At 74.4% G+C, this 230,686-nt stretch carries 195 protein-coding genes and 3 tRNA genes (2 of these 198 cut by a window edge); 74 read left to right on the top strand and 124 right to left on the bottom strand.

The window, feature by feature from the left end:
* A protein-coding gene (locus ACZCLJ_RS04880; protein ID WP_463105653.1) for a spermidine synthase crosses the window boundary here: on the top strand, positions 1-564 show its 3' portion. Its footprint begins 486 nt before the window's first position; only the last 564 of its 1,050 coding nucleotides appear in the window; its start codon lies beyond the left edge, outside the window; it ends in the stop codon at positions 562-564.
* Positions 565-743: 179 nt separating this feature from the next.
* Here the strand turns inward: ACZCLJ_RS04880 and ACZCLJ_RS04885 are convergent, their stop codons facing one another.
* The 5 genes from ACZCLJ_RS04885 to ACZCLJ_RS04905 all read right to left on the bottom strand — a co-directional run bounded on the left by ACZCLJ_RS04885 (position 744) and on the right by ACZCLJ_RS04905 (position 5,679).
* Positions 744-947, bottom strand: coding sequence for a cold-shock protein (locus ACZCLJ_RS04885; RefSeq protein ID WP_251150730.1), 204 nt, complete (start codon positions 945-947; stop codon positions 744-746).
* A 286-nt stretch (positions 948-1,233) separates the two neighbouring features.
* Complete coding sequence (locus ACZCLJ_RS04890; RefSeq protein ID WP_463105654.1) at positions 1,234-2,157, bottom strand: proteasome assembly chaperone family protein; 924 nt, start codon at positions 2,155-2,157, stop codon at positions 1,234-1,236.
* A 131-nt stretch (positions 2,158-2,288) separates the two neighbouring features.
* Positions 2,289-2,729: a response regulator gene (locus tag ACZCLJ_RS04895; RefSeq protein WP_251150728.1), complete on the bottom strand. Its 441-nt coding sequence runs from the start codon at positions 2,727-2,729 to the stop codon at positions 2,289-2,291.
* Positions 2,726-4,354 carry an ATP-binding protein gene (locus tag ACZCLJ_RS04900; RefSeq protein WP_463105655.1) on the bottom strand — a complete coding sequence of 543 codons (1,629 nt, stop codon included), beginning with the start codon at positions 4,352-4,354 and terminating at the stop codon, positions 2,726-2,728. Before ACZCLJ_RS04900 ends, ACZCLJ_RS04895 begins: the two co-directional genes overlap by 4 nt.
* A complete protein-coding gene (locus tag ACZCLJ_RS04905) occupies positions 4,351-5,679 on the bottom strand; it encodes a PP2C family protein-serine/threonine phosphatase (protein ID WP_353050419.1) in 1,329 nt (442 codons plus the stop codon). The genes ACZCLJ_RS04900 and ACZCLJ_RS04905 overlap by 4 nt, the downstream gene beginning before the upstream one ends.
* A 221-nt stretch (positions 5,680-5,900) precedes the next feature.
* Here ACZCLJ_RS04905 and ACZCLJ_RS04910 point away from each other — a divergent pair, with 221 nt between their 5' ends.
* The 3 genes from ACZCLJ_RS04910 to ACZCLJ_RS04920 all read left to right on the top strand — a co-directional run bounded on the left by ACZCLJ_RS04910 (position 5,901) and on the right by ACZCLJ_RS04920 (position 9,989).
* Positions 5,901-8,165 carry a HelD family protein gene (locus ACZCLJ_RS04910; protein ID WP_463105656.1) on the top strand — a complete coding sequence of 755 codons (2,265 nt, stop codon included), beginning with the start codon at positions 5,901-5,903 and terminating at the stop codon, positions 8,163-8,165.
* A 75-nt stretch (positions 8,166-8,240) separates the two neighbouring features.
* Positions 8,241-9,440, top strand: a complete 1,200-nt coding sequence (serA, locus tag ACZCLJ_RS04915; protein WP_251150725.1) for a phosphoglycerate dehydrogenase — start codon at positions 8,241-8,243, stop codon at positions 9,438-9,440.
* A gap of 90 nt (positions 9,441-9,530) precedes the next feature.
* Positions 9,531-9,989 (top strand): pyridoxamine 5'-phosphate oxidase family protein, encoded by a 459-nt coding sequence (locus ACZCLJ_RS04920; protein WP_463105657.1) that lies wholly within the window; start codon positions 9,531-9,533, stop codon positions 9,987-9,989.
* 122 nt (positions 9,990-10,111) lie between these two features.
* Here the strand turns inward: ACZCLJ_RS04920 and ACZCLJ_RS04925 are convergent, their stop codons facing one another.
* Entirely contained in the window at positions 10,112-10,306 is a 195-nt protein-coding gene (locus ACZCLJ_RS04925; protein ID WP_251150723.1) for a DUF5302 domain-containing protein, read from the bottom strand.
* A gap of 164 nt (positions 10,307-10,470) precedes the next feature.
* Here ACZCLJ_RS04925 and ACZCLJ_RS04930 point away from each other — a divergent pair, with 164 nt between their 5' ends.
* Positions 10,471-11,529: an aldo/keto reductase gene (locus tag ACZCLJ_RS04930; protein WP_463105658.1), complete on the top strand. Its 1,059-nt coding sequence runs from the start codon at positions 10,471-10,473 to the stop codon at positions 11,527-11,529.
* A 26-nt stretch (positions 11,530-11,555) separates the two neighbouring features.
* Here the strand turns inward: ACZCLJ_RS04930 and nrdR are convergent, their stop codons facing one another.
* Entirely contained in the window at positions 11,556-12,134 is a 579-nt protein-coding gene (gene nrdR / locus ACZCLJ_RS04935) for a transcriptional regulator NrdR (protein ID WP_463105659.1), read from the bottom strand.
* A gap of 405 nt (positions 12,135-12,539) precedes the next feature.
* On the bottom strand, positions 12,540-12,899 hold the full coding sequence (locus tag ACZCLJ_RS04940; RefSeq protein WP_251150720.1) for a LysM peptidoglycan-binding domain-containing protein: 360 nt from the start codon (positions 12,897-12,899) through the stop codon (positions 12,540-12,542).
* Between the two features lie 396 nt (positions 12,900-13,295).
* Between ACZCLJ_RS04940 and lexA the strand changes: the two genes are divergently transcribed.
* Positions 13,296-14,024: a transcriptional repressor LexA gene (gene lexA / locus ACZCLJ_RS04945; RefSeq protein ID WP_251150719.1), complete on the top strand. Its 729-nt coding sequence runs from the start codon at positions 13,296-13,298 to the stop codon at positions 14,022-14,024.
* 108 nt (positions 14,025-14,132) lie between these two features.
* On the opposite strand, the gene ACZCLJ_RS04950 is transcribed toward lexA, so the two are convergent.
* The 3 genes from ACZCLJ_RS04950 to hflX all read right to left on the bottom strand — a co-directional run bounded on the left by ACZCLJ_RS04950 (position 14,133) and on the right by hflX (position 18,978).
* Positions 14,133-15,152 (bottom strand): L-lactate dehydrogenase, encoded by a 1,020-nt coding sequence (locus tag ACZCLJ_RS04950; RefSeq protein ID WP_251150718.1) that lies wholly within the window; start codon positions 15,150-15,152, stop codon positions 14,133-14,135.
* Between the two features lie 25 nt (positions 15,153-15,177).
* Positions 15,178-17,301, bottom strand: coding sequence for an ATP-dependent DNA helicase (locus ACZCLJ_RS04955; RefSeq protein WP_463105660.1), 2,124 nt, complete (start codon positions 17,299-17,301; stop codon positions 15,178-15,180).
* A 129-nt stretch (positions 17,302-17,430) separates the two neighbouring features.
* Positions 17,431-18,978 (bottom strand): GTPase HflX, encoded by a 1,548-nt coding sequence (gene hflX / locus ACZCLJ_RS04960; protein WP_251150717.1) that lies wholly within the window; start codon positions 18,976-18,978, stop codon positions 17,431-17,433.
* A gap of 135 nt (positions 18,979-19,113) precedes the next feature.
* On the opposite strand from hflX, the gene ACZCLJ_RS04965 reads away from it, so the two are divergent.
* A complete protein-coding gene (locus ACZCLJ_RS04965; protein ID WP_463105661.1) occupies positions 19,114-19,770 on the top strand; it encodes a class I SAM-dependent methyltransferase in 657 nt (218 codons plus the stop codon).
* Positions 19,771-19,787: 17 nt separating this feature from the next.
* Here the strand turns inward: ACZCLJ_RS04965 and dapF are convergent, their stop codons facing one another.
* The 3 genes from dapF to ACZCLJ_RS04980 are packed head-to-tail and all read right to left on the bottom strand — an operon-like array spanning position 19,788 to position 22,514.
* Entirely contained in the window at positions 19,788-20,822 is a 1,035-nt protein-coding gene (gene dapF, locus ACZCLJ_RS04970) for a diaminopimelate epimerase (protein WP_463105662.1), read from the bottom strand.
* Complete coding sequence (gene miaA, locus ACZCLJ_RS04975) at positions 20,819-21,847, bottom strand: tRNA (adenosine(37)-N6)-dimethylallyltransferase MiaA (protein ID WP_463105663.1); 1,029 nt, start codon at positions 21,845-21,847, stop codon at positions 20,819-20,821. Before miaA ends, dapF begins: the two co-directional genes overlap by 4 nt.
* Positions 21,837-22,514, bottom strand: a complete 678-nt coding sequence (locus tag ACZCLJ_RS04980) for a hypothetical protein (protein ID WP_463105664.1) — start codon at positions 22,512-22,514, stop codon at positions 21,837-21,839. Before ACZCLJ_RS04980 ends, miaA begins: the two co-directional genes overlap by 11 nt.
* Positions 22,515-22,617: 103 nt before the next feature.
* Here ACZCLJ_RS04980 and ACZCLJ_RS04985 point away from each other — a divergent pair, with 103 nt between their 5' ends.
* Complete coding sequence (locus ACZCLJ_RS04985; protein WP_463105665.1) at positions 22,618-23,211, top strand: type III secretion system chaperone family protein; 594 nt, start codon at positions 22,618-22,620, stop codon at positions 23,209-23,211.
* Positions 23,208-23,720, top strand: coding sequence for a type III secretion system chaperone family protein (locus ACZCLJ_RS04990; protein ID WP_251150711.1), 513 nt, complete (start codon positions 23,208-23,210; stop codon positions 23,718-23,720). The genes ACZCLJ_RS04985 and ACZCLJ_RS04990 overlap by 4 nt, the downstream gene beginning before the upstream one ends.
* A 60-nt stretch (positions 23,721-23,780) precedes the next feature.
* Here the strand turns inward: ACZCLJ_RS04990 and miaB are convergent, their stop codons facing one another.
* Positions 23,781-25,433, bottom strand: a complete 1,653-nt coding sequence (gene miaB, locus ACZCLJ_RS04995; RefSeq protein ID WP_463105666.1) for a tRNA (N6-isopentenyl adenosine(37)-C2)-methylthiotransferase MiaB — start codon at positions 25,431-25,433, stop codon at positions 23,781-23,783.
* 143 nt (positions 25,434-25,576) lie between these two features.
* Here miaB and ACZCLJ_RS05000 point away from each other — a divergent pair, with 143 nt between their 5' ends.
* The 4 genes from ACZCLJ_RS05000 to ACZCLJ_RS05015 all read left to right on the top strand — a co-directional run bounded on the left by ACZCLJ_RS05000 (position 25,577) and on the right by ACZCLJ_RS05015 (position 29,010).
* On the top strand, positions 25,577-26,374 hold the full coding sequence (locus tag ACZCLJ_RS05000; RefSeq protein ID WP_463106359.1) for an amino acid ABC transporter ATP-binding protein: 798 nt from the start codon (positions 25,577-25,579) through the stop codon (positions 26,372-26,374).
* Positions 26,375-26,453: 79 nt separating this feature from the next.
* A complete protein-coding gene (locus tag ACZCLJ_RS05005) occupies positions 26,454-27,326 on the top strand; it encodes a glutamate ABC transporter substrate-binding protein (RefSeq protein ID WP_463105667.1) in 873 nt (290 codons plus the stop codon).
* 95 nt (positions 27,327-27,421) lie between these two features.
* Positions 27,422-28,111 (top strand): amino acid ABC transporter permease, encoded by a 690-nt coding sequence (locus tag ACZCLJ_RS05010; protein ID WP_463105668.1) that lies wholly within the window; start codon positions 27,422-27,424, stop codon positions 28,109-28,111.
* Positions 28,108-29,010 (top strand): amino acid ABC transporter permease, encoded by a 903-nt coding sequence (locus ACZCLJ_RS05015; protein ID WP_251150707.1) that lies wholly within the window; start codon positions 28,108-28,110, stop codon positions 29,008-29,010. Before ACZCLJ_RS05010 ends, ACZCLJ_RS05015 begins: the two co-directional genes overlap by 4 nt.
* Before the next feature lie 137 nt (positions 29,011-29,147).
* Here the strand turns inward: ACZCLJ_RS05015 and ACZCLJ_RS05020 are convergent, their stop codons facing one another.
* From ACZCLJ_RS05020 to ACZCLJ_RS05040, 5 genes are all read right to left on the bottom strand, one after another.
* On the bottom strand, positions 29,148-29,615 hold the full coding sequence (locus tag ACZCLJ_RS05020; RefSeq protein ID WP_463105669.1) for a regulatory protein RecX: 468 nt from the start codon (positions 29,613-29,615) through the stop codon (positions 29,148-29,150).
* A gap of 137 nt (positions 29,616-29,752) precedes the next feature.
* Positions 29,753-30,874 (bottom strand): recombinase RecA, encoded by a 1,122-nt coding sequence (gene recA / locus ACZCLJ_RS05025; RefSeq protein WP_251150705.1) that lies wholly within the window; start codon positions 30,872-30,874, stop codon positions 29,753-29,755.
* A gap of 211 nt (positions 30,875-31,085) precedes the next feature.
* Complete coding sequence (locus ACZCLJ_RS05030) at positions 31,086-31,913, bottom strand: MBL fold metallo-hydrolase (protein WP_251150704.1); 828 nt, start codon at positions 31,911-31,913, stop codon at positions 31,086-31,088.
* Complete coding sequence (locus tag ACZCLJ_RS05035) at positions 31,910-34,231, bottom strand: phage holin family protein (RefSeq protein WP_463105670.1); 2,322 nt, start codon at positions 34,229-34,231, stop codon at positions 31,910-31,912. The genes ACZCLJ_RS05030 and ACZCLJ_RS05035 overlap by 4 nt, the downstream gene beginning before the upstream one ends.
* Before the next feature lie 51 nt (positions 34,232-34,282).
* Positions 34,283-34,516: a DUF3046 domain-containing protein gene (locus tag ACZCLJ_RS05040; protein ID WP_454044198.1), complete on the bottom strand. Its 234-nt coding sequence runs from the start codon at positions 34,514-34,516 to the stop codon at positions 34,283-34,285.
* A gap of 94 nt (positions 34,517-34,610) precedes the next feature.
* Here ACZCLJ_RS05040 and ACZCLJ_RS05045 point away from each other — a divergent pair, with 94 nt between their 5' ends.
* Both ACZCLJ_RS05045 and ACZCLJ_RS05050 read left to right on the top strand, forming a co-directional pair.
* Positions 34,611-39,617 (top strand): Lhr family helicase, encoded by a 5,007-nt coding sequence (locus ACZCLJ_RS05045; protein ID WP_463105671.1) that lies wholly within the window; start codon positions 34,611-34,613, stop codon positions 39,615-39,617.
* A 12-nt stretch (positions 39,618-39,629) separates the two neighbouring features.
* Positions 39,630-40,463 (top strand): DNA-formamidopyrimidine glycosylase family protein, encoded by an 834-nt coding sequence (locus tag ACZCLJ_RS05050; protein WP_251150700.1) that lies wholly within the window; start codon positions 39,630-39,632, stop codon positions 40,461-40,463.
* 36 nt (positions 40,464-40,499) lie between these two features.
* Here the strand turns inward: ACZCLJ_RS05050 and ACZCLJ_RS05055 are convergent, their stop codons facing one another.
* The 4 genes from ACZCLJ_RS05055 to ACZCLJ_RS05070 all read right to left on the bottom strand — a co-directional run bounded on the left by ACZCLJ_RS05055 (position 40,500) and on the right by ACZCLJ_RS05070 (position 45,250).
* Complete coding sequence (locus ACZCLJ_RS05055; protein WP_229244627.1) at positions 40,500-40,841, bottom strand: helix-turn-helix domain-containing protein; 342 nt, start codon at positions 40,839-40,841, stop codon at positions 40,500-40,502.
* 343 nt (positions 40,842-41,184) lie between these two features.
* Positions 41,185-41,700: a CinA family protein gene (locus tag ACZCLJ_RS05060; protein WP_251150699.1), complete on the bottom strand. Its 516-nt coding sequence runs from the start codon at positions 41,698-41,700 to the stop codon at positions 41,185-41,187.
* The gene (gene pgsA / locus ACZCLJ_RS05065) at positions 41,697-42,317 is read right to left on the bottom strand and encodes a CDP-diacylglycerol--glycerol-3-phosphate 3-phosphatidyltransferase (protein ID WP_251150698.1); all 621 of its coding nucleotides are present in this window, start codon (positions 42,315-42,317) and stop codon (positions 41,697-41,699) included. The genes ACZCLJ_RS05060 and pgsA overlap by 4 nt, the downstream gene beginning before the upstream one ends.
* A 269-nt stretch (positions 42,318-42,586) precedes the next feature.
* A complete protein-coding gene (locus ACZCLJ_RS05070; protein ID WP_463105672.1) occupies positions 42,587-45,250 on the bottom strand; it encodes an FtsK/SpoIIIE family DNA translocase in 2,664 nt (887 codons plus the stop codon).
* A 255-nt stretch (positions 45,251-45,505) separates the two neighbouring features.
* Between ACZCLJ_RS05070 and ACZCLJ_RS05075 the strand changes: the two genes are divergently transcribed.
* Complete coding sequence (locus ACZCLJ_RS05075) at positions 45,506-46,381, top strand: MBL fold metallo-hydrolase (RefSeq protein ID WP_251150696.1); 876 nt, start codon at positions 45,506-45,508, stop codon at positions 46,379-46,381.
* Positions 46,382-46,430: 49 nt separating this feature from the next.
* Here the strand turns inward: ACZCLJ_RS05075 and ACZCLJ_RS05080 are convergent, their stop codons facing one another.
* Entirely contained in the window at positions 46,431-46,841 is a 411-nt protein-coding gene (locus ACZCLJ_RS05080; protein ID WP_251150695.1) for a hypothetical protein, read from the bottom strand.
* A gap of 126 nt (positions 46,842-46,967) precedes the next feature.
* On the opposite strand from ACZCLJ_RS05080, the gene ACZCLJ_RS05085 reads away from it, so the two are divergent.
* The gene (locus ACZCLJ_RS05085) at positions 46,968-47,549 is read left to right on the top strand and encodes a TetR/AcrR family transcriptional regulator (RefSeq protein WP_251150694.1); all 582 of its coding nucleotides are present in this window, start codon (positions 46,968-46,970) and stop codon (positions 47,547-47,549) included.
* Between the two features lie 21 nt (positions 47,550-47,570).
* Here ACZCLJ_RS05085 and ACZCLJ_RS05090 read toward each other — a convergent pair whose 3' ends face one another.
* The 3 genes from ACZCLJ_RS05090 to dapA form a co-directional block, all read right to left on the bottom strand.
* Complete coding sequence (locus ACZCLJ_RS05090) at positions 47,571-48,155, bottom strand: DUF4328 domain-containing protein (RefSeq protein ID WP_463105673.1); 585 nt, start codon at positions 48,153-48,155, stop codon at positions 47,571-47,573.
* A 264-nt stretch (positions 48,156-48,419) separates the two neighbouring features.
* Positions 48,420-50,105 (bottom strand): ribonuclease J, encoded by a 1,686-nt coding sequence (locus ACZCLJ_RS05095; RefSeq protein WP_251150692.1) that lies wholly within the window; start codon positions 50,103-50,105, stop codon positions 48,420-48,422.
* A 50-nt stretch (positions 50,106-50,155) separates the two neighbouring features.
* Entirely contained in the window at positions 50,156-51,082 is a 927-nt protein-coding gene (dapA, locus tag ACZCLJ_RS05100) for a 4-hydroxy-tetrahydrodipicolinate synthase (RefSeq protein WP_251150691.1), read from the bottom strand.
* A gap of 69 nt (positions 51,083-51,151) precedes the next feature.
* Here dapA and ACZCLJ_RS05105 point away from each other — a divergent pair, with 69 nt between their 5' ends.
* The 6 genes from ACZCLJ_RS05105 to ACZCLJ_RS05130 all read left to right on the top strand — a co-directional run bounded on the left by ACZCLJ_RS05105 (position 51,152) and on the right by ACZCLJ_RS05130 (position 55,581).
* Positions 51,152-52,636: an NAD-dependent succinate-semialdehyde dehydrogenase gene (locus ACZCLJ_RS05105; protein WP_251150690.1), complete on the top strand. Its 1,485-nt coding sequence runs from the start codon at positions 51,152-51,154 to the stop codon at positions 52,634-52,636.
* A 137-nt stretch (positions 52,637-52,773) separates the two neighbouring features.
* Positions 52,774-53,430 carry a TIGR00645 family protein gene (locus ACZCLJ_RS05110; protein WP_251150689.1) on the top strand — a complete coding sequence of 219 codons (657 nt, stop codon included), beginning with the start codon at positions 52,774-52,776 and terminating at the stop codon, positions 53,428-53,430.
* On the top strand, positions 53,427-54,152 hold the full coding sequence (locus tag ACZCLJ_RS05115) for an AzlC family ABC transporter permease (protein ID WP_463105674.1): 726 nt from the start codon (positions 53,427-53,429) through the stop codon (positions 54,150-54,152). The genes ACZCLJ_RS05110 and ACZCLJ_RS05115 overlap by 4 nt, the downstream gene beginning before the upstream one ends.
* Complete coding sequence (locus ACZCLJ_RS05120) at positions 54,152-54,472, top strand: AzlD domain-containing protein (RefSeq protein ID WP_251150688.1); 321 nt, start codon at positions 54,152-54,154, stop codon at positions 54,470-54,472. Before ACZCLJ_RS05115 ends, ACZCLJ_RS05120 begins: the two co-directional genes overlap by 1 nt.
* Positions 54,473-54,506: 34 nt before the next feature.
* A complete protein-coding gene (locus ACZCLJ_RS05125; protein WP_251150687.1) occupies positions 54,507-55,016 on the top strand; it encodes a GNAT family N-acetyltransferase in 510 nt (169 codons plus the stop codon).
* Positions 55,017-55,122: 106 nt separating this feature from the next.
* A complete protein-coding gene (locus tag ACZCLJ_RS05130; protein ID WP_463105675.1) occupies positions 55,123-55,581 on the top strand; it encodes a hypothetical protein in 459 nt (152 codons plus the stop codon).
* Positions 55,582-55,640: 59 nt separating this feature from the next.
* Here ACZCLJ_RS05130 and ACZCLJ_RS05135 read toward each other — a convergent pair whose 3' ends face one another.
* From ACZCLJ_RS05135 to rimP, 15 genes are all read right to left on the bottom strand, one after another.
* On the bottom strand, positions 55,641-56,147 hold the full coding sequence (locus ACZCLJ_RS05135; protein WP_251150685.1) for a hypothetical protein: 507 nt from the start codon (positions 56,145-56,147) through the stop codon (positions 55,641-55,643).
* Positions 56,144-56,941, bottom strand: coding sequence for a 4-hydroxy-tetrahydrodipicolinate reductase (gene dapB / locus ACZCLJ_RS05140; protein ID WP_285821103.1), 798 nt, complete (start codon positions 56,939-56,941; stop codon positions 56,144-56,146). Before dapB ends, ACZCLJ_RS05135 begins: the two co-directional genes overlap by 4 nt.
* A gap of 147 nt (positions 56,942-57,088) precedes the next feature.
* On the bottom strand, positions 57,089-58,420 hold the full coding sequence (locus tag ACZCLJ_RS05145; RefSeq protein ID WP_251150684.1) for a M16 family metallopeptidase: 1,332 nt from the start codon (positions 58,418-58,420) through the stop codon (positions 57,089-57,091).
* Position 58,421: 1 nt separating this feature from the next.
* Entirely contained in the window at positions 58,422-60,671 is a 2,250-nt protein-coding gene (locus ACZCLJ_RS05150; protein WP_251150683.1) for a polyribonucleotide nucleotidyltransferase, read from the bottom strand.
* A 289-nt stretch (positions 60,672-60,960) separates the two neighbouring features.
* The gene (rpsO, locus tag ACZCLJ_RS05155; protein ID WP_251150682.1) at positions 60,961-61,230 is read right to left on the bottom strand and encodes a 30S ribosomal protein S15; all 270 of its coding nucleotides are present in this window, start codon (positions 61,228-61,230) and stop codon (positions 60,961-60,963) included.
* A gap of 224 nt (positions 61,231-61,454) precedes the next feature.
* Positions 61,455-63,398 (bottom strand): peroxidase family protein, encoded by a 1,944-nt coding sequence (locus tag ACZCLJ_RS05160; protein ID WP_463105676.1) that lies wholly within the window; start codon positions 63,396-63,398, stop codon positions 61,455-61,457.
* Positions 63,399-63,522: 124 nt separating this feature from the next.
* Positions 63,523-65,082, bottom strand: coding sequence for a DUF6297 family protein (locus ACZCLJ_RS05165; RefSeq protein ID WP_251150680.1), 1,560 nt, complete (start codon positions 65,080-65,082; stop codon positions 63,523-63,525).
* 7 nt (positions 65,083-65,089) lie between these two features.
* On the bottom strand, positions 65,090-65,776 hold the full coding sequence (locus tag ACZCLJ_RS05170) for an ABC transporter ATP-binding protein (protein WP_251150679.1): 687 nt from the start codon (positions 65,774-65,776) through the stop codon (positions 65,090-65,092).
* Positions 65,773-66,783, bottom strand: a complete 1,011-nt coding sequence (locus ACZCLJ_RS05175) for a bifunctional riboflavin kinase/FAD synthetase (RefSeq protein ID WP_251150678.1) — start codon at positions 66,781-66,783, stop codon at positions 65,773-65,775. Before ACZCLJ_RS05175 ends, ACZCLJ_RS05170 begins: the two co-directional genes overlap by 4 nt.
* A 157-nt stretch (positions 66,784-66,940) precedes the next feature.
* A complete protein-coding gene (truB, locus tag ACZCLJ_RS05180; protein WP_463105677.1) occupies positions 66,941-67,924 on the bottom strand; it encodes a tRNA pseudouridine(55) synthase TruB in 984 nt (327 codons plus the stop codon).
* Entirely contained in the window at positions 67,905-68,348 is a 444-nt protein-coding gene (gene rbfA, locus ACZCLJ_RS05185) for a 30S ribosome-binding factor RbfA (RefSeq protein ID WP_251150676.1), read from the bottom strand. Before rbfA ends, truB begins: the two co-directional genes overlap by 20 nt.
* 278 nt (positions 68,349-68,626) lie before the next feature.
* On the bottom strand, positions 68,627-71,467 hold the full coding sequence (infB, locus tag ACZCLJ_RS05190) for a translation initiation factor IF-2 (RefSeq protein WP_251150675.1): 2,841 nt from the start codon (positions 71,465-71,467) through the stop codon (positions 68,627-68,629).
* Between the two features lie 162 nt (positions 71,468-71,629).
* On the bottom strand, positions 71,630-71,983 hold the full coding sequence (locus tag ACZCLJ_RS05195; RefSeq protein ID WP_463105678.1) for a YlxR family protein: 354 nt from the start codon (positions 71,981-71,983) through the stop codon (positions 71,630-71,632).
* A gap of 80 nt (positions 71,984-72,063) precedes the next feature.
* Complete coding sequence (gene nusA, locus ACZCLJ_RS05200) at positions 72,064-73,149, bottom strand: transcription termination factor NusA (RefSeq protein WP_463105679.1); 1,086 nt, start codon at positions 73,147-73,149, stop codon at positions 72,064-72,066.
* Between the two features lie 3 nt (positions 73,150-73,152).
* Complete coding sequence (gene rimP, locus ACZCLJ_RS05205; protein ID WP_463105680.1) at positions 73,153-73,701, bottom strand: ribosome maturation factor RimP; 549 nt, start codon at positions 73,699-73,701, stop codon at positions 73,153-73,155.
* Between the two features lie 193 nt (positions 73,702-73,894).
* On the opposite strand from rimP, the gene ACZCLJ_RS05210 reads away from it, so the two are divergent.
* Positions 73,895-75,064: a DUF4439 domain-containing protein gene (locus ACZCLJ_RS05210; RefSeq protein WP_463105681.1), complete on the top strand. Its 1,170-nt coding sequence runs from the start codon at positions 73,895-73,897 to the stop codon at positions 75,062-75,064.
* A 57-nt stretch (positions 75,065-75,121) separates the two neighbouring features.
* Here ACZCLJ_RS05210 and ACZCLJ_RS05215 read toward each other — a convergent pair whose 3' ends face one another.
* Positions 75,122-76,996 carry a proline--tRNA ligase gene (locus ACZCLJ_RS05215; RefSeq protein WP_463105682.1) on the bottom strand — a complete coding sequence of 625 codons (1,875 nt, stop codon included), beginning with the start codon at positions 76,994-76,996 and terminating at the stop codon, positions 75,122-75,124.
* 33 nt (positions 76,997-77,029) lie between these two features.
* On the opposite strand from ACZCLJ_RS05215, the gene ACZCLJ_RS05220 reads away from it, so the two are divergent.
* Positions 77,030-77,956, top strand: coding sequence for an Fpg/Nei family DNA glycosylase (locus ACZCLJ_RS05220; protein ID WP_463105683.1), 927 nt, complete (start codon positions 77,030-77,032; stop codon positions 77,954-77,956).
* Between the two features lie 17 nt (positions 77,957-77,973).
* Here the strand turns inward: ACZCLJ_RS05220 and ACZCLJ_RS05225 are convergent, their stop codons facing one another.
* From ACZCLJ_RS05225 to rpsB, 12 genes are all read right to left on the bottom strand, one after another.
* Positions 77,974-78,903: a GNAT family N-acetyltransferase gene (locus ACZCLJ_RS05225; protein ID WP_251150669.1), complete on the bottom strand. Its 930-nt coding sequence runs from the start codon at positions 78,901-78,903 to the stop codon at positions 77,974-77,976.
* 5 nt (positions 78,904-78,908) lie between these two features.
* Positions 78,909-80,048 carry a flavodoxin-dependent (E)-4-hydroxy-3-methylbut-2-enyl-diphosphate synthase gene (gene ispG / locus ACZCLJ_RS05230; RefSeq protein WP_251151211.1) on the bottom strand — a complete coding sequence of 380 codons (1,140 nt, stop codon included), beginning with the start codon at positions 80,046-80,048 and terminating at the stop codon, positions 78,909-78,911.
* 144 nt (positions 80,049-80,192) lie between these two features.
* Positions 80,193-81,503, bottom strand: a complete 1,311-nt coding sequence (locus ACZCLJ_RS05235; protein ID WP_251150668.1) for a M50 family metallopeptidase — start codon at positions 81,501-81,503, stop codon at positions 80,193-80,195.
* A 72-nt stretch (positions 81,504-81,575) separates the two neighbouring features.
* Positions 81,576-82,775: a 1-deoxy-D-xylulose-5-phosphate reductoisomerase gene (gene dxr / locus ACZCLJ_RS05240; protein ID WP_463105684.1), complete on the bottom strand. Its 1,200-nt coding sequence runs from the start codon at positions 82,773-82,775 to the stop codon at positions 81,576-81,578.
* Between the two features lie 84 nt (positions 82,776-82,859).
* Positions 82,860-83,702 carry a class I SAM-dependent methyltransferase gene (locus ACZCLJ_RS05245; protein WP_463105685.1) on the bottom strand — a complete coding sequence of 281 codons (843 nt, stop codon included), beginning with the start codon at positions 83,700-83,702 and terminating at the stop codon, positions 82,860-82,862.
* A 67-nt stretch (positions 83,703-83,769) separates the two neighbouring features.
* Positions 83,770-84,321 carry a DivIVA domain-containing protein gene (locus ACZCLJ_RS05250; RefSeq protein WP_251150665.1) on the bottom strand — a complete coding sequence of 184 codons (552 nt, stop codon included), beginning with the start codon at positions 84,319-84,321 and terminating at the stop codon, positions 83,770-83,772.
* A complete protein-coding gene (gene rlmN, locus ACZCLJ_RS05255) occupies positions 84,318-85,487 on the bottom strand; it encodes a dual-specificity RNA methyltransferase RlmN (RefSeq protein WP_463105686.1) in 1,170 nt (389 codons plus the stop codon). Before rlmN ends, ACZCLJ_RS05250 begins: the two co-directional genes overlap by 4 nt.
* A 36-nt stretch (positions 85,488-85,523) precedes the next feature.
* On the bottom strand, positions 85,524-86,420 hold the full coding sequence (locus ACZCLJ_RS05260) for a phosphatidate cytidylyltransferase (protein WP_251150663.1): 897 nt from the start codon (positions 86,418-86,420) through the stop codon (positions 85,524-85,526).
* A gap of 27 nt (positions 86,421-86,447) precedes the next feature.
* The gene (gene frr / locus ACZCLJ_RS05265; protein WP_251151210.1) at positions 86,448-87,005 is read right to left on the bottom strand and encodes a ribosome recycling factor; all 558 of its coding nucleotides are present in this window, start codon (positions 87,003-87,005) and stop codon (positions 86,448-86,450) included.
* Positions 87,006-87,056: 51 nt separating this feature from the next.
* Positions 87,057-87,812 carry a UMP kinase gene (pyrH, locus tag ACZCLJ_RS05270; protein ID WP_463105687.1) on the bottom strand — a complete coding sequence of 252 codons (756 nt, stop codon included), beginning with the start codon at positions 87,810-87,812 and terminating at the stop codon, positions 87,057-87,059.
* Positions 87,813-87,973: 161 nt separating this feature from the next.
* Positions 87,974-88,813 carry a translation elongation factor Ts gene (gene tsf / locus ACZCLJ_RS05275; RefSeq protein WP_251150661.1) on the bottom strand — a complete coding sequence of 280 codons (840 nt, stop codon included), beginning with the start codon at positions 88,811-88,813 and terminating at the stop codon, positions 87,974-87,976.
* Between the two features lie 132 nt (positions 88,814-88,945).
* A complete protein-coding gene (gene rpsB / locus ACZCLJ_RS05280) occupies positions 88,946-89,974 on the bottom strand; it encodes a 30S ribosomal protein S2 (protein ID WP_251150660.1) in 1,029 nt (342 codons plus the stop codon).
* A gap of 565 nt (positions 89,975-90,539) precedes the next feature.
* Here rpsB and ACZCLJ_RS05285 point away from each other — a divergent pair.
* Positions 90,540-91,220 carry a murein hydrolase activator EnvC family protein gene (locus ACZCLJ_RS05285; RefSeq protein WP_463105688.1) on the top strand — a complete coding sequence of 227 codons (681 nt, stop codon included), beginning with the start codon at positions 90,540-90,542 and terminating at the stop codon, positions 91,218-91,220.
* Between the two features lie 34 nt (positions 91,221-91,254).
* Here ACZCLJ_RS05285 and ACZCLJ_RS05290 read toward each other — a convergent pair whose 3' ends face one another.
* The 31 genes from ACZCLJ_RS05290 to ACZCLJ_RS05440 all read right to left on the bottom strand — a co-directional run bounded on the left by ACZCLJ_RS05290 (position 91,255) and on the right by ACZCLJ_RS05440 (position 127,471).
* Complete coding sequence (locus ACZCLJ_RS05290; RefSeq protein WP_251151209.1) at positions 91,255-92,151, bottom strand: tyrosine-type recombinase/integrase; 897 nt, start codon at positions 92,149-92,151, stop codon at positions 91,255-91,257.
* 195 nt (positions 92,152-92,346) lie between these two features.
* On the bottom strand, positions 92,347-93,744 hold the full coding sequence (gene dprA, locus ACZCLJ_RS05295) for a DNA-processing protein DprA (RefSeq protein ID WP_463105689.1): 1,398 nt from the start codon (positions 93,742-93,744) through the stop codon (positions 92,347-92,349).
* Positions 93,737-95,272, bottom strand: coding sequence for a YifB family Mg chelatase-like AAA ATPase (locus tag ACZCLJ_RS05300; RefSeq protein WP_463105690.1), 1,536 nt, complete (start codon positions 95,270-95,272; stop codon positions 93,737-93,739). Before ACZCLJ_RS05300 ends, dprA begins: the two co-directional genes overlap by 8 nt.
* Positions 95,272-95,631 carry a YraN family protein gene (locus ACZCLJ_RS05305; protein ID WP_463105691.1) on the bottom strand — a complete coding sequence of 120 codons (360 nt, stop codon included), beginning with the start codon at positions 95,629-95,631 and terminating at the stop codon, positions 95,272-95,274. Before ACZCLJ_RS05305 ends, ACZCLJ_RS05300 begins: the two co-directional genes overlap by 1 nt.
* Positions 95,632-95,844: 213 nt before the next feature.
* Positions 95,845-96,144: a DUF2469 domain-containing protein gene (locus tag ACZCLJ_RS05310; protein ID WP_024840525.1), complete on the bottom strand. Its 300-nt coding sequence runs from the start codon at positions 96,142-96,144 to the stop codon at positions 95,845-95,847.
* Between the two features lie 46 nt (positions 96,145-96,190).
* Positions 96,191-97,072, bottom strand: a complete 882-nt coding sequence (locus ACZCLJ_RS05315; RefSeq protein WP_463105692.1) for a ribonuclease HII — start codon at positions 97,070-97,072, stop codon at positions 96,191-96,193.
* Complete coding sequence (lepB, locus tag ACZCLJ_RS05320) at positions 97,069-97,911, bottom strand: signal peptidase I (protein ID WP_463105693.1); 843 nt, start codon at positions 97,909-97,911, stop codon at positions 97,069-97,071. The genes ACZCLJ_RS05315 and lepB overlap by 4 nt, the downstream gene beginning before the upstream one ends.
* 130 nt (positions 97,912-98,041) lie before the next feature.
* Positions 98,042-98,392, bottom strand: a complete 351-nt coding sequence (gene rplS / locus ACZCLJ_RS05325; RefSeq protein ID WP_251150654.1) for a 50S ribosomal protein L19 — start codon at positions 98,390-98,392, stop codon at positions 98,042-98,044.
* 186 nt (positions 98,393-98,578) lie between these two features.
* Positions 98,579-99,397 carry a tRNA (guanosine(37)-N1)-methyltransferase TrmD gene (trmD, locus tag ACZCLJ_RS05330; protein ID WP_463105694.1) on the bottom strand — a complete coding sequence of 273 codons (819 nt, stop codon included), beginning with the start codon at positions 99,395-99,397 and terminating at the stop codon, positions 98,579-98,581.
* Position 99,398: 1 nt separating this feature from the next.
* The gene (gene rimM / locus ACZCLJ_RS05335) at positions 99,399-99,938 is read right to left on the bottom strand and encodes a ribosome maturation factor RimM (protein WP_251150652.1); all 540 of its coding nucleotides are present in this window, start codon (positions 99,936-99,938) and stop codon (positions 99,399-99,401) included.
* Positions 99,939-100,083: 145 nt separating this feature from the next.
* Positions 100,084-100,323 carry an RNA-binding protein gene (locus ACZCLJ_RS05340; protein ID WP_251150651.1) on the bottom strand — a complete coding sequence of 80 codons (240 nt, stop codon included), beginning with the start codon at positions 100,321-100,323 and terminating at the stop codon, positions 100,084-100,086.
* Entirely contained in the window at positions 100,323-100,757 is a 435-nt protein-coding gene (gene rpsP / locus ACZCLJ_RS05345; protein ID WP_463106360.1) for a 30S ribosomal protein S16, read from the bottom strand. Before rpsP ends, ACZCLJ_RS05340 begins: the two co-directional genes overlap by 1 nt.
* A 160-nt stretch (positions 100,758-100,917) precedes the next feature.
* Positions 100,918-102,033 carry an amidohydrolase family protein gene (locus ACZCLJ_RS05350; protein WP_251150650.1) on the bottom strand — a complete coding sequence of 372 codons (1,116 nt, stop codon included), beginning with the start codon at positions 102,031-102,033 and terminating at the stop codon, positions 100,918-100,920.
* 33 nt (positions 102,034-102,066) lie between these two features.
* The gene (gene ffh, locus ACZCLJ_RS05355; protein ID WP_251150649.1) at positions 102,067-103,680 is read right to left on the bottom strand and encodes a signal recognition particle protein; all 1,614 of its coding nucleotides are present in this window, start codon (positions 103,678-103,680) and stop codon (positions 102,067-102,069) included.
* 103 nt (positions 103,681-103,783) lie between these two features.
* Positions 103,784-105,613, bottom strand: a complete 1,830-nt coding sequence (locus tag ACZCLJ_RS05360; RefSeq protein WP_463105695.1) for a [protein-PII] uridylyltransferase — start codon at positions 105,611-105,613, stop codon at positions 103,784-103,786.
* Positions 105,614-105,629: 16 nt separating this feature from the next.
* Entirely contained in the window at positions 105,630-105,968 is a 339-nt protein-coding gene (locus tag ACZCLJ_RS05365) for a P-II family nitrogen regulator (RefSeq protein ID WP_251150647.1), read from the bottom strand.
* Positions 105,965-107,278 carry an ammonium transporter gene (locus tag ACZCLJ_RS05370; RefSeq protein WP_251150646.1) on the bottom strand — a complete coding sequence of 438 codons (1,314 nt, stop codon included), beginning with the start codon at positions 107,276-107,278 and terminating at the stop codon, positions 105,965-105,967. Before ACZCLJ_RS05370 ends, ACZCLJ_RS05365 begins: the two co-directional genes overlap by 4 nt.
* 203 nt (positions 107,279-107,481) lie before the next feature.
* Positions 107,482-108,681: a signal recognition particle-docking protein FtsY gene (ftsY, locus tag ACZCLJ_RS05375; protein ID WP_463105696.1), complete on the bottom strand. Its 1,200-nt coding sequence runs from the start codon at positions 108,679-108,681 to the stop codon at positions 107,482-107,484.
* Between the two features lie 12 nt (positions 108,682-108,693).
* Entirely contained in the window at positions 108,694-109,119 is a 426-nt protein-coding gene (locus ACZCLJ_RS05380) for a hypothetical protein (RefSeq protein ID WP_463105697.1), read from the bottom strand.
* A gap of 168 nt (positions 109,120-109,287) precedes the next feature.
* A complete protein-coding gene (smc, locus tag ACZCLJ_RS05385) occupies positions 109,288-112,872 on the bottom strand; it encodes a chromosome segregation protein SMC (RefSeq protein WP_463105698.1) in 3,585 nt (1,194 codons plus the stop codon).
* Between the two features lie 425 nt (positions 112,873-113,297).
* Entirely contained in the window at positions 113,298-113,750 is a 453-nt protein-coding gene (gene ndk, locus ACZCLJ_RS05390; RefSeq protein ID WP_463105699.1) for a nucleoside-diphosphate kinase, read from the bottom strand.
* A 51-nt stretch (positions 113,751-113,801) separates the two neighbouring features.
* On the bottom strand, positions 113,802-114,302 hold the full coding sequence (locus ACZCLJ_RS05395) for a DUF4233 domain-containing protein (protein WP_463105700.1): 501 nt from the start codon (positions 114,300-114,302) through the stop codon (positions 113,802-113,804).
* Positions 114,303-114,306: 4 nt separating this feature from the next.
* On the bottom strand, positions 114,307-116,055 hold the full coding sequence (locus tag ACZCLJ_RS05400; protein ID WP_463105701.1) for an MDR family MFS transporter: 1,749 nt from the start codon (positions 116,053-116,055) through the stop codon (positions 114,307-114,309).
* Between the two features lie 122 nt (positions 116,056-116,177).
* Positions 116,178-116,807, bottom strand: coding sequence for a TetR/AcrR family transcriptional regulator (locus tag ACZCLJ_RS05405; protein WP_463105702.1), 630 nt, complete (start codon positions 116,805-116,807; stop codon positions 116,178-116,180).
* Positions 116,808-116,874: 67 nt separating this feature from the next.
* Positions 116,875-117,627, bottom strand: coding sequence for a dihydroxyacetone kinase phosphoryl donor subunit DhaM (dhaM, locus tag ACZCLJ_RS05410; protein WP_463105703.1), 753 nt, complete (start codon positions 117,625-117,627; stop codon positions 116,875-116,877).
* A gap of 2 nt (positions 117,628-117,629) precedes the next feature.
* Positions 117,630-118,277, bottom strand: coding sequence for a dihydroxyacetone kinase subunit DhaL (gene dhaL, locus ACZCLJ_RS05415; RefSeq protein ID WP_463105704.1), 648 nt, complete (start codon positions 118,275-118,277; stop codon positions 117,630-117,632).
* A gap of 109 nt (positions 118,278-118,386) precedes the next feature.
* Positions 118,387-119,382: a dihydroxyacetone kinase subunit DhaK gene (gene dhaK, locus ACZCLJ_RS05420; RefSeq protein ID WP_463105705.1), complete on the bottom strand. Its 996-nt coding sequence runs from the start codon at positions 119,380-119,382 to the stop codon at positions 118,387-118,389.
* Positions 119,383-119,534: 152 nt separating this feature from the next.
* The gene (locus ACZCLJ_RS05425) at positions 119,535-120,953 is read right to left on the bottom strand and encodes a bifunctional folylpolyglutamate synthase/dihydrofolate synthase (RefSeq protein ID WP_463105706.1); all 1,419 of its coding nucleotides are present in this window, start codon (positions 120,951-120,953) and stop codon (positions 119,535-119,537) included.
* Positions 120,950-124,402 (bottom strand): isoleucine--tRNA ligase, encoded by a 3,453-nt coding sequence (gene ileS, locus ACZCLJ_RS05430; RefSeq protein WP_463105707.1) that lies wholly within the window; start codon positions 124,400-124,402, stop codon positions 120,950-120,952. Before ileS ends, ACZCLJ_RS05425 begins: the two co-directional genes overlap by 4 nt.
* Positions 124,403-125,167: 765 nt before the next feature.
* Complete coding sequence (locus tag ACZCLJ_RS05435) at positions 125,168-126,775, bottom strand: molybdopterin-dependent oxidoreductase (RefSeq protein WP_463105708.1); 1,608 nt, start codon at positions 126,773-126,775, stop codon at positions 125,168-125,170.
* A gap of 18 nt (positions 126,776-126,793) precedes the next feature.
* The gene (locus tag ACZCLJ_RS05440) at positions 126,794-127,471 is read right to left on the bottom strand and encodes a winged helix-turn-helix transcriptional regulator (RefSeq protein ID WP_463105709.1); all 678 of its coding nucleotides are present in this window, start codon (positions 127,469-127,471) and stop codon (positions 126,794-126,796) included.
* Positions 127,472-127,650: 179 nt separating this feature from the next.
* Between ACZCLJ_RS05440 and ACZCLJ_RS05445 the strand changes: the two genes are divergently transcribed.
* Positions 127,651-128,469 carry a class I SAM-dependent methyltransferase gene (locus tag ACZCLJ_RS05445; RefSeq protein ID WP_463105710.1) on the top strand — a complete coding sequence of 273 codons (819 nt, stop codon included), beginning with the start codon at positions 127,651-127,653 and terminating at the stop codon, positions 128,467-128,469.
* A 40-nt stretch (positions 128,470-128,509) separates the two neighbouring features.
* Here the strand turns inward: ACZCLJ_RS05445 and ACZCLJ_RS05450 are convergent, their stop codons facing one another.
* Positions 128,510-129,346 (bottom strand): SDR family oxidoreductase, encoded by an 837-nt coding sequence (locus ACZCLJ_RS05450; RefSeq protein ID WP_463105711.1) that lies wholly within the window; start codon positions 129,344-129,346, stop codon positions 128,510-128,512.
* A 278-nt stretch (positions 129,347-129,624) separates the two neighbouring features.
* Between ACZCLJ_RS05450 and ACZCLJ_RS05455 the strand changes: the two genes are divergently transcribed.
* Genes ACZCLJ_RS05455 through ACZCLJ_RS05465 form a run of 3 tightly spaced genes read left to right on the top strand, consistent with a single transcriptional unit; the run spans position 129,625 to position 132,706 of the window.
* Complete coding sequence (locus tag ACZCLJ_RS05455; protein ID WP_463105712.1) at positions 129,625-130,716, top strand: putative F420-0 ABC transporter substrate-binding protein; 1,092 nt, start codon at positions 129,625-129,627, stop codon at positions 130,714-130,716.
* 5 nt (positions 130,717-130,721) lie between these two features.
* On the top strand, positions 130,722-131,795 hold the full coding sequence (locus ACZCLJ_RS05460) for a putative F420-0 ABC transporter permease subunit (RefSeq protein ID WP_463106361.1): 1,074 nt from the start codon (positions 130,722-130,724) through the stop codon (positions 131,793-131,795).
* Complete coding sequence (locus ACZCLJ_RS05465) at positions 131,792-132,706, top strand: putative F420-0 ABC transporter ATP-binding protein (protein WP_463105713.1); 915 nt, start codon at positions 131,792-131,794, stop codon at positions 132,704-132,706. Before ACZCLJ_RS05460 ends, ACZCLJ_RS05465 begins: the two co-directional genes overlap by 4 nt.
* 11 nt (positions 132,707-132,717) lie before the next feature.
* On the opposite strand, the gene ACZCLJ_RS05470 is transcribed toward ACZCLJ_RS05465, so the two are convergent.
* The 4 genes from ACZCLJ_RS05470 to ACZCLJ_RS05485 all read right to left on the bottom strand — a co-directional run bounded on the left by ACZCLJ_RS05470 (position 132,718) and on the right by ACZCLJ_RS05485 (position 135,112).
* A complete protein-coding gene (locus ACZCLJ_RS05470; protein ID WP_251150629.1) occupies positions 132,718-133,146 on the bottom strand; it encodes a TIGR03667 family PPOX class F420-dependent oxidoreductase in 429 nt (142 codons plus the stop codon).
* Positions 133,143-133,583, bottom strand: a complete 441-nt coding sequence (locus ACZCLJ_RS05475) for a CoA-binding protein (protein ID WP_463105714.1) — start codon at positions 133,581-133,583, stop codon at positions 133,143-133,145. Before ACZCLJ_RS05475 ends, ACZCLJ_RS05470 begins: the two co-directional genes overlap by 4 nt.
* Before the next feature lie 162 nt (positions 133,584-133,745).
* Complete coding sequence (locus tag ACZCLJ_RS05480; protein ID WP_463105715.1) at positions 133,746-134,207, bottom strand: anthrone oxygenase family protein; 462 nt, start codon at positions 134,205-134,207, stop codon at positions 133,746-133,748.
* Positions 134,204-135,112, bottom strand: a complete 909-nt coding sequence (locus ACZCLJ_RS05485; RefSeq protein ID WP_463105716.1) for a Rossmann-fold NAD(P)-binding domain-containing protein — start codon at positions 135,110-135,112, stop codon at positions 134,204-134,206. Before ACZCLJ_RS05485 ends, ACZCLJ_RS05480 begins: the two co-directional genes overlap by 4 nt.
* A gap of 215 nt (positions 135,113-135,327) precedes the next feature.
* On the opposite strand from ACZCLJ_RS05485, the gene ACZCLJ_RS05490 reads away from it, so the two are divergent.
* Complete coding sequence (locus ACZCLJ_RS05490) at positions 135,328-136,287, top strand: AraC family transcriptional regulator (protein ID WP_251150625.1); 960 nt, start codon at positions 135,328-135,330, stop codon at positions 136,285-136,287.
* A 42-nt stretch (positions 136,288-136,329) separates the two neighbouring features.
* Here ACZCLJ_RS05490 and ACZCLJ_RS05495 read toward each other — a convergent pair whose 3' ends face one another.
* The gene (locus ACZCLJ_RS05495; protein ID WP_251150624.1) at positions 136,330-136,833 is read right to left on the bottom strand and encodes a metallophosphoesterase family protein; all 504 of its coding nucleotides are present in this window, start codon (positions 136,831-136,833) and stop codon (positions 136,330-136,332) included.
* Between the two features lie 49 nt (positions 136,834-136,882).
* Here ACZCLJ_RS05495 and ACZCLJ_RS05500 point away from each other — a divergent pair, with 49 nt between their 5' ends.
* Positions 136,883-137,284: a PNPOx family protein gene (locus tag ACZCLJ_RS05500; RefSeq protein WP_251150623.1), complete on the top strand. Its 402-nt coding sequence runs from the start codon at positions 136,883-136,885 to the stop codon at positions 137,282-137,284.
* Between the two features lie 51 nt (positions 137,285-137,335).
* Here the strand turns inward: ACZCLJ_RS05500 and ACZCLJ_RS05505 are convergent, their stop codons facing one another.
* Complete coding sequence (locus tag ACZCLJ_RS05505; protein ID WP_463105717.1) at positions 137,336-137,914, bottom strand: AMIN-like domain-containing (lipo)protein; 579 nt, start codon at positions 137,912-137,914, stop codon at positions 137,336-137,338.
* Between the two features lie 152 nt (positions 137,915-138,066).
* Here ACZCLJ_RS05505 and ACZCLJ_RS05510 point away from each other — a divergent pair, with 152 nt between their 5' ends.
* From ACZCLJ_RS05510 to ACZCLJ_RS05520, 3 genes are read left to right on the top strand one after another with little or no spacing between them, the layout of a single operon-like run.
* The gene (locus ACZCLJ_RS05510; RefSeq protein WP_463105718.1) at positions 138,067-138,660 is read left to right on the top strand and encodes an HhH-GPD-type base excision DNA repair protein; all 594 of its coding nucleotides are present in this window, start codon (positions 138,067-138,069) and stop codon (positions 138,658-138,660) included.
* Between the two features lie 19 nt (positions 138,661-138,679).
* Positions 138,680-139,930, top strand: coding sequence for an AI-2E family transporter (locus ACZCLJ_RS05515; RefSeq protein WP_463105719.1), 1,251 nt, complete (start codon positions 138,680-138,682; stop codon positions 139,928-139,930).
* A gap of 52 nt (positions 139,931-139,982) precedes the next feature.
* Entirely contained in the window at positions 139,983-140,348 is a 366-nt protein-coding gene (locus tag ACZCLJ_RS05520; RefSeq protein WP_251150619.1) for a VOC family protein, read from the top strand.
* Here the strand turns inward: ACZCLJ_RS05520 and ACZCLJ_RS05525 are convergent.
* The gene (locus tag ACZCLJ_RS05525) at positions 140,321-141,334 is read right to left on the bottom strand and encodes an AraC family transcriptional regulator (RefSeq protein ID WP_463105720.1); all 1,014 of its coding nucleotides are present in this window, start codon (positions 141,332-141,334) and stop codon (positions 140,321-140,323) included. The two genes, ACZCLJ_RS05520 and ACZCLJ_RS05525, sit on opposite strands and share 28 nt — an antisense overlap.
* A gap of 112 nt (positions 141,335-141,446) precedes the next feature.
* Here ACZCLJ_RS05525 and ACZCLJ_RS05530 point away from each other — a divergent pair, with 112 nt between their 5' ends.
* Positions 141,447-142,325, top strand: a complete 879-nt coding sequence (locus ACZCLJ_RS05530) for an NmrA family NAD(P)-binding protein (RefSeq protein WP_463105721.1) — start codon at positions 141,447-141,449, stop codon at positions 142,323-142,325.
* 71 nt (positions 142,326-142,396) lie between these two features.
* Positions 142,397-143,233: an SDR family NAD(P)-dependent oxidoreductase gene (locus ACZCLJ_RS05535; RefSeq protein WP_463105722.1), complete on the top strand. Its 837-nt coding sequence runs from the start codon at positions 142,397-142,399 to the stop codon at positions 143,231-143,233.
* Here ACZCLJ_RS05535 and ACZCLJ_RS05540 read toward each other — a convergent pair.
* The 4 genes from ACZCLJ_RS05540 to ACZCLJ_RS05555 form a co-directional block, all read right to left on the bottom strand.
* Positions 143,230-144,225 carry an IS481 family transposase gene (locus ACZCLJ_RS05540; RefSeq protein WP_463106342.1) on the bottom strand — a complete coding sequence of 332 codons (996 nt, stop codon included), beginning with the start codon at positions 144,223-144,225 and terminating at the stop codon, positions 143,230-143,232. The genes ACZCLJ_RS05535 and ACZCLJ_RS05540 overlap by 4 nt on opposite strands.
* Positions 144,226-144,445: 220 nt before the next feature.
* Positions 144,446-144,832: a hypothetical protein gene (locus tag ACZCLJ_RS05545; RefSeq protein ID WP_463105723.1), complete on the bottom strand. Its 387-nt coding sequence runs from the start codon at positions 144,830-144,832 to the stop codon at positions 144,446-144,448.
* A gap of 26 nt (positions 144,833-144,858) precedes the next feature.
* Positions 144,859-145,782, bottom strand: coding sequence for a coenzyme F420-0:L-glutamate ligase (gene cofE / locus ACZCLJ_RS05550; RefSeq protein WP_463105724.1), 924 nt, complete (start codon positions 145,780-145,782; stop codon positions 144,859-144,861).
* Entirely contained in the window at positions 145,779-146,783 is a 1,005-nt protein-coding gene (locus tag ACZCLJ_RS05555) for a TIGR03557 family F420-dependent LLM class oxidoreductase (protein WP_251150613.1), read from the bottom strand. The genes cofE and ACZCLJ_RS05555 overlap by 4 nt, the downstream gene beginning before the upstream one ends.
* A gap of 58 nt (positions 146,784-146,841) precedes the next feature.
* On the opposite strand from ACZCLJ_RS05555, the gene ACZCLJ_RS05560 reads away from it, so the two are divergent.
* Together ACZCLJ_RS05560 and valS are read left to right on the top strand one after the other, a co-directional pair.
* A complete protein-coding gene (locus ACZCLJ_RS05560) occupies positions 146,842-147,933 on the top strand; it encodes a hypothetical protein (protein ID WP_463105725.1) in 1,092 nt (363 codons plus the stop codon).
* 125 nt (positions 147,934-148,058) lie between these two features.
* The gene (valS, locus tag ACZCLJ_RS05565) at positions 148,059-150,860 is read left to right on the top strand and encodes a valine--tRNA ligase (RefSeq protein WP_463105726.1); all 2,802 of its coding nucleotides are present in this window, start codon (positions 148,059-148,061) and stop codon (positions 150,858-150,860) included.
* A 70-nt stretch (positions 150,861-150,930) separates the two neighbouring features.
* Here valS and ACZCLJ_RS05570 read toward each other — a convergent pair whose 3' ends face one another.
* Together ACZCLJ_RS05570 and ACZCLJ_RS05575 are read right to left on the bottom strand one after the other, a co-directional pair.
* Positions 150,931-152,130, bottom strand: coding sequence for a baeRF2 domain-containing protein (locus ACZCLJ_RS05570; RefSeq protein ID WP_463105727.1), 1,200 nt, complete (start codon positions 152,128-152,130; stop codon positions 150,931-150,933).
* 131 nt (positions 152,131-152,261) lie between these two features.
* Positions 152,262-152,630, bottom strand: a complete 369-nt coding sequence (locus tag ACZCLJ_RS05575; RefSeq protein ID WP_251150611.1) for a chorismate mutase — start codon at positions 152,628-152,630, stop codon at positions 152,262-152,264.
* A gap of 155 nt (positions 152,631-152,785) precedes the next feature.
* Here ACZCLJ_RS05575 and ACZCLJ_RS05580 point away from each other — a divergent pair, with 155 nt between their 5' ends.
* Complete coding sequence (locus ACZCLJ_RS05580; RefSeq protein ID WP_463105728.1) at positions 152,786-154,603, top strand: AMP-dependent synthetase/ligase; 1,818 nt, start codon at positions 152,786-152,788, stop codon at positions 154,601-154,603.
* Positions 154,604-154,632: 29 nt separating this feature from the next.
* On the opposite strand, the gene clpX is transcribed toward ACZCLJ_RS05580, so the two are convergent.
* The 5 genes from clpX to ACZCLJ_RS05605 form a co-directional block, all read right to left on the bottom strand.
* On the bottom strand, positions 154,633-155,913 hold the full coding sequence (gene clpX, locus ACZCLJ_RS05585; protein WP_463105729.1) for an ATP-dependent Clp protease ATP-binding subunit ClpX: 1,281 nt from the start codon (positions 155,911-155,913) through the stop codon (positions 154,633-154,635).
* A gap of 239 nt (positions 155,914-156,152) precedes the next feature.
* Positions 156,153-156,869 carry an ATP-dependent Clp protease proteolytic subunit gene (locus tag ACZCLJ_RS05590; RefSeq protein WP_285821168.1) on the bottom strand — a complete coding sequence of 239 codons (717 nt, stop codon included), beginning with the start codon at positions 156,867-156,869 and terminating at the stop codon, positions 156,153-156,155.
* A 37-nt stretch (positions 156,870-156,906) separates the two neighbouring features.
* Positions 156,907-157,554 carry an ATP-dependent Clp protease proteolytic subunit gene (locus ACZCLJ_RS05595; RefSeq protein ID WP_251153923.1) on the bottom strand — a complete coding sequence of 216 codons (648 nt, stop codon included), beginning with the start codon at positions 157,552-157,554 and terminating at the stop codon, positions 156,907-156,909.
* A 224-nt stretch (positions 157,555-157,778) separates the two neighbouring features.
* Entirely contained in the window at positions 157,779-159,242 is a 1,464-nt protein-coding gene (gene tig, locus ACZCLJ_RS05600; protein ID WP_251153922.1) for a trigger factor, read from the bottom strand.
* A 235-nt stretch (positions 159,243-159,477) separates the two neighbouring features.
* Positions 159,478-159,551 (bottom strand) — tRNA-Pro (locus ACZCLJ_RS05605).
* A 158-nt stretch (positions 159,552-159,709) separates the two neighbouring features.
* On the opposite strand from ACZCLJ_RS05605, the gene ACZCLJ_RS05610 reads away from it, so the two are divergent.
* The 4 genes from ACZCLJ_RS05610 (at position 159,710) to ACZCLJ_RS05625 (ending at position 163,161) form a co-directional block, all read left to right on the top strand.
* Positions 159,710-159,783, top strand: a tRNA-Gly gene (locus ACZCLJ_RS05610).
* Positions 159,784-160,273: 490 nt separating this feature from the next.
* Complete coding sequence (cysK, locus tag ACZCLJ_RS05615; RefSeq protein WP_251153921.1) at positions 160,274-161,209, top strand: cysteine synthase A; 936 nt, start codon at positions 160,274-160,276, stop codon at positions 161,207-161,209.
* A 1-nt stretch (position 161,210) separates the two neighbouring features.
* The gene (epsC, locus tag ACZCLJ_RS05620) at positions 161,211-161,843 is read left to right on the top strand and encodes a serine O-acetyltransferase EpsC (RefSeq protein WP_463105730.1); all 633 of its coding nucleotides are present in this window, start codon (positions 161,211-161,213) and stop codon (positions 161,841-161,843) included.
* A gap of 253 nt (positions 161,844-162,096) precedes the next feature.
* Positions 162,097-163,161, top strand: coding sequence for an LLM class F420-dependent oxidoreductase (locus tag ACZCLJ_RS05625; protein WP_251153920.1), 1,065 nt, complete (start codon positions 162,097-162,099; stop codon positions 163,159-163,161).
* 36 nt (positions 163,162-163,197) lie between these two features.
* On the opposite strand, the gene ACZCLJ_RS05630 is transcribed toward ACZCLJ_RS05625, so the two are convergent.
* Positions 163,198-163,539: an MGMT family protein gene (locus ACZCLJ_RS05630; RefSeq protein WP_251153919.1), complete on the bottom strand. Its 342-nt coding sequence runs from the start codon at positions 163,537-163,539 to the stop codon at positions 163,198-163,200.
* A 273-nt stretch (positions 163,540-163,812) separates the two neighbouring features.
* Between ACZCLJ_RS05630 and ACZCLJ_RS05635 the strand changes: the two genes are divergently transcribed.
* The gene (locus ACZCLJ_RS05635; protein WP_463105731.1) at positions 163,813-165,180 is read left to right on the top strand and encodes a GNAT family N-acetyltransferase; all 1,368 of its coding nucleotides are present in this window, start codon (positions 163,813-163,815) and stop codon (positions 165,178-165,180) included.
* A gap of 37 nt (positions 165,181-165,217) precedes the next feature.
* Here the strand turns inward: ACZCLJ_RS05635 and ACZCLJ_RS05640 are convergent, their stop codons facing one another.
* A complete protein-coding gene (locus ACZCLJ_RS05640) occupies positions 165,218-166,249 on the bottom strand; it encodes an Fpg/Nei family DNA glycosylase (protein WP_463105732.1) in 1,032 nt (343 codons plus the stop codon).
* Position 166,250: 1 nt separating this feature from the next.
* On the bottom strand, positions 166,251-166,712 hold the full coding sequence (locus ACZCLJ_RS05645) for a ribose-5-phosphate isomerase (protein WP_251153916.1): 462 nt from the start codon (positions 166,710-166,712) through the stop codon (positions 166,251-166,253).
* 60 nt (positions 166,713-166,772) lie between these two features.
* Here ACZCLJ_RS05645 and ACZCLJ_RS05650 point away from each other — a divergent pair, with 60 nt between their 5' ends.
* A complete protein-coding gene (locus ACZCLJ_RS05650; protein WP_463105733.1) occupies positions 166,773-168,830 on the top strand; it encodes a M13 family metallopeptidase in 2,058 nt (685 codons plus the stop codon).
* 79 nt (positions 168,831-168,909) lie between these two features.
* On the opposite strand, the gene ACZCLJ_RS05655 is transcribed toward ACZCLJ_RS05650, so the two are convergent.
* Positions 168,910-170,004, bottom strand: a complete 1,095-nt coding sequence (locus ACZCLJ_RS05655) for a hypothetical protein (RefSeq protein WP_463105734.1) — start codon at positions 170,002-170,004, stop codon at positions 168,910-168,912.
* Between the two features lie 205 nt (positions 170,005-170,209).
* The gene (locus ACZCLJ_RS05660; RefSeq protein WP_285821170.1) at positions 170,210-170,809 is read right to left on the bottom strand and encodes a mycothiol-dependent nitroreductase Rv2466c family protein; all 600 of its coding nucleotides are present in this window, start codon (positions 170,807-170,809) and stop codon (positions 170,210-170,212) included.
* Positions 170,810-171,061: 252 nt separating this feature from the next.
* Here ACZCLJ_RS05660 and pepN point away from each other — a divergent pair, with 252 nt between their 5' ends.
* On the top strand, positions 171,062-173,653 hold the full coding sequence (pepN, locus tag ACZCLJ_RS05665; RefSeq protein WP_463105735.1) for an aminopeptidase N: 2,592 nt from the start codon (positions 171,062-171,064) through the stop codon (positions 173,651-173,653).
* A gap of 82 nt (positions 173,654-173,735) precedes the next feature.
* Here pepN and malQ read toward each other — a convergent pair whose 3' ends face one another.
* On the bottom strand, positions 173,736-175,916 hold the full coding sequence (malQ, locus tag ACZCLJ_RS05670; protein WP_463105736.1) for a 4-alpha-glucanotransferase: 2,181 nt from the start codon (positions 175,914-175,916) through the stop codon (positions 173,736-173,738).
* 72 nt (positions 175,917-175,988) lie between these two features.
* Here malQ and ACZCLJ_RS05675 point away from each other — a divergent pair, with 72 nt between their 5' ends.
* Positions 175,989-177,056, top strand: a complete 1,068-nt coding sequence (locus ACZCLJ_RS05675) for a mechanosensitive ion channel family protein (protein WP_251153911.1) — start codon at positions 175,989-175,991, stop codon at positions 177,054-177,056.
* Positions 177,057-177,058: 2 nt separating this feature from the next.
* On the opposite strand, the gene ACZCLJ_RS05680 is transcribed toward ACZCLJ_RS05675, so the two are convergent.
* Positions 177,059-177,514, bottom strand: coding sequence for a glucose PTS transporter subunit EIIB (locus ACZCLJ_RS05680; RefSeq protein WP_463106362.1), 456 nt, complete (start codon positions 177,512-177,514; stop codon positions 177,059-177,061).
* Here ACZCLJ_RS05680 and ptsP point away from each other — a divergent pair.
* From ptsP to ACZCLJ_RS05695, 3 genes are all read left to right on the top strand, one after another.
* Complete coding sequence (ptsP, locus tag ACZCLJ_RS05685) at positions 177,488-179,185, top strand: phosphoenolpyruvate--protein phosphotransferase (protein ID WP_285821167.1); 1,698 nt, start codon at positions 177,488-177,490, stop codon at positions 179,183-179,185. The two genes, ACZCLJ_RS05680 and ptsP, sit on opposite strands and share 27 nt — an antisense overlap.
* Positions 179,186-179,246: 61 nt before the next feature.
* Complete coding sequence (locus ACZCLJ_RS05690; RefSeq protein WP_463105737.1) at positions 179,247-179,720, top strand: globin; 474 nt, start codon at positions 179,247-179,249, stop codon at positions 179,718-179,720.
* A gap of 49 nt (positions 179,721-179,769) precedes the next feature.
* Positions 179,770-180,723: an acyl-CoA thioesterase gene (locus tag ACZCLJ_RS05695; protein WP_463105738.1), complete on the top strand. Its 954-nt coding sequence runs from the start codon at positions 179,770-179,772 to the stop codon at positions 180,721-180,723.
* 39 nt (positions 180,724-180,762) lie between these two features.
* Here the strand turns inward: ACZCLJ_RS05695 and ACZCLJ_RS05700 are convergent, their stop codons facing one another.
* Positions 180,763-183,447 carry a glycoside hydrolase family 48 protein gene (locus ACZCLJ_RS05700; RefSeq protein ID WP_463105739.1) on the bottom strand — a complete coding sequence of 895 codons (2,685 nt, stop codon included), beginning with the start codon at positions 183,445-183,447 and terminating at the stop codon, positions 180,763-180,765.
* Positions 183,448-183,608: 161 nt separating this feature from the next.
* A complete protein-coding gene (locus tag ACZCLJ_RS05705; protein ID WP_463105740.1) occupies positions 183,609-186,416 on the bottom strand; it encodes a substrate-binding domain-containing protein in 2,808 nt (935 codons plus the stop codon).
* 69 nt (positions 186,417-186,485) lie between these two features.
* Between ACZCLJ_RS05705 and ACZCLJ_RS05710 the strand changes: the two genes are divergently transcribed.
* From ACZCLJ_RS05710 to ACZCLJ_RS05740, 7 genes are all read left to right on the top strand, one after another.
* A complete protein-coding gene (locus ACZCLJ_RS05710; protein WP_463105741.1) occupies positions 186,486-187,637 on the top strand; it encodes a LacI family DNA-binding transcriptional regulator in 1,152 nt (383 codons plus the stop codon).
* A gap of 112 nt (positions 187,638-187,749) precedes the next feature.
* Positions 187,750-190,050 carry a glycoside hydrolase family 6 protein gene (locus tag ACZCLJ_RS05715; RefSeq protein ID WP_463105742.1) on the top strand — a complete coding sequence of 767 codons (2,301 nt, stop codon included), beginning with the start codon at positions 187,750-187,752 and terminating at the stop codon, positions 190,048-190,050.
* Between the two features lie 194 nt (positions 190,051-190,244).
* Positions 190,245-191,915: an endo-1,4-beta-xylanase gene (locus ACZCLJ_RS05720; protein ID WP_463105743.1), complete on the top strand. Its 1,671-nt coding sequence runs from the start codon at positions 190,245-190,247 to the stop codon at positions 191,913-191,915.
* A gap of 247 nt (positions 191,916-192,162) precedes the next feature.
* Positions 192,163-194,862: a cellulose binding domain-containing protein gene (locus tag ACZCLJ_RS05725; protein ID WP_463105744.1), complete on the top strand. Its 2,700-nt coding sequence runs from the start codon at positions 192,163-192,165 to the stop codon at positions 194,860-194,862.
* A gap of 105 nt (positions 194,863-194,967) precedes the next feature.
* On the top strand, positions 194,968-195,960 hold the full coding sequence (locus ACZCLJ_RS05730) for a DNA topoisomerase IB (RefSeq protein WP_463105745.1): 993 nt from the start codon (positions 194,968-194,970) through the stop codon (positions 195,958-195,960).
* Positions 195,957-197,543: an SDR family oxidoreductase gene (locus tag ACZCLJ_RS05735; RefSeq protein ID WP_463105746.1), complete on the top strand. Its 1,587-nt coding sequence runs from the start codon at positions 195,957-195,959 to the stop codon at positions 197,541-197,543. The genes ACZCLJ_RS05730 and ACZCLJ_RS05735 overlap by 4 nt, the downstream gene beginning before the upstream one ends.
* Positions 197,544-197,646: 103 nt before the next feature.
* Positions 197,647-200,235 carry a glycoside hydrolase family 9 protein gene (locus ACZCLJ_RS05740; RefSeq protein ID WP_463105747.1) on the top strand — a complete coding sequence of 863 codons (2,589 nt, stop codon included), beginning with the start codon at positions 197,647-197,649 and terminating at the stop codon, positions 200,233-200,235.
* 155 nt (positions 200,236-200,390) lie between these two features.
* Here ACZCLJ_RS05740 and ACZCLJ_RS05745 read toward each other — a convergent pair whose 3' ends face one another.
* The 7 genes from ACZCLJ_RS05745 to ACZCLJ_RS05775 all read right to left on the bottom strand — a co-directional run bounded on the left by ACZCLJ_RS05745 (position 200,391) and on the right by ACZCLJ_RS05775 (position 210,882).
* Positions 200,391-200,891 carry an acyl-CoA thioesterase gene (locus ACZCLJ_RS05745; protein WP_463105748.1) on the bottom strand — a complete coding sequence of 167 codons (501 nt, stop codon included), beginning with the start codon at positions 200,889-200,891 and terminating at the stop codon, positions 200,391-200,393.
* Between the two features lie 201 nt (positions 200,892-201,092).
* Positions 201,093-202,847 (bottom strand): GTPase family protein, encoded by a 1,755-nt coding sequence (locus tag ACZCLJ_RS05750; protein WP_463105749.1) that lies wholly within the window; start codon positions 202,845-202,847, stop codon positions 201,093-201,095.
* Positions 202,844-204,937, bottom strand: a complete 2,094-nt coding sequence (locus ACZCLJ_RS05755) for a dynamin family protein (protein ID WP_463105750.1) — start codon at positions 204,935-204,937, stop codon at positions 202,844-202,846. Before ACZCLJ_RS05755 ends, ACZCLJ_RS05750 begins: the two co-directional genes overlap by 4 nt.
* A 375-nt stretch (positions 204,938-205,312) precedes the next feature.
* Positions 205,313-206,995 (bottom strand): energy-dependent translational throttle protein EttA, encoded by a 1,683-nt coding sequence (gene ettA / locus ACZCLJ_RS05760; RefSeq protein WP_251153894.1) that lies wholly within the window; start codon positions 206,993-206,995, stop codon positions 205,313-205,315.
* 119 nt (positions 206,996-207,114) lie between these two features.
* Positions 207,115-207,573, bottom strand: a complete 459-nt coding sequence (locus tag ACZCLJ_RS05765; protein ID WP_463105751.1) for a single-stranded DNA-binding protein — start codon at positions 207,571-207,573, stop codon at positions 207,115-207,117.
* A gap of 46 nt (positions 207,574-207,619) precedes the next feature.
* On the bottom strand, positions 207,620-209,206 hold the full coding sequence (locus ACZCLJ_RS05770; RefSeq protein ID WP_251153892.1) for a P-loop NTPase family protein: 1,587 nt from the start codon (positions 209,204-209,206) through the stop codon (positions 207,620-207,622).
* Positions 209,203-210,882 carry a GTPase gene (locus ACZCLJ_RS05775; protein WP_463105752.1) on the bottom strand — a complete coding sequence of 560 codons (1,680 nt, stop codon included), beginning with the start codon at positions 210,880-210,882 and terminating at the stop codon, positions 209,203-209,205. Before ACZCLJ_RS05775 ends, ACZCLJ_RS05770 begins: the two co-directional genes overlap by 4 nt.
* Before the next feature lie 147 nt (positions 210,883-211,029).
* Between ACZCLJ_RS05775 and ACZCLJ_RS05780 the strand changes: the two genes are divergently transcribed.
* Positions 211,030-211,105 (top strand) — tRNA-Arg (locus tag ACZCLJ_RS05780).
* A gap of 56 nt (positions 211,106-211,161) precedes the next feature.
* On the opposite strand, the gene ACZCLJ_RS05785 is transcribed toward ACZCLJ_RS05780, so the two are convergent.
* Positions 211,162-211,596 (bottom strand): PPOX class F420-dependent oxidoreductase, encoded by a 435-nt coding sequence (locus tag ACZCLJ_RS05785; protein ID WP_463105753.1) that lies wholly within the window; start codon positions 211,594-211,596, stop codon positions 211,162-211,164.
* A 54-nt stretch (positions 211,597-211,650) separates the two neighbouring features.
* Positions 211,651-212,394 (bottom strand): SDR family NAD(P)-dependent oxidoreductase, encoded by a 744-nt coding sequence (locus ACZCLJ_RS05790; RefSeq protein ID WP_463105754.1) that lies wholly within the window; start codon positions 212,392-212,394, stop codon positions 211,651-211,653.
* Positions 212,395-212,709: 315 nt separating this feature from the next.
* Here ACZCLJ_RS05790 and ACZCLJ_RS05795 point away from each other — a divergent pair, with 315 nt between their 5' ends.
* The 15 genes from ACZCLJ_RS05795 to ACZCLJ_RS05865 all read left to right on the top strand — a co-directional run.
* Positions 212,710-213,927 (top strand): toxic anion resistance protein, encoded by a 1,218-nt coding sequence (locus tag ACZCLJ_RS05795; protein ID WP_463105755.1) that lies wholly within the window; start codon positions 212,710-212,712, stop codon positions 213,925-213,927.
* A gap of 103 nt (positions 213,928-214,030) precedes the next feature.
* Positions 214,031-214,588, top strand: a complete 558-nt coding sequence (locus ACZCLJ_RS05800; protein ID WP_463105756.1) for a hypothetical protein — start codon at positions 214,031-214,033, stop codon at positions 214,586-214,588.
* On the top strand, positions 214,585-216,276 hold the full coding sequence (locus tag ACZCLJ_RS05805; RefSeq protein WP_463105757.1) for an AAA family ATPase: 1,692 nt from the start codon (positions 214,585-214,587) through the stop codon (positions 216,274-216,276). Before ACZCLJ_RS05800 ends, ACZCLJ_RS05805 begins: the two co-directional genes overlap by 4 nt.
* Entirely contained in the window at positions 216,273-217,613 is a 1,341-nt protein-coding gene (locus ACZCLJ_RS05810) for a hypothetical protein (protein ID WP_463105758.1), read from the top strand. The genes ACZCLJ_RS05805 and ACZCLJ_RS05810 overlap by 4 nt, the downstream gene beginning before the upstream one ends.
* A complete protein-coding gene (locus tag ACZCLJ_RS05815; RefSeq protein WP_463105759.1) occupies positions 217,610-218,644 on the top strand; it encodes a glutamate ABC transporter substrate-binding protein in 1,035 nt (344 codons plus the stop codon). Before ACZCLJ_RS05810 ends, ACZCLJ_RS05815 begins: the two co-directional genes overlap by 4 nt.
* A complete protein-coding gene (locus ACZCLJ_RS05820) occupies positions 218,641-219,747 on the top strand; it encodes a hypothetical protein (protein WP_463105760.1) in 1,107 nt (368 codons plus the stop codon). Before ACZCLJ_RS05815 ends, ACZCLJ_RS05820 begins: the two co-directional genes overlap by 4 nt.
* Positions 219,744-222,116: a serine/threonine-protein kinase gene (locus ACZCLJ_RS05825; RefSeq protein ID WP_463105761.1), complete on the top strand. Its 2,373-nt coding sequence runs from the start codon at positions 219,744-219,746 to the stop codon at positions 222,114-222,116. Before ACZCLJ_RS05820 ends, ACZCLJ_RS05825 begins: the two co-directional genes overlap by 4 nt.
* Positions 222,113-223,510: a PP2C family serine/threonine-protein phosphatase gene (locus tag ACZCLJ_RS05830; protein ID WP_463105762.1), complete on the top strand. Its 1,398-nt coding sequence runs from the start codon at positions 222,113-222,115 to the stop codon at positions 223,508-223,510. Before ACZCLJ_RS05825 ends, ACZCLJ_RS05830 begins: the two co-directional genes overlap by 4 nt.
* 162 nt (positions 223,511-223,672) lie before the next feature.
* Positions 223,673-224,953: a VWA domain-containing protein gene (locus tag ACZCLJ_RS05835; protein ID WP_251153881.1), complete on the top strand. Its 1,281-nt coding sequence runs from the start codon at positions 223,673-223,675 to the stop codon at positions 224,951-224,953.
* Positions 224,950-225,858, top strand: a complete 909-nt coding sequence (locus ACZCLJ_RS05840) for an FHA domain-containing protein (RefSeq protein WP_463105763.1) — start codon at positions 224,950-224,952, stop codon at positions 225,856-225,858. Before ACZCLJ_RS05835 ends, ACZCLJ_RS05840 begins: the two co-directional genes overlap by 4 nt.
* A gap of 232 nt (positions 225,859-226,090) precedes the next feature.
* The gene (locus ACZCLJ_RS05845; protein ID WP_463105764.1) at positions 226,091-226,777 is read left to right on the top strand and encodes a biotin transporter BioY; all 687 of its coding nucleotides are present in this window, start codon (positions 226,091-226,093) and stop codon (positions 226,775-226,777) included.
* 20 nt (positions 226,778-226,797) lie between these two features.
* Entirely contained in the window at positions 226,798-228,249 is a 1,452-nt protein-coding gene (locus ACZCLJ_RS05850; protein WP_463105765.1) for a class I adenylate-forming enzyme family protein, read from the top strand.
* A complete protein-coding gene (locus ACZCLJ_RS05855) occupies positions 228,246-229,478 on the top strand; it encodes a thiolase family protein (RefSeq protein ID WP_463105766.1) in 1,233 nt (410 codons plus the stop codon). The genes ACZCLJ_RS05850 and ACZCLJ_RS05855 overlap by 4 nt, the downstream gene beginning before the upstream one ends.
* The gene (locus ACZCLJ_RS05860; protein ID WP_463105767.1) at positions 229,475-230,377 is read left to right on the top strand and encodes an energy-coupling factor ABC transporter ATP-binding protein; all 903 of its coding nucleotides are present in this window, start codon (positions 229,475-229,477) and stop codon (positions 230,375-230,377) included. The genes ACZCLJ_RS05855 and ACZCLJ_RS05860 overlap by 4 nt, the downstream gene beginning before the upstream one ends.
* Positions 230,374-230,686, top strand: partial view of a CbiQ family ECF transporter T component gene (locus tag ACZCLJ_RS05865; RefSeq protein WP_463105768.1) — the 5' portion only. Its footprint extends 296 nt past the window's final position; the window shows 313 of its 609 coding nt (coding positions 1-313); its start codon is at positions 230,374-230,376; the stop codon falls past the right edge of the window. The genes ACZCLJ_RS05860 and ACZCLJ_RS05865 overlap by 4 nt, the downstream gene beginning before the upstream one ends.

Below are 230,686 nucleotides of genomic sequence, written 5' to 3' on the forward strand. Positions count from 1 at the left end.
ACCTTCCCCGACGGGGCGTTCGACGTCGTCGTCCGTGACGTGTTCGCCGGGGACGCCACCCCTGAGCACCTCGTGACGACTGCGACGGCGCGCGAGGTGCGGCGCGTCCTGCGCCCGGGAGGGGTGTACCTGGCGAACTGCGCGGACCGTCCGCCGCTGACCACCGCACGTCGCGAGCTCGCGACGCTCGCAGCGGTCGCGGCCACCGACGGCACGACCGGGCCGCCTCCAGGATCGCGCCCCGGCGACCCGGCAGGCGACCGGCCGAGCGACCGGCCGAGCGATCGGCCGAGAGATCGGGACGGGGTCGGGCTCGCCGCGATCGCGGAGCCCGGCCAGCTCAAGGGCCGGCGCTACGGGAACCTCGTGCTCGTCGCGGTGCGCCCCGGGCCGACGTCGATCGACCTCGCGTCAGCAGGCCTGTCGCGTGCGGCGCGGACCCTCCCGCTCCCCGCCCGTGTCCTGGTCGGCGCCGAGCTCGAGGCGTTCGTCGGCGCGGCCCGGCCGTTCGACGACCCGTCGGAGAACGCCGCGCCCCCACCGTCCACTGACGGCCACGGGTAGCTGACGTCCGCGCCCGACCGATCCCGTGCGGTCCGGCCCCGACGCCGTGCGGTCCTGACCCGATGCCGTGCGCCCGGACCGGCGCCGCCGCCGCCCGGACGCACAGGAGCCGCGCCCCGTGCCGGGGCGCGGCTCCTGTGCGAGGACCGCTCGGTGGCCTTCGGCCGCCGGTGCGGCCGTCAGAGCGGGCGGACGTTCTCCGCCTGCGGGCCCTTCGGGCCCTGGGTGATCTCGAACTCGACCCGCTGCGCCTCGTCGAGCGTGCGGTACCCCTGCGTCTCGATCGCCGAGTAGTGCACAAAGACGTCTGCACCCCCGCCGTCCTGCGCGATGAAGCCGAAGCCCTTCTCGGCGTTGAACCACTTCACAGAACCCTGCGCCATGCTGTTCCTCTGACCTTCTGTCCGTCCGGGACGTCAGCGAGCGGACCCTTCGTCCACCCCGTGCGCCACAGGACGACGTCCCACGCCTTCGCCGGTGGCCGGACCCGAGGGCCGGCAGGACGCCCGTCCGGGCCGCTCGATCACGCGGCGACCCGTGCGGCCGGCACCGGGTCGTGCGCGAGCTCGTCACTGCAGCGGGTGACAGTCTGGCACGGACGGTGTGGGATGTGCCACGCAGGATCGCGACGTCTCGTGCCGATTTGTCGGGACAAAGGGCCGCGCGCGCTCAGTCCCCCTGCTGCGCGAGGAAGCGCTCGAACTCGGCGCCGAGCTCGTCCGCGGTCGGGATCGGCGCGGTGTCCGCGAGCAGGCTCGTCCGGCCTACCGCGCGGGCGAAGGCGTCGTACTGCTCCTCGAGCGCGCGGACGACGGCCGCGACCTCCTCGGAGTCGTGCACCTGCCGCTCGACCTCGGTCGTCGCGTCCTGCGCGGCCTCCGCGAGACCGGCGGTCGCGAGGTCGAGGCCCGTGAGGCGCTGGACGTGCTCGAGCGCGACCACCGTGGCGGGCGGGTAGGCGGACTGGGCGAGGTAGTGCGGGACGTGCACGGTGTAGCCGACCGCGTCACGGCCCGCCTGACCGAGGCGCAGCTCGAACAGGGCCGCGAGGCTCGCCGGCACCTTCACCGTCCCGAACCACGACGCGTGCTCCGCGACGAGCTCCGGGCGGGTCGCGTGGGCCGTCACGGAGAGCGGGCGCGTGTGCGGGATGCCCATCGGGATCCCGTGGATCCCGACCGTCAGCGACACGCCGAGCCGGTCGACGACGTCGCGCAGCGCGGCGACCACGCGCTCCCACTGCAGGTCGGGCTCTGCGCCGTGCAGCAGCAGGAACCCCGTCCCCTCGGTGTCGCGGACGTGGTCGACCACGAGGTGCGGCTCGTCGTACGCCGACCACCGGTCGGTGCTGAACGTCATCGTGGCGCGCTTCGAGCGGTAGTCCAGGAGCTGGTCGACGTCGAACGTCACCAGCCGGGTGACCTCACCGCCGTCGAGCAGGTGCTCGACGGCGCGCTCGCCGGCGCTCCCCGCGTCCACGAAGCCGGTGATCGCGTGCACCAGCACGGGACCGGCGCCCGGTTCCGGGGCGCTCGGCCACAGGCGCGCGACCGCGTCCTCGTCGAGCTCGTAGATCTCCCGGGGGTCCAGCATCCGTCCTCCTCGTCACGTCCCACGCCGTCCGCCGTCGTGCGCGGAGGCCTGTGGTCGACAACGCGTCGCACCGGCAGATCCTTCCCGGTGCCCGCGGTGTGCACGCCCGACGGCGCAGGGCAGGCGCGCGGTCAGCGACCGGGCAGCCGCACCACCGAGACGAAGAAGTCGTCGATCTGTCGCACCACGTCGATGAAGCGGTCGAAGTCGACGGGCTTCGTCACGTAGGCGTTCGCGTGGAGGGAGTAGCTGCGCACCACGTCCTCCTCGGCCTCCGACGTCGTGAGCACCACGACCGGGATCTTCCGCAGGACGGCGTCGGCCTTGAGCTCCGCGAGGACCTCGCGACCGTCCATGCGCGGCAGGTTGAGGTCGAGCAGGATGAGGTCCGGCGTCGGGGCGTCGGCGTGCTCGCCCTCCTTGCGCAGGAACGCCAGCGCGCTCACGCCGTCGGAGACGACCGACAGCCTGTTCGTGACCTTGTGGTCCTCGAACGCCTCGCGCGTCATGAGCACGTCGCCCGGGTCGTCCTCGACGAGCAGGACGTCGATGGGCTTCGTGCCGTGGCTCATGCGGTGGTCTCCTCGTGGTCGCGGCCCGTCCCCGGGCCGGCGTCGTCCGTGCGAGCGTAGCCGACCTGCGCGTGCACGTAGGCGTGCGCGAGCGTGAAGCGGACCGTCGTGCCACCGTCGCGCGGCTCGATCCAGATGCGGCCGCCGTGGTACTCGACGATGCGCTTGCACAGCGCGAGCCCGATGCCGGTGCCCTCGTAGACGTCCTTCGCGTGCAGCCGTTGGAAGATCACGAAAACCCGCTCCGCGTACTGGGGGTCGATCCCGATGCCGTTGTCGGCGACCGAGATCTCCCAGTGGGTGTCGCGTGCGAGGACACCCACGTGGACGACCGGGGGGCGGTCCGGCGACCGGAACTTCAGCGCGTTCCCGACGAGGTTCGCGAGGAGCTGCTGCAGCAGGGCGCGCTCGCCGACGACGACGGGCAGCGGGTCGTGCGTGACGGTGGCTCCGCTCGCGGTGATCGCCTCCGACAGGTCGTCGAGCACCAGCCCGAGGGACGCCTCGAGGTCGACGTCGACGCGTTCCGTCCCCGTCCGGCCGACGCGCGAGAACCCGAGCAGGTCCTGGATGAGGCGCTGCATGCGCTTGGCGCCGTCGACGGCGAAGTCGATGTACTGGTCGGCCCGGTCGTCGAGCTCGCCGCCGTACCGCTTCTTGAGCAGCTGGGTGAAGCTCGCCACCTTGCGCAGCGGCTCCTGGAGGTCGTGCGAGGCGACGTACGCGAACTGCTCGAGGTCGCGGTTCGAGCGCTCGAGCTCACGCGCCTGCTCCTCGAGCCGCTCGTGCGCGCGCGCCGAGTCCGCGTGGGACGCCTTGATCTCCGCGACCTGGGCGACGAGCTCGACGCGCATGTGCTCGACGTCCTGCGCGAGGTCGGCGATCTCCGCGGGACCCGACGTGACGACGGGCTCGTCGAGCTGGCCCGAGCTCACGAGCCGGACGCGGTGCGCGAGCTGCGCGACGGGCTCGGTCACCCACCTCTTGAGGCACACCCACAGGATGATCCCCACCGCGAGCGCCGCGCCGACCAGCACGAGGACGCTGCCGAACAGGACGCGGCTCCAGCGGTCCAGGGCCTCGACGGCCTCCGCCCGCTCCGCGCGGAGGTCCTCGACGTAGCGCCCCGTGGCGGCGCGCGCCTCGGCGAAGAGCGCGGCCCCCTCGGCGCGCTCCACCCGCGTGACGGTGCCCGCGCCCGCTCGGCCCGTGGACTCGATCGCGGGCTCGGCGTACTCGGTGAACCACGCCTCGACCGCGCGCAGCGCCTCGTCGTGCGCGACGGTCAGGCCGTCGCCGGAACCGAGCCGCGCGAGGTCCGCCGGGTCGGCGATCGCGACGGTCGCGTCACCCCCCACGGCACGCCCGTAGGCCTCGAGCGCGGTGTCGTCGCCCGTCGCCGCGTAGGAGCGCACCGCCGACTCCGTGTCGAGCAGCGCGACGAACGAGGAGTCGGCCTGGGTGACGGCGTCGAAGTACGGCCCGGTGATCTCGTCCTGGAGCGTGAGCACGCGCGAGAGCGCGAGGGCCGACGTCGTCACGACTCCCAGCAGGATCACCCCGGCGACGACGAGCGACCACCCGAGCCGCCGGCGGAGCGTGGGGGCTCGACGCGCCGCGCTCACCGTGCCCACTCGTCGGAGTCGGCGAGCGTCGCGGTGCGCTCGGCGGGGACGGGTGCGTCGTCGCCCGCCCACCCGATGACGAGCAGGGCCGCGTCGTCGGCGAGCGGCCCGCCGTGCAGGTCGCGGACGCGGCGGAACACGCGCTCCACGATGCCCTCGGTCCCCTGCTCGAGGGCCGCGTCGACCGCGCGCCGCAGGCCGTCGACGCCGATGCGCTCCGGACGCGCCCCGCGCGCGCTCACGGCGGGGTCCTGCACCGTCGCCTCGACGAGCCCGTCCGTGTAGAGCATGAGCGCCCAGCGGCCGCCGAGCTCCACACGCTGGGCCGACCACCCGCCGGCGACCGGGATCCCGAGCGCGCGCCCGCGGGCCGTCGTCGGGACCTCGGTCGCGCGCTCCTGCAGCAGGAGCGGCGCGAGGTGCCCGGCGAGGTGGATGTCGGCGTACCGCCGGCCGGGGTCGACGACGACCTGGCAGAGCGTGACGAACACCTCCGGGCGTGCGCGCTCCGGGACGAGGACGCGCTCCAGGAGCGGCAGGATCGCCGCAGGGTCCGTGTCCGACAGGACGATCGTGCGCCACGCCGTGCGCAGCGTCGCGCCGAGCGCGGCCTCGTCGGGTCCGTGCCCGGCGACGTCGCCGATGACGCACAGCACGGAGCCGTCGGGCCGCTCGACCGCGTCGTAGAAGTCGCCGCCGAGGAGCCCGTTCCCGCCGGGCACGTAGCCGACCATGACCGCGAGCCGCTCGTCCTGGACGAGCGGGGTGGGCAGGAGTGCCCGCTCGAGCCGGGCCGTCTCGGCCGCCCGGACCTCGCTGCGGTACAGCGCCCGCTGCTGCTCCTCCGACTTGCGCCGCTGCACGGCGTAGCGCACCGAGCGGCCGAGCAGGTCGCCGTCCACCTCGCCCTTGACGAGGTAGTCGTCGGCGCCCGCCGCGACGGCCTGGACGCCCAGGTCGATCCCCGAGTGCCCGGTGAGCACGACGAGGGCGGGCGGGCTCGTGCCCGCGCGCAGCCGCTCGACGCCGCCGAGGCCGACGGAGTCCGGGAGGCCGAGGTCGAGGAGGACGCAGTCCACAGGACGGGTCGGGAGCATCTCGAGGGCGAGGTCGAGCGTCGTGGCGCGGTGCAGCTCGACCTTGAGGCTCGCGTCGGAGAGCAGCTCCTCGACGAGGAGCGCGTCGCCGTCGTCGTCCTCCACGAGAAGGATCCGCAGCACGTCGGACGGGGCGAGCACGGACCTGGCCGGCTCACCGGCAGCCCTGCCGGTGCTGCCGGCTCCGGAGGTCCCCGCGACCGGGTCGTGCCGGGCCTCGCCGGTCACGACGTCCGCTCCCGACCTGTCGCCATGGCCACCGATCCTAGCGGCCCCGCCCGTCCGACCCCGGCACGACGCCCCGGGCGTGCCGGAGAGGTGCACGAGGTGCGCCATAATGGACGGCCGCGTCGCGGCAGGTGGCACGCGGTCGGTCGCGGGGCCCGCGCCAGCCGGCAGCAGCCGGCACGGGGCGGCGCGGGACGGCGCAGGACGGACGAGAGGAAGACGTGGGACGTTCGGACGAGCTCCGGCTCGAGCAGGAGGTCGTGGACATCCTCTACGCACGTCTGGACGAGCTGCGCGCCGCGTCCCGCGCGCGCCTCGACGCGGTCCGCCGGTCGGGGCCGTCCGGGTCGCCCCAGAACCGCAGCGAGCGCGACGCGTTCGCGACGCTCTACGAGGACCGCGTGGCGCAGCTCGACGCCGTGGAGGACCGCCTGGCCTTCGGCCGGCTCGACCTGGAGGACTCGACACGCCGCTACGTGGGCCGCATCGGGCTCACCGACGCCGAGCACACGAGCCTCCTGACGGACTGGCGGGCACCGGCCGCGCAGGCCTTCTACCGCGCGACCGCCGCGCAGCCCGACGGCGTCGTGCGCCGGCGCCACCTCGTGACGCACCGGCGCGAGGTGACCGGGATCGAGGACGAGCTGCTCGACCTCGACGCGCCGGCGGACGTCGCGGGCTCGACGCTCTCCGGCGAGGGCGCCCTGCTCGCCGCGATGGCCGCGGGCCGCACCGGCCGGATGGGCGACATCGTCGCGACGATCCAGGCCGAGCAGGACGCGATCATCCGCTCCCCGCTGGGCGGCGCGCTCGTCGTCCAGGGCGGGCCGGGGACGGGCAAGACCGCGGTCGCGCTGCACCGCGCCGCCTACCTCCTGTACGCGCACCGGCGCGTGCTCGAGCGGTCGGGCGTGCTGCTCGTCGGCCCCAGCCTGTCGTTCCTGCGGTACATCGACCAGGTCCTGCCGTCCCTCGGCGAGACGGGCGTCGTCAGCACGACGGTGTCCGACCTCCTGCCCGGACTCGTCGCGGACGGCGAGGAGGACCCGCGCGTCGCGCAGGTCAAGGGCCGGGCGGTCATGGCGACGGCGGTGCGCCGCGCCGTGCGCGCGCGCGAGCGCGTCCCCGCGCAGGACGTCCCGTTCCGGCTCGACGGGCACGACCTCGTCGTCCGCCGCCGCGACGTGCGCGACGCGATCGCCAAGGCGCGACGCACGCACAAGCCGCACAACCTCGCGCGCGTCACGTTCGTGCGCGACATGCTCGGGCGGCTCGTCGACCAGTACGCCGCGCAGCTCGGCGAGCCGCTCGTCGGGGAGGACCGCACGATCGCGCTCGAGGACCTGCGGTCCCACCACGACGTCCGGGTCGCGCTCAACCTCGCCTGGCTGCCCATCACCCCCGAGCGGCTCGTCGAGGACCTGTACACCAAGCCGCACCGGCTCGAAGAGGCTGCTCCCGAGCTCTCGCCGGCCGAGCGTCGTCTGCTCGAGCGCCCCAAGGGCTCGCCGTGGACGGCGGCGGACGTCCCGCTGCTCGACGAGGCGGCCGACCTGCTCGGCGAGGACGACCAGGCCTCGCGCGCCGAGGCGGCGGCGCAGACCGCGCAGCGCGCTCGCGACCTCGAGTACGCGCGCCAGGTGCTCGAGTCGTCCGGGGCGGGCGGCGGGATCGTCGACGCCGACGTGCTCGCGGAGCGGTTCGCGGCGAGCGGCCCGCGGCTCACCACGGCCGAGCGCGCGGCGCAGGACCGGACCTGGACCTACGGGCACGTCGTCGTGGACGAGGCGCAGGAGCTGTCCGCGATGGCGTGGCGGATGCTGGTCCGCCGGTGCCCGACGCGGTCGTTCACGATCGTCGGCGACGTCGCGCAGACGTCGTCGCTCGCGGGCGCCCGCTCGTGGTCGGGCGCGCTCGACCCCGTGCTGCGCGACGGCTGGCGCCTCGCCGAGCTCACCGTCAACTACCGCACCCCGGCCGCGGTCGCCGACGCCGCGCGGGAGGCCGCCGTCGCCGCGGGCCTGCCCGTCTCGCCGCTCACGTCGGCGCGCGAGGTCGCCGACTCGCTGCGGTTCGTCTCGGTGGACGACGGCGTGGAGGGCTCCGGCGGGCCGGGCGCCCCGGTCCCGGGCGACGTCGTCCTGGACGCGGTGCGCCGCGAGGTCGCGTCGGCCCGCGCGGCGTTCGTCGGTGGCGAGGCGGGGCGCGTCGCCGTCGTGGCGACGGCACCGGCCCTCCCGGCGGTGCGGGCTGCGCTGGGCCTCGACGCCCCGGGCCGGCGCGCGGACCCCGACGCGCCCGTCGTCGTCCTCGACCCCGTGCAGGTGAAGGGGCTCGAGTTCGACGCGGTCGTCCTCGTCGAGCCCGCCGACGTGGCCGCGGGCGCGTCGGGAGCGTCCGACCTCTACGTCGCGATGACGAGGCCCACCCAGCGTCTCGTGGTCGTGCACGCCCGTCCCCTGCCGGCAGGGCTCGGCTCCCGGTAGTCGGGCGGCGTTCACGTCGTCCCGAGGGCCAAGACCCGTTTGGTCCGCACCGCGGAGCAGGCGCACCATGGGTGTGTGCTACGCGCCCTCCTCCTCGAAAACCTGCACCCGCTCGCCGCCTCGAACCTCGAGGCCGCGGGCATCGACGTCACCGTCCGCACCGGAGCGCTCGACGAGTCCGAGCTGATCGACGCCCTCCAGGGCGTCCACCTGCTCGGCATCCGGTCCAAGACGAACGTCACCGCGACCGTGCTCGAGAACGCGCCCGACCTCGTCGCGCTCGGGGCGTTCTGCATCGGGACCAACCAGATCGACCTGCGGTCGGCCGCGACCCAGGGCGTGGCCGCCTTCAACGCCCCGTTCCAGAACACGCGCTCCGTGGTCGAGCTCGCCCTCGCCGAGATCATCGCGCTCACGCGCCGCCTCACCGAGCGCGACCGCGCGCTGCACGACGGCGTGTGGGACAAGTCGGCCGAGGGCGCTCACGAGGTCCGGGGACGCACGCTCGGCATCGTGGGCTACGGCAACATCGGCACGCAGCTCTCGGTCGTCGCGGAGAACCTCGGCATGTCCGTCGTGTTCTACGACACGGCGGAGAAGCTCGCGCTGGGCAACGCCCGCCGCATGGACACGCTCGACGAGCTCCTCGAGACCGCCGACGTCGTGACGCTGCACGTCGACGGCCGCGCGGGCAACGCCGGGATGTTCGGGGCCAAGCAGATCGCGCGCATGCGCCCGGGCGCGATCTTCCTCAACCTGTCGCGCGGGTTCGTCGTCGACTACGACGCGCTCCGCGAGGCGATCCTGTCGGGTCACGTCGCGGGGGCCGCCGTCGACGTGTTCCCCGAGGAGCCGAAGCGCAAGGGCGACTCGTTCCACTCGGAGCTGCGCGGCCTGCCGAACGTCATCCTCACCCCGCACATCGGCGGGTCGACCGAGGAGGCGCAGGAGGCGATCGGGCAGTTCGTGTCGTCGAAGCTGCGGGACTACCTGACGACCGGCTCCACGACCCTCAGCGTCAACGTGCCCAACCTCGCGCTCGAGCAGACCACGGGGATCACGCGCATCACGCACCTGCACCGCAACACGCCGGGCGTGCTCGCGGCGGTCAACGCCACGCTCGCCGAGCACGGCACCAACATCGAGGGCCAGCTCCTCGCGACGCGGGGCGAGCTCGGGTACGTCGTCACCGACGTCGGCTCGCGCGTCGAGCCGGCCGTCGTGAGCGCGCTCGCCGACATGGAGCAGACGATCGCCCTGCGCGTCCTGGACTGACCTGGCGCTCGACCGCCGGGTGCGAAGGTCCCCGACACCGGGGACCTTCGTCGTCTGCGCGCCAGTGGCGCCGCGGTGCGACGATGGAGCATGACCGGATACACGAACGACGCCCCCGAGGTGCTCGACGCCACGACCTGCTGGGCGTTGATCGCGGGGACGCGGGTCTCGCGGCTCGCCGTGAGCGTCCGGGGCGAGCCCGACATCTACCCCGTGAGCGTGCGGGCCCACGACGGCACGCTGACCTTCCGCACCATCCCGGGGACCAAGCTGGCGACGCTCGTCACGAACGACCGCGTCGCGCTCGAGTGGGACGGGGTCGACGGGGACTCCGCGTGGAGCGTCGTCGTGCGCGGGACGGCGCGCCGCCTCGACACGGCGGAACAGGTCTCCGCCGCGGAGTCGACGGCCGAGCCGCTCGTGCCCCTCGTCGACGTCCCGACCGAGGAGTGGGTGAGGATCGATCCGCACGCCGTCAGCGGGCGTCGGTTCCACCGTGCCGCCGCACCTGCGTCGGACACCGACCGGTCACCCGGCACGCGCCCCTGACGCGACCCGCCCGGGGGGCACGCTGCCCCTCGGCGCTGCCCTGACGACCGCGACGGTCCGGGGACGACGACGGGACCCGGCCGCGCGTGGCGACGCAGGTCCCGTCAGGGCTGCTGGAGCGGTCAGCCGGACTTGCGGCGGAACGTGCGCTGCACCGGCCCGACGGTCTCGGACCCGTGCACGGAACCGGTGTTCGTGTCCCCGTCCGCCGAACGGTGCCGGGCGGCGTTCTTGCGGTCGAGCGCCTCGCGGAACTTCGCCTTGGCCTCGTCGCTGGGTGCCGTCTCGGCTGCTGGGCGCTGCTGGTCGGACGCCATCGCGTTCTCCTCGTCCTCGGGGTCAGGTGGGTCGGCTGGGATCGAGAACCAGCCGACGTCAGGTGGTTCGGGAGCCCGACGGTCCGGGCACTCCGCCAGCCTCCCCCACGCCCGGCCCTGGCGCCAGTCCTTTCCGGCCGCCGGCCTCGGGTAGCGTCGTGGACGTGCCTGACACCGCTCCCGACGACGCCCCCGTCACCGGCTCCCGCGACCTCCCGCACCGACGGCTCGGCCGGACCGGGCTGACGCTCCCCGCGGTCTCGCTCGGGCTGTGGCAGAACTTCGGCGAGGCCGACGCGTTCGCGACGCAGCGGGAGATCGTCCTGCACGCCGTCGACCGTGGCGTGACGCACCTGGACCTCGCGAACAACTACGGTCCCCCGGGCGGCGCGGCGGAGTCCTCGCTCGGCCGCCTCCTGGCGCGCGAGCTGCGCCCCGTCCGCGACGAGCTCGTCGTCACGACGAAGGCGGGGTACCGCATGGGTCCCGGGCCGTACGGCGAGGGCGGCTCGCGCAAGTACCTGCTGTCGTCGCTCGACGCGTCGCTGCGCCGGCTCGGCCTCGACCATGTCGACGTCTTCTACAGCCACCGCTTCGACCCGACCACCCCGCTCCACGAGACCGTCGGCGCGCTCGCGACCGCGGTGCGCTCGGGGCGCGCGCGGTACGTCGGGATCTCGTCGTATTCCGCTCAGCGCACGCGCGAGGCGCTGCACGTCGCCGCCGAGCTCGGGGTCGAGCTCGTGGTCACCCAGGTCTCGTACTCGATGCTCAACCGGTGGATCGAGGTCCCGGACGCGTCGGGCAGCAGCGTGCTCGACGTCGCGGCGGACGCCGGGCTGGGTGTCGTCGCCTTCTCCCCGCTCGCCCAGGGGATGCTCACGGACCGCTACCTCCGCGGGACGCCGCACGGCTCGCGAGCGGCTCGTGGCGGACCGCTGCGCGAGGAGTTCCTCTCGGAGGCGAACCTCGAGCACGTACGCCGGCTCCACGCCCTCGCTCGCGCGAACGGCCGGACGTTGGCCGCCACGGCGATCGCGTGGGCACTGCGCGACGGACGAGTCACCTCGGTGCTCCTCGGCGCCAGCTCCGCACGTCAGCTCGACGACAACCTCGCCGCCCTCGAGGCACCGGCCCTCACCGACGAGGAGCTGCGCGCGGTCGAGTCGATCCCGACCGACACCGGGATCAACCTCTGGGCCTCACGCTCGAGCGACCTCTGACTCGCAGCGTCCTCGCCGGCGCCGGGTCAGGACGTCGGCGACCCCGCGACGTCAGCGCCGCCGGCCGCCCCGGCGTCGCTGCCGGCAGCGTCGGGCTCGCCGGGGCCGCGCACCGCGCGCCCGTCGTCGCCTGCGGCCAGCCGGGCGGCGGTCCGCTCCTCCCGTTCGACCCGGAGCGACGTGATCGCGCTCTCGAAGTCCTCCAGGGAGTCGAACGCCTGGTACACGCTCGCGAACCGCAGGTAGGCCACCTCGTCGAGCTCGCGCAAGGGGCCGAGGATCGCGAGACCGATCTCGTACGCGTCGAGCTCGGCGCTCCCGCTCGCCCGGATCGTCTCCTCGACCCGTTGGGCGAGGAGCGCGAGGTCGTCCTCGTTGACGGGCCGGCCCTGGCAGGCCTTGCGGACGCCGTTGACGATCTTCTCGCGCGAGAAGGGTTCGGTGACCCCGGACCGCTTGACGACGGACAGGCTGGCCGTCTCGATCGTCGTGAAGCGTCGCTGGCACTGCGGGCACTGACGCCGGCGACGGATCGACGCGCCGTCGTCCGACGTCCGTGAGTCGACGACACGAGAGTCCGCGTGGCGGCAGAACGGGCAGTGCATGACGGCTCTCCTCGGCTGGGCTCCCCGGCACCTCGCAGGGCGAGGGCGGCGCGACGAACGTATGACGCCGCCCTGCGACGGTGCAACACGCCGAGGTCCCGAGGACGGAGCAGTGGACGGAGCAGATGTGCGCCGCGCCGGACCCCGGAGATGCAGAACGGGGGCGACCGTCTCCGGTCGCCCCCGTCGGGACGCCCCCGTCCCCATCTCGCGCGCGACTCGCCTCGCGCGCTCCGACGTGCTCAGGGGTCGCGGATGACCGCCGACCCCGCCTCCTGCCCGGCCCCCCAGCCAGGCGAGTGAGGTGACACTAACTTAGGCCCGCCTAAGCGTGGAGCGCAACCCAGGGCGGCGCACAGGACGAGCGGGAGCGCGTGTCGTAGGTCACAGGGCCGGGTCGGCGCCTCACGCGTCGACCGGGAGCAGCAGCCGCTGCCCGGCACGGAGGCCCGACGACGACAGCCCGTTGAGCTCGACGATCCGTGCCACGACGTCGCGCACGTCCTCGCCGGGCGTGGCCAGCGCCGACGCGTGGTCCCAGAGCGTCTCCCCCGCCGCGACCACGTGGACCCGGACCTCCTCGGGCTCTCCTGCCGACCCCGCGACGGCGCTGCCCACGCGCGCGCCGAGCACGACCAGGAGCGCCAGGAGGACCACCAGGACGACCCGTCCTCGCCGCGTGAGCCGCAGCGGCGCCTCTGGTACGCCGCCACCACCCGATCGCGCGAGGCCCTGCTCGCCCCACGTCGCCGTCATGCTCGCCATCACTACCTCCGTCCCCCGCCGGCGCCGGAGCGCCTTCCCCGGTCGCTCCGGCCCGGCGGGGTTGTGTCGTCGACCCGGGACCCGGATCGAACACCTGTGCGTAGAACACCTGTACGAAGGTCTACCACGTCCGGCGCGCCGAGTCGAGACATGCTCGAACAGATGTTTGATTCGTGTCGCTCTCTCCCCTAGCCTGGGACCAGGTCGGTTCGCCGGACATGTCCATCGACAGGTCCGGCCCGGAACGCCTCCCGCCAGGGACGACGCACCGGATCGGGTCGACCGGTGCCCCGGCGAGCGCGGCGGGGCACCACCGACGAGGAGGACGGCGCGCCGGACGGGGCAGGTGACCTCCGGGCGGGCGTCGACCGCGAGGCGACGAGGGCGGAGACCACGATGGCGGGACGAGGCAGGAACACGAGCGCGGGGCTCGCCGAGGTGCGCGAGCTCCCCGACGGCACGGCGGGCAGCGACGGCCTGACGCCACGACAGCGCCTGGTCCTCGACACGATCCGCTCGTGCGTCGAGCAGCGCGGCTATCCCCCGAGCATGCGCGAGATCGGCGAGGCCGTCGGCCTGACGAGCCCGTCCTCGGTCAAGCACCAGCTCACCACGCTCGAGCGCAAGGGGTACCTGCGCCGGGACCCGAACCGTCCGCGCGCCATCGAGGTCGTGCAGCCCGACGACGGCCGTCGTGCCGTTCCCCTCGTCCGCGTCGCCGACGACCAGGTGCACGACGAGGCGCACCCCGCGCCGTCGTACGTCCCCGTGGTGGGCCGGATCGCCGCGGGCGGACCGATCCTCGCCGAGCAGGTCGTCGAGGACGTCTTCCCGCTGCCGCGCCAGCTCGTCGGCGACGGCGAGCTCTTCCTCCTGCGGGTGCAGGGCGACTCGATGATCGACGCCGCGATCTGCGACGGCGACTGGGTCGTGGTGCGCCGGCAGAACGTCGCGGAGAACGGCGAGATCGTCGCCGCGATGATCGACGGCGAGGCGACCGTGAAGACCTTCAAGCGGGGCGACGGCCACGTCTGGCTCGTGCCGCACAACTCCGCGTACGAGCCGATCGCCGGTGACGACGCGCAGGTGCTCGGGCGCGTCGTGTCCGTCCTGCGCAGTCTCTGACTCGGCACGGTTCCCGACCTCTACGCGCCCCCGGGCCGCTCGACCGACCTGACGACGGGCCGGTGATCCCTCCTCGTGGGATCACCGGCCCGCCGTCGTGCTCCGCTCCTACAGGCCGAACCGCCGCGCGACCGCGCGCAAGGACTCTGCCGAGCTCCGGAGACCTGTCAGCTCCGCGTCGGAGAGCGGCACCTCGACACGCTCGCTCGCGCCCCGGCGGTCGATCAGCGTCGGCAGCGACAGGCACACGTCGTCGATCCCGTAGTCACCGTCCAGCAGCGTCGAGACGGGCAGGAGCCGGTGCTCGTCGCCGAGGACCGCCTCGATGATGCGGGTACCTGCGAGGCCGACGGCGTAGTTCGTCGCCCCCTTGCCCTCGATGATCCGGTAGGCGGAGTGGACCACCTCGTGCGCGATCTCCTCGCGGGCGTCCTCGGACAGCGGAGGGTGGCCCGCGATCCCGGGCCAGTCGAGCAGCGGGACGCCGCCGATCGTCGCCGAGCTCCACAGAGGGATCTCGCTGTCGCCGTGCTCGCCCGCGATGTAGGCGTGGACGTTCTGCACCGCGACGCCGCAGTGCTGTGCGACGAGGAAGCGCAGGCGCGACGAGTCGAGCACCGTGCCGCTGCCGAACAGGCGCTCGGGCGGCAGGCCGGAGAACTTCAGCGCCGCGTAGGTGACGATGTCGACCGGGTTCGTCACCATGACGTAGACGGCGTCCGGCGCGACCTCGACCAGCCCAGGGAGGATGCTGCGCATGAGGCCGATCGTGCCTTCGGCGAGGTCCAACCGCGTCTGGCCCTGCTTCTGCTTCGCCCCCGCGGTCACGACCACGACGTCCGCACCGGCGCACACCGCGACGTCGTCGGACCCCTCGACCTTCGCCATCGGCATGAACTGGATGCCGTGCTGCAGGTCGAGGACCTCCGCCTCGACCTTGGCCCGGTTGACGTCCAGCATGGCGACCGTCCTGGCCGCCCCCCGCATGAGGGCCGCGTACGCGAGCGTCGACCCGACGGCACCCGCCCCGACGATCGCCAGCTTGGTGGTCCGTGCCGCGGAGCCCGGGACCGGGCTCCCGGCGGGCGCCTGCGCGGGGGTGGGCAAGGTGGTGCCTGCGTCGGTCATCGCGCCTCCGTCTCGTGGGATGCGCTCAGCCTAGGGCGGCGAGGCGCCTCAGCGCAGCGGCAGCGACCTCGCGGTCGGTCGTCCGCCAGAATCCCGGCATCGACCGGGTGAGGAACGTCCCGTAGCGTGCGGTGACGAGCCGGGGGTCGAGGACCGCGACCACACCGCGGTCGGTCGTCGAGCGGACGAGGCGCCCCGCACCCTGGGCCAGCAGGAGCGCGGCGTGCGTCGCGGACACCTGCATGAAGCCGTTGCCGCCCGCCGCCTCGACGGCACGGGCGCGGGCGGAGCGCACGGGGTCGTCGGGACGCGGGAACGGGATGCGGTCGATGAGGACGAGCTGGCACGAGGGGCCCGGGACGTCCACGCCCTGCCACAAGGAGAGGGTGCCGAACAGGCACGTCGCCGGGTCGTTGGCGAACTCGCGCACGAGCGTGGGGAGCTGGTCGTCGCCCTGGCACAGGACGGGGACGTCGAGCCGCTCACGCATCGCCTCGGCAGCGGCGACGGCCGCCCGCCGCGACGAGAACAGGCCGAGCGTCCGGCCGCCCGCAGCCTCGACGAGCGTCGCGATCTCGTCGAGCTGGTGCTCCGTCGCGGCGTCGCGACCGGGCGTCGGCAGGTGCTTGGCCACGTACAGGATCCCCTGACGCGGGTAGTCGAACGGGCTGCCGACGTCGAGGCCTCGCCAGGAGGGCGCCTCCTCGCCGTCCGACCCGCCGCCGCCCAGCCCGAACGTGCGCGCGACGGCGTCGAACGTCCCGCCGAGCGCGAGCGTCGCGGACGTGAAGACCCCGGTCCGCTCGGTGAGGAGGTGCGTACGGATGAGGCCGGCGACGCCCAGGGGCGCCGCGTGGAGCCTGCTCGCTCCCTCGCCGAACCGGTCGGCGGTCCAGCCGCCCTCGCCGGGTCGTGAGCACCACAGCACGTCGTGGCCGGTCGGGTCCCCGGCCATCCGCTCGGCGACCTCGAAGAGCTGGAGCATCGCCGACTGCGCCATCTTCAGGCCGGTGTCCGGCGTCGCGGGCTTCTGGACGCCGGTCTCGGGCTTGAGGCGCGAGAGCACCTCGCGCGCCGCGTCGCGCACCGCCGCGACGGCGTCGCGCGCGCCGTCGGGCAGCCCGTCGGGGAAGCGCTCGGCGGGCAGCGCCCCGACCACGGTGCCGAACGCCGCCGAGGCGGCGTCGAGCGCCTCGGTCGCCGCGCCCCCGTGCCGCCGGGCGAGGCGTGCGGCTCCCTCGATGGCGGGGACCGAGAGGTCGACGGTCGCTGCCGCCGTCACGCGGTCCGCGAGCTCGTGCGCCTCGTCGACCACGAGGACGTCGTGCTCCGGGAGGACGCCCGGCGAGCCCATCGCCGCGATGCCGAGCATCGCGTGGTTCGTGACGACGACGTCGGCCTCGCGCGCGGCCGCCCGTGCCTTGTCGGGGAAGCACTCGGCGAGGAGCGGGCAGCGCTGCCCGAGGCACTCGAGCGCGGTCACGGAGACCTGGCGCCACGCCTTGTCGCTCACGCCGGGGACGAGGTCGTCCCGGTCGCCGCTCTCCGTCTCCTGGGCCCACTCGCGGACCCGCACGACCTGCTCCCCGAGCGACGGTGCCGCGCGGCCGTCGGCCCGCGCGGGCGGGTGGTCGGTCGCGCCGGCCGTCTCGCCGGGCAGGTCGAAGAGCGTCGGCTCGTCCGTCGGGTAGCCGCCCGCGACCTTGTGGACGCACACGTAGTTGTGCCACCCCTTGAGGAGGGCGATCGAGGCAGGGCGCGGAAGCTCTGCGCCGATCGCCTCCGCGACGAGCGGCAGGTCACGGGTGATGACCTGGCGCTGCAGCGCGAGGGTGGCGGTCGAGACGACGACGCGCTCGTCGGCCGCGACCGCGTGCCGCACCGCCGGGACGAGGTAGCCGAGCGACTTTCCCGTACCGGTCCCCGCCTGGACGACGAGGTGCTCGCCGCTCCCGATGGACCCGGCGACGGCGGTCGCCATCGCGTGCTGCCCGTCGCGGCGTGCGCCGCCGAGCCGGCCGACGGCGAGGTCGAGCAGCGTGTCGACGTCCGGGACCCCGGCGAGCGCCGCGGCGTCACGGGACGGCGGGCCGTCCGGCGCCGCGGTGTCCTCGGTCGGACGGTTCGTGGCGGGCGAGACGGGAGGCACCCGTCGAGTCTACGGTCGGGCGCCGACGACCCGGGCTCGGACCCACGGGCTGTGGACGACGCACGACGGCGCCGCGACGGCACGAAGGGTGCCGTGCGACGCCGTCGGCGGTGCGGCGCGAGGCGTCGCTCAGGCGCTCGCGACCGCCCCGGCGAGCTCGGCAGCGAGCGCCTCCGCGACGCGCCCGCGCAGGAGCGTGCCCTCGGGCGTGTGCTCCTCGTGGTCGATCTCGCCCTCGGTGTGCACGCGGTGCACGAGGTCGCCGCGGTTGTAGGGCACGACGACGTCGATCGTCACGTCGGGCCGCGGGAGCTCGTCCGCGATGAGCTGACGCAGCTCGTCGATCCCCGCGCCCGTGTGGGCCGACACGACGACCGTGCGGCGCTCGCGCCGCCGGATGCGGTCGACGACCTCCGGGTCGGCGACGTCGGCCTTGTTGAGCACGACGACCTCGAGGACGTCCTCGACGCCCGGGATGTCGGCGAGCACGTGCCGGACCGCGGCGATCTGGCCCTCGGGGTCCGGGTGCGACGCGTCGACGACGTGCAGCAGCAGGTCGGACTGGCCGACCTCCTCGAGCGTCGACCGGAACGCCTCGACGAGCTGGTGCGGGAGCGCGCGCACGAAGCCGACGGTGTCGGCGAGCGTGTACACGCGCCCGTCCTCGGTCCGGGTGCGCCGGACCGTCGGGTCCAGGGTCGCGAAGAGCGCGTTCTCGACGAGCACCCCCGCGCCCGTGAGCGCGTTGAGGAGGCTCGACTTGCCCGCGTTCGTGTAGCCCGCGATGGCGACCGAGGGGATCTCGTGGCGCTTGCGCGACGACCGCTTGGTCTCGCGGCCCGGGGCCATGGCCTGGATCTCCCGGCGCAGCTTGGCCATGCGGTTGCGGATGCGCCGCCGGTCCAGCTCGATCTTCGTCTCACCGGGACCGCGCGAGCCCATGCCCGCGCCGGCGCCGCCGACCTGGCCACCGGCCTGACGCGACATCGACTCGCCCCAGCCGCGCAGTCGCGGCAGGAGGTACTCGAGCTGGGCGAGCTCGACCTGGGCCTTGCCCTCCCGGGACTTGGCGTGCTGGGCGAAGATGTCGAGGATCAGCGCGGTCCGGTCGACGACCTTGACCTTGACGATGTCCTCGAGCGCGCGGCGCTGCGAGGGTGCGAGCTCGCCGTCGATCACGACGGTGTCGGCGCCGCTCGCGGCGACGACGTCGGCGAGCTCGGCGGCCTTGCCGGACCCGAGATAGGTGCCGGGGTCCGGCTTCGCGCGGCGCTGGATCACGCCGTCGAGCACCTGGGACCCGGCGGTCTCGGCGAGGGCGGCGAGCTCGCGCAGCGAGATCTCCGCGTCCTCCGCGCTCGACGCGGCGCCGTCCTCGTGCGCGTCACGGCTCGAGCTCCACAGCCCGACGAGCACGACCTTCTCGAGCCGCAGCTGCCGGTACTCGACCTCCGTGACGTCCTGGAGCTCGGTGGACAGGCCCGCGACGCGGCGCAGCGACGCGCGCTCCGCGAGGTCGAGCTGCTCGCCGTCGTGCTCCGCGTGGACCGTGCCGCCCTCGGCGCGCGCCGTCCCGGCCCGAGCGAGCACCCGCGCCACGACGTCGCTCGCGATGTCCCGCGTCGCGTCGGTCGGCTCTGGTCGGGCCGACGTGGGGTTCGCTGGGGTCTGGGTCATGTGCCGCCTTCCGGTCGGGGGTGGGTCGCGGGCGCGCTGTGCGCCCGTCGGTACAACAAGCGTGGCACGCGGAAACGTCCCGGTGCCAACGGATTCCACGGCGGGCGTCCGGCCGCCCCCGTAGGATCACGCCTCGTGAGCGACGAGCCGGACCACTACTTCACCGCGAACCCTGCCTCCGCGGCTGAGCGGCGCACCCTCGCCGTGCGCCTCGCCGGGAGGGACGTCGAGGTGGAGGTGGCGTCCGGGATCTTCTCTCCGGGCCGCCTCGACCTCGGCACGCAGGTGCTGCTGCGCACGGTCCCGCCGCTCGGCGACGTCCTCGCCGCGAGGTCGTCCGGCTCCGGGGCGCACGTGCTCGACCTCGGGTGCGGCTGGGGCCCGGTCGCGCTGACGATGGCCCTCGACGCGCCGGACGCCACGGTGTGGGCGGTGGACGTCAACGAGCGCGCGCTCGACCTCGTCCGGCGCAACGCGGAGCGGCTCGGCCTCACCGGCGTCCGGGCCGTCACGCCGGACGGCGTGCCCGACGACGTCGCGTTCGCCGCGCTGTGGTCGAACCCGCCGATCCGCGTGGGCAAGGAGGCCCTGCACGAGATGCTGCTGAGATGGCTGCCGCGGCTCGCGCCCGGGGCCGTCGCGCACCTCGTCGTGCAGCGCAACCTCGGGGCGGACTCGCTGCAGCGCTGGCTCGTCGAGCACCTCGAGCCCGTGCTGCCCGGCGCCGCGGTCGGGCGCGCCGCGAGCGCCAAGGGCTTCCGCGTCCTGGAGGTCACGGCTCCGGCCGGCTGACCGCGCCAGGTGGGCGCTCAGACGACGGCTGGTTCGTCGTCCGCGCCCGTCGCCGGGGCGTCGTGCGGCGCGTGGTCCGCAGTCTCCTGATCGGCGGCGGGCTGCCGGATGACCGCCCCGGGGATGCCGGACGCGGGGGGCTCGAGGAGCCGGTCGAGGTCCACCTCGCCGGAGTGGACGAGCTCGGCCGGTCCCGCGAGCTCGACGTGGTCGCCCGGGAGCGCCCGGACGCGCACGGTCCCGCCCGGGACGTCGACGAACCACGTGTCCGGGGCGTCGGGACCGCCCCAGACGCGCACCGCGAGGGCGGCGGCGCACGCCCCCGTCCCGCACGACGGCGTCTCCCCCACCCCGCGCTCGTGCACGCGCATGCGCACGTGCCCGACGACCGTGCCGTCCTCCTCGACCGTCTCGCCGAGCGGGACGACGAGCTCGACGTTCGTGCCGCGCGGCGGCACGGGTTCGACGACGGGGGCGCCCGTGAGGTCGGCGTCCGCGAGCAGGTCCTCGCGGGCGAGCGCGAGCACGGTGTGCGGGTTGCCCAGGTCGACGCTCAGCGCGGGGCGCGGGACCTCCCAGCCACGGACGACCACCGTCGCGTCGAAGCCCGCGCGCAGCGCGTCACGCCCGCCGGGCAGGAACCACGGCCCCATGTCGACCGCGTACCAGTCGCCCTCCTTGCGCACGCGCTTGACGCCCGCCCGGGTCCCGACGGGGACCTCCGTGCCGCCGGCGAAGCTCACGAGGCCCAGGCTCTCGGCGAACGCGGCGAAGACCCGCACGCCGTTCCCGCACATCTCCGCGACGGAGCCGTCGGCGTTGCGGTAGTCCATGAACCAGATCGCGTGCGGGTCCTGCGCGAGCACGTCGCGAGACTCGGGCACGAGCGCCGTGGGCACGAGCCGGATCACGCCGTCGCCCCCGATGCCGCCGCGACGGTCCGCGAGCGCGCGGACGAGCTCGGGCGTGAGGTCGAGCTCGCCTTTCGTGTCGGCGAGCAGCACGAAGTCGTTGCGGGTCCCGTGGCCCTTCGTGAACCGGGTGCGCGTCATGAGCCCAGACTACGGCGCACGGGCTCGCCCGTGTCCGCTTCGTCCGCGCCCCGGCGGCCCGCCGGGTGCCCACGGCCCGCGTCCGCCTCGGCGACGAGGGCGCGCGCGTCGTCGAGCAGGCGGGGCGACTGCGCGTCGAGCCAGTGCACGCGCGGGTCGCGCCCGAACCAGCCCATCTGCTTGCGCGCGAGGCGGCGCGTGTTGGCGGTGACGGCCTCGCGTGCCGCGGCCTCCGTCACCTCCCCGTGCAGGTGCGCCAGCACCTCCGCGTACCCGACCGCGCGTCGTGCGGTGCGCCCCATCCCGGCCGACTCGACGCGGCGCACCTCGTCGACGAGGCCGAGCTCCCACATGCGCTCGACCCGGCCCTCGACGCGGGCGTCGAGCACCGCACGGTCGCAGTCGAGACCGATCTGCAGCGTGGGGCGCACGTACTCCTGACGCGGGAGGTTCGCGGTGAACGGCTCGCCCGTGAGCTCGACGACCTCGAGCGCGCGCACGATCCGCCGCGTGTTCGCGGGGCCGATGCTCGCCGCCGCTGCGGGGTCGACCCGTGCCAGCTCGTCGTGCAGCACGCGTGTCCCCTCGCGCTCCGCGCGCTCCTCGAGCGCGGCGCGCACCGCAGGGTCGGTGCCGGGGAAGCGCATGTCGTCGAGGAGCGCGCGCACGTACAGCCCGGAACCTCCGACCACGACCGCACGTGCGCCGCGCCCGGCGATCTCGTCGAGCGCCGCCCGGGCCTCGTCCTGGTACCGCGCGACCGACGCGTCCTCCCTCGGGTCGAGCACGTCGAGGAGGTGGTGGCGCACGCCACGGCGCTCGGCCGCGGGGACCTTGGCGGTGCCGACGTCCATGCCGCGGTAGAGCTGGTAGGCGTCCGCGTTGACGATCTCGGCGGGTGCGCCCGGCGTACCGAGGCGCTGCGCGAGGTCGAGCGCGAGGTCCGACTTGCCGGTCGCGGTCGGGCCGACGACGGCGACGACGACCGGGCTCGACGACGTGCGCGTCACGTGCTCAGGGCTCACCCGCAGAACGGTACCGGTGCCCCGGCGCACCGACGGCGGTACCACCGAGCCCGACGGCGGGGTCGTGGTCCGGGACGGTGTCGTCGGCCGTGTCGAGGTAGCGGCGGACCGCGTAGCCGCGGTCGACGACCTCGTCGCGCAGCTCCGCCGACCGGACCGACCAGGCGCCGTCCACGAAGGCGTCGAGCACGACGGCGGTCGACGCCGACCGCGGGTCGTCCGCGACGACGACCGACGCACCCCGGGCACGGAGCTCGCGCCCGAGGTCGCGCGCACCGTCCGGCGTGACGTCCGGGCCGACCTCGACCACGTCCACCGCGCCCCGCACGCCGCACGCCCCGAGCGCGAGCAGCGCGACGGACGCCCCCACCCCCGCCCGCCGGACGGGCGGTTCCTGCGTCCCGGCCGGCTCTCCGGCGGGATCGACCCACGCACGATCGACCTCCGCGCGCCGCACGCCCGCGGCGGCGAGCGACGCGGCCGCAGGTCCGCGCACGACGCCGCCCCTGGGGACGGCGGCGATCACGACGACCGGAGCGACGCCCGCCGTCAGCTCGCGCAGCGCGGCGAGCGTCGCGGCGCGCACCTTCCGCAGGACGTCCGCGCGCCCCGCGGCCCCGGGGACCAGGAGCGGCGTGGCGGGCAGGACGACGGCGCGGGTGCTCACGCGACCCACGGTAGCGACCGGCGGGCCGCACCGAGACCGGTGGGACGGCCCGCGGTCCGGCACGAGCGCGACGGGACACGCCGTCGCCGAGTACGGTGGGACGGTGAGGTTCTTCGGCGAGCGTGACGACGACCGGCGGGAGGACGAGCCCGGCGGGATCTCCGACGACGCCGGGACGGGGCGGCTCGACGACGACGCGCTCCGCTCGCAGGTCGAGGACCTCCTGGCCAGGGAGCTCGGCCAGGTCGTGACCGCCGACGACCGGGCACCCTCGCCGCTCGCGCTCCCCCGGGTGGTCGAGTGGATCACCGACAGCGGATACAGCTACTTCATGGACTCCGACGGCGACGTCGGCGGCCTCTGGCACGGCCGTCTCTTCTACTTCCTGCTCTTCGGCAACCACGACGAGATCCTCCAGGTCCGCGGGCAGTGGAACCGGGACCTCGCGATCGAGCGCCTCGAGGAGGTGCTCGAGTTCTGCAACGAGTGGAACGCCGACCGCATCTGGCCCAAGACGTACACGCGGGTGCGCGACAACGGCATGATCCAGGTCTTCACCGAGGTCACCGTCGACCTCGAGCACGGCGTCACGGACGACCAGCTCGACCAGCTGCTGCAGTGCGGTCTGAGCACGGGCTCGATGTTCTTCGACGCGCTCGACGAGTTCTACCCGGACCCGGCGAGGCAGGCACCATGACGCAGTCGCGCACGGGCTGGTTCGCCCGCCTCTTCGGCAACCGCCGCCCGAAGTCCGCCGAGTCGATCCCGGCCGAGGCGGAGCGCCCGCGGCCGCTGTCGATGTCGCGCGTCGGGGACCACCTCACTCGTCGGGGTTACCACTTCCGGGTCGACGACGACGGCGACATCACCGGGACGTGGGACGGTCACCGGTTCTGGTTCCTCCTGCTCGGCGACCGCTCCGAGATCCTGCAGGTCCGCGGCCGGTGGTCCACGACCCTCCCCCTCGAGGCGCGGTTGGTCACGCTCCAGGCGGTGAACGACTGGAACCGCGAGCGCATCTGGCCGAAGGTCTACGTGCGCGAGGAGGCGGGCCGGCTCGGGGTGTACGCGGAGGTCTCGGTCGACCTCGAGCACGGCGCGACGGACGCCCAGCTCTCGCAGACCGTCTCGTGCGGCCTCGGGACCGCCGTGCAGCTCTTCCACGCGATCGGGGCGCAGCTGCCCCCGGGGACCGTCGAGGACTGAGCCGGGGCCGTCGGGCGTGGCCGGGTCCGCGGCTGGGACGACGCCGGTGCCCGTGGCCGGTCAGGCGCGGACGGTCGGCAGGCCGAGCGAGACCGGCCCCGACGGCGCGGCCGCCCCGCCGTGCCCGTGGTCGTCCTCGACGCCGCCGAGGCGCGCGCGCTCCCGCGTCGCCCACGCGTCGCCCGAGCGCGTGCGCCGGACGGCGAACGCGCCCCCCGCGAGCGCCGAGTCGGCGATGAGGTGGTGGGGTGCCGAGCGCGTGATCTCCACGGTGACGACGTCGCCCGGCCGCGGCAGGTGCGCGTCGGGCACCTCGGCGAGGCGCGGGTCGATCACCTCGGGCGCGTCGCCGGGCTGCGCGACGGCGGGCGGCGAGACCACGGCGTCGGGCACCCCGACGCCCGCCGGGAGAGCGAGGTGCACGAGGCGGTTGTCCGGCGCGCGGCCGGTGAGACGGTGCGTCGCACCGTCCTTGCGCCCCGGACCCTCGGTGACGAGCACGTCGACCGTGCGGCCGACCTGGCGTGCCGACTCCTCGCCGGCGACCCGCTCCTGGAGCGCCTGGAGGCGCTCGAAGCGCTCCTGGACGACGGCCTTCGGCAGCTGACCGTCCATCGTGGCGGCGGGCGTCCCGGGGCGGGGCGAGTACTGGAAGATGAAGGCCGACGCGAACCGCGACGCCTCCACGACGCGCATCGTCTCCGCGAAGTCCTCCTCGGTCTCCCCCGGGAAGCCGACGATGATGTCGGTCGTGATCGCGGCGTCGGGCATGACGGCGCGCACGCGGTCGAGGATGCCGAGGAAGCGCTCCGAGCGGTAGGAGCGACGCATCGCCCGCAGCACGCGGTCCGACCCGGACTGGAGCGGCATGTGCAGCTGCGGCATGACGTTCGGGGTCTCGGCCATCGCCGCGATCACGTCGTCGGTGAAGGCGGCGGGGTGCGGCGACGTGAAGCGCACGCGCTCGAGGCCCTCGACCGTCCCGCAGGCGCGCAAGAGCTTGGCGAACGCGCCGCGGTCGCCGAACTCGACGCCGTAGCTGTTGACGTTCTGGCCGAGCAGCGTGACCTCGATCGCGCCCGCGTCGACGAGCGCCCCGACCTCGGCGAGCACCTCGCCCGGGCGACGGTCGCGCTCCTTGCCGCGCAGGTGGGGGACGATGCAGAACGTGCACGTGTTGTTGCAGCCGACGCTGATCGACACCCAGCCGGCGTAGACCGACTCCCGCCTGGTGGGCAGCGTCGACGGGAAGACCTGGAGCGACTCCGCGATCTCGACCTGTGCCGCCTCGTTGTGGCGCGCGCGCTCGAGCAGCACCGGGAGCGCGTCGAGGTTGTGCGTGCCGAACACGACGTCGACCCACGGCGCCTTGTCGACGATCGTCCCGCGGTCCTTCTGCGCGAGGCAGCCGCCGACGGCGATCTGCATGCCCGGGCGCTGCGCCTTGACCGAGGCGAGCTGGCCGAGGTTGCCGTACAGGCGGGTCGCCGCGTTCTCACGTACCGCGCACGTGTTGATGACCACGACGTCGGCGCGGTTCGCCGCCTCGTCCGCCCCGCTGGCGCGCGTGTACCCGGCCTGCTCGAGCATCCCGGCCATGTGCTCGGAGTCGTGGACGTTCATCTGGCAGCCGAGCGTGCGCACGACGTACGTGCGGGGGCCGCCGTCGGGGGTGTCGGCGGTCGGGAGCGGGGCGGGGGCGATCGTGGACATCACCGTCCAGGGTACGGCGCGGCCACCGGTGTTACGGAACTGTTGCCTGACTGTTGCGCGATTCGGTGGCGGTGGCAACAGTTGCCCCCTATGTTCGAAAAATGGTCGATGACTCCCCCCTGCCGTCCGACGAGCCGTCCGACATGCCGACCGGCCTGCCGTCGGACGCTGCCGTGACCGCCCGACCGGCGGACGAGGCCCTGGGCGACCCGCTGGTCGAGCTGCACGACGTCAACAAGCACTTCGGCGAGCTGCACGTCCTGCAGGACATCAACCTCACGGTCCGCCGCGGCGAGGTGCTCGTGGTCATCGGCCCGTCCGGGTCCGGCAAGTCGACGCTGTGCCGGGCGATCAACCGACTCGAGACGATCGACGACGGCGAGATCCGGATCGACGGCGTGCCGCTGCCCGAGGAGGGCAAGGCGCTCGCCCGGCTGCGTGCCGACGTCGGCATGGTGTTCCAGTCGTTCAACCTCTTCGCGCACAAGACGATCCTCGACAACGTCACCCTGGGCCCGGTCAAGGTCCGCGGCGAGCGGTCGAAGGACGCCAAGGAGCGCGCCCTCGCCCTGCTCGACCGCGTCGGGGTGAAGAACCAGGCGCAGAAGATGCCGGCCCAGCTCTCGGGCGGGCAGCAGCAGCGCGTCGCGATCGCCCGCGCGCTCGCGATGCGTCCGAAGGTCATGCTCTTCGACGAGCCCACGTCGGCGCTCGACCCGGAGATGATCAACGAGGTCCTCGACGTCATGGTCGCCCTCGCGAAGGAGGGCATGACGATGATCGTCGTCACGCACGAGATGGGGTTCGCGCGCAAGGCCGCGAACCGCGTCGTGTTCATGGCCGACGGCCAGATCGTCGAGGAGGCGCACCCGGAGGAGTTCTTCACCGCGCCGAAGAGCGACCGCGCGAAGGACTTCCTCTCGAAGATCCTCACCCACTGAGTTCCGACCGACCCCACATCCGGGCGTCCGCACGAGGCACACCTCGGCGGGCGGCCACCACTCACGAAGGGTACGAACCATGCGCACACGACACGCAGGTGCTGCCGTCCTCGCCGCACTCACCGCCCTCACGCTCGCCGCGTGCGGCGGCGACCCCGACGAGATCGGCGCCGACAGCACGACCACGAACCCCGAGCAGACCGAGGGCGGTGGCGGCGGCGACTCGATCACCATCGGCATCAAGTTCGACCAGCCCGGCCTCGGCTACCAGGACGGCAGCGAGTACACCGGCTTCGACGTCGACGTCGCGACCTACGTCGCGGAGAAGCTGGGCTACTCGGCGGACCAGATCGAGTGGGTCGAGGCGCCGTCCGCCCAGCGCGAGACCATGCTGCAGACCGGCCAGGCCGACATGATCTTCGCGACGTACTCGATCACCGACGAGCGGAAGGAGACGGTCGCGTTCGGCGGACCGTACTTCGTCGCCGGGCAGGACCTCCTCGTCGCCGAGGACAACACGGACATCACCGGGCCCGAGGCGCTCGAGGGCAAGAACCTGTGCTCGGTCACGGGCTCGACGTCCGCGCAGCGCATCAAGGACGAGTACGCCGCGGGCGTCCAGCTCCTCGAGCGCCCGGGCTACGCCGAGTGCGTCACGGCGCTCACGGCCGGCCAGGTCGACGCCGTCACCACCGACGACATCATCCTCGCCGGCCTCGCGGCCCAGCCCGCGAACCAGGGCAAGGTGAAGGTGGTCGGCGCGCCGTTCTCGACCGAGCGCTACGGTGTCGGCCTCCCGCAGGACAACGACATGTGCGAGGACATCAACGCGGCCATCGAGGAGATGATCGAGGACGGTTCCTGGGAGGAGGCCGTCACGGCCAACACCGAGGGCACCGGGTACACGCCGAACTCGAGCGAGAACCCGCCGACGGTCGACGCCTGCGCCTGACCCGGCCCGAGGGGAGCGGCGCGCGCGGCGCGCCGCTCCCCTCGACCGTCCATCGCGGCCACCGCCGCACCACCTTCCCGGAGGTCTGACGCACCGTGGGTGACTCCCTCTCCCAGTTCGGCGAGCTCTTCGCCCAGTACGACGTGGTCGGCGCGTTCTGGGTGAACATCCAGCTGACGTTCTGGGCCGCGATCCTCTCGCTGGTCCTCGGCACGCTCCTGGCCCTCATGCGGATCTCGCCGGTCCCGAGCCTGCGCTGGGCCGGGACGGCCTACGTCAACGTGCTCCGCAACACGCCGCTCACCGTGATCATGACGTTCATGGTCCTCGGTGTGTGGACGCAGCTGCAGATCAGCCTCTCGGACGACTTCGCGACGAACTTCTTCCGCTTCGCGGTCATCGGCCTGACGGTCTACCACGCGGCCTTCGTGTGCGAGTCGATCCGCAGCGGCGTCAACACCGTCCCGATCGGGCAGGCCGAGGCGGCGCGGGCGATCGGCCTGTCGTTCCTCCCGGCAGCCCGCCTGATCATCCTGCCGCAGGCGTTCCGCGGCGCGATCGCCCCCCTCGGCAACACGCTCATCGCGCTGCTGAAGAACTCGACCGTCGCCGCCGCAGCCAGCGTCACGACGGAGACGTCGAGCCTCATGCGCACGATGATCGAGTTCAACTCGAGCTACATCTACATCATCTTCCTCACGTTCGCGATCGGCTACGTCATCCTCGTCATCCCGATCGGCCTGCTCACGACGTCCCTCTCGACCCGACTGGCGGTGCGCCGATGAGCTCGCAGCAGTCCATCCTCTTCGACGCGCCCGGCCCCCGGGCGCGTCGCAACATCCTGATCGGCAACGTCGTCGGCGCCGTCGTCGTGCTCGGCCTCGCCGCACTCGTCCTGCTCGAGCTCGAGCGCAAGGGTCAGCTCTCCTGGGACCTGTGGGGACCGGTGTTCACCGCGAGCGCGTGGGAGGACTACTTCATCCCCGGCCTGCGGAACACGCTCCGCGCCGCCGCGTTCGCGATCGCCGGCGCGATCGTCTTCGGACTGGTCCTCGGCTCCGGCCGGCTGTCCCACCTGAAGCCCGTGCGCTGGGTGAGCGGAATCGTCGTGGAGTTCTTCCGCGCCGTGCCGGTGCTCCTGCTGATGATCTTCTTCTGGTTGCTGCTCGGCCTCAACCAGGTGGACCAGCCGTCGTTCCTCGCCGTCGTCATCGCCCTGGTGCTGTACAACGGCTCCGTCATCGCCGAGCTGGTCCGCTCGGGCGTCGGCAACCTGCCGAAGGGGCAGTTCGAGGCGGGGATGGCGATCGGCCTGAGCCGCGGGCAGACGCTGCGCTCGATCCAGCTCCCGCAGGCGCTCATCGCGATGCTCCCGGCCCTCGTGTCCCAGCTCGTCGTCGTGCTCAAGGACACGGCCCTCGGGCAGATCATCGTCTACAACGAGCTGCTGCGTGCCGCGCAGATCTTCGGCAACGGCAACGGCAACAACCTGCAGACGCTCACCGTCGCGGCCGTCATCTTCATCGTCATCAACTGGCTGCTCACGACCGCCGCGCAGTACCTCTCCCGGTTCCTCAAGGGACGCACGTCCGGTGCGACGACAGCTGGCCCCGGTATCGGCAACCCGACCGTCACGGCAGGAGGCGGAGCGGTCCCGGACGGGGCCGCGACCACCGCGCGCTGATCCTCGACGGGCGATCCGGGCACTCCCGGACCGCCCGTCACGTCACCCGGAGGACAGTGGCCTCGCGCTGCCTCCTGCGGTCCAGCGCCCCTGCCCGGCGGACGGGTGGCCTCGGTCGGGTGCGCCGACGGGAGCTCTCACCCGTCCAGGTCGCACCCTTCCGCGGCGGCGACCTCCTCGTCGAGCGCGCGCTGGACGATCTCGAACGCGAGGCCCGGCGAGTAGCCCTTCCGGGCGAGTGCCCCGACGGCGCGCCGGATCCGCACGTCGCGATCGAGCCCGGCCGTCCGGCGCAGCCGGGACCGGGCGAGGTCGCGTGCGGCCTCGGCCTCGGAGTCGTCGTCGACCTGCTCGAGGGCCGTCGCCGAGGTGTCCTCGTCGATCCCCCGACGGCGCAGCTCCTGGGAGATCGCCCGGCGTGACAGCCCGCGCTCGGAGTGCCTCGTCCGCACGAGCATCTCGGCGTACTGGGCGTCATCGACGAGACCGACCTCCTCGTACCGGTCGAGGAGCGGCAGCACGACGTGCTCCGGGTATCCCTTGCGCGCGAGCGCCTGCGCGAGCTCCGCGCGGCTCTTGGGCGCCGCTGTGAGCATCCGCAGCACCGTCTCGCGTGCGCGCTCGGTCAGCTCGGCATCGGTGATCTCACCGTTCTCGACCAGCTCGTGCAGCGACGGGCGCGAGCGCCGCGCGGGGCCCTTGTCCCCCGCGCGACGCTCGCGTGCCCGCTGGCGTTCGCCCGTCAGAACGGCTTCTTCGCCTTGGCCGCGGCAGCCGGAGCCTTGGCTGCGGCGGGTGCCGCCGACTCGGTCGACAGCGCCGGGGCGGCCGTGACGGCCGCGCCGGTGTCGGCGGGCGCGTCGACGCGCGGCCCGACGCCGAGCTTTTCCTTGATCTTCTTCTCGAGCTCGTTCGACAGGTCCGGGTTGTCGCGCAGGAACGACCGCGCGTTCTCCTTGCCCTGGCCGAGCTGGTCCCCGCCGTAGGTGAACCACGAGCCCGACTTGCGCACGAAGCCGTGCTCCACGCCCATGTCGATGAGGCCGCCCTCGCGGGAGATGCCGACGCCGTAGAGGATGTCGAACTCCGCCTGCTTGAACGGCGGCGCCATCTTGTTCTTCACGACCTTGACGCGCGTGCGGTTGCCGACCGCGTCCGTCCCCTCCTTGAGGGTCTCGATCCGGCGGATGTCGAGGCGGACCGACGCGTAGAACTTCAGCGCCTTGCCACCGGTCGTCGTCTCGGGCGAGCCGAAGAAGACACCGATCTTCTCGCGGAGCTGGTTGATGAAGATCGCCGTGGTGCCGGACGAGCTGAGGGCACCGGTGAGCTTGCGCAGCGCCTGCGACATGAGGCGGGCCTGGAGTCCGACGTGGCTGTCGCCCATCTCTCCCTCGATCTCGGCCTTGGGCACGAGCGCCGCGACCGAGTCGATGACGATGATGTCGAGCGCGCCGGACCGGATGAGCATGTCCGTGATCTCGAGCGCCTGCTCTCCCGTGTCCGGCTGGGACACGAGCAGCGCGTCGGTGTCGACACCGAGCTTCTTCGCGTACTCCGGGTCGAGCGCGTGCTCGGCGTCGATGAACGCGGCGATACCGCCGGCACGCTGCGCGCTCGCGACGGCGTGCAGCGCGACGGTCGTCTTGCCGGAGGACTCCGGGCCGTAGATCTCGACGACACGGCCGCGCGGCAGTCCGCCGATGCCGAGCGCCACGTCCAGCGCGATGGAGCCGGTCGGGATCACGTCGACGGGCGCGCGCCCCTCGTCCCCGAGGCGCATCACGGAGTTCTTGCCGAAGCTCCGGTCGATCTGGGCGAGGGCTGCCTCGAGCGCCTTCTCGCGGTCTGCAGGTGCGGGCATGTCGGTCACCTTCGGTCGTGTTCCGTCGTCGTCGTGCCCGACAGTACGGGGAGCCACCGACACCGTGTGCCGGCGGTGCTCCGACCTGTGGATCACCGTGACGGTCCCGCTGCGGTCCGCGCCCCGGCGGGCACCTGTGCACAACTCTAGCCGAACAGGTGTTCGACCAGCGCATCGCCACCGGCGTGTCGCCGGCACGCCCCGGACCGCGTCACGGACGGCGGGGCATCTCCCAGGACTCGCCCGGCTGCAGGACGACGACCTGCGTCGAGGGCGCCTCGCGGTGCGCCGCCGCCTCGAACGCCGCGCCCGCGTGGTCCATCCACCCGCGTGGCAGGTCGCGGCCACCCGGCGCGTGGAGCGTCCCCCAGTGGACCGGCACGGCGACGCGGACGCCGACCTCCGCGCACACGCGCGCCGCCTGCGCCGGGCCCAGGTGCCCTCCCGACAGCCGGGGACCCCAGCCGGAGACCGGGACGAGCGCGACGTCGACCGGGCCGCCCGCGAGCGCCGGCAGCCGGGCCATGCCCGCGAAGTGCTCGGTGTCGCCGACGGCCCAGACCCGTGCCGCGCCGTCGGGACCTCCGCCCGGCTCGGCGTCCGGCGCCGGGCCGACCCGCACGAGGTGACCGCTCACGGCGTTGGGCCGGTGCGGCATCGGCCGATGGCCGTGGACGGCGGGCGCGAGACGGACCGCGACGCCGGCCCGGACGTCGCCCACGGGGTGCCACGCGTCCTCGAGACCGACCCCGCGCAGACCGCGCGCCCGGAGCCAGCGCGCGTTCGCCGGCGCCGTGAGGACCGGCGCTCCGGGCAGCAGGCGCAGCGAGCGGAGCTCGGCGTGGTCGTGGTGCAGGTGGGACAGGAGCACCGCGTCGGCGTCGCGCCAGGCCGGCGCGGGCCGCTCCCCGCGCCGGCGCAGCAGACCCGCGTGGCGGTGCAGCAGCGGGTCGGTGACGAGGCGGACCCGCCCGCCCTGCGGACCCGCGACGTCGAGCACGACCGTGGAGTGGCCGAGCCACGTCAGGCTCAGGATCACGGGCTCGTCTCCCCCGGCCGACGGGGGTGCCGCGGCGGGACGTCCCGCCGCCCGGCGCCCACGGCTCCCCCGACGTCGGCGCCCTCGTCGTCGGCGGCCTCGCGGGTGGCCGCCGGGCGGTGCCCAGCGGTCGGTCGTCGTGGACGCACCCCGAGCTCCTCCAACCGCGCGACGAGGCACCGGTGGACGGCCTCCGCCCCGACGAGCACGCGCTCGCCGTCGACGTCCTCCAGGTCCTCGTCCGGGACGACGAGGCCCGCCGGGTGGACGAGCACCGCGAGGTTCTGCGCCCCGCCCAGGCCGCCGTGCGATCCGACGAGCCCCTCGAACGCGTGCACCATGCCGACGTCGTCGACGCTCGAGACGAGCACGAGGTCTCCCGCGTCGTCGAGCCGCGCCACGCGCAGCAGGTCGGCCGCCGCGCGGGCGCCGTACGGCGCGAGCGGGTCGAGGCCCTCGACGTCGCCCGTCCGCAGGTCGTGCGAGCCGGCGATGCCCCGTGCGACGAGCGTCGGCGTCCCCGCGCCGTCCGTCCCGTGCGTCACGACGACGCCGACGGCCGGGTTCGCGAGCAGGCCCGGGACGAGCGCCGGCCAGCGGTCGTCCACCTCCGCGGCCGTGAGGCGGCGCGGCTCACGGCAGAACCACACCATGCCCAGGTTCCCGGAGCCGACGACGGCGACCTCGGGCAGCTCGGGCAGCCCGGGCTCCTCAGCCGCCCCCTCGCCGTCCGTCCGCTCCGCACGGTCGGGGCCGACCATCATCCGCCCTGGTCCGTCGTCACGGCGCAGCGCGTTGAGCGCGGTGTTCGCCGGACCCCACTCCTCGCTGTCCGGCGCCGTCGCGCGGCGACGACCGTCGACCCTGCCCTCGCCCTCGGCGCCCACGACGCCGGCCCCCCGCCCGCCCGCGAGCGCCATCAGTCGTCGGACCTCCGCGAGGAACGAGCGCCCGACGACCTGCTCGAACGTCGCGCCGAGGGACTGCCCGTGGTCCGACAGCACGACGATCTCGTACCGCCGCGGCGCGAGCGCCGCGACCTGCTCCCACAGGCCGAGGACGCCGTCGAGCCCTTCGAGCGCGCGCATCGACTCGGGCCGCAGGGGCCCGGCGTGGTGCGCGATCTCGTCGTAGTCGACCAGGTCGACGCACACGACCGGCGCGCCGCGGACGAGCTGCTCGGCGACGAGCGTCGTGTTGAGGTCGCGCAGCACGACGTTCGTCCCCGCACGCAGCACCGGGTACCAGCCGAGCCGCGACACCCGCGGCTCGACGCGCCGCACGGCCTGCTGCCACCCCTGGTAGAGCTCCTTGAGGAGCTCGCCCACCGCGACCACGACCGCGCGCACCAGCACGAACGGGCTGGAGAAGAAGCGGACGAACATCTGGCCCGGACCGAGCCCGGACGACGCGCGGCTCATGACGAGCAGGCTCGTCGCGGCGTCGCCGGAGAACATCGTCGAGACGGCCACCCCGCCGCCGGCGAGCAGGCCCTCTCCGTCGCTCGTGCGCTCCTCGACCAGCGCCGCGTCGGCCGGTCGGTTCGTCACGACCAGCCGGCCGAGCTCGCGCGACCACCACCGGAACGCCGGCACGTGCTCGGTCGAGCCGTGCAGGAGCCCGATCGTGCTGGCCGGGGTCGTGGCCGGGACGCGCGCCCACCAGGTCGAGAGGCGGTGCGTGCCGTCGCCGAGCCAGCGGGCGAGCGTCGGGGCCAGCCCCGCCTGCAGGGCGTAGTCGAGCGTGGGGCGCGCGACACCGTCGAGCATGACGACGAGCAGACCTGCCGGGCGCTCGTCGGTGCCGTCGGTGCCGTCGGAGGCCGCCCCGTCGGTCCCGCGGAGCGGCACCCCGGGGCGTCCCGACAGTCCTGCGCTGCGCCGCGCCCGCCGGACGAGGTCCCCGAGGACGTACTCGTTGTCGCTCGCGCCGACGAGCCAGCGGCCGACCGCCATGACGAAGCCGGCCAGGAGGAGGACGGCGATCGCGTCGGGCCACGTCGCGATGCGGAAGCCGGGCAGGAGGGTCAGCGCGGCCCAGACGACGAGCACCTGGGCGACGAGGCCCGACACGAGGGCGCCCACCACGCCGAGCCGTCGGGCGACCACGCGGAGCGGCGGCCGCAGCAGGACGTCACCGACCCCGACGACGAGCGACGCCAGGAGGAGAGCCGCGACGTTGGAGACCTCGACCCCGGGCACGACGGCGACCGCGACGCCCAGCCCCGCCGCGGTCGAGACCAGGGACCAGAGGGCGCCTCGTACGTCCGCGGCCGTCACGCGCCACGGCCGTGCGCGACCCCGGGCTGCGACCGTCATGAGGTCATCATGCGCGAGCCGGTCCAGGACTGCGCGGCGGCTCGTGCCCGCTCAGCGAGCCGGCGGTGCCTGCCGGTGCTCGTCACGGCCCCACCGCCGGGCGTCCGGCACGTCGAGCGCGTCGCACAGCGCGTGCCAGACGACGCGGGGCTCCACGCCGTCGTCGATCGCCTGGGCCGCCGTGCGGTTCTCGAGCGCGGTGAGGACCTGGTCGCTCGCGAGGGTGCGCCCGTAGGCGTCGCCGAAGACCTCGTCGACCAGCTCCCAGAACTCGCGGTAGCGCACGGGACCAGCCTGCCATGCGCGGAGGACGCCGCGGTCCCGGCGACCGAGAGGCAGGGCGCGAGCGCGTGTGGGTGGTCGCGGCGAGAATGGCGGCGTGACCTCCGACCCCGCCGAGCCGCTCGCGCGCTTCGCCGCGCCGACGCGCGCGTGGTTCGCGGGCGCGTTCGAGGCCCCGACGGCCGCCCAGGCCGGTGCGTGGGACGCCGTCTCCGGTGACCGGCACGCCCTCGTCGTGGCGCCCACGGGCTCCGGCAAGACGCTCGCCGCCTTCCTGTGGTCGCTCGACCGGATCATGACGACGCCCCTCCCCGAGCGCGAGCAGCGGTGCCGCGTCCTGTACGTCTCGCCGCTCAAGGCGCTCGCGGCCGACGTCGAGCGCAACCTGCGCTCCCCGCTCGCGGGCATCCGCCAGGCCGCCGTGCGGCTGGGCCAGGACGTGCCGGACGTCGTCGTGGGCACGCGCACGGGCGACACCCCGGCCACGGAGCGACGTCGGCTCGCGACGCACCCGCCCGACATCCTCATCACGACGCCCGAGTCGCTGTTCCTCGTGCTGACCTCCCAGGCGCGCGCGGGTCTGGTCGGGGTCGAGACCGTGATCGTCGACGAGATCCACGCCGTGGCGGGCACGAAGCGCGGCGCCCACCTCGCCGTCTCGCTCGAGCGCCTCGACGCACTCCTCGCGGCGCACGAGCGACCGCCGGCCCAGCGCGTGGGCCTGTCGGCGACGGTGCGGCCTGTCGAGGCCGTCGCGACGTTCCTCGCGGGGCACCGCTCCGAGGCCGACGGCGGGCGCGAGGTCGTCGTCGTCCAGCCGCCCTCGACCAAGCGGATCGACGTCGACGTCGTGGTCCCCGTCCCGGACCTCGCGGACCTCTCGGCGCCCACGGCCCGGTCCGGTGCCACGGGTGGTCTGCCGGGGTTCCCCGAGGTCCCGCCGGGTCCGCCGGATCCTCCGGGTGGTCCGGGCCCGGGAGCGACCGGGAGCGCCGCGCCCGGCGGCCTGCCGGGTCTCGTCCCGCTGCCGCCCGGGGAGCGCGACCTCTCCGGTCCGGCCACCTCGCGGCCCGGCGGGTCCGACGCCGCCCGTCCGCCCCGACCCTCGGTGTGGCCGCACGTCGAGGAGCGCGTCGTCGACCTCGTCGCCGCGCACCGGTCCACGCTCGTCTTCACCAACTCGCGGCGCGGCGCCGAGCGCCTCACGGCCCGGATGAACGAGCTGTGGGCCGAGCGGCAGGGCGAGGACGTGCTCGACCCCGGCACGGTGACCGCCGCACAGGTCCAGGCCCAGTCGGGCGCGAGCTCGGGGATCGAGCCCGTGATCGCCCGGGCGCACCACGGGTCGATGAGCCGCGCCGAGCGCACCCGCACGGAGACCGAGCTCAAGGACGGCCGGCTGCCCGCGGTCGTCGCGACGTCGAGCCTCGAGCTCGGCATCGACATGGGCGCCGTCGACCTCGTGGTCCAGGTGGGCGCGCCGCCGTCGGTCGCGTCCGGGCTGCAGCGCATCGGTCGCGCCGGCCACCAGGTGGGCGCGGTCTCGCACGGCGTCGTCTTCCCGACCCACCGCGGCGACCTCGTCCCCTCCGCGGTGGTCGCCGAGCGCATGCGCACGGGCGGCATCGAGGAGCTGCACGTCCTGTCGAACCCGCTCGACGTGCTCGCCCAGCAGGTCGTGGCGATGGTCGCGGTCGACGCGTGGACCGTGGACGAGGTCGCCGCGCTCGTGCGCCGCAGCGCGCCGTACGCCCACCTGGGGGACGCGTCGCTGCACGCCGTGCTCGACATGCTCGCGGGTCGCTACCCGAGCGAGGACTTCGGCGAGCTCCGCGCCCGCATCGTGTGGGACCGCGCGTCGGGCCGCCTCACCGGGCGCCCGGGCGCGCTGCGTCTCGCCGCGACGAGCGGCGGGACCATCCCCGACCGCGGTCTCTACGGCGTGTTCCTCGCGACCGGGGCCGACGCGACCACCACGCCGGACGCGGACGGCGAGACGGCGGGGCGCGGCCGGGCCCCGCGCGGGGGCAAGCGCGTGGGCGAGCTCGACGAGGAGATGGTCTACGAGTCGCGCGTCGGCGACACGTTCACCCTCGGGTCGAGCACGTGGCGCATCGAGGACATCACCCCCGACCAGGTCCTCGTGACGCCCGCGCCGGGCATCCCCGGGCGCCTGCCGTTCTGGAAGGGCGACTCCCCCGGGCGCCCCGCCGAGCTCGGGCGGGCGCTCGGCGCGTGGGTGCGCGAGACCGACGCCCTCGTGGCGACCGACGGCGAGGCCGCCCGGTCGCGCCTCGCGGACGCCGGCCTGGACACGTGGGCCTCCGACAACCTCGTCGCGTACCTCGACGAGCAGCGGGCCGCGACGGGCCGCGTGCCCGACGACCGCACCGTCGTCGTCGAGCGGTTCCGCGACGAGCTCGGCGACTGGCGCGTCGTGGTGCACTCGCCGTACGGCGCGAAGGTGCACGCGCCGTGGGCGCTCGTGCTCGCCGCGCGGCTGCGCGAGCGCTACGGCGTCGACGCCGCGGCGATGCACGCCGACGACGGCATCGTGCTGCGCCTGCCCGACGCGGGCGACTCGTGGCTCGACGCGGCGCCGGGCACGGGCGGGGACGACGACCGGTCGCGCAGCGAGACCCCGGTGCCCGTCGAGGACCTCCTGCTCGACCCGGACGACGTGCTGGACGCGGTGCGCTCCGAGCTCGGGGGGTCGGTCATGTTCGCGTCGCGCTTCCGCGAGGCCGCGGCCCGCGCGCTGCTCCTGCCGCGGCGCCGGCCCGACCGGCGCCAGCCGCTGTGGCAGCAGCGCCAGCGCTCTGCGCAGCTGCTCTCGGTCGCGTCGCAGTACCCGGAGTTCCCCATCGTCCTCGAGGCGGCGCGCGAGTGCCTCCAGGACGACTTCGACGTCGCCGCGCTCACCGGGCTCATGCGGGACCTCGAGCAGGGACGGGTCCGGCTCGTCGAGGTGACCACGCCGACCCCGTCCCCGTTCGCCCAGTCGCTCCTGTTCGGCTACACCGCCCAGTTCCTCTACGACGGCGACGCCCCGCTCGCCGAGCGCCGCGCGGCCGCGCTCTCCCTCGACCCGACGCTGCTCGCCGAGCTGCTCGGCGGTGACGGCGTGAGCGCGCAGCTCGCGGACCTCCTCGACCCGGCCGCGATCGAGCGGACGGAGGCCGAGCTCGGCGCGCTCGCGCCCGAGCGGCAGGCGCGGCACGCGGAGGACCTGTGGGACGTGCTGCGCCGGCTCGGGCCGCTCACGCACGACGAGCTCGCGGCGCGCACGCGCGAGGACGTGCGGGCCGACGTCGCAGACTGGCTCGGAGAGCTCGAGGCGACCCGTCGCGTGATCGCCGTCCGGCTCGCCGGGGTCCCCGACGAGCGCGCCCGGCAGTGGGCCGTCGTCGAGGACGCCGGACGGCTGCGCGACGCGCTCGGCGTCGCCCTGCCCGTCGGCATCCCCGAGGTGTTCACCGAACCGGTCCCCGACCCGCTCGGCGACCTCGTGCGCCGCCACGCGCGCACGCGGGGGCCGTTCTCCGCGCACGACCTCGCGGCACGACTCGGCCTCGGCGTCGCCGTCGTGGTGCACGCGCTCGAGCGCCTCGAGGCCGCGCGCCTCGTCGTGCGCGGGCGGCTGCGCCCCGAGTCGCTCGGCGGCACGGGCGACGACTGGTGCGACGCCGAGGTGCTGCGCGTGCTGCGCCGCCGCTCGCTCGCCGCCCTGCGCGCGGAGGTCGAGCCGGTCCCGTCGGAGACGCTCGGCGTGTTCCTGCCCCGCTGGCAGGGTCTCGGCCAGCACCGCGGCACGGACGGCGTGCTGCGCGTCGTCGAGCAGCTGTCCGGGGCGGCCGTGCCGGCGTCGGCGCTCGAGACCCTCGTGCTGCCGGCGCGGGTGCGCGACTACACCCCGACGATGCTCGACGAGCTGACCACGGCAGGCGAGGTCGTGTGGTGCGGCCACGCACCGCTGCCGGGGTCGGGCGGCGGTGACGGGCTCGTGAGCGTGCACCTCGCGGAGTGGGCGCCGCTCACCCTGCCCGACGGAGGACCGGTGCCCGACGCCCCGCTCGCGCAGTCGCTGCTCGACCTTCTCCGCGGCTCCGGGGGCTACTTCCTGCCCGTGCTCGCCGAGCGGGCGGGGGCCGAGGTGGGACCGACGCTCGACGCGCTGTGGGAGCTCGTCTGGTCGGGCCACGTCACGAACGACGGGTTCGGGGCGCTGCGCTCGCGGCTCGGCAGCGCGGGAGGCGCGCACCGGGCCCCGCGTGCGCCGGCGCGCGCCCGACCGATGGCCCGCTCGCGCTTCGCCGGGCTGGGCCCGCCCGCAGGCTCCCGGTCGCCCGAGTCCACGCTGCGCGGCGGCGGGGGCCGCTGGTCTGCTCTCCCGGACCGCGAGGCGGACCCCACGAGGCGCGCCCACGCCCTCGCCCGCGTGCTGCTCGACCGTCACGGCGTGCTGACGCGAGCCGTCGCACCCGCCGAGGGCGTGGCGGGGTCGTTCCGGAACGTGTACCGCGTGCTCACCGAGCTCGAGGCGACGGGCGCAGCACGGCGGGGCTACTTCGTCGAGCACCTGGGCGGCTCCCAGTTCGCACTGCCCGGGGCGGTCGACCAGCTCCGCACGGACGGCCTCGACCGCGAGCGCGCGATCGAGTCGGCGCCCGGCGTCACGGCACCCGGTGCCGGCACCCGGCCGGGCACGCTCCTCCTCGCAGCGACCGACCCGGCCAACCCCTACGGCGCGGCGCTCGCGTGGCCGTCGCGACCGGGAGCGGGCGAGGACGGGGCGAGCGGGCACCGGCCTGGTCGCAAGGCCGGCGCCGTCGTCGTGCTGAGCGAGGGAGACCTCGCCCTCTACGTCGAGCGTGGCGGGCGATCGGTGCTGTCCTTCGTCGAGGGCCCCCGGCTCGCCGACGCGTGCGCCGCGCTCGTCGACGCCGTCCGTGCAGGGCGTCTCGGCAAGGTCGTCGTGCAGCGCATCGACGGCGTGGAGGCCCTGGCCGGCGCGGGGACGTCGCGCACCCCGGCGGACGAGGCGGCGCGCGCACTGCTCGACGCGGGCTTCCGCGCGACGCCGCGCGGCCTCAGGGCGGCGTGAGAGGAGGCGCGCGTGCCCGAGGGTGACGTCGTGCGCCTCACGGCGACACGGCTCGACGAGGCGCTCACCGGACGCGTGATCGTCCGGTCGGAGCTGCGGTGGCCGAGCGCGGCGGAGCACGACCTCGTGGGCCGGACGGTGACGTCCGTCGTGCCGTACGGCAAGCACCTGCTCACGCGGTTCGACGACGGCTGGTCGCTGCACACCCACCTGCGGATGGAGGGCGAGTGGCACGTCGCGCGCACCGGCACGTCGGCGGCGCGCGGTGCTGGTCCGACCGTGCGCGTCGTCCTCGCGAACGCCTGGTGGACAGCCCTCGGTGTGCGCATCGGCATGCTCCACGTGCTCCGCACGGCGGACGAGCACAGGATCGTCGGATCCCTCGGACCCGACGTGCTCGCCGACGACTTCCCCGAACGGGGCGTCCACGACGCCGTCGAGCGCCTCCTGGCCGACGACGCCGTCGGGGGCGGTGGCCCTCGCCACCGCCCGGAGAGGGGCGCGACCGGCGTCCCCGTGGCGGAGGCACTGCTCGACCAGCACCTGGTCGCCGGGCTCGGCACCATCTGGACCGCGGAGCCGCTGTACGCCCTGAGGATCTGGCCGTGGACGCCCGTGCGTGAGGTACCCGACCTCACCGGGCTCCTGCTCACCGCGCGCCGCCTGGTGCAGCACAGCGTCCAGAACGGGTTCTCTCGCGGTGCGGGCTACGTCCGGCACGTCCACGGACGAGAAGGACGGGCGTGCCACCGGTGCGGCACGCCCGTCGAGGTCGGTCGGGCGAACGAGCCGCCCTACGACCGGCCGATCTTCTACTGCCCGTGCTGCCAGAGCCCGAACGGCTGAGCTCGATCGCCCACCCGACGCCGGGCAGGCCTGCTGTCAGCCGACCGGCTGCAGGTCCTCGCGGCGCGTCGTCCCCTCGGGGTGCTGGCGCCCGAGCACGGCCGTCGCGAAGTCGGCCGGGATAGTGTCCGGGATGAGCAGCCCCTCGGCGACGGCGACGCGGTCGCTGACCTCGCGCAGCACGAGCGACAGCGGGACGTCGAGCGCCTCGCAGATCGACCCGAGCAGCTCGGACGACGCTTCCTTCTGGCCGCGCTCGACCTCGCTCAGGTATCCGAGCGAGACACGTGCGGCGGAGGACACCTCGCGCAGGGTGCGCCCCTGTCGCTGGCGAGCGTCTCGCAGCACGTCCCCGATCTCACGTCGAAGAACAATCATCTGGTGGCCCCCTTCCGTGTCCCGTGCGCCCCCGGGAGCCGGCCGGGCTCCCACCTGGGTGCGCGAACTGTTGGTGCTCGTACGTACCCCGCGTGCGGGGGTCGTCCTACCGTACCCCGCTCGCTGCCCGCTCACGTCCCCGGCCCGGGTGCCGGGACGCCCCGTGGAGGAGGCGTCCGGACGGCCGACGGGTCGACTGGCGGTCCTGTTCGCGATCACGTGCTGTGCAACGCGCCGGTGCGGGGTGTTGTTCCCGCTCGGACGCGTGCTTCCGGCCCGCCTGCGCGGGATTCACCGTCCCTCCACGCCGCGCGCGCAGGAGCCGCCGTGGGCGGGCAGGATTTCACCCGCGCGAGGCTCGGCCTCGGACGTCGGCCCTGCTGCCCGCGCTCTCCTCGACGACCCGCAGCGCGAGCTCGAGGGCTGCGGTCCTGGCTGCGCGCCGCACCTCGCCACGGTCGCCCGTCTCCTGCAACGTCCGGACGGCCCCGCCCGCCGGCGTCCGCACGGCCACGTGCACGAGGCCCGGCGGGTGGCCGTCCTGCGGGTCGGGTCCTGCGACGCCGGTCGTCGCCACGCCGACGTCGGCACCGAGGGCCGTCCGCACGCCCGCGGCCATCTGCGTCGCGACGTCCGGGTCGACGGCGCCGCGGCGGGCCAGGAGCCCGGCGTCGACGCCCAGGACCGATGCCTTGACGTCGGTCGCGTACGCGACGACTCCGCCGCGCAGGACGCGCGACGCACCCGGCACGTCGACGATCGCCGCCGCGACGAGCCCGCCGGTGAGCGACTCGGCCGTCGCGACCGTCCATCCCCGCGCCTCGAGCGCGGCGAGCAGCCGCTCGGCCGCCCCGGTCACCGGACGGTCGCCGGCCCCTGGCCCGCGGCGGCTCGCGCGCTGCGGATCGCGTCGCGGCGCAGGCGCCAGCCCTGGTACGCGTACTCGACGCCCGTGACCACGGTGACCACGATCGCGGCCCCGAGCACGATCCACGCGACCACCCCGATCCAGGTCGGCAGGTGCGCGAGGGGCAGGAGGAAGAGCGTGATCGCGACCGACTGGAGGACCGTCTTGAGCTTCCCGCCGCGCGACGCGGGCATGACCGCGTACTTGAGCACCGCGAGGCGCATGACCGTGATGCCGAGCTCGCGCGCGAGGACGACGACCGGCACCCACCAGGGCAGCTCGCCGAGCGGCCATGCGAGCAGGACGAGCGCCGTGCCGATGAGGAGCTTGTCCGCGATGGGGTCGAGCAGCTTTCCGAGGTCGGTCACGAGCTCGTAGCGCCGCGCGAGATACCCGTCGAGGCGGTCCGACGCCGCGGCAAGGACGAAGATCCCCGTCGCGACGAGCCGCCACGTCACGGAGTCTCCGCCGTCGACGAGGAGCGCCCACGCGAAGACGGGGACGAGGAGGATCCGGACCATCGTGACGAAGTTCGCGGAGTTCCACGGTGAGGGGACGGCTGTGACCACGAACCCAGCCTAGGGGCTGCCGGGCGGTCGGCCGACTGCGGTACGCTCCCGGCCTCGTCACACCACCGACGCCGCGGGACAGGACGGCCGACACGCGTCCTGGTGGCTGGTGTCGCGGTTGCGGTCCTCGCCGACGGCCCGTCCGCCGACGCAGCGGACGTCGCACCCGAGCCGGCCGTCGCTCCGGTACCCGACGCTGACCGGGCCCGCCCTCGGGTGACGAGCCGGTCGTCGTCGACCACCCCGACCTGACGAAGGTTCCGGCTCGCTCAGCGCCAGCCCGACTCGACGTCCGCACCGTCGTGGTACTCCTGGGCGGCGGGCGGCAGATGACCGTCGGTGCCGTCGGAGTAGTCGCGGCCGGTGGCGCCGTCACCCGGTGCGGCCGGCTCGGCCTGGCCGTCGAAGACCTCCTGCACGGGCTCGCCGCGGATCAGCGCGAGCGCTGACGGCAGCTCCTCCGGCGTGACGAGGACCTCGCGCGCCTTCGAGCCCTCAGACGGCCCCACGATCTCGCGGGACTCGAGGAGGTCCATGAGCCGCCCCGCCTTGGCGAACCCGACCCGGAGCTTGCGCTGCAGCATCGACGTCGAGCCGAACTGCGACGTCACGACGAGCTCCGCCGCCTGCAGGAGAAGGTCGAGGTCGTCGCCGATGTCGTCGTCGATCTGCTTCTTCGTGACGGACTGCGCGACGTCCTCGCGGTACACGGGCTTGAGCTGTGCCTTGACGTGCTCGACGACCGAGTGCACCTCGGACTCGGACACCCAGGCCCCCTGCACGCGCATCGGCTTGGCCGCGCCCATGGGCAGGAAGAGGGCGTCTCCCTGGCCGATGAGCTTCTCCGCGCCGGGCTGGTCCAGCACGACGCGCGAGTCGGCGAGCGACGACGTCGCGAACGCGAGCCGCGACGGCACGTTCGCCTTGATGAGGCCCGTGACGACGTCGACCGACGGGCGCTGCGTCGCGAGGACGAGGTGGATCCCTGCCGCTCGCGCGAGCTGCGTGATGCGCTGGATCGAGGCCTCGACGTCCCGCGGCGCGACCATCATGAGGTCGGCGAGCTCGTCGACCACGACGAGCAGGTACGGGTACGTCGCGATCTTGCGCTCCGAGCCCGGGAGCGGCTTGACCTTGCCCGAGCGCACCGCGGCGTTGAAGTCGTCGATGTGCTTGTACCCGAACGCGGCGAGGTCGTCGTAGCGCGCGTCCATCTCGCGCACGACCCAGTCGAGCGCCTCGGCGGCCTTCTTGGGGTTCGTGATGATCGGCGTGATGAGGTGCGGGATGCCCTCGTAGATCGTCAGCTCGACGCGCTTGGGGTCCACGAGCACGAGCCGCACCTGCTCCGGGGTGGAGCGCATGAGGATCGACGTGATCATCGAGTTGATGAAGCTCGACTTTCCGGCGCCAGTGGCGCCCGCGACGAGGATGTGCGGCATCTTCGCGAGGTTCGCGACGACGTAGCCGCCCTCCACGTCCTTGCCGACACCCATGACCATCGGGTGCTCGGTGCGCCGCGCCGCGGACGAGCGCAGAACGTCGCCGAGGACGACCGTCTCGCGGTCCGTGTTCGGGATCTCGATCCCGATGGCGGACTTGCCCGGGATCGGCGCGAGGATGCGCACGTCGGCGCTCGCCACCGCGTACGCGATGTTGTTGGACAGCGACGTGATGCGCTCGACCTTGACCTTGGGACCGACCTCGACCTCGTAGCGCGTGACCGTGGGGCCGCGCGTGAAGCCCGTGACCTTCGCGTCCACCTCGAACTGGTCGAACGTCTGGGTGAGCGCCTCGACGACGCGGTCGTTCGCGGCCGAGCGCACCTTGTGCGGCGCGCCCTTGACCAGGGAGTCCTCGTTGGGCAGCAGGTACACGGTGTCGCCCTCGAGCATGGGCTGCACGCCGCGTGGTAGCGGCGCGCTCGGGGGCGGCGGCGCCGGGATGCCGCCCGGACCGTCGTCGGGCGTGGCCGCGACGGCACCGAGCCCGGCAGCCGCGGTGTCCTGCGCCGGGCCCTGTCCCCCCGCGAGCCCCACTGCCGGCACCGCCTCGGTCGGCGCGGTGCCCGGCGCGGGGTCGTCGCCGCTCTTGCGACCCTTGCCGCGGCGCGCGGTGCCGTCCTCGTAGTCCAGGAACGCCGCGGTCTCGAACGCCTCGTCGCCGGCGAAGCCGCCGTCGGGCTTCTCGATCTCCGCGGCCTCCGCGGCGCGCTGTGCCTTGGTCTTGCGCGGCTTGCGGGGTCGCCGGCCCGTCGGGGCGCCGTCCTCGCTGCCGTCGTGACGGGACACGCCCTCGGCCAGCGGGAGCCCGTCGGCGTCCGTCTCGACGTCCTCGGCGCGGTGGTTGCCCGTGAGCGTGTCGTAGACGCCGCGCAGCCGGCTCGGGATGCGGTGGACGGGCGTCGCGGTCACGACGAGCAGCCCGAAGAACCCGACGAGCAGGAAGATCGGCACGGCGAACCACTCGGTGAGCCCCGTGGTCACCGGGGTCGCGACGAGGTAGCCGACGATCCCGCCCGCGTCCTGCACCGCGGCGAAACCGTCGCGCGGTGCGGGCAGGTCCTCCGCGACGTGCACGAGGGAGCACACGGACACGACGATCAGCGTGAGGCCGATCGCGACCCGCGAGTTCGCCTGCGCGCGCTCGGGATGCCGCATGATCCGCACGGCGAGCCACAGGAGCAGGACCGGCACCGCGACGCCGGCGAGCCCGAACGTGCCCGCGACGACGGCGTGCACGACGTCGCCGAACGTGCCGGAGATGCCCCACCACTCCCGGGCGGCGACGACGACCGCGAGGGCGAGCAGGAAGAACGCGACGCCGTCGCGCCGATGTGCGGGGTCCAGCTCTCTCGCTCCCTTACCGATCTTGCGGGTGACCGCCCCCACGCCGTGGGCCGCGCCGAGCCAGAGCCCGCGCAGCGCTCGCACGGGCCACGGGGGCTGCGACGCCGGTCGCCTCGCCGGCGCACGCCGGGTCGAGGTGCTCTGGCGACCGGTGCCCGCGCGCGACGCTCCGCGGGCCGTGGACGAACCGCCGCGCGACGCCGTCCGGGCGGTCGTGCTGCGGTTGGCCGCGGCCCGACGCGCTTGCGGGGACGTACGGGTCGCCATAGTGGTCCTAACCTACCCGTGGGGGACGACACGGGCGGGGACCCGCCCACGTGTGTCTGCGAGGGGGTCGACGTGACAGGTCCGGGCGAAGGGCGCGCAGCGCTGCCACGCGTCCTCGTCGAGGTCGCACCCGGTGTGCACGTCGCCACCGCCGGGCTGTGGGCCACGACGTCGACGGTGGTCGTCGCACCCGCCGGCGAGGCGCTGGTCGTCGACCCCGGCGTGACCGTCGCCGAGTGCGGGGCGCTCGCGGGCGCGATCGCGGCGCGCGGCTGGCGCGTCACCGCCGGGTTCTCGACACATCCCCACTGGGACCACCTGCTCTGGCACGAGGACCTCGGCCGCGTGCCGAGGTGGGCGACGGCGCGCGCCGCGGCCGAGGCGCGAGGCCGTCGGGACGACATCCTGGCGGCCACCCAGGCGCAGGCACCGGGGCACGACCCCGGGCTCGTGGGCGCCCTCGACGCGCTCCCGGCCGACGCGGACACCCTCCCGTGGCCCGGCGGCCCGGTCGTCTCGGCCGCCCGGCCGGTCCCGCCCGCGCGGCCAGGCCTGCCGAGAGCCGTGGGGCCACCGCACGTCGTCGGGCACGACGCGCACGCCCCCGGCCACGCCGCGCTCGTCGTCGCGGGCGTCCTGCTCGCCGGCGACATGCTGTCCGACACCGAGGTGCCTCTCGTCGACACGAGCGCACCCGACCCGGTCGGCACGTACCGCGCCGCGCTCGACGCCCTCGAGGAGACGGCGCGCGACGTCCGGGTGCTCGTGCCGGGCCACGGCTCCCCCGCCGCGGGAAGAGCGTCCGTCGCCCGGCGGTTCGCTGCGGACCGCTCCTACCTCGACGCGCTCGAGCGGGCGGGGTCGGGCGGACGCAGCGTTACCGACCCCCGGCTGACCGGGTACGTCGCCGACTGGCACGCCGACCAGCTCGCGGCGCTGCGCGGCTGACGCACCGTCGGGCTGCTGCGGCCGGCTGCGGTACGTCCTCGGCCCGGGCTCAGGCCAGGAGGAGACCGACCCCGAGGGTGACGAGCCCGGCCGCGAGGACCGTGGCACCCACGGGCAGCAGCACGACGGCACGGTTGGGCACGTCACGCCCTGCACCGATCGCGGACAGGAAGAAGCCCGCGGGCATGAGGATCGCGGCGACCAGGACTCCCGTCGCCCCGAGCCAGCGCCACAGCCCCGTGAGATCCGTCGCCTCGGCGAGCAGGAGGCAGACCAGGCCGAGGATGACGAGCACGCCGGCGTGCGCATGACCGGCGCGGAAGAACGAGGTCTGGAAGCCGGTCGCGGCGACCTTGCCGGTGACCACCTTCACGAGGAACGCCCCGCCGGACTCGATGCCGACGACGGAGAGGAGGACGATGCCCGCGGTGATGCGTGCGGGGTCGGTGAGCTCGAGCACGAGGGGACCTCCGGGTCCGAGGGACCGACCCGGCGGCGGGACGCCTGCCGGGTGGGTGGGACACTTTACGAACACTGTTATAGAACACCGTTCGCACACCGTCGTCAAGGTCTCTAGACTCGTGCCGTGGCTCGACCTCGACTGCACGACGCAGCGCTGGGCGACCGTCTCCTCGACGTCGCCTCGCGAACCATCTCCGAGCACGGCGAGGCCGCCGTCACGGTCCGCTCCGTCGCGAGCGCGGCCGGGACGAGCGCGTCCGCGGTGTACGCGCTGTTCGGCAGCCGCGACGACCTCGTCGCCGCCGTCTCGGCCGAGGGGTTCCGCCGCTTCGCCGCGCACCTGCACGCCGCCGGCCGGACCGACGACCCGGCAGCCGACCTCGCGACGCTGGGCGACGCCTACCGGACGTTCGCGCTCGCGGACCCGCACTTCTACGCGGTGATGTTCGCGCGCGGCGTGCGGCCCGGCGGCGACACCCGCGCCGTCGACGAACCCACGTTCCTCGTGCTCCGCGACGCCGTCGCGCGCGTCGTCCCCCACGCCCCTCCCCCGACGGCCGAGACCGCCGCACTCGGGCTCTGGGGGCTGGTGCACGGCCTCGTCTCGCTCGAGCTCGCCGGGCTCGTCCCCGGGGACGGCTCCGCGCGCGAGGCGGTCTACCGGACGGCGACGCGCGCCGTCGGCCGCGCGCTCGTCACGATGTGACGGCGTCCCCGGGCGAGGGGGTCAGGAACCCGGCGACGGCTGCGTCGCCGCTGCCACGGCCGCGCGCTGGCCCGCCGCGACCTCGCGGACGATCCGGGCCCACAGCACGGCGGCGGCCACGAACGCCGTCGCCCCGATGCCGTCGAGCACCGGCAGCGCGCTCCAGAGGTCGGGCTCGCCCGACGACAGGGCCCGCCCGGACAGCTGCGACGCGATCGCCGCGACGATCCACGCCGCCCACCACGGAGCAAGTCCCGGACGGTTGCCCCGCAGGGTCGCCGCACGGACGTCACGGACCACCTGGTACGGGAACCAGAACGCCACGACCGGGAGCATCCAGCCGAGCCACACCCACGTGCGCGACCGCGCGTGGTGCCAGCCCGGTGCGGCGTGCTCGGCGAACGTCCGGCTGCGCCACAGCCACACGATCGTCACGATCCCGGCCGCGAGCTCGGCCGCGAACATCGCGTACGTCGTGCCGTCGTACGAGGACAGCACGGCGAGGGACACCGGCAGCCCGGCGACTGCGTCCTCCAGGGTCGTCACCACGGAGAACGACAGCGCGAAGGCGGCGACCTGCGTCGCCGCGACGAGCGCCGCGAGCACCACCGACGCGGTACCCAGCGCCCTGGGGACCGGGCGCGGCAGCGCCCACGACGGCGGAAGGGCCTCCCACGTGGCAGGAGGCCCTGAGCGCCCACGCACCGGCTGACCGGGGAGATCGTGCTGGTCGTGGTGACGCGGCGGTACCCCGACGGGGTGCCGGAAGGACAAGGTCGGCCTCCTGGGCTCGAGCGGAGCGCCAGGATAGGGCCGCGGCACCGTCCCCCGGACCGCCGTCCACCGGACGGCGATCCCGGGGGGCGACGGCTACGCCTCGACGACGACCGGGACGATCATCGGGCGACGGCGCAGGCGGTTCGACACCCAGCGTCCGATGACCCGTCGCATCACCTGCTGGAGCTGGTGCGTGTCGGTCGCGCCGCCCGCGATCGCGTCCTCGAGCGCCTGGACGAGGTCGGGCCGGATGCCCTCGAACACCGCGTCGTCCTCCGCGAAGCCGCGGGCGAGGATCTGCGGACCGGCGAGCACCTTCCCGGTCGCGGAGTCGACGACGGCGAAGACGGAGACGAAGCCCTCCTCGCCGAGGATGCGCCGGTCCTTGAGCTCCGCGTCGGTGATCTCCCCGACGCTCGACCCGTCCACGTAGACGTACCCGCAGGGCACGGCACCGACGACGGACGCCTTCCCGTCGACGAGGTCGACGACGACGCCGTCCTCGGCGAGCACGACCCGGTCCGCCGGCACCCCGGTCCGGACCGCGAGCGCCCCGTTGGCCACGAGGTGGCGCACCTCGCCGTGGACCGGCATGACGTTCTTCGGCTTGATGACGTTGTAGCAGTAGAGGAGCTCACCGGCGCTCGCGTGACCGGACACGTGCACCTTGGCGTTGCCGCCGTGCACGACGCGCGCCCCGAGCCGGGTGAGGCCGTTGATGATCCGGAAGACGGCGTTCTCGTTGCCCGGGATGAGCGACGACGCGAGGATGACGGTGTCCCCCATGCCGACGGACACCTTGTGGTCGCCGTTCGCCATGCGGGACAGCGCGGCCATGGGCTCGCCCTGCGACCCGGTGCACATGAGGACGATCTCGTCGTCGCGCAGCGAGTCGACCTTCTTGAGGTCGATGAGCACGCCCTCGGGAACCTTCAGGTAGCCGAGCTCGGAGGCGATGGTCATGTTGCGGACCATCGAGCGCCCGACGAGCGCGACGCGGCGCCCGTGGTGGTGCGCCGCGTTGAGCACCTGCTGGACGCGGTGCACGTGCGAGGAGAAGGACGCCACGATGATGCGCTTCTCCGACTGCGCGAACACGGTGTCGAGCACCGGGCCGATCTCGACCTCGGGCGTGACGAAGCCGGGGACCTCGGCGTTGGTGGAGTCCACCATGAAGAGGTCGACACCCTGCTCGCCGAGGCGCGCGAACGCGCGCAGGTCGGTGATCCGACCGTCCATCGGGAGCTGGTCCATCTTGAAGTCGCCCGTGTGCAGGACCGTGCCCGCCCCGGTGGTGACCGCCACCGCGAGCGCGTCCGGGATGGAGTGGTTCACGGCGACGAACTCGCACCGGAACACGCCCAGCTGCTCGACCTGGCCCTCCTTGACGGCCAGCGTCACGGGCGAGACGCGGTGCTCCTTGAGCTTCGCCTCGACGAACGCGAGCGTGAGCTGCGACCCGACGAGCGGGATGTCGCGGCGCAGTCGCAGCAGGTAGGGGACGGCGCCGATGTGGTCCTCGTGCCCGTGGGTGAGCACGATCGCCTCGATGTCGTCGAGACGGTCGGCGATGTAGTCGAAGTCCGGGAGGATGAGGTCGACGCCGGGCTGGTGGTCCTCGGGGAACAGGACGCCGCAGTCGATGACGAGCAGCCGCCCGTCGTACTCGAGGACGGCCATGTTGCGCCCGACCTCGCCGAGCCCGCCGAGGGCCACGATGCGCAGCCCTCCGGCCGGGAGCTCGGGAGGCAGGGAGAGTTCGGGATGGGGGTGGCTCATGAGGCCTCCTGTCGTGGCTGAGCCGATGGATCGATGTCTGGGTGGTCGCGCTACGACGCGACCGGTGCTCCCACCGGGAGCAGGCCCGCGGCCGCGAGGGCGTCGCGCACGAGCGCGACCTCCTCCTCGCTCGCCGCGACGTTGGGCAGGCGCAGGTGGCGGTTGCCGGTGATGCCGAGCAGCTCGACCGCGGCCTTGGCCATCACCGCCTGGAACCCTGCGGCGTTGAGCGCGTCGATGACGGGGACGGTGGTGAGGAACACCTCGAGGGCGCCTGCGTGGTCGCCGGCGTCGAACCGGCGGACGACCTCGGCGTACCGCGACGCGACGACGTGGGAGGCGACCCCGACGACGCCCGCTCCGCCGTGCGCGAGGAACGGCAGCAGCAGCGTGTCGTCCCCGCTGTACACGGCGAGACCGGTCGAGGCGGCGAGCGTGGCCGCGGCGTACACGTCACCCGACGCGTCCTTCGTCGCGACGACCCGCTCGTGCGCGGCGACACGTGCGTAGGTGTCGGCCGCGATCCGGACCGCGGTGCGGCCGGGGACGTCGTAGAGCATGATCGGCAGGTCGGTGGCGTCCGCGACGGCGACGAAGTGCCGGTAGAGGCCTTCCTGGTTCGGCCGCGAGTAGTAGGGCGACACGACCAGCAGGCCGTCGGCCCCCGCCTCGGCGGCCTGCTCGGCCATCCGCAGCGCGTGGTCCGTGTCGTTGGAGCCGGCCCCTGCGACGACCGCGGCCCGGTCCCCCACGGCCTCGACGACGACGCGCACGAGGTCCGCCTTCTCCGGGGCGTGGGTGGTCGGGGACTCCCCCGTCGTGCCGTTGAGCACGAGCCCGTCGTTGCCGCCGTCCACCAGACGCTCCGCGAGCCGTGCCGCCGCCTCGAGGTCGACGGCGCCGTCGGGCGTCATCGGCGTGATCATCGCGGTGAGGACGGCCCCGAACGGGCGCGCGGGGGTGGTGGGAAGGACCATGTGCACAAACTACCGTGCCGCGCACCGCCGGGCGCTGCGCCGTCCGGAGGTTGGGGCGATACTCGGACCATGTCCCGTCCGGCGTCGGCGTCCCACCTGTCCCCCGCGCTCGTCGCGCACGTGCCCACGGGCCTGCTCGTCGACGGACGCTGGGGACCGGCCGAGGGCGGGCGGACGTTCGAGGTCGAGGACCCGGCGTCCGAGGAGTCGCTGTTCGACGTCGCCGACGCGAGCCCGGCGGACGCCCTGCGCGCCCTGGACGCCGCGCACCGGGCCGCCCCCGCGTGGCGCGCGACGCCGCCGCGCGAGCGCGGCGAGGTCCTGCGTGCCGTCTACGACCGGCTCGTCGCGCGCGCCGACGACGTCGCGGCCCTCATCACGGCGGAGTGCGGCAAGCCGCTCGCCGAGGCCCGCGCCGAGGTGCTGTACGGCGCCGACTTCCTGCGCTGGTACGCCGAGCAGGCCGTCCGCGCGGACGGTCTCGTGCGCACCGCCCCGGCGGGCGGGAACCGGCAGCTCGTCCATCGCCGCCCGGTCGGCCCGGCGCTGCTCATCACGCCGTGGAACTTCCCGATCGCGATGGCGACGCGCAAGATCGGCCCGGCGCTCGCCGCCGGGTGCACCGTCGTCGTCAAGCCCGCTCGCCTCACGCCCCTCACGACGGCGCTCGTCGCGGAGGTCGTGCGGTCCGAGCTCGCCGACCGCGGCCTGCCGGCGGGCGTCGTCAACGTGGTGCCCTCCTCGCGCGCGTCGGACGTCAGCGAGCCGCTGCTCGCCGACCCGCGCCTGCGCAAGCTGTCGTTCACCGGCTCGACGGCCGTCGGGCGCACGCTGCTCGAGAAGGCCGCGCAGCAGGTGCTGCGGACCTCGATGGAGCTCGGCGGCAACGCACCGTTCGTCGTGTTCGCCGACGCCGACCTCGACGCCGCCGTCGAGGGCGCGCTCGTCGCCAAGCTGCGCAACGCCGGCCAGAGCTGCGTCGCCGCCAACCGCTTCCTCGTGCACGACGCCGTGGCGCGCGAGTTCGCGCAGCGTCTCGCCACCGCGTTCGAGGGCCTGCGCGTCGGACCGGGCGCCGAGGACGGCGTGCAGGTCGGACCGCTCATCGAGGCGAAGGCGGTGGACGCGGTCGAGGAGCTCGTCGGGGCGGCGTCCGACGGCGGTGCCCAGGTCCTCACCGGCGCTCGCCGGCCGCGCGACGTCGGGCACTTCTACGCGCCCACGGTCCTCTCCGGCGTGGACCCCGACGCGCGCGTGGTCACCGAGGAGATCTTCGGGCCGGTCGCGCCCGTGGTCGCGTTCGGCGACGACGACGAGGGCATCGCGCTGGCCAACGCGACCGAGTACGGCCTCGCCGCCTACGCGTACACGACGTCTCTCGACCGCGCGGTCCGCGTCTCGGAGGAGGTCGAGGCGGGGATGATCGGCATCAACCGGGGCATGGTCTCCGACGCGAGCGCGCCGTTCGGCGGCCTCAAGCAGTCCGGTCTCGGGCGCGAGGGCGGCGAGGCCGGGCTCGAGGAGTACCAGGAGACCGTGTACGTCGCGCTGTGACAGCCGGGACCCGGGACGGTTCACCGGACCGGGGACGCCCGTCGGTCGACCGTTGGTAGCCTGACGCCGGCCCTGCCTCGCCGAGCGCAGCGCGCCCGCTCCCCCGCGCCGCCCGACCTCCCGGAGAGACCACGCCCGTGCCCGTCGCACCTGCCCCGACCGCCCCGAACCTCCCGTCCCCGAGCGCGCGGGTCACGGCCGTCGGCTACATGATCTTCGCGTCCCGCTGGCTCCAGGCGCCGCTCTACTTCGGTCTCATCGTCGCGCAGGTCGTCTACGTGTGGCAGTTCCTCAAGGAGCTCTGGCACCTCATCGTGGGCGGCTTCACGGGCGAGCACGTGGTCGAGGACACCGAGACGCACGAGATGGTCGCGCACGTCTTCGGCGCCGAGGAGATCATGCTCGCGGTGCTGGGCCTCGTCGACGTCGTGATGATCTCGAACCTCCTCATCATGGTCATCGTCGGCGGCTACGAGACGTTCGTCTCGCGCATCCGGCTCGAGGGTCACCCCGACCAGCCGGAGTGGCTGAGCCACGTCAACGCGAACGTCCTCAAGACCAAGCTGGCCATGTCGATCGTCGGCATCTCGTCCATCCACCTGCTCCGCACGTTCATCGAGTCCTCGAGCGGACGCATCTCGAACGACGTCATGCTGTGGCAGGTCGTCATCCATCTCGCCTTCGTCGTCTCGGCGCTGGCCCTCGCCGCGATCGACCGGATGTCCCTCACGGCGCACCAGCGCGCGGCGAACGCCGCGGCAGCGGGCGAGGGCCCCGCGGACCCGCACGCGTGACCGGGCCGGAGGGCGTGCAGGACGCGGTCGAGGCCGCCGTCGAGGACGAGGTCCGCGGCGCCGTCCGGCAGGCCGTGTCGGTCTCCGTCGCGACCGGCCTCTACGGCGTCTCGTTCGGCGCGCTCTCCGTCGTCGCCGGGCTCGACGTCGCGCAGACGATGGCGCTCAGCCTGCTGATGTTCTCCGGCGGGTCGCAGTTCGCTCTCGTCGGCGTCGTCGGGGCGGGCGGCACCGCGGCTGCGGCGATCACCACCGCGGGTCTCCTCGGCGTGCGCAACAGCCTCTACGGCGCACAGCTCGGGCCGCTGCTCGCGCTGCGCGCGTGGCAGAAGGTGCTCGGCGCGCAGCTGACGATCGACGAGTCCGCCGCCGTCGCGACGGCGCAGCGCTCGCGCCGCGCCGCACGTGCCGGCTTCTGGCTCACGGGGGCCGGAGTCTTCGTGCTCTGGAACCTCATGACGCTCGTGGGCGCGCTCGCGGGCGACGCGCTCGGCGACCCGCGGACCTGGGGCCTCGACGCCGCCGCCGGCGCGGCGTTCCTCGCGCTCCTGTGGCCGCGCCTCGCGACCCGGGCCGTGCAGCTCACGGTCGCCGCCGCCGTCGTCGTCTCCGTCGTCCTGATCCCGCTCGTGCCCCCGGGTCTGCCCGTGCTCGCCGCGGCCGCGACGGCGATCGTCGTCGGGCAGGTCGACGCCCGACGCCGCCCGCGGAAGGAGTCCTGATGTCCCCCGCCACCGTGTGGTTCGTCGTCCTCGTCGCCTCCGCGGTCTGCTTCGCGCTCAAGCTCGCGGGCCACCTCGTGCCCGAGCACTGGCTCGCCGACGAGCGCGTCGCCCGCACCGCCGCCCTCGTCACGGCGTCCCTCCTGGGGGCGCTCGTCGCCGTGCAGACGCTCGCCGCGGGACAGGCGATCGTCGTCGACGCGCGGTTGCCCGCGATCGCCGTCGCCGCCGTCGCGCTCGCGCTGCGGGCGCCGTTCATCGTCGTCGTGCTGCTCGCCGCCGCGACCGCCGCCGGGCTGCGCGCGCTCGGCTGGGGCTGACGGTGCGCACCGTCGGCCCGCCTAGGGTGGGCCCATGAGCCTCTTCCGCGAGACCGCCGACGTCTCCGTACGACCCGCGGTCCCCGGCGACGACGTCGCGATGACCGCGATCCAGGTGGGCGCGTGGCGTGCCGACCACCACGAGGTGCTCGGCGACGACGTCCTCGACGCGCTCGACACCGTCCGCATGCGCGAGCAGTGGGCGGCCGCGATCTCCGCGCCGCCCGGCCCCGGCTTCGGTGTGCTCGTCGCGTGCGACGGCGCCGACGTCGTCGGGTTCGCGGCGGTCGCGCCCGGGCAGCTCCTCGCGCTCGAGGTCGAGCCCCGGCACCAGCGCGGCGGACACGGCTCGCGCCTCCTGGCCGCCGCGGTCGACCGGCTCCGTCGCGACGGCGCGACCGAGGTCGTCACGTGGGTGCTCGACGGCGACGCCGGGCGCGAGGCGTTCCTCTCCGGTGCCGGGCTCGGACCGGACGGCCGCACCCGCACCCTCGCGACCGGCGTGCGGGACGTCGTCGAGCACCGGTGGGTCGCGGAGGTCTGACGGGCTGCGCACCGCGCCCCCGGCCCCGCCCCCTCAGAGGATTCGTCACACGACGGTGACACGGTCGTGACCCACGACGCCCACGGCGCTGCGAGGATCGACCGCCATGGGACTCCTCACCGACTACTTCGCCGCCGTCGGCGACGAGCACGCCGCGAGCGTCGCCGTCGAGGCACCCGGCGCCGTGGACCCCGCGACGATGCGCCGCACGTTCGCGGCGGTCGAGCTCAAGGGCATCGACCCGTTCGTGGTGCTCGGCACGCTGACGAGCCTCCTCGTCGGCCGGCCCTACGCGGAGGTCGTCCGCCTTCCTCGGCACGGCTCCCTCGTCGCGACGGCGGGTGACGAGGGACCGTGGGTGGTCACCGTGTCCGACGAGCTCGTCGCCGCGCTCGCCGCCGCGACGTCGGCCACGGTCGAGGAGATCGCCGTCCGGTGGGCCGCGACGGACGAGCTCGCGGGCTCCGACCCCCGGGACCTGGCGGGGGCGCTGCACGAGCTGGCGGCACTGTGCGTGCGCGTGGACGACGACGGGCACCGCCTCTACTGCTGGACGAGCCTGTGAGCCGGCGGCCGGGGCGCGTCCGCCGCCGAGTGCCGTCAGGTCGCGCGACCGGGGAGCGGTCAGCGCGGACGTGCGCGGTACAGGCGGGCGGCCGAGCGCAGCGCCTCGCGGGCACGCTTCCGGTCGCCCGAGGCGTCGTACGCGAACGCGAGGTGGTACCAGGCCTCCCAGCTCTCCGGCTCGGCCTCCACCGCCGCCCGGTACGGCCCGAACGCCTCGTCCGCGGCGGCCCGGTCGACGCGGCCCCCCGGTGACCGCGGCAGGTCGTCGACGGGCAGCCGCCCGGACCCGGCGAGCTCGTCGGCCATCCGCTGCACGGTCCCCGCGAGGAGGAACTCCCGGCCCACGAGCCCGACGACGAGGAGCGGCAGGACGAGCACGCCCGCGCCGATGGCCATCGCGGCCGGCTCACCGGTCCGGATCAGGGCGGCGGCGCGGCCCGCGACCTGCCAGACGTAGAGCGCGAGCAGCGCGGTGACGAGCACCGCGCCCACGATCGCCTTCCACGGACGGCGTGCCCGCGGCCCGACGGGACCGCCCGGGTCGCGGGGCGCACCGTGGCTCACGCCAGGTCCAGCACGTTCTCGAGCCCGACGGTCAGGCCCGGTCGCGACACGACCTCGCGCACCGCGAGCAGCACGCCCGGCATGAACGACACGCGGTCGAACGAGTCCTGCCGGATGACGAGCTGCTCCCCCGGGTTGCCGAAGAGGATCTCCTCGTGCGCGACGAGCCCGCGCAGCCGCACCGCGTGCACGCGCACGCCGTCGACGTCGGCACCGCGAGCCTCCCAGCCCGTCTCCGTGGCGTCGGGGGCGGGCGCCACGCCCGCGTCGGCACGGGCCGCGGCGATCGCGGCGGCGGTGTGCCGTGCGGTGCCCGACGGCGCGTCGACCTTGTCCGGGTGGTGGAGCTCGATGACCTCGGCCGACTCGAAGTAGCGCGCGGCCTTGGCCGCGAACGTCATCGCGAGCACGGCGGAGAGCCCGAAGTTCGGGGCGATGAGGACGCCGAGGCCGGGTCGTCCGTCGTCCGCCGCGCGCGCGAGGTGCTCGACCAGTCGGCCCCGGCTCTCGTCGGTCCAGCCCGTCGTCCCGACCACGGCGTGCACCCCGGCGTCGACGAGAGCGTGGACGTTCGCCTCGGTCGCGGACGGCACGGTGAAGTCGACGGCGACGTCCGCACCGCCGAGCGTCGCCGCCGAGATCGTGTCGCCCGCGTCGAGGCGCGCGACCAGCTCGAGGTCGGGGGCGCCGTCGACCGCCGCGCACACGGTCGCGCCCATGCGGCCCGCGGCGCCCAGCACGGCGACCCGCAGCGGGCCCGAGGTGGTCTGCCTGGTGGTGTTCTGCTCGCTCACGCCCGCCACCCTATCCGGCGGGTCGACGCGTCCCGGTCGACCGGGTGACGACGAGCACGACGACGGCCGCCCCTCCCGTGCGGGAGGGACGGCCGTGCGGCGGACCGTCAGGACGCGGTCGCGGGTGCGCGTCCGCCCTGGCGGCGCTCAGTCGCCGAAGGGACCGACGCGCACGACGGAACGAGCACGCGAGGCGAGCTCGCCCGCCAGCTTGCGCACGTCGTCCGCGGTGACCGACCGGATGGCGTCGAGCGACTCCTCGACGCTCAGCAGCTCGCCGTAGACGAGCTCGGCCTTGCCCAGGCGGCTCATGCGCGAGCCCGAGTCCTCCAGGCCGAGCACGAGGCCGCCCGCGAGCTGGCCGATGCTGCGGTCGAGCTCGGCGCCCGTGATGCCGTCGTCGGCGAACCGGTCCAGCTCGCCGTGCAGCAGCGCGGTCACCTCGTCGACCTTCGAGGGCGCGCAGCCCGCGTAGAGGCCGAACGTGCCGATGCCGCCGTGACCCGACGCGAACGAGTACGTCGAGTAGGCGAGACCGCGCTTCTCGCGGATCTCCTGGAAGAGGCGCGAGCTCATGCCCCCGCCGAGGGCGGCGCTGAGGACGGACAGCGTGAACCGGCGGTCGTCCGTGGCGGAGAGTCCCGTCCCGCCGATGATGACGTTGGCCTGCTCCACCGTGCGCCGGATGGTCAGCTCGACGCCGTCGGCCCCGACGCCCGCCAGCGCGGGGTCGTGGGGGTCGCGCCGCGCGCGGGGCGCTGCGGCCGCGTCGAGCGACCACCCGCCGTCGGTCAGGGCTCGCTCCACCTGGCCGACGAGCACGTCGTGGTCGACGCCGCCCGCCGCCGCGACCACGAGGGTCTCGGGCCGGTAATGCCAGCGGTAGTGCTCCCACACGGCGTCGCGCGGGACGGCGTTGATGGTGTCGGGCGTGCCCCCGATCGGCCGCCCCAGCGGGTGGCCGGCGAGGACGGCCGCGGCGAACTCCTCGTGGACGACGTCCGAGGGGTCGTCGTCGTTCATCGCGAGCTCTTCGAGGATGACGCCGCGCTCGGTCTCGAGCTCGTCGGCGTCGAGGCGCGCGGAGGTCACCATGTCCGTGATGACGTCGACCGCCATCGGCAGGTCGGTGTCGAGCACGCGCGCGTAGTAGCAGGTGTGCTCCTTGCCGGTCGCCGCGTTGGCCTCACCACCGACGGCGTCGAACGCCTCGGCGATGTCCATCGCGGACCGACGCGCGGTGCCCTTGAACAGCAGGTGCTCGAGGAAGTGGGTCGAGCCGAAGTGGCCGTCGGTCTCGTCGCGCGAGCCCACGCCGACCCACGCGCCCATCGTGGCCGAGCGCAGGCCCGGCATCGACTCGGTGAGCACGCGGACCCCGCCGGGCAGGACGCTGCGACGGATGGTCGCACCGTCCTGCCCGGCGGTCAGCTCGGCCCCGGCGCTGCCGGCCGGGACGAGCGGGAGGTCCCAGGGCACGTCAGGCGTCGCCGCCCTCGGTGGCCGGAGCGTCCTCCGCGGCGCCGTCACCGGCGTCCTCGACCACGGCGTGCAGCGAGAGCTTGCCGCGCGGGTCGATCTCGCCGATCTCGACCTGGACCTTCTGGCCGATGGAGAGCACGTCCTCGACGTTCTCGACGCGCTTGCCGCCCACGAGCTTGCGGATCTGGCTGATGTGCAGCAGACCGTCCTTGCCCGGGGAGAGCGAGATGAACGCGCCGAAGGACGTCGTCTTGACGACGGTGCCGACGAAGCGCTCGCCGATCTCCGGGACGTGCGGGTTGGCGATCGCGTTGATCGCCGCGCGGGCGGCCTCGGCCGAGGGGCCGTCGGTGGCGCCGATGTAGACCGTGCCGTCGTCCTCGATGGAGATGTCCGCGCCCGTCTCCTCCTGGATCTGGTTGATCATCTTGCCCTTGGGGCCGATGACCTCGCCGATCTTGTCGACCGGCACCTTCACGGAGATGACGCGCGGGGCGTTCGGGGACATCTCGTCCGGGACGTCGATCGCCTCGGCGAGCACGTCCAGGATCGTCAGGCGCGCGTCGCGCGCCTGGGTCAGCGCGCCGCCGAGCACCGAGGCGGGGATGCCGTCGAGCTTGGTGTCGAGCTGGATGGCCGTGACGAACTCGCGCGTGCCGGCGACCTTGAAGTCCATGTCGCCGAAGGCGTCCTCGGCCCCGAGGATGTCGGTGAGCGCCGCGTAGCGCGTCTCACCGTCGACCGTGTCGGAGATGAGGCCCATCGCGATGCCCGCGACGGCCGCGCGCAGCGGCACGCCCGCGTTGAGGAGCGACAGCGTCGAGGCGCAGACCGAGCCCATGGACGTCGACCCGTTGGAGCCGAGGGCCTCGGACACCTGACGGATGGCGTACGGGAACTCCTCGCGGCTCGGCAGCACCGGCACGAGCGCGCGCTCGGCGAGGGCGCCGTGCCCGATCTCGCGACGCTTGGGGCTGCCCACGCGGCCGGTCTCACCGGTCGAGTAGGGCGGGAAGTTGTAGTTGTGCATGTAGCGCTTGCGCGTCTCCGGACCGAGCGAGTCGATCTGCTGCTCCATGCGGAGCATGTTGAGCGTCGTGACGCCCATGATCTGGGTCTCGCCACGCTCGAACAGCGCGGAGCCGTGCACGCGCGGGAGCACCTCGACCTCGGCCGAGAGCGTGCGGATGTCCGCGAGCCCACGACCGTCGATGCGCACGCCGTCCGTGAGGACGCGCTGGCGCACGAGCTTCTTCTGCAGCGAACGGTACGCCGCCGACAGCTCCTTCTCGCGGCCGTCGAACCCGGCCTGGAGCTTGCCCACCATCTCGTTCTTGATCTCGTCGAGACGGTTCTCGCGGTCCTGCTTGTCGGCGATCGCGAGCGCGTCGCGCAGGTCCGCCGCGACCTCGGCCTCGACGGCCGCGAACGCGTCGTCCTGGTACTCGAGGAAGACGGGGAACTCGCGGACCGGCTTCGCGGACTGCGCGGCGAGCGAGGCCTGCGCGTCGCACAGGGCCTTGATGAACGGCTTGGCCGCCTCGATGCCCTCGGCGACGACGTCCTCCGTCGGGGCACCCACGCCCTCGTCCTTGATGAGGCCCCACGCGTTGTCGGTGGCCTCGGCCTCGATCATGGCGATCGCGACGTCGGTCGAGCCGTCCGCCGCGACGACGTTGCGGCCGGCGACGACCATGTCGAAGACGGCGCGCTCCTTGTCGGAGTACTTGGGGAACGCGACCCACTGGCCGTCGATCAGCGCGATGCGCACCGCGCCGACCGGGCCGGAGAACGGCAGGCCGGAGATCTGCGTCGACGCCGAGGCGGCGTTGATCGCGAGGGTGTCGTACGCGTCGTCCGGGTGGATCGCGAGGACGGTGATGACGACCTGGACCTCGTTGCGCAGGCCCTTGACGAACAGGGGGCGCAGCGGGCGGTCGATGAGGCGGCAGGCGAGGATCGCGTCCGTCGAGGGACGGCCCTCGCGGCGGAAGAACGAGCCGGGGATGCGGCCCGCGGCGTACATGCGCTCCTCGACGTCCACCGTCAGCGGGAAGAAGTCGAACTGCTCCTTGGGGTGCTTGCCGGCCGTCGTGGCCGACAGGAGCATGGTCTCGTCGTCGAGGTACGCGGCGACGGAGCCCGCCGCCTGACGGGCGAGGCGCCCGGTCTCGAACCGGACGGTGCGGGTGCCGAAGCGACCGTTGTCGATCGTGGCCTCGGCGAACTGGATCTCGGGACCCTCCACGGGTGCCCTCCCTTTCTCGAAGCGCCGCCCGGGTAGCCCTGTCGAGGGTTCCGGTCCGTGCCGCTCGCGCGCGTGGCGCGCAGAGGGCTCCGGTCGCGCTCGACGCTCGGCGGTCTTCGATCGAGGTCCACGGCGGTACCCGTCCGTCGTCCGGGAGGACGACGCGCGACGGGGTCCGTGGGCCACTACCGAGGACCGAACGAGAGGCCGGCGGCGCAGTGGGTGTTCTACGGGTACATCTCACCAGACCAGCCCGGCCCCCGCAGGGGACCGGGCTGGAGAGGGTGGTTCAGCGGCGCAGACCGAGACGCTCGATCAGGCTGCGGTAGCGGTTGATGTCGACCTTCTGCAGGTAGCCGAGGAGACGGCGACGCTGGCCGACGAGGAGGAGCAGGCCACGACGGCTGTGGTGGTCGTGCTTGTGCTCCTTGAGGTGCTCGGTCAGGTCCTTGATGCGCTGCGAGAGCATCGCGATCTGGACCTCCGGCGAACCGGTGTCGCCCTCGCTCGTCGCGTACTCGGTCATGATGCGCTGCTTCGTGGCAGTGTCGAGCGGCACGGTTCTCCTTCGGGTTCGTTGCGCGGCGCGTCAGGAGGAACTTCCTGAGGCTCTCTGGATCCGCGGCCGATCAGACGGCCCGTCGATCTTACCAGGTGGACACCCTCGCGCGGTCCGGCCGGCGGCCGGCCCGACGGCTCGACCGGCGGACCGGACGCAGCACGACGGCGCGACCTCCCCGCGAGGGGGGCCGCACCGTCGTGCCTGGTGGCCAGGTGGTCAGGTCACGGTGCGCCGTCGTGCCCGGCGGTGCCGCCGCCGCGGAACTCCCCCGCGGCGTCGGGCAGCACGCCTGCGAACCGCAGGACGTCCGGCAGCGTGAGGACGAGCGACCCGTCCTCGAAGTGCACGCCCTGCGCGGGCGTCCAGTGGTTGCTCGCGCGCACGTAGGACGTGTCGTCCTGACGCAGGAGGTACACGAACGTCTCCGCCAGCACCCTGCTCCCCACGTCGCCGAGGAAGCTCCCGTTGCCCTGGACCTCCGCCTCCTTGAGCACGTAGTACCACAGCGGCGTGCCGCCGTGGTCGCCTCCGCGCAGGGCGGCGAGAGCCTGCTTGACGTCGTCGCCGGCACGGTCCTCGAGCTCGGCGGTCGTCAGAGGCGTGACCCCGAGCGCGTTCGCGACCGCCTCACCCGTCGGGAGCGCGAGCATGTAGCCGCGCAGGAGGTTGCGCTGGGCGAGCTGCTTCTGCAGCGCGCTCGCGGCGAGCTGCTGCGGCGTGTGCGTGGGCGGCTCGTCGGGCAGCACGCCCTCCTTGACGAGCGTCCCGAGGCTCGGAGCGAGGAACGTGTCGATCTTCTCGGCCATGCGGAACGGCGACGGGTCGCCCTTGTCCACGAACCGCGTCCACTCGATGGGCCAGTTCGACGGGAGCGCCGGGCCGCCCGACGGTCCCGGGAACAGGCTGCCGCCGTTGCCCGTGAACTGGAACAGCTGGACCAGGCTCGCGTTGGCGGGCGGCGGCCCCGTGAAGTTGACGTTGAAGTCGTACGTGTCGCGGATCATCGAGTGGCCGAAGCGGAACGCCGCGACGGCGAACTCGAGCGGCATCGAGATCGGGTAGCGCGGGCGGTACACCGACGTGTCCCGGAAGAGGACCGCGTCGAGCACACCGGGCTTCGTGAGCGTGCGCAGGTAGTCGTTGACGACGAGCCACTGGTAGTGCCACCGCACGAGCTGGCTCGCGCGCTCGAACACTGCGCGCTCGCCCCCGACGCGGACCCACGGCTCGAACTCACCGACCCAGTCGACGACCGCGTTGTGGAACCGGATCATCGCGAGGTGGAACTGCGCCACGACGAGGTTCTCGTCGTTGCGCCCGTCCGGGATGAGCGGAGAACCCGTCTCGTCGCGCGGGAGGTCGCGCTGCGCGTCGTCGCCGGGCGCGACGAGCGCGAACGTCGGGCCGCCGGGGAACGCGACGGGCTCCGTCGCGATACGGCCGAGACGGAGCTTGGCCGACCCGGGGACGTACGACGCCTCGCTGCGCGTGGTGCCGACACCCGGTTCCCCCTCGAACACCGGCCCGCTGCCGTAGAGCGAGTCCAGGTTGAGGGCGGGGTGGCGGCCGTTGTGGAGCGAGCGGACGACGACCTTCGGGCCGAAGACCGCGAACGGGGACGCGTCGACGTCGCCCAGCGCCTGGTCGCCGCCGTCGCCGGACGTCGTGTCCGGCCCGTTCGTGTTGAGGGTGATGTCGTGGTCGATGAACTGGCCCCAGTACGTGTAGACGGCCGGGACGTGGGAGTTGAGGTCGACCGGCGGTCGCCCCGGCACCGGCGCCGGACGGGCCACCATGGCCGTGCCGAGGGCCGTGAGCGCCTGGACCGTGCTCGCCGTCGCGCCGTCGCCCACCGGCAGGTGGAACGCGGGGAACCGGTCGGCGAGCTCCGGGAAAAGGTAGTCGAACGCGGTCGTGGAGTCGTACCGGTGCAGCAGGTGGTCGCGGGCGACGGCTGCCTCCGCGGCGGGCAGGAGCGGTGCGTTCGACGACGCCGGGTCGACGCGCTCGTCGGGGGTGTCGTCGACGGCGGCGACGGTCGATCCGTGGCCGACGCTGCGCACGGTCCGGCCGATCGGGGTGGACGCCTGGTCGACGGCGTCGGGGGCGACGGCGTCGACCACGTCCTCGGCGACGGTGGCCGCCGGGTTCTGCTGAGCCTCCATGGCTCGAGCCTTCCTGTGAGTGGGACGTTGCGAGGCGGCCGACAGGGCCGCGACGGCGCAGCACGGCTGTGATGCGCCTCACACCCGGAGGGAGGCGAGCGCCGAGGGTTCGTGACCTTCGCGGTCAGCGCGACCGGACGTGCGACACCACGGCGAGCGCGACGGCCGCTGCGAGCGCCTGCGCCACGAGCGTCCCCCAGCCCGCGGATCCCACGAGGAGCGCGACCCCGAGCGGGACGGAGCCGAGGAGCGCGACGTCGGGGCCGACGCGGAAGGCGGCGGCCGCACCGGTCGGGATCCCGCCGGCGGGCGTGGCGAGGAGCGGGGCCGACCAGTCGGGCGGGGTGCGGTACGCGCTGCGGACGGCTGCGGCGCCCTGCACGACGCCGCACAGCCCGGCGAGGACGAGCCACCGCGCGTCGCCCGTGCCGAGCGCGAGCGGCACGACGCCCAGACCGAGGCAGACGACGGCCGTCAGCGCCGGGGTGACCACGCGCGCGAGCCGCCCCACCCGCGCGCCGACGGGCACGAGCGCGTCGAGGACCGGGACGAGGTCGGCGGTCCGTGCGCCCTCCGCCCCGAGGTGCGCCGCGCGCAGACCCGCGGCGACCAGCACGACGAAGGCGCCGAAGCCCGACGCGAGCGCCGGCACCTGGTGGACGACGACGAGCAGCGCCGCGAGGCCGGCGAGGTGCGCGAGCGACGTCGGGCTGCGGCGCAGCAGCACGAGGTCGGCCGCGACGACCGCCGTGGCGGGTCCGCGCACGACGCGCAGCGACGCAGCGCGCCGGACGCGCCGCTGCGCCCCGCCCGCGCGCGCGAACGCACGACCGAGCTCGCGGACGTCGAGCGAGAGCACCGCTCCGCCCACGTGGTCCAGGACCGACCCCTGCGCGCGCAGGACGGGGGCGCCCAGGCGTTCCCGGCGCGTCCACCACCAGACGGCGAGACCGGCCGCGACGGCGCCGAGGACGAGGACCACCAGCGGCGGGAGCGTCGCCGTGACGTCCGCGCCGCCCCGGAGCACGAGGGCGACGCCCGCCACCGGGACGACGGCGACGGCGACGTCCGCCCAGCGCGCGAGCCGGGCCGTGGCGCGCGCGTGCGGCTGGACGAGTCCCGCGACGACGACGAGGAGCACGGCCACGACGCCGACGGCGAGCGCGGCCCGCGCGGCGTCGACGACACCGGCGGCCGTCCCGAGCGCGATCGCCGCTCCCCCGAGCGCGCCCAGACCCGCGCCGGCGAGCAGGGCGCGGGCGTACGACGGCGAGAGGAGACCGCCGCGCCCGGACGGCGCCGGGAGCCACCACCGCGCGCCCGCGCTGCCCACCCCCAGCGGCCCGAGGCGAGCGGCGGCGGCGAGCACGACGGCCAGGAACGCGCACGTCACGAGCGCCCGGACCGTCGACGCGCTCAGCACGACGTCCGCGTCGGCGCCCGGGTCGGCGAGCAGCACCCCGCGCACCACGTTCGCGGCACCGGCGACCATCCCGACCGCGAGCAGCGCCGACACGACGGCGTAGGCGACGTCGACGACCACCTCGCCCGGACCGGCGTCGGCCCGGGCGCGCACGGCGCGGGCCGTGAGCGTGCGCAGCTCACGACCGGTGAGGAGCTCGTCCGGGTCGGTGCGCACCTCGGGCAGGGGGCCGCGCCCGGCGCCCGACGACAGCTCGCTCACGGGCGTGTCACCGCACCTCGGCGAGCACGTCGCGCGTCCGGTCGGAGGCGAGGACGGTGCACGCGTCGTCCCCGACGAGCAGCCCGTGCGGTTCCAGAGCGCCGACGAGCACCGGGTCGTGGGACGCGAGCACGACCGCCGTGCCGCGCCGGGCCTCGTCGCCGAGGAGGACCGCGAGGTCGGCGCGCATGCCCGGGTCGAGCCGCTGCTCGGGCTCGTCGAGCACGAGCAGGTCGCGCGGGCGGACGAACCCTGCGGCGAGCAGGAGCCTGCGACGCTGGCCCGACGAGAGCTCGGTCGGGAAGGCCCCGCCGTGCGAGGCGATCCCGAAGCGGTCGAGGAGCGCGTCGACGACCACGCCCGCGCGCGGTACGCCGTGGCCGCGCGCCACGAGGACGAGGTGCTCGCGCACCGTGAGCCCCGGGAAGTACGCGTCGTCGTCGAGGACGCCCGCGACGCGCGCGCGGAAGGCGCGCTCGCGCTCGTCGACCGGGCGGCCGAACGCGGCGACCGAACCCGAGAGCGGCGGCTGGAGGCCGAGGAGCGTGCGCAGGAGGGTCGACTTGCCGCTCCCGTTGGGTCCGACGACGGCCCACACCTCGCCGGCGCGCACCGTGAGGTCGACCGGCGCGCAGACCGGCACGTCCCCGTAGCCGACCCGGAGGCCGCGTGCCTCGAGGGCCGGCGCGCTCACGCCGCGGGACCCACGTCGGCCGCGAGCACCGTGCGCGCGCGCGCCACGTCGTCGTGCATCTGCGCGACGAGGGGCTCGACGCCGTCGAAGCGCAGCGTCGGCCGGAGGCGGTCGACGAGCTCGAGGACGACGTCCTCGTCGTAGAGGTCCAGGTCGGTGCGGTCGAGCACGTAGGCCTCGACGCGCCGCTCGAGTCCGTCGAACGTCGGGTTGGTGCCGATGGAGATCGCGGCGGGCAGCCGGACGTCCGGGTGGTCCGGGTCGGCGGCGGCGAGCTGCGGGCGTTCCAGCCATCCGGCGTAGACGCCGTCCGCGGGGACCATGCCGGCGATCTCCCCGAGGTTGGCCGTCGGGAACCCCAGGTCGCGACCGCGCGCGTCGCCGTGGACGACGGCTCCGCGCACCCGGTGGTGACGCCCGAGGATGCGCGCCGCCTCCCGGACGTCGCCCGCCGTGAGGAGCGCCCGCACACCGGTCGACGACCAGCGGGCGTCGTGCCCGGCGTCGCCCTCGGTGACGGGGACGCCCTGGTGCTGTCCGACGTCGTCGATCGCGACGACCTCGAACCCGTGGCGCGCGCCGAGCTCGACCATCGTGGCGAGGGTGCCGGAGTTGTCCCGTCCGAACCGCACGTCGTGACCGACGACGACGGTCCCGGCGTGCAGGCCGTCGACGAGGTACGTCTGCACGAACTCCTCGGGCGTCTGGCGCGCGAAGCCGAGCGTGTACTCCACGAGGAGGACCGCGTCGAGGCCGGTGGCCGCGAGCAGCTCGACCCGGTCCGCGATGCCCGTGATCAGCTCGGGCGCCTCGTCCGGCCGGTGCACGACGGCGGGGTGCGGGTGGAACGTCACGGCGACGGCCCGGGCGTCGCGCGACCGGGCGAGGTCGACGATGCGGCCGAGGACCTGTGCGTGGCCGCGGTGGACGCCGTCGAAGTTGCCGAGGGTCACGACGGTCGGGCCGAACCCCGACGGGACCTGGCTCAGGGCCGTCCACAGGTGCACGTGCGAGCTCCTCGGGTGGTGTAGGGATCGGTCGTCCGGCCGGTGGCGTGCCGACGTCCTGCCGGGCGACGGTGTCGCGAGGGTCAAGCCTGCCACGACGGGGACCGGCCGTCGTGACCGCGCGACCCCCGCGAGGAGGTCGGTGGTGTGGTGCAGGTCACGCAGGCGCGAGCACGAGGACGGGCCGCGCGAGGTCCGCACCGCCCCGGCGGGTGTCCTCGACGAGCGCGACGAGCGTGCCGTCGGGCGCCATCGCGGCCGTCGTCCCTGCGGCGCCCGACGCCGCGACCCACTGACCGTAGGACAGCGCGACGGACTCGGCGTCGGTGAGGTCGCGCACCGGGAAGGTCGCGCGCGCCGCGTCGGCGAGGGGCACCGTGGCGAGGACCTCGTCCCGGTCGGCCTGCGCCTCGGCCTCCTCGAGGGTGACGGCCCCCTCGAGGGCGTAGCCGCCGACCCGCGTGCGTCGCAGCGCCGTGAGGTGTCCCCCGACGCCGAGAGCGGCCCCGAGATCCCGGGCGAGCGCGCGGACGTACGTGCCCGACGAGCACACGACGGTGACGTCGAGGTCGAGGGCCGCGGGGACGTCGTCGGGCAGCCCGGCGGTGCCGGGCGCGACCGTGCGCGCGTCGTGCACGTCGAACCGCGACACGGTCACGGGCCGGGCCGCGAGCTCGACCTGCTCGCCCGCACGGACGCGCGCGTACGCGCGCTTCCCGTCGACCTTGATCGCGCTGACCGCGCTCGGCGCCTGGAGGATGTCGCCCGTGAGGCGTGCCACCTCCACGTCGAGGGCCGCCCGTACGACGCCGGACGCGTCGGCCCGGGCGACGACCTCGCCCTCGGCGTCGTCGGTCGTCGTCGTCACGCCGAGGCGCACGGTCGCCCGGTACTCCTTGTCGGCGCCCACGACGTACGTCAGCAGCTTCGTCGCCCGACCCACGCCCAGCACGAGCACGCCGGTGGCCATCGGGTCGAGCGTCCCGGCGTGCCCGACCTTGCGCGTGCCGGCGAGCCGCCGGACGCGCCCGACGACGTCGTGGCTCGTCCAGCCCGCGGGCTTGTCGACGACGAGGAGCCCGTCGGGCGCGGTCGGGCGCCGCGGCGGCGGCGCGGGGCGGTCAGTCCTCGGCGCGCTCATCGCCCTGCTCGGGCGTGCGGTACGGGTCCTCGTCGCCCGCGAAGGACTTGCCCTCGCGCAGCGCGGCGAGCTCGGCGTCGCGACGCCGGGCCTCGATGAGCGCAGCGTCGAGGTGCGCCGCCGTCTCGGGCACGGAGTCCAGGTGGAACTCGAGCGTCGGCGTGAGGCGGATACCCGTCTGCTTGCCGACCTCGGACCGGATGATCCCCTTCGCGCTCTCCAGCGCGGCGGCGGTGCCCTCCCGCTCCTCGTCGGTGCCGTAGACCGTGTAGAACACCGAGGCGTTCTGCAGGTCCCCGGTCACGCGCACGTCGGTGACGGTGACGAACCCGAGCCGCGGGTCCTTGATCCGCGTGTCCAGCATCTGCGCGACGATGACCTTGATCCGGTCGGCGAGCTTCCTCGCCCGAGGGTGATCGACCATGACTTTCTTCCTTTCATGCCGGGCGGCGCCGGCTCGATGACGGGACGACCGTACGCCGCGCCGTGGTCCCCGGCCGAGCCGGGGGGCGCACGCAGAGGACCGGGGCGCAGCAGGGCGGCGGCGGGTCGTGGTGGGTCTGGCGGGAGCCCGCGAGGGACGAGCGGGCGGATGGTAGACCCGCCGCCGCCCTGCGGAGTCACGGTCCGGAGGTGAGCCGGCGCCGCAGGTACGCCCGGGGGCGGCCACGAAACGTGACCGCCCCCGAGCAACGTCGAACGTCAGGAACGCGGCTTCTCCCGCATCTCGAACGTCTCGATCGTGTCGCCGATCTGCAGGTCGTTGAAGGACCCGAGCCCGATACCGCACTCGTAGCCCTCGCGGACCTCGGTCGCGTCGTCCTTGAACCGCTTGAGCGACTCGACCGTGAGGTTGTCCCCCACGACCTTGCCGTCGCGCAGCACGCGCGCCTTGGCGTTGCGGCGGATCTCGCCGGACCGGACGATCGACCCGGCGATGTTGCCGAACTTGGAGGAGCGGAAGATCTCACGGATCTCCGCGGCGCCCAGCTGGGCCTCCTCGTACTCCGGCTTGAGCATGCCCTTGAGCGCTGCCTCCACGTCGTCGATCGCCTGGTAGATGATCGAGTAGAAGCGGACGTCGACGCCCTCGCGCTCGGCCAGGTCCTCGACGCGCTCGCCGAACTTCACGTTGAAGCCGATGATGATCGCGTTGTCGACCGTCGCCAGGTTGACGTCGTTCTGCGTGATGGCACCCACACCGCGGTGGATGACGCGCAGCTCGACCTCCTCGCCGACGTCGATCTTGAGCAGCGCGTCCTCGAGCGCCTCGACGGCACCCGACACGTCGCCCTTGAGGACGAGGTTGAGGGTCTCGACCTTGCCCTGCTGGAGCGCCTGCGTGAAGTCCTCGAGGCTGATGCGCTTGCGGCGCTTGGCCAGGAGGGCGGCGCGCTCGGCGGCCTCGCGCTTCTCGGCGATCTGACGGGCGGTGCGCTCGTCGGGTGCCACGAGGAACGTGTCGCCGGCGCTCGGCACGGACGCGAGCCCGAGCACGAGGACCGGACGGGCGGGGCCCGCCTCGGTCACGGCGGTGCCGTGCTCGTCGAACATCGCGCGGACGCGGCCGTGGGCCGTGCCGGCGACGATCGCGTCACCGACGTGCAGCGTGCCGGACTGGACGAGGACGGTCGCGACGGCGCCGCGGCCCTTGTCCAGGTTGGCCTCGATGGCGACACCGCGCGCGTCCTTGTCGGGGTTGGCGCGCAGGTCGAGCGAGGCGTCGGCCGTGAGCAGGACGGCCTCGAGGAGGTCGTCGATGCCCATGTTCTGCTTCGCGGAGACGTCGACGAACATCGTGTCGCCGCCGTACTCCTCGGCCACCAGGTTGTACTCGGTGAGCTGCTGGCGGATCTTGGCGGGGTTGGCCCCCTCCTTGTCCACCTTGTTCACCGCGACGACGATCGGGACGTTCGCCGCCTGGGCGTGGTTGAGCGCCTCGATGGTCTGCGGCATGACGCCGTCGTCGGCGGCCACGACGAGGATCGCGATGTCCGTCACCTGGGCACCACGGGCACGCATGGCGGTGAACGCCTCGTGACCCGGGGTGTCGATGAAGGTGATGGCGCGGTCGTTGCCCTCGTGCTCGTGGCGCACCTGGTAGGCACCGATGTGCTGCGTGATGCCGCCGGCCTCGCCCGCGACGACGTCCGTCTGGCGGATCGCGTCGAGGAGCTTGGTCTTTCCGTGGTCGACGTGGCCCATGACGGTGACGACCGGCGGACGCGCCGCCAGCTCGTCGTCGCCCTCGGCCTCGAGCTCGGCGTCCAGGTCGATGTCGAACGACCCGAGCAGCTCGCGGTCCTCCTCCTCGGCCGAGACCATCTCGATGATGTAGCCCAGCTCGGACGCGAGGGTGCCGAACGTGTCCTCGTCGAGCGACTGCGTCGCGGTCGCCATCTCACCGAGGTGGAACAGCACCGTGACGAGGCTCGCCGGGTTCGCGTCGATCTTGTCGGCGAAGTCGTTCAGGGACGAGCCGTGCCGCAGGCGGACGACGGTCTTGCCGTTGCCGCGGGGAACCTGCACGCCGCCGAGCGACGGCGCCTGCATCTGCTCGAACTCCTGGCGCTTCGCCCGCTTCGACTTGCGTCCGCGGACGGGGCGTCCGCCGGCGCGACCGAAGGCACCCTGGGTCGACCCGCGGCCTGCGCCACCGGGACGACCGCCACCACCGGGGCGACCGGCGAAACCGCCACCGGCGCCGGGGGCACCGCCACCGCCACCGGGACGACCGCCGAAGCCACCGCGGCCTCCGCCGCCACCGCCGCCGCCGGGACGACCACCGGGAGCAGGACGCTCACCGGGACGGCCGACCGAGGTGCGGCCCGGCATCATGCCCGGGTTCGGACGGGGACCACCGGGACGCGGCGCGGGGCGGGGACCACCGGGACGGGGACCGCCCGAGCGCTCGCCACCACCGGCAGCAGCCCCGGCGTCGGTGCGCTCAGGACGGCTGCCCGGACGGGGCATGCCCTGGCTGGGCGCGAACGGGTTGTTGCCCGGGCGCGGGGCGCCGGGGCGAGGACCGCCCTGGCGCGGCATGCCCTGGCTGGGCGCGAACGGGTTGTTGCCCGGACGCGACGCGCCGGGGCGTGCGCCGGGACGCGGCGCGGGCGTGTTGGAGCCACCGCCCGGCTTGGGCGAGGCGGTCGGCTTCTGCGCGGGCGCAGGAGCCGGCGCGGGCGCCGGACGCTCTGCGGGCGCCGCTGCCTCGGCCGCAGGTGCCTGCGGCGCGGGCGCCGTGGCCGGTGCCTCGGCGGCAGGGGCCTCCGTCGCCGGTGCCGGGCGCGGCTCCGCCTTCGGGGCGGGCTTCGGTGCTGCGGGCTTCGACGCCGCCGCGGGCGCCGGACGGGCGGCCGCAGGACGGCTCGGCGCTGCTCCCCCGGCGGGGAAGGCGTCGCGCAGCTTGCGGACCACCGGTGGCTCGATGGTCGAGGATGCCGAGCGGACGAACTCACCGAGCTCCGTCAGCTTGGTCATGATGGTCTTGCTCTCCACCCCGAGCTCCTTCGCGAGCTCGTAGACGCGGACCTTTGCCACAACTCTCCTGTCTCGGCCCGCCCCGGACAGGGAGGACCGTCGTTAGTGCTGGGTGCTCATCGCTGGGTACTCATCGCGTGCCCATCGGCTTCTAACCCGCTTCCTTGTCGACGTGTCGTGCAGTGCGGCCGTGCGTGCGGCCACAGGGTGACCCGGCCCGGGTCATCCGGGGTCCTGGTCGTGACGCGCGGTTCGTCCGTCCTTCTCCTGCTGGGCCTCGACGACGGCGCGGACCGCGGCGAGGTCGAGCGGGCCTACGAGTCGCAGGGCCCGCGGGACGGCCCGCCGGCGTTCCGCCGCCTCGAGGCACCGCGTCGTCGCGTGGAGCCACGCGCCGCGCCCTGGGAGCGACCGCCGGACGTCGACCGCGAGCCGGGGCTCGTCGGCGCTCGTGCCGGACCGGTCGACGACCAGACGGAGGAGGACGGATCTCAGGTCGCGCTCCCGGCACCCGACGCACGTGCGGACCGGACCCGACACCGGAGTTCCGGGGTTCGGGGGGAGGTCCGTGGGCACGGTCGGGATGCGGGCACGCGGCCCGGTCGATGACAGTCTAGCGCGCTGCCCCGCGGTACGTGACCGAGGCACCGTGCGCGCTACCGCTCCGCGGGCTCTCGACCCGCGGTCGGGGCCTCGCCGGCGGAGGAGCTCCGGTCGTCGGGCGACGCACCGTCGCCGCCCTCGTCGGAGCGGATGTCTATCCGCCACCCCGTGAGCTTCGCGGCGAGCCGGGCGTTCTGCCCCTCCTTGCCGATCGCGAGGGAGAGCTGGAAGTCCGGGACGACGACACGGGCGGCACGGGCCTCCGCGTCGACGATCGTGACGGACGACACACGTGCCGGCGAGAGAGCGTTCGCGACGAGGCGCGCAGGGTCGTCGCTGTGGTCGACGATGTCGATCTTCTCGCCGTGCAGCTCCGCCATGACCGCGCGGACGCGCGAGCCCATCGGCCCGATGCACGCGCCCTTGGCGCCGAGCCCCGGCACGGTCGAGCGCACGGCGACCTTGGACCGGTGTCCCGCCTCGCGGGCGATCGCGGTGATCTCCACGGAGCCGTCCGCGACCTCGGGGACCTCGAGCTCGAACAGCTTGCGCACGAGGTTCGGGTGCGTGCGGCTCAACGTGATCTGCGCGCCCTTCATTCCCCGGGCGACCTCGAGGACGTACGCGCGCAGGCGCTCGCCGTGCACGTACTCCTCGGTCGGGACCTGCTCGTGCGGCGGCAGGACCGCCTCGGTCCCGCCGACGTCGACGAGCACGACGCGCGGGTCGCGGCCCTGCTGGATGACCCCGGCGAGGACCTCGCCCTCCTTGCCGCGGAACGTGCCGAGGATCTGGTCGTCCTCGGCGTCCCGCAGGCGCTGCACGATGACCTGGCGCGCGGTGGACGTCGCGATGCGGCCGAAGTCCGCCGGCGTGTGGTCGAACTCGGGGCCGTGCTCGACGGGACCGCGCGGCGCGTCCTCGTCGTCGTCCTCCGACGGCGTCGCCGGGAGCTCCTCGCGGGCCCAGACCGTGACGTGGCCGCTCTTGCGGTCGAGCTCGACGCGCGCCCGGGCGTACGCGTCGGGCGTGCGGTGGTACGCGGACAGCAGGGCCTGCTCGATCGCGGCGACGAGGACGTCGAGGCTGATGTCCTTCTCGCGCTCCAGCAGGCGCAGCGCGCTCATGTCGATGTCCATCGATCAGACCTCCTCGTCGTGGGGACCGCGGCCCGCGGTCTCGTCGTCGGCATCCGCCGTGTCGTCGGCGTCGAGCTCCGGCAGGTCGGCCTCGAGCGCGCGCTTCAGCTCGACCTGGACCTGCCCGCGCGCGACGTCCCCGAGGGCGACGACGCGGTCGGTCGTCGCGCCGCGCGGACCGGCGACGTCGAGGTGCAGCCCGGCGTCGTCGACGGCGCGGAGCCGCCCCTCGACGGAACCGCCGTCGGCCAGGACGAGCCGCACCAGCCGGCCGCGCGCGCGCAGGAAGTGGCGGCGCTCCGTCAGCGGCCGGTCGGTGCCGGGCGTCGAGACCTCGAGCGTGTAGGCGCCGGGAAGGGCGTCCAGCTCGTCGAGCGCGGCGGAGATCGGTCGCGTGGCCTCGGCCACCGCGTCGAGGCTGAGGCTGCCCTGCGCATCCTCGGGGAGGTCGAGGACCACCCGGACCACGGATCGCGCACCGGCGCGGGAGACCGTGACGTCCTCGAGGTGGAGCCCTGCCTCGTCCACCACCGGCTCGAGTCCCCGGCGCACGCTCTCCCGGAGCGCGTCACCGCCTCTGCCGCCGGTCTCCCCAGCGGCCTGTCGGCCCGCCTGCCCTGCCATCACTCAGCTCCTGTCCGCTCCCACGCCGGGCACGGATACGACCGGTGTGTTGTTGTGCTGTCTCTCGACCAGGGTCCAGCGTAACGACTCGCGCACCCGGAACATGACATCATCGCCCCCGATGACACCCGACGCCACCGCTGCCCGCCTCGCGCCCGGAGCCTCCGGGCGAGTCGCCCTGCGCAGCCCTCGGCCCCTGTTCCACGGCCGTCGCCACCGACGGCCGGTGCTCGCGGCGCTCGCCCTCGTGACCACCCTGCTGGTGGCGGGGTGCGGTGTGCGGCTCGAGACCCCCGAGCCCACGGAGCCGAGCCCCGACGTGCACGAGGTCGTCCGCCGGGCCGCCGTGGACGACGCGCTCGCCGTCGAGGACCTCGCGGCCGCCGTGGCACCGACCGTCACCGACCCGACCGTGCTCGCGGCGCTCGACGAGGCGGGCCGCTTCGCCGAGCAGCACGTGCAGGCGCTCGGCGGCGTGTACGAGTCGGGCCTGCCCGTTCCCACGGAGACCGACGGCGAGAGCTCGCCCGAGCCGGTCGAGGTCACCACGTCGCCGGCCCCCGGTGAGGGGGACGACGAGGGTCCCGACGACCCCGCGGGCGACGGTTCGCAGGACGCACCGGTCACCGGGGACGGGACGGCGGACGGCACGAGCACCGCGGCGCCGACCACGGACGACGTCGTGACGGCGCTCGTCGGGGCGGCGCAGCGCACGCGCGCGTCCGCCGACCTGACGCGGGACGCGGAGCTCGCCCGACTGCTCGCGTCGGTCGCGGCGTCGGAGCACGTCTCGGCGCAGCGTCTCGCCGCCGCGACCGGCTCCGACGCCGCGGCGGACCTCGACGTCGCCGTCGCCCCTGTCGAGGACACGCCCTCGGGCGTCGGCGCCGCCGACCTCGCGACGCTCGTCGCCGCCGAGGACGCCGCCGGGTACGCCCTGGAGGTGCGGGGCGCCCAGGTCGACGGCGACGTCCGCACCGCGGCCGTCGCCCGCGCCGCCGAGCACCGCGCGCGGGCCCAGGCCTGGGCGCTCGCCGCAGGGACCGACGGCACGGACCAGGACCCGCGCCGGACCGCCTACGTGCTCCCTGACGGCGAGGACGTCACGACGCTCGCCCGGCGGCTCGAGACGGAGCTCACGGCGTCGTACGCGTCGCTCGTCGCGACCGCCGCCCCGGAGTCCCGCGGGGACGCGCTCGCGCTGCTCACCGACTCGTGGCTCGCCGCGCTCGCGTGGGGCGCGGCGCCCGTGGCGTTCCCCGGGATGCCGGAGCAGCAGCCCGCCTCCTGACGGGCCCCGCTCCGGCGTCCCGGAGCACCGGACGCGGCGGCCTCGGACACGGCCTGCTCAGGCGAGCAGCGCGTCGACCTGCCGCGCGACGTGCTCGACGGCGTCTCCCACCGCGACCTGCACGGCCTCGCCAACGCGCGGGCGCACCTCGACGACCCCGTCGGCGAGACCACGGCCGACGACGAGCAGGAGCGGCACGCCGAGCAGCTCGGCGTCCTTGAACTTCACGCCCGGCGAGACCTTCGGGCGGTCGTCGTAGAGGACCTCGACGCCGCGCGCGGCCAGCTCGGTCGCGAGCCGGTCGGCCTCCTCGAAGATGCTCGCGTCCTTCCCGGTGGCGACGACGTGCACGTGCGCCGGGGCGACGTGCGCGGGCCAGGCGAGCCCGGCGTCGTCGTGGTTCGCCTCGGCGAGGGCCGCGAGCACACGCGTCACGCCGATGCCGTACGAGCCCATCGTCACGACGACCTGCTTGCCGTTCTCGTCGAGCACCGTGAGGCCGAGGGCCTGGGCGTACTTGCGGCCGAGCGCGAAGATGTGGCCGATCTCGATCCCGCGCGCGAGCTCGAGCGGGCCCGACCCGTCGGGGGCAGGGTCGCCGGCGCGCACCTCGGCGGCCTCGACGGTGCCGTCGGCGGAGAAGTCCCGCTCGGCGACGAGGTCGAACACGTGGCGCCCGTCCTCGTTCGCCCCGGTGATCCAGCGCGTGCCCGCGACGACCCGCGGGTCGAGCAGGTACCGGATCGAGTGCCGCACGGGCTCGCCGTCGGCGGCGTCGTCGCGCGCGTCGGGCGCCTCGCGCTGGACGTTGGGGCCGAGCACCTGCGGGCCGAGGTAGCCCTTGACGAGCTCGGGGTGCGCGGCGAAGTCCGCGTCCGTCGCGGGCTCGACCTCGGCGGGCTCGAAGGCCGCACCGACGCGCTTGAGGTCGACCTCGCGGTCGCCCGGCAGGCCGACGACGACGACCTCGCGGCGCCCGTCCGGGTGCGTCACGGCGAGCACGACGTTCTTCAGCGTGTCCGCGGCGGTCCACGCCCGGTCGCCGCGGGGGTGGTGCTCGTTCGCGAAGGCGACGAGCGAGTCGATGGTGGGCGTGCCCGGGGTGTCCTCGACGTGCGCGGCGGGCGCAGCGGTGTAGTCGACGGCGTCGGGCACGGGCGTGACCACGGCCTCGGCGTTCGCCGCGTAGCCTCCCGCGGAGCGCACGAAGGTGTCCTCGCCGATCGGCGTCGGGGTGAGGAACTCCTCCGAGCGCGAGCCGCCCATCGCGCCGGACATCGCCGCGACGACGACGTACTCGAGGCCGAGGCGCTCGAAGATGCGCCGGTACGCGTCCCGCTGCGCCTCGTACGAGCGCTCGAGGCCCTCGTCGGACACGTCGAACGAGTACGCGTCCTTCATGACGAACTCGCGCCCGCGGATGAGCCCGGCGCGCGGACGCGCCTCGTCGCGGTACTTCGTCTGGATCTGGTAGATCGTCAGCGGCAGGTCCTTGTACGACGAGTACAGGTCCTTGACGAGGAGCGTGAACATCTCCTCGTGCGTCGGGGCGAGGAGGTAGTCGCCGTCCTTGCGGTCCTTGAGACGGAAGAGGTTCGGCCCGTACTCCGTCCAGCGGCCCGTCGCCTCGTAGGGCTCCTTGGGCAGCAGCGCCGGGAAGTGCACCTCCTGTGCGCCCGCGGCGGCCATCTCCTCGCGCACGACGGCCTCGACCTTGCGCAGGACGCGCAGACCGAGCGGGAGCCACGTGTAGATGCCGGGGGCGGCGCGGCGGATGTAGCCCGCGCGGACGAGGAGCCGGTGGCTCGCGACCTCGGCGTCGGCCGGGTCCTCGCGCAGCGTCCGGACGAACAGGGAGGACAGGCGCAGCAGGTCGGCAGCGCCGGTGCTGGAGCGGCGCGCGGGGACGGCGCCGGTCGTGACGGAAGACATGCGCCCAACCCTACCGGCGGGGAGGATGGCCCCATGCCCGAGCTCCCCGAGGTGGAGGCCCTCGTCCGCTTCCTCGACGACCGCGCCACGGGACGCACGGTCGCCGCCGCCGACGTCGCGCAGATCGCTGCGCTCAAGACGTTCGACCCGCCCGTCACCGCGCTCGTCGGAGGCACCGTCGCGGGGGCGCGCCGGCACGGCAAGTGGCTCGACCTCGTCGTGTCGCCCTCCACCGCACCCCCGGGCGCGCACGGGGCGGCCGACGACGCGCTGCACCTCGTCTTCCACCTCGCCCGCGGCGGCTGGCTGCGCTGGTCGGAGAAGGCGCCCACGACGCCGGTGCGCCCGCGTCTCGGCGGTGGCGGCGGCGGGAAGATCGCCTCGCTCGCGCTGCGCGTCCGGTTCGACGACGGCTCGGGGTTCGACCTCACCGAGGCCGGCACGCGCAAGCGGCTCGCGGTGCACGTCGTGCGGGACCCGGCCGAGGTGCGCGCGATCGAGACGCTGGGCGTCGAGCCGCTGGACCCGGCGTTCACGCCCGAGGTGCTGGCCGGGCTCATGGCCGCGCGGAACCAGCAGGTCAAGGGCCTCCTGCGCGACCAGTCCTCGATCGCGGGGATCGGCAACGCCTACTCCGACGACATCCTGCACGCCGCGCGGACGAGCCCGTTCAAGCTCACGCGCTCGTTCACGCCGGACGAGGTCGCCCGGGTGCACGCCGCGGTGGGCGAGGTGCTCGGCGAGGCCGTCGCGGCGTCGTCGGGCAGGCCGGCCGCGGAGCTCAAGGACGCGAAGCGGTCCGGGATGCGCGTGCACGGGCGCACCGGGAAGCCGTGCCCCGTGTGCGGGGACACGGTGCGCGAGGTGAGCTTCGCCGACCGGAGCCTGCAGTACTGCGCGACGTGCCAGACGGGCGGGCAGGTGCTCGCCGACCGTCGCCTGTCGCGCCTGCTCAAGTGAGGCGGCGGGACGCCGGCTCAGAACAGGACGGTCGCGAAAGTCCCCACCTGCTCGAAGCCGACGCGGCGATACGTCGCGAGCGCCCTCGTGTTGTAGTCGTTGACGTAGAGGGAGACGACGGGAGGACGGACCGACGACCCCGGTGCCGCCTGCCGGGCGAGGGAGACGACGGCCGCCATCCCCGGTGCGGCGAGGCCGCGACCGCGGTACCGCGGGTCGACCCACACGCCCTGCACCTGGGCGACACGGTTCGTCACCGCGCCGAGCTCCGCCTTGAACACCACGTGCGGCCGGGCGCCCGGCCCCTCGAGGCGCACGAACGACCGGCCGGCCGCGACGAGGGAGCGCACCCGCTCCTCGTACGCCCGACCACCGCCCTCGACGGGCGAGTACCCGACCTCCTCGGTGAACATGCGCACGCACGCGGGCAGCACGACGGGCACCTCCGCGACCGTCGAGCGGCGGACGGACGGGTCCGGGTCGACGTCGGGCGCGCGGTCGATGGCGAGCGACGGCTGGTCGGCGCGCACCTCGCGGGGCGCGGGCCACGTCTCCGCGAGGACGCCCCACAGCGCGAGCACGGCGGCGCGCTCCCCGACGACCGACGACGAGCGGCGACCGCCACGCTGCGCGAACGCCGCGAAGCCGGCCACGGCGGCACGGCGGTCGACGTCGTCGAGCGTCGGCGGGAGCACCGGGACGAGGTTGGCGCCCGCCCAGCACACGGCCTCCAGAGGGCCGTGCCCGGGGAATCCCCACGCGTGGCCGCCCGCGGCCCGCAGGCCGACGCGGAGGGCCACCTCGAGGCGCGCCGCCGCGAGGGCGGAGGCCACGGGGTCCGTCGCGCACACCGCGAGCGCCTCGGGCACGTCGGCGTCGGAGAGCTCGCGCGCGTCCGACCCGGCCCGCGGCCGCAGGGCCGGGACCGACGGACGCCAGCGTGCCACCGTGGTCAGCCCACGGTGACGACCGGCGGACCGGCCTGCGCGTCGTTCTCGGGCGTCATCGTCTCGGCGATGCGCAGCGCCTCCTCGATGAGCGTCTCCACGATGAGCGACTCGGGCACGGTCTTGACGACCTCGCCCTTGACGAAGATCTGCCCCTTGCCGTTGCCGGACGCGACACCGAGGTCGGCCTCGCGGGCCTCGCCCGGGCCGTTGACGACGCAGCCCATGACCGCGACGCGGAGCGGGACCTCCATGCCCTCGAGGCCGGCGGTCACCTTCTCCGCGAGCGTGTAGACGTCGACCTGGGCCCGGCCGCACGACGGGCACGAGACGATCTCGAGCTTGCGCGGGCGCAGGTTGAGCGCTTGCAGGATCTGGTTGCCGACCTTGACCTCCTCGACCGGCGGGGCCGAGAGGGACACGCGGATCGTGTCGCCGATGCCCTGGCTGAGCAGCGCGCCGAACGCGGTCGCGGACTTGATCGTGCCCTGGAAGGCCGGCCCGGCCTCGGTCACGCCGAGGTGCAGCGGCCAGTCCCCCGCCTGCGAGAGCAGCTCGTAGGCGCGGACCATGACGACGGGGTCGTTGTGCTTGACGGAGATCTTGAAGTCGTGGAAGTCGTGCTCCTCGAACAGCGACGCCTCCCACACCGCCGACTCGACGAGCGCCTCGGGCGTCGCCTTGCCGTACTTCGCGAGCAGGCGCTTGTCGAGCGAGCCCGCGTTGACCCCGATCCGCAGCGACGTGCCGTGGTCCTTCGCCGCCTGGGCGATCTCCTTGACCTGGTCGTCGAACTGCCGGATGTTGCCCGGGTTGACGCGCACGGCCGCGCACCCGGCCTCGATCGCCGCGAAGACGTACTTCGGCTGGAAGTGGATGTCCGCGATGACGGGGATCTGCGACTTCTTCGCGATCACCGGCAGCGCGTCGGCGTCGTCCTGCGTCGGGCACGCGACGCGCACGATGTCGCAGCCCGACGCCGTGAGCTCGGCGATCTGCTGGAGGGTCGCGTTGATGTCCGTCGTCTTCGTCGTCGTCATCGACTGGACGCTGATCGGCGCGTCGCCGCCCACCTCGACCTTGCCGACCTTGATCTTGCGGGTCGGGCGGCGCGGCGCGAGGACCGGCGGCGGGGCGGCGGGCATTCCGAGGCTGATGGGTACGCTCACGCCCCCTAGTATCCCCCGCGCCCGTGCCCGACGGCGCACGTCGGACCTGTCCGGCAGGTCACCTTCCCTGTCGGTCCGGCACATCGTCGCGGAACCTCCACAGGAGGTCTGACCGGCGCGCTAGGCGAGCTGCACCGGGTCGACGATGTCCGCGAGGATGAGCAGCGCCCCCACGCCGATGAGCACCACGAACATCACGTACGCGACGGGCATCATGCGGGCGACGTCCGCGGGGCCCGGGCGCGGGAGGCCGCGCACTCGCGCGGCCGTACGCTTCGCGCCCTCGTAGAGCGCGTTGACCACGTGGCCGCCGTCGAGCGGGAGCAGCGGGATGAGGTTGAACACGAACAGCGCGACGTTGAGCGCGGCGAGCAGGAGCAGGAACTGCTGGACCTGCGCGACCACCTCGCTGTCGCTGCCCGCGATGTCGACCGCGACCTGCCCCGCGCCGACGATGCTCGCGACGCCGTTCGGGTCGCGCGGCGCGTCGGTGAAGGTGGCGTGGACGGCGTCGGCGACCTTGACCGGGAGGGTCACGACGATCGCCGCGGTGCCGCTCACCTGCTGCCACGTGGCCTCGAGGGCGGTACCGACCCCGAGCGACTGCCGCTCGGCGGTGGGCGTGAACCCGACGAAGCCGGCGGGCTCCGTGACGGGCTCCCCCGCGTCGTCGACGACGGGCGTCCCGTCCTCGGCGACCACCTGGCGCTGCACCTCGACGGGCGTGATCGAGAGCGTCACGTCCTCGCCGCCGCGCTCGACGACCACGGGGACGCTCTCGTCGGCCGCCCCGCGGATCATGCCGGAGAGCTGCTCCCACGAGCCGACGGGGGCGCCATCGAAGGACACGACCGTGTCGCCGGGCTCGAGGCCGGCCGCCGCGGCCGGCGACTGCGGGTCCCCCGCCGCGCACTGCGTCTGCTCGGCGGTCACGGTCCCCGAGACGCACGGCGTGACGCTCGCGACCGTCGTCGTGGCGGCGGGCAGACCGATGCCGACGAAGACGATCAGCGTGAGCACCACGGCGATGAGCAGGTTCATGAACGGGCCGCCGAGCATGACGACGACCTTCTTCGGCGCGGAGAGGTTGTAGAAGGCCCGGTGCTCCTCGCCGGGCCGGATCTCCTCGGTGCTCGCGTCGCGCGCGTCGGCGACCACCTGGGAGAAGAAGCCCTGGCCGCGCGGACGGGCGCCGGCCGGTGCGGGGGGCATCATCCCGACCATGCGGACGTAGCCGCCGAGCGGGATCGCCTTGACCCCGTACTCGGTCTCCCCCTTGCGACGCGACCACAGGGTCGGGCCGAAGCCGACCATGTACTGGCTCACGCGCACGCCGAACCTCTTCGCGGGCACCATGTGGCCCACCTCGTGCAGGGCGATGGACACCACGAGCCCCAGCACGAAGACGGCGACGCCGATCACGACTGCCATACGTTCCTCAACCCGTCCCTCGACCCGTCGCTCACCGACCGGTCCTCGATCCTCGGTCCCGCCGGGCCCCGCTCAGCGCCGGCCCAGCAGCTCGTTCGCGCGTGCCCGCGCCCAGCCCTCCGCGGCGGACACGTCGTCCAACGTCACACGGTCCGCCGCGGTTCCCCCGTGCGCCGCGAGCACGCGCTCGACCGTCGTCACGATGTCACCGAAACCTGCGCGTCCGCTGAGGAACGCCGCGACGGCCTCCTCGTTCGCCGCGTTGTAGACCGCAGGGTGCGTGGCGCTCGCCGCGACCGCGGCGCGCGCGAGACCCACGGCGGGGAACGCCTGGTCGTCGAGCGGCTCGAACGTCCACGACGTGGCCCGCGTCCAGTCGCACGGCGGGGTCACGACGTCGAGCCGCTCGGGCCAGCTCAGCCCGAGGGCGATGGGCAGGCGCATGTCCGGGGGCGACGCCTGGGCGATCGTCGAGCCGTCGACGAACTCCACCATCGAGTGCACGACCGACTGCGGGTGCACGACGACGGTGATGTCGTCGACCGGCACGTCGAACAGCAGGTGCGCCTCGATGAGCTCCAGGCCCTTGTTCATGAGGCTCGCCGAGTTGACCGTGACCACGGGGCCCATGGCCCACGTCGGGTGCGCGAGCGCCTGGTCGACGGTCGCGGCCTTCACGTCGTCCGCCGCCCAGCCGCGGAACGGCCCGCCGGAGGCGGTGAGGACCAGCCGGCGCACCTCGCCGCGCCCTCCCGAGCGCAGGCACTGCGCGATCGCGGAGTGCTCCGAGTCGACGGGCACGATCTGGTCCGCGCGCTGCTGCGCGGCCCGCACGAGCGCGCCGCCCGCGACGAGCGACTCCTTGTTGGCGAGGGCCAGGGTCGACCCGCCGCGCAGCGCGGCGAGCGTCGGGCCGAGGCCGACGGACCCGGTGACGCCGTTGAGCACGACGTCGCTCCCGCGCCCCGCGAGCTCGGCGGCGGCGTGCGGTCCGGCGAGCAGCTCAGGTGCCGCGTCGCGACCCGCGAACGCGTCGGCGAGCGCGGCCTCGAGCGGGCCCGCCCGGGTCGCGTCGGCCACGGCGACCGACGCGACGCCCAGGTCTGCGGCCTGGCGCGCGAGCAGCCCCACGTCGCCGCCCCCCGCGGACAGCGCGTCGACGCGGAACCGGCCCGGGTGGGAACGGACGACGTCGATCGCCTGGGTCCCGATCGATCCGGTCGACCCGAGGATCGTCAGGGAGCGGGGCGCGGTGGACGGGCGATCGTGCATGGTCACCATCCTCCCAGGTCTGCCGGACCTGACCGCACCGGCCGCGACCGGGTCCCGTCGGTCTGCCCGACGGGGTCGGGCCGGTCAGCGCCGGCCAGGGCTCGTCCACTCGAGCGTGTACCGGAAGAACAGCCGGCGCCGGACCCGGGCGCCCGGCAGCAGCGCGCGAGCCGCCCGCACGATCTCGTCGACCGAGCGTCCGGGGGCGCGGACGGGCATCCCCGGCGCGTCGGCCCCGGTATCGCCCGGACGCGCCCGCCGCGGGTGCTTGACCATCCCGACGAGCGGGTTGAGCACCGCCGAGACCACGTCGACGGCGACGTCGCGCGGCGAGGCCACGCGCGCGAGGCCGACGACGAGCAGCCTGCCACCGGGCGCGAGCAGGTCCCGGACCCGTGCGAGGGCGTCCTCGAGGTCGAGGTGGTGCAGGACGGCCACCATCGTCACGACGTCGTACGCCTGCGGCTCGGTGCCCGCGTCGGTGGGACCGCCGGCCCCGGGCACGCCAGGACGAGGAACGTCCGGGCGGGGATCGCCGGGGCGGAGAGCCTCGGGGCCTGGCAGCGCCTCGGGGTCAAGCAGCGCCTCGGCGCGCAGCACGTCCTGCGGTGAGCCGACGGCGTCGAACGCCGTCCGCCGGACCGTCACGCGCGGGTCGTCGGCGAGACGCGCACGCGCGGCCGCCACCATCCCCGCGTCGGCGTCGATGCCGTGCACGGCCTCGACACGTCCGCGCAGGACCCCCAGCAGGGCTCCCGCTCCGCACCCCACGTCGAGGGCGAGCCGGGCACCGCGAGGCACGCGGCGCACGACCCACGGGTGGAAGTGCTCGTTGTGGTTCCACGGATGACGTGCGTTGACCTCGGCCAGCCGTGCCACCGCCCGTCGGACGACCGGGTGGGACGCGGTCCGAGGGTCGGCCGTCACGAGACGGCCGTCGGCCCGACCGGGCCCGTCGCCGCAGCCCGGGCCCGGGCAGAGCCCGGGTACTGCGTCACTCGACGCCGAGCAGCACCTCGATGGCCCGCGCGAAGAACGCGTCGACCGCGCCCTCGGCATAGCCGTCGCGGCCGCGGGCACGCCCGAACGTCGCGGAGCGGATCTCCGCGGCCGTGATCGGGACCTGGCGGTCGAAGTAGGCCACGAGCCGGTCGCACAGGTCGTCGACGTCGTCCATGTCGTACGCGGGCTTGCCGCGCTCGGCGGGCGCGAACTTCTCGCCGTCGGGCCGGCCCAGGCGCCCGTACAGCGTGCGGGCACGCTCCGCGAGCGCGTTCATCCACGCCTGCTGCCCGTGCGCCGCGACGTACTCCGCGCGCTGACGGGCGATGAACGCCCCCTCGAGACGGTCGAGCGCGGCGTCCACCTCGTGCGTGTCGTACCCGCCCCGGATGAGGTCGAACACCGACGTCTGGATCTCGGTGCTCGTCAGCCGGTCCGACGCACGCCCCTCGTACACGTCACGTGCGTGCTCGAAGAAGTCGTCGACCTCCTCCGGGTCGTACCCGTTCCGGGTCTTCGAGACCGTGGTGAACAGCGAACTCACTCGTCCTCCTCTGCAGCGAGCTGCCCGCAGGCGCCGTCGATGTCGCTGCCGCGGGTGTCACGGATCGTCGTCGGGATCCCGTGCCCGCGCAATCGTGCCACGAACTCCGCCTCGACGGCAGGGTCGCTCGCGGTCCAGATCGACCCCGGGGTCGGGTTCAGCGGGATCGGGTTGACGTGCACCCAGCCGCGGCCGCGCGCGTTGAGCTTCTCGCCGAGCAGGTCGGCGCGCCACGCGTGGTCGTTCATGTCCTTGATCAGCGCGTACTCGATGCTCACGCGGCGACCGGTGACCTCGAAGTAGTGCCGCGCGGCGTCGAGCGTCTCGTCGACGCTCCACCGCGTGTTGATGGGCACGAGCTCGCTGCGCAGGTCGTCGTCGGGCGCGTGCAGCGACAGCGCGAGCGTCACCGGGATGCCCTCGTCGGCGAGCTTGCGCATCGCCGGGACCAGACCGACCGTCGAGACCGTGATGTTGCGGGCCGACATCCCGAGACCGTCCGGGGCGGGCGCGACGAGCCGGCGCACGGTGCCCATGACGGCCTTGTAGTTCGCCATGGGCTCACCCATGCCCATGAACACGAGGTTGTTGAGGCGGGTGGGGCCGCCCGGGATGTCGCCGTCGGCGAGCGACCGTCCCGCGGCACGGACCTGCTCGACGATCTCCGCGATCGACAGGTTGCGGGTGAGGCCGAGCTGGCCCGTCGCGCAGAAGGGGCAGGCCATGCCGCAGCCCGCCTGGCTCGAGACGCACAGGGTCGTGCGCTGCGGGTAGCGCATGAGCACGGACTCGACCTTGGCGCCGTCGAAGAGGTGCCAGAGCGTCTTGACGGTCGTGCCGCCGTCGGCCTCCATGCGGCGCGCGGCGGTGAGCAGCGGGGGGAAGAGCGCGTCGGTGAGGACGTCGCGCGACGCCTTCGGCAGGTCCGTCATCGCCTCGGGATCGCGCGTGAGGTGCGCGTAGTAGTGCGTCGCGAGCTGCTTGGCCCGGAACGGCTTCTCCCCCAGCGCCACGACGGCCTCGCGGACCTCCTCCGGCGCGAGGTCGGCGAAGTGCCGCGGCGGCTTGCCGCGCCGGGGCGCGGACATGACGAGCGGGAGCGGCTTCGACTCCGCCGAGGGGCGGACCGAGCGGGCGGGGGGCGGAGCGGGCGGGCGGACGGTCATGGAAGGTCCAAGCGTGGGGGGCGGGGCACGCCGTGGTCACACGGCCATGGTGAGCAGCACGTACACGAACGGTGCGGTGAGGAGCATGGAGTCCAGGCGGTCCAGGATGCCTCCGTGACCGGGCAGGAGCGACCCCATGTCCTTCAATTCTAGGTCGCGCTTGATCATCGACTCGGCGAGGTCGCCGATCGTCGCCGTGAGCGGCGCGAGGATCCCCAGGGCGACACCCACGAGCGGGCTCGCGCCGAGGCCCACGACGGCACCGACGACACCCACCCCGGTCGCGAGGACGAACGAGCCCGCGAGGCCCTCCCACGACTTCTTCGGGCTCACCGACGGCGCGAGCGGGTGCCGACCGAACAGCACGCCCGCGACGTACCCGCCGACGTCGTTCGCGACGGCGAGCAGGATGAACAGGAGCACCTTGACGCGGCCGTCGTCCTGGGCCAGGAGCAGCATGACGAACCCCGCCATGAAGGGCAGGTACGCCGCCGCGAACGTGCCGGCGGCCGCGTCGCGCACCGCGGCCGTGCCCGAACCGTCGATGACGCGCCAGACCACGACGCCCGCGACGGTGAGCATGAACGAGACGAGCAGCGCCTCGGGACCCGAGTAGTACGACGAGACGAGGATCCCGACGGTCCCGACGAGCAGGGGCAGCACGGGGACGTGCAGGTCACGGCGCTCGAGAGCCTTGGCGAGCTCCCAGACGGCCGCGCCGACGGCGAGGACGGCGAGGGCGACGAACGGCTCCGGCCGGAACGCGAGGCTCGCGGCGACGACGACCAGGAGGCCGAGGCCCACGGCGATCGCCGCCGGGAGGTTGCGCCCGGCGCGCGGCGCGCGACCGCCCGCCGCGCCCCCGGTCTCCGGACCGACGGGCCGCCCCGCGGACGGGTCGGCACCGGCGGTGGACGGGAAGATGTCTGACATGGGCACGGTGCTCGGGAGCCGGACGGCTCAGACCTCGAGCAGCTCGCTCTCCTTGCCGACGAGGAGCGCGTCGATCTGGTCGACGTGCTGCTTCGTCAGACCCTCGAGCTCCTTCTCCGCGCGCGCGACCTCGTCCTCGCCGGCCTCGCCGTCACGCGCGATGCGGTCCAGCTCCTCCTTCGCGCGACGCCGCACGTTGCGGATCGACACGCGCGAGTCCTCGGCCTTCGACTTCGCGAGCTTCACGAAGTCCCGCCGACGCTCCTCGGTGAGGGCAGGGAGCACGACCCGGATGATGTTGCCGTCGTTCGACGGGTTCACCCCGAGGTCGGAGTCGCGCAGCGCCTTCTCGATCGCCGACATCGCGCTCTTGTCGAACGGCGACACGATCATCGTGCGGGCCTCGGGGGTCTGGAACGAGGCGAGCTGCTGCAGCGGGGTCGGGGCCCCGTAGTAGTCGACGGTGATCTTGCTGAACATCGAAGGGTTCGCCCGGCCGGTGCGGATCGTGGCGAAGTCCTCCTTGGCCACCTCGACCGCCTTGTCCATCTTCTCCTCGGCCTCGAGGAGGGTCTCGTCGATCACCCAGTGCTCCTTCGTTCGGTCGGTCACGTCTCGTCGTCTGCGAGCTGCTCGTCAGTTCGTCGTGACCAGTGTGCCAATATTCTCCCCGACGAGGGCCCGGGTGACGTTCCCCGGCTCGCCCATGCCGAAGACGCGCATGCGCACGTCGTTGTCGCGGCACAGGCTCAGGGCCGTGGCGTCCATGACGCCCAGGTCCTTGACGAGCGCGTCCGTGTACGTGAGGTGGTCCAGCTTCACGGCGGTCGGGTCCGTGCGCGGGTCGGCCGTGTAGACGCCGTCCACGCCGTTCTTGCCCATGAGGACCTCGTGGCAGTGGGTCTCGAGCGCACGCTGGACCGAGACCGTGTCGGTCGAGAAGTACGGCATGCCCGCCCCGGCACCGAAGATCACCACGCGCCCCTTCTCGAGGTGCCGGATCGCGCGCAGCGGGATGTACGGCTCGGCGACCTGGCCCATCGTGATCGCGGTCTGCACGCGCGTCTTCACGCCGGCCTGCTCGAGGAAGTCCTGGAGCGCGAGGCAGTTCATGACCGTGCCCAGCATGCCCATGTAGTCCGCGCGGGCCCGGTCGAGGCCACGCTGCGACAGCTCGGCCCCGCGGAAGAAGTTGCCGCCGCCGACGACGATCGCGACCTGCACGCCCTGGGCGACCGCGTCCGCGATCTCCCGGGAGACGCGCTGCACGACGTCGGGCGCGAGGCCGATCTGGCCCCCGCCGAACATCTCGCCCGAGAGCTTGAGGAGGACGCGGCGCGGAGTCGCGTCGGCGCCGTCCCGGGTCTGGTCACCTGTGGTCACTGTCGCCACCTGTCCTTGGTCGTCGCCCTTGCGGGGCGTCCAGGCCGTCGCCGCGTCGCGGGGACGGCTGCTCGTCGTGCTGGTCGCGCACCCGCGTCGCGCGGTGCGACCCGGGTGCGGCATGGCCCGGCCCTCCCGCGACGAGCGGGAGGACCGGGCCTGCGGGGACGTCAGGCGCCGACGCGGTAGCGCACGAACTCCGTGATCGTGCCGCCGGCCGCGGACACGACCTGACCCACGGTCTTCTTGGGGTCCTTCGCGAGCGGCTGGTCCACGAGCACGACGTCCTTGAAGAAGCCGTTCAGGCGACCCTCGACGATCTTCGGGAGCGCGGCCTCCGGCTTGCCCTCGTTGCGCGAGGTCTCCTCGGCGATGCGGCGCTCGTTCTCGACGGTGTCCGCGGGGACCTCGTCGCGCGAGAGGTACGTCGGCGACATCGCGGCGACGTGCTGGGCGACGTCCTTCGCGACGGACTCGCCGGCCGCGTCGGTCGCGACGACGACGCCGATCGACGGCGGCAGGTCGCGAGCGGTGCGGTGCAGGTACGCGGTGACGCGCTCGCCCGCGACGCGGGTCACGCGGCGCAGGACGATCTTCTCGCCGAGCGTCGCGGCCTGGTTGTCGATGACCTCCTGGACCGTCTCGCCGTCGGCGTCCGCGGCGAGCGCCGCGTCGGCGTCACGCGCGCCGGCCTCGGCGGCGGCCTTGAGGACGCGGTCGGCGAGGCTGATGAACGTCTCGTTCTTCGCGACGAAGTCGGTCTCGGAGTTGAGCTCGATGAGCGTCGCGACCTGGCCGCCCTCGACGTCGCGGATGTCGACGGCCACGAGGCCCTCGGAGGTCGAACGGCCCTCGCGCTTGGCGACGCCCTTCAGTCCCTTGACGCGGATGATCTCGAGGGCCTTGTCGGCGTCGCCGCCGGCCTCGTCGAGAGCCTTCTTGACGTCGAGCATGCCGGCGCCGGTGCGCTCGCGCAGCGCCTTGATGTCAGCGGCGGTGTAGTTCGCCATGGTGGGTCCTCACTCGTGGTGTGTCACGGGTACGTGCGGGGTGGTGCGTGACGAGTGCCGGCCGGAGGTCGGAGCACGCCCCGGCGCGCCACGGGGCGCGCGGCGGGACAGCCCGCCGCGCGCCCCGGGACGTCACTTGGACTCGTCGGTCTCCGTGGCCTCGGCGACCGGGGCCTCCTCGGCCGGAGCGTCCTCGGCGGCAGGCGCCTCGGCAGTCTCGGCAGCGGGGGCCTCCGCAGCGGGGGTGGCCTCGGCCTCGGCGGCCTCCGCAGCGACCTCGACGGCGGGCGCGGCGTCCGCACCCGGCGCGACGGCCTCCTCGGCACCCGAGGCGCCCTCGGTGGCGGACGCGTTCGCGGCGGCCTCGTCGGACTCGAGCTGCTGCTCGGCACCGGCGAGGAGCTCGCGCTCCCACTCGGCCAGCGGCTCGGCGTCGGCGTCGGCACCGGCCTCGGCACCCGAGCGGCCGGAGTGGCGCTGGAGCAGACCCTCGGCGGCGGCGTCCGCGATCACGCGCGTGAGCAGCGTGACGGAGCGGATCGCGTCGTCGTTCCCGGGGATCTTGTAGTCCACGGAGTCCGGGTCGCAGTTGGTGTCGAGGATCGCGACGATCGGGATGTTGAGCTTGCGCGCCTCGTCGACCGCGAGGTGCTCCTTGTTGGTGTCCACGATCCACACGGCGGAGGGGACCTTCGCCATGTCGCGGATGCCGCCGAGCGTGCGGGCGAGCTTGTCCTTCTCGCGGCGCAGCACGAGGAGCTCCTTCTTCGTGAGCCCCGAGCCGGCGACGTCGTCGAAGTCGATCTCCTCGAGCTCCTTGAGGCGCTGGAGACGCTTGTGCACCGTGGTGAAGTTCGTGAGCATGCCACCGAGCCAGCGGTGGTTGACGTAGGGCATGCCGACGCGCGCGGCCTGCTCCGCGACGGGCTCCTGCGCCTGCTTCTTGGTGCCGACGAAGAGGATGGAACCGCCGTGGGCGACGGTCTCCTTGACGAACTCGTAGGCGCGGTCGATGTAGGACAGCGACTGCTGGAGGTCGACGATGTAGATGCCGTTGCGCTCCGTGAGGATGAACCGCTTCATCTTCGGGTTCCAACGGCGGGTCTGGTGCCCGAAGTGGACACCGCTCTCGAGGAGCTGGCGCATGGTCACGACGGCCATGACACGTCCTTTCACCGTGCGGCCCGGGATCCTCCCGGTGCACGCACGCTCTGGGCGGCCCCCTCGCGAGGTGGGCCGCGTTGCGGTTGGTCGGTGCGGACCACGGCGGTACGCACCCCTGGCGTCACCCGAGCCGACGCCCGCTCGCTCGCACGAGCAGGACCGACGCCGGACGCGGCCCGCCGGACACCCGACAGCAGCCGGGAGGAGGCGGGAACATGACGCGCGAAGTCGACCGACGCGGCCTGCCGCCTCCCGCCCGGCACCCGAGGGTGCGAGGAGGTGTGTCGAGGTGGCTCACGGTCGTGCCGATCGCGCGGTCCAGTCTACCCGACGCCGTGCCGCACGGCGGACGGTCGGACCGCGGGCGCACCGGGACCGGGCGACGGTGGCTCACGGGGTGCGACGGCCCAGCAGTTCGGGCACGGCGCCGGTGGCCCCGGGGTCGGGGCGGGGCCGGACGGCGCGCCCCGGCGTCGACCACAGGCGGCCCTCCGATCCTGTCGTGGTCCACAGGACCGTACCGGCGGCCCGCGCCGCACGACCGAGCCGTCACGCTGTCCGGATGAGACCTTCCCGCGCCGCGGAGCACCGCGTCGTCCTCGGCCGTACCGCGGCGTCGCCCGTCGCTTCCCGGAGCACCCCGCGCGTCGGCCGCGTCGTCGCCGTGCTCGTCGTCGCGCTCGTCCACGCGCTCGCGCTGCCGTCCGCGCCCGGATCCGGCGCGGTGGCCTCCCGTGCTGCGGCCTCCGGTGCTGCGGGAGCTCCGATCACGTCGGACGCCGTCGTGGCGACCGGCGCCTGGGTGCCGCCGCTGGACCGGACGCTCGACGGTCTGGGCGTCCTCGCTCCCTTCGACCCGCCCGAGCAGGACTGGCTGCGCGGTCACCGCGGTGTCGACCTCGCGGCTTCGCCGGGCGAGGCCGTGCGGGCCCCGTACGCCGGGGTGGTCACGTTCGCCGGACCGGTGGCGGGGCGCGGCGTCGTCGTGATCCTGCACGACGACGGTCTGCGGACCTCGCTCGAACCCGTCACCGGGGACGCGAGGCCCGGCGACCGTGTCGCTCCCGGCGACGTCGTGGGGACGACCGAGGTGCCCGGGCCCGACGGCGCGACGGCGTCCCAGCACGGCGGTCACTGCGCCGCGACGTGCGTGCACTGGGGGGTGCGCCGCGGCGACCGCTACGTCGACCCGCTCGCCCTGCTCGGTGGACGCCCGCCGATCGTGCTGCTCCCGTCGGCCTGACCGAGGGCCCCGGCACCCGGTCCCGGCGACGGGATCACGCGCGGGGGAACGCCTGCTCGAAGGAGCTGCGCAGCCGCTCCGCCGTGACGTGCGTGTACCGCTGCGTCGTCGCGAGCGACGAGTGCCCGAGGATCTCCTGCACGCTGCGCAGGTCCGAGCCGCCCGCGAGGAGGTGGGTCGCGGCACTGTGGCGCAGGTCGTGCGGCGCGACGTCGTCCACGCCGGCAGCCGCCGCGAGCCGGTGCACGGCGTCCCGCACCTGCCGCTGCCCCCACCGGCCACCGCGGTCCCCGAGGAGGAGCGCCGCACCCGAGCGTTCGGTGACGAGAGCCGGGCGCCCCTCGCGCAACCAGCGACCGACGGCGCGCGCCGCCGGTACGCCGAACGGCACGACACGCTCCTTGGCGCCCTTGCCCAGCACGCGCACGGTCCGGAGGTCCAGGTCGACGTCGTCGACGTCCGCGCCCGCGAGCTCGCCGACGCGGACCCCGGCGCCGTAGAGCAGCTCGGCGGCCGCCCACTCGCGCAGCCGTGCAGGATCCCCCTCGTCCGCGGCCGCCCGGGCCACGTCGAGGAGGCGTGCCGCGGCGTCGACGGCGAGGACGGTCGGCAGGGTGCGGGCCACGCGCGGGCTGGCCAACCGCGTCGCCGGGTCCGTCGCGACCCGACCGGTCGTGCGCGCCCAGTCGAAGAACGCCCGGGCCGCTGCTCCACGACGGGCGAGCGTCGTGCGGGCGAGCCCACGCTCGGAGAGCACGGTGAGCCACGAACGCAGCACCGCGAGGTCCACGGCGGCGAGCGTCACCGCACCCTGGCGGACCGCGTGGCGCAGCAGGCCGTCGACGTCGCCGACGTAGGCCCGCACGGTGTGCGCGGACGTGCCCCGCTCGACCTCCAGGTACGTGGCGAACTCGTCGAGCGCGACCTGCATGCCGTGCGGCAACGGGATCCGGCCCGGGGCGTCTCCCCCGTCGTGCGGCGGCGTCCCCGGTGTCGAACCCTGCTCCTCCGTCTCGTCGCGCACTCCCCCAGTGTGCCGCGGCGACGCGGCGCCCGACCGGAGGCTCTCCGCCCGGCACGTCGCGCGGCCGGCCCGGCACGCGCGCCCGGGGACCGTCGCCGTCGGTCAGGGCCGGGACCGGGCGCGCGCGTCGCCGCGGCGCCATCCGCCCGGCACGCGATCGGCACGTCCCGTCAGCTCGAGCCGGCCGAGCGCCGCGATCGTCTCCGGCACTGCGAGGCCGGCCGCCCGCGCGACGGACTCCACCGGCCTGCCCGAGCGCAGCGGCAGCGCCTCCCATGCTCGCGTCTCCACCGGATCGAGGCCGTCGTGGGGGGCGTCCCGCGCCTGGTCCGACCGAGGTCCGGATGGTGCCGCGTCCTGCCCGAGGGCCCCGGCGAGCTCGGCGACCTCGTCGGCGTCGGTCACGCACACCGCGGCCCCGTCACGCAGGAGCCGGTGGCACCCCGATGATGCCACCGACGTCACGGGCCCCGGCACGACGCCGACAGGACGGGACAGCTCGGCCGCTCGCGCCGCGGTGCTCAGCGAGCCCGAGCGCCACGCCGCCTCGACCACGACCGTCGCCGTGGCGAACGCCGCGATGAGCCGGTTGCGCAGGAGGAAGCGGACGCGGCTCGGCACCGAGCCCGGCGGGACCTCGGAGACCACGGAGCCGCCCGAGTCGACGACGGCACGCAGGAGCTCGACGTTTCCGGCCGGGTAGAACCGGTCGACACCGCCGGCGAGGAACGCGACGGTCGGGCCGCCGCCCGCGAGCGCGCCCCGGTGGGCTGCCGCGTCGATGCCGTAGGCGCCGCCGGAGACGACCGTGAAGCCACGGTCGGCGAGACCCGTCGCGACGTCCCCCGTGACGTACCTGCCGTAGTCGGTGCAGGCGCGTGCGCCCACGACGGCGACGGACCGCCGGGAGAGCGTCGCGAGGTCCGGGACGCCGCGGACCCAGAGGCACAGGGGGCCGGCTGCGCCGAGGTCGTCGACGCCGGCCGGCCAGCCCGGGTCGCCGGGGACGACGAGGGCGCCGCCGAGCCGGGCGAGCACGTGCAGCTCGCGCCTCGGGTCCATCCCGTCCAGGCGAGGCGCCCAGCGCGAGACGGCCCGCAGGACACGCGCGACGGGGGCCGCAGGGCGGCGGTCGGTCCCGGCGTCCCGCCGGTCGGCCGTCTCGTCGTCGTGGCCCGCTCCCGCGACGCCCGGTCCGCCTCTCGCGGGAACCACGAGTGCCGCGAGGTCTGTCGCGGCCTGTCCGCCCGCCCGTGCGTCTCCCGTCCCGGGGTGACGCCCCGCGGCCGCGACGAGCCCTCGCCGCGCCTCGGCCGGGTCGCCCGCGGCGTCGTACACCCACGCGAGGGCGTCGGCCGCCCCGAGCGCACGGACGAGCGCGCCCGCGACCTCGTCACCTGGTTCGGCGAGCCGGGACCAGGCCGCGCGGGCGAGGCGCTCGTCGGTGACGTCGAAGGCCGGCCGAGGTCTCGCGGTCGTCCCGTCCCGGCGCTCACGCACGATAGCCCCGTGTCCGCAGCGCGAGCCCGGCCCCGACGTCGGCCCGGGACGGGGCGTCGCGGCCGGCGAGGTCGGCCACGGTCCACGCGAGCCGCAGGACGCGGTCCGCGCCGCGCAGGCTGAGCGTGCCACGGTCGAGCGCCGTGTCGACGTCCCGCAGGAGACCCGGGTCCGGACCGAGCCGGTCGCGCAGCCACGTCCCGGGGACCTCGGCGTTGGTCCGCCAGCCGGTCCCGGCGAGGCGGAGGGCGGCGGCCTCCCGAGCGGCGAGCACGCGTGCTGCCACGGTCGCGCTCGACTCGGGCGGGACGGCCGACGTCCGCTCGACGCGTGTCACCGGACGCACCTCGACCTGGACGTCGACGCGGTCCAGCAGCGGGCCCGAGAGCCGGCCGAAGTACCGGCGCTGCGCGACGGCGCTGCACGTGCAGTCCAGGCCCTTGCCCACGCTCCTGCCGCACGGGCAGGGGTTCGCCGCGAGGACGAGCTGGAACCGGGCCGGGTACCGCGCGGAGCCTGCTGCGCGGTGGATGACGAGCTCGCCGTGCTCGAGCGGCTGCCGCAACGTCTGCAGCACGCGCGCGCCGAACTCGGGGGCCTCGTCGAGGAACAGGACGCCCCGGTGCGCTCGCGAGGCAGCACCCGGCCTCGGGATCCCGGTGCCGCCGCCGACGATCGCCGCGGGCGTCGCCGTGTGGTGCGGGTCCTCGTACGGCGGCCGGCGGACGAGCCCGCCGCCCGGGTCGAAGACGCCTGCGACGGAGTGCACCGAGGTGACCTCGACGGCCTCCCTCTCCGTGAGGTCCGGGAGGATGCCGGGCAGGCGGGCCGCGAGCATCGTCTTGCCCGCGCCGGGCGCGCCGACGAGCAGCAGGTGGTGCCCACCCGCTGCGGCCACCTCGAGCGCGTGCCGCGCCTCGTCCTGACCGAGCACGTCCGACAGGTCTCCGTCGCGCTGCCGTGACACCGCGGGACGCGCGGGCACGACGGGGTCGACGAGTCCCTGCCCGTCGAGGTCGGCACCGTGCAGCCGGGCGACGTCCGCGAGGCTCACGGCACCGACGACGCGCGCGCCGGGGACCAGGCTCGCCTCGGCGACGTCGGCGGCGGGGACGACGACGTCGCGGAAGCCCGCGTCCACCGCTGCCGCGACGGCAGGCAGCACACCGCGCACCGGCTGCAGCCGGCCGTCGAGCCCGAGCTCGCCGAGGTGCACCACGCCCTCGACCGCCGAGGCGGGCAGGAGCCGTGCCCCGGCGAGCGTCGCGACGGCGATGGCGAGGTCGAACCCGGTCCCCGACTTGGGCAGCGCGGCCGGGGAGAGGTTCACCGTGATCTTGCGCTGGGGCCAGGTGAGCCCCGACGACGCGACGGCGGCCCGCACCCGGTCGCGCGACTCGCTGAGCGCCGTGTCCGGGAGCCCGACGAGCACGAAACCCGGTACGGACGCGGCGAGGTGCGCCTGCACCTCGACGACGTGCCCGGCGAGCCCCACGAGCGCCACGGCCCTCGTGATCCCGAGCGCCATCAGGCGCTCACGCCCACGAGGTGCTCGACGTGCGCGGCGCCGGCGCGGCGCACCAGGACGGCCACGACGTCGATCCGTACCGACCTCGCCCGGACGTCGTGCGTCGCGAGCCACTCCCCGGTCAGGCGGCGCAGCCGCGCGAGCTTGAGCGGCGTGACGGCCTGTGCGGGGTGCCCGTAGGCGGTACCCCGACGGGTCTTGACCTCGACCGCCACGACGACGTCGCCGTCGAGCGCCACGACGTCGAGCTCGCCTCCGTGCCCGTGCCAGTTGCGGTCCAGCAGGGTCCAGCCCGCCTCGACCAGGTGGGCCGCAGCCACCCTCTCCCCGTACCGCCCGACGGCGTCCTTCGCTCCCATGGCTCACCTCCGCGCACCACCGTGGGGCCGGGCACGCCACCTCCACCAGACGTCGAGGGCCCGGTGTGGACCGGGACGACCGGATGCGGGCCTGTGGACGGCCAGGATCGCGGAGATCTCGCGGCACGGCTGCCCAGCACGTCGCAGCGGCACAGAACGTCGCGGCGGTACAGAACCTCGCGGCGGTAGAACGTCACGGCCGCGCACGGAGGCCTACAGCTGGAGCTCGGCCTTCGCCAGCTCCTCGACGTTGACGTCCTTGAAGGTGACGACACGCACGGACTTCACGAACCGTGCCGAGCGGTACACGTCCCAGACCCACGCGTCGGCGAGCCGCAGCTCGAAGTACACCTCTCCGGCGGCCGACCGCACCTGGAGGTCCACCTGGTTCGCCAGGTAGAAGCGACGTTCGGTCTCCACCACGTACGAGAAGAGGCCCACCACGTCTCGGTACTCGCGGTACAGCGCGAGCTCCATCTCGGTCTCGTAGTTCTCGAGGTCTTCGGCGCTCACGTCTCCATCATGGACCATCGGGACGCCCGCGCCGGTCCGGCCGCGCTCAGCTGGTCGGGAGCGAAGCCTCGGGGTCGAGCTCGAGCGCGACGACCGGCGGCCCGTAGACCGGTACGGCGTCCGCTGCGTCCGGTGCACCCACCGGTCCCGTCCCGTCGAGCACCGGAGACAGCTCCTCGCCGCGCTCCGGCAGGCGCCAGCTGCGCCGGTGCTGCGGGGTGGGGCCGTGCTCGCGCAACGCCTCGACGTGCGTCGCCGCGCCGTAGCCCTTGTTCTGGTCCCACCCGAACGCCGGGTACTGCCGTGCGAGGCGCGTCATGAGCGCGTCCCGCTCGGTCTTGGCCAGCACGCTGGCCGCGGCGACGGACGCGCACTGCAGGTCGGCCTTGACCAGCGTGCGGACGCGCGGGTCGGAGAGGCCGTCGTCGTGCGGGTCGAGCTCGAACGCCTCGAAGAGGTCGACCGTCGGCCGGCTCAGCCAGTCGTGCTTGCCGTCGAGGAGCACCGCGTCGACGTCGCCCACGGTGCGGCGCACCTGGGAGAGCGCACGCCGCCCCGCGAGACGCAGGGCGCCGACGATCCCGTGGGCGTCGATCTCCGCGGGTCCCGCGTGCCCGACGGCCCACGCGAGCGACCAGGCGCGCGCGAGCGGCACGAGGGCCTCCCGTGCTGCCGGCGTGAGGAGCTTCGAGTCGGTGAGTCCCGGCGGGCACGGCTTCGTCGCCAGGTCCACGACGACGACGCCGACGGACACCGGTCCCGCGAGCGCACCCCGCCCGACCTCGTCCATCCCCGCGACGTACCGCGCGCCGTCACGCAGCATCGCGCGCTCGTGGCGCAGGTCCGGCCGACGCCGGGTGCTGCTCCCCGGCGCGGAGGCGGCCCGAGAGCTGCTGCGCCGGGGTGCGGTGGCCGTCCCGCTCGTCACGGCTCTTGCTCGGGGACGTCGGCGAACACGTCGCCGGGGTTGCGGAGCAGGCCCGCGTGGGACAGCGGCCAGACCTTGACGAACGCGGTGCCGACGACGTTGCTCATCGGCACGTACCCGCCGCCCGGCTTGCCGGTGTTGTAGCGGGAGTCCTGCGAGTTCTGCCGGTTGTCCCCCATGACGAAGAGCATGTCGTCCGGCACGGTCCGGTCGAACGGGTCCTGGCTGGGCACCGATCCGGGCTTGATGTACGTCTCGTCGACCGGGACGCCGTTCACGCTCACGCGGCCCTCGGCGTCGCAGCACACCACGTGGTCGCCCGGCGTCCCGACGACACGCTTGATGAGGTGCTCGCCCGTGTCCTGCGGCAGGAGGCCGATGAACGTCAGGGCGGCCGTCGCGGCTTCCGTGAGCGCGCTCTGCTCCTCCGGCACCGCCGGGGGCAACCACCCGCCCGGGTCCTTGAACACCACGACGTCGCCACGGTGCACGTCGAACACGCCCGGCACGAGACGCGAGACCATGACGCGGTCGCCCTCGACGAGCGTGTCCTCCATCGACGCGCTCGGGATGAAGAACGCCTGGACCAGGAACGTCTTGATGAGGAGCGAGAGGATCAGCGCGCTCACGACGATGATCGCGGTCTCGCGCAGGAGCGACGACCTGCGCGCCGGCGCCTCGGTCCCGGGCGGCGCGTCCGCGCCGGGTCCGTCGTCGGCGGGCTCGAGATGCGCGCCGGCAGCCGCGCCGTGAGGGGTTCCGCCGTCGTCGACCGCTTCCGTCCCGCGCTCGGGTCGGGCGTCAGGTCGAGGGCCACGGGTGGGGGCGCTGTCGGTCACGCGTTCACCTTGCCACCTTCGGACGACTTCCGGGAAACGGACCGGGTGTCGGGACACGCCGGGATGCCCGTCAAACCCGGACGGGCGGCCGTCCCCGTGGGGACGGCCGCCCGTTCGTGGCTGCGGTCGGTCAGCGCGTCTCGCGCTTCTCCTTGATCTTCGCCTTCTTGCCGCGAAGCTGACGCAGGTAGTAGAGCTTGGCGCGGCGGACGTCACCGCGCGTGACGACCTCGACCGACTCGATCGAGGGCGAGTGCACGGGGAACGTGCGCTCGACGCCGACACCGAAGCTGATCTTGCGGACCGTGAAGGTCTCGCGGACGCCGTGGCCCTGGCGCGCGATGGTCACGCCCTGGAACGCCTGGACGCGGGAGCGGTTGCCCTCGACGACCTTGACGTTGACCTTGAGCGTGTCACCGGGACGGAAGTCCGGGACGTCGCTGCGCAGCGATGCTGCGTCGACGCTGTCCAGCGTGTGCATGATGTTCTCCTCGCCCGCCACAGGTCGGGACGCGTGCTCGTGGCCCAGGATGACCCGGGCTGATCTCGTCAGGGCGGTGCGTGTCGTGCCGTCGAGCTGATGTCGTGTCCCGGACGTCCCCTGTGGCAGAGTCCGGGAGTCGGCGCGCACCGAGGGTCCATTCTGCCACACCGCCGCGCCGGACCGTCAGCCCTCTCGGTCGAGACGGCCGTCGCGAGGCGTCCAGCCCGACTCGGCGAGGACCTCGAGGTCGCGACGGTCGAGCGCCGCGAGGTCCAGCGCCCGCACCATGTCGGGCCGCCGCGCGGCCGTGCGTCGCAGCGCCTCGTCCCGGCGCCACCGGTGGATCCGTGCGTGGTGCCCCGACAGCAGGACCTCCGGGACCTCGAGACCTTCCCACGCCGGCGGCTTGGTGTACACGGGGTACTCGAGCAGCCCGGCGGCGCCGTGCGACTCCTCGACGAGCGACTCGGGGTTCCCGACGACGCCGGGGAGCAGCCGGGCCACCGCCTCGATCATGACGAGGGTCGCCACCTCACCGCCGTTGAGCACGTAGTCGCCGATCGAGAGCTCGCTGACCGTGCCGCCGGCGGCGCGGTGGTGCTCGGCGACGCGCGCGTCGATCCCCTCGTAGCGCCCGCACGCGAACACCAGGTGGTCCTCCCCCGCGAGCGCCTCCGCCGTGCGCTGCGTGAAGGAGCGGCCCGACGGCGTCGGGACGACCAGGTGCGCGCGCACACCCGGGACGCCGGCGCCGTCGGGCTCTCCGGAAGGCTCCGGGCGCGCGACGTCCGCGATCGCCCTGCCCCACACGTCGGGACGCATGACCATGCCCGCTCCCCCGCCGAACGGGGTGTCGTCGACCGTGCGGTGACGGTCGGTCGTCCAGTCGCGCAGGTCGTGCACACGCAGGTCGACGATCCCCGCCGTCCGCGCCTTGCCCACGAGGGACAGGTCGAGCGCGGCCAGGTAGTCGGGGAAGATCGTGACAACGTCGATCCGCACGTCAGCCCTCCTCGGGCGTCGCGACGTCGAGCCGGTCGGCGTCGGACGCGAGCAGGCCGCCCGGCGGGTCCAGCACGACGCGCCCCCCGGGGACGTCGACGACCGGCACGATGGAGCGCACGAAGGGGACGAGCGTGCGGGTGCCGTCGGGCTCGCGCAGGACGAGCAGGTCGTGCGCCGGGGCCTCCTCCAGACCCTCGACGCGGCCGAGCTCCGTGCCGTCCGTCGACTCGGCGCGCAGGCCGGCGAGCTCGTGCGAGTACCAGGCGTCCTCCTCGTCGGACTCCTCGACCTCGACCACGAGCTGGGTCCCGCGCAGCGCCTCCGCGGCCGTCCGGTCGCCGACGCCCTCGAAGCGGACGAGCCAGCGCCCCTGGTGCACCCGCACCGACGCGACGACGAGAGGGCCGACGTCGGCCGGCTCGGTCGGGAGGGCGGCGCCGACGGCGAGCCGGGTCTCCGGGTCGTCGGTGCGCAGGTCGAGGGCCACCTCGCCGCGCAGCCCGTGCGCCTTGCCGACGCGGGCGACGGTGAGCTGCATGGTCGTGCTCCTCTGGTCGTGTCGTGGGACGGCCCGTGCTCGGGCGGTCCGTGTCCCGGACGGGTCCAGGAGCGAGAAGACCCGGCCCACCTCGCGGCGGGCCGGGTCTTCGAGTCCCTCACGGGACGTGGTCCTTCGAGGACGCTCAGCGGCGGTCGACGTCGACGACGTCCACCCGCACGGGCCCGTCGGTCGCCAGGGCCCCGATCACCGTGCGCAGGGCGCGCGCGGTACGCCCGCCACGACCGATCACGCGGCCGAGGTCGTCGGGGTGGACCCGGACCTCGAGCAGGTCACCGCGACGCAGCGTCTTCGAGCCGACCCGGACGTCGTCCGGGTTGTCCACGATGCCGCGCACCAGGTGCTCGAGGGCCTCGGCGAGCATCAGGCCTCGTCGCCGGCAGCTGCGGTCTCGGCGGAGTCGGCAGCCTCGGGTGCGGGCTCCGACTTCTTCTGGGCAGCCGTGGCCTTGACCTTCTCGGCGTCGGCGGCGGCGGCCTCGATGGCGGCGGCCGGGTCGGCCTTCTCGCCCTTGACCCGGAGGGTGCCCTCGGTGCCCGGCAGGCCCTTGAACTTCTGCCAGTCGCCGGTGATCTTGAGGAGCGCGAGGACCTGCTCGGTCGGCTGCGCGCCGACGCCGAGCCAGTACTGCGCACGGTCCGAGGTGATCTCGATGAACGAGGGCTCCTCGGTGGGGTGGTACTTGCCGATCTCCTCGATGACGCGACCGTCACGCTTGGTGCGCGAGTCCGCGACGACGACACGGTAGTACGGCGCCCGGATCTTGCCGAGACGCTTCAGACGAATCTTGACGGCCACTGTGGTGGTCACTCCTGGTTCTGGTATGGGTGAACCCGCGCGCGTCCGGTGGGGACCAGGACGTGGGTGGGGTTCAGGACACGGCGAGCACGGAGAGAGGGGCCGGGCACGCCGAGTACGGGGCCATTGTGCCAGACGGCCGGGGGCCCGGCCAACCTGGCTACTGCCGCACGATCTCGCCCCGCAGCACGACGGCGGTCGGCGCGCGCAGGACCTCGACGTCGAGCCGCGGGTCGGCCGGGTAGACGACGAAGTCGGCCGACGCCCCCTCGACGAGCGACGTGAAGCCGAGGTACTCGCGACCCTGCCAGCTCGCGGCGGCGACGACGGCGGCGGGCGGGATCCCGGCGGCGACGAGCTCGGCGCACTCGTCGGCGAGCCGGCCGTGGCCGATCGTCCCGCCCGCGTCGGTCCCGACCAGGAGCTGGATCCCCGCGTCGTGCAGGGCGCGCGCCTGCTCGTACCGCCGGGCGTGCAGGCGGCGCAGGCGGGCGGCGAACCTCGGGTAGCGGCCGTCGGCCTGCCGGGCGATGTCCTCGAAGCGCCCCACCTGGAGCAGCGTGGGCGTGACGGCGATGCCACGCTCCGAGATCTCGTACATGAGGTCGGGGTGGATGCCCGTGCCGTGCTCGATCCCGTCGACCCCGGCGGCCAGCAGCGACGGGATCACCTCGTCGGAGAACGCGTGCACGGTGACGCGGGCCGCCTCGGCGTGCGCGACCGCGACGGCCTCGGCGAGCACGTCGTCGGGCCACAGCGGGCGCAGGTCCCCCTGGTCGCCCAGGTCGCGGTCGATCCAGTCCCCGACGAGCTTGACCCATCCGTCCCCGGCGCGCGCCTCGCGACGCACGGCCTCGGGGAGCTGCGCCGGGTCGTCGAGCTCGAGCCCGTAGTGCCGCAGGTACCGCTTCGGTCGCGCGATGTGACGACCGGCACGCACGAGCCGGGGCAGGTCGCGCCGACCGTGCACCCACCGCGTGTCCGCCGGGGAGCCGGCGTCGCGGACGAGCAGCACGCCGCTGTCGCGGTCCGCGAGCGCCTGGGCCTGGGCCGTGGCGGTGTCGACCGCGCCGTCGGCGCCGAGCCCGACGTGGCAGTGCACGTCGACGAGACCGGGCAGCACCCAGCCCTCGAGGTCGACCATGTTCGTGCCCTGGGCCGACGGGCGGGTCAGGCTGACGCGGCCGCCCTTGACCCACAGGTCGCCGACCTCCCGGTCGTCACCGATGAGGACATGGCCGCGGACGTGCAGCGACGGGCCTTCCAGCGCGGACATGCGGCTCCAGGGTGAGGAGGGTGGGACGTGCGGTCAGCGGCCGAGGAGCTTCTCGAACCCCGGCGGCAGCTCGAGGTCGTCAGGGACCTGCGGTGCCTGGGTGCTCGCGCCGGTGCCGACCCCGAACGCCGACCCTGCGGGCGACGCCGGGCGCACGGACTCCCCCGCGGCGCGTGCCGCCGCGGCGCGCTCCTGCTCCGCGCGCTTCGCCGGGTTGCCGGACTTGCCCTTCACCTTGCGCTGCGGCACCTGGCGCCCGCGGGACTTCTTGCCGCCCATCCCCGGCAGGTTGCCCATGCCGGGCATCCCGGGCACACCCCCGCCGCGGCCCATCTGGCGCATCATCTTCTGCGCGCCCGCGAACCGCTCGAGCAGCTGGTTGACGTCGGACGTCCGCACGCCGGAGCCCTTCGCGATGCGGGCCCGGCGCGAGCCGTTGATGATCTTGGGATTCTCGCGCTCCGCAGGGGTCATCGAGCGGATGATGGCCTCGATGCGGTCGACCTCGCGCTCGTCGAAGTTCTCGAGCGCCTCGCGCATCTGGCCCATGCCCGGCAGCATGCCGAGCATCTTCTTCATCGAGCCCATGTTCTTCATCTGCTGCATCTGCACCAGGAAGTCCGCGAGCGTGAAGTCCTGACCGGACTCGAGCTTCTCGGCCATCTTCGCGGCCTGCTCGGCGTCGAACGCCTTCTCCGCCTGCTCGATGAGCGTGAGGACGTCGCCCATGTCGAGGATGCGCGACGCCATGCGGTCGGGGTGGAAGGCCTCGAAGTCGGTGAGCTTCTCGCCCGTGGACGCGAAGAGGATCGGGCGACCGGTGACGCCGGTGACGGACAGGGCCGCACCGCCGCGCGCGTCGCCGTCGAGCTTCGTGAGCACGACGCCCGTGAAGTCGACGCCCTCCTCGAAGGCCTTCGCGGTGGCGACGGCGTCCTGACCGATCATCGCGTCGATGACGAAGAGGATCTCGTCGGGGCTCACGGCGTCGCGGATGTCCGCGGCCTGCTGCATGAGCACGGAGTCGAGGCCGAGACGGCCCGCGGTGTCGACGATCAGGACGTCGTGCTGGCGCTGGCGTGCCGTCTCGAGCCCGTCGCGAGCGACCGCGACCGGGTCTCCGATGACGTCGTCGACCTCGACGCCGCTCTGGTTGCCCGGGTGCGGGGCGAACACCGGGACGCCCGCGCGCTCGGCGACGACCGAGAGCTGCGTGACGGCGTTCGGCCGCTGGAGGTCGGCCGCGACGAGCAGCGGCGTGTGTCCCTGCTCGCGCAGGTGCAGGGCGAGCTTGCCCGCGAGGGTCGTCTTCCCCGCGCCCTGGAGGCCGGCGAGCATGATCACCGTCGGCGGGGTCTTCGAGAACCGCAGCCCCCGGCTCTCCCCGCCGAGGATCGCGACGAGCTCCTCGTTCACGACCTTGACGACCTGCTGCGCCGGGTTGAGCGCCCCGGAGACCTCCGCGGACAGCGCGCGCTCGCGCACGGTCGCGGTGAACTCCCGGACGACGGGCACGGCGACGTCGGCGTCGAGCAGCGCGCGACGGATCTCCCGGATCGTCGCGTCGATGTCCGCCTCGGACAGCCGACCCTTCGCCCGCAGGTTCTTGAAGGTCGATGTCAGTCGGTCCGACAGCGTGTTGAACACCGCGTCATCCTCACCAGTCGCCGGTCGTCTCGGGAGCGGACGCGCACCACCCGGCTCCGTCTCACCGAGAGGGCACGGTACGGCGCGTCCGCGAGGGTCAAGCCTACCCGGGCGCCCGGGGCCCGGCGTCGTCGTCCGCCCGGAGCACCCGCATCGTCGCGCCGACGAGGTCGTCGACGAGCCGGGCACGCCACGCGGTCCACGCGTTCGGGCCGAGCGACGAGGCGTCCGCCTCCGTGAGGGCCCGCAGGACCTCGAGGAGCTCGGGCCGGTGGTCGACGGCCGCGGCGAGCTCGGCGACGGTCGCGGGGTCGTCCGGGTCCTCGCTCACCGCCAGCCGCGACAGGGTGAGATGGTGCCGCACGAGGCGCTCGACGTCGGACACCACGCCCGCGTCGAAACCCATCCGCCCGAGGATCACGGGCACGAGGCGCGCTCCCTCGACCGAGTGGTCCTGCGCGCCCGCGCGCTTGCCGATGTCGTGGAGCACCGCGGAGAGCACGAGCAGGTCACCCCGCGCCACGTCCTTGCGGTCGCGCGACGCACGGGCGACGACCTCGACGAGGTGACGGTCCACGGTGTGCCGGTGCACCGCGGCGCGCTGCGGACGGTTGCGCACGCCGGCCCACTCGGGGATCCACGTCGTGACGACGCCTGCGAGGTCGAGCGCCTCCCAGACCGCCACCTGCGCCTGACCCGACCCCAGCAGCGACAGGAGCGCCGCCCGGGCGGCCTTCGGCCAGGGCTCGGGCAACGCAGGGCACTCGGCCAGGCTCGCGACCGACACCGGCGAGAGGGTCAGGCCGGTGCGCGCGGCGGTCGCCGCAGCGCGCAGCGACAGGAGGGGGTCGGACGCCGGGTGCGCGTCGACGGCGAGCACGAGCTCGCCGTCGTGCTCCACGAGACCGTCGCCCACGGAGCGCAGGCGCGGTGCGGCGCGGCGACCGCGGATGAGCACGGGCCGGCGCGAGACCGAGGGACGCTGGAGCGCCTGGCGGGCCCGGCGCACGGTCGTGTCGAGCGCGTAGGAGATCTCCCGACCCGCTTCGGCGAGGCTCGCGAGGAGCTCGTCGGGGTCGTCGTGCCCGGCCATGTCGGCCACCTCGTCCAGGTCCGCGAGCAGCAGACGGCTCGTGTGGCGGCCCGTGACGACCTGCAGCGTGTCGCGCACGTCCAGCAGGTGGGCGTAGGCACGGTCGACCGACCCGTGCGGCCGGTCCGTGAGCCACGTCGCCGCGAGCGCCGAGAGGACGACCGCGTCCCGGATGCCGCCGCGCGACTCCTTGAGGTCGGGCTCGATGAGGTAGGCGAGCTCGCCGGAGCGCTCGGCCCGGTCGCGGGTCGAGGAGAGGAGCTCCGGGAGCCGGCGGCGCGACGCCGACCGCCAGTCGGTCAGCACCGCCGACGACGCGCGGTGGACCACGAGGGCGTCCCCGGCGACGGCGCTCACGTCGAGCCAGCCGACGGCCGCGGGCACGTCCTTCGAGGCCACCTGGCGGCACTGCGAGAGCGACCGCACGGAGTGGTCGAGGTCGACGCCCGCGTCCCACAGCGGGTACCAGAGGCGCTCCGCGACGCGGGCGATCTCCTCCGCGGAGTGCGTGCGCCCGTCGTGCACGAGCACCAGGTCGAGGTCGCTCGCCGGGCCCATGTCGCCGCGGCCCAGGCTCCCGACGGCCGCGAGCGCGATCCCGTCGGGGGCGACGTCGTCCGTCGCCTCCTTCCACAGCATCGCGAGGCTCGTGGTCACGAGGTCGACGACGGCGGCGCGGCGCGCGACGCCGCTGCGGCCGCGCCCGCTCATGGAGCGGGCGAGCTCGAGCGTGCGAGCGCGGAGGTCCCGCACCCCGTCGGGGTGCGGGACCTCCGTACCGTGCTCCGCCGATCCCCCCGCGACCCCGCCCGTGGTCGGGGTGTCGGCGTTGTCCGTCATGCGCGGATCAGCATCCTCACAGGGCGCCGGGGCCGTGCTCGCCCGTGCGCACCCGGGCGACGTCCTCCACCGGGACCGTCCAGACCTTGCCGTCGCCGATCTTGCCGGTCTGCGCGGCCTTGACGATCACCTCGGTGACGACGGCCGAGTCGGCGTCGTCGACGAGCACCTCGATGCGGACCTTGGGGACCAGGTCGACCGTGTACTCGGCGCCGCGGTAGACCTCGGTGTGGCCCTTCTGCCGGCCGTAGCCGCTGGCCTCGCTGACGGTCATGCCGCGCACACCCGCTGCCTCGAGCGCCGACTTCACGTCGTCGAGACGGTGGGGCTGGATGATTCCCGTGACGAGCTTCATGCCCGAACCTCCTTGATGACGCTGCCCTGCTGGATGGACTCGTACGCCGTCTCGCCGTGCACCGCGAGGTCGATGCCGCCGACCTCGGCGTCCTCGCTGACGCGCCAGCCCATGGTCACCTTGAGGATGAGGCCGATGACCAGCGTGGTGACCGCCGAGAAGACGATCGCGACGAGGGCGATGAGGATCTGCACGACGAGCTGCTGGGCACCGCCGCCGAAGAACAGGCCCGTGTCCGCGGCGAGGAAGCCGATCGCGACGGTACCCCACAGGCCCGAGACGAGGTGGACGCCGACGACGTCGAGCGAGTCGTCGTAGCCGAAGCGGTACTTGAGACCGACCGCGAGGGCGCTCAGCGCACCGGCGACGACACCGAGGACGATCGACGTGACCGGGGTGAGGGCGCCCGCGGCGGGCGTGATGGCGACGAGGCCCGCGACGACGCCGGACGCGGCGCCGAGCGACGTGGCGTGGCCGTCACGGATCTTCTCGGTGAGGAGCCAGCCGATGATGCCCGCGGCGGTCGCGGACGTCGTGTTGACCCAGGCGAGGCCGGCGGTCTCGTTGGCGCCGAACGCCGAGCCCGCGTTGAAGCCGAACCAGCCGAACCACAGGAGCGCCGCGCCGAGCATGACGAACGGCAGGTTGTGGGGGCGCATCGGCTCGGAGCCGAAGCCCTTGCGCCTGCCGACGAGCAGCGCGAGCACCAGCGCCGCGACACCGGCGTTGATGTGGACGACCGTGCCGCCGGCGAAGTCGATCGGTGCGACCGTGGCTGCGCCGTCCGTCGTCCCGAAGACCATCGCCGCGAGGCCGTTCTCGTTGCTCGAGAGGAAGCCGCCGCCCCACACCATGTGGGCGAGCGGGAAGTACGTGACGGTGACCCAGATCGCGGTGAACGCGAGCCAGGTGCCGAACTTCACGCGGTCGGCGAGCGCACCGGAGATCAGCGCGACCGTGATGATCGCGAACGTCACCTGGAAGGCGATGTCGACGACGTTCGGGTAGTTGCCGAGCGTGCTGGCGACGGCGCTGCCCTCGGCGTCCGTGATCGCTCCCGAGAGACCGAACTGCGCGAACGGGTTCGCGAAGAGCCCGCCCGTCCCCGCCTCGCCGTAGGACATCGACCAGCCCCACAGCACGTACACGACGCCGACCACGGCCATGGCCCCGAACGACATCATCATCATGTTCAGCACGGACTTGGCGCGGACCATGCCGCCGTAGAAGAACGCCAGTCCGGGCGTCATCAGGAGCACGAGGGATGCTGAGATCAGCATCCACGCGGTAGCCCCGGTGTCCCACTCCATCGGATCATCTCCCCTCGCCAGCCGGGCGGCCGGTCGGGGACAACGTTGGTGGGAGCGGGTTTCGCCGGGGGTGTCGTCGTGTTACGCGGGTGTGACAAGCAGCGCTCGGAGGTAAACGTTCCGTTTCCGGGGTCGTCCGGGTGCTCAGGAGGTCCGGATCGCGACACGGGCGTGATCGGACCGTGATACGTCCGTGACCTCGGTCAGCCCCCCAGCAGTCCGTCCACGAACTCCCCTGCGTCGAACGGGGCGAGGTCGTCGGGACCCTCTCCGAGCCCGACGAGCTTCACCGGGACCCCGAGCTCGCGCTGCACCGCGACGACGATGCCACCACGGGCGGTGCCGTCGAGCTTCGTGAGCACGATCCCGGTCACGCCGGCGACCTCGCCGAACACGCGCGCCTGGTTGAGACCGTTCTGGCCCGTCGTCGCGTCGAGCACGAGGAGGACCTCCGACAGGGGCGCCTCCTTGGTGATGACGCGCCGGATCTTGCCGAGCTCGTCCATGAGCCCTGCCTTGTTCTGCAGGCGGCCCGCCGTGTCGACCAGGACGACGTCGGCGCCCTCGACCCGCCCGCGGCGCACCGCGTCGAACGCGACGGCCGCAGGGTCGGCGCCGTCGCGGTCCGCGCGCACGGTCGGCACGCCCACGCGCGCGCCCCACGTCTGGAGCTGGTCCGCGGCGGCGGCGCGGAACGTGTCGGCCGCACCGAGCACGACGCTGCGGTCCTCCGCCACGAGCACCCGCGCGAGCTTGCCGACGGTCGTCGTCTTGCCCGTGCCGTTGACGCCGACGACCAGCACGACGGCCGGGACCTGGCCGTCCTGCGTCGTCGTGGGCGTGGTCGCGAGCGACCGGTCGAACGTGGGGTCGACGAGCGCGACGAGCTCCTCGCGCAGGAGGGACCGCACGCTCTGAGCGTCCCGCACACCGAGCACGCGCACCTTGGTGCGCAGGCTCTCGATGAGCTCTCCGGCCGGGCCCGCGCCGACGTCGGCGAGCAGGAGCGTCTCCTCCAGCTCGTCCCAGTCGTCCTCCGAGAGGTGGTCGCGCGACAGGACCGAGAGCAGGCGGGCGCCGAGCGGGGAGCCGGAGCGGGCGAGCCGCTCGCGCAGCCGGACGAGGCGCCCCCCGACCGGTTCGGGGCGCTCGACGGCGGGCGCGGAGGGTGTCTCGGGCTCGACGACGGCCGTGTCGGGGTCGAGCACCGCCGTCCCGGCGGTACCTCGCGGTCCGTCGTCGGCGTGCTCCGCCGCCCGTGGCGTCGTGACGCCCGTCGGCCGAGGGGCAGGCCCGGCGCCCGGCGCCCGGCGACGCCGGCGGACCGAGATCGCGCCGCCCGTGACGAGGCCGACGACGACGAGGAGGCCGAGCAGGATCCAGAGAGGAAGGAGGTCGTTCACGCGGGCAGTCTCTCAGACGGTCGTCGCGCCGTCGTCCGTGCCCTCGTCCGTCGGGGCCGCGGCGGGCAGCGCCGCGCTCCGCGAGCGCTCGACGTGCACGTGCAGCGGACGAGTCGCCCGCTCGCGCGCTCGGTGCAGCACCTCGGTGAGCTCCTCGGCGTCGACGTAGGCCCTCGATGAGACCTCTGTCGCGGTGAAGAACTCGTCCATCGTCGAGTCGACCGGCTTGGGCAGACGGACCGTGCCGACGTGGCGCGCCTCCTCCGTGCCGCGCCGCCGGCGTCCCGGGCGCAGCCCGCCACGGAAGTTCCGCCAGAACCCCCCGAGACCCTGGTCGTCGGTGGCGGCCGACTCGGACCGGGCGACGACGCTCGCGAAGAGGAACACGACAGCGGCAGCGCCGAGCGCGATCCCGAGCCACACGAACATCCACACCATGGGTCCCAGTATCCGGGGGAAGAGGGCGAGAGCGAACCGGCGCGCGGGAGGGCGACCAATCAGCACCACATCTTCACAAGGCGCGGAATTGCAACGTTTTCTCGGTGATTGTCCGGTCCGCGCGGACGCTGACGGTTCGTCCAGGTGGCTGCGCTCAGGACCAGCAGGTCACGCCGGCTGCGGCTCGCGCGCCTCGCGCAGGCGCTGGCTGATGACGGTCGTCACACCGTCGCCGCGCATCGTCACGCCGTACAGCGCGTCGGCGATCTCCATGGTCCGCTTCTGGTGGGTGACGACGATGAGCTGCGAGTCCTCCTGGAGCTCGCGGAAGATCTCGAGGAGACGACCCAGGTTGACGTCGTCGAGCGCGGCCTCGACCTCGTCCATGACGTAGAACGGTGACGGCCGCGCCTTGAAGATCGCGACGAGCAGCGCGACGGCCGTGAGCGAGCGCTCGCCCCCCGACAGCAGCGAGAGCCGCTTGACCTTCTTGCCCGCCGGCCGCGCCTCGACCTCGATGCCCGTCGTGAGGAGGTCGTCCGGGTCGGTGAGGACGAGCCGCCCCTCCCCGCCGGGGAACATGCGCGCGAAGACCCGCTCGAACTGCTCCGCGGTGTCCCGGTAGGCGTCCGCGAAGACCCGCTCGACGCGCTCGTCGATCTCCCGGACGATCTCGAGCAGGTCGGCACGGGACTTCTTGAGGTCCGCGAGCTGGTCGGCGAGGAACTTGTGCCGTTCCTCGAGCGCCGCGAACTCCTCGAGGGCGAGCGGGTTCACCTTCCCGAGGCGGCCGAGGTCGCGCTCGGCGGCCTTCAGCCGCTTCTCCTGGGCGGCGCGGTCGTAGGGCACGGTACGCGCCTCGTCGTCCTCGTCCGCGTCGGCCGCCGCTCCCGTGACCGGGACCGGGCGGTGCGGGCCGAACTCGTCGACGAGGACGTCGGGGGCGAGGCCGAGCTCCTCGACGCTGCGCACCTGGAGCTGCTCGATGCGCAGCTGCTGCTGGGTGCGGGCGACCTCGTCGCGGTGCGCGACGTCGGTGAGCTCGCGCAGTCGCGTCGCGAGCCCGTCGACGGCGGCCCGCGCCGCGGTGACGGCCGCGTCGCGCTCGGCCCGCGCGGCCTCGGCCGCGTCGCGCTCCTCGCCTGCCCGGGCGAGGGATCGTTCGAGCGCGGACAGCGCGCGCGTGGCGCCGTCGCGCACGGTGGCCGCCCGGGCGGCCTGGCGGGCGCGGACCTCCTCGCGCCGTGCCGCGCGCTCTCGCGCGTCACGTTCTGCTGCGGCCGCGCGGGCCAGGCCGTGGGCGCGCCCGGCGACGGCACGGGCCCGCTCCTCGCTCGTGCGCAGCGCGAGCCGCGCCTCGGTCTCGCGCGCGCGGGCCGCGACCGCTCCGGCGGCGAGCCGGTCCCGGTCGGCGCCGGCGTCGGTCAGCGCGTCCTCCGACTGCTCCGGCGCCTCCTGCGCGACGTCGAGCCGCTCGACGAGCTCGGCGAGCGCCGCCCGGGCCTCGTCGAGCCCGTCCGACGCCCGCGCGAGCGTCGCCCGCGCACGCTCGGCCTCGGCGGCGGCCGACCGCGCGGTGGCACCGAGGTGTCCCAGCTGCTCGGCGACGGCCGCGAGACGGGCGTCCGACTCGTTGAGCCGCTCGAGCGTCTCGTCGTGGCGCGCGCGCGCCGCGGTCTGCGCCTCTCGTGCGGCGACGAGACCGAACCGCGCGCGCTCGGCGCGAGCGGTCGCCTCGCCGTGGGCGGACCGGGCCTCGTCGAGCGCGGACTGCAGGTGCAGGACGCTCGGCGCCGACGCGCTGCCGCCCCAGGCGCGCCCGGAGGCCAGCAGGTCGCCCGCACGCGTCACGGCGACCGCCCCGGGCCGGGCCGCGAGCAGCTCGCGGGCCCGCGCGAGGTCGTCGACGACGGTCACGTCCGCGAGGAGCGTCGCCACGACGCGCCGGACGCCGCCGCTCGCGGTCACGACGTCGACGGCCCACCGCGCGCCGTCGGGCAGCGGAGGCGTCGCCGCCCGGTCCGCCGCGCCGTCGCCACTCGCGTCCCCGGCGACGACGAGCCCCGCGCGGCCGGCGTCCTCGGTCCGCAGGTACCTCAGCGCGTCGACCGCGGCGTCGACGGACTCGACCGTGACCGCGTCGGCCGCCGGGCCGAGGGCCGCGGCGATCGCGTCCTCGTAGCCGGCCTCGATGCCGAGCATCGCCGCGAGCGAGCCGACGACGCCCACCTGGTCGGCCGCGAGCAGCGCCCCGGCGCCGTCCTTGCGGTCGAGGCTCAGCTCGAGCGCGTCGATGCGCGCGCTCCACGTGGCCCGCTCCTGCTCGGCGCGGCCCGCCTGCTCCTCGAGGGTCGCCACCGCTGTCGCCGTGCGCTCGAGATCGTCGGCCGCGGCCTCGTGCTCGGCGTCGAGCCCTTCCTCGCCCTCCTCGACGCCGACCACCTGGGTCTCCAGGACGGCGAACTCGGTGCTCGCCTGCGCGCCACGGCGCTCGGCCTCCGCGAGCGACTCGCGCAGGCGGCCGATCTCCGCCTCCGCGGCCTCGACCCGGGAGCGCTGTGCGGCGACCTGGCCCGCGAGCCGCGCGAGCCCCTCGCGCCGGTCCGCGGCGCCGCGCAGGAGCGTCGCGACGGCGCGCTCCGCCTCCCCCGCGGACGCCTCCGCGTCCTCGCGCTCCGCGACGGCGGCGTCGAGGGCCGCGCGCGCCCGCGCGACCTCGTCCTCGAGCTCCGCCTCGGTCGCCCGCACGCGCTCTGCCTGCCGCTCGAGCTCGTCGGGGTCCTGGCCCCGGTGCGCGGGCTCCGGCCGGCCGAGGAGCCGCAGCCGCTCCTCGGCGAGCGTCTGCGTCCCCCGCAGGCGCTCGCGCAGCGACGACAACCGGTACCAGACGTCGGTCGCTGCGCCGAGCGCCGGAGCCGCGGCGGCGGCGTCACGCTCGTCGGCCGCGAGCCGGTCCCGCGCGCCGGCGAGCTGCCGCTCCACGTCCGCCTGCTGTGCGCGGAGCGCCGCCTCGTCGGCGATCTCCTGCTCGAGGGTCGCCATGAGCTGGGCGAGGTCGTCGGCGAGGAGGCGGGCACGGGCGTCGCGCACGTCGGCCTGGATCGTGGCGGCCTTGCGCGCGATCTCCGCCTGCCGGCCGAGCGGGCCGAGCTGGCGTCGCACCTCGGTCGTGAGGTCGGCGAGCCGCGTGAGGTTGGCCTGCATCGCGTCGAGCTTGCGGAGCGCCTTCTCCTTGCGCTTGCGGTGCTTGAGGACGCCGGCGGCCTCCTCGACGAACCCGCGCCGGTCCTCGGGCGTCGCGCGCAGCACGGCGTCGAGCTGTCCCTGCCCGACGATGACGTGCATCTCGCGCCCGAGGCCCGAGTCGGAGAGCAGGTCCTGGATGTCGAGCAGGCGGCAGGGCGACCCGTTGATCGCGTACTCGGAGCCACCGCTGCGGAACAGCGTGCGGGAGATCGTCACCTCGGTGTAGTCGATCGGCAGCGCGCCGTCGGTGTTGTCGATCGTCAGCGCGACCTCGGCACGCCCGAGCGGCGGCCTGCCGGTCGTGCCGGCGAAGATGACGTCCTCCATCTTGCCGCCGCGCAGCGTCTTCGCACCCTGCTCCCCCATCACCCAGGCGAGCGCGTCGACGACGTTCGACTTCCCCGAGCCGTTCGGGCCGACGACGCACGTCACGCCGGGCTCGAAGCTCAGCGTCGTCGCGGAGGCGAACGACTTGAAGCCCCGGAGCGTCAGCGTCTTGAGGTGCACGGCCCGAGCCTAGACCGGCCTCCCCACGATCCCGCGCATCTGCGCGGTGGCGAACGGCAGGCGACCCGAGGACGCGAGCGGCAGGCGAGGCGCACGTCGTCGACCGACGGGCCCGGCGTCGAACCCGGGGTCGTGCGCCACCGTCACGCGCCGAACCCCGGCTTGTGCGTCAGACACACCGGTTCGTGCCACACAACCCGGGGTTCGGCCAGGAGGTGAGATGCGGCTCGACTGCCGGACGTGCGTGGTGCCGGTCCAGACGAGCCGACGCCGGAGCGGGGGCGGGGCGGGTCGTCGCGGGTCGTGGCGGGTCTGGCGGGAGCCCGCGAGGAACGAGCGGGCGGATGGTAGACCCGCGACGACCCGCCCCCTCCCCCGAGACGGTGTCGGCGGGCGCTGCCCGGCGCCCGCCGATGACCCGGTCGTCAGCCCAGCTCGGGGAACCAGAGCGCGATCTCGCGCGCGGCGGACTCGGGCGAGTCGGAGCCGTGGACGAGGTTCTGCTGGACCTTCAGGCCCCAGTCGCGGCCGAGGTCGCCGCGGACCGTGCCGGGCGCCGCCTCGGTGGGGTTGGTGGCCCCGGCGAGCGAGCGGAAGCCGGGGACGACGCCCTGACCCTCGGCGACGACCGCGAGGATCGGGCCCGACAGCATGAAGTCGACGAGCGGCTGGTAGAACGGCTTGCCCTCGTGCTCGGCGTAGTGCGCGGCGAGCAGCTCCGGGGTCGCGTCGAGGAGGCGGACGGCCGCGAGCGTGTAGCCCTTGGTCTCGATGCGGCGGAGGATCTCGCCGGACAGGCCGCGGCGGACGCCGTCGGGCTTGACGAGGACGAGGGTGCGTTCGATCGTTTCGGTCACGGCGGGTGCGACGTCGGTCATGGCGGCGAGCCTACCGGGGGCGAGGGACCGTCCCCGAACCGTCCGGACGGCTCAGCCGGCGTTGGGTGCCGTCTCGGGGTGCTCGGCGTCGTACGCGGCGCGCTCGCGGTCGATGCGGCCGCCGAGCCGCAGCGAGACGATCCACAGCGCGACGAAGATGCCGCCCACGACGAACATCATCGGGACGACGAGGCCGAAGCCGAGGACGGGCACCTGCACGACGGACCCGCCGACGTACCCGCCGGGCGTGCCGACCATCCGCGACAGGACGACGAGCACGACGAAGAGCGCTCCCCCGACGATCCAGATCGACGCCGGGGTGGGCAGCTCGAGCGGACCCCGGGAGTAGGGGATGTCGCGCAGGCCGTAGGCGACCAGGGTGGCGAAGACGACGAGGAACGCCTCGAGCAGGAGCGTCGTGGACGCGAACTGCTCCTTCGCGGACTTCTTGGGCTTGATGCGGTCGCCCGGTGACGGGCGCACCGGCCCCGCCGCGCGGCCGTGGCGGGACGGCTGCGGGGCGGGGGCCGGCGACGACGGGGTGGAGCTCACCCGGTCAGGATACCGGCGCGTCGTCGCGCGAGCGGTCACCCGACGGCGTCTCCGACCCGCCGTGACCCGGCGCCGCGGCCGTCGCGGGCTCGCTGCCGACGACTGCCACGACCGGCTCGTCGGGCGCGCCGTCGACCACGGGACGCGCCTGCCCCGGGTCGGCGACGGCCTCGCCGCGTGCGACCATCCCCGCGACGTCCGAGAGGCGGACCTCCTTGAGGAACAGCGCGAGGACGAAGCCGACGAGGACCAGCGGGACGAGGTACCAGAAGGCCGGCGCGAGCGCGTCGGTGAAGGCGTCGACGACGCCGGTGTGCACCGGCTCGGGGAGCGCCTGCACCATCTCCGGCGTGAGGGACGAACCCTCCGCGCCCTCCGGCACGCTGCCCGCGGGGAGGTCTGCGAAGACCCCCGCGAGGTTGTCGGCCAGGCGAGAGGTGAAGATGGTCGAGAACAGCGCGGTGCCGACGGCGGCGCCGATCTCGCGGAAGAAGTTGTTGGCGCTCGTCGCGGTGCCGAGCTCGTGCGGGTCGACCGAGTTCTGGACCGCGAGGACGATCGTCTGCATGACGAGGCCCATGCCGGCTCCCATGACGAAGATCATCGCGCCGAAGAGCACCATGGACATGTCGCCGGTGATCTGGGTGAGCCACATCATGCCGAGCGCGGTGATCGCCAGGCCGGCGATCGGGAACATCCGGTAGCGGCCGGTCTTGGTGATCGCGATCCCGGAGCCGATGGCGGTGAGCATGACGCCGACCATCATCGGCAGCATGAGGAACCCGGACTCGGTCACGCCCGCCCCGGTCGACATCTGCAGGAACGTCGGCAGGAAGGCGAGGGCGGAGAACATGCCCATGCCGAGCACGAGGCCGATGAGCGTCGCGATGGTGAACGTCGGGTTCTTGAACAGGTGCAGCGGGAGGAGCGGCTCCTCGGCGCGGTTCTCGACGACGACGAACGCGGCGATCGAGACGACGACGGCCGCCACCAGCCCGAGCAGCCACGGGTCGGACCAGTCGTAGCCGCGCGACGAGGTGAGCGACTCCCAGCTCGTGACGAGGACGATCCCGGACGTCGCGACGACCATGAAGAAGATGCCCGCGACGTCGATCTTGCGCCCGGAGCGGTGCGTCGGGAGCTTGAGGGCGACCCAGCCGACGACGAACGCGGCGATGCCGATGGGGACGTTGATCCAGAACGCCCAGCGCCAACCGGGACCCTCGGTGAACCAGCCGCCGAGGAGCGGGCCGATCACGGCGGCGATGCCGAACAGGGCGCCCATCGGGCCCATGTACTTGCCGCGGTCCTTGGCGGGCACGATGTCGGCGATGATCGCCTGGGAGAGGATCATCAGGCCGCCGCCGCCGAGGCCCTGCACGCCGCGCCACGCGACGAGCTCGGGGAACGACTGCGCGAAGCCGGCCCCTGCGGAGGCGACAGTGAACAGGCCGATCGCGACGAGGAACGGCCAGCGCCGGCCCCACAGGTCGCCGAACTTGCCGTAGAGCGGCATGACGATCGCGATCGCGAGGATGTAGGCGGTGATGACCCAGCCCTGGTGCTCCACGCCGTGGAGCTCCCCGACGATCGTGGGCATGGCGGTGCCCACGATCGACTGGTCGAGCGAGGACAGGAACATCGACGCCATGAGCGCGCCGAAGATCACCCACACGGTGCGCGGGGTGAGGACGACGAGCGGCTTGCCGCCGTCCGTCGGGGCCGCGGGCGAGGCGGTCTGAGGGCTGGCCATGAGGGGTTCCACTTCGGTCGGGACGGGACGCGAGCGCCGGCGGGCGCGCGGGCCCGTCGTCGGGGGGTGCGGTCGGCCGGCGTGCTGCCGGTCACAGGATCTCGGGGTGGCGCGGGGCGCGGTCAGTCGTGCGGTGCGGGGGCGAGGAGCGAGCGGAGCTGTCGCACGACGTCGTCCAGGTGGTCGGCGGGGCTTCCCTCGCCACCGCCCTGCTGCCACTCGAGCGTGCTCACGCGGAGCAGGGTCATGACGACGAGGGCGAGCAGCTCCGGGTCTGCCGTGTACGGCAGGACGAGACGGCGCGCGGTGAAGAGCTCGACCATCTCGGCGCGGTGCTCCTCGACCCACGCGACGTGCCGCGCGAGGAGTCGCGACTCGCGCGTGACGAGCTCGACCGTGCACTGCATCCGCTCGGGCGTGACGGTCTGCTGCCCGAGCACGTCTCCCACGAGCACGGCCAGGTCGTCGAGCAGGACGCCGGTCGGTCCCCCCGCGACGAACGCGGCGGCGACCTCGGGCCGGATCGCGAAGGGTTCGAGGCCGAGCACGGCGTCGTCCTTCGAGGGGAAGTAGTTGAAGAACGTGCGGGGCGAGACCCCGACGGCGTCGCAGATGTCCTCGACCGTGACGGCGTCGAGGCCGCGGTCCAGGACGAGACGCTGGGCCGCCCCGACGAGCTCGTCGTGCCGACGCTGCTTCTTGCGGGCACGGAGCCCGCCGGAGGTCTCGAGGGTCGACGAGTTCGCGATCACCCTGAGATTATTGCAGTCGGCGCAATTTTGCAGCAACTGCACTCTTGGGTGAGGTGCATCACACGGGTCAGGCCTCGCCGAACCCGCCCTCGACCGCACCGACGACGGCGTCCAGCGCCTCGCGTGCCTGCGTACCGTCCGCGGTCACCGAGAGCTGCTGCCCACCCGTGGCCCCGAGCTTCATGAGCTCGAGCACGCTCGCTCCGTTCACGCCGTCGATCGTCACCGAGGCGTCGTATCCGGCGATCAGGCGCGCCAGGACCGCAGCGGGACGGGCGTGCAGCCCCAGCGGGTTGCGCAGGGTCACCGTTGCTGCGGCTGCGCCGCCCGGCACCTCGTCCGGACGCGGGGCCGCGTCGCCGTCCGCCGCGCCCTGCTCGGTGGCGCCGACGCCGGCCGGGGCGAACGTGCTCCCCGCGTGCTCCGCCGAGGCGAGGACCGCCGGGACGTCCCCTCCCCCGTGCGCCGTCACGGCCGCGGCGACCGCACCCTCGACGAACGGGGCGTCGGCGAGCGCGACCCGGCCGTCCAGCTCGTCCTCGAGGAGGTCGAGCACGGACTCCACCGTCATCACGGCGGACCCGAGGTCCGCGAGGACCACCACGCCGTCCGCGACCGCGAGCGCGTCCGACACCGCGCCGGAGACGCGGTCGTAGCTCGTCCCGAGCCCGCCGTCGTCCGTGCCGCCGGCGGCGAGCAGCACCACCCCGGGAGCCATCTGCGCGGCGAGCTCGACCGCGCCCTGGGCCAGCCGCTGGGAGTGGGAGACGAGGACGAGGGCGACACGGGCGCGCGCGGGCGCCGGACCGCTGCCCGCCACGCTCAGACCGCCCCGCGGACGTCCACGGCCGCGTCCCGCGCGGCCTCGAGCAGGATCGCCGTCGACGTCGCGCCCGGGTCCTGGTGGTCGGCGCTGCGCTCGCCGAGATAGCTCGCGCGACCCTTCGTGGCCACGAGCGGCACGGTCGCCTCGGCCCCGGCCCGCGCGGCGCGCGCCGCGGCGTCGAGCACCTCGGCGGTCGTCGCGCCGTCGTGCGCCGCCGCCTCCGCGGCGTCGACCGCGGGCTGCCACGCGTCGACCATGGTCTTCTCCCCCACGACGGCCTTGCCGCGCGCGGTGATGCCCTCCAGGGCGCCCTCGAGCAGGGCGACGACGCCCTGGGCGTCCAGCTCGGCGAGGCCCGTGACCTTGGCCGCACGCAGGTAGGCCGTGCCGTACAGCGGACCGGAGGCGCCGCCGACCGACGACATGAGCGTGGTCGCGACGAGCTTGAGGAGGTCCCCGATCTGCTCGGGGGTCTCGGTCACGTCGAGCTTGGCGACCACGGCACGGTAGCCGCGGTCGAGGTTCTCGCCGTGGTCACCGTCCCCGATCTGTCGGTCCAGCTCGGTCAGCTCGTCCTTCGACGCCGCGATCCGCTCGGCGCTCAGCCGAGCCCAACGGTCCGCCCAGGCCACGTCCAGCGTCATGCCCCACCTCTCCTTGCCGCAGAACCGGCGGAACCGCCGGCTCCGGAGACCGCACGCGTCGCGGGCGAGCGCCCGCCGCCCGGCGCCCCGAGCGCGAGCACCCGGACCGTCACCAGTGCAGCGCAGGCGTGCGGACGGGAGCGTCCCACAGCGCGGTGAGCTCGTCGTCCAGGCGCAGCACGGTCACCGACGCCCCCTGCATCTCCAGCGACGTGACGTAGTTGCCCACGAGCGACCGCGTGACGCGCACGCCGCGCTCCTCGAGCAGCCTCCTCGCCCGACCATAGACGACGTACAGCTCCGACAACGGGGTACCGCCCATACCGTTAACGAACAGCAACACGTCCTCGCCGCCCGCGAGGCCGAGGTCGTCGGCGACCGGGTCGAGCAGCATCTGCGTCACGTCGTCGGCGGGGGCGAGAGGGATGCGGTGACGACCGGGCTCCCCGTGGATGCCGATGCCGATCTCCACCTCGTCGTCCTCGAGGTCGAAGCTCGGCCGTCCGACGTGGGGCACCGTGCAGGCGGTGAGCGCGACGCCCATCGAGCGGACGTTCGCCACGACCCTGCCCGCGATCTCGGTGACGGCGCCCAGGTCGTCGCCGCGCTCCGCCGCGGCGCCCGCGATCTTCTCGACGCACACCGTCCCGGCGACGCCGCGGCGTCCCGCGGTGTACAGCGAGTCCTCGACGGCGACGTCGTCGTTGACGAGGATGCTCGTGACCTGCGTGCCCTCGGCCTCGACGAGCTCGACCGCGGTCTCGAAGTTGAGGACGTCGCCCGTGTAGTTCTTGACGATGGCGAGCACGCCCGCACCGGAGTCGGCCGCGAGCACCGCGGGCACGATCTGGTCCGGCGTGGGCGACGTGAACACCGCGCCTGGCACCGCGGCGTCGAGCATGCCCGCGCCGACGAAGCCCGCGTGCAGCGGCTCGTGGCCCGAACCTCCGCCCGAGACGAGGCCGACCTTGCCGGCCACCGCGCCGCCGGCGCGCGTGACGAACGGCGGGGAGAGGTGCACCTCGACGAGATCGGCGTGCGCGAGGCCGAAGCCCGCGAGGGACTCGGTGACCGCGTCCTGGGGGTCGTTGAGCAGCTTCTTCACGGTGGTTCCTCCGTCGTCGGTCGGCGGCGTGCCGGGCCTGCCCCGCCCGACGGCGCTGAGACCATCAAACACCCGGGCGACAGGCGGCGCGCGCCGGTGCCCGACGACGCGGCAGCAGCCGCTCCGCGCCCGGCACCGGGCGCGGAGCGGGGTCAGCCGCGCCCGAGCAGGATCCGTGCGTCGGCGACCGTGACGACGGACCCTGTCACGAGGACACCGGTCCCGGTGCCGACGCCGACGGGGTCGGCGGCCTCGGCGAGGTCGACGGCGATCTGGAGCGCCTCGTCCAGCCGCTCCGTGCTGCGCACGCGGTCCTCGCCGAAGACCTCCGCGGCGAGCTCGGCGAGGTCCGTGACGTCGGCCGACCGGTCGGAGCTGTTCCGCGTGACGACGACCTCCGCCAGGACGGGCTCGAGTGCGGCGAGCAGCGACTCGGCGTCCTTGTCGCCCATGATCCCCACGACTCCGACGAGGTGCCGGAAGTCGAACGCCTCGTCGAGCGCGGCGACGAGCGCCTCGGCCCCCGCGGCGTTGTGCGCGGCGTCGACGAGGACCGCCGGGCTCGACCGGACGACCTCCAGGCGGCCCGGCGACGTCACGTCCGCGAACGCCGTCTCGACGAGCGCGCCGTCGAGCGACCTCCCGCCCATCAGGGTCTCCACGGCGGTCAGGCCCAGCAGCGCGTTGTGCGCCTGGTGCGCGCCGTGCAGCGGGAGGAAGATCTCGGTGTACAGCGCGACCGGGGTGCGCAGGTCGAGCAGCTGGCCCCCCACGGCCACGTGACGCTGCGCGACCTCGAGGTCGACGCCCTCGCGCAGGACCCGCGCCCCGACCTGGCGCGCGCGGTCGAGCACGACCTCGAGCACCTCGGGCTCCTGCTCCGCGACGACCACGGTGGCACCGTCCTTGACGATGCCGGCCTTGTTCCCCGCGATCTCCTCGAGCGTGCTCCCGAGCCACCGCTCGTGGTCGTGCGCGACGGGCGTGATGACCGCGACGTCGCCGTCGACGACGTTCGTGGAGTCCCACGTGCCGCCGAGACCGACCTCGACGACCGCGACGTCGACCGGCGCGTCGGCGAAGGCCGCGAGCGCCATGACCGTGAGCACCTCGAAGAAGCTCAGCCGCGGGCCGCCCGCCTCCTGCGACTCGCCGTCCACGACGCCGACGTACGGGGCGACGTCCTCCCACACCTCGACGAACCGGCGGGCCGAGAGCGGCTCCCCGTCGACCTGGATGCGCTCGGTGACGCTCGTCAGGTGCGGGCTCGTGAAGAGCCCGGTGCGCAGGCCGTGCTCGCGCACGAGCCGCTCGACCATGCGCGCCGTCGAGCTCTTCCCGTTCGTCCCCGTGAGGTGGACGACCCGGAACGACCGCTGCGGGTCGCCGAGCAGCTCGAGCACGCGCCGGACGCGGTCGAGCGTCGGGTCGATGTCGTGCTCGGGAGCGCGGGCCATGATGTGCCCGTAGACCTCGCGCAGCGACTCCTGCGCGGCGGCGTCCTGCGCCGCGTCGCGCGCGGTGGCCGCGGACCTCTTGCCGGTCGGCCGCCTGTCGTCCCTCGCGCTCACGCCGTCACCCCGTCCGTCTCGCTCGTCCCGCGGCTGCCCGCCTTCTCCACCCGCACCGCGCGCTGGTCCGTCGGCGACGTGTCGACCACGACCTCGACCGCGAGCGTCTCGCGCGCCACGAGCTCGCGGTGCTCCTCGACGGCAGCGACCCACTCCCCGGGGACGTCGAGCGCCAGGCGGATCCGGTCGGCGACGTCGAGGCCCGCGGCCTTGCGCGCGTCCTGGACGTCGCGGATCACGTCGCGCGCGTACCCCTCGGCGAGGAGCGCGTCGTCGAGCACGAGGTCGAGCACGACGAACCCGCCACCGGACAGCACGGCCGCGGCGACCGTCGGTCCTCCGTCGGCGTCGGCCCCGCCCTCGCGAGCCGCGACGACCGTCGCCAGCTCGTACTCGCCCTCGACGAGCGGCACGTCACCGTCCGGCGTCGTCACGACGACGCTCCCGTCGTCCTCCTGGCGCCACGCCCCGGCCTTCGCGGCCTGGATCGCGGCCTGCACGCCCCGGCCGAGGCGCGGGCCCGCCTTGCGGGCGTTGACCGCGAGGCGTTGCGTCACGCCGAACCGCTCGGCCGCGTCGGAGTCCGTGGACCCGAGCTCGACCGCCTTGACGTTGAGCTCGCGCGCGAGCAGGTCGGTGTACGGCGCGAGCGCGGCAGGGTCGTCGACGACGACCGTCAGGCTCGCGAGCGGCTGACGCACGCGGAGCTGGTGCGCCTTGCGCAGGCCGAGCGCCGACGACGCCACGGCCCGGACCTCGTCCATCGCGGCGACGAGCGCGTCGTCGGCGACCAGACCGGCGTCCGCCTCCGCGCCGTCGACCGTCGGCCAGTCGACGAGGTGCACGGACCGGCCGCCGGTCAGGCCGCGCCAGACCTCCTCGGTGAGCAGCGGCGCGAGCGGCGCCATGACGCGCGTGAGCGTCTCGAGCGCGGTGTACAGCGTGTCGAACGCGTCGGCGTCCTCGGCCCAGAACCGGTCGCGCTGCGTGCGCACGTACCAGTTGGTCAGCACGTCGAGGTGCTCGCGCACGGTCTCGCACGCGCCGGCGATGTCGTACGCGTCGAGCTGGTCCGTCACGCGTGCCACGAGGTCGTGCGTGCGCGCGAGCAGGTACCGGTCGAGCGCGGGCAGCCCGGCCACGCGCTCGGGCGCGACGCGCTGCGCGACGTAGCCGCCGCCGTCGGGCGACGGCTCGCCCCCTGCGGCCCCGGCGCGCGCCTGCGCCGTGGAGCTGTTCGCGTACAGGGTGAAGAAGTAGTACGTGCTCCACAGCGGCAGGAGCACCTGGCGCACGGCGTCACGGATCCCGTCCTCGGTGACGACGAGGTTGCCGCCCCGCAGGATGGGCGAGGCCATGAGGAACCAGCGCATCGCGTCGGAGCCGTCGCGGTCGAAGACCTCGTTGACGTCCGGGTAGTTGCGCAGCGACTTGCTCATCTTGCGCCCGTCGGAGCCCAGCACGATCCCGTGCGAGATCGCCGACCGGAACGCGGGGCGGTCGAACAGCGCCGTGGACAGGATGTGCAGCATGTAGAACCAGCCGCGCGTCTGCCCGATGTACTCGACGATGAAGTCGGCGGGGTTGTGGTGCGCGAACCAGCTCTCGTTCTCGAACGGGTAGTGCACCTGGGCGTACGGCATGGAGCCCGAGTCGAACCACACGTCGAGGACGTCCTCGACGCGGCGCATCGTCGAGCGGCCCGTCGGGTCGTCCGGGTTGGGGCGCGTGAGGCGGTCGACGTAGGGGCGGTGCAGGTCCGGCCGGCCCTTCTCGTCGCGCGGGAGCGTGCCGAAGTCGCGCTCGATCTCCTCGAAGGAGCCGTAGACGTCGATGCGCGGGTGCTGCGGGTCGTCGGACTTCCACACGGGGACCGGGCTGCCCCAGAACCGGTTGCGCGTGATCGACCAGTCGCGCGCGTTCTCGAGCCACTTGCCGAACTGCCCGTGCTGGATGTGCTCCGGGGTCCACGCGATCTGCTCGTTGAGCTCGAGCATGCGGTCCTTGAAGGTCGTCACCGCGACGAACCACGACGACACGCCCATGTAGATGAGCGGCCGCCGGCAGCGCCAGCAGTGCGGGTAGGAGTGCGCGTACGACTCGCGGCGCAGCAGCACCGTGCCCGGGCTCGTCGCGCCGAGGGCCACGTCGGGCACCTCCTCGCTGTCGCGACCGGGCTGCAGCCGGGCGGCGTCGTGCCGCGTCCGACCCTTGAGGTGGTCGATGATCAGCGCGTTCGCGTCGAAGACCTGCAGGCTCTCGTAGTCGACCACGGGGAACGTGAACTTCCCGTCGGGGCCCACCGGCAGCACGGGCTCGATGCCCTCGCGGTCCGAGACGACCTTGTCGTCCTCGCCGAACGCGCCGGCGCCGTGCACGAGCCCCGTGCCGTCGGTCGTCGTGACGAAGTCCGCCTCGACGACGCGGTGCGCGTTCGCGTGGCCGGCGTAGTAGGAGAACGGCGGCGTGTAGGCGCGGCCCAGCAGGTCGGAGCCCTTGAGCCGATCCACGACCTGCGACGCGAGGTCACCCTCGGCGCCGTCCGCGCCGGGGTCCGTCAGCTCGCGCGCGTAGGCCTGCAGCCGCGCCTCGGCGAGGACGTACCGCTCCTTCACACCGGTCGCGGACGACTCGACGACGACGTAGTCGACGTCCGGGCCGACCATGACGACGAGGTTGGACGGGAGCGTCCACGGCGTCGTCGTCCACACGAGCGCGAGCTCGCCCGTCACGAGGCGCAGACCGACGGTGACGGCCGGGTCCTGGCGGACCTGGTACACGTCCTCGTCCATGCGCAGCTCGTGGTTGGACAGGGGCGTCTGGTCGTTCCAGCAGTACGGCAGGACGCGGAAGCCCTCGTACACGAGACCCTTCTCGTGCAGGGACTTGAACGCCCACATGACCGACTCCATGAACGTGGGGTCGAGCGTCTTGTAGTCGTTCTCGAAGTCCACCCAGCGCGCCTGGCGCGTCACGTAGTCGCGCCACTCGTCGGTGTACTTGAGCACCGACGCACGGCACGCGTCGTTGAACCGCTCGATCCCCAGCTCGAGGATCTCCTCCTTGGTCTTGATCCCGAGCTGGTCCATCGCCTCGAGCTCGGCCGGGAGGCCGTGCGTGTCCCACCCGAACCGACGCTCGACGCGCCTGCCGCGCATGGTCTGGTAGCGCGGCACGACGTCCTTCGCGTAGCCGGTGAGCAGGTGGCCGTAGTGCGGGAGGCCATTGGCGAAGGGCGGGCCGTCGTAGAAGACGAACTCGTTGCTGCCGTTCTCCCCGGCGGGGTTGCGCTCGACCGACGCGCGGAACGTGTCGTCCGCGTCCCAGTACGCGAGGATCTCGCGCTCGATCGCCGGGAGGTCCGGCGACGCGGGGATGCCGAACGACGCGCCGGCATGGGTCTCGACGGTCCCCTCGGGGGCGGGCGGACGGTGCAGCGGGTAGGCCATGGTCTCGAGGCTCCGATGAGTGGTGGTCCGGGTCGTGCTCTCCTGCGAGGACGACGTCCCTGCCCCGGGGGGAGGGTGCCGCGGTACCACCTCGCTTGCCGGCGCGTGCGCGCCGACCGCTCGTCGAAGGCTGTGACGGGCCTGCCCCGTCCGGTTCTACTGAGGACCCGCCGCCTACGCGTGCACGACGCCGCGGGTCCCGTTCTTCCGGAGGCTCACCGGTGATGGCCGGGTCGATGCCTGTGCGTCCATGGTAGCGGGGGCGTGCAACCCGGCTCGTCGCTCGGTCTGCGCGGCGGCTCGGGCGCGGCGACGGGCGGTGTAGGCGTCGATGTCGCGCGCGACGAGCCACTCGAGGGTGAGCGGCGGGGTCGCGGCCGAGGTGCTGGCCGGGCTCTGTGCGGTGGTGCCGGGGAGGTACATGGTGGTCTCGCGTCCTTCGGTGACGGGCGTCAGGGAGGCAGACCGGTCCCGAGCGTGCGAGTCATCGATGGCTCTCACGGAAGACCGGCGACCGTCGCGCCCCTGCGCTCCGTGCCCGACGTGCTCGTCGGGCTACCGGGAGGGAGGGACGGGAGGCTGCTCGCGGACACCTGGTCGGCTGCGCGTGGCGCCGCGAGCCGTCAACAACAGGACGAGGCCGGGGCGACCTGCGGGCGCGCGACGACGAGCGGGCTGCTCGTGGGGCGCGCGGTCGAGGTCACGCGGACATGCTGCCAGGCAGAGGCCGCCCCGACAACCCCCGGCAAGCGCAATGCTCCCGACTCAGCCGACGCGGACGTCCACCTCGTGCCAGCCGCTCGCGCCGTCGGGCGCCGGAGCCGCGACGTCGGAGGTCTGGACCTGCCCGTCGGCGTCCGTCGCGCGCACGGTGAGGCGGTGGTCGCCGGCGTCGGCGTCCCACGCGTACGACCACTGCCGCCACGTGTCGGGGCCGACGGTCTCGGCGAGCGTCGCGGTCTCCCACGGACCGTCGTCGACGCGGACCTCGACGGCCTCGATGCCGGTGTGCTGCGCCCACGCGACTCCCGCGACGGTGACCTCGCCCGCGTCGACCGACGTGCTCGCGCGCGGCGTGTCGATGCGCGACGCGAGCTTGATCGGGCCGCGCTCGCTCCACCCGCGGGTCGACCAGTAGGCGACGTCGTCGGCAAACGTCGTCACCTCGAGCTCCGTGACCCACTTCGTCGCGGACACGTACCCGTACAGCCCAGGGACCACGAGCCGCGCCGGGAACCCGTGCTCGGCGGGCAGCGGCTCGCCGTTCATGCCGACGGCCAGGAGGCACGCGCGCTCCTCGTCCTGGAGCACCTCGAGCGGCGTGCTCGCCGTCCACCCGTCGGCGCTCGTGGACAGGACCATGTCGGCGCCGTCCTGCACGCCGGCGCGCGCGAGGAGCTCACGGACCGGGTAGCCGAGCCACAGCGCGTTGCCCACGAGGTCGCCCCCGACGGAGTTCGAGACGCACGTGAGCGTCAGGTGGTGCTCCACGAGCGGGAGCGCCAGGAGCTCGTCGAGCGTGAGCTCGAACGGCTCGTCGACGAGACCGGAGACACGCAGCGTCCAGGTGTCCGGGTCCACCTGGGGCACACGCAGCGCGGTGTCGATGCGGTAGAAGTCGTCGTTCGGGGTGACGTAGGGCGCGAGCCCGGGGACGCCGAGATCGGCGCCGGCCGGCACGGCAGGGGCCGTGACCGACGGCGCGGGCAGCCGCAGCGCCTCGCGCGCCGCGGTCACGGCGCGCGACCCGGCCGAGACGGCGCGCGACGTCGCGAGCGCGACCACGCCCGCGGCCGCCGCGAGTCCGGTCACCAGGAGGAACCGGCGCCTGTCGAGGCCCGGTCTGCCGCTTCCCCCGGCCGTCCGTGGACCGGCGCCGGACGCGGGATCGTCAGCACGAGCCGCGCCGTCGGGACGCGCGGCCTCGGCGGGCCCACGCAGCGTGCCGACCTCCGCGCGGAGCAGGAGGACCGCCACGGCGACCCCGACGAGCGTGGGCAGCGCCCACGTCGGGCTCGACCCCGGTCGGGTCGCAGCGACGACCGCGCCGACCGCACCGACGGCGCCCAGCAGCACCGCGCCCGTGGGCGGGCGCCGCAGCTCGAGCCATCCAGCGAGCGCCGCGCCCGCTGCGAGCACCACGCCCATCGTGCCCAGCAGGACGACCTTGTCCGCCGTGCCGAACGTCGCGATCGCCCACTCCTTGAGCGGCGCGGGCACGACGTCGACGACGCCGGCGCCGGCCGCGAACAGCGGGCTCGCCCCGGGTGCGACGAACGCGGCCACGAGCTCGGCCACGGCGAACCCGACGGCCGCGGCGACGACGCCCGCGAGCGCCGCGAGCAACGAGGGGTGCCGCCGGGATGCCGTCATGACCCCAGCCTGGCACGCCTACGCGGCAGGTCGGGGCACGCGCGCGAGGTCCGACTGTCCCAGCCACGCGGGCAGGCTGCGGCGCGCGGCGCTCGGACCGTCGAGCACCACGTCCCCGCTGCGCAGCGCGCGCTCCCACGTCGTGTCGCCCCGCCAGACGTGCGTGAGGGTGCGCAGCCCGGACCGGACGACGACCGCCGGGTCGAGCCCGGGGTCGACGTCGCACAGGTCCGCGTCACCGTCGCGCACGACCAGCCACCAGCGCGCGACCCGCGCCTCGACGTCGTCGAGCCGGAACTCGACGGCCGTCGGCTCGCGCGGCCAGGTGGCGACCGGGACGGTGCGCCGCACGTCCCAGAACAGCAGGTGCGGGTCGAGGTCCTCCTCGCCGAGCTCGCTGATCCAGCGCGCGCCCCACGCGCCGAGCGACTCGACCAGGGGCCGCAGCTCCTCGCCGGCGACCGTCAGCCGGTACGACGGCCGGCCCCCCACCTCGGAGCGCCGGACGACCCCCGCGCGCTCGAGCGTGCGCAGGCGCTTGGCGAGGAGTGCCGGCGACATCTTCGGGTTCCCGCGCCGGAGCTCGTTGAAGTGCGTGCTCCCGGCGAGGAGCTCTCGCACGACGAGCAGCGTCCACCGCTCGTCGAGCACCTCCATGGCCTTGGCCACCGGGCAGAACTGGCCGTACGTCGCCATCGCCGCCTCCTCGTCCGCTCCTCCAGTAGACGCCCGAGCACGGAACCGCACCAGTGCCCGCGGAGCGGGCGTGGCGGTACAGATCCAGCACTGGATGCCCCGAGGAGGGAGCGCGAGCCTGGGGTGACGTGACCCACCACCACGGCCCGCTACCGCGGGCCCGGCAGCAGGAGAAGCAGATGACGGACACCGTGGTCCTCTCGGACCTCAAGACGAAGCACCGCGCGATGTGGGCGTCCGGGGACTACCCGGCCGTCGCGGCGGAGGTGGTGCACGACCTCGGCGACGACCTCGTCGACGCGTGCGCCGTGCACCCGGGTCAGCGCGTGCTGGACGTCGCGGCGGGCACGGGCAACGCGGCGATCGCGGCGGCGGCGCGCGGCGCGGACGTCGTCGCGACCGACCTCACGCCCGAGCTGCTCGACGCCGGTCGGCGGGTCGCGGCCGAGCGCGACGTGGACCTCGTGTGGCAGCAGGCGGACGCGGAGGAGCTCCCGTTCGCGGACGCGTCGTTCGACGTCGTCCTCTCGACCATCGGCGTCATGTTCGCGCCGCACCACCAGGAGGCGGCGGACGAGCTCGTGCGCGTCACGCGGCCGGGCGGGACGATCGGGCTCGCAAGCTGGACGCCTGGCGGGTTCATCGGGCAGATGTTCGCGACGATGAAGCCGTTCGCGCCCGCTCCGCCGCCCGGGGCCCAGCCGCCCCCGCTGTGGGGCGACGAGACCCACGTGCGGTCGCTGCTGGGCGACCGTGTGACCGACGTCCGGGCCGAGCTGCGGACGCTGCCCGTCACGCTGTTCGCGGACGGCGAGGCGTTCCGCGCGTACTTCGCCTCCCGGTACGGGCCCACCATCGCCGTGCGCCGGAGCCTCGAGGGCGACCCCGACCGGCTGGCCGAGCTCGACGCGGCGCTGCGCGACCTCGGGGACCGGTCCCTCGACGCCGACGGGGCGATGCGCTGGGAGTACCTGCTCCTCGTGGCGACGCGGGTCTGACGCCCTGGTGGTCCGACGCCCCCGGGACACGGCCCGGCGGTCAGGCGTCCCGGTGCGCGTCCTCGTGCGCCGGGACGCCCTTCGGCTCGAGCGGGGCGCGCCACAACGAGTACGTCGACGCCTGCGCGACCGGCCGCAGGATCAGCGAGTCGATGTTCACGTGGTGCGGCCGCGTGACGGCGAAGGTCACGACGTCGGCGACGTCGTCGGCGGTCAGCGGGTCCTCGACGCCCGCGTACACGGCGTCCGCCCCGGACCGGTCGCCGCGGTAGCGGTTGAGCGAGAACTCGGGCGTGTGCACGAGCCCCGGCGCGATCTCGATGACGCGGATCGGCTCGCCGACGAGCTCGAGACGCAGGGTCTTCGCCACGCCGAGCAGCGCGTGCTTCGACGCGACGTACCCCGACCCCCCGACGTACGTGTCGTGCCCCGCGGTCGAGGTCATGAGGACGATGTCGCCGCGGCGCGACGCGCGCAGGAGCGGCAGGAAGGCCTTCGTCACGCGGATCGTGCCGAGCACGTTCGTCTCGTACATGTCGCGCCACTCGTCGATCTTCGCCTCGTCGACGTGGTCGACGCCGAGCCCGAAGCCGGCGATGTTGAGCAGCGCGTGCACCGGTCCGCGCCCGGAGGCCTCCGCGACGAGGCGCGCGACGTCGTCGTCGGACGTCACGTCGCCGACGACCGGGTGCGCGCCCGTGCGCTCCGCGACGTCCGCCAGGCGGTCCGCACGCCGCGCGAACGCGACGACGTCCCAGCCGCGCGCCCGCAGGTGGCGCACGCACGCCTCGCCGATGCCCGACGACGCGCCGGTCACCACGGCGCGCAGGGGTGGGGTCGTGGAGGTGTCGGCAGGCGGGTTCACAGGCTCGGTCACGACGGACACTCTGCCACGCGCCGGCGGGGCGAGGACGGCCGCGTCCGCCGGGCCACGCCGTGCACCTCCGCCGCCGCCCACCCCTCGCGGCCGAGCGCTGTGTAGGCTGGACGGTGGACCGCGGGCCGTCGATCTTGCCCGTCGGAGCGACCCCGTACTGGGCCGCGGGTCCGCAGGACGCGAGATGGCGCGTCGAGCACCGTACCGAGCCGGCACCGGCGTCCCCGTGGGACCGCCGTCGTGCGGCTCGGGCCCACCTCGTCCCCGGAGAAGCATCCGTGCCGTCACGCCGCACCTCGTCCGCCGTCCTGCACCCCCGCCGTCCCCGTCCTCGCCGTGGCGCCGCCGCGACGTCCCTGGGCGCCGTCGGGCTCGCCGCCCTGCTCGCCGCGTGCTCGTCGGGGACCGCGGGCGAGGGCGACCCGACCACGGACGGCGAGGCCGCGCCGTCGGGCACCGCCGGCCACGGCACGACGGCGACGGGCTACCCGCTCACGGTGGACGACTGCGGGTTCGAGGTGACGTTCGACGCGGCGCCCGAGCGCGTCGTGACGATCAAGTCGAGCACCACGGAGATGCTCCTCGCGCTCGGCCTGGGCGACCGGATCGTCGCGTCGGCGTTCCTCGACGGACCGGTCCCCGACTCGCTCGCCGACACCGCGGCGCAGGTCCCCGCCGTCGCCGAGCCGCTGTCCGACCAGGTGCCCGGCGCCGAGGCCGTCCTCGGGCTCGAGCCCGACCTCGTGTACGCGGGCTGGGAGTCGAACCTCACGGCGGACGGCGCGGGCGACCGCGAGACGCTCGCGCAGCTCGGGGTCGCGACGTACGTCTCCCCCGCCGCGTGCAAGGCGCCCGCGTACATGCCCGACCCGCTGACGTTCGACGACGTCTTCGCCGAGATCACCGAGGTCGGCGAGATCTTCGACGCCCAGGACGCGGCGTCGGACCTGGTGGCGGAGCAGCGCGAGACCCTCGACGGTGTCACGCCCGACGACCGCGGGCTCACCGCGCTCTGGTACTCGTCGGGCGACGACATCCCGTACGTCGGCGCGGGCATCGGCGCACCGCAGATGATCATGGACGCGGTCGGGCTGGAGAACGTCGCCGCCGACGTCGAGGACACGTGGACCTCCTACGCGTGGGAGGAGGCGATCGCGGCGGACCCCGACGTCCTCGTGCTCGTCGACGCCACGTGGAACACCGCGGAGGCGAAGATCGAGCGCCTCGAGTCGAACGCCGCGACGGCCGAGATGACCGCGGTCCGCGAGGGCCGCTACCTGACGATCCCGTTCCCGGCGACGGAGGCCGGCGTGCGCAACGTCGACGCCGTGGTGGACCTCGCCGCACAGCTGGAGGCGCTCGACCTGTGACGACGCTGCGCATCCGGCCGGACGCCGCCCCCGCTCCCTCCGCGGGCGGGCGCACGTCCGCGCGTCGGGGCGCCGCGTGGTGGGTGCCGGGCAGCGTCGTGCTCCTCGTCGTCACCGTGCTCGTCGCCGTGACGATCGGCCCGGCGGACCTCGCGGTGGGCGACGTGTGGCGGTCGGTCGCGTCCCACCTCGGCCTCGGCGGGCTCCTCGGTCTCGAGCCGCTCGGCCCGCTGCAGGACGGCATGGTGTGGCAGCTGCGCCTGCCGCGCGTGCTCACCGCCGCGGCCGTCGGCGCGGGGCTCGCGGTGTGCGGCGTCGTCATGCAGTCGCTCACGCGCAACCCGCTCGCGGACCCGTACCTGCTGGGGCTGTCCTCCGGGGCGTCGCTCGGTGCCGTGCTGGTGCTCGTCGTGGGCTGGACCGTCCTGCTCCCCGTCGCGGCGTTCGGCGGAGCCGTCGTCGCGCTCGTCGCGACGCTCGCGCTCGCGGGCGCCGTCGGCACCCTGACACCGAGCCGCACCGTGCTGGCCGGGCTCGCCGTGAGCCAGCTCGCGGCCGCGGCGACGAGCTTCGTCATCTTCTGGTCGGCGACCGGCGACTCGTACCGCGAGATCCTGTCGTGGCTCATGGGCTCCGTCGCGGGAGCGACGTGGACGTCGGTCGCCGTCGCGGGCGTCGCGACGCTCGTGCTCGGCACGCTCCTCGCGTCGACCGGGTCCGTGCTCGACGCGTTCACGTTCGGCGACACCGCGGCGTCGGCCCTCGGGGTGGACGTCCAGCGCGTGCGGTGGGTCCTGCTCGTCGGCGTCGCGCTGCTCACCGGGGCGCTGGTCTCGCAGTCGGGCTCGATCGGGTTCGTCGGGCTGATCCTGCCGCACGCGGTCCGGCTCCTCACCGGTGCGCGGCACCGGCTGCTTCTCCCGCTGTCCGCGCTGTTCGGCGCGTCGTTCCTCGTGTGGGCGGACACGCTCGCCCGGACGGTCTTCGCGCCGCGCGAGCTGCCCGTCGGGATCGTCACCGCCGCGATCGGCGCGCCCGTGTTCGCGCTGCTCCTGTGGCGCGGGAGGAGGACGGCGTGACCGAGACCCGCACGACGTCGCCCGACCTGCCCGTCACGTCCCCCGCCTCGGTGCAGGCACCGCCCGCGCCGAGGGACGGTGGCGCTGCGCCCGGTCCGGGCGTCGGGCACGGCGCCGGCCTCGACGCGGCCCGGGTGTCGTGGTCCGTCGACGGCCGCCTCGTCCTCGACGGGGTCGACGTCACCGCGCCGCCCGGGGCCGTCAGCGGGCTGCTCGGTCCCAACGGCTCGGGGAAGTCGACCCTCCTGCGCGTGCTCGCGGGGGTCCTGCCACCGTCGGCACCCGCCACCGCGCACGCGCCCGCCGACGTCCGGTTCGGCGGCGAGGACCTGCTGAGGGTGCCTCGGCGCCGTCGGGCACGTGTCCTCGCGCTGGTCGAGCAGGACGCGACCACCGAGCTGCCGCTGACGGTGCTCGATGCCGTCCTGCTCGGTCGCATCCCGCACCGCTCTCTGCTCGCGGGCGACTCCGCGCGCGACCGCGAGGTCGCCCGCGGCGCGCTCGCGACGGTGGGCATGGAGGCGTTCGAGGATCGCGAGGTCGCGACGCTCTCCGGCGGGGAGCGCCAGCGCGTGCACATGGCCCGCGCGCTCGCCCAGGAGCCGGCGCTGATCCTGCTCGACGAGCCGACCAACCACCTCGACATCGCTGCCCAGCTCGACGCGATGCGCGTCCTGCGACGCCTCGCCGACGAGGGCGTGACGGTGCTCGCGGCGCTCCACGACCTGACGCTCGCGGCGCAGACGTGCGACCACGTGGTGCTGCTGTCGGGCGGCCGCGTGGTCGCGGCCGGGGACGTCCGCGACGTCCTCGTGCCCGACGTGCTGGAGCCGGTCTACGGCGTGCGGTGCGACGTGCTCGTGCACCCGCGCACCGGGCGGCCGGTCCTCACGTTCTCACCGCGGGACTGACCGGCACCGCATCAGAAGCCCCGGAGCTTCTCCGGCCGGACCCGCACCGTGACGGAGTAGTCGGCGTGGAAGCCGTCGGGCGTCGTACCGAGGCCCTCGATGTCGGCGCCGTACTTCTCGTCGTAGGCGGCGCGCTCGGCGGAGGTGAGGCCGCCGTCGTCGACCGTCGCGGTGCCCGTGAGCACGACGACGTCGCCGCCGGACCGGGTGCTGTTGAGGTGGACCGCCACGCGCGGGTTCGCCCGGACGTTGCGCAGCTTTGCGGTGCGCGGCTGGCTCTGCAGGACGACGTCGCCGCCGGCACCCCACAGGAACCACACCGGGGTGGGCTGGGGCGTGCCGTGCGGGTCGACGGTCACGAGCCACAGGACCCGGTCGTCGGCGAGGCGGGCGGCGGCGCGCCGTCCGAGCTCCGTGCCGCCGTCCACGACGGCGCTCATGCCACACGCCCCAGCCGCGGCAGCTCGATCGCGGGGCACCGGTCCATGACCATGTCGAGCCCCGCGTCCCGCACGCGTTGCGCGGCGTCCTCGTCGATCACGTCGAGCTGGAACCACACGGCCTTCGCGCCGATCGCGACGGCCTGGTCCGCGACGTCGCCCGCGAGCTCGGACCGCACGAAGACGTCCACGACGTCCACGGGGAACGGGACGTCGGCGAGCGACGCGTACCCCTGCTCGCCGTGGACGGTCTCGGCCGACGGATGGACGGGCACGACGCGCTTGCCCGCCCGCTGCAGCACGCGCGCGACGCCGTACGCCGCCCGTGCGGTGTTGTTCGACAGGCCGACGACGGCCCAGGTCTCGGTCTCGTCGAGGACCCGGCGGATCGTGTCGTCCTCGGCGGTGCCGGTCTCAGCAGGTGTGACGTGGCTCATGTCGGCGGCAACCGCGTCCCGGTCGCGGCTATTCCGGGGCGACCGTCGGGTGTCAGGGCCACGAGTCACCACGGTGACCTGTCGCCCTGACAGCGAGCTGCCGAGTCATCGTCGTCAGGGCCACGGGTCACTCGGGTGTCCCGTCGCCCTGACACGGTCGGCTCAGACGACGAGGGCGACGGCCAGGAGCGCCGTCGCAACCGCACCCGCGGCGGTGCGGGCGTGGTTCCACGCGAGCCAGCGCGGCACGAAGGTCAGCCACTCGGCCGCCGGGTCGGTCGCGGCATCGAGCCGGTCGTTGAGCGGCACGTTCCCGACGGCCGTGACCCCGAGGATCCCGACGAGCGCGACGACCGCGCCCGCGAGCGCCCACCCCGCGCCGTCCGCGCCGCCCACGAGCCCGACGACGGCCGCGCCGGCGGGCAGGAGCACGGACGCGGCAAGGAGGAGCATCAGGGGCGGCCGCACCGCCGTGACGTTGATCGACCGCATCGCCGCGGCGCCCGCTCCCGGGTCGAGCCGCCGCAGCCCCGCCATGACGAACGCCGAGAACGCGTAGAGCACGCCGCCCGCGAGCCCCGTCGCGACCGCAGCCGCGACGACGAGGACCTCGAACGCGCTCACCGCTCCCCCGCCGCGCCGCGCGCTCCGACAGACCAGACGGTGGCCTCGCGCACCGCGAACTCGCCGAAGTCCCGCGGCTCACGGTCGAGCGCCCGCCGGACGCCGTCGGTCAGGTGGGCGCCGCGCCCGTCGAGCACCTCGGCGAACAGGTAGCGCATGAGGTCGACCACGTCGTCGGGCAGCCCGGCCTCCGCGAGCCCGCCCGTGAACTCGTCCATCGTGATCGGCACGTACGCGACGTCGTGCCCGCTCGCCGCGGCGATCTCGGCGACGGCGTCCGCGAACGTGAGCAGTCGCGGTCCCGTGAGCTCGTAGACCTGGCCGGCGTGCGCGTCGTCGGTCAGGGCGGCGACCGCGACGTCGGCGACGTCCTCCAGGTCCACGAACGGCTCGGCGACGCCGCTCACCGGCAGCGCGAGCGTCCCCTCGCGCACGGGGTCCAGGAGGAAGCTCTCGCTGAAGTTCTGGTCGAAGAACGCGCACCGCACGACCACGCGGGCGGGGAAGACGTCGGCGACGGAGGCCTCGGCACGCTGCGCCTCCGTCTCGCCGCGTCCGGAGAGCAGGACCAGACGCCTCACCCCGGCCCCGCGCGCGAGCGCCGCGAACCGCGTGACGGTCTCGGGCGCGCCGGGGACCGCGAGGTCGGGCGCGTACGCGACGTACACGGCGTGCACCCCGGCGAGCGCGGGCGCCCAGGTGGTCTCGTCGTCCCAGTCGAACCGGGCGGCGCCGGCACCGCTGCGCGAGCCGCGGCGGACCGGGAGGCCGAGCGCGTCGAGGCGGTCCGCGACGCGGCGCCCCGACTTCCCGGTCGCCCCGAGGACGAGGACGGTCCCGGGTGCCGGGGACGCGGTCTCGCGGTCCTCGGGGCGGATCGTCGTGGTCGGGCTCGTCGAGCTCATGGCGTTCTCCTGTCGGCAGTTCGTGCGGTGTCGAGAGACAGTCAACAGAGGTCCGGCGAGACGCTCCATGGCCGGGACGCTCGACCCCATGCGCGATCGTCTCGCGGACGGGAGGAGCACGACCCCCGCCGGGTCACCGATCCCCGACCGTCCGTGGCCGGGCCAGGAGACGCCACGTCGCCGCCCGGGCCTCGGGTCGCGCGTACGCTGGCCGGATGGACGTGGTCTCCGGACTGCTCGACGGACCTCGCGCCCGCGGCGCGTTCCTGCTGCGGAGCCACCTGCGCGCGCCGTGGGGGCTGCGCATCGAGGACGAGGCGCCGCTGACGATCGTGCCGGTGCTGCGCGGCGCGGGCTGGGTCGGGCCGGCGCAGAGCCCGGCGCAGCAGGGCGTCGACCCGGACCCCGGCGTGCTGGTCGAGGAGGGCGACGTCGTCCTGTTCCGCGGACCTGACCACTACGTCGTCGCCGACTGCCCCACCACCCCGCCCCAGGTCGTCATCGGCCCGACCGAGGTCTGCCGCGCGGTCGACGGCGGTCCCTCCCCCATGACCGTGCTCGGCGTGCGCTCGTGGGGGAACGACCCGGACGGCGAGACCGTCATCGTCACCGGGACCTACCCGCTCGACGGCGAGGTGGGCCGCCGGATCCTGCGGGTGCTGCCCCAGCGCGTCGTGCTGCGGCGGGGCGACGTCGACGCGACCCTCGTCGAGCTGCTGGCGCGCGAGGTCGTGCAGGACCTGCCGGGCCAGGAGGCCGTGCTCGACCGTCTTCTCGACCTCCTGCTCATCTCGTGCCTGCGGACGTGGCTCTCCGGTCCCGACGCCCCGGGCTGGTACCGCGCCGACGCCGACCCCGTCGTCGGCGCTGCGCTGCGCCTCATCCACCACGACCCGGCGCACCCCTGGACGGTCGAGTCGCTCGCGCGCGAGGTCGGGCTCTCGCGCGCCGCGTTCTCCCGGCGGTTCACCGAGCTCGTGGGCGAGCCGCCCATGACCTACCTCACCGGGTGGCGCCTCGACCTCGCCGCGGACCTGCTCCTCGCGGACGACGCGACCCTGACGTCCGTCGCGCGCGCCGTCGGGTACGGCACGCCGTTCGCGCTCAGCGCGGCGTTCAAGCGCGTGCGGGGCGTCAGCCCCGCGGTCCACCGCGAGCGCGCCGGCGCGGCCTGACCGGACCGCGACCGGACCGGGCCGCGCGGGCGCCCGGCGCGCTCACCGCTCGACAGGGACGAGCACGACGTCGCGCAGGATCCCGTCGTCGACCACCGCGGTGAGGTACGTGCCGACCGGCTGGCGTCGACGGTCCGTCGGCGAGCCGGGGTTGAGCAGCCGCATGCCGCCGGGTGTCGTGGTGTCCCAGGGGATGTGGCTGTGCCCGAAGACGAGCAGGTCCGTGTCCGGGTACGCGGCGTCCGCGCGGCGCTCGCGCCCGTCCTTGCCCCCGGTCTCGTGCACGACGGCGACGCGCAGCCCCTCGACCGTCGTCCGCGCCACCTCCGGCAGCCGGGCGTGCAGCTCGGGGCCGTCGTTGTTGCCCGCGACGCCGACGAGCCGCTCCGCGCGCGCCTCGAGCTGGTCGAGGAGCGCACCGTCCACCCAGTCCCCGGCGTGCACGACGACGTCCGCGGCGTCGACGGCGCGCCACACCTGTTCGGGGAGCACCCGGGCGCGTGCGGGCACGTGCGTGTCGCTGAGGAGCAGCAGTCGGGTCGGCACCTCGTCACGATAGGTCGCGCGACCTCGCCCCGCCGCGCGACCATGGGGCATGCCGATGCCGCACTGGGTCACCCGGACGAACAAGCACGTGCTCAACCCCGTGATGCTGCGGGTCGCGACGGGGATCGGGCCGATGGCGGTGGTCCGCCACGTCGGACGCCGCAGCGGGCGCGAGTACCGGACGCCCGTGTTCGCGTTCGCCTACCGTGGGGGCGAGCACGTGCGCGTGGTCCTCGCCCTCACGTACGGCCCGGACGTCGACTGGGTGCGCAACGTCGACGCCGCCGGGTCGTTCGTGCTCGAGCGACGCGGTGTCGACTACGCGGTCGACGACGTCCGCCGCCTCACCGGGGAGGGCGGCCTCGCGCTCCTGCCGGGCTGGACGAGCGCCGTCCTGCGCCGCACCGGCGTCGAGGAGTTCCGCACCGGGCGGCTCCGTACCCTGCCCTGACCCGGAGAGGACCTCCTCCCGCCCTCCGGCCTTCGCAGGCCTCCGCCGGCCTCAGCAGTCCCGGTGGCCCGTCGCGCACCACTCGTGCCCGACGTCGACGACGAGCCGGGACCCGGAGCCTGGGCCGGCGAGGACGAACGCGCGGAACGGCAGCCGCGCCCGCACCCCGAGCCCGACCGTCGTCACGCCCTCGAAGCTGCCGGCCCACGCGACGTGACGGAAGGTGCGGTAGCCGGACGTGTCGACGAGCGTGCCTCCCACGCCGGTGAAGAACGCATCGGTCGGGATGACACCGACACGTGCCACGACCTCCAGCCGCGCCCCGCCCCGGACCGGGACGACGGCCCCCGAGCCGTCCATGACGACCTGGCTCACGTAGCGCACCGACCACGCGGTCAGCGGGGCGTCGACGTCGAGCACGAGCCGGTCGAAGCAGCCGTGGCGGCCGGCACGGACGTCGGTCAGCCGACCGGCGGACATGCCCGGCACGCCCTTCTCGAGCGAGCCCCACACCTGCCCGCAGTACGGATGAGCCGAGGCTGCGGGGGCCGTGGCGACGGTCCCCGCGAGCAGCCCGCCCGTGAGCAGCAGCGACAGAACGGACATCCAGACGAGCACTCGACGACGCATGGCGTACTCCTTCGTACCCCTCTCACGGTCCTCCGGCGGGCACCGGCTGTCAACGGCCCGGAGGCACGGGTTCGCGGGGCCGACCGGACCGGTCCGCGGGCCGTCGATCCGGCAGAGGCACCGCCTCCCCCGGGGCTGTCATCATGGGACGCATGGCACGCGACCTGTGGATCACCGGAGACCCCGAGACCGACGCGCTCCTCTCGAGCGACCCGTTCGCGCTGCTCGTCGGCATGCTGCTCGACCAGCAGTACCCGATGGAGCACGCCTTCGCCGGCCCGCGCAAGATCCGCGACCGCCTCGGGTCGATCGACCCGCACGCGATCGCCGACGCCGACCCGGACGCGTTCGTGACCCTCGCGACCACGCCTCCGGCGATCCACCGCTACGGCCGTTCCATGGCGGCACGGGTCCAGGCGCTCGCGCACGCGGTCGTGGACGACTACGACGGCGACGTCACGCAGGTCTGGACGCGACCCGGCGCCGACGGTGCGCCCACTGGCGCCGAGGTGCTCGCCCGGCTCCGCGCGCTCCCGGGCTTCGGGGAGCAGAAGGCCAAGATCTTCCTCGCGCTCCTCGGCAAGCAGCGCGGCGTCGAGCCGTCCGGGTGGCGCGAGGCCGCCGGGAGCTACGGCGACGACGGCTCGCGACGCTCGATCGCCGACGTGACGAGCGCCGAGTCGCTCATCGAGGTCCGGGCCTTCAAGAAGGAGCAGAAGGCCGCGGCGAAGGCCGCGAAGGCCTGACGCCCGCTACTGTCGGCGCGTGACGTCGACACCCGCCGCGCCCTCGCTCGCCCCCGCGACCCGCACGCTGCTCACGCTCGCCGCGGGGGTCGTCGTGCTCGCCGGTCTCTACGCGGCCAACGACGTGGTCGCCCCGATCCTCCTCGCCGCGGTGATCGTCATCATCTGCCACCCGGTGCGTCATCCGCTCGAGCGGCGCGGGTGGCCGCGATGGGCCGCCACGACCGCCGTGATCGTCGTCGCCTACCTCATCCTCGCCGCGCTGCTCGCGATGCTCGTCTTCGCGGGCTTCCAGTTCGCCGACCTCGTGCAGTCGTACCTCCCGCAGCTCCAGCAGGCGATGCTCGACCTCGTCGACCAGCTCGCCGCGCTCGGTATCGACACGGACATCGCCGACGCCGCGACGGCCTGGCTCGAGCCGGCGCGTCTCCTGTCGCTGGCGGGTGACGTGAGCAGCGTCGTGCTCGGCATCGCGACGGCCTTCTTCTTCGTTCTCGCGTACGCCATCTTCATGGCCGCGGACGGTGCCCGGTACTCGACGGCGTACCACGTCTTCGGCGCGAGCCAGGCCGGGCCGATCGACCGCGCGACGCGGTTCAGCGGCGGCGTGCGCCGCTACTTCGTCGTCAACGCGTCGTTCGGCGCCGTCGTCGCGGTCATCGACGGCATCGCGTTGACGATCCTCGGCGTCCCGGCGCCCGTCGTCTGGGCGATCCTGGCCTTCGTCACGAACTTCGTGCCGAACATCGGGTTCGTCCTCGGCCTCGTCCCGCCGGCGATCATGGCGTTCGTCGTCGGGGGCTGGCAGCTCGCGCTCGGCGTGGTCGCGGTCTACTGCGTCGTCAACGTAGTCCTGCAGGTGCTCGTCCAGCCCAAGTTCGTCGCCGACGCCGTGAACCTCAGCCTCACCCTGAGCTTCGTGTCCGTCGTCTTCTGGACGTTCGTCATCGGCCCGCTCGGCGCGATCCTCGCCATCCCGCTCACGCTGCTCGTCCGCGCGCTGCTGCTCGAGGGCGACTCGCGCTCCGGCTGGTTGCGCTGGCTCTCGGGCGACGACGTGGCGGCCGGCACCGTCACGACGCCGACGCCCGACGACGGATCGCCGCGCGCCGCAGAGCCGCTCGACGTGTCGCCCGACGAGTCGCCGGAGGAGACGGCCCGCGAGGCGGCGCCAGGCCTCGTCGCGACGGCCGAGCACACGGCCCCGGACGGCACCGGGTCCGCGCCGGCCGACCCGGGGAGGGGTGACGGGGCGGCCGAGACGTCCTAGCCTGGCGGAGGCGGGCGGTCCCGTCCGCCGATCATCGGGGCTCGGAGGCATCGTGGCGCACGGCGACATCACCCACATCGACATCCCGGTCAGCGACACGAGCCGAGCGACGACCTTCTACGGCGAGCTGTTCGGCTGGCAGATCGCCGAGGTCCCGGGCTTCGAGGGCTACCCGATGTGGCAGGCACCGAACAAGATCAGCGGTGGCGGTCTCGCCCCGCGCTCGGAGGGCTTCACGCAGCCGCGCAGCTACGTGGAGGTCGACTCGATCGACGACACCCTCGCCAAGGTCCGTGAGCTCGGCGGCACCGTCGTCATGGAGCGCTCGGAGATCAGCCCGACGTCGTGGTGGGCCATCTTCACCGACGCCGACGGCAACCATGTCGGCCTCTACGAGGGCACGACCGACGCGGGCTGAGCCCGCGGACGGGACGAGCCGCCCCCTCCCGGTTCCCTCGCGGGAGGCACGGCCGCGTCGCCCGCGCGATGTCGTGCGGGCGACGTGCCGCGCGCCCGCTTGAAGGCGACGCTCAGTGCGAACGGGTTGGCGTACCCGACCCGGCGCGCGATCGCGTCGACCGTGAGATCCGTCGAGCGCAGGAGGTCCGCGGCGAGCGCGATCCGCCAGTCCCGCAGGTACGTCATCGGGGGCTCGCCGACGAGAGTGGTGAACCGGCGCGCGAGGGCCGCCCGGGAGCAGCCGACGTCCGCGGCCAGCTCCGCGACGGTCCAGGGCCGCGCCGGGTCGTCGTGGAGGGCCCGCAGCGCCGGTCCGGCCACGGCGTCGCCCTGCGCGCGGTACCACCCCGGCGCCGCGGATCCCGGGCGGGCGAACCAGGCCCGGAGCGTCTCGATCAGCGCCAGGTCGAGGAGGCGGTCGAGGAGCACCTGCTGACCCGGGCCGTCGCGCCCGACCTCGCTGCCGAGGAGCGACATCACGGGTCCCTCGACCTCGGCCTGACGGACCAGCACGACCGACGGCAGCGCGCTGAGCAGGCGTGCCGTCACGTCGCCGGTCACGCGGTACGTGCCGCTCGCGACGACGGTCGTGCCGTCGGCCCCGGCCCCGGCGGAGCGCCATGCGCGCACCAGCTCGTCCGTCACGTCGACGCCCTCCGTCGTCCGCAGCCGGTCCTCCGGCAGCACGACGACCTTGGGGACCGTCGCAGGGTCGTCGGCCACCGTGTACGGCGCCAGGCCCTTGACGAGCGCGACGTCACCCGTCCGCAGGTGCACGGGCTCTCCGCCGTCGGGCACCACCCAGGCATGCCCCCGCATCGTCGTGACGAGCGCGAGCGGCGCCCCGTCGGCGATGCGAAGCGCCCACGGCGGCTCGAGGACGGCCTGGCAGAAGGCCGCCGTCCGGGCGCGGACGCCGTCCAGGAGGTCGGCGAACGGATCCACGTCCTCACGGTAGACGCACGGACAGGCGATCGCGCGTCCCGGACATGGACGCTCCCCTGCTGCCTCGCTTCACTGGGAGCACAGGAGGACGGCACGACGCGAGGAGGCGGCGATGTACACGATCACCGGAGCGACCGGACACGTCGGGTCGGCGGCGGCGGCGGGTCTGCTGCGCCGGGGTGCCCCCGTGCGGACGGTCGTGCGAGATCCCGCCCGGGGCGAGGCGTGGGCCGCCCGCGGGGCCGAGGTCGCCGTGGCCGACCTCGGGGACGGTGCGGCCCTGACCGCGGCGCTCCGGGGCAGCGACGGAGCGTTCGTCCTCCTCCCCACCGACGAGACCGCCGGCGACGCCGAGCACCGTGCGCTCGCCGACTCGATCGCCGGCGCCGTCGGGGCGAGCGGCGTCGGGCACGTCGTCGTCCTGTCGTCGGTCGGAGCCGACCTGGTCGAGGGCACCGGCCCGATCCGGTGGCTCCACCATCTCGAGCGCGGGCTGCGTCGCACGGGCGCGACGCTGAGCGTCGTCCGGTCCGCGCACTTCCAGGAGAAGGTGGAGGACGCCCTGCCGGCCGCGACGACCGCCGGCATCTACCCCGTCCTCGACGACGACCCGGACGGACCGGTGCCGATGGTCGCGACCCGCGACGTCGGCGAGCTCGTCGCGCTGTCGCTCCTCGCGCCACCGCAGGCCGACGAGGTCGTCGACCTCGACGGGCCCGCGTACAGCGAGCGCCAGGTCGCCGAGCTGCTGGGAGCGGCGCTCGGGCGACACCTCGAGGTCGTGGTCGTCCCCCGGGACGACCGCGTGCCGACCCTGACCGCATCGGGCGTTCCCGAGCCCTTCGCCCACGAGCTCGTCGCCCTCGCCGACGCCGGCGCACAGGGCCTCCTCCGACCGCGCGGGGACCGGGTGCACCGGTGCACCACCCCGCTGGAGGTCACGCTGCGGCACGTCGTCGCCGCAGCTGTCGATCCGGCACCGGCGAGATGACCACGGTGGAGGGTCGGCCGGGCCGACAGGGCCGGGTTCCGGCGCCACGACGGGCGACGTCGACGGTCGTCATGACCGGCGGCACCTCGGGGTTCGGGCTGGTCGCCGCACGACGGCTCGCGGAGCCCGGGCACGCCCGGGTGCTCGTCGGGGCGCGGGGGACGACGTCGGAGGGCGAGGCCGTCCCGCTCGACCTGGCACGGCTGGACTCCGTCCGCGAGTTCGCGGCCGCGACCCGGGACCGTCTCGGCGACCGGCGCATCGACGCGCTCGTGCTCAACGCGGGCGTCGTCCGGCCGGGCGTCGAGCAGCGGACCGCCGACGGCTTCGAGACGACGTTCGCGGTGAACCACCTCGCGCACTACCTGGTGCTCCGCCTCCTGCTGCCGCTGCTCGCGGACGGAGCCGTCGTCGTGCTGACCACGAGCGGCGCGCACGACCCGGCGACCCGTGCGGGCCTCGCGCCACCGCGGCACGCGGACGCGACGCTGCTCGCGTTCCCCGAGCGCGACCCCGGGCGCGACGACCGACCGCGGCGCGCCGGGCAGCACGCGTACACGGCGTCGAAGCTCTGCACCGTCCTCACGGTGCGGGCGCTGTCCGGCGTCGAGGACCTGCGGTCGCGCGGGCTGCGAGCGGTGGCGTTCGACCCGGGTCAGGTGTTCGGCACGGGCCTGGTCCGCGCACTCCCCCGGCGGCTGCGGACGGTGTGGTCCGTCCTCGGCAGCCCGGTCGGAGCGCCGCTCCGGTGGCTCGACCCGACCCTCAACGGTCGCGACGACGCCGGTCGCGCCCTCTCCGCGCTCGCGCTCGGGCACGTCGCGCCCCCGCCGGGACGCTCCTACGCGGCGCTGCGACGCGGACGGATGACGTGGCCGGAGCCGTCCGAGGCGGGACGCGACGACTAGCTGTGATGTCCAGGGAGGTTGGTCAGCCGGCTGACCGGTGGCTGGTTGCCGATCGCGCTGTGGAGCCTGTGGTGATTGTAGAAGTGGAGCCATCCGGGTAGCGCGGCGCGGCGTTCGGTCTCTGAGGCGTAGAAGCGGGCGTAGGCCCACTCGTCGGCGAGCGTGCGGTGGAAGCGTTCGATCTTGCCGTTGGTCTGCGGGCGGTAGGGCCGGGTTCGCTTGTGCTTGATCCCCAGCCTTGTGCAGGCGTCGCGCCAGGCGTGGGATCGGTAGGCCGACCCGTTGTCGGACAGCACCTGCTCGACGTGCACCCCGCGTGCGGCGAACCAGTTCACGGCGCGTTCGAGCACGTCGACCGCGGTTGCGCCCTTCTCGTCGGACCGGATCTCGGCGTAGGCGAGTCGGGAGTGGTCGTCGATCACGGTGTGCAGGTAGGCGGTGCCGATGCTCGGGTTGCCCTTGGCCGTGCGGCCTGTGCGTAGAGCGGTTGCTGCTTGGTTCCGGTAGCCCTGTTGCCGCCCGACGTAGCGCCACCCGCCCCCGTCGGGGATATTGCCGAACTTGGTGACGTCGACATGGATCAGTGAGCCGGGATGGTCATGCTCGTAGCGGCGCAATGGTTCGCCGGTGACCCGATCGATCCGGGTGAGCCGGTTGATCCGGCACCGCACCAGCACCGCATGGACCGTGGAGGCGGGCATGTGCAGGCGCCCGGCTATCTGGACCGGTCCCAACCGGTGTCGCCACCGCAGCCGCACGACCTGCTTGACCAGATGTTGCGGGGTGCGGGTCGGGCTGTGGTGCGGGCGCGAGCTGCGATCGGCCATCCCGGCCACGCCCTCGGTGCGATATCGCTCGGCCCACTTCCTCGCGGTGCGGGCCGAGACCATGAACATCTTCGCCGCGGCCGTGTAGGTCCAGCCGGACTCGACGACCAGCCGCGCCAGCCGCAGTCGTGTTCTCGGGGTGAGCAGGGCGTTAGCGTGTGACACGAAGGCCTCCGGCGGGTGGAAGTGGTTCCTCGACAGCTCCACTTCACAACCGGAGGCCTTCGTCATCCGGTAACCCGCCCCCGTGTCGTCATCACGGGATCCGGACAACCTCCCTGGACATCACAACTAGCTGGCCCGACGCCTCTGGGACGACAGCGCCCACCTCGTGGGCCTGGCGGGCTGACGCCGACGGCGGCGGGCGGGTGCGAGCCCTCGCTCCTCAGCCGCCGACCGGTACCCAGCCGTCGGGGTCACCGGCACGCCGCGGCCGCAGCGCGTCCGGGGCGGGCCAGGGCAGCTCGTACCGGACGACGCGGACGTCGATCGCGCCGAAGTCGTCGGTCTGGACGACGACACGGTCGGGCGTCACCTCCACGAGGCGCACGCGCAGCGCCTCGCCGCCGTCCTGCTCGAGCGTCCAGACGTCGGCGAGCCACGACAGCCCGGTCGCCTCGAGCGCCTCCTCCGCGGCGAGCCAGTCGACCGGCCCCGTGAGGTCGCGCCCGAGCAGGGAGACGGCGACCCACTCGTCTCCCTCCGGGCGGATCCAGCCCACGGGCTCGCGGTCGTCAGGTCGGCGGTGCTCGATCCAGGAAGAGGGAAGCATCCAGGCAGGCTAGGCGCTCGCCCCCGTCACGGCCAGGCGTTTCGCCCGTCCTGGCCCTGCGGGTCGACCTGCGGACCGGCCCCGCCCTCGCGGAACGCCTCGGCGAAGCCGTCGCGGTACCCCTCCGCGTACCCGTCCTCGCGCCCCCGCGCGTGCGCCTCCGCGCTCCCCTCGCGGAACAGGTCGTCCACGGACGGTCGGACGAGCACGCGGGCGCCGGGCCCGTCGTCGGCGGTCACGTGCGCGTCGAGCCCGCGCACGACCGCGACCGGTCGCCCGTCCGCCTTGCCGCGCACGAGCTCGCTCGCCGACGCGACCTCGTCGGCGACGGCGGTCACGGTGACCGACAGCGGTCGCCCGTGGGCGTCGACGCCGCCCCGCAGGTCGTCGACGACGCCGACCCCCGCCGCGCCGATCGCGACGTCGACGAGGCCGTCGCGCCACGCGCGGCCCATCGTGTCGGTCACGACGACGCCCAGGCGCTCGACGCCGAACCGAGCGCGCAGCGCGGCGCGCAGCGAGCGGGCGGACGCGTCCGGGTCGAGCGGCAGGAGCAGGACCGTCCCCTCGGGCGTGTTCGACGCGTCGACGCCCGCGGCCGCCATGACGAGCCCCAGGCGGTTCTCGACGATCCGCAGCGGTGGGAGACCGGGGCGCTCGCGCGTCGCGACGACGCGCACCGTCTCGTCGGAGATCGCCTGCTCGCGGTCGTCGGCAGCGACCACCCGGCCCTCCGCCTTGGACACGATCTTGCTCGTCACGACGACGACGTCGCCCTCGGCGAGCGGCTCCCCGCCCGCGGTGGCGTCCCGCGCGAGCAGGTCGCCGACCAGCGCCGCGAGGTCGTCGCCGGGGTGCACCTCCCCCAGGCCCGACGGCGCCCACGCGGTGAGCCGGACCGGCGCGCCCGGCGGGGTCGCGCCGTCGGGCACGGACCCGGGTCCGGTCATCGGGAGAGCTTCGGCAGGACGTCGCGCCCGAACGTCTCGATCCACTCGCGCTGGTTGCGCCCGACGTTGTGGAGGTAGATGCGGTCGAACCCGAGGTCGACGAACTTCTGGATGTAGGCCCGGTGCTCGTCGGGGTCCGCCGAGATGACCATGCGGCCCTCGAAGTCCTCGGGTCGCACGAGCTTGGCCATCTGCTCGAAGTCGTGCGGCGAGCGGATGTCGGCCTTGGGGAACTTCATGCCGCCGTTGGGCCACTCGTGCATCGCGTTGGCGAGCGCCTCCTCGTCCGTCTCCGCCCAGGAGAGGTGGAGCTGGAGGACCTTGGGCATGGACTGCGGGTCTCGCCCGGACTCGCGGACGCCGTCGTCGAACTTGCCGAACAGCATGGAGATCTTCTCGAGGGGTGCGCCGACCGTGATGAGACCGTCGGCGTGGCGGCCCGCACGCTTGGCGGTCACGGGTCCCGCGGTGGCGACGAGGATCTCCGGCGGGACCTCGGGCATCGTCCACAGCCGCGTGGACTCCATCTTGTAGAACTGCCCGGAGTGCTTGACGTCCTTGCCCGCGAGCGAGGCCGTGAAGAGCTTCTTGATGACGTCGATGGCCTCGAACATGCGGTTGATGCGCTCGGGCGCCTCGGGCCAGTAGCCCGCGACGACGTGCTCGTTGAGCGCCTCTCCGGAACCGAGACCGAGCCAGTGCCGGCCGGGGTACATCGCGGCGAGCGTCGCCGATGCCTGCGCGACCATCGCCGGGTGCCAGCGGAACGTCGGGGCGGTGACGCCCGGGCCGAGGTCGCCGGACGTGCGCTCGCCGAGCGCGGTCAGGACGTTCCACACGAACGACGACTGCCCCTGTGCCGGGACCCAGGGCTGGAAGTGGTCGGCCGCCATCGTGCCGGAGAAGCCGTGCGACTCCGCGTACGCCGAGAGCTCGACGGCCTCGGTGGGGTGGAACTGCTCGAGCATGGCTGCGTAGCCGACGGTGAGGTCAGAGGACATACGACCGACCTTATGCCCGGCGCGCGACCGCCGTCTCGCAGCCCGCTACCCTCGCGACGTGCACCCCGACCCGACCGGCGTCCCGCCGTCGCTCGACACCCGCGCCCTCGTCGAGCCCGTCGATCCCGCCGCCGTCCGGGCGTACCACCGTTCGCGGACGGTCCACGGCCCCCGGTCGCCCGGCCGCGTCGTGCTCGGTGCGGTCGTCGGGACGCTCCTCGGCGCGCTGGCGCTCGCCGTCGTGGCGTCCGCGATCGCCGTCGTGCTGGCCCTCGTCGCCCTGGGGCTGCACGCGCTCGGCGTCGACACCCCGCTCGGCGTCGTGCCCTGGCTCGCGGTGCCCGCCGCGGTCGTGACCCTGGGGCTGGTCGCCGTGGCGATGCGACGCGGCTCGGCGCAGGGCCTCGAGCAGACGTACCGGCTCAGCCGCTTCGCCGCCGCGAACGGCTTCGACTTCGAGCCGTCGATCGAGGCTCCCGACCGCCCCGGGATGCTCTTCGGCGTCGGGCGACCGCGCACGGCACGGGACGTCGTGCGCACGCGCGGCCCCCGGCCCGTGGAGGTCGCGGCGTACAGCTACCAGGAGCAGCGCGGGAAGGCCGTCGAGATCCATGCGTGGTGGTACGCGATGGTCACGCTCGACCGGGCGCTGCCCCACCTGGTGGTCGAGACGCGACGCACCGACGGTTCGCGGGGCGCCCCGGCCCCGCACGCGCTCGACCGCTCGCAGGAGCTCGAGATCGACGGCGAGCTCGGCGGGCGTGTGCGCGTCTCGTGCCTCGACGGCGCCCAGGACGAGGCGCGGGCCGTGCTCTCCCCCGACGTCGTCGGCGGCATCGTGGGGGCACCGGTCCCGGTGTCGGTGGAGGTGGTCGACGACCGGCTGTTCCTCTACAGCAGGCAGCCGCTCGTCACCCTGCAGCCCGCGACGTGGGAGTGGGTCCTGCGGACGGCCGAGTGGCTCTCCGCACAGCGGGGCGGCGCGCACGCGGCCCTGCCCAGGCAGCCGGGGCCGACGGACGGACGGCCGGGGACTCCGGTGGCAGCGAGCGGGCGCCTGCGTCGCCGCGGCCCGTCGTGGACCGTCCTCCTCCCGCCGCTCGTCGCCGTCGTCGCCCTCGTCGCCGCAGCGCTGCTCGACCGCGCCTGATCGTCGCGCGTCGACCGGCGCGTCCACCGGGCGCGCCGACCCGCCGTCGAGCCCACCCACGGCCCCGCGGCCACGCGGCGAGACGCCGTCCGTCGGCCCCCCGGGATCTGGGAGAATGGGCGACCATGAGCGACTTCCCGACGAACGCGCCCGTAGGCGCGGCAGACCCCGCTGCAGCAACGACCCCCACCGCCGGTCAGGTAGCCGGCGACGTCGTCCGCGCGGTGGTCACGGGAGTACCCGACCGCGTGAGCATCGACGGGCTCGAGGACCTGCACGGCGCGCGCTGGGCCGAGCAGGGGACGTACGCGTTCGACCGGACGAAGACCCGCGAGCAGGTCTACTCGATCGACACCCCGCCCCCGACGGCGTCCGGGTCGCTGCACGTCGGCCACGTCTTCTCCTACACGCACACCGACGTCGTCGCCCGCTACCAGCGCATGCGCGGCCTCGAGGTCTTCTACCCGATGGGCTGGGACGACAACGGCCTGCCCACCGAGCGGCGCGTGCAGAACTACTACGGCGTGCGGTGCGACCCGACGCTGCCCTACGTCGAGGGCTTCGTGCCCCCGCAGGAGGGCGGCGAGGGGAAGTCGTCGAAGACCCCGGACGTCCCCGTCAGCCGACGCAACTTCATCGAGCTGTGCGAGCGCCTCACCGTCGAGGACGAGAAGCAGTTCGAGGCGGTCTGGCGCCGCCTCGGTCTCTCGGTCGACTGGGCGCAGACGTACCAGACGATCGACGCACGGTCGCGCACCGCGGCGCAGCGCGCGTTCCTGCGCAACCTCGCACGCGGCGAGGCCTACCAGGCACAGGCGCCGGGCCTGTGGGACGTGACGTTCCAGACCGCGGTCGCCCAGGCCGAGCTCGAGGCGCGCGAGTACCCCGGCCACTTCCACAAGGTCGCCTTCCACCGCACCGCCGACGGCGTGGCCACGGGCGAGGTCGTGCACATCGAGACCACGCGCCCCGAGCTGCTCGCGGCGTGCGTCGCGCTCGTCGCGCACCCCGACGACGAGCGCTACCAGCACCTGTTCGGCACGACCGTGCGCTCGCCGCTGTTCGACGTCGAGCTCCCCGTCCTCGCGCACCCCGCCGCGGAGCCGGGCAAGGGCGCGGGCATCGCGATGTGCTGCACGTTCGGCGACCTGACGGACGTGCAGTGGTGGCGCGAGCTGCAGCTCCCGACCCGGTCGATCATCCAGCGCGACGGGCGCATCGTGCGCGAGACCCCCGAGTGGGTGACGTCGCACACCGGTCAGGGGCTCTTCGCCGAGATGGCCGGCAAGACGACGTTCTCCGCTCGCCAGGTCGTCGTCGACGCCCTGCGGGACTCGGGCGACCTCGTCGGCGAGCCCGTGCCGACGCAGCGCATGGCCAACTTCTACGAGCGGGGCGAGAAGCCGCTCGAGATCGTCACCTCACGCCAGTGGTACATCCGCAACGGCGGCCGCGACTGGACCACCGCGGACGGCGAGCGACGCGACCTGCGCGGCGAGCTGCTGCAGCGGGGCAAGGAGCTCGCCTTCCACCCCGACTTCATGCGCGTGCGCTACGAGAACTGGGTCGGCGGCCTCAACGGGGACTGGCTCGTCTCGCGCCAGCGCTTCTTCGGTGTCGCGATCCCGCTCTGGTACCCCGTGCTCGAGTCGGGCGAGCTGGACCACGACCACCCGATCGTGCCGTCCGAGGACGCGCTCCCCGTCGACCCCTCGTCCGACGCGCCCGCCGGGTACACCGAGGACCAGCGGGGGAAGCCGGGCGGCTTCGTCGGCGAGAACGACATCATGGACACGTGGGCGACGTCGTCGCTCACCCCGCAGATCGCCGGCGGGTGGGAGGTCGACACCGACCTGTTCGAGCGCGTCTTCCCCATGGACCTGCGCCCCCAGGGCCAGGACATCATCCGGACGTGGCTGTTCTCCACCGTCGTGCGCTCGCACCTCGAGCACGGCTCGTTGCCCTGGAAGAACGCGGCGATCTCGGGCTGGATCCTCGACCCGGACCGCAAGAAGATGTCGAAGTCCAAGGGCAACGTCGTGACGCCGATGGGCCTGCTCGAGGAGCACGGCTCGGACGCGGTGCGCTACTGGGCGGCGTCGGCGCGCCTCGGTACGGACGCCGCGTTCGAGGTCGGCCAGATGAAGATCGGGCGCCGCCTCGCGATCAAGATCCTCAACGCGTCGAAGTTCGCGCTCTCGTTCGGCGTCGACGCCGAGACGGGTATCGGCGAGATCGTCCTGGACCCCGCGGCCGTCACCGAGACGCTCGACCGCGCGATGCTCGCGGGGCTCGCGTCGGTCGTCGAGCGCGCCACCGAGGCGTTCGAGGCCTACGACCACACGCGCGCGCTCGAGATCACCGAGACGTACTTCTGGACGTTCTGCGACGACTACCTCGAGCTCGTCAAGGACCGCGCCTACGGGGCGGGCGCCACCGCGTCGGACGTCTCGCCCGAGACCCGGTCGGCGCGCGTCGCGCTCGCGATCGCCCTCGACACGCTGCTGCGCCTCTTCGCGCCGTTCGTGCCCTTCGCGACCGAGGAGGTCTGGTCCTGGTGGCGCGCCTCCGAGGGCTCGATCCACCGCGCGCCGTGGCCCACGCCCGACGTCGCGCGCTCGGCCGCAGGCGACGCCGACCCCGTCGTGCTCGCCGCGGCGGGTCACGCGCTCGCCGCGCTGCGCAAGGTCAAGTCCGAGGCCAAGGTGTCCATGCGCACGCCGATCCTCGCCGCGACCGTCGCCGTCCCCGGCGCCTCTCTCGCCGGTGTCGAGGCGGCGGTGGTCGACGTCCGCAACGGCGGCCGCGTCACCGGGTCGCTCGACCTCGTCGAGGCGGCCGAGGGCCAGGGCGACCCTGCCGTCCAGGGCGGGATCGTCGTCGTCACCTCGGAGCTCGGCGAGCCGGAGGCCCGCAAGAAGGCCTGAACCGGCGGCCTCGTCGGCCACGCAGCACGACGCCCTCCTCGCTCCCGGCGAGGAGGGCGTCGCCCGTCGGTCAGATGATCTCGCCGCGCAGCCGCGAGTCGTCCCCGGACATCGTCGCCGCGACCTCGCGCGGCGTCCCCTCGTCCGTCCACCGCAGGGTCGCGCCGACGCCCTCGATGAGCTCGACGCTGCCCTCCGGGGCGAACGTCAGGCCGGCGTCCTGGCCGATCGCCGCGCGCACGAGCGCGACGGTCGCCGGCAGCTTCTCCAGCCCGTCGGTGACGCCGAGGTCCTCGATGGCCTCCTTCGTCGCGGCGATGTGGAGCGGGCTCGGACCGATCCACAGCGAACGACCGTCGAGCGCGGTGTCCTGCCCGTACTCGTCGGCGAGGACCAGCTCGGAGACCTGGCCCCGCGCGAGCACGGCCACGACGTCCTCGATCGACGTCACCGCCCCCGACTCGCGGCCCTGCTCCTGGCGGTACTCGGCGAGCACCTTCTCACGCCGTCTCTCGCGGAAGCTGTCGAGCGCGTCGCTGACGTGGGCCTCGAACGCGGCCTCGTTGATCCCTGCCCCGCGCCCGCCGCCGGGCACCTCCACGACGAGCTCCTCGACCGGACGCTTCAGCGCCCCGCGCAGCAGCGGGACGGCGCGGACGTCACCGGTCAGCAGGATGAGCTCGGGCCGGTGCTCGGCGACCTGGCGCTCGAGCTCGGCCGCGACCACCTCGGCGTTGCGCTCCCAGGAGTCCTCGGCCCGCGACTCGATGCGCTTGTGCGACAGGCCACCGGTGCGCACCTTGTTGATGACGTCGTGGCCGCCCTCGACGCTCTCCGGCTCCTGGTACGGCAGGTGGCCGCCCGCGACGGACCAGGTGAGGTCGGCGCCCTGGCGGTCGACCACGACGCGCACGTAGTCCACCGACTCGTCGGCCGCGCGCGCGGCCTGGAGCAGAGCGGGGACGGGGCCCCACGCTCCCTTGGTCTGTGCGGGCGGGTCCTTGAGGACCCGGTCGACGAGGATCCCCGTGTCGTCGGCGATCAGCACGCGCCCGTGCAGGCCCGCGACCCTCGTCGGCCGCAGGACCACCTCCTCGAGGTCGTCGAGCACCGCGTCGGGCGCTCCCTCCTGGTGGAGCTGGCGACGCACGCCCTTCCACCGGTTCTCGACCTCGCGGTCCGCGGCCTCGTTGGCCCGTGTCGCGTCGATGTACACCGTCGCGAAAGGGCCCGGGTGGCCGAGGAGAGGCTTGAGCCAATCGATCTTCATGCGAACACCTCATGACGTCCGTCGGCAGACGGGCGGGCTCGCCACGGACCGCGGCGGCCCGCCCTCGGTCCACACCAGGGTCCGTCAGATCGGCAGGCCCCGCCACCGCGCACCCGACGACCGGGGAGCGCTCAGGAGTACGTGTCGAGGACGGGGACGGAGCCCCCGGCGGCCGCGTGCTCCGCGGCGATGTGCTCGTGGTGACGGATGACCTCGTGGACGATGAACTCGCGGAACGCCTCGGCGAACTCCGGGTCGAGACCGGCCGACGACGCGATGCCGGTGAGCCGTTCGATCTGCTGCCGGTCCCGCGTGGGGTCGGCCGGGGGCAGTCCGCCCGTGGCCTTGAGCTCGCCGACCCGTCGGGTGAACTTGAAGCGCTCCGCGAGCAGGTGCATGAGCGCCGCGTCGATGTTGTCGATGCTGGCGCGCAGCGTGAGGATCTCGGGAGGGATCTCCCGCGCGCCCGACGGCGCCGGCTGCTCAGGGTTCGTCGTCACCCCCCGATCCTAGGTCCGCCGGTGGAGGTGCCCCGACGTCGGGCACGGGCGCGCGGCCGGACCCCCGGGCAGGGACGGTGGAACGCAGTACCGCGAGTACGGAGTAAAGTGGCACGCCGTCCCACCCTGACCGTCCCACTCAGCGGAGAGTCCTCATGACGGAACACGTGTCGCCGAGCCTCGTCGAGGTCTCCCCTCGCGCGACCATCAGCACGCTCCTGCTCGACCGCGTCGCGCGTGCGGCGTCCGCCCCGATGATCGAGCGACGCGACGCGCCGGGCGGCGCGTGGTCGACGATGACGGTCCAGGAGTTCGCGGACGACGTGCTGGCGGTGGCGCGCGGTCTCGTCGCCCGCGGCGTCGCGGTGGGCGACCACGTCGCGATCATGTCGCGCACGCGGTACGAGTGGACGCTCCTCGACTTCGCGGCCTGGTCGGTCGGCGCCGTCCCCGTACCGGTGTACGAGACGTCGTCCCCCGACCAGGTGCACTGGATCTGCTCCGACGCCGACGTCCGCCTCGCGGTCGTCGAGACCGCCGAGCACGCCGCGTCCGTCGCGTCCGTCCGTGACGACCTGCCCGGCCTCGAGGACGTCCTCGTCATCGACGACGGGGCCGTCGACGCGCTGCGGGCGGCCGGTCGTGGCGTCCCCGTGGAGGAGGTCGACCGCCGTCGGTCCGGCCGGTCCGCCGACGACCTCGCGACGATCATCTACACGTCCGGGTCGACGGGGCGCCCGAAGGGGGTCGAGCTCACGCACCGCAGCTTCGTCCACCTCGCGATGAACGGTCGCGCAGGCCTCGCGGAGATCCTCGACTCCCCCGGGGCGCGCACGCTCCTGTTCCTCCCGCTCGCGCACGTCTTCGCGCGGTTCATCCAGGTGGTCGTCGTCGCGGCCGACTCGGTCCTCGCGCACAGCTCCGACACGAAGAACCTCGTCGCCGACCTCGGGACGTTCCGGCCGACCTTCCTCCTCGCGGTGCCCCGGGTGTTCGAGAAGGTGTACAACTCGGCGGAGCACAAGGCCCGGGCCGGCGGAAAGGCGAAGCCGTTCCACTGGGCGGCGAAGGTCGCGATCTCGTACTCGCGCGCGCTCGACACCCCGCGCGGACCGTCGCTCTCCCTACGGGTGCAGCACGCCGTCGCGGACCGTCTCGTCTACCGCACGCTGCGCGGCGCGATGGGTGGCCGGCTCACCCACTCGATCTCCGGCGGCGCACCCCTCGGCGAGCGCCTCGGGCACTTCTTCCGCGGTGTGGGCCTGCGGATCCTCGAGGGCTACGGCCTCACCGAGACCACGGCGCCCACCGCGGTGAACCTCCCCGGACTGACGAAGATCGGCACGGTCGGACCCGCGTTCCCCGGGACGGCCCTGCGGATCGACGCCGACGGCGAGCTCCTCGTCAAGGGCGACCACGTGTTCCGCGGCTACCGCAACCGGCCGGACCTCACCGCCGAGGCGCTCCAGGACGGCTGGTTCCGCACGGGCGACCTCGGCTCGTTCGACGCCGACGGCTACCTGCGGATCACCGGGCGCAAGAAGGAGATCATCGTCACCGCAGGCGGCAAGAACGTCGCGCCGGCGGTCCTCGAGGACCGCCTGCGGGCGCACCCGATCGTCAGCCAGGTGGTCGTCGTCGGCGACCAGCGTCCGTTCATCGGCGCGCTCGTGACGCTCGACCACGAGATGCTGCCCGGCTGGCTCTCGACCCACGGCCTGCCCGCGATGGACGTCTCGACGGCGGCGAAGGACGCGGGGGTGCTCGACGCCCTCGACCGCGCCGTCGAGCGGGCGAACGAGGCCGTGTCCCGCGCCGAGTCGATCCGCAAGATCACGGTGCTCGACACGGACTTCACCGAGGAGAACGGCTACCTCACGCCGTCTCTCAAGGTGAAGCGCGCCCGCGTCGTCGAGGACTTCGCCGGCACGATCGACGACCTGTACGGCGCGAAGGTCGGCACGGACGCCTGACGCTCCGGCGCCGTCCGGTCGGGGACGGTCTACGCGGACTTCTCGCGGGGGGTGCGGGTGCGGGTGGTGGCGCGCGGCACGATGGTCGGGTTGACGTTGTCCAGCACGACCTCGCGGGTGATCACGACCCGCTCCACGTCATCACGCGAGGGCACGTCGAACATCACCTGCTGCAGCACCTCCTCCATGATCGCGCGCAGCCCCCGCGCCCCCGTCCCGCGCAGCAACGCCTGCTCCGCGACCGCCTCCACCGCGGTGTCCGTGAACTCCAGCTCCACCCCGTCGATCGCGAACATCCGCTGATACTGCTTGACCAGCGCATTGCGCGGCTGCGTCAGGATCCGCACCAACGCCTCCGCGTCCAACGCCCCCACCGACGCGATCACCGGCAACCGCCCGATGAACTCCGGGATCAACCCGTACCGGTGCAGATCCTCCGGACGCACCTGCGCGAACAGGTCCTCCCCCGCCCCCGTGTCGATCGGCGCACCGAACCCCACCCCCCGCTTGCGCGCCCGCGCCGCCACGATGTCGTCCAACCCCGCGAACGCCCCCGCCACGATGAACAGCACGTTCGACGTGTCCACCTGGATGAACTCCTGGTGCGGATGCTTACGACCACCCTGCGGCGGCACCGACGCGCTCGTGCCCTCGATGATCTTCAACAACGCCTGCTGCACACCCTCACCCGACACATCACGCGTGATCGACGGGTTCTCCGCCTTGCGGGCCACCTTGTCGATCTCGTCGATGTAGATGATCCCCTGCTCAGCCTTCTTCACGTCGAAGTCCGCCGCCTGCACCAGCTTCAGCAGGATGTTCTCCACGTCCTCACCGACATACCCCGCCTCGGTGAGCGCCGTCGCGTCCGCGATCGCGAACGGCACGTTCAACATCCGCGCCAACGTCTGCGCCAGATACGTCTTACCCGTCCCCGTCGGACCGATCAGCAAGATGTTCGACTTCGCCAGCTCCACGTGGTCCTGGTCGTCGGACGACGCCTTCGTCGACTCGCCGGCCTGGATCCGCTTGTAGTGGTTGTAGACGGCGACGGCCAGGGCCCGCTTCGCGGGGTCCTGGCCGATGACGTACTGCCCGAGGAAGTCGAAGATCTCGCGGGGCTTGGGAAGGTCGACGAGCCCGAGCTCGGTGGCCTCGGCGAGCTCCTCCTCGATGATCTCGTTGCACAGGTCGATGCACTCGTCGCAGATGTACACACCGGGGCCCGCGATGAGCTTCTTGACCTGCTTCTGCGACTTCCCGCAGAACGAGCACTTGAGCAGGTCGGCGCCGTCCGAGATACGAGCCACTACGCGTCTCCTTGTCCGGGTGGTAGAGCCGGGCCGCCGCACGCGGCGTCCGGACCGGTGCCACGTCCGAGCGGGTCCTTCTCCCCATTCCACACCACGGGACCCCCGTTGTCAGGTGGGCTCCCCGTGCGCAGGTCACATCTGTGCAACACCTTGCCCGGAACGCACCGCGCCGCCGCTCCCGGAGGAGTCGGCGGCGCGGTGGGCGTCGTCCCGCCTCAGGCGTGCGGTACGGCGCGTCAGGGCTTGTTGACCGCGACGGCCTTGCGGCTCTCGAGCACCTGGTCGACGAGACCGTAGTCCTTCGCCTGGGCGGCGGTGAGGATCTTGTCGCGCTCGATGTCCTGGCGGACCTGCTCGACCGGGTTGCCCGAGTGCAGCGCGAGGGTGTCCTCGAGCCACTCACGCATGCGGATCAGCTCGTTCGCGTGGATCTCGATGTCCGACGCCTGGGCGTAGCCGCCGCCCTCCATCGCGGGCTGGTGGATCAGCACGCGCGCGTTGGGGAGAGCGAGGCGCTTGCCGGGCTGACCCGCGGCGAGCAGCACGGCGGCGGCGGAGGCCGCCTGGCCCAGGCAGACCGTCTGGATCTGCGGCTTGATGTACTGCATCGTGTCGTAGAGCGCGGTCATCGCGGTGAACGACCCGCCCGGCGAGTTGATGTACAGGATGACGTCGCGGTCCGGGTCCTGGCTCTCGAGCACGAGGAGCTGGGCCATGACGTCGTCGGCGGACGCGTCGTCGACCTGGACGCCCAGGAAGATGATGCGGTCCTCGAACAGCTTGGTGTAGGGGTCCTGGCGCTTGAAGCCGTAGGCCGTGCGCTCCTCGAACTGCGGGAGCACGTAGCGGGCCGACGGCGCGCCGCCGGGCAGCGCGACGCCGCCCGGACGGGCGCCCGCGCCGGCGAGGCGCTGCGCGGTGGACAGGTACTGGGACTCGGCGCTGAAGCTCACGGGTTCTCCTCGGGTGAAGTCTGGGTCCGGTTGCGGGTCAGGAGGCCGTGGTGCCGCCGCCGCCGGTCACCGACGAGGCGTTCGTGACGACGTGGTCGACGAAGCCGTACTCCTTCGCCTCCTCGGCGGTGAACCAGTTGTCCCGGTCGTTGTCCTTGATGATCTGCTCGAGCGACTGGCCCGTCTGCTCGGCCGTCAGCTCCGAGAGGACCCGCTTCATGTGCATGATCAGCTGGGCGTTGATGCGCACGTCGGTCGCCGTGCCGCCGATGCCGCCGGACGGCTGGTGCATCATCACACGGGCGTGGGGCGTCGCGTACCGCTTGCCCTTGGTGCCGGACGAGAGCAGGAACTGGCCCATCGAGGCGGCCATGCCCATCGCGATCGTGGCGACGTCGGGCTGGATGTACTGCATCGTGTCGTAGATCGCCATGCCGGCCGTGATCGAACCGCCCGGCGAGTTGATGTAGAGCCAGATGTCCTTCTCCGGGTCCTCCGCGGCGAGGAGCATCATCTGCGCGCAGATCGCGTTCGCGTTCTCGTCGCGCACCTCGGAGCCGAGCCAGATGATCCGCTCCTTGAGGAGCCGGTTGTAGATGGAGTCGTTGAGGCCGAGACCGGCGCCCTCCGCTCGGGCCAGGGGACCTGCGGCGTCCGTCCGCAGCAGCTGATCGTTCACGTCCATCTCCTTCGTCGCTCCTCGTCTCCGGGGCCGTGGCCCTGGTCACGACGTCCACCGGCGTGCGGTGCGGCCCGGGACGTCGCCGTTGCAGTGACCCTAACGTGCACGGCATCCGCCGTTCGTCCCGACCAGGCCGCTTTTCGCCGACAGCGCATACGGGCCCGGACGACGACGGCCCCCGCACCCCGGGACGGGGTGCAGGGGCCGCGTCGGAAGCGCTCGGCGCGTCAGGCCTCGGTGGTCTCCGCGGCCTTCTTCGTCGACTTCTTCGCGGTCTTCTTCTTCGCCGCCTTCTCCTCGGCCTCCTCGGCCTCGACCGCGGCGACGGCCTCCTCGGCCAGCTCCTCGGTGACGGCCTCGGCGGCGGCGACCTCGGCGGCCTCCTCGACGAGCTCGGCGACCTCGCCGGCCGCGTCGTCCTCGTCCGAGCCGATGAACTCGGTCAGGTCGACGACGTTGCCCGCCGAGTCCTTGACCTCGATCTGGCGCAGCGCGACGGCGAGCGACTTGGACCGGGCGACCTCGCCGACCATGGCCGGGATCTGACCGCCCTGGTCGAGCGACTGGATGAACTGGTTCGGGTCCATCCCGTACTGGCGCGAGGCCTGCACGAGGTACTCGAGCAGCTCGTTCTGGGCGACCTTGATCTCGAGCTTCTCGGCGAGGGTGTCGAGCAGGATCTGGTTCTTGATCGCGGTCGTGGCCTCCTCGACGACCTCCGCGCGGTGCGCGTCGTCCTCGAGACGGCCCTCGGACTCGAGGTGACGGTGCACCTCGGCCTCGACGACGCCGGCCGGCACGGGGATCTCGACGGCGTCGGTGAGCGCCTTGAGGAGCTCGTCCCGCGCGGCGACGGCCTGGTTCGACGTCTTGATGCTCGCGACCTGCTCGCGCAGGTCGGCCTCGAGCTCGGCGAGCGTGTCGAACTCCGACGCGAGCTGCGCGAAGTCGTCGTCCGCCTCGGGCAGGTCGCGCTGCTTGACGGTCGTCGCGGTCACGGTGACCTCGGCGTCCTTGCCCTCGTGCTCGCCACCGGCGAGCGGTGCGGAGAAGGTCGTGGTCTCGTCGGCCGACAGGCCGGTGAGCGCCTCGTCGAGGCCCTCGAGCATGTTGCCCGAGCCGATCTGGTAGCTGATGCCGGAGACCGAGTCGACCTCCTCGCCGTCGATGACGGCCTTGAGGTCGAGGACGACGAAGTCGCCCTCCGCGGCAGGACGGTCCACGCCGACGAGCGTGCCGAAGCGCTCGCGGAGCGCGTCGAGACGCTCGGTGACGTCCTCGTCCGAGACCTCCGCGGCGTCGATCGTCACCGCGAGGGTGGACAGCTCCGGCAGGTCGAGCTCGGGGCGGACCTCGACCTCGGCCGAGAACTTGAGCGGGCCCTCCGCGTCGACCGGGACCTCGGTCACGTCGACCTCGGGCTGACCGAGCGGGCGGATGCCCGACTCGCTCACGGCCTGGCGGTAGAACCCGGACAGCCCGTCGTTCACGGCGTGCTCGAGGACCGCGGCGCGGCCGACGCGCTGGTCGATGATGCGGGGCGGGACCTTGCCCTTGCGGAAGCCGGGGATGTTCACCTGCTCCGCGATGTGCTGGTAGGCGTGGTCGATGCTCGGCTTGAGCTCGTCGTACTCCACCTCGACGGTCAGCTTGACCTTGGTGGGGTCCAGGGTCTCGACGGCGCTCTTCACTTCGATGATCTCCAACTGATCGGGGCGGGCCGGCGTGCGGCTACGGGACGAGCTGCGCGCGCCGCCACGGGACCGGCGGGTCCTTCCGGACCCACGTGCGACCCCGACGGGCGTACGGGCAACCCATCAAGGGTACGCCACCCGTCCGAGCGACGGTGTCCTCCGTCGGACGAGCGCTGCCGCAGGAGGGCGGCGACCCGTCGGGACGCCCGCCCTCGGCCCGCTTCACGATGTGTCGGGGTGACAGGATTTGAACCTGCGACCTTCCGCTCCCAAAGCGGACGCGCTACCAACCTGCGCCACACCCCGTGCACCCGTCGAGGACGACGGGCCAGCGCAAGTGTACTGGTGGGAAGGGCGGGGTCCGGCGGCTCGTCGGCCTGCTGCCGGTTTGCTAAGGTTGCGGCCGCAGGTCGGCAGTGCCACTCAGGCCGGAGCCACACAGCCCGGAGCAGTACCGACCCGACGCGGGCGTAGCTCAATGGTAGAGCCTCAGTCTTCCAAACTGATTACGCGGGTTCGATTCCCGTCGCCCGCTCCACGACCCACGACGGGCGCCCCACCACCTCGGCGGGGCGCCCGTCGTCGTCCGGTCGGCGGACGGCGTTGCCGCGCCACGACGTGGGCGGATACCCTCGGACCATCGAGCGCCCCCGGCGCGGCCGAGCACGTCGGCCGGTTGTCCGGCCATCCACCGGGCACGGGCGCCGTCGAGCAGGAGGAGCGAGGAATGACCGCGACCGGCGCGCGTCCCGCATCGCCCCGTCGCGCTCTCGCGCGCACCTCCTGTTGTCGCTGTCACGGCTGTCGCTGACGACCGCCGGACGCGCCCGCCGCTCCGCGCACCCGTCGCACGTCCCCCGCCCGTCGCCACGGCGTCGGCCCGCCCACGCGACATCGCGCGGCGACGGACTCCCGGGACAGGTCGTCCGAGTGTCCTGGAGCACTCCCCCGCAGCACCCGGTGCCCCCGCACCGTCGCACCCTGTTGGTCCCCCTGGCTCGTCCGAGCCGTCGACAGAAGAGGAAGCCATGGCACGCATCTACGACGACGTCACGAAGCTCGTCGGCAACACCCCGCTCGTCCGCCTCAACAAGCTCACCGAGGGCGTCGGCGCGACCGTCGTCGGCAAGCTCGAGTTCTACAACCCGGCGAACTCCGTCAAGGACCGCATCGGCGTCGCGATCATCGACGCGGCCGAGGCGTCGGGCGAGCTGAAGCCCGGCGGGACGATCGTCGAGGCGACGTCCGGCAACACCGGCATCGCGCTCGCGATGGTCGGCGCGGCGCGCGGCTACGACGTCGTCCTGACGATGCCGGAGACGATGTCCAAGGAGCGCCGTGCCCTGCTGCGCGCGTTCGGCGCCGAGCTCATCCTCACGCCGGGCTCCGAGGGCATGAAGGGCGCGGTGAACAAGGCCGACGAGGTCGTCGCCGAGCGCGAGGGCGCCATCCTCGCCCGCCAGTTCGCCAACGAGGCCAACCCGGCGATCCACCGCGCGACGACCGCCGAGGAGATCTGGGCGGACACCGACGGCGAGGTCGACATCGTCGTCGCCGGGATCGGCACCGGCGGCACGATCACGGGTGTCGGGCAGGTGCTCAAGGAGCGCAAGCCCGGGGTGCAGATCGTCGCCGTCGAGCCCGAGGAGTCCGCGATCCTCAACGGCGGCGCCCCCGGCCCGCACAAGATCCAGGGCATCGGCGCCAACTTCGTCCCCGAGATCCTCGACACGTCGGTCTACGACGAGGTCATCGACGTCAACGCGGAGACCGCGGTCGAGTACGCGCGTCGCGCGGCGAAGGAGGAGGGCCTGCTGGTCGGCATCTCCTCCGGCGCGGCGATCGCGGCGGCCCTGCAGCTCGCCGAGCGCCCGGAGAACGCGGGCAAGCTCATCGTGACGATCATCCCGTCGTTCGGCGAGCGGTACCTGTCCTCGATCCTCTACGCGGACCTCCTGGACTGACGTGGTCGACCACCTCCCGTCGCGCGGGTCCGCCGGCGCACCGTCGCGGGTGCGGCGGTTCCTGCGCGTGCTCGCCGAGGACCTCGAGGCGGCGCGGCACCGCGACCCCGCGGCGCGCAGCCGGCTCGAGGTCGCGCTCGCCTACCCCGGCGTCCACGCGGTGTGGTCGTACCGGCTCGCGCACCGCATGTGGCGCGAGCCGGTGCTGCGCCTCCCGGCGCGGCTCGTGTCGCAGGTGGCGCGGGCCCTGACGGGCGTCGAGATCCACCCGGGCGCGCGCATCGGCCGACGCCTCTTCATCGACCACGGCATGGGGGTCGTCGTCGGCGAGACGGCCGTCGTCGGGGACGACGTGGTCCTGTTCCACACGTCGACGCTCGGCGGGCGGTCGATGAAGCGCGGCAAGCGGCACCCGACCCTCGGTGACCGCGTGGTCGTGGGTGCGGGCGCGAAGATCCTCGGACCGGTGTGGGTCGGCGACGACGCGCAGGTGGGCGCGAACGCCGTCGTCGTCAAGGACGTCCCGGCGGGTGCGGTCGCCGTCGGGGTGCCGGCCCGTGTCCGCATGCCCGCCGCACACCGGGGTGCCGACCCGGTCGAGGACCCCTCGCTGCTCATCGAGTACGTGATCTGATCCGTCACCGGCTCCGTCAGGCGCCGCAGGGGCCGCTCTCCCACCGGGAGGGCGGCCCCTGCGCCGTCCTCGCGACGAGGGCTCGCGCGGGCCGTCCGACGGCGCCCGGCCGGGTTCCCGAGCAGGCCCCGAGGTCCGCTAGGGTAGGACCTGCGGTACCCGGGACGCAGCGTTTCGGATATCCCCCTGCCCGTCACGCCGGCCCGGGTACCGCGCTCACGCACCCGTCCACCCTCGACGACGAGGAGTCGCCTTGCGCCTCGGCATCCACACCGGCTACTGGTCCGCCGGTCCTCCCGAGGGCGTCGCGGAGGCGGTCGTCGCGGCCGACCGGCTCGGTGTCGACTCGGTCTGGACCGCAGAGGCCTACGGGTCCGACGCCTTCTCGCCCCTCGCCTGGTGGGGGTCGCGCACGTCGCGGATCCGCCTCGGCACGGCTGTCGCGCAGGTCTCCGCGCGCACGCCCACCGCGACCGCCATGGCCGCTCTGACGATGGACCACCTCTCCGGCGGGCGCTTCGTGCTCGGGCTCGGGGTGTCCGGCCCGCAGGTCGTCGAGGGCTGGTACGGCCAGCCCTACGCCCGCCCTCTCGCCCGGACGCGCGAGTACGTCGACGTCGTGCGACAGGTCCTCGCGCGCGAGGCGCCCGTGACGAGCGCCGGCCCGCACTACCCCCTGCCGCTGCCGGACGGCGCAGGCACGGGACTCGGCAAGGCGCTGCGGTCCACCGTCCACCCGCTGCGCGCCGACCTCCCGATCCACCTCGCCGCGGAAGGGCCGAAGAACATCGCGCTCGCCGCGGAGATCGCCGACGGCTGGCTCCCGCTGTTCTACTCGCCGCGCATGGACGACGCGTTCCGCGAGCTGCTCGCGGACGGCTTCGCCCGTCGCGCGCCGGAGCGCTCCGCCGTCTCCGACTTCGAGGTGAGCGCCACGGTGCCCGTGGTCGTCGACGAGCACGTCGAGCGCGCGGCGGACAAGGTCCGCCCGTTCCTCGCGCTGTACGTCGGCGGCATGGGCGCCAAGGGGGCGAACTTCCACCGCGACGCGCTCGACCGCCTCGGCTACTCCGCCGCGTGCGACGAGATCCAGGCCCACTACCTCGCGGGCCGCAAGGACCTCGCCGCGGCGGCCGTGCCGACCGAGATGGTCGAGGACGTCGCCCTCGTCGGCCCGTCCCGGAAGATCGCCCAGGACCTGCGTGCCTGGCAGGACACCGCCGTCACGACCCTGCTCGTGCAGGGCGACGCGACGGCGGTCACCACGCTCGCCGGGATGCTCGGCACGGCCCCCTCGCCGACGGCCACCACCGGCTGACGCCCGGCTGCGACGCCCGGGTCGCTGCCGGCCCGCTCAGTCCTGCTCGGGGAACCACACGGCACGGCGCAGGTCCACGCGCGTCCCGTCCCGCACGAGCGGGCAGCCCTCGGCGCGCAGCTCGGTCAGGGCCGCGTCCCGGTGGTGGGCCGGGGGTGCGCCCGCCGCGTTGACGACGCGCCACCACGGGACGGGCACGCCGTCGTCGTCCACACCCGAGGAGCCCGCGAGGACCTGGCCCACCTGACGCGGCCCGCCCCGGTGCAGGGACTCCGCGACGACCTCGGCCACCAGGCCGTAGGTCATCGCGCGGGCGGCGGGGATCTGCCGGACGAGCGCGAGCACCGCCGAGGCGTACTCCTCGGCAGGTCCGCTCATCGGGAGGTCGGGACGCCGCCGGCCCGGACGTCGCGCCGGGCGCCGGCCCGTACGAGCCCCACGACGACGGAGCGGGGCTGCGGACGGGCCTGCTGGGGACGCTGCTGCGGCCGGTACGGGCCCGGGTCGTGGGCTGGGTGCGGCATGCGGCGGTCTCCGGGGTCGTCGGCTCGGGTGTGGGCCCATCGTGCCACGACGCCGGTGGCCTGCGACGGGCGCTCCAGCCGGGTGATTCTCCTGGCGCCGCGAGGCACGGACGGCGAGGATCGTGCCATGAGCCACCAGCACGCAGGCACGGGCGGTACCTCCGACGCCGGCGCGGGGCGCCTGCCCGAGGGCTACGCGCCGACCGACCTGGCACCCGACGACCTGCGCGCGGTCCTCGAGCTCGACAGCACGGTCTTCCCCTCCGCGCTCGAGGTGGACGAGATCCTCGACCGCCCGTTCTCGCTGACCTGGTCACGGGTGCGCGGCGTCGTGCACGAGCGCCCCGACCCGGCCGCCGAGCCCGCCGACGGGGCGGTGCCCGTCCTGCGCGAGCTCGTCGCGCTGCGCGCGTCCTACCCGTTCTCGCGGTTCCCCGTCCCGGGCGGCACGGCACCCGTCGCCGGGCTGACGTGGGTCGCCGTGCACCCGGGCCACCGTCGTCGCGGCCTGCTCACGGCGATGGTCGACGAGCACCTCGCCCGCTGCCGCGAGCGCGGCGAGCCGCTGTCGGCGCTCTTCGCCGCCGAGGCGGCGATCTACGGGCGGTTCGGCTACGGCCGGGCGGCCGACGACCTGCGCCTGACGATCCCCCGCGGGGCCGCGCTGCGCGACGTCCCGGGTGCCGAGCGGCACACGGTCCGGATCGAGCGCGCCGACCGTGCCCGCCACGCCGAGCTCGTCGCGCGGCTGCACGAGCGCGCGGGCGCGGACCCGACCGGGCTCGGGACCGTCAACCGGCCCGGCTGGGCGACGCGCGAGACGCCCGAGCTCCAGGCGGTGCTCTGGGACGACGCGAAGGTGTTCCGCAAGGACCGCGAGCCCACGCGCATCGCGATCGTCGAGCTCGACGGCGAGCCGCGCGGCTACGCGCGCTTCCACCGCACGCTGTCCTGGGAGCCCTCCGGGCCGCGCGGCCCGGTCCGCACGGGCGAGGTCGTCGCGCTCGACGCGGCCGCCGCGCGGGCCCTGTGGGGCGTGCTCACGGACCTCGACCTCACGCACGAGGTCGTCCCGTTCGTCCTCCCCGTGGACGACGTCGTCACGCACCTCCTCGTGGACCCGCGGTCCGCGTCCCCGCGGGTCGCGGACAACCTGTGGGTGCGGGTCGTGGACGTGGCGGGCGCGCTCGCCGCACGCCGGTACGCGAGCGACGTGGACGTCGTCGTGCACCTGACCGACGACCGGCTCGCGGACAACGCGGGGCACTGGCGTGTGCGCGCCGACGCGTTCGGACCGGCGCAGGCGGCCCGGACCGACGACGCGGCCGACCTGTCCCTCGACGTGCGCGAGCTCGGCGCCGCCTACCTCGGTGGCGTGACGCTCGCGGAGCTGGCGGCGGCAGGTCTCGTCGCCGAGCACACGCCGGGCGCGCTCGCGCGGACGAGCGCCGCGTTCTCGTGGCCCGTGGCGCCGGTGTGCAGCTGGGTGTTCTGAGACGTCCTGCGGCGCCGCCGACCTCGCCCCCTCCCGCTCAGCCCTGGCAGGACGGGCAGCGGTAGAGGCTGCGGCCCGAGAGCTCCGAGCGCAGCACCGTCGCGCCGCAGACGCGGCACGGCAGCCCGTCGCGGTGGTAGACATAGAACGCCTCGTCGGCAGGGACGGCGTCCGGCGTGCCGTCGGTGTTCTGCCGCACGCGAGCCCGGCCGCGACCGGCCGCCGGAGGGTCCGCGCCGTCGCGGGGCGAGGTCTGCCCGGCGTCGCGGTCCTCGGGGTGCGTCGTGACGATCGCCCCGGTGCGCGTCCCGTCCCTCATGAGCACGACGAGGTCGTCCCACAGGTCGTGCAGGACCTCCGCGGGGACGTCGCGCCCCGGGCGCAGGGGGTCGAGCCGGGCCCTGAACAGGGACTCGGCGCGGTAGATGTTCCCGACGCCGGCGACGACGTCCTGGTTCATGAGGAGCAGCCCGACCGGGCTGCGCGAGCGTCGCACCCCCGTGACGAACGCCTCGCGCGGGTCCGGGTCGCCCGGTGCGGGCTCGCGGATGGGGTCGGGCCCGAGGCGCGCCTCGACCGCGCGCTTCTCGTCGGCCGTCACGACCTCGCAGGCGGTCGGGCCGGTGAGGTCCGCGACAGCGTGCTCGCCCACGAAGCGCACGCGCACCGCGCCGCGTGGCGGCGGTGGTGACCACGCGTCGTCGGGCCGCGGGACGGGACCGCCGCCCGGTTCCGCTGCCGGGACGGTCTCCCGCTCGCCGACACGACGGCGTGGCGCACCGATCGCGTGCACGACGGCGGCGCTCCCGTCCCCCGCGAACGTCCACGCCCCGTACAGGCCCAGGTGCACGCGCAGCCAGCGGCTGGGCACGTCGGACGTGCCCGACGGCGCCACGAACCCGAGGAAGAGCTGCTTGCCCCACGCCTCGCTCGCCACGAGCACCTGGCCGTCGAGGAGCGCCGCACCGGCGGCGAAGCGTCCCTGCGGGCTTGTCGCCGCGAGCCGCTGCCCGCGGAAGAGCTCGTCGAACGCTCGCGCGAGCCGGTGGACGGTGTGCCCCTCCGGCACCTCAGGCGGTCGTGCCGCGCGACGCCTCGTACGCGGCGAGCTGGTCGATGCGGCGCTGGTGACGCGGGTCCTGGCTGAAGGGCTCGGCGAGGAACGCGTCGACGAGAGCCACGGCCTCGTCGACCGGGTGCTGGCGGGCGCCGACCGCGACGACGTTCGCGTCGTTGTGCTGACGGCCCAGCCGCGCGGTCTCGAGGTTCCACGCGAGCGCGGCGCGCACGCCGGTGACCTTGTTCGCGGCGATCTGCTCGCCGTTGCCGGAACCCCCGATGACGACGCCGAGCGAGCCCGGCTCGGCGACGACGGCCTCGCCCGCCGCGAAGCAGAACGACGGGTAGTCGTCGAGGGCGTCGTACTCGTGGGCCCCGTGGTCCACGACGTCGTGGCCTGCGGCCCCCAGGTGCTCGACGAGGTGGACCTTGAGCTCGTACCCCGCGTGGTCGGAGGCGATGTGAACGCGCATGCGCCCATCATGCCGCAGCGGGCCACCGGGCCGTCGGGGGGAGGCCGTAGCCTGAGACGCATGACACAGACCTCCTCCTCGACCACTCCTGGGTCCCTGTCCGCAGCCACGCCGGCGGAGCGGGGCTCCGGCATCGACCTCTCGGCCCTCGACCAGGCCGTCCGCCCCCAGGACGACCTGTACCGGCACGTGAACGGGCGGTGGCTCGCGACCCACGAGATCCCCGCCGACCGGGCGATGGACGGCGCGTTCCGTGCGCTGCACGACCAGGCCGAGGTGCACGTGCGCGAGATCATCACGGACCTCGGGGAGGCGGTGGCCTCGGGTGCCGCCGACGTCGGCCCGGACGCCGCGAAGGTCGGCGCGCTGTACGCGAGCTTCATGGACACGGAGCGCATCGAGGCGCTCGGCACGACGCCGCTCCAGGCCGACCTCGCGCTCGTCGCGGCCGCCACGACCCAGGCCGAGCTGACCGGTGCCCTCGGTGCGCTGCAGCGCACCGGCGGAGCGGGCGCCCTCGGCTTCTGGGTCGACAACGACGCGAAGGACCCCGAGCGCTACGTCGCGTACCTCTACCAGGCCGGACTGGGCCTGCCCGACGAGGCGTACTACCGCGAGGACCAGTACGCGCCCGTGCGCGAGAAGTACGTCCCCCACGTGACGCGGATGCTCAGCCTCGCGGGCGTCACGTCCGAGATCTGGGGCGCCACGCCCGAGGACGCGGCGCAGCGCGTCCTCGCGCTCGAGACGAAGCTCGCCGCGAAGCACTGGGACGTCGTGCGCGACCGCGACGCGGACCTCACGTACAACCCCCGGACGCTCGTCGCGCTGGCCGACGAGGCTCCCGGCTTCGACTGGCGCGCCTGGGTCCTCGCGCTCGGTGCGCCGGAGGGGTCGCTCGACGACGTCGTGGTGCGCGAGCCCGACTTCGCGACCGGCTTCGCCGCGCTGTGGGACTCCGAGCCGCTCGAGGACTGGAAGCTGTGGATGGTCTACCACCTGGTGACCGCCCGGGCGCCGTACCTCGCGGACGAGGTCGTCGAGGCGAACTTCGACTTCTACGGCCGGACGCTGTCCGGCGCGCAGGAGGTGCGGGAGCGCTGGAAGCGCGGCGTGTCGGTCGTCGAGGGCGCGCTCGGCGAGGCCGTGGGCGCGCAGTACGTCGCCCGGCACTTCCCGCCGGCGCACAAGGCACGCATGGAGGAGCTCGTCGCGTACCTCGTCGCGGCGTACCGCGAGTCGATCCAGGGGCTCGACTGGATGACCGAGGACACCAGGACCAAGGCCCTCGCCAAGCTCGAGGCCTTCACGCCCAAGATCGGGTACCCGGTGAAGTGGCGCGACTACTCGGCGCTCGTCGTCGAGCCGGACGACCTCGTGGGCAACGTCCGGCGCGCGCACGCGTTCGAGCAGGACCGCGAGCTCGGCAAGATCGGCAGGCCGCTCGACCGTGACGAGTGGTTCATGACGCCGCAGACGGTCAACGCGTACTACAACCCGGGGATGAACGAGATCGTCTTCCCGGCCGCGATCCTGCAGCCCCCGTTCTTCGACCCCGACGCCGACGACGCGGTGAACTACGGCGGCATCGGCGCCGTGATCGGCCACGAGATCGGGCACGGGTTCGACGACCAGGGCTCCAAGTACGACGGCTCGGGCCGCCTCGAGGACTGGTGGACGCCTACCGACCGCGACGAGTTCGAGAAGCGCACCAAGGCGCTCATCGACCAGTACGACGCCTACCGCCCCGAGCAGCTCGACGCGGACGGCCCGCACGTCAACGGCGCGCTGACGATCGGCGAGAACATCGGCGACCTCGGTGGGCTCTCGATCGCGCTGAAGGCGTACCGGATCGCGCTCGGCCGGCCGCTGTCCGAGGCACCGGTCGTCGACGGCCTGACGGGCATCGAGCGCGTGTTCCTCGGCTGGGCCCAGGTGTGGCAGTCGAAGGGCCGCGACGAGGAGGTCGTGCGCCGCATCGCGACCGACCCGCACTCGCCCAACGAGTTCCGGTGCAACGGCGTGGTGCGCAACGTCGACGAGTTCTACGAGGCGTACGACGTGCAGCCCGGCGACGCGCTCTACCTCGCTCCGGAGGACCGCGTACGCATCTGGTGACCGGCCGGCCGTGACGACGGGGTGGTGCCGGGTCCCGTCGGACCCGGCACCACCCCGTCGTCGTCGGCGCGCCGGCTCGTCAGAGCGAGCGGATGCCCGCCTTGGCGACCGTGAACCCCTTGCCCGTGGCCTCGTCACGGCAGGTCACGCCCGTGTTCTCGCTGTCGCACGTGTACCCGCCCACGGTCTTCGACTGGCCGTACGGCAGCACCTCGACGCCGTCCGCGGCGGGCTGCGGCTGCTCCGCGGCCGGCACGCACGGCTGGTTGACCCCGGCGTCGTCGAGGACCACGCGGTATCCCACGGTGCCCTCGCACCCGGAGACCGGCGCGGGCTGCGTCGCGAGCTCGGCGATCGAGCACGTGACGCCCACGTCCGTCATCTCGCACGCGATGTTGCGGGTCTCGGACGCGAACGCCGCGGTCTCCGTCGGCGCCTGGGTCGTGGGCTCGGCGCCCTGGGTGGTGCCCGCGGACGGCGCGGCACCCGGTTCGGCCGGGTCGTCCGCGCCGCCACCGCCGCCGAGGAGCGAGATGGCGAACACGACCGCGCCGATGACGAGCAAGACGTCGACGACGATGAAGGCGATCCAGCCGGGGCTCAGCCGGCCGGACGATCCGCGACCGCTGCCGCCGCGACCGCCGGCCCGGCGCGCGGGAGGCGGGGAGACCGGGCCGCCACCGGAGGACGCGCCGCGCGCCGGGGACGTCGGGGCGGCTGCCGATGACGGCGGGTGGTACGCCGGCTGGGTGGCCGGTGCGGCCGCCGCCGGGGTGCCCGCAGCCCCGCCGAGGCTCGGCGCCTGGGCGGGCGACGGCGCGTACGCCGGGGGCGGCGCGTAGCCCGGCGGTGGTGCGTAGGCCGCGGACTGCGTCGGGACGGCCGCGAAGCCGGCCTGGTCGGTCGCGTACCGCACCCGCTGCGGGGGGACCGCGGTGGCCGACGCCGGAGACGGGGCCGGGACCGCCGCTTGGACGACGGTGGCGGGTCCGTCGGTGTACGCGGGCTCGTGGGAGCGCTGCGCCGGCGCGGCGGAGGGCGCGAAGGTCGGCGGGGCACCGGCCGACCACGCGGTCGTGCTGTCGACCTGCGTGTCCGCACGGCGGGCAGCCGGCGTCCCCGGGACGCCGCCGGGGGGCGGCGGCGGGGGCGGCACGGGTGCGTTCGGGGACATGCTCGACTCCTTGCGGACTCCTCGTCGGACCCGCCCGGCCGTCGCCGGGCGATGCGCGGGCCCGGTGTCGGCAGGGCCCGCAACCGATGAAGCATGGCACGACGTCCCGCCGCCGGTCGAACCTCGACGGATGCTGGGAGCGCGTCCGGTCGCGCCCTCGACGACCGGCCGGCCGCGCCCTCGGCAGGAGGGCGCGGCGCCTCGGTCAGTCGAAGACGGGACCCTGCGTGCGCGTCCGCTTGATCTCGAAGAAGCCCGGCGTGCCGGCGACGAGGACGCAGCCGTCCCACAGCCGACCTGCGGCTTCGCCCTTCGGCGCCGGGGTGACGACCGGACCGAAGAACGCGGTGTCGCCGAACGCGACGACGGGCGTGCCGACCTCCTCCCCGACGCGGCCGATGCCCTCGGCGTGCGACGCCCGGAGCTGCTCGTCGTAGGCGTCGCTCGTCGCGGCGTCGGCGAGGGACGCGGGCAGGCCGACCTCGGCCAGCGCCTCGGCGATCACGGCGTCGTGGTCGTCCCGACCGCCGGGGTGCAGGCGCGTGCCGATCGCGTCGTAGAGCGGCTTGACGACCTCGTCGCCGTGCTCGACGCGCGCCGCGGTGACGACGCGGACCGGTCCCCAGGCCCTGTCCATGAGCTCGCGGTACGTCGGGGGCAGCTCGCGCCCCTCGTTGAGGACGGCCAGGCTCATGACGTGCCAGCGGACGGTCACGTCGCGCACCTGCTCCACCTCGCCCATCCAGCGGCTCGTCATCCACGCCCACGGGCACAGCGGGTCGAACCAGAAGTCGGCGACCTGCACACCGGCCCGCGGGTCGACGGGGTCGTGCGGTGCGGTGACGGGTGCGGTCGTGTCCGACGTCGCGGCAAGGGTCACGGGACTGGTCTCCTTCGTGGGTGGTCGCCCGGGGCGACCGGGATCGGCGAGCGCTCTCGGCATAACCCGACACCGGGCGACCGCAGAGTATTCCCACGGGGTGCGGGACCGGCCCGTGGGATGATCGTCCGTGGCTCACAGGCCGTGACCGAGACCCACCCAGACCGAGGAGTTGCAGTGCCCGGAGAGAACCTCACCCGCGCCGAGGCGAGCGAGCGAGCGGCGATCGTCGACGTCCGCTCCTACGACGTGGCGCTGGACCTGACGACGGGCGCGACGACGTTCGCCTCGACGACCGTGGTCCGGTTCACCGCGACGGAGGGCGCGTCGACGTTCGTCGACCTCGTCGCCCCGTCGGTCCGCGAGGTCGTGCTCAACGGACGGGCGCTCGACCCGGCCGACGTGTTCGCGGACTCGCGGATCGCGCTCGACGGGCTCGCGGCGGACAACGAGCTGCGCGTCGTCGCGGACTGCGGCTACACCAACACGGGCGAGGGCCTGCACCGGTTCGTCGACCCCGTCGACGGCGAGGTGTACCTCTACACCCAGTTCGAGGTCCCGGACTCGCGCCGCGTGTTCGCCGTGTTCGAGCAGCCCGACCTCAAGGCGACCTTCGCGTTCACCGTCACCGCACCCGCGGCGTGGCAGGTCGTGAGCAACCAGCCGACGCCCGAGCCCGAGGCGCTCGGGGCGGTCGCCGACCCGACCGGCACGGGGGCTGGCGACGTCGCGGTCGCGCGCTGGGCCTTCGAGCCGACGCCGCGCATCTCCTCCTACATCACCGCTCTCGTCGCGGGCCCGTACGTCGTGGAGCGCAGCGAGCTCACGTCGTCCGACGGCCGCACGATCCCGCTCGGCGTGTTCGCGCGCGCCTCGCTCGCCGAGCACCTCGACGCGGACTACGTCTTCGACAAGACCCGCGAGGGCTTCGCGTTCTTCGAGAAGGCGTTCGAGCACCCGTACCCGTTCGACAAGTACGACCAGCTCTTCGTGCCCGAGTACAACATGGGCGCGATGGAGAACGCGGGCTGCGTGACCTTCACGGAGACGTACGTCTTCCGGTCCAAGGTCACCGACGCCGTCAAGGAGCGTCGTGTCGTGACGATCCTGCACGAGCTCGCGCACATGTGGTTCGGCGACCTCGTGACCATGAGGTGGTGGAACGACCTGTGGCTCAACGAGTCGTTCGCGGAGTACGCGTCGACGCTCGCGACGGCCGAGGCCACGGAGTGGACCGAGGCCTGGACCACGTTCACGGCCATGGAGAAGTCCTGGGCCTACCGCCAGGACCAGCTGCCCTCGACGCACCCGATCGTCGCGACGATCAACGACCTCGAGGACGTGTTCGTCAACTTCGACGGCATCACGTACGCGAAGGGCGCGTCGGTGCTCAAGCAGCTCGTCGCGTGGGTCGGCCAGGAGCAGTTCCTCGCCGGTGTCGCGGCCTACTTCCGCAAGCACGCGTGGGGGAACACCGAGCTGCGCGACCTCCTCGTCGAGCTCGAGGCCACGAGCGGGCGCGACCTCACCGCCTGGTCGGCGAAGTGGCTCGAGACGGCCGGCGTCAACACGCTCCGCCCCGAGATCGAGCTCGACGCGCACGGCCGCATCGTGTCGTTCACGGTGCTCCAGTCGGCGACCGCCGACCACCCGACCCTGCGCCCCCACCGCCTGGGCATCGGCTTCTACGACCTGCAGGAGGTGGACGGCGGACGAGCACTCTCCCGCGTGCACCGCGTCGAGGTCGACGTCGACGGCCCGCGCACCGAGGTGCCCGAGCTGCTCGGTCTCGACCGGCCGCAGCTCGTGCTGCTCAACGACGACGACCTCGCGTACGCGAAGATCCGGCTCGACCCCGCCTCGCTCGCCGTCGCGACCGAGCACCTCGCGGACATCGCCGACCCTCTGGCCCGCTCGCTCGTCTGGGGCTCCGCCTGGGACGCGACGCGCGACGGCGAGACGCCGGCGAGCGACTACGTGCGCCTCGTGCTCGGCAACATCGCGCGCGAGACCGAGTCGACGACGATCCGCACGACCCTCAACCAGCTCGCGCTCGCCGCGAAGACGTACGTCGCGCCCGAGCGACGCGCGGACACGCTCGTGGAGGTCGGCGACACCCTGTGGGAGCTCGCCGGTCAGGCGGACACCGGCTCCGACCTGCAGTTCCAGCTCGTGAAGTTCTTCGCGCACCTCGCGTCGACGCCGACCCACGGGGAGGCGCTGCGGGGGCTCCTCGACGGGACCGCCGCGCTCGACGGCCTGGAGATCGACACGGACCTGCGGTGGGAGATCCTCGAGGGCCTCGTGCTCCTCGACCTCGCGGACGACGCGGCGATCGAGGAGACCCTCGCGGACGACTCGACCGCCACGGGACAGCAGTCCGCGGCACGGGCCCGGGCCACCGTCCCGACGGCGGACGCCAAGCGCGCCGCGTTCGACCGGCTCGTCGCCACCGACGGCGCGCCGAACGCCATCGTGCGCGCCACGACGCAGGGCTTCCAGCACGTCAACGACCCGGCGTCGCTCGCTCCCCTCGTCGGCGCGTACTTCGACGCCCTGCTGCCCCTGTGGGACGAGCGGTCCTACCACATCGCCGAGGCGCTCGTCACGGGCCTGTACCCCGCGCCGCTCGCGACCGCGGCCCTGCGCGACGCGACGCAGGAGTGGCTCGACGCGAACGCGGAGGCCGCCCCCGCGCTGCGCCGCCTCGTCGTCGAGAACCTCGCGGGCGTCGAGCGCGCCCTGACCGCCCAGGCCGCGGACGCCTGACCCGGTCCGCCGAGGGAGTACGGCAGTCGGCCGAGGGAGTACCGGGGTCGGGACCCCGGTACTCCCTCGGCCGACTGCCGTACTACCTCGGCTGGGGGTCGTTCATCGCCTTCGCGAGCGAGCGGAGACGCGCGTTGTCGAAGAGGTCCTCGAGCAGGACGACGTTTCCTGACGCGTCGCCGAGCGGGACCTTCCAGTTCGGGTACTCGGTGTTCGTGCCGGGCTGGTTCTGCGAGCGCCGCTCCCCGACCGCGTCGGCGAGCGAGACCCCGATCAGGGCCGCGGGGGTCTGCCGGACCAGCCGGTGCAGCGCCTCGACGAGCTCGCGCTCGGACGGGTCCTCGCCCACGAGCCCGCGCTCGCCCAGGAAGGCGAGCATGGCGTCGCGCTCCGCGCGGGCGGCACGGCGCACGTCCGCGACGGGCTCCGTGAGGACCCCGAGCCGGTCGCGCAGCTCGACGTGCTCGCCCGCGAGGTAGCCCGCCGTGGGGGGCAGGTCGTGGGTCGTGACGGTGGCGAGCGTGAGGGGCCGGTACTCCTCGGGCGGCAGCGGTGCGCCGTCCTCGGTGCGCTCGAACCACAGGACCGACGTGCCGAGGACGCCGCGCTCCGAGAGATAGTCCCGCACCCACGGCTCGAAGACACCGAGGTCCTCACCGATGACGATCGCGCCCGCACGGTGCGCCTCGAGGCACAGGATGCCGACGAGGGCCTCGTGGTCGTAGCGGACGTACGCCCCGGCGTCGGCGCGGGCGCCGCCGGGGATCCACCACAGGCGGAACAGGCCGATGACGTGGTCGATGCGGATCGCGCCCGCGTGGCGCAGGACGGTGCGCAGCATGTCGCGGTACGGCGCGTACCCGGCGCGCGCGAGGGCGCGGGGGTGCCACGGCGGCTGGGACCAGTTCTGGCCCTGCTGGTTGTACATGTCCGGGGGCGCCCCGACCGAGACCCCGGTGGCGAGGACGGCGCGGTTGGCCCAGACGTCGGCGCCCTCGGGGTGCACGCCGACCGCGAGGTCGTGCATGATCCCGACGGTCATCCCCGCCTCGCGCGCGGTGCGCTGGGCGACGCGGAGCTGCTCGTCCGCGACCCACTGGAGCCAGCAGTAGAAGTCGACGCGGTCGGCGACGTGCTCGCGCAGCGCGGCGACCGTCGGGCTCGCGGGGTCGGTCGCCCCCGGCGGCCAGTCGCGGTCGCCGTAGTGGTCGACGAGGGCGCACCACGTCGCGAAGTCCTCGAGCCCTCGGCCCTGCTCGGCGCGGAACGCCTCGAACGACGCCTGTCGCGCCGTCGAGCGCGGTGCCGCGAACACGACCTCGAGCGCGGCCTTCTTCGCCTCCCACGCGGCGTCCCGGTCGATCGGGCCGGGGTCGGTGCACAGCTCGCGCACCGGGTCGAAGGACCACTCGACGAGGGAGCGGTCCGCGGCCGAGAGGTACGCGGTCTCGCGGATGTCCTCGACGCGGAGGTACAGCGGGTTGACGAACCGCCGGCTCGTCGGCAGGTAGGGCGACGGCGTCATGGGCGTCCGCGGCTCGGCGGCGTGGAGCGGGTTGACGAGCACGAAGTCGGCGCCGGCCTCGCGCGCCGACAGCCAGGCGAGGTCCGCCAGGTCCGCGAGGTCGCCGACCCCCCACGACGCGCGGGACCGCACCGAGTAGAGCTGCGCCATGAAACCCCAGGCGGGACGGTCGACGAGGGCCTCGGGCAGCTCGAGTCGCCGCGGCGTGACGACGAGCGTCGCGCGCCCCTGGGTGCCCGCGCTCTCCGCGTGCAGGTCGTGCCATCCGAGCGGCAGGTCCGCCGGGACCTCGAACGTCGCGCGCCCGACGGGTCGTCCGTCGACCGTCCGCGGCTCGACGAAGACGTCGAGCTGGCTCAGGTCGCGCCGCTCCCGGACGCCGCGCGCGTGGGGCCGTGCGGGGCGCTGCTCGGCCTCGAGCTCGACCCACACCTCGACCGGCGCGCCGTCGGCCACGTGCACCGGGACGGGGACGGCCTCGCCCTGGCGGACGACGACCGTCGGCGGGAGCATCTGCCGCCACGCGTCGTCGCGGGAGTGCTCGAGGGACACCGCGACCTTCTCCGGCGACGAGGCCGGCACGCCCAGCGCCTCGAGGACGGCGACGAGCGTCGAGGCCCGTACCTGTCGTTCCGTGCCGTCGAAGCCCCAGAAGTCGGACGCCACGCCGTGGGCGTCGGCCAGCTGCACCAACGGCTCGGGCAGGTCCGTCTGAGAGGGTTCGCTCACGCACCGCATCCTGCCAGAACAGGGACGTCGGGGCAGGCCCTCGCCCCGGCGCGCCCAGGAGCGGCGGGTAGCCTGCCGCCCATGCTCCCCTCCTTCCTGACCGATTCCACGACCGATCCGGACGGCTTCGACGCGAGCAACCCCGACGACTGGCTGACGTGGTTCGTCGGCGTCCCGCTGCGCGTGATCCTCATCGTCGCGATCGGCTCGATCGCGCTCGCCCTCCTGCGCCGGGTGATCCGCCGTGTCACCGACCACATCGCCGACGGGACGCCGACCCTGCGCAGCGCGCGGCTCAAGGGCCTGGGCCAGACCGAGGTGGGCAGCGCGCTCCTGCGGGCGAACCCGCTCGCCAACGCGCGGCGCGCGGCGCGGGCCCGCACGATCGGGTCGGTGCTGCGGTCGGCCGCGAACATCATCATCGGCACCACGGTCGTCCTCATGGTCCTCGCCGAGCTGGGCCTCAACATCGGCCCGTTCCTCGCGTCCGCGGGCATCGCGGGCGTGGCGCTGGGCTTCGGCGCGCAGAGCCTCGTCAAGGACTTCCTGTCTGGGACGTTCATGCTGCTGGAGGACCAGTACGGCGTCGGTGACGTGGTCGACTTCGGCGAGGTGGTCGGCACGGTCGAGGAGGTGGCCCTGCGGGTCACGAAGGTGCGGGCGGGCGACGGCACGCTCTGGTACGTGCGCAACGGCGAGATCCTGCGGACGGGGAACCTCACGCAGGAGTGGGGCCGCGCCGTGGTCGAGGTCCGCGTCGCGTACTGGGCCGACGTCGCCCAGGTGCGCTCGGTCCTGCTGCAGGCGGCGGAGGGCGTGCGCGCGGACCCGGTCCTCGGCTCGTCCGTGATGGAGGCGCCCGAGGTGCTCGGCATCGAGGAGCTCACCGCCGAGGGGATGCTGCTGAAGGTCCAGATCAAGACCCGGGCCGCGCAGCAGTGGGAGGTCGGTCGTGCGCTGCGCGCGGCGGTCCGCGAGGCCCTGGAGGACGCGCGGATCCCGCTCGCGGGTGCGCAGCAGGTGGTCGTCCTCGACCACTCGCCGGCGGAGCGGGACGACGACGGGTCGCGCCCCGCCGGGCGCTCGGCCGCGCGGGGTGCCGCCGCGGCGGCCGCCGTGCGGAGACCCGACGCCGCCGGCCCGGCCTGACGTCAGCGCAGGCCGTCGAGCTCCGCAGCCAGGTTGTCGGCCTCCGGGCCGACGATGACCTGCACGACGCGCCCCGAGCGGACCACGCCGAAGGCGCCCGTGGCCTTGAGCCGCGCCTCGTCGACCAGCTCGGGGTCCGTGACCTCGACCCGCAGTCGCGTGATGCAGGGCTCCAGGTCGACGACGTTCCCCTGGCCCCCGAGGGCGTCGAGGATCTGCTGGGCCTTCTGGTCCGAGGGGGTGCTCATCGAAGTCGTCTCCTGAGGCGAGTGCGGGAGGGGCCCGGACCGCGGATCCGGGGTGTCGGGGTGCCGTGCACCCTGGGGACAGCCTAGTCTCCTGGCACGGTTGTCACCGGATCGACGCCACGGTGAAACGGGGGCGCAACGCGCGTGTGCTCGCGTGGCGCGGAGGCGGACAGGAGCGAGCTCGTGGGATCCCAGGACGAGGTGCGGCAGGTCATCACCGGTATCGGCGTGTGCGCCGGGACGGTCGTCGGGCCCGTCGTGCTCATGCCGGAGCCGGTCGCCGAGCCCGCGCCCGGCCTGCGCCTGCCGCCCCGCGCGGACCACGAGGCGCAGGCCCGTCGCGTGGACGAGGCCGCACGTCAGGTCGTCGCCGACCTGGAGCGGGCGGCCGCGGCGGCGCAGGGCGAGAGCCACGACGTCCTCGAGGCGACGGCGGCGATGGCGGCCGACCCGACGCTCGCGGCGGACGCGCGCCGCCGCGTCCTCGACGACCACCTCGTCCCCGAGCGCGCCGTGTGGGAGGCGGCCGACGACGTCGCACGCCGCCTCACCGAGCTCGGCGGCTACTTCGCGGAGCGGGCCCGCGACGTCGCGGACGTCCGCGACCGCCTGGTCGCCGCGCTCACCGGCCGGCCCGCGCCCGGGGTCCCGGAGCACAGCGAGCCGTTCGTCCTCGTCGCCCCCGACCTCGCGCCGTCCGCGACCGCCGCGCTCGACCCCGCGCGCGTCCTCGCGATCGTCACCGACGGCGCCGGCCCGACGTCGCACACCGCCATCGTCGCCAACGCCATGGGCATCCCGGCGGTCGTCGCCGCCGTCGGCGCGAGCGCCGCACTGGCGCCCGGCGACCTGGTCCTCGTCGACGGGTCCGCGGGGACCGTCGTCGTGCACCCGTCGCCCGAGCAGGTCGAGGCGGCACGCGCTCGGGCGCAGCACGCCCGCACCTTCGACGGCACGGGCCGCACGCGCGACGGGCACCGCGTCCAGCTCCTCGCGAACGTCGGCGACCCGGCGGGCGCGGCCCCGGCCGCCGCGGCGGGAGCCGAGGGCGTCGGGCTGTTCCGCTCCGAGTTCTGCTTCCTGGACCGCGACGAGCCGCCGACGGTCGCCGAGCAGGTCGAGGCCTACCGGGCCGTGCTGCGCGAGTTCCCCGGGCGCAAGGTCGTGGTCCGCACGCTCGACTCCGGAGCCGACAAGCCCCTGCACTTCCTCACCGTCGCCGACGAGGAGAACCCGGCGCTCGGCGTGCGCGGTCTGCGCACCGCGGCGCACTGGCCCGACCTGCTCGAGCAGCAGCTCGACGCGATCGCGCAGGCCGCCGCCGCCGAGGAGGCCGAGGTCTGGGTCATGGCGCCGATGGTCTCGACCGTCGGCGAGACCGAGTGGTTCGTCGAGCGGTGCCACGCGCACGGACTCGACGTCGCGGGCGTCATGGTCGAGGTGCCGAGCGCGGCGCTGCTCGCCGGCCCGATCCTCGCCCGGGCCGCTTTCGCCTCGATCGGCACGAACGACCTGACCCAGTACACGATGGCCGCGGACCGGCTGCTCGGGTCGCTCGCCGAGCTGTCCGACCCGTGGCAGCCGGCGGTGCTGCGCCTCGTCGCCGCGACGTGCGAGGGCGGCGCCCAGCAGGCACGTCCCGTGGGCGTGTGCGGCGAGGCCGCCTCGCACCCCGTGCTCGCGGTCGTGCTCGTCGGGCTCGGCGTGACCTCGCTCTCGATGACGGCCCGGGCGATCCCCGACGTCGCGGCGCTCCTGCGCGAGGTCGACCTCGACGAGTGCCGCCGCCTCGCGCGCCTCGCCCTGGACGCCGAGAGCGCGGCCGCCGCGCGCGCCGTCGTGCGGGAGAACCTGCCGCAGCTGGCCGGGCTCGGTCTGTGATCCTCGCCGCACGCCACCCCGCGGGCCAGGTCCGGCGCACCCGCGGTGCGAGGATGGGGTCGTGACCACGGAGCCCACCCCCCGCACGACGCTGCCGGTCGCCGGGACGACGAACGGTGCCGCGCCCGCCGCCCCCACGTCGTCCCCGACACGCCCGAGCCGCACGTTCTACGACGAGGTCGGCGGGCACGAGACGTTCGTCCGCCTCGTCGACGCGTTCTACGAGGGCGTCGCGCAGGACCCGGTGCTGCGGCCCATGTACCCCGAGGAGGACCTCGGGCCGGCGCGCTGGCGTCTCACGGCGTTCCTCGAGCAGTACTGGGGCGGTCCCACGACGTACAGCGAGCAGCGCGGGCACCCGCGGCTGCGCATGCGGCACGGCGGCTTCAAGGTCAACCCCGACGCGCGCGACCGCTGGCTCGCTCACATGCGCACCGCGGTCGGCTCGATCGGCCTCGCGCCGATCCAGGAGGCCACGCTGTGGGACTATCTGGAGCGCGCCGCGCACTCCCTCCTCAACACCTTCGACGACTGAGCGCACCGCAGCGCCGGCCACCGACGCCGAACCAAGGAGCCCGAGACCCGTGACCTCCGAGCACCCCGAGACCGACTCCGCGCCGTCGCCCGGCCCGACGTCCGACGCCGCCCCGGCCGAGCAGGTCCCCAACCCGCTGGGACACCTCCTCGAGGTCCTGCAGCTCGAGCGCGTCGGGGACGGCGACGGCTCCGCGGCCGACCCGGAACACTTCCGCGGGGTCAGCGTCCACCAGCCGACGGGGCGCGTGTACGGCGGCCAGGTGCTCGCGCAGGCGGTCCTCGCCGCGGGCCGGACCGTCCCGGAGGGTCGCCTCCCCCACTCGCTGCACGGGTACTTCCTGCGTCCGGGAGACCTCTCCGTGCCGATCGACCTCGCCGTCGAAAGGCTGCGCGACGGCCGCTCGTTCAGCGCGCGCCGCACGCACGCGATCCAGCACGGCAAGCCGATCCTGTCGATGATCGCGTCGTTCCAGGAGGAGCAGGGCGGGATCGAGCACTCGTCGTCGATGCCCGACGCGCCCGACCCGGAGACCGTGCCGTCGGCCCTCGACGTGCTCGGCGGGATCGACCACCCCATCGCGCGGTTCTGGTCGCACCACTCCGCGTTCGAGCTGCGCCACGTCGGCGGGTCGCTCTACCTCGGCCCCGACGGCGAGCCCAAGGACCACCAGATGGTGTGGATGCGGGCGCGCGGCGACGTCGGCGACGACCAGCTCCTGCACCGCGCGCTCATGGCCTACGCGTGCGACCAGGTGATGCTCGAGCCGATCCTGCGCGAGGCGGGCATCGCCTGGGTCACCCCGGGGATCTCGATCGCGAGCCTCGACCACGCGATGTGGTGGCACCGGGACGTGCGCGTCGACGACTGGCTGCTCTACGTGCAGTCGTCGTCGAGCGCGCAGGGCGGTCGCGGCCTCGGGGCCGCGCGCGTGTTCGCCCAGGACGGGACGCTCGTCGCGTCCATCGCGCAGGAGGGCATGGTCCGCCTCCCGGCGCTGTGAGCACCGGGAGACGGACCGTGGGACGTCCTCAGCGAGGCGTCAGCCGCACGTGACCGCCGTGTCGGCCGGCGGTGCGCCCGTCCCGATGAACCCGAACGACGTGCTCGCGCCCGCCGCGAGCGTGCCGTTCCAGCCGACGTTCGACGCGGTGAGCACTCCCCCGCTGACGCTCGTCGTCGCGTTCCACGCCTGGGACAGCCCGCCCGGCGCGAGGTCGAGCGCGACGGTCCACCCGGCGACGCCCGACGGTCCGGCCGTCACCGTGACCTCGCCCTGGTAGCCACCACCCCACGAACCGCGCGTCGCGTAGGCCGCGGTGCAGGCGCCCGGCTCGGGCCCGGCGTCGTCGTCCGTGGTCCCCGGGACCGCACCGGACGGCGCCGAGACGTTGCCCGCCGCGTCGCGCGCGCTCACCGTGTACGAGTACGACGTCCCGGGCTCCAGCCCCTCGTCCGTGAACGTCGTGACGCTGCCGCCGGTCGACCCGACGACCACGCCGTCACGCCGCACCGTGTACCCGTTCACGCGCGTGTCGTCCGTGGACGCCTCCCACGCGAGCGAGACCGTCGTGCCCGTCTGCCCCGTGACCTCGAGGCCCGTCGGGACGGTGGGCGCCTCGGTGTCCTCCACCGGCGGGACGTCCTCGCCGAACAGGCGGTCGTAGTCCGCGAGCGCCGTCGCGACCGCCGTCTGCGCCCAGAAGCGGTGGTACCGGAACTGGGGCGCGGGACCGCCGTCGAGGTGCGCCTGGACCTTGTCCCAGTCGGGGTCGTCGAGGTAGAAGGAGCGGATGTCGAGGAACGAGACGCCCGGCTCGATCACGTCGCCGTTCGGCATCGTGCCGGACCAGCCCGCGGGGACGAACGTGCCGTTCCCGGTGGGAGAGGTCAGGACGTCGTCGAAGCGACCGAAGTCGCCGCGGGTCTCGTCGGTCGCGACACCGACCGGGTCGCTGTTCTGCTCCCAGATCGCGTCGAGCAGGTCGCGCGCCGTCTCCTGGGCGACGGTGTCGCCCGACCCGGCCGCGTAGTACATGAGCGTGCGGGCGAGCGCGCCGGCGACGCCGACGTCCTGGCCGTAGCTCTTCACGCTCACGGACAGCCCGGAGTTGTCGCCGGGGTTCGCGGGGTCCCACGTGTCGGGCTTGCCGGTCCACGTGAGCTCGGACGGGATCTGCCACGAGTCGTCGGTGACCGTGATGTTGTCCACGACCCACGGCACCCAGCCGTCGAGGATGTCCTCGGCCCGCTCGTCGCCCGTCTCGTGGTAGAGCTGCGCGATGCGCTCCATGCCCCACCCCTGCATGCCCATCCACTGGTTCGACGGCGGGTCGTGGTAGACCGGCGCCTCCGTGTACGCCATGCCGTAGAACGTCGGTGTCCCGGCGGGCCGGGCCGCGTAGGCGCCGTCCCACGAGTTCGTGGCGCCGCCCGCGATGCCGCCCTCAGGGGCCTGGAGCCACTGGAACAGCTCGACCTGACGGTCGAGGCTCTTGCTCCAGTCGTCCGCGGCCGTCGGCGACGACGGCTCGAGCGCGGGGTCGTTCGCGAGGGCCCACGCCGCCATGGGGTTCTGGTACCCGAAGTGCGCGTGGCTCGAGCCGATGCGCCACGCCCACGGGCTCGCCGTGTCGAGCGCGCCGCCCCACGCGTAGTACCAGGACAGCAGGTAGTGGGCGCTGTCCTTGCCCGTGCCGGCGGCGCACGACGTCGACGCGCAGCCCGGCGTCTTGAAGTACTTGTCGAACAGCGCGTAGCGCAGGTAGTCGCCCATCTTCGAGGCCTTGCCGACGGTCTCGGCGACGGCCTCGGGCTGGCCCTGCTCGGTCGCGAACTTGTTCGCCCAGTACGCGGCCTCGACGGCGCGCGCGTCGGCGTCCGGCGCGTTCGTGTACTTCCACTGCTTCGCGTACGACGCGTCACCGGTGAACAGGTCGAGGTAGCCGTTCTCGCCGCCGAAGCTGAAGTCGTCGATCGACGGCTGCGGGATCGTCTCCCAGACCGACTCCTGCGGACCGCGCTGGAACGTGTTGATGTACGACGTGCCCTCGTGGTCGGGACCGAGGAGCGTCGACGAGCCGGGGGCGGCGCCGAAGCCGTACACGTTGTCGACGTCCGCGAGCCAGTGCATCCCGTAGATCTCGGGCGTCCCGTACGTCTGGCGCAGCTCGGCGCCGATGGGGTCCTTGCCCGTCGTGACGCCGGTCGTGATCTGCGACGGGTACGCGCTCGGGTGGTTGTGCTCGGCGGCGTAGGTGGCCGGGCTGTTCGGGCTGTACGCCGCGTTGGTCGGCTGGTTCTCCGTCGTGGGGATCATGTACTGCTCGAGCGTGTCCCACGCGTGGTTGAACGGCTCCCAGTCGCCCGTGACCTGCCCGTACGAGGTCTCGAGCCACAGCCAGAAGGAGTACGCCTCGGACGTCGTCTCGTGCCCGTAGTCGGGCGCCTCGACCATGAGGGTCTCGACCGCGTGGTACGGGATGCCCTGCGGCGAGAAGTAGCCGTTCGCCGGGTCGTGGATCTTGTCGTAGAGCTCGAGGAAGCGCTGCGTGTACTCGCCGTCGACGGCGACCGTGACGGCGGCCTGCGCCGCGGGGGCGGTCGGCCGGGCGCTCGCCGGCTGGACCGCGGCGAGCGCTGCGAGCGTGGCGCACGCGGTGAGCGCGGCGGCGACCGTGCGGCCGTGACGGCCCCGACGCCCGGGTCCGACCGGCCAGGCAGGCACAGCGGGGGCGTGCGGTGATGGTGGCGGCGCGGCGCGCCGGGACGTGCGTGGCATCGTGCTCCCTCTCGTCGTCGAGCCCCGTCGCAACGGGTCCGGGCCCGCCCTCGTCGGCGGGCCCGCCGCGGCGGGTGGGCTCGACTGTCGTCACGGGCGCCGAGCGGTCACAACGGCCGAAACGTTTCGGGGACCCGGAGGCGCGACAGGGCCGGCAGGTGCGCCCGGGCGCGTCGACGCGCGAGGGCGGCGCCGGAGCGGCGCAGGAGCTCGCCGGCGTCGGGCGCGGTGGTGACGCTCCCGACGTGCTCGACGACGATGCCCTGAGAGAGCGTCGCCCCCGCGCGGGCAGCGGTCCGCACGGCGTCGTCGGCCGTCGAGCCGTCGAGCAGGACGACGTAGTCGGTCGGGGCGAGCTCGCACACGGACCCCGCGTCACCCACCACGCCCCGCAGGCGGTGGAGCGCCGGGACCGTCGGCGGGGTCGTGAACCCGACGGCGAGCAGGTGCGCGTCGTAGCCGGCGACCCGGCGCGCGCGCTCGACGGACTGCGCGAGCCGGTCCACGAAGAGCCCACGGTGGAGCACGCCGGAGTCGGGGTCGACGAGCACGCGCTCGCGCAGCTCGCTGCGGTACCGCTCGACGTCGGACAGGACCGCGAGCGCACCGACCATCCGCGCGGGCCGACCGCCGGCGTCGTGCACCGTCACCGCGCGGCAGCGCACCCGGACGTGCTCGCCGTCGGCGCAGCGCAGCCGGTGTTCCACGTCGAGCGGCTCCTTCGTGCCGGCGAGCTGTGCGGCCAGCGCGGCGTGCACCGCCTGGACGTCGTCCGGGTGCACCCGCCCGAGCCACTCGTCGGGGTCGTCGCGCAGGTCCCGCGTGTCGCACCCGACGATCTGCGCCCAGGCCGGGGAGTACTGCACCGTCCCCGCCTCGACGTCCCACTCCCAGGTCCCGTCGTGGGACGCGATGGAGACGAGGGCGGCACGCTCGGCACCGGCCTCGACCTCGAGCACGAGCTCGCGCACGCGCTCGGCCGCGTCGGCGAGCGCGTGCTGCTGGTCCTGGAGGGAGCTGAGCAGCGCCTCCTGGTCGAGCGCGACCGCGAGCATCGCGGCCCAGTGGTTGTAGCGCTCGCGCGTGCTCGTCGAGCGCGTGTCGAGCAGCCCGCCCACGACGAGGAAGCCCCAGTCGGAACGCCCGAACGCGACGGGCGCGACGATCGTCATCGACCGGGGGTCGAGGAGCTCGCGCGGGGGGAACTCCGCGGTCGGGAAGGTGGCGTCCGCGAGCCGCTCGACGGCGCTCCCGCCGCCGCGCACCCCCACGATCCGGAGCACCCGCCGCGCGCTGCCGTCACCGGCGTCGTCCCACAGCGCGAGGGCGGCGGTCCCGCCGAGGCCCCGCGGCAGCCAGTCGAGCCGGCGCAGCGCCTCGCCGTCGCCCCGCAGCAGCCCCAGGTCGACCTCGTAGAGGTCCACGAGGTCCTGCTCGAGGCGGCCGGTCCGGGCGAGGGAGCCGTGGGCGCACCCGCGGGCGAGCGCCACGACGACCTCCGTCGCCGTCGCACGCAGCGCCTCGGCACGAGCCGTCGCCGAGATCGGCGCCCGGTCGCGGTGCGCGCTGCGCGCGAGCACCGTCCGGCCGAGCTGCGTCGCGGCGGCGCTCGCCCGGCGCCGGCGCACGTCCCGCACGAGGTCCGCGACCTCCGCCTCGACCGCGGGGACGAGCTGTTCGAGCGCCTCCTGCGAGGGTCGTAGCGCCGCGGTGCGGTCGGCGAACGAGCGCAGCGCCGCGGGCGGGGGCACCACGGCGCCCTCGGCCGCGCCCCGCAGCATGTGCCGGAGCAGGTGGAGCCAGGCGTCGAGCGGCGCCGCGCGTCGCGCCGCGTCTCCCGGACGGGCGCGCCGTCGGGCCCCGCGCAGGTCGCCCCGCTCGGCGACGGACGCGAACACGACACGGGCGACCTCGTCGAGCGGCCGGACCGGCGGGTCGGTGGGCGCCGCCGGAGCCGACGGCGGACCGGCCACCGCCTCGCGGGCCGAGCCGGAGCGCCCGCCCGCCCGGATGAGCTCGCCCTGGGTGCCCTCGAGGCATCCGCACGACTCGCGCCGGATGAGCGCCGCGCGGCCCAGGCGGTTCTCCCGGACGACGTCCTCGCCCCGCACCCGGGCCACGAGCAGCTCGGCGACCCGCTCCCCCACCTGGTCGTGCAGGGGGTCGACGGTCGAGAGGCGCGGACGTGACCGCGCGCCCGCGTCCGCGTGGTCGAACCCGACGACGGCCTGCGCCGCGGGCAGCTCCAGGCCGGCCGCCTGGAGCCCGCGCATGAACCCGATCGCGTTGCGGTCCGTCGCGGCCAGGGTGGCCGTCGTCGGCAGGCCGCGAGCGGCGAGGCGGCGTGCGACCGTCTCGGCGCTGGCCTCCTGGTTGTCGCGCGTCCGGTAGACCCAGGACGGCGAGAACGGCAGGTCGTGCGCGTCGAGGGCGGCGCGGTACGCGTCGAACCGCTCGAGCGTGTCCCGCTGCTCGGTGTTCCCGAGGAAACCGATCCTGCGGTGGCCGTGGCCGGCGAGGTGGTCGACGGCCGCGCGGACGCCGCCAGCGTTGTCGGGGGCGACGGTGGGCGCACGCAGCCCGTCCGCGCGCACGCCGAGGAGCACGAGCGGGACGCCCGAGGCGTCGAGCTCGCGGAGCTCGGCGTCGGCGAGCGCCGTCGTCATGACGACGAAGCCGTCGAACGACGACCGCCCGAGCACCGGCCTGCGCCCCGGTGGCCCGGGGAACTCGTCGCGGTCGAGGTCCGCCGGGTACGTCTGCAGCGCCACCACACGGTGCCCGTGCGAGCGCAGCACCCTGGCTATCCCGGCCAGCGACCGTCCGAAGTAGAAGCCCCCCACCACCGGGCACAGCACCCCGAACGTGAGCTGTTCCCCCGCCTGCCTCGGTCGCCTCGTCGCGTCCGTCGACATCTGCCTCACCGTCCTCGTCGTCGAGTCCTGATATGCATCATGCACCCAAACCGGGCACAGTGTGGGAGCGTGACCACAATTCCCTCGCCGGGGGCCTCGTCCTCCGGCCCGCCGACGCCCGGTGAGCGGCGCATCACAATCACGGACGTCGCGCGCGCGGCGGGCGTCTCGATCGCCGTCGTCTCGTACGCGCTCAACGACCGCCCGGGGGTGTCCGAGCGCACCCGGCGGCACGTCCTGCGCACCGCCGCCGACCTGGGCTGGCGACCCAGCGCGGCCGCCCGGTCGCTGCGCGCGCGCGCCCGCAGCGTCAGCCTGCAGGTCGTCCACGGACCCGAGGGCTCGCCGGGACCGGCGCGGGCCGTCGCGCTCGCCGCCGGCATGCGGCCGGCGCTGGCCGCGCACGACCTCGCCCTGAGCGTCGAGGTGGTCTCCGACCGCGAGGACGGCGGTCGCGACATCGAGACGGGCTGGTCGGAGCGGCGGCACGCGGCGTTCGTCGTCACGGGCGTGCACGAGCGCGACCCCCGGCGTCGGGTCGCGCGGGACGGCACGATCCCGCTCGTCGAGGTCGCCGACGGCGGGGGGCCCGACGAGCGCCCCGGCGTGCCGCAGGGCAGCGGGCCCGACACCCCGGTGTGGTTCGCCGGCGACGCCGACGCGCGCGCGGCGCGGTACCTCGTGGAGCTCGGGCACCGCCGCGTCGCCCTCCTCGTGTCGGACGCCCACGACGACGTCGCGCGCGCCCTGCACGACGCCATGAGCGGCGCGGGCGGCCCCGAGACCCGGGTGGAGCTCGTGGAGTGCCGCACGTGGGAGGAGACGCGGGCGGCCGCCGCACGCCTGCTCGCGCACACGTCCCGGCCGACGGCGGTCCTCACCGACGGCGACGTCAGTGCGCTCGCCGTGCTCGAGGCCGCCCGACGCCGCGGGCTCGAGGTGCCGTGGGACCTGTCCGTCCTGTCCGGGGAGGACTCGGCGACGTGCCGGCTCGTGGCCCCGGCGCTCACCGCGGTCCACCGTCCGTTCGTCCCGCTCGGCGCGCACGTCGCCGAGACCCTCGTGCACCGGTTCCGACTGGGACGCGCCGTCGCCCGGCCTGACGGCGCCCGGCCCGACGGCGCCCGGCCCGACGGCGCCGGGACCGGCGAGCGGCCCGGTCCGGCCCCGGTGGCGAAGCTCGTCCTGCGCGGGACGACCGCGCCACCCCGGCGCGCCTAAACGTTTCGCGCGGTGTGCATCCCGGCTCCGGGTGATCACGGTGGTCCCCGTCGGGCGCCTCGCCCGGCACGCGGACCGCCGTCCGCGTCACCTGACCCCGCTGGAGGACCCCGTGCCATCCCGTTCGAGTCGACTGCGCAAGGGCGCGACGGTCGTCGCGTCGCTCGCGCTGCTGAGCGCGCCCCTGGTCGCCGCCACGGCGCCCGCGAGCGCCGCCGAGCCCCGAGTGAGCAACCCGTTCGCCGGCGCCACCCAGTACGTCAACGACTACTGGTCGGACAACGTCGAGGCCGCGGCCGCTCGCGCGGGCGGCGACCTCGGGTCACGCATGCTGACGATCGCCGACGAGCCCACCTCGGTCTGGATGGACCGGATCAGCGCGATCGAGGGCAACGCCGACGGCCCCGGGCTGCGGACGCACCTCGACGCCGCGCTCGAGCAGAAGCAGCCCGGCGTGCCGATGGTCTTCAACCTGGTGATCTACGACCTGCCCGGCCGGGACTGCTACGCGCTCGCCTCCAACGGCGAGCTCAAGCCCACCGCCGCGGACATGCAGCGGTACAAGACCGAGTACATCGACGTCATCGCCGACATCCTCGACGACCCCGCCTACGAGGACCTGCGCATCGTCGCGACGATCGAGCCGGACTCGCTGCCGAACCTCATCACGAACATCAGCACGCCCGACTGCCAGGCGTCCGCGCCGTACTACCGCGAGGGCGTGAAGTACGCGCTGGACGCGCTCCACGACGTCGGCAACGTGTACTCCTACATCGACGCGGCGCACGCCGGCTGGCTCGGCTGGCCGAGCAACGCGGGCCCGGCGGCGAAGCTCTTCAAGGAGGTCGTGCTCTCCACCGAGGCGGGCTACGCGTCCGTGACGGGCTTCGTCACGAACACCGCCAACTCGACCCCGCTGCACGAGCCGTTCCTTGAGGACGTGCAGATCGGCAGCACGCCCGTGCGCTCGGCGACCTTCTACGAGTGGAACGCGGACTTCGACGAGACCGACTGGACGGCGCACCTCTACGACCTGCTCGTCGCCGAGGGCTTCCCGTCGTCGATCGGCATGCTCATCGACACGTCCCGCAACGGCTGGGGCGGCCCCGACCGCCCGACCGCGGTGAGCACGTCGACGAACCACAACACCTACGTGGACGAGTCCCGCGTCGACCAGCGCGTCCACCGCGGCGCGTGGTGCAACCCCGCCGGGGCCGGCATCGGTGAGCGCCCGCAGGCCACGCCCGCCGGCTACCCGGAGTCGCACCTGCACGCCTACGTGTGGGTCAAGCCCCCGGGCGAGTCCGACGGCGCGTCGACCGAGATCCCGAACGACCAGGGCAAGCGGTTCGATCGCATGTGCGACCCGACGTTCGTCTCCCCCAAGCTGGCCAACCAGCTCACGGGCGCGCTCCCGGACGCCCCGCTCGCCGGGCAGTGGTTCGAGTCGCAGTTCCAGATGCTCGTCGAGAACGCCTACCCGGTGATCGAGCCGGGCGGCGAGGTCCCGGACGACAGCACGCCGCCGTCCGTCCCGACCGGCCTCGTGGCCGGCGCGACCACGGCGACGTCCGCGACCGTGAGCTGGACGGCGTCGACGGACGACACCGGCGTGACCGCGTACACCGTCCTCGTGGACGGCACGGCGGTGGGCACGACGGCGACGACCTCCTTCACCGTCACAGGGCTCGCGGCGGACACGTCGTACGCCGTGACCGTCCGCGCTCGTGACGCGGCCGGCAACGTCTCCGCCGCGTCGGCGCCGCTCAGCGTCACGACCGACGAGGGCGCCGGGCCGGTCGAGGACACGACCGCACCGACGGCACCGACGGGTCTGCGCGTCTCCGGCGTCACGACGTCCTCCGTCTCGCTCGCGTGGAACGCGTCGAGCGACGACACGGGCGTGGACGGCTACCGCGTGTACCGCGGCGGCGAGGTCGTGGCAGAGGTCGCCGGGACGTCGTACACCGACTCGGGCCTCGAGGCGGGCACGGCGCACGTCTACGCGGTGCGCGCGGTCGACGCCGCGGGCAACGTGTCCGCGACGTCCGGCACGGTGACCGGCACGACCGAGGAGGACGGCGGCGAGCCCGCCGGCGCCTGCACGGTCGCGTACACGGCGAGCTCGTGGAACACCGGGTTCACCGGGTCCCTGCGGATCACGAACGACTCGGCCACGCCGCTGCAGGGCTGGACCCTCACGTTCGACTTCGCGAACGGTCAGACGATCTCCCAGGGCTGGTCCGCGCAGTACGCGCAGTCCGGCTCGACCGTGACCGTCACCCCGGCGGCCTGGAACACCACGCTGGGCGCCGGAGCGAGCGTCGAGATCGGCTTCAACGGCTCCCACTCCGGGACCAACACCGAGCCGACCTCCTTCGAGCTGGACGGCGCGGCCTGCACCGTCGCGTGACCGGCTGACCGGTGGCCGGGGCGCGCAGGGGCGCCCCGGCCACCGGCCCCTCTGATGCACGACGTGCCACCCGCGATCCTGACCAGGAGGTCGCGCGGCAGATCGACATCGTTATCGACATCGTTCCCGACATGCCGTCGGGATCGTTCGCCCAGAAGCGGGCCGCACGTCGGCCCACGCTTGGAGAGTGCACCATGCGCAGGAACAGCATCGGACGATCGCTCGCGACGACGCTCGCGGCCACGGCTCTCGCCGCCGCGACCGTGGTCCCGGTCGCCACCACGGCGACGGCCGCCACCGAGCCGCTCGGCGACGCGGCCGCCCGGCACGGCAAGACCGTCGGCTTCGCGCTCGACCCCGGCCGGCTCTCCGAGAGCGGCTACCGGGCCGTCGCCGACCGCGAGTTCTCGCTCGTCGTCGCGGAGAACGCGATGAAGTGGGACGCGACCGAGCCGTCGCGCGGCTCGTTCTCCTGGGGAGCGGCGGACCAGGTCGCGAGCTACGCGGCAGCACAGGGCGCGGACCTCTACGGGCACACGCTCGTGTGGCACAACCAGCTCCCCGGCTGGGTCCAGGGCCTGTCGGGCACGGAGCTGCGCACCGCCATGACGGACCACGTCACGGCCGTCGCCGGGCACCTCGCCGGGGACGTCGCGGCCTGGGACGTCGTCAATGAGGCGTTCGAGGACGACGGCTCCCGCCGGCAGAGCATCTTCCAGCAGCGCCTCGGTGACCGCTACATCGAGGACGCGTTCCGCGCCGCCAGGGCGGCCGACCCGGACGCCGACCTGTGCATCAACGACTACAGCACCGACGCCGTCAACGCGAAGAGCACGGCGATCTACGACCTCGTGCGCGACTTCACGGCCAGGGGCGTGCCGATCGACTGCGTGGGCTTCCAGGCGCACCTGATCGTGGGCCAGGTCCCGTCGACGCTGACCCAGAACCTCCAGCGGTTCGCCGACCTCGGGGTGGACGTGCGGATCACCGAGCTGGACATCCGCATGAGCACCCCTGCCGACGCGTCGAAGCTGGCGCAGCAGGCGTCCGACTACGCGAAGGTCTTCCAGGCCTGCCTCGACGTGGACCGCTGCACGGGCGTGACGCTGTGGGGCATCACGGACAGGTACTCGTGGATCCCCGGGGTCTTCCCGGGACAGGGCGCCGCCCTGGTTTGGGACGACGCATACACGGCCAAGCCGGCGTACGCCGCGATCGCCCAGGCGCTCGGGGCGCAGGACGACGGCTCGGGCGGCGACGACCAGGCGCCGTCCGCCCCGACCGGCCTGCGGGTCTCCGGCGCCACGCCGTCCTCGGTGTCGCTCGCGTGGGACGCGGCGAGCGACGACACCGGGGTCACGGGATACCGGGTCTTCCGCGACGGGACGCAGGTCGCCGAGGTCGCTGCGACGTCGTACACCGACACGGGCCTCGAGCCCGGCACGTCCTCCGCGTACGCGGTGCGCGCGGTCGACGCCGCGGGCAACGTCTCCGCGACGTCCGGCACGGTGACCGGCACGACCGAGGACGACGGCGGCGAGCCCGCCGGCGCCTGCACGGTCGCGTACACGGCGAGCTCGTGGAACACCGGGTTCACCGCGTCGGTGCGGATCACGAACGACTCCCCCGCGACGCTCCAGGGCTGGCGGCTCGCCTTCGCGTTCCCGGACGGCCAGACCATCACCCAGGGCTGGTCGGCGCAGTACGGGCAGTCCGGCTCCGCGGTCACCGTCACCCCGGCGGCCTGGAACACCACGCTGGGCGCCGGAGCGAGCGTCGACATCGGCTTCAACGGCTCCCACTCCGGCACCAACACCGAGCCGACCTCCTTCACCCTGGACGGCGAGACCTGCACCGTCGCCTGATCGGCTGCCGCGTCGGATGCCGCATCGGATGCCGCGAGCCGGGGGCGTGCAGGGGCCGCCCCGGTCCGCGGCCTCGCGAGAACGCGTGCTGACCCGGGCCGCGCCCCCGGCCCGGGTCAGCACGTCCTCCGCCCTCCGAAACGTTTCACGCACTCGGCCGTCGAAGCGCTTCACCTAGCGTGGCGCGCGGCACGACGACGTGCCCGGGGGCTCGCCCCCGCCTCACGCACGAAGGAGTGAGAGACGGATGAGCTTGCGACCAGCCATCGCCGCGCTCGTCGGGTGCGGGCTCCTCGCCACGGGACTGGGGGCGGCCGCCGCGGTCGTCCCCGGGGTCGTGGCAGGGACCGCCGCGAGCGCGACTACGACCGCTGCGGCGGAGTACGACTGGGGGAACGTCGAGATCGTCGGCGGCGGATTCGTCCCGGGGATCGTCTTCAACCGGACCGAGCCCGGACTCGTCTACGCGCGCACCGACATCGGCGGCGCCTACCGCCTCGACCAGCAGACGCGGCGCTGGGTCCCGCTGCTCGACCACGTGGGCTGGGACGACTGGGGCCACACCGGCGTGCAGAGCATCGCGACCGACCCCGTGGAGCCGGACAACGTCTACGCGGCCGTCGGCACGTACACCAACGCGTGGGACCCGAACCCCGGCGCGATCCTGCGCTCGTCCGACCGCGGCGAGACGTGGCAGCGGACCGACCTGCCGTTCAAGGTCGGCGGGAACATGCCGGGCCGCGGCATGGGCGAGCGCCTCGTGGTCGACCCCCACGACAACGACGTGCTGTACCTCGGCACCGAGGGCGGCAACGGGCTGTGGCGCAGCACCGACGCGGGCGTCACGTGGTCCGAGGTCACGTCGTTCCCGAACCCGGGGAACTACGTCCAGGACCCGTCGGACGCCAACGACTACCTCACGGCGAACCAGGGCGTGGTCACGGTCGCGCCCGACACCTCCACCGGGACGCCGGGCTCCCCCACCCCGACCCTCTACGTGGGGGTCGCGGACAAGGAGGACCCGCTCTACCGCTCGACCGACGCCGGCGCGACGTGGGAGCCCGTCCCCGGCACCCCCACGGGCTTCATCCCGCACAAGGTCGTGCTCGACGACGAGGGCGGCCAGCTGTACCTCGCGACGTCCGACACGGGCGGCCCGTACGACGGCGGCAAGGGCGACGTCTGGCGCCTCGACACCGCGACGGGGACGTGGACGCAGATCAGCCCGGTCCCGTCGTCCAGCGCCGACGCCTACTTCGGCTACTCGGGTCTCACGATCGACCGCCAGGACCCGGACACGCTCATGGTCGTGAGCCAGATCTCGTGGTGGCCGGACATCCAGGTGTACCGCAGCACGGACCGCGGCGAGACGTGGACGTCGATCTGGGAGTGGGCCGCGTACCCCGAGCGGGACCTGCGCTACTCGCTCGACATCTCGGGCGCGCCGTGGCTGACGTTCGCCGAGCAGCCCGCACCGCCGGAACCGAGCCCGAAGCTCGGCTGGATGACCGAGTCGTTCGAGATCGACCCCTTCGACTCCGACCGCTTCCTCTACGGCACCGGCGCGACCGTCTACGGCGGCACGGACCTCACCGACTGGGACACGGGCGGGACCGTGGACATCTCCGTGAAGGCGCAGGGCATCGAGGAGACCGCGGTGCTCGACCTCGTCGCGCCACCCGGCGGCGCCGAGGTCATCTCCGGGCTCGGCGACATCGGCGGGTTCGTCCACGACGACATCACGCAGGTGCCCGACATGATGTTCACCCAGCCGTACCACGGGGCGGTGCACGGCCTCGACTACGCGGAGCTGTCACCCTCGACCGTCGTGCGCGTCGGCCAGGGGGTCGACGGCGCGGTCGCGTCCCACATCGGTGTCTCGACGAGCGGCGGGTCGTCCTGGTGGGCCGGTCAGGAGCCGCCCGGGGTGACGGGGGCGGGGACCGTGGCCGTGGGCGCCGACGGCGGTCGCATCGTGTGGAGCCCGCAGGGCACCGGGGTGCACGTGTCGACGACGCTCGGGTCGTCGTGGACGGCGTCGACGGGCGTGCCGGCCGGCGCGCGCGTCGAGGCGGACCGCGTGGACCCGGAGGTGTTCTACGCGTACGCGGCGGGGACCTTCTACGTGAGCACCGACGGCGGTGCCTCCTTCACCGCGTCCGCGGCGTCCGGCCTGCCCGCCGAGGGCAACGTCCGGTTCGGCGCCGTGCCGGGCCACGGGGGCGACGTGTGGCTCGCGGGCGGGACGACCGACGCGACCTACGGCATGTGGCGCTCGACCGACCAGGGCGCGACGTTCACGCGACTCGCCGACGTCGACGAGGGCGACGCGGTCGGGTTCGGCAAGGCCGCGCCCGGTGCCGACTACCCGGCGGTCTACACGTCGTCGAAGATCGACGGCGTGCGGGGCGTCTTCCGCTCCGACGACGCGGGCGCGACGTGGGTCCGGATCAACGACGACGAGCACCAGTGGGCATGGACCGGCTCGGTCGTCACGGGTGACCCCGACGTCTACGGCCGGGTGTACGTCGGGACGAACGGGCGGGGCGTCGTCGTCGGGGAGCTCACGGGCGACCCGGGGACCGACCCGACCGAGGAGCCGACCGAGGAGCCCACCGAGGATCCGGGCGACGCCGCGTGCTCGGTCGCGTACGACGTCGTCGGCTCGTGGCCGGGCGGGTTCCAGGCGACCGCCCGCGTGACGAACACGGGCGACGCGCCGGTCGCCGGGTGGGACCTCGTGTGGCGGTTCACGGCGGGCGAGCAGGTGGCCCAGGCGTGGGGCGGGACGGCGACGCAGACCGGCACCTCGGTGCGGGTCGCGGCGCCGGGCTGGGCGACGACGCTCGCACCGGGCGCGTCGTCGGACATCGGGCTCATCGGCTCCGGCACCCCCGGGACGCCCGAGGCCTTCGCCCTGAACGGCGAGGAGTGCACGGCGTCGTGACATGACGCGGTGGCGGGTGGCGGTCGCCGGTCGGGCGACCGCCACCCGCGTTCGCGGTCAGGCGCTCGGGCTGCGACCGCGAGCACCCCACCTGACACTGTCGGGGTGCGACTGCGCCGCGTGTCCGTGACCTCGCCGGGGTACTCGCGCCGCCCGAAGGGCGACGCGTGGGTGTTCCTCGACGTCGACGGGGTGCCCTTGACCGACGAGGAGGAGGTCGCCCGGTGCACGCAGCTCGCCGTCCCGCCCGCGTGGGAGGACGTGTGGATCTGCCGGTTCCCGAACGGCCACATCCAGGCGTTCGGCCGTGACGCCGCCGGTCGCGGCCAGTACCTGTACCACGAGCAGTGGCAACGGACGCGCGCGCGGCGCAAGCACGACCACGTGCTCGACGTGGGGCGTCGGCTGCCCGCGGCGCGGCGCCACGTCGCCCGGGACCTGGAGCTGCCGGGGATGGGTCGCGAGAAGGTCCTGGCCCTCGCGTTCCGCCTCCTGGACCTCGCCTACTTCCGCGCGGGCGGCGAGATCTACGCGAAGCAGAACAAGAGCTACGGCCTCGCGACGATCCGCAAGGAGCACGCGCGCGTCCGCCGCGACGGGAGCGTGCACTTCCACTACCCCGCCAAGTCGGGTCAGGTGCGCGACGTCGTCGTCGACGACCCGGTGGTGGCCGACCTCGTCACGACCCTCAAGCGGCGTCGCGACCCCTCGGGGAGCGGCGAGCTCCTCGCGTGGCGCGAGGACGTCGCGGGGCGAGCCGTGTGGCACGACGTGACGAGCGCCGACGTGCAGGCCGCCATCAAGGAGCGCCTGGGACCGGATGCGACGCCCAAGGACTTCCGCACGTGGCACGCGACGGTGCTGGCGGCGCGCGCGCTCGCCGACGCGGGCGCCGCCCCGCGGTCCGACCGCGCCCGACGGCGCGTCGTCACGGGCATCGTCAAGGACGTCGCCGAGGAGCTCGGCAACACCCCGGCGGTCGCGCGGTCGTCGTACATCGACCCACGCCTGTTCGACCTGTGGGAGCGTGGCGAGACGATCGGGTCCACCCGGTCGCCGTCGCGTGCCGAACGAGAAGTGCTGGAGCTGCTGGGATGAAGATCGCCGTCACGGGTGTCACCGGGTACGTCGGCGGGCGCCTCGTCCCCGAGCTGCTGGACGCCGGGCACGAGGTCCGGGCGCTCGCGCGCCACCCCGAGCGCCTCGCCGGGCGCGACTGGGCCGGGTCGTCGCAGGTCGAGCTCGTCGAGGCCGACGCGGGCGACCTCGACCAGATCCGGTCGGCGCTCCAGGGCACCGACGTCGCGTACTACCTCATCCACTCGCTCGGGACCGGTCCCACCTTCGAGGCGCGCGACCGGCGCACCGCGCTGACGTTCGCCCGCGCGGCGCGCGAGGCCGGCGTGCGACGGATCGTCTACCTCGGCGGGATGTTCCCGGACGTGCCCGAGGGCGAGCTGTCGCCGCACCTCGCGTCGCGCAAGGAGGTCGGGGAGATCCTGCTCGCGTCGGGCGTCCCGACGACGGTGCTCCAGGCGGCCGTCATCCTCGGCTCGGGCTCGGCGAGCTTCGAGATGATGCGCTACCTCACCGAGCGCCTCCCCGCGATGACGACGCCGAAGTGGGTCGACAACCGGATCCAGCCGATCGCGGTCCGCGACGTGCTGCGCTACCTCGTCGGATCGGCGTCCATGCCCGACGACGTCTCGCGCGCCTTCGACATCGGCGGGCCGGAGGTGCTCACCTACCGGGACATGATGCAGCGCTACGCGCGCGTCGCCGGCCTGCCGCGGCGTCGGATCGTCAGCGTCCCGGTGCTCACTCCGAAGCTGTCGTCGCACTGGGTCGGCCTCGTCACCCCGGTGCCCAGCGGCATCGCGCGACCGCTCGTCGAGTCGCTCCAGCACGAGGTCGTGTGCCAGGAGCACGACATCGCCCGGTACGTCCCCGACCCGCCGGGAGGCCTCCTGGGCTTCGACCAGGCCGTCGGGCTCGCGCTGCAGCGCATCCACGACGGGGAGGTCACCACCCGGTGGTCGTCGGCGTCGGTGCCGGGCGCGCCGTCGGACCCGCTGCCGACCGACCCCGACTGGGCGGGCGGCTCGCTGTACGTGGACGAGCGGCGCACCGTGGTCGACGCGCCGCACGACGTGCTGTGGCGCGTCGTCGAGGAGATCGGCGGGCAGGGCGGCTGGTACTCGTGGTCCCTCGCGTGGCGCGTGCGCGGGCTGATAGACCGCGTCGTCGGCGGCCCGGGGCTGCGGCGCGGTCGACGCGACGAGCACCGCCTGCGCGTGGACGACGAGCTCGACTGGTGGCGCGTCGAGGCGATCGAGCCGGGGCGCCGGCTCCTGCTGCGCGCCGAGATGCGGCTGCCGGGTCTCGCGTGGCTCGAGCTGCGCGTCGACGACGCGGCGGCGGAGCTCGAGGACGCGACCGATCCCGACGCTCCCGGTCCGTCGCCGGACGAGGCGAGCGGGCCGGGCCGTACCTACTTCGCCCAGCGCGCGCTGTTCCACCCGCACGGCCTCGCCGGCCAGCTCTACTGGTGGTCCGTCAAGCCCTTCCACGGCGTCGTGTTCGGCGGCATGCAGCGCAACATCGCGGAGGCGGCCGAGCGCGCGGCGCGCTCCGGGCACGACGACGCGGCGCCCGCCGCGGGCACGGGTCCGCGGGTCTAAACGTTCCGCGGTCGGACGTCTCCTTGACGTCCCGGCCGCGCGGTCCGGACAGTGGCGACGGCCCGCGCGTCGACGAGGACGCGCGGCGGACCGAGAGGCAGCCATGGACCGACGACCCTCCGCGCGCACCCGCGCCGCGGCCAGCGCCCGGACGACCCGGCCCACCGCCGTCGCGACGACGTGCGCCCTGCTCGCCGTCGGCCTCACGGCCGTCGGCGCCCCGGCGTCGGCAGCCGTGGAGCCGAACTACGCCGAGGCGCTCCAGAAGTCGCTGTTCTTCTACGACGCGCAGCGCTCGGGCGACCTGCCCGACGACTTCCGCGTGAGCTGGCGCGGCGACTCCGCGCTCGACGACGGCGCCGACGTCGGGCTCGACCTCACCGGCGGCTGGTACGACGCGGGCGACCACGTGAAGTTCGGGCTGCCGATGGCGTTCACCACGACGATGCTCGCGTGGGGCGCGATCGCGAGCCCGGACGGGTACGCGGCGTCGGGCCAGGAGGACGAGCTGCTCGACTCGCTGCGCTGGGTGAACGACTACTTCATCAAGGCGCACCCGGAGCCGGACGTGCTCTACGCCCAGGTCGGCGACGGCGACGCCGACCACAAGTGGTGGGGCCCGGCCGAGGCGATGCAGATGGCACGCCCGGCCTACGAGGTCGACGCCTCGTGCCCCGGCAGCGACGTCGCGGGCGAGACCGCGGCGGCCATGGCGGCGTCGTCCATCGTCTTCGCCGACTCCGACCCGGCGTACGCGGCCGAGCTGCGCCGCCACGCCGTCGAGCTCTACGACTTCGCCGACACGTACCGCGGGAAGTACTCCGACTGCGTGCCCGTCGGGAGCTTCTACAACTCGTGGTCCGGCTACCAGGACGAGCTCGTGTGGGGCGCGTACTGGCTGTACGAGGCGACCGGCGACGCCGCCTACCTGGCGAAGGCCGAGCAGGAGTACGCCGGGCTGTCGACCGAACCGCAGACGAGCACGCGCTCGTACCGGTGGACGATCGCGTGGGACGACAAGACGTACGGCGCGTACGCGCTGCTCGCGCAGGCGACCGGCAAGCAGCAGTACGTCGACGACGCGAACCGCTGGCTCGACTTCTGGACCACCGGGTACCAGGGCCAGCGGGTGCGCTACTCCCCCGGTGGTCAGGCGTTCCTCGACTCCTGGGGCTCGCTGCGCTACGCCGCGAACACCGCGTTCGTCGCGCTCACGTACGGCGACTGGCTGCGCGAGCGCGGCGACACCGCACGCGCCGACAGGTACCAGGGCTTCGGGGAGCGGCAGGTCGACTACGCGCTCGGGGACAACCCGCGCGGCTCGTCGTACGTCGTCGGGTACGGCGAGAACCCCCCGCAGAACCCCCATCACCGCACCGCGCACGGCTCGTGGCTCGACTCCCTCGCCCAGCCCGTCGAGACGCGGCACGTGCTGTACGGGGCGCTCGTCGGCGGCCCGGGGTCGCCGGACGACGCGTACGTGGACAGCCGCACGGACTACGTCGCCAACGAGGTCGCGACGGACTACAACGCGGGCTTCACGTCGGCGCTCGCGCACCTCGTCGGTGAGCACGGCGGCACGCCGCTCGCGGGCTTCCCGCAGCCGGAGACGCCCGACCAGGACGAGTTCGTCGTCGAGTCGCGGCTCAACCAGCCGGGGACGGCGTTCACCGAGATCAAGGCGATCCTGCGCAACCGGTCCGCGTTCCCTGCGCGTGTCCTCGACGACGTCCGCCTGCGCTACTGGTTCACGCTCGACGAGGGCGCGAACCCCTCGTCGGTCCGCGCCACGACGAACTACTCCGAGTGCCCGGGCGCCACGGCGGCCGTGGGTCACGCCGGCGGCGACCAGTACTACGTCGAGATCGACTGCTCCGGGTCGCTCGTCTACCCCGGTGGCCAGTCGCAGCACCGCCGCGAGATCCAGTTCCGCGTCACCGCGGACGGGTGGGACGCGGCGGACGACTGGTCCTACGGCGACGTCGCGACGGGCGAGACGCCCACGAAGAACCCGCGGATCACCTTGTACGAGGGCGACGAGCTCCTGTGGGGCGACGAGCCGGGCTCGACGGAGCCGGACCCCGACGACGAGACCGCGCCGACGACGCCCGGATCGCCCGCCGTGCGCGACGTCACCGCGACCGGCGCGACCGTCTCCTGGGCCGCGTCCACCGACGCGGGCAGCGGGGTCGCCGGCTACGACGTGCTGCTCGACGGCGAGCGCGCCGCCACGGTCACCGGGACGAGCCACGCCCTCACCGGGCTGACGCCCGAGACCGCCTACCGCGTGAGCGTCGTCGCCACCGACCGCGCCGGCAACGCCTCCCCGGCGAGCGCTGCGACGTCGTTCACGACGAGCGCGACGCCCGACGCCGCGGCGTGCGCCGTGCGGTGGACGTCGAGCGACTGGGGAAGCGGCGGGACCGTGACCCTGCGCCTGACGAACACGGGGCTCACGGCCCTCTCGGGCTGGACGCTCGGGTTCTCCTTCCCCGCCGGCCAGACGCTCACGAACGGGTGGAGCGCGGCGTGGTCGCAGACCGGCGCCGCCGTCACCGCCCGCTCTGCGAGCTGGAACGGGCCCGTTCAGCCCGGCGGCTCCGTCGAGGTCGGGTTCAACGTGACGCACGGCGGCGCGAACACGCCGCCGGCGCAGATCACGCTCGACGGCGCGGCGTGCACCGTGTCGTGACGCCGAGCGGGCGGGCCGGAGCGGGCCGCCGGAGCGGGCGGCCGGAGCGGGCGGGGTCGCGGGTCGTGGCGGGTCTGGCGGGAGGCCGCGAGGAACGAGCGGCCGGATGGTAGACCCGCGACCCCGCCCGCGGAGGCCCGCCCGCGGACCGATGCTCAGCCCCGACGGCGGAACACCAGCGGCTCCTCGACGTAGGGCTCCCACGCCGCGCGCTCGGTGTCGGTGAGGCGGCGCGGCCTGCCGGTCGCGGCGTCGACCACGACGATCGTCGTCGTGGCCTTCGCGTAGGCCTCGCCGCCGGAGGTTGGGCCGGTCCGTCCGAAGCCGCCGGGGACGCCGTCGTGCACCTCGTAGCAGACCTCGAGGCTCGCACCGCCGAGGTGACCGACCCACAGCTCGACCCGGACCGGCGTCCGCGTGAACCCCAGCGGTCGCAGGTACTGGATCTCCTGGCGCGCGACGAGCGTGTGGCTCGTGGCGTGCGGGCCCGTCTCGAGCACCGCGGTGGGCCACGCGTCCTCTCCCGCCTCGGGATGCGTCCAGAACGCGGTGATGCGCGCGTCCTCGAGCAGGCGGAACATCTCGACGTTGTTCACGTGGGCGTAGGCGTCGAGGTCCGACCACCGCAACGAGACGGGGACGTGCAGGCGGGTCATGGAGGTCCTCTCGGTGCTGCGGGCGGTGCTCTGCGCCGACGGCGCGCTGGTGCGACGACCATTCTGCCGCCCTGCCGCTGGTGCCGAGCACGACCCTGCCCGCCGTCGAACACGACCCTGCCCGCCGTCGAACACGACCTGAAGGTCGTTCTGGACGTCTTGGCGACCGTCAGGTCGTGTTCGGCACCCTGAGGGGCGTGCTCAGGAGGCGGCGACGAGAGCCCCGGCGCGGCACCGGGCGAGCGCGGCGAGCTCCTCGTCCACGGGGAGGCGCACGACGGCGTCGGCGACCTGGGTGATCGCGGCGCGCAGGCGCCGTCGGGCACGGGCCGCACGGCGCCTGCCGCCGACCGCGGCCGCCACCCGCGCGGCGAGCGCGAGCACCACCCCGACGACGACGCCGCCGAGGACGAGCAGCGTCGGCCACGGGAGCTCGGGCGCGCCGGCCCCGCCGAGCGTGAGCACGGGCGTCGGCGGTTCGGGCAGCCGCAGGTAGGCGAACAGCCAGAGCGCCGCGAGCCACAGCAGACCCACGACGAGCGCTGCGAGCACGAGCCACTGCAGCAACCCGACGACGCGCCACCACGCGGGTCGGCGCGACGCCTCGAGCTCGGTCCCCGCGACGGCGCGGTCGAGCGCGTCCGCGAGGTCGGACGTGCCGTCCGCCGCCCGACGGCGCGCCACGAGCGCCCACGCATCCGGCACCCCGCGCGTCGCGGCGTCCACGTAGTCGCGCACCGCCGTCTGCGCCCCCGCACGCAGCGCCGCGGGGACGGCCGGCAGCGAGGTCCGCCCGAGGTCCTCGCGCGGCGGACCGGCGGTGCCGGGGCCGCCCAGCGCCTTGGCCGTGCGCGCCGCGCGCGAGCCCGGCGCCGGCCCCGAGCGCAGGCCGATGCGGCGCAGCGGGTCGGGCCGGAACCGCCCGAGCCAGCGCGTGACGGGCCACCCCGTCGCCGCGCGCGCGTCGCGCACCGCGGAGCCGCGGACCGCCGCGACGACCGTCGGCACGCCCGCCGCGGCCTCCAGGGCGTCGACCAGCCCGTCGCGCGCCCGCTGTGCCGCGCGTTCGGGCGGGGGGTCGCCGCACGCGTCGGCGATGCGCCGGGCGACGGCGCGCTCGTCGGCGGCGAGCCGGTCGTTCGCGGCCCGACGGCGTGCGGCCGCGTCGGCGAGCAGTCCACGCAGCGCGTCCATCCCTTGACCCGTGCGCGCCGAGACGCCGAGGACGCGCGCGTCGGCGAGCCCGTCCTGCGCGGCGAGGCGGCGCAGGTCGGCGAGACACGCGTCGGCGTCCGCCGGCGACAGACGGTCGACCTGGTTGAGCACGAGGACGACCGACGCGTGCCCGGCGAGCGGCCGCAGGTAGCGCTCGTGGAGCGCGGCGTCCGCGTACTTCTGCGGGTCGACGACCCACACGAGGAGGTCGGCCCGCTCGACGAGGCGCTCTGCGCGGACCCGGTGCTCGGTGACGACCGAGTCGTGGTCGGGCAGGTCCAGCAGCACGAGCCCGCTCGTCAGCTCGGCCGGTCGGCGGCCCGTGCCGCGCAGGATCCCGCGCAGGCCGCCCGGCCTCATGTCCTGCTCCGCGGTGTCGCCCGATGCGAGGGGCGTGCCCATCTCGTGCCGCCGGGACACCTCGAGCCAGTCGAGCAGCGCGCCGGCCGGACCCGCTCCGCCCTGTCCCCACACCGCCGCGAGCGCGTGCGACGTCGTCGGTCTCTGGACCCCGACCGTCGCGAGCTCGCCGCCGGCCAGCGCGTTGAAGACCGACGACTTCCCCGAGCCCGTCGCCCCGGCGAGCGCGACGACCGTGTGGTCGGCGGACAGCCCGGCGCGCTCGCGCGCACGTCCGGCGACGTCGCGCGCGTCGGCCACGAGGGTCGCGTCGAGCCGCCCGTCGCCCGCGAGGAGGGCCGACTCGAGCGCGGCGGTCCGGTCCGCGAGGTCGATGCTCACTGCTGACCCTCTCCCTCGGCCGGCGCCTCGTCCTGCGGCGAGTCCTGGCCGCCGGCCCCCGCGGTCGCGTCCCGTGCGGGCCGGCCGAAGAGCCGGCGCCAGAAGCCTGCCCGCGTGCCGTCGTCGACGACCTCGCCCGTCGTCGTCTCGTCGGCGGTCCCGCGTCCGGCACCGCGCAGGGGTCGCGCCGCGTGGCGGCCCGTCACCGGGCCGGCCGGTGCGGGTCGACCGGCTCGCTCGGCGCGTGCGGCGGTCTCGACCGCGTGCGCCGCGTCGCGCACACCCTGGGCGGCGGTCACCGCGTCGGCGCTCCCCAGGGCGTCGAGCTGGGCGGTGAACCGCCGGGCCTCGGCGTCGAGCACCTCGTCCACGCGCTCGGCGAGCCGCTCGCGGGCCGTCTGCGTGAGGCGGCGCACGGCGTCGTCGCCGAACACCGCCTCGAGCAGCTTCTGGGCGACGATCGCCGTGCCGCCGGCGATCCCGACCTCCGCGCCGGTGATCCCCCCGGTCGACGCGAAGACCAGGACCATGAGGCTGACGCCGAGCCCGTTGATCCCGAACGACAGCGCGCGCGCCGCGCCCCGCTTCCCGGCACCCTGCTCGCGCACGAGGTCGAGCACGTCGCCCTGCCATGCCCGGATCTGCGCCGCGACCTCGGTGCGGGCTCCGGCCGAGGACCGCGAGAGGTCGAGCCCGTCGAGCAGCGCGAGGCCGGACGGGTCGGAGCGCCACGTGCCGTGGGCGCGATCCGCGGCGGTGTCGGCGGCGTCGAGGACGACCGCTTCCAGGCCGTGCGCGATGGCCTGCTCGACCTGCGGCGCCTGCGCGGGACGTCCGCGGAAGAACGACGCGATCGCGTCGCGGACCCGTCCCACCCCCTGCTCCACGGCGCGGAAGATCTCGCTCGTGCCGACGAAGTCCTGCCACCGCGCGAGCACCTCGCCGCGCAGGAGCGCGCCGTCGCTCGTCGCGGCGTCGACCTGGGCCGCCGCGTCCGCGTACGCGCGCTCGACCACGTCCCGCAGCCGCGCGTCCGACGTCCCCTGGGCGTCCGCGGCCCCGGCGACGAGCACGGCGCGGCGCACGAGGTCGTCGACGACGCCGTCCCGCGTCGCGAGCGCGATCCGGTCCCGGGCGTCGGCGTCGACGCCCAGCTCCGTGAGCCAGGCCGACACCTCGGCGACGGACCGCTCGGGCAGGAACCCGTCCACGAGCTCGGACTCGCCGACGACGAAGAGCGGCGACGCGCCCAGCCCGTTCTCGGCCATCATGCGCCGCAGGTCGTCGGCCACGGCCTCGGCGCCGGGGTCCACGCGGTCGAGCACGATCGCGACCTGGGCCCGCCGCTCGGCGGCCCGGTGCAGCAGGTCCCACGGGACGGCGTCCGCGTACCGCGCGGCGGTGGTGACGAAGAGCCACAGGTCGGCCGCACCGAGCAGCTGGGCGGCGAGCTCCCGGTTCGCCGTCTCGACCGAGTCGACGTCGGGCGCGTCGACGAGCGCCAGCCCCTGCGGCAGCGCGTCGCTCGCCACCAGCCGCAGCGAGCGGGACAGGTCCGTGCCGCCACCTGCCGCGCCCGCCCCGGTGCCGGTGCCGGTGCCGGTGCCGGTGCCGGTGCCACGGTCGGCAGCGCGGTGCGTGCTGACCCGCGCGAGCCCGGGCAGCACGCGGTCGGTCGAGAACCACCGCTCGTCCAGCGGATGGTGGACGAGCACCGGCGCGCGCGTCGTGGGCCGCAGCACGCCGGGCGCGGACACGTGTTCGCCCAGCAGGGAGTTGACGAGCGTCGACTTGCCCGCTCCCGTCGACCCCCCGACGACGACGAGCAGCGGCGCGGCGTGCGACCTCAGCCGCGGCAGCAGGTAGTCGTCGAGCTGGTCCACGGCGAGCGCGAGGTCGTGCCGCGCCGTCGCGACGCCCGGCTCCTCGAGCGGCAGCCGCAGCGCCGCGAGCCGCCCCCGCAGGATCTCCAGCGCCTCGACCAGCCCCGCGGTCCCCGCCCCCGCACCCGTCAGCGCCGCCACGTCGCCGCCGTGCTCCTCGGCATCGCCGGCAGCGGCGTCGGCACGAGGCGCTCCGGGGTCGGTCATCCCGTCAGTCTGCCGCAACGTCCCAGGCCAGGCGCGCGCACGGCCCACCGCCGCGAGGACGGATAATCCCATCCGCGACAGGGACGGGCCGTGGACGAGAGGAGGGACGAACCCCGTGACGTCGACGACATGGGGAGCAAGAGGCAGGACGAAACCCATGTGGACGACGAGAAGGCGAGACGGCACGCGAGCCCGGCGGGAACGACGGCGCGCGCGGGTCGTGGCGGGTCTGGCGGGAGGCCGCGAGGCACGAGCGGCGGATGGTAGACCCGCGCGCGCCGTCGTGGACGCCGGGCGGAGGTAGCCGCACCGAACGCCGCACGCAGACACGACGACGCCGGGCGGGAAGCACCCGCCCGGCGTCGTCGGGACCGATCAGTCGCGCGTGAGCTTGCGGTACGTCACGCGGTGCGGACGCGCCGCGTCGGCGCCGAGGCGCTCGACCTTGTTCTCCTCGTACGACGCGAAGTTCCCCTCGAACCAGTACCAGCTCGCCGGGTTCTCCTCGGTGCCCTCGTACGCGAGGATGTGCGTCGCGACGCGGTCGAGGAACCACCGGTCGTGGGACACGACGACGGCGCAGCCGGGGAACTCGAGCAGCGCGTTCTCGAGCGAGCCGAGGGTCTCGACGTCGAGGTCGTTGGTGGGCTCGTCGAGCAGCAGGAGGTTGCCGCCCTGCTTGAGCGTGAGCGCCAGGTTGAGGCGGTTGCGCTCACCGCCGGACAGCACGCCCGCGGGCTTCTGCTGGTCCGGGCCCTTGAACCCGAACGACGCGACGTACGCGCGCGACGGGATCTCGACGTTGCCGACCTTGATGAAGTCGAGGCCGTCGGACACGACCTCCCAGAGCGTCTTCTTGGGGTCGATGCCGCCGCGCGACTGGTCGACGTACGAGATCGAGACGGTCTCGCCGACCTTGAGGTCGCCACCGTCGAGGGGCTCGAGACCGACGATCGACTTGAACAGCGTCGTCTTGCCGACACCGTTGGGGCCGATGACGCCGACGATGCCGTTGCGCGGCAGCGTGAAGCTCAGGCCGTCGATGAGCTGGCGACCGTCGAAGCCCTTCTGGAGGTTCGTCGCCTCGAGGACCAGGTTGCCCAGGCGCGGGCCCGGCGGGATCTGGATCTCCTCGAAGTCGAGCTTCCTGGTGCGCTCGGCCTCGGCAGCCATCTCCTCGTAGCGCGCGAGTCGCGCCTTCGACTTGGTCTGGCGGCCCTTGGCGTTGGACCGGACCCACTCGAGCTCCTCCCTGAGGCGCTTGGCGAGCTTGGCGTCCTTCTTGCCCTGGACCTGCAGGCGCTCGCCCTTCTTCTCGAGGTAGGTCGAGTAGTTGCCCTCGTAGGGGTAGAGGCGGCCGCGGTCGACCTCGCAGATCCACTCGGCGACGTGGTCGAGGAAGTACCGGTCGTGGGTGACCGCGAGGATCGCGCCGGGGTACGACGCGAGGTGCTGCTCGAGCCACAGCACGGACTCGGCGTCGAGGTGGTTGGTGGGCTCGTCGAGGAGCAGCAGGTCGGGCTTCTCGAGGAGGAGCTTGCACAGCGCGACGCGGCGGCGCTCACCACCGGAGAGCACGGACACGTCCGCGTCCGGCGGGGGGCAGCGCAGCGCGTCCATCGCCTGCTCGAGCTGCGAGTCGAGGTCCCACGCGTCGGCGGCGTCGATCGCCTCCTGGAGCGTGCCCATCTCGGCGAGCAGCGCGTCGAAGTCCGCGTCGGGCTCGGCCATGAGGGCGGAGATCTCGTCGAAGCGGTGCTTCTTGGCGAGGATGTCCGCGACGGCCTCCTGGACGTTGCCGAGGACCGTCTTCTCCTCGTTGAGCGGCGGCTCCTGCAGGAGGATCCCGACGCTGTAGCCCGGGGAGAGGCGCGCCTCGCCGTTCGAGGGCGTGTCGAGGCCCGCCATGATCTTGAGGATCGTGGACTTCCCGGCACCGTTCGGGCCCACGACGCCGATCTTCGCGCCGGGCAGGAAGTTCAGGGAGACGTCGTCGAGGATGACCTTGTCGCCGTGCGCCTTGCGCGCCTTGTACATGGAGTAGATGAACTCAGCCACAGCCTGTGTTTCCACCGTTCGGTCGGTCTGGAGTGGAGTCGGGATTCTCGACCACTCAGCGTACGCGGTCGGGCCGCCGCACGGGTCCTGACGGACGGTGCACCGTGCGGCGGGACCGCTCAGACCGTCGCGAGGTGCTCCTCGTCCGCCGGCGTCTCCTCCTCCACGACACCCTCGGTCGCGTCGAGGGCGGCCGTCGCGCTGTCCTCGCGCCGGTGCACCGTGCGCGCGAACCGGGACTCGCCGAGCGTCAGGTCGTGGCCGAGCGAGGTCGCCTCGACGACGAGGCTCGTCCGCGGCCCGTCGGGACCGACCCACTCGTCGACCGACAGCCGACCCGTCACGACGACGGGGTCGCCCTTGTGCAGCGACGTCGCGACGTTCCGCGCGACGTGCTTGAACGCCTTGACCGTGAACCAGAGCGTGCGCCCGTCGACCCACTCGCCGCGCTCACGGTCGAGGTAGCGGCGCGTCTGCGCGATGCGGAAGCTCGTGAAGTCCGTGCCGGACTCGGACGTGGACAGCGTGGGCGTCGTCGCGACGAAGCCCGAGAACGTGACGGTGACGTCACCGTGCATGGGTGCCTCCTGAGGCCGGTGCGCCGGGCCCGTCCCGGCGACCGCCTCAGGGTGCGCTGCGCGCGGTGCCGCCGTCCGACGTCGTGCGCTCGCCTGTGGACGACGCCTCCAGATCCGGGCCTGTGGGTAGCCGTAGCGGCCCGGTCAGCGGCGCGGCGGGCGCCCGGTCCCGCGCGGACTGCGCGAGCTCGCGGACCTGCCGGTGCGTGTCGAGCAGGTCCTGGGTGGGCCGGCCCATCGCCTCCTGCACCACCCGCTCGATCGCGCCGCGGCCCGACGCGAGGACCTGCTGCTCGCGCCGTCGGGCGAGCGTGCGGCGCACCTGGACCACCGCGAGGAAGCACACGACCGCACCGAGCACCGCGACGGCCGCCACGACCGCGCACACCGTGACGAGCGCGCGCGACAGGTCGAGCACACCGAGGGAGCCCAGGACGGCGAGCACACCCGCGACCACCCCGACCGCGAGCGCCACCCACGCGGCGCGGCGCGTGGGCCGCGCGGACGCCGGGCCGCGCGTGTCCAGCGGGATCTTCGACAGCGCTGCGACCGTCGCCTCCGTGATGCCCCTCGCCTGCGCGACGGTGCCGTCGAGCGCCTGCCGCCAGCCGGGGCGCAGCGCACGGCCCGCCCGTTCGATCCAGCGCGACCGCGACAGGGCGACCGCGTCGGGCTGCGGCGGGGAGAACTCGGGACGCCCGTAGCCGTTGCGGACCGCGGCGCCGACCTGACCGGCGACGGCCGCGAGCCCGGTGGCCTCGGCGAGCCTGTCGACCTCCTCCTCGACCGCCGTGCTCATCGTCCACGGCACGTCCCCCGGGATCTCCGCGAGCAGCAGCGCGCCCGCGCGGTCGAGCTCGCCCGCGACCCGGCTCGCCGCGACGCTGCGTCGTGCGACGGCCTGCTCGAGCAGGTCGCGCAGCTCGTCCAGACCCTCGCCCGTGCGGGCGGACACCGTCGTGACGTAGACACCGGTGAGCCCGTCCTCGGCCAGGAGCCGGTCCATGTCGTCGACCAGGGACGCGCGCCGGCTCTCCGGCACGGTGTCGATCTGGTTGAGCACCACGACCATCGACCCCTCGAGCCCCGCGGACTTCTGGAGGTATCCGGAGTGGAGCGCGTCGTCGGCGTACTTCTGCGGGTCGACGACCCACACGAGCAGGTCGACCAGCGGCAGCACGCGGTCCACGACGGCCCGGTGCGCGGGCTCGATCGAGTCGTGGTCGGGCAGGTCGAGCAGCACGAGGCCGCCGAGCGCCGACTCGTCGTCGGCGTCGAGCATGCCGTCGCGCGTGATGCGGCGCTCCGCGTCGACCTCGAGCCAGTCGAGCAGCGCCGTCGCCGCGTCGCTCCACGCGCACGCGGTGATGCGCGCCGTGGTCGGGCGCTTGACGCCGACGTCCGCGAAGTCGAGCCGCGAGACGCGGTTGAACAGGCTGGACTTGCCCGACCCGGTGCCGCCCGCGAGCGCGACGACCGTGTGGTCGACGCCGAGCGCGAGCCGCTCGCGCACGCCGCCGATCGCGTCGCGCACCTGCGCCGCGACGGCCGGGTCGAGCCGGTCGCCCGCGAGGTCCACCGCGCGCTCGAGGTCCTCGGTGCGGGCGCGCAGCTGGGCGTCGTGGGACGTCACATGAGCCTCCTCAGCTCGGCGAGTCGTAGGCGCAGGCCGACGGCGGCGTCCGGGGCGAGCGCGGGCACGTCGAGCGCCGCGAGGACCGGCTCGGCCTCCCGGTCGACCATCGCCTCGGCGCGGTCCGCCAGGTCCGACGTCAGGGCGGAGAGGGCGTCGTCCGCGGTGTCGGCGAGCGTCGTGCGGACGAGGGCCGCGGCGTCGTCGCTCCCGGCGGCCGCGGCGAGCAGGAGGGCCGCGAGACCGCGCTCCCCGAACGCCTTGACCGCCGCGCGCGCCGCGTCCGTCGCGTCCGGTGCACCGAGCTGCTCGACCACCTGGTCGGCCCGCGCGGTCCACTCGTCCACGTGACGAGCGGCGGCGGCCTCGCGCGGAGCGGTCGCCGCCTCGCCGTCGGGTGCGACGGCGGCCCCGCCCGGGAGCGGTCGTGCACCGACGAGCGCCGCGCGCAGCGCGTCGTGCGCCTGCGCCCCGTGCGCGGCGAGGGTGCGGCCGACCACGGCACGGACCTCGGCGTGGAGCGGCCCGAGCGCGACGTCGCGTGCCCTGCCCCGACGACGCGTCGAGCGCACGACGCCGCCCCGCACCTTCACCCGGTCGACCTTGTCCGCACCGGCGATCTGGGACCAGCGCGCCGCGAGGGACCCGCGCGACGAGTCTCCGCGCAGGACCGACTCCCGGGCCTGCGCGCGCACCGGTGGCAGCGCGGCGGTCACCGCGTCACGGAGCACCTGCGCCGCCTCGATCTGCTGCTCGACCGCGTCGGAGACGCCCGTCACCCACGACGGCAGCGCGGCGAGCGAGCCCTTGAGCGTGCGCACGATCACCGCGCGCGAGCGGTCCGGCCCGGCGAGCATCGTCAGCCAGCGCGCGACGGGCGCCACGACCGACCGGTCCAGCAGACCCTCGTGCGGGCCGACGTCGGGCACGACGAACAGCGGCACGCCGTCCATGCCGTGCTCGCGCAGACGTTGCAGCAGGTCGCCGCGGATCGTCGTGAGCGTCTCGCGCGGCACGCGGTTGAGGACCATCGCGACGCTCGCGCCACGCTCCATCGCGCGGCTCAGGGCCTTCCAGGGGAGCGCGTCGCCGTAGCGCGACGCCGTCGTGACGAACAGCCACAGGTCCGCCGCCTCGAGCAGCAGGCCCGCCGTCTCGCGGTTCTCCGACAGGAGCGAGTCGAGGTCGGGGGCGTCGAGCAGCGCGGTGCCGCGCGGCACGCCGTCGTGGTCGATGACGCGCGACACGCGTGTCGCCGGCCCTTCGACGATCACGTCGGCGTCCAGGGGGTTGAACGCGAGGACGGGCTCGCGCGTCGTCGGGCGCAGCACGCCGGCCTGCGACACCTCCTCGCCGAGCAGCGAGTTGTACAGCGTCGACTTGCCCGCGCCGGTGGACCCGGCCACCACGACCACGGCCGGCGACGACAGCTCCTTGAGGCGCGGCAGCAGGTGCTCGTCGAGCTGGGTCAGCAGGCGGTCCCGTGACGCGGCCGCCTCGTCGGCGCCCTCGATCGCGAGCGGGAGCTCGACGGCGGCCACGTCCCGCCGCAGGTCACGGGCCACGTCGAAGACGGTGACGCCCAGCTCCTCGCCCTGCTCGGCACGGCCGCGGCCCGCCACGCCGCCCGGGCCTGCGGCACTCTGGGCGCCGGTCGCGACGTCTCGGGTTCTCACGGGTTCATCCTGACGCCTGGACCCGACCCCGCAAAACGTACGCGCCGTCCGTGCAGGTCGGCTGCGGGTCGGCTGCAGGTCGGCCTGCAGGCGGGGTGGCGGTCGTGACCTGCCGGGCACGCGAGCCGCACACTACGATGGCTGCGCGCCTCGATAGCTCAATGGATAGAGCAACGGCCTTCTAATCCGTAGGTTGCAGGTTCGAGTCCTGCTCGGGGCACCACACCTGGGGCCCGGCAGCCGCGCTGCGGGCGAGATCGCAGCGCCTGTGGCGGTCGGTCAGCCGAACGACTGCGCGTCGGCGTGCTCGATCTCCACGAGGAACGCGTGCCGCTCCTCGCCCCGCGGGTAGGGCCCGCCCGTGTAGAGGACCGAGATGCGGTCGACGACCGCCCAGCCGGGCTCGCCGTCGAGCACCTCGACGACGTGGCCCCGCAGTGTCGCCATGACGAACGGGTTCGCGGTCTCGGTCACCGAGACCGCGACGCGAGGGTCGCGCGCGAGGTTGCGGGCCTTGCGCGAGCCCGGACCGGTGAGGAACGCCAGCCGGTCGCCCTCCCAGGCGACCCAGAGGGGCACGACGTGCGGGGCGCCGTCGGGCAGGACCGTCGCGAGGTGCGCGACGTGCGGTCCCGCGACGAGCGCACGAGCACCCTCGGGGACGTGGGCGGGGCCGGGTGAGGTCTGGGCGGTGGACGAGCCGTGGTCGGTCATGGTGTCCCGACCGTGTCCGAGAGGCCGACTCATCGGTGCGCCGGTCCAGCCGGGTCAGCCGACGATCGCGCCGCACGACAGGTCCAGGACGACGCCCGTCGTCGCGCCCGCGGCGTCGGACGCGAGGTAGACCGCGCTGCCCGCGACCTCGGCGAGCCGCGGCAGCCGGCCGAGCAGCGTGTCGTCCACGAGGTCGGGCAGGTCCTCGTCCGTCGCCCCGGCGGTCTCCGGCGTGAAGTTGGGTCGCAGCCCGACGACGCGCACCCCGTGGCGCCCGACCTCGCCGGCGAGCCCGCGCACGAGCGCCTCGAGCGCGGCGCACGCGAGGTTGAAGCCGCCCATCTCGTGCCGCGACTCCTGCGCCGCCGTCGACGAGAGCACCACGACGACGCCCGAGCCCTGGGCGACCATGTGCCGCGCCGCGGTGCCCGCGGTGTGCGTGTGGCGCCGCACGGCCTGCGTCACGGGGACCAGGACGTCGTCGGGATCCATGTCGACGAACGGCACGTTCTGCACCGCGTCCATCCCCACCGCGTTGAACGACACGTCGAGGCTCCCCGCGGTCGCCACGACGTGTGCCGCGTGGTCGTGCACCGCGCCGAGGTCGTCCACGTCGAGCACCGCGGCCTCGGCCGCTCCCCCGGCGGCCCGGATCTCGTCCACGAGCGCGTCGAGCGTCGCGGCCGTCCGCCCCGCGAGGAACACGCGGGCGCCCGCGGCGGCGAAGGCCCGGCTCACCGCCGACCCCATCGACCCGGCGGCCCCGTAGACCACGGCGTTCTTCCCGGCGAGCTGCACGGTCGTCCCCGTTCCTCGATGTCCGCGGCGCGTCTGCGGCCGTGCCCGTGCACGTGCCCGCGCCGCGCGGTCGACAGGGACGACGGCGCCCGAGCGTGGAACTCATCGGCCGCGCGCACGTTGTGCTCGGCATGGGCAGTTCTCACCCTCCTGGGGTGGGAAAGGGTAAAGATCGAGCCAGCCGTCGTAGATATACTCGCCGGACCGGCCCTGGGCCGGTTCCGCCCGGTTCGACCGGGTACCCGGGGGCGTGCGACAGCCCTCCCCCAGCCGCCACCGACGGCGACCGACGGCACGCACGAGCGAAGGATCGAGATGACCGAGGCAGCACCGCTCCAGCCCCCCGCCCCGACGGAGACGCTCACGCTCACCGCGCCGGAACCCGTCAAGCCCGTCGCCGCCACGCAGGCCCCCTCGTTGGCGCCGCGCGTCGACGAGGCCGCGATCCCGGGTCTCGAGGCCAAGGTCGGCTCGTACCTCGACCAGCTCCTGTCCGCGGACACCCGCTCCCCCGAGTTCGCCGCCAAGGCCGACGACGTCCGCAAGATGGGCGACGCCGACATCCGCGCCGCGGCCGACGTGTCCAACCGGATGCTCGACATGCCGGTCAAGGAGTTCCGCGAGGGCGGGGTCTCCGACAGCTCGAAGATCAGCAAGTCCCTCCTCGAGCTGCGCCGCACGGTCGAGGACCTCGACCCGAGCGAGGCACCGATCGGCAAGAAGCTGCTCGGCATCATCCCGTTCGGCGGCAAGATCCAGGACTACTTCCGTCGCTACGAGAGCTCGCAGAGCCAGCTCAACGCGATCGTCCAGTCGCTCTACAACGGGCAGGACGAGCTCCGCAAGGACAACGCCGCGCTCAACCTGGAGAAGCAGAACCTCTGGGACACGATGGGCCGGCTGAACCAGTACATCTTCATCGCCGAGCGCCTCGACACCGAGCTCTCCACGAAGATCGCCCAGCTCGAGACGACCGACCCCGAGCGGGCCCAGGCCCTGCGCGAGGACGTGCAGTTCTACGTGCGTCAGAAGCACCAGGACCTGCTGACGCAGCTCGCGGTGTCCATCCAGGGCTACCTCGCGATGGACATCATCATGAAGAACAACCTCGAGCTCATCAAGGGCGTCGACCGCGCGACGACGACCACCATCTCGGCGCTGCGCACGGCCGTCATCGTCGCGCAGGCGCTCGCCCACCAGAAGCTCGTGCTGGACCAGATCACGGCGCTCAACACGACGACGTCGAACATGATCGCGTCGACGTCGAAGATGCTCGCGGACCAGTCGGCGACCATCCAGTCGCAGGCGGCGAGCGCGACCGTGGGGCTCCCGCAGCTCCAGCAGGCGTTCGCGAACATCTACGCGACGCTCGACTCGATCTCGACGTTCAAGACGCAGGCGCTCGACTCGATGGCGCAGACGATCGGCGTCCTCGAGACCGAGACCACGAAGGCCAACGAGTACCTCGACCGCGCACGCCGCTCCGACGTGTCGCAGGCCGGCAACGGCTCGCTCGACATCGGCCGGCTCTGAGCCGCCCCGCATGACGACGCCGACACCTGCAGCAGCACCCGCACCATCCGCAGAGTTTCCCCTGTCATCTCCCGCACGCACCCCGAGCTGGACGGTCGCCTAGATGGGCTGGTTCTCCGACGTGGTCGCCCGCCTGGGCGGTCGCTCCCGCACGACCGAACCCGCCCTCGAGCTGCCCCCGCCTCCGACGAGCGCGGACATCCTCGAGTCCGTCGAGCGCATCGAGCAGCAGATCGAGGGCCGCGTACCCCCGGCGGTGACGGCGCGCGTGCACCGCATCACGGGCACGGTCGAGGAGATGGTGCCGCGCCTCGACCGCTTGGGCGGCGGCTCGCAGCAGGCGCACACGGTCGTCGCGACCGCGACGAGCTACCTGCCCGAGGCCGTGGGCGCGTACCTGCGCCTGCCGCGCGACTTCGCCGACCGCCGAGTCGTCGCGCACGGCAAGACGTCCCTCATGCTCCTGTGCGACCAGCTCGACCTGCTCGGCGTGACGCTCGACAAGATCTCCGACGCGGTCTCGCGCGCCGACGCCGCGGCGCTCGTCGCGCACGGGCAGTTCCTCGCGGACAAGTTCCGCGACTCCTCGATCTCGCTGTCACCGGGTGCCGGTGCCGCGACGCCGCCGCCCGACCTGACCGGACGCCTGGAGGCCCCGTGACGACGCCCGACCTCGCCACCGCGCTCGACGCGCTGGCCGCCGCCGCGCGCGACGCGGGGGTCGACGAGGACGCCGCCCGCGACGAGGGCGCACGCCTCGCAGCAGCGGTCGCCGAGTCCTCGACCGGAGCTCCCGCGGCCTGGCTCGCCGCGCTCGGCCACGACCCCGCCGCGACGGGCGCGTTCTTCACCGCCGCCTCGAGCGCGCGGCGCTGGCGTTCCTCGCCCACCGACGTGCTCGCCGGCCTCGTCGCCGCGCGCTCGACGCGCGCCGCCGCCTACGGCGCCGCCCTGGCCGACGTCGCATCGGCCGCTGCCGCCCTCGGCACGCCCGGTCCGCACGTCGCCGGGAGCGCCGCCGGGACCGCGGCGGTGCAGCGGGCGGCGTCGGCCGGGACACGCCCGCCCGTCGCGACCTCGCCCGGTCCCACGGCACCTGGTCTCGCGACGCCGGGCCCGACGGCGCCGGCCGCCGGCGGGCCGCTCGGCGACCGTCCGGCGCCGGCGAACCCGTTCGACCTCGGCGAGCTCGCGCACCTCGGCACCCGCCTCCAGGGCGCGCGCCCGACCCCGCCCGACGTCCCGTCCGTGGAGTCGATCCTCGACGCGCTCGGGGCGCGCGGGCACGGGACGCCGACGCCCCCGGGGGACCCCGCGTCGTCGGGCACCGCTCGGACCGGGACCGACGCGGGCGGGACGGCGGGAGCAGCGCCGGCGGCGGCGGCGCAGACGACCTCCGCGCAGGCCGCCGAGACCGAGGAGGAGCCGGCCCGGCCGCTCGAGGAGCTGCTCGCCGAGCTCGACGCGCTCACGGGGCTCGGTCGCGTGAAGGACGAGATCCACCGCCAGACCGAGCTGCTGCGCGTCGAGAAGCTGCGGACCGACGCCGGGCTCACGCGACCGACGCTCACGCGCCACCTCGTGTTCCTCGGGAACCCGGGCACGGGCAAGACGACCGTCGCGCGGCTCGTCGCGGGCATCTACCGCGCTCTCGGGCTGCTCGCGAAGGGCCACCTGGTCGAGGTCGACCGCTCCGAGCTCGTCGCGGGCTACCTCGGCCAGACGGCCGTGAAGACGTCGGAGGTCGTGGCCACGGCGCTCGGCGGCGTGCTGTTCGTCGACGAGGCGTACGGGCTCGCGGAGGACCAGTACGGCGCCGAGGCGATCACCACGCTCGTCAAGGACATGGAGGACCACCGCGACGAGCTCGTGGTCGTCGTCGCCGGGTACCCCGGCCCGATGGCGGACTTCCTCGCGACGAACCCCGGTCTCGAGTCGCGCTTCTCGACGACCATCACGTTCGAGGACTACACGGACGACGAGCTGCGCGACATCTTCGCGGGCATGGCCGACCGGTCCGACTTCGAGCCGACGCCCGAGGCGCTCGAGACGTTCGGCCGCCTGGCCGCCGCCCAGGCGCGCACCGAGGGCTTCGGCAACGCGCGCTGGGCGCGCAACGTGCTCGACGCCGCGATCGCCCGCCACGCGTGGCGGCTGCGCGACGTGCCCGCCCCGACGGTCGACGAGCTGCGCCTCCTGCTGCCCGCCGACCTCGTCGACGGCGAGGGCGCGCCCGCTCTGCTCGCGTCGCTCGACCCGCCCGAGACACCCGAGGTGCCCGACGCGTCCGACGCGTCCGGCACCACGACCTCACCTCCCGTCCACCCCACCGTCGAGGAGACCGCATGACGACCACCCCGGTCCGCCAGGCCGCGCCCCCGCCGTCGGGCACCGTCCTCGTGGCGCCCTCGGCCGCAGCCGGCCAGGCGGTGCAGCCCGTCGGCAGCGCGACCGTCGCCCGGGCGCGCGGCGCGCTGCGGCGCACGCCCGGCCGCCTGCGCCTCGTCCTCGCGCTGTCCGTCCTCGCCTCCGTGGCGCTGGGCCTGCTCGGCTTCCAGGCGGGCAGCGTCCAGTCCCGCGCGCTCGACGCCGCGGCCGAGGACTCGGCGCAGCTCGTCGGCGTGCAGGACGTGCGCAACGCGCTCGTGGCGGCCGACGCGACGGCGACCGGCGCGTTCCTCGTCGGCGGCCTCGAGCCGGCCGAGCAGCGCGCGCGCTACGACGAGCTCGTCGACCAGGCGGCGGCCGACCTCGCGACGCTGTCCGGCAGCAACGAGGCGGACGCCGAGCTCCTCGGCCAGGTGGCCGCCGACCTCACCGTGTACACCGGGCTCGTCGAGCAGGCGCGCGCGAACAACCGGCAGGGCTTCCCGGTCGGGGCCGCGTACCTCGACCAGGCGTCCACGATCCTGCGCGACGAGATGCTGCCCGCGCTCGACGAGGTCGTCCTCGACGACGCCGACCGCGTCGCCGCGGACTTCTCGGGCGTGCGGGACGCGCTGTGGGTCCTCGCCGGGTGCCTCGTCGCGCTCGCGGTGCTCGTCCTGGGCCAGGTGTGGCTCGCGCGCCGGACGCACCGCGTGCTCAACGTCGGCCTCGCGTCGGCCACGGTGGTCGTGCTCGTCGTCGGGCTCGTGGGGACGATCCTGCTGTCGCAGGCCTCGACCCGTGCCCAGGACGTGCGGACCGGCCCGTACGCCGCGACGCTCGCCGCGTCGCAGGCGTACGCGCTCGCGAACGAGGCGAAGTCCATGGAGGCCTTCACGCTCATCAAGCGCGGGTCCGGCCAGGCCTACGAGGAGGAGTTCCAGGCCGCGACCGCCGACGCGAGCGAGCGGCTCGACGCCGCGGCTGCCGACGGCGTCCTCGACGGGTCGACGGCCCGGGCGCTCGACGAGTGGGTGGCGCACCACGCGGAGATCCGCGCGCTCGACGACGGCGGCGACTGGGACGGGGCCGTCGCGCTCGCGACGAGCACCGAGCCCGACAGCGCGAACGCGGCGTTCGACGCGTTCTCCGCCGCGGCGCGCGACGACATCGAGACGAACGCAGCAGCGACCCGGGACGACCTCGGCTCGGCGAGCACGAGCGCGGCGGTCGCCGGGTGGCTGCTCCTGGTCGCGGGGCTCGTCGCGGCCCTGCTCGCGTGGCGCGGCATGACGGCACGACTGGAGGAGTACCGGTGACGACGACGAACGCCGACCCCGCGGCCACCACGGGCCGGTCCCGCCGCCCCGCTCCGCGCGGGACCCGCCTGAAGCGCGGTCTCGCGGCAGCGCTCGCCGCGACGACGCTGGTGCTCACAGCCTGCACCGGACCGAGCGGCGCCGACGACCTGCGCCTCGCCGCGGAGGAGCCGCCTGCCGAGGAGAGCGCCCCGCCCGCTGCCGCCGCACCCGCCGAGTGCTCCGACCCGCTCGCGTCCTACGCGCCCGAGGGCGCCCTCCCCGGGCCGGACGCGCTCCCCGCGGGCAGCACGATGGCCGAGATCCGGGAGCGCGGCGTGCTGCGCGTCGGGGTGTCGGCGGACACGCTCCTCATGGGGTCGCGCAACCCGCTGTCGGGCGACATCGAGGGATTCGACATCGACGTGCTGCGCGAGGTCTCGCGCGCGATCTTCGGTGAGCCCGACCGGCTCCAGTTCCGCGTCATCACGTCCGGCCAGCGCATCGAGGTCCTCGAGAACGACGACGTCGACCTCGTCGCCCGTGCGTTCACCATCAACTGCGACCGCTGGGAGCAGATCGCGTTCTCCGCGGAGTACTACCACGCGGGGCAGAAGGTCCTCGTCACGCGCGACTCGGAGGCCGGCGGCATCGCCGACCTCGAGGGCCAGCGCGTGTGCGCGCCCGAGGGCACCACGACGCTCACGCGCCTCGAGGAGTACCCCGGCATCGAGGCGGTCCCCGCGACGACGCACACGCAGTGCCTCGTGCTGTTCCAGCAGGGCCGCGTCGACGCCATCACCGGCGACGACACGATCCTCGCCGGGTTCGCCGCGCAGGACCCGTACGCGAAGGTCGTCGGCGAGGCGATCAGCGACGAGCCCTACGGCGTCGGCGTCCCTGCCGCCGACGTCGACATGGTGCGCTTCGTCAACGGCGTCCTCGAGGGCATGAAGAGCGACGGGACGTGGGCCGCGAGCTACGACCGCTGGCTCGGCGTGCTCGGCGACGCTCCGACGCCCCCGGCGCCGGTCTACGGCCGCACGCCGTGAGCCGTCCCGTCGCACCCGAGGCGCCGGGACGGCTCGGCGAGGCGATCCCCGCCGCCGACCTCATGGCGTACCTCGGCGCGCTCGAGACGTGGCTCGACGCGCGGCGGACCGAGCTCGACCGGCTCGACGCCGCCGCCCAGGCCGCCGCGACGCCCGACGCGTACACGGCCGACCTCGTGCTCGCGCTGTCCCTGTGGCAGGCGATCCGGGGGCGCGCCGACGAGCTGCGGGTGACGTGGGACTCGGGCCGCGTCGACGCCGTCGCGCGCGAGAAGATGTCGGTCCTGGTCTGGGGCCGGCTCGACTCCGGCTCGGGCGCGGCGCTCGTCTCGCTCGTCGAGGCCGTGAAGCTGTGCGACGCCCTCGTCGTCCAGCTCCGCACGCGCCTGTCGTTCGACCCGCACACGGCCGACCAGGTCGCGCGGCTGCGCGGCGTGCGCGCCGAGCTGGTGCGCTGCGAGGACCTCGCCGGGTCCGACGGCGACGCGCGCGGGCGGATCGAGGCGCTGCGCGGCCGGCTCGACCGGCTCGTCGCGCAGGCCGCCCGCGGGGCCGACGTCTCGGGTCCGCTCGCGGAGCTCGAGACCGAGGTGGCCCGCGCCGAGCGGGACCTCATCGTGGCCTCCGCGCAGCGGCGCGAGCTCGGGCGGGACCGTTCGCGGACGACCGAGCGGCGCGACGCCCTCGAGGCCCGCGAGCCGGCGTTGCGCGAGCTCGTGACGCGCTGCCGCCGCGAGATCGCGCACCCGCCGCGGCTCGCCGTCCCCGACGTGTCCCGGCTCGGCCCCGTGCCGGACTCCCGGTTCGAGCTCGACGCCTACTCGGCCCGTCTCGACGCCGTCGCGCGCGCGGTCCAGACCGTCGAGGACGCCTACGCCCGCCCCCTGCGCGAGCGCGCCGAGCTGCGGTACAGCCTCGAGAAGCTCTCTGCCAAGGCCGACGCGAACGGCCGTTCCGCGTCCCCCACCGTCCGCGCCGGCCTCACCGAGGCTCGCGACGCCGTCGAGGCGACACCGTGCGACGTCGTGCTCGCGCGCTTCCTCGTCGAGCAGTACCACTTCCTCACCCGCGACCTGCCCACCTCGGAAGGAGCGTCGTCGTGACGACCACCACGACCGTCCCGTGCTCGGAGCCCGGCTGCCCGGGCACCATCGAGGACGGCTACTGCAACGTCTGCGGGGCGCCGGCCGGCGGCACCCCGGGCGGCACGTCCGCGACCGCGGGCGCCTCGACCGGCACGTCGACCGGGAGGGCCCAGGGCGCGGGTTCCGCGACCGCCGCGTCGCCGTCGGCGATGCTCGGCACGGGCTTCGTCCAGGGGCGCACCGGCGCGGTCTCCCCCGGCGGGTCCGACCCCGACGCCGAGCGCTCCACGCGCACGGGACGCACGAGCTCGAGCCGCCTCGCGACGGCAGCGCTCGGTTCCGCCCGCACGGCCGCCACGGGGTCCAAGGCCACCCGTCGCGTCGGCACGTCCTCGACGCGCCTGCGCGGCCACCGTCTCGGCGCCGGCCTCACCACGGTGCCCTCGGCACCCGTGACGGATCCGCTGCAGGCCGTCATGGCCGTGCCCGAGGTCGCCGAGCGCAAGCGCTTCTGCCCCACGTGCGGCGAGAAGGTCGGCCGCGGTCGCGACGGTCAGCCCGGACGCACCTCCGGGTTCTGCCCGCACTGCGGCAACCGGTTCGACTTCTCGCCGCAGCTGTCCCCCGGTGACGTCGTGGGCGGTCAGTACGAGGTCGTCGGCTGCCTCGCGCACGGCGGTCTCGGCTGGATCTACCTCGCGCGCGACCAGAACGTGTCCGGCCGGTGGGTCGTCCTCAAGGGCCTGCTCAACTCGGGCGACCCCGACGCCTACGCCGCGGCGATCTCCGAGCGCCAGTTCCTCGCCGAGGTCGAGCACCCGCTCATCGTCGAGATCTACAACTTCGCCATGCACGACGGCGCGGGCTACACCGTCATGGAGTACGTCGGCGGCAAGTCCCTCAAGGACATCCTCCAGGACCGGCGCGACGCGAACGGCGGTGCGATCGACCCGCTGCCCGTCGACCAGGCGCTCGCCTACGTCCTCGAGGTCCTCCCGGCGTTCGCCTACCTGCACGACCACGACCTGATCTTCTGCGACTTCAAGCCCGAGAACGTCATCCAGCAGGGCGACGGGGTCAAGCTCATCGACCTCGGCGGCGTGCGGCGTCTGGACGACCTCCAGTCGGCGATCTTCGGCACCGTCGGATACCAGGCGCCCGAGGTCGCGGAGGTCGGTCCGTCGGTCGCGTCGGACATCTACACGATCGGCCGCTCGCTCGCGACGCTCGTGCTCGACTTCCGGGGGAACACCACGACGTACGTCGCGTCGCTCCCGCCCGTCGCCGAGACGCCCGTGTTCCAGGCGTACGACTCGTTCTACCGCCTGCTCGCCAAGGCGTGCGCGCTCGACCCGTCGGACCGCTTCGCCACGGTCGACGAGATGCGCGCCCAGCTCGTCGGCGTCCTGCGCGAGGTCGTCGCGACCGACCGGGGCCCCGGCACCGCGGCCCTCCACTCGGCCGCGTCCGTCCTGTTCGAGGCACCCGTCTCCGACGTCGCGGAGCGTCCGCTCGACTGGGACGAGCTGCCCGCGCTGCGTGCCGACGAGCACGACCCCATGGCGAGCTGGCTCGCCGGGGTCAACATCGCGGACCCCGACGCACGGCTCGCGGCGCTCGCCGACGCCCCGGAGGACACCGTCGAGGTGCGTCTCGCCCGGACCCGGGCCGCGATCGAGGCAGGACGGCGCGACGTCGTGCAGGCGACGATCGCCGAGATCCTCGCGGAGGACCCGTGGGAGTGGCGCGCCGCGTGGCTCGGCGGCCTCGACGAGCTCGCGCGCGGCGACTCCGTCGCGGCGCGGGCGTCGTTCAACGCCGTCTACGGCCAGGTGCCGGGCGAGCTCGCGCCCAAGCTCGCGCTCGCGACGGCCTGCGAGCTGAGCGGAGAGCCCGACATCGCCGAGTCGCTCTACGTGATCTGCGCCCGGTCGGACGCGAACTACACGGCGCCGGCCGCCTTCGGCCTCACCCGGATCCGCCGCGAGCGGGGCGACCTCGACGGCGCCCTGCACGCGCTCGACCTCGTCACGCCCACGCGCAGCTCGTACGTCGAGTCACGCGTGCTGCGCGCCCATCTCCTCGCCGACTCCGGCCGAGGGCTGGCGGCGCTCGCCGACGCGCTCGCGAGCGTCGGCGCGGTGACCATCGCGCCGCGCGAGCGCGCCGAGCTCTCGGTGGGGGTCCTGCGCTCGGCGCTCGACACCGTGACCGAGTCCGGCCCGTCCCCCACGACGCGGATCGCCGGTGTCCCGGCGGACGAGCCCGCGCTGCGCGACGCCCTCGAGAGCGCGTACCGCGACCTCGCGTCGCTCACGGACTCGCGCGACGAGCGCATCACGCTCGTCGACCGGGCGAACGAGGTCCGCCGCTGGACCGTGCGATGAGCGCCCCGACCGGCGCGACCGATCCCGTGTCGCCGGGTCCCGACGCGGCCGCCCCGGACGAGAGCACCGGTGCGACGTCTCCGAGCGCGACCGCCACGGAGGCGACGGACCCGGCGGAGGTGGACGGCGAGGCCACGAGCGCGCTCCTCGCCTGCCCGGCGTGCGGCGAGCCCTCGCACCCCGGCGCGAGGTTCTGCGAGGCCTGCGGCACCCCGCTCGCGTCGTTCCCGCCCGAGCCGGCGACCACCGGCGCTCACGGCGCTGACGGCACTGACGGCACTGACGGCGCGGACGAGGCGGACCAGGACGCTGCGGCCTCGGCCGCCGACCCCGGCACGGCGACGGAGGCCGACGACCCGGACGGCGGTGGCCGCGCCGACGGCGCACGGCCGTGCGTGCGCTGCGGCGGCACGATCGCGGACGACGGCTACTGCGCCCAGTGCGGCGAGCCCGCGGCGACCGAGCGCGACCACTGGGCCGAGCGACCGGCCGCCTGGGTCGCGGGCGTCTGCGACCGCGGCGTGCGGCACGTCCGCAACGAGGACGCCATGGCGCTCGCCGCGAGCGGACCGGCGCCCGTCGGCGGGCCCGGTACCGCGCGCGGGCCGGGTACCGCGCGCGCACCGGAAGGCACGGCGGGCGAGGGCACGGCCGGAGAAGGCCTGGCCGACCGGCCCTTCGCCGCGCTCGTCGTGTGCGACGGCGTGTCCAGCGCACCCGACTCCGACGTCGCGAGCCTCGCCGCCGCGCGCGCCGCGCGTGACACCCTCGCCGCGGGCGGGCCCGCCGGCGATGCTCCCGTGCAGGGCGAGACGACGGCGCGGCTCAGCGCCTGGTCCGTCCTGCTGGGCGACGCGGCGCGCGCCGCGAACGAGGCGGTCCTCGCCGCGGTGCCGGGCACGGCGGACCGGGAGAACCCGCCGTCGTGCACGTTCGTCGCCGCCGTCGTCGACGGTCCGCTGGTCGTCACGGGCTGGGTCGGCGACTCGCGCGCGTACTGGCTGCCGGACGCCGGCGAGGCGCACCAGCTCAGCGTCGACGACTCGTGGGCGCAGGAGATGATCGCCCAGGGCATCCCGCGGGCTCAGGCGGAGACGTCGCCGCAGGCGCACGCGATCACGCGCTGGCTGGGCCACGACGCGCCCGACCCCACCGCCCGGACGGCGGCCACGATCCCCGACCGCCCGGGCTGGGTCCTCGTGTGCTCGGACGGGCTGTGGAACTACTGCTCCGCCGCTGGCGACCTCGCGGGCCTCGTCCACGCCACCGAGGGCTCGGACGGCTCCGACCCCGAGGCGCTCGCCGCGGCCCTCGTCCGCTGGGCGAACGCGCAGGGCGGCCGGGACAACATCACGGTCACGCTCGCCCGGTTCGGCGCAGGAGCAGCCGCCTGACCCGGCCGTCGACCAGCGGCCACCGACCGCCGACGGACGCCGAACCCGCCGTCCGACCGGCCGAGGTGAAGCCGCTCCACCCGCCCCCTCGAGCGTTCCGCTCGAACCCGCCCGGACCGACCCGATAGCCTGCCCGAACACCGCATCACCGAAGGAGCCCCCATGGCCGAGTTCTCCGCCGAGGTCTACCAGAACGAGTTCCTGTCCGACGGCGCGACCGACGTCCACGCGATCGTCACCGTGACGTGCTCGGGAGCGGGCACGGCCGGGGGCGGCACCGCCGGCGGGGTGGCCGAGATCATCATGGTCGACACGTCCGGGTCGATGTCCGGGCGCAACATCGAGGCGGCGAAGCACGCGGCCCAGGTCGCGGTCGACCAGGTCCTCGACGGCACGTGGTTCGCGATCGTGGGCGGCAGCCACGTCGCCCACCGCGCGTTCCCCTACCCGAACGCGCGCGTCGCGATGGTCCAGATGGAGCCCGGCGCGCGCGCCGAGGCGAAGCGCGCGATCTCGATGATGGCGCCGGGCGGCGGCACCGCGATGAGCACGTGGCTGCGCCTCGCCGACCAGCTCTTCGAGACCGTGCCGCAGGCGACGCAGCGGCACGCGATCCTCCTCACGGACGGCAAGAACGAGTCGGAGCCGCGCGCGAACCTCTCCGCGGCCGTGCGCGACGTGACCGGGCACTTCCAGTGCGACGCCCGTGGCGTCGGCTCGCGCTGGCAGGTCGACGAGCTGCGCGAGATCGCGACCGCGCTGCTCGGCACGGTCGACCTCATCGCCGATCCCAGCGAGATCGCGGCCGACTTCGAGGCGCTCATGCGGGCGTCGATGGCTCGCGGCGTCGCGTCCGCGGACCTGCGGGTGTGGGCGCCGCAGGGTGCCCAGGTGCTGTTCGTGCGCCAGGTCGCGCCGACGGTCGAGGACCTGACGACCCGGCGCAGCGACGTCAACCCGCTCACCGGCGCGTACCCCACCGGGTCCTGGGGCGACGAGTCGCGCGACTACCACGTGGCCGTGCGCGTCGCGTCGAAGCCGGTGGGCTCCGAGCAGCTCGCCGCGCGCGTCCAGCTCGCGGTGAACGGCGAGGTCGTCTCGTCCGGGCTGGTCAAGGCGAAGTGGTCCGACGACGACTCGCTCACCACGCGCATCAACCCCGAGGTCGCGCACTACACGGGCCAGACCGAGCTCGCCGCGGCGATCCAGGAGGGCCTCGCCGCGAAGGCGTCGGGCGACGAAGCGACGGCCACCGTCAAGCTCGGCCGCGCGGTCCAGCTCGCGCAGCAGACGGGCAACGCGGAGGCCACGACGCGCCTGCGCAAGGTCGTCGACATCGACAGCGAGGAGCAGGGCACCGTCCGGCTCAAGCGCAACACCTCCACGCTCGACGAGATGGCGCTCGACACCGCCTCGACGAAGACGACGCGGGTGCGCCGGTGAGCGCGGTCGTGTGCCCGAACGGGCACCCGTCGGAGTCGACGGACTACTGCGACGTGTGCGGGGAGCCGATCGCGGCGTCGGCCGCGGCCCCGGCCGCCCCGTCGGCGAGCGCCGACCCGACACCCACCGCCTCGGCGTCCACCCCCGCGACGACGTGCCCGAACTGCGACTTCCCCGCCGCCGCGGGCGCGCTCTTCTGCGAGAACTGCGGGTACGACTTCACCACGGGGGCGCTCCCGGACCCGGTGGAGCCGCCGTCGGCGCTCTCGCTCGACCCGCCGGCACCGGGCACGCCCGCACGGCCGGCGTCGGGCTCGCCCGTCCCGAGCGCGCCACCGACGGCGGACCCGGCGCACTCGGCCGCCGTGCCCGCCCCCGAGACGCCCGCGGGCTCGCCCCTGCCCGTCGCCGGGGAGACCGGGGCGCCCGAGGCCGCAGCCGGTGCACCGACGTCGCCCGGGTCGTCGAGCAGCCACCTGCCGACCCCGCCCGTGCCGGGACCCGACCAGTGGGTCGTCGAGATCTGGATCGACCCCGACTGGTACACGGCTCAGAAGCCTGAGGACCCCATGCCGTCGGCCGGGCTGCCCGGCCTCGTCGTGCTGCGCGAGCGCAGCGTCCTCGTGGGCCGTCCGTCGGTCTCGCGGGGCATCCACCCGCAGGTCGACTGCGGTACCGACACGGGGGTCTCCCGGCGGCACTGCCAGCTCAGCACCGACGGTCAGCGCTGGTGGGTCGAGGACCTGCAGTCGTCGAACGGGACGTACGTGAGCCCCGCGGGCGAGGCGCTGCCCACGGACCCGATCCCGGCCGGACAGCGTCGGGAGCTCGGCGACGGCGACCGGGTCTACCTCGGCGCGTGGACCCGGCTCGTCGTCCGCAAGGCGCTCCCGGGCGAGGCCTGACCGGGCGTCCGGTCGGGCGCCCGGCGCACCCGGGGTGGAGCCCACCCCGCGCACCCGTTGGAGGATTCCTCCCGGACCGCCGCCCCTCGTGGGCACGGTTCTGGAGGGATCCTCCAACGCGTTGTGGGTTCCGTGCACGACGGCGTCCCGACGTCGTCCGTCGACCCGTCGGCCTCGAGCCGGCTCGCCCGCGAGAGTTGTGGTGACCTGCCCGACCACGACAGGAGCACCCGTGACCGACGCGACACCTGAGCCGACGACGGCCCGCGCCGCACACCCGACCCGCGCCACCACCCCGTCCGCCGCCCCCGGTCACGTCGCCGACGCGCCGACCGGCGACGTCGCCGCGCGACGGGGGCACCTCCTCACCCTCACCGCGGGCGACGCGGCTCGCGTCGCGACGTTCGCCGCGCTGATCGCCGCGCTCGGTGTGCCCGGGTCGGTCGCGCTGCTCGGCAACGCCGTCCCCGTCACGCTCCAGACGCTCGGCGTCATGCTCGCGGGCGCGGTGCTCGGCGCCCGGCTCGGCACGCTCTCCGTCGCGACGTTCCTCGCGCTCGTCGCGGCCGGCCTCCCGCTGCTGGCGGGCGGTCGCGGCGGGATCGCCGTCTTCGTCGGTCCCTCCGCGGGCTACCTCGCGGGCTTCCTCGCAGGGGCCCTGACCGTCGGCCTCCTCGTGGACAGGCTGCGACGGCCGACCTTCTGGCCCGTCCTGGGCGCGTGCCTCGTCGGCGGTGTCGCGGTCGTCTACGCGATCGGGATCCCGGTCCAGGCGTTGCTCACCGGCGTGCCCCTCGCCACGACGGTGCAGCTCTCCCTCGTGTTCCTGCCGGGCGACGTGCTCAAGGCTGCCGCAGCCGCCGCCGTGACCGTCGGCGTGCTGCGCGCCTACCCGGCGGCCCGGACCGCGCGGCGCTGACGACCTGCGAGAGTGTGCCCGTGCCCGTCGCCCCTCAGGTCCTGCGCCACGCCGTCGACCCCGCCGTGCGCGACCGCCCCGCCCTGCGCATCGCCGACCGCTCGCGCACGTACGCCGCGCTCGGCGCCGACGTGCGGGCCGGCGCGACGTTCCTGCGCGCCGCCGGGACGGCGCCGGGCGACCTCGTGGCGGTGTCGCTGCCGGACCCGGTCGACCTGCTGACCGCCGTCCTCGCGGTCGACCTGGCGGGCGCGACACCGCTCGTGTGCGACCCGGCCTGGCCGCGCGCGCACCGCGCCGAGGTCCTGCGCGCGGTCCGACCCCGCACGTTCGTCGAGGTCCCGCTCCCGCGCGGGACCGTGCGGGACGAGGAGACGACGCGGGCTCGTGGACGTGCCGCACCGCAGGGGGGTGCGGCGGCCGCGAGCGCCCCGGGACCGGGGCCCGACGGCCTCGCGTGGGCAGGGTTCTCCTCCGGGAGCACGGGTCGGCCTCGCGCCGTCGTGCGGACACGCGCGTCGTGGGTCGACTCGTTCGACGACGTGACGCGCCTGACCGGCGCCCGCCCGACGGACACGGTCCTCGTCCCCGGGCCGCTCGCGTCGTCGCTGTACTGCTTCGCGGCGGTCCACACGCTCGCCCTCGGCGCGTGCGCCTACCTCGCGCGCACACCCGCGGCCATGACCGCCGCGCTCGCCCGCTGCGACGTCGTGCACCTCGTGCCGTCCGTGCTGGAGGAGATCCTCGACGCGCTCGACGCGGGCGCGCCCTCACGCCTGCGGCAGGTCGTCGTCGGGGGTGCGTCCCTCCCGCCGGGCGTGCGCGGGCGGGCCGCCCGCCACGGTCTCGACCTCCTGGCGTACTACGGCGCGGTCGAGCTCTCGTTCGTCGCCCACGACCCCGACGGGACCGGGCTGCGCGCCTTCCCGGGCGTCGAGCTCGACGTGCGCCCGCTCCCCGGAGCGAGCGTCGGCGAGGTGTGGGTCCGCTCGCCGTGGGTCGCCCGGGGCTACCTCGCGCACGCGACCGGGCCGCTGCGCCGCGAGGACGGCTGGTCGACGGTCGGGGACCTCGCCGACCCGCTCGCCGAGCCTCTGCCGGACGACCGCCTCGTCCTGCGCGGCCGCGGGGACGGCGCGATCCTCACCGGTGGGGCGACCGTCGTCCCCGAGGACGTCGAGGTCGTGCTGCGGGCCGTGCCGGGAGTGCGCGACGTCGTCGTGCTCGGGACACCGCACCGCCGGCTCGGGGCGGTCGTCACCGCCGTCGTGGAGTGCGACGCACGGCCGGGCCTGCGCGCCCACCTCGAGCGCGTCGCCCGGTCGGCGCTCGCGCCGAGCCAGCGCCCGCGGCGCTGGTACGGGACGCCGGCACTGCCCCGCACGCCGTCGGGCAAGCCCGCGCGCGGCGCGCTGAGCGAGGCGCTGGGCGCGCTGGAGCACCCCGCGGCCGACCTGGTCGCGCTGCCGTGACGGCCCGGACCGCGCTCGGGACGAGCCTCGGGGTCGCGGAGGACGCTCCCGTGGTCGTCGCCGCCCGGCGCACGTGGATCGGCACGGCCGGCCACGGCCACCGCGGGCGCACCGAGGTCGACCTCGCCGCCGCGGTGCTGCGGGCCGTCACCGACGACACGCGCGCGGCCGGCGTCGGGGGCGCCGTCGCCGACGTCGTGCTCGGGTGCTGCACGGGACCGGGCGGCAACGTCGCGCGGGTCGCGGCGCTCGCCGCGGGGCTGGGCGTCCACGTCCCGGGACTCACCGTGGACCGGCAGTGCGCCTCCGGGCTCGCTGCGGTCCTGCTCGCCGCCCAGCAGGTGCGTGCGGGCGACGCCCGGCTCGTCCTCGCGGGTGGGACGGAGAGCGCGTCGACGGCGCCCTCCCGGACCTTCCGCGGCGCGCCCGCCGGGTATGCGCGCGCGGCCTTCACGCCCGCGCCGTGGGCCGACCCGCAGATGGGCGCGGCGGCCGACGCCCTCGCCCGACGGCGCGCGGTGACGAGGGAGCGACAGGACGCCTACGCCGTCCGCAGCCACGCCAGAGCCCTCGCCGCGCACGCGGCGGGTCGGTTCGACGCGGAGGTCGTCGGCGTCGGTGCGCCGCAGGCCGGGCCGTCCCGCGTGCCGACGGCGGGCCGCGGGCGGCTCGACCGCGACGAGCGGGCGCGCCGTCTCGACGGGTCGCGCCTCGCACGGCTGCCGGCGGCGTTCACGCCCGACGGGACGGTGACGGTCGGCACCGCGAGCCCCGTGAGCGACGGCGCGGCGGCGGTCGCCGTCGTCCCCGAGGCGGTCCGCCGTGGGCTCGGGGTCCCGGGGCTGCGCCTGGTCGCCTCGGCGACGGTCGGGTGCGACCCCGCCGAGCCGGGCTGGGGCCCGGTGCCCGCGACTCGGGCCGCGCTCGACCGGGCGGGCTGGTCGGTCGACGACCTGGCGGCCGTCGAGGTGGTCGAGGCGTTCGCGGCGCAGGTGCTCGCCGTCACCGACGCACTCGGCCTCGACCCGCTCGGCGGTGACGAGCGCGTGTGCGCCGACGGCGGCGCGCTCGCGCTCGGCCACCCGTGGGGTGCCAGCGGGGCCGTGTCGGTCGTCCGGCTGTTCTCCCGCCTCGTGCGCGCGGGCGCCCCGGCGGGGACGCGCGGGCTCGCGACCGCTGCGGTCGGCGGAGGCCTCGGCGTCGCGGCGCTCGTGGAGGTTGTCCGATGAGGTGGCCGTCCGCACGCGCCCGAGACCGTGGCTCGAGCGACCTGCCGGGCGACGGCGCGAGCGACCTGCCGGGTGATGGCACGAGCGGCCGGTCCGACGACGAGCGTCCTGGGCGCGGGGTGCTCGGCTGCGTCGTGACCCTCGAGGACGTGCACGTCCGCCTCGGCGAGCGCGACGTGCTGCGCGGCGTCGACCTGGTGCTGCACGAACGGCGCATCGGCGTCGTCGGGGCGAACGGCTCGGGCAAGAGCACGCTCGCCCGGTTGCTCAACGGGCTCGTCCTGCCGACGACCGGCCGCGTGCTCGTCGACGGCCTCGACACCCGGCGGCACGGCGCGCAGGTACGACGCCGCGTCGGTTTCGTGTTCACGGACCCGGACGCGCAGATCGTCATGCCGACGGTCGCCGAGGACGTCGCCTACTCGTTGCGGAAGGTCCCGGCCGGTGCCGCGCGCGACGCCCGGGTGCGCGACGCCCTGGAGGCTCGCGGGCTCGCGGACCACGCCGACCATCCGGCGCACCTGCTCTCCGGCGGCCAGAAGCAGCTCCTCGCGCTGACCTCCGTGCTGGTCACCGAGCCCGACCTCGTGGTCGCCGACGAGCCGACGACCCTGCTCGACCGGCGCAACACCCGCCGCGTCGCGGTCGAGCTGGCGTCGCTGCCCCAGCAGGTCGTCCTCGTCTCGCACGACCTCGAGATCGTGTCCGCCATGGACCGCGTCCTCGTCGTCGACGACGGCCGGGTCGTGGCCGACGACGAGCCCGGCCCGGCGCTCGCCCACTACCGCCGCCTCGTCGACGACGACCTCCCGCCGTCGTCCGTGCCGGCCACGGCTCTGCGGCCGCCCGCCGCGACGCAGGTCCGGGAGTCGCGGGGTGCGCCGGACGGAACCCGATGAGCGGCCCTTCCGTGGCGGCGTACCGCCCGGGTACCTCACCCCTCCACCGCGCGCCGGCGGGTGCGAAGCTCGTCGGGCTCGCGGTCGCGGGCACCGGCATCCTCCTGCTCGGCGACCCGTCCGCGGTCGGCGTCGCCGCGCTCGCCGTCGTGGCGCTCTACGCGCTCGCGGGAGCCGGCCCGCGCGTGCTGTGGAGCCAGGTCCGGGCGCTGCGCGTCGTCGTCCCGCTGCTGCTCGCCGTGCAGTGGTTCACGCTGGGCACCTTGCCCGCCGTCGTGCTCACCGCTCGCCTCGTCGTCCTCGTCGCGC

This window comes from Cellulosimicrobium sp. So1_17, from assembly GCF_055181235.1.

Bases quoted from the DNA above. Each gene is read 5' to 3' on its own strand.
- ACZCLJ_RS04885 (WP_251150730.1), bottom strand. From the start codon at position 947: ATGGCGCAGGGTTCTGTGAAGTGGTTCAACGCCGAGAAGGGCTTCGGC.
- ACZCLJ_RS04890 (WP_463105654.1), bottom strand. From the start codon at position 2,157: ATGCTGGACCCCCGGGAGATCTACGAGCTCGACGAGGACGCGGTCGCG.
- ACZCLJ_RS04895 (WP_251150728.1), bottom strand. From the start codon at position 2,729: ATGAGCCACGGCACGAAGCCCATCGACGTCCTGCTCGTCGAGGACGAC.
- ACZCLJ_RS04920 (WP_463105657.1), top strand. From the start codon at position 9,531: ATGACCGGATACACGAACGACGCCCCCGAGGTGCTCGACGCCACGACC.
- ACZCLJ_RS04925 (WP_251150723.1), bottom strand. From the start codon at position 10,306: ATGGCGTCCGACCAGCAGCGCCCAGCAGCCGAGACGGCACCCAGCGAC.
- nrdR (WP_463105659.1), bottom strand. From the start codon at position 12,134: ATGCACTGCCCGTTCTGCCGCCACGCGGACTCTCGTGTCGTCGACTCA.
- ACZCLJ_RS04940 (WP_251150720.1), bottom strand. From the start codon at position 12,899: ATGGCGAGCATGACGGCGACGTGGGGCGAGCAGGGCCTCGCGCGATCG.
- lexA (WP_251150719.1), top strand. From the start codon at position 13,296: ATGGCGGGACGAGGCAGGAACACGAGCGCGGGGCTCGCCGAGGTGCGC.
- ACZCLJ_RS04950 (WP_251150718.1), bottom strand. From the start codon at position 15,152: ATGACCGACGCAGGCACCACCTTGCCCACCCCCGCGCAGGCGCCCGCC.
- hflX (WP_251150717.1), bottom strand. From the start codon at position 18,978: ATGACCCAGACCCCAGCGAACCCCACGTCGGCCCGACCAGAGCCGACC.
- dapF (WP_463105662.1), bottom strand. From the start codon at position 20,822: ATGACGCGCACCCGGTTCACGAAGGGCCACGGGACCCGCAACGACTTC.
- ACZCLJ_RS04990 (WP_251150711.1), top strand. From the start codon at position 23,208: ATGACGCAGTCGCGCACGGGCTGGTTCGCCCGCCTCTTCGGCAACCGC.
- miaB (WP_463105666.1), bottom strand. From the start codon at position 25,433: ATGTCCACGATCGCCCCCGCCCCGCTCCCGACCGCCGACACCCCCGAC.
- ACZCLJ_RS05000 (WP_463106359.1), top strand. From the start codon at position 25,577: ATGCCGACCGGCCTGCCGTCGGACGCTGCCGTGACCGCCCGACCGGCG.
- ACZCLJ_RS05005 (WP_463105667.1), top strand. From the start codon at position 26,454: ATGCGCACACGACACGCAGGTGCTGCCGTCCTCGCCGCACTCACCGCC.
- ACZCLJ_RS05015 (WP_251150707.1), top strand. From the start codon at position 28,108: ATGAGCTCGCAGCAGTCCATCCTCTTCGACGCGCCCGGCCCCCGGGCG.
- recA (WP_251150705.1), bottom strand. From the start codon at position 30,874: ATGCCCGCACCTGCAGACCGCGAGAAGGCGCTCGAGGCAGCCCTCGCC.
- ACZCLJ_RS05035 (WP_463105670.1), bottom strand. From the start codon at position 34,231: ATGACGGTCGCAGCCCGGGGTCGCGCACGGCCGTGGCGCGTGACGGCC.
- ACZCLJ_RS05055 (WP_229244627.1), bottom strand. From the start codon at position 40,841: ATGATTGTTCTTCGACGTGAGATCGGGGACGTGCTGCGAGACGCTCGC.
- ACZCLJ_RS05095 (WP_251150692.1), bottom strand. From the start codon at position 50,105: ATGAGCCACCCCCATCCCGAACTCTCCCTGCCTCCCGAGCTCCCGGCC.
- dapA (WP_251150691.1), bottom strand. From the start codon at position 51,082: ATGGTCCTTCCCACCACCCCCGCGCGCCCGTTCGGGGCCGTCCTCACC.
- ACZCLJ_RS05105 (WP_251150690.1), top strand. From the start codon at position 51,152: ATGTCCCGTCCGGCGTCGGCGTCCCACCTGTCCCCCGCGCTCGTCGCG.
- ACZCLJ_RS05120 (WP_251150688.1), top strand. From the start codon at position 54,152: ATGTCCCCCGCCACCGTGTGGTTCGTCGTCCTCGTCGCCTCCGCGGTC.
- ACZCLJ_RS05125 (WP_251150687.1), top strand. From the start codon at position 54,507: ATGAGCCTCTTCCGCGAGACCGCCGACGTCTCCGTACGACCCGCGGTC.
- ACZCLJ_RS05130 (WP_463105675.1), top strand. From the start codon at position 55,123: ATGGGACTCCTCACCGACTACTTCGCCGCCGTCGGCGACGAGCACGCC.
- ACZCLJ_RS05160 (WP_463105676.1), bottom strand. From the start codon at position 63,398: ATGGAGGCTCAGCAGAACCCGGCGGCCACCGTCGCCGAGGACGTGGTC.
- truB (WP_463105677.1), bottom strand. From the start codon at position 67,924: ATGAGCGCGCCGAGGACTGACCGCCCCGCGCCGCCGCCGCGGCGCCCG.
- rbfA (WP_251150676.1), bottom strand. From the start codon at position 68,348: ATGGTCGATCACCCTCGGGCGAGGAAGCTCGCCGACCGGATCAAGGTC.
- nusA (WP_463105679.1), bottom strand. From the start codon at position 73,149: ATGGACATCGACATGAGCGCGCTGCGCCTGCTGGAGCGCGAGAAGGAC.
- ACZCLJ_RS05210 (WP_463105681.1), top strand. From the start codon at position 73,895: ATGACACCCGACGCCACCGCTGCCCGCCTCGCGCCCGGAGCCTCCGGG.
- ACZCLJ_RS05215 (WP_463105682.1), bottom strand. From the start codon at position 76,996: ATGTCTTCCGTCACGACCGGCGCCGTCCCCGCGCGCCGCTCCAGCACC.
- ACZCLJ_RS05220 (WP_463105683.1), top strand. From the start codon at position 77,030: ATGCCCGAGCTCCCCGAGGTGGAGGCCCTCGTCCGCTTCCTCGACGAC.
- ispG (WP_251151211.1), bottom strand. From the start codon at position 80,048: ATGCCCGCCGCCCCGCCGCCGGTCCTCGCGCCGCGCCGCCCGACCCGC.
- ACZCLJ_RS05235 (WP_251150668.1), bottom strand. From the start codon at position 81,503: ATGGCAGTCGTGATCGGCGTCGCCGTCTTCGTGCTGGGGCTCGTGGTG.
- dxr (WP_463105684.1), bottom strand. From the start codon at position 82,775: ATGCACGATCGCCCGTCCACCGCGCCCCGCTCCCTGACGATCCTCGGG.
- rlmN (WP_463105686.1), bottom strand. From the start codon at position 85,487: ATGACCGTCCGCCCGCCCGCTCCGCCCCCCGCCCGCTCGGTCCGCCCC.
- ACZCLJ_RS05260 (WP_251150663.1), bottom strand. From the start codon at position 86,420: ATGTCAGACATCTTCCCGTCCACCGCCGGTGCCGACCCGTCCGCGGGG.
- tsf (WP_251150661.1), bottom strand. From the start codon at position 88,813: ATGGCGAACTACACCGCCGCTGACATCAAGGCGCTGCGCGAGCGCACC.
- rpsB (WP_251150660.1), bottom strand. From the start codon at position 89,974: ATGGCCGTCGTGACCATGCGCCAGCTCCTCGAGAGCGGTGTCCACTTC.
- ACZCLJ_RS05285 (WP_463105688.1), top strand. From the start codon at position 90,540: ATGAGACCTTCCCGCGCCGCGGAGCACCGCGTCGTCCTCGGCCGTACC.
- ACZCLJ_RS05290 (WP_251151209.1), bottom strand. From the start codon at position 92,151: ATGCAGGTCGCGCTCGACGAGTTCGCCACGTACCTGGAGGTCGAGCGG.
- ACZCLJ_RS05300 (WP_463105690.1), bottom strand. From the start codon at position 95,272: ATGGCGCTCGGGATCACGAGGGCCGTGGCGCTCGTGGGGCTCGCCGGG.
- ACZCLJ_RS05305 (WP_463105691.1), bottom strand. From the start codon at position 95,631: ATGGGAGCGAAGGACGCCGTCGGGCGGTACGGGGAGAGGGTGGCTGCG.
- rplS (WP_251150654.1), bottom strand. From the start codon at position 98,392: ATGCACACGCTGGACAGCGTCGACGCAGCATCGCTGCGCAGCGACGTC.
- rimM (WP_251150652.1), bottom strand. From the start codon at position 99,938: ATGCAGCTCACCGTCGCCCGCGTCGGCAAGGCGCACGGGCTGCGCGGC.
- ACZCLJ_RS05340 (WP_251150651.1), bottom strand. From the start codon at position 100,323: ATGCTCGCCGAGGCCCTCGAGCACCTGGTGCGCGGCATCGTGGACAAC.
- ACZCLJ_RS05350 (WP_251150650.1), bottom strand. From the start codon at position 102,033: ATGTCCGCGCTGGAAGGCCCGTCGCTGCACGTCCGCGGCCATGTCCTC.
- ACZCLJ_RS05360 (WP_463105695.1), bottom strand. From the start codon at position 105,613: ATGACGGACAACGCCGACACCCCGACCACGGGCGGGGTCGCGGGGGGA.
- ACZCLJ_RS05365 (WP_251150647.1), bottom strand. From the start codon at position 105,968: ATGAAGCTCGTCACGGGAATCATCCAGCCCCACCGTCTCGACGACGTG.
- ACZCLJ_RS05370 (WP_251150646.1), bottom strand. From the start codon at position 107,278: ATGGAGTGGGACACCGGGGCTACCGCGTGGATGCTGATCTCAGCATCC.
- ACZCLJ_RS05380 (WP_463105697.1), bottom strand. From the start codon at position 109,119: ATGGTGTGGATGTTCGTGTGGCTCGGGATCGCGCTCGGCGCTGCCGCT.
- ndk (WP_463105699.1), bottom strand. From the start codon at position 113,750: ATGACCGACGTCGCACCCGCCGTGACCGAAACGATCGAACGCACCCTC.
- ACZCLJ_RS05400 (WP_463105701.1), bottom strand. From the start codon at position 116,055: ATGGCCAGCCCTCAGACCGCCTCGCCCGCGGCCCCGACGGACGGCGGC.
- dhaL (WP_463105704.1), bottom strand. From the start codon at position 118,277: ATGACGCTGGACGTGGCCTGGGCGGACCGTTGGGCTCGGCTGAGCGCC.
- ileS (WP_463105707.1), bottom strand. From the start codon at position 124,402: ATGGCCTACCCGCTGCACCGTCCGCCCGCCCCCGAGGGGACCGTCGAG.
- ACZCLJ_RS05435 (WP_463105708.1), bottom strand. From the start codon at position 126,775: ATGACGGCATCCCGGCGGCACCCCTCGTTGCTCGCGGCGCTCGCGGGC.
- ACZCLJ_RS05440 (WP_463105709.1), bottom strand. From the start codon at position 127,471: ATGGCGACGTACGGCCAGTTCTGCCCGGTGGCCAAGGCCATGGAGGTG.
- ACZCLJ_RS05445 (WP_463105710.1), top strand. From the start codon at position 127,651: ATGACGGACACCGTGGTCCTCTCGGACCTCAAGACGAAGCACCGCGCG.
- ACZCLJ_RS05470 (WP_251150629.1), bottom strand. From the start codon at position 133,146: ATGAGCGCCGTCGTGGACGGCGGCACGGAGCTCGGACGGCGCGCCGCC.
- ACZCLJ_RS05475 (WP_463105714.1), bottom strand. From the start codon at position 133,583: ATGAGCCACGTCACACCTGCTGAGACCGGCACCGCCGAGGACGACACG.
- ACZCLJ_RS05485 (WP_463105716.1), bottom strand. From the start codon at position 135,112: ATGAGCTCGACGAGCCCGACCACGACGATCCGCCCCGAGGACCGCGAG.
- ACZCLJ_RS05490 (WP_251150625.1), top strand. From the start codon at position 135,328: ATGGACGTGGTCTCCGGACTGCTCGACGGACCTCGCGCCCGCGGCGCG.
- ACZCLJ_RS05500 (WP_251150623.1), top strand. From the start codon at position 136,883: ATGCCGATGCCGCACTGGGTCACCCGGACGAACAAGCACGTGCTCAAC.
- ACZCLJ_RS05505 (WP_463105717.1), bottom strand. From the start codon at position 137,914: ATGCGTCGTCGAGTGCTCGTCTGGATGTCCGTTCTGTCGCTGCTGCTC.
- ACZCLJ_RS05510 (WP_463105718.1), top strand. From the start codon at position 138,067: ATGGCACGCGACCTGTGGATCACCGGAGACCCCGAGACCGACGCGCTC.
- ACZCLJ_RS05530 (WP_463105721.1), top strand. From the start codon at position 141,447: ATGTACACGATCACCGGAGCGACCGGACACGTCGGGTCGGCGGCGGCG.
- ACZCLJ_RS05535 (WP_463105722.1), top strand. From the start codon at position 142,397: ATGACCGGCGGCACCTCGGGGTTCGGGCTGGTCGCCGCACGACGGCTC.
- ACZCLJ_RS05545 (WP_463105723.1), bottom strand. From the start codon at position 144,832: ATGCTTCCCTCTTCCTGGATCGAGCACCGCCGACCTGACGACCGCGAG.
- cofE (WP_463105724.1), bottom strand. From the start codon at position 145,782: ATGACCGGACCCGGGTCCGTGCCCGACGGCGCGACCCCGCCGGGCGCG.
- ACZCLJ_RS05555 (WP_251150613.1), bottom strand. From the start codon at position 146,783: ATGTCCTCTGACCTCACCGTCGGCTACGCAGCCATGCTCGAGCAGTTC.
- valS (WP_463105726.1), top strand. From the start codon at position 148,059: ATGAGCGACTTCCCGACGAACGCGCCCGTAGGCGCGGCAGACCCCGCT.
- ACZCLJ_RS05570 (WP_463105727.1), bottom strand. From the start codon at position 152,130: ATGAAGATCGATTGGCTCAAGCCTCTCCTCGGCCACCCGGGCCCTTTC.
- ACZCLJ_RS05580 (WP_463105728.1), top strand. From the start codon at position 152,786: ATGACGGAACACGTGTCGCCGAGCCTCGTCGAGGTCTCCCCTCGCGCG.
- ACZCLJ_RS05595 (WP_251153923.1), bottom strand. From the start codon at position 157,554: ATGGACGTGAACGATCAGCTGCTGCGGACGGACGCCGCAGGTCCCCTG.
- cysK (WP_251153921.1), top strand. From the start codon at position 160,274: ATGGCACGCATCTACGACGACGTCACGAAGCTCGTCGGCAACACCCCG.
- ACZCLJ_RS05630 (WP_251153919.1), bottom strand. From the start codon at position 163,539: ATGAGCGGACCTGCCGAGGAGTACGCCTCGGCGGTGCTCGCGCTCGTC.
- ACZCLJ_RS05635 (WP_463105731.1), top strand. From the start codon at position 163,813: ATGAGCCACCAGCACGCAGGCACGGGCGGTACCTCCGACGCCGGCGCG.
- ACZCLJ_RS05645 (WP_251153916.1), bottom strand. From the start codon at position 166,712: ATGCGCGTTCACATCGCCTCCGACCACGCGGGGTACGAGCTCAAGGTC.
- ACZCLJ_RS05650 (WP_463105733.1), top strand. From the start codon at position 166,773: ATGACACAGACCTCCTCCTCGACCACTCCTGGGTCCCTGTCCGCAGCC.
- ACZCLJ_RS05655 (WP_463105734.1), bottom strand. From the start codon at position 170,004: ATGTCCCCGAACGCACCCGTGCCGCCCCCGCCGCCGCCCCCCGGCGGC.
- malQ (WP_463105736.1), bottom strand. From the start codon at position 175,916: ATGCGGTGCGTGAGCGAACCCTCTCAGACGGACCTGCCCGAGCCGTTG.
- ACZCLJ_RS05675 (WP_251153911.1), top strand. From the start codon at position 175,989: ATGCTCCCCTCCTTCCTGACCGATTCCACGACCGATCCGGACGGCTTC.
- ACZCLJ_RS05705 (WP_463105740.1), bottom strand. From the start codon at position 186,416: ATGTCGACGGACGCGACGAGGCGACCGAGGCAGGCGGGGGAACAGCTC.
- ACZCLJ_RS05720 (WP_463105743.1), top strand. From the start codon at position 190,245: ATGCGCAGGAACAGCATCGGACGATCGCTCGCGACGACGCTCGCGGCC.
- ACZCLJ_RS05725 (WP_463105744.1), top strand. From the start codon at position 192,163: ATGAGCTTGCGACCAGCCATCGCCGCGCTCGTCGGGTGCGGGCTCCTC.
- ACZCLJ_RS05735 (WP_463105746.1), top strand. From the start codon at position 195,957: ATGAAGATCGCCGTCACGGGTGTCACCGGGTACGTCGGCGGGCGCCTC.
- ACZCLJ_RS05740 (WP_463105747.1), top strand. From the start codon at position 197,647: ATGGACCGACGACCCTCCGCGCGCACCCGCGCCGCGGCCAGCGCCCGG.
- ACZCLJ_RS05745 (WP_463105748.1), bottom strand. From the start codon at position 200,891: ATGACCCGCCTGCACGTCCCCGTCTCGTTGCGGTGGTCGGACCTCGAC.
- ACZCLJ_RS05755 (WP_463105750.1), bottom strand. From the start codon at position 204,937: ATGACCGACCCCGGAGCGCCTCGTGCCGACGCCGCTGCCGGCGATGCC.
- ACZCLJ_RS05765 (WP_463105751.1), bottom strand. From the start codon at position 207,573: ATGCACGGTGACGTCACCGTCACGTTCTCGGGCTTCGTCGCGACGACG.
- ACZCLJ_RS05785 (WP_463105753.1), bottom strand. From the start codon at position 211,596: ATGACCGACCACGGCTCGTCCACCGCCCAGACCTCACCCGGCCCCGCC.
- ACZCLJ_RS05795 (WP_463105755.1), top strand. From the start codon at position 212,710: ATGACCGAGGCAGCACCGCTCCAGCCCCCCGCCCCGACGGAGACGCTC.
- ACZCLJ_RS05800 (WP_463105756.1), top strand. From the start codon at position 214,031: ATGGGCTGGTTCTCCGACGTGGTCGCCCGCCTGGGCGGTCGCTCCCGC.
- ACZCLJ_RS05810 (WP_463105758.1), top strand. From the start codon at position 216,273: ATGACGACCACCCCGGTCCGCCAGGCCGCGCCCCCGCCGTCGGGCACC.
- ACZCLJ_RS05830 (WP_463105762.1), top strand. From the start codon at position 222,113: ATGAGCGCCCCGACCGGCGCGACCGATCCCGTGTCGCCGGGTCCCGAC.
- ACZCLJ_RS05835 (WP_251153881.1), top strand. From the start codon at position 223,673: ATGGCCGAGTTCTCCGCCGAGGTCTACCAGAACGAGTTCCTGTCCGAC.
- ACZCLJ_RS05860 (WP_463105767.1), top strand. From the start codon at position 229,475: ATGAGGTGGCCGTCCGCACGCGCCCGAGACCGTGGCTCGAGCGACCTG.